This is a genomic window from Micromonospora sp. B9E7, assembly GCF_039871815.1.
In the GTDB taxonomy this organism is placed as follows: Bacteria; Actinomycetota; Actinomycetes; order Mycobacteriales; family Micromonosporaceae; genus Micromonospora.
Map to the genome: position 1 here is coordinate 1 of NZ_JBDPLX010000010.1, position 226,816 is coordinate 226,816.

General features: G+C 72.0%; 201 protein-coding genes, 2 tRNA genes, 3 pseudogenes and 2 riboswitches (1 of these 208 cut by a window edge). Of the genes and pseudogenes, 121 read left to right on the forward strand and 85 right to left on the reverse strand.

Annotation, left to right across the window (positions count from 1 at the left end; all coding sequences use genetic code 11):
• Positions 1-22 precede the first annotated feature (22 nt).
• Positions 23-1,306 (reverse strand): MFS transporter, encoded by a 1,284-nt coding sequence (locus tag ABGB10_RS17815; protein ID WP_347661965.1) that lies wholly within the window; start codon positions 1,304-1,306, stop codon positions 23-25.
• 120 nt (positions 1,307-1,426) lie between these two features.
• Here ABGB10_RS17815 and ABGB10_RS17820 point away from each other — a divergent pair, with 120 nt between their 5' ends.
• On the forward strand, positions 1,427-1,900 hold the full coding sequence (locus ABGB10_RS17820) for a hypothetical protein (RefSeq protein WP_347661966.1): 474 nt from the start codon (positions 1,427-1,429) through the stop codon (positions 1,898-1,900).
• 52 nt (positions 1,901-1,952) lie between these two features.
• Here the strand turns inward: ABGB10_RS17820 and ABGB10_RS17825 are convergent, their stop codons facing one another.
• Both ABGB10_RS17825 and ABGB10_RS17830 read right to left on the reverse strand, forming a co-directional pair.
• On the reverse strand, positions 1,953-3,842 hold the full coding sequence (locus tag ABGB10_RS17825; RefSeq protein ID WP_347661967.1) for a hypothetical protein: 1,890 nt from the start codon (positions 3,840-3,842) through the stop codon (positions 1,953-1,955).
• A gap of 172 nt (positions 3,843-4,014) precedes the next feature.
• A complete protein-coding gene (locus ABGB10_RS17830; protein WP_347661968.1) occupies positions 4,015-4,839 on the reverse strand; it encodes a methyltransferase domain-containing protein in 825 nt (274 codons plus the stop codon).
• A 237-nt stretch (positions 4,840-5,076) separates the two neighbouring features.
• Here ABGB10_RS17830 and ABGB10_RS17835 point away from each other — a divergent pair, with 237 nt between their 5' ends.
• A complete protein-coding gene (locus ABGB10_RS17835) occupies positions 5,077-5,421 on the forward strand; it encodes a hypothetical protein (RefSeq protein WP_347661969.1) in 345 nt (114 codons plus the stop codon).
• A gap of 93 nt (positions 5,422-5,514) precedes the next feature.
• Here ABGB10_RS17835 and ABGB10_RS17840 read toward each other — a convergent pair.
• Together ABGB10_RS17840 and ABGB10_RS17845 are read right to left on the reverse strand one after the other, a co-directional pair.
• A tRNA-Pro gene (locus ABGB10_RS17840) sits at positions 5,515-5,591 on the reverse strand.
• 249 nt (positions 5,592-5,840) lie between these two features.
• Positions 5,841-6,734 (reverse strand): metallophosphoesterase, encoded by an 894-nt coding sequence (locus tag ABGB10_RS17845; RefSeq protein WP_347661970.1) that lies wholly within the window; start codon positions 6,732-6,734, stop codon positions 5,841-5,843.
• 25 nt (positions 6,735-6,759) lie between these two features.
• Between ABGB10_RS17845 and ABGB10_RS17850 the strand changes: the two genes are divergently transcribed.
• On the forward strand, positions 6,760-7,215 hold the full coding sequence (locus tag ABGB10_RS17850) for a GatB/YqeY domain-containing protein (RefSeq protein ID WP_347661971.1): 456 nt from the start codon (positions 6,760-6,762) through the stop codon (positions 7,213-7,215).
• Between the two features lie 114 nt (positions 7,216-7,329).
• Here ABGB10_RS17850 and ABGB10_RS17855 read toward each other — a convergent pair whose 3' ends face one another.
• Positions 7,330-9,759, reverse strand: coding sequence for a transglycosylase domain-containing protein (locus ABGB10_RS17855; RefSeq protein WP_347661972.1), 2,430 nt, complete (start codon positions 9,757-9,759; stop codon positions 7,330-7,332).
• A gap of 407 nt (positions 9,760-10,166) precedes the next feature.
• Here ABGB10_RS17855 and ABGB10_RS17860 point away from each other — a divergent pair, with 407 nt between their 5' ends.
• Positions 10,167-10,487, forward strand: a complete 321-nt coding sequence (locus ABGB10_RS17860) for a WhiB family transcriptional regulator (protein ID WP_210780772.1) — start codon at positions 10,167-10,169, stop codon at positions 10,485-10,487.
• A 6-nt stretch (positions 10,488-10,493) separates the two neighbouring features.
• On the opposite strand, the gene ABGB10_RS17865 is transcribed toward ABGB10_RS17860, so the two are convergent.
• From ABGB10_RS17865 to ABGB10_RS17875, 3 genes and pseudogenes are all read right to left on the reverse strand, one after another.
• A complete protein-coding gene (locus ABGB10_RS17865; RefSeq protein WP_347661973.1) occupies positions 10,494-11,645 on the reverse strand; it encodes an ArsA-related P-loop ATPase in 1,152 nt (383 codons plus the stop codon).
• Positions 11,646-11,699: 54 nt separating this feature from the next.
• Positions 11,700-12,677 (reverse strand): ArsA-related P-loop ATPase, encoded by a 978-nt coding sequence (locus ABGB10_RS17870; protein ID WP_347661974.1) that lies wholly within the window; start codon positions 12,675-12,677, stop codon positions 11,700-11,702.
• A gap of 26 nt (positions 12,678-12,703) precedes the next feature.
• Positions 12,704-13,156: pseudogene (locus tag ABGB10_RS17875) on the reverse strand (hypothetical protein); the annotation flags it as partial.
• A gap of 717 nt (positions 13,157-13,873) precedes the next feature.
• On the opposite strand from ABGB10_RS17875, the gene ABGB10_RS17880 reads away from it, so the two are divergent.
• The 7 genes from ABGB10_RS17880 to ABGB10_RS17910 all read left to right on the forward strand — a co-directional run bounded on the left by ABGB10_RS17880 (position 13,874) and on the right by ABGB10_RS17910 (position 21,926).
• Positions 13,874-14,359: a hypothetical protein gene (locus ABGB10_RS17880; protein ID WP_347661975.1), complete on the forward strand. Its 486-nt coding sequence runs from the start codon at positions 13,874-13,876 to the stop codon at positions 14,357-14,359.
• 44 nt (positions 14,360-14,403) lie between these two features.
• A complete protein-coding gene (locus tag ABGB10_RS17885; RefSeq protein WP_007466198.1) occupies positions 14,404-14,559 on the forward strand; it encodes a DUF4177 domain-containing protein in 156 nt (51 codons plus the stop codon).
• A gap of 40 nt (positions 14,560-14,599) precedes the next feature.
• Positions 14,600-15,061 (forward strand): RidA family protein, encoded by a 462-nt coding sequence (locus tag ABGB10_RS17890; protein WP_347661976.1) that lies wholly within the window; start codon positions 14,600-14,602, stop codon positions 15,059-15,061.
• A gap of 135 nt (positions 15,062-15,196) precedes the next feature.
• Positions 15,197-16,033, forward strand: coding sequence for an MBL fold metallo-hydrolase (locus tag ABGB10_RS17895; protein ID WP_347661977.1), 837 nt, complete (start codon positions 15,197-15,199; stop codon positions 16,031-16,033).
• Positions 16,030-19,665: an adenylate/guanylate cyclase domain-containing protein gene (locus ABGB10_RS17900; protein ID WP_347661978.1), complete on the forward strand. Its 3,636-nt coding sequence runs from the start codon at positions 16,030-16,032 to the stop codon at positions 19,663-19,665. Before ABGB10_RS17895 ends, ABGB10_RS17900 begins: the two co-directional genes overlap by 4 nt.
• Positions 19,666-19,892: 227 nt before the next feature.
• A complete protein-coding gene (locus ABGB10_RS17905) occupies positions 19,893-20,396 on the forward strand; it encodes a hypothetical protein (RefSeq protein WP_347661979.1) in 504 nt (167 codons plus the stop codon).
• Positions 20,397-20,426: 30 nt separating this feature from the next.
• Positions 20,427-21,926: a serine/threonine-protein kinase gene (locus tag ABGB10_RS17910; protein ID WP_347661980.1), complete on the forward strand. Its 1,500-nt coding sequence runs from the start codon at positions 20,427-20,429 to the stop codon at positions 21,924-21,926.
• On the opposite strand, the gene ABGB10_RS17915 is transcribed toward ABGB10_RS17910, so the two are convergent.
• Entirely contained in the window at positions 21,910-22,254 is a 345-nt protein-coding gene (locus ABGB10_RS17915) for a hypothetical protein (RefSeq protein WP_347661981.1), read from the reverse strand. The two genes, ABGB10_RS17910 and ABGB10_RS17915, sit on opposite strands and share 17 nt — an antisense overlap.
• 167 nt (positions 22,255-22,421) lie before the next feature.
• Here ABGB10_RS17915 and ABGB10_RS17920 point away from each other — a divergent pair, with 167 nt between their 5' ends.
• The 4 genes from ABGB10_RS17920 (at position 22,422) to ABGB10_RS17935 (ending at position 25,975) form a co-directional block, all read left to right on the forward strand.
• Complete coding sequence (locus ABGB10_RS17920; RefSeq protein ID WP_347661982.1) at positions 22,422-23,363, forward strand: transporter substrate-binding domain-containing protein; 942 nt, start codon at positions 22,422-22,424, stop codon at positions 23,361-23,363.
• Positions 23,360-24,550 (forward strand): hypothetical protein, encoded by a 1,191-nt coding sequence (locus tag ABGB10_RS17925; RefSeq protein ID WP_347661983.1) that lies wholly within the window; start codon positions 23,360-23,362, stop codon positions 24,548-24,550. The genes ABGB10_RS17920 and ABGB10_RS17925 overlap by 4 nt, the downstream gene beginning before the upstream one ends.
• Positions 24,551-24,617: 67 nt before the next feature.
• On the forward strand, positions 24,618-24,965 hold the full coding sequence (locus ABGB10_RS17930) for a PadR family transcriptional regulator (protein WP_347661984.1): 348 nt from the start codon (positions 24,618-24,620) through the stop codon (positions 24,963-24,965).
• Between the two features lie 71 nt (positions 24,966-25,036).
• Positions 25,037-25,975 (forward strand): hypothetical protein, encoded by a 939-nt coding sequence (locus tag ABGB10_RS17935; RefSeq protein WP_347661985.1) that lies wholly within the window; start codon positions 25,037-25,039, stop codon positions 25,973-25,975.
• 148 nt (positions 25,976-26,123) lie between these two features.
• Here the strand turns inward: ABGB10_RS17935 and ABGB10_RS17940 are convergent, their stop codons facing one another.
• The 9 genes from ABGB10_RS17940 to ABGB10_RS17980 all read right to left on the reverse strand — a co-directional run bounded on the left by ABGB10_RS17940 (position 26,124) and on the right by ABGB10_RS17980 (position 37,154).
• Positions 26,124-27,287 carry an acyl-CoA dehydrogenase gene (locus tag ABGB10_RS17940; RefSeq protein WP_347661986.1) on the reverse strand — a complete coding sequence of 388 codons (1,164 nt, stop codon included), beginning with the start codon at positions 27,285-27,287 and terminating at the stop codon, positions 26,124-26,126.
• Positions 27,288-27,302: 15 nt separating this feature from the next.
• A complete protein-coding gene (locus tag ABGB10_RS17945) occupies positions 27,303-29,324 on the reverse strand; it encodes a biotin carboxylase N-terminal domain-containing protein (protein ID WP_347661987.1) in 2,022 nt (673 codons plus the stop codon).
• Between the two features lie 11 nt (positions 29,325-29,335).
• Positions 29,336-30,937 carry a carboxyl transferase domain-containing protein gene (locus ABGB10_RS17950; RefSeq protein WP_347661988.1) on the reverse strand — a complete coding sequence of 534 codons (1,602 nt, stop codon included), beginning with the start codon at positions 30,935-30,937 and terminating at the stop codon, positions 29,336-29,338.
• Positions 30,934-32,130, reverse strand: coding sequence for an acyl-CoA dehydrogenase family protein (locus ABGB10_RS17955; protein WP_347661989.1), 1,197 nt, complete (start codon positions 32,128-32,130; stop codon positions 30,934-30,936). Before ABGB10_RS17955 ends, ABGB10_RS17950 begins: the two co-directional genes overlap by 4 nt.
• On the reverse strand, positions 32,127-33,821 hold the full coding sequence (locus ABGB10_RS17960) for an acyclic terpene utilization AtuA family protein (RefSeq protein WP_347661990.1): 1,695 nt from the start codon (positions 33,819-33,821) through the stop codon (positions 32,127-32,129). The genes ABGB10_RS17955 and ABGB10_RS17960 overlap by 4 nt, the downstream gene beginning before the upstream one ends.
• Positions 33,818-34,615, reverse strand: a complete 798-nt coding sequence (locus ABGB10_RS17965; protein ID WP_347661991.1) for a TIGR03084 family metal-binding protein — start codon at positions 34,613-34,615, stop codon at positions 33,818-33,820. Before ABGB10_RS17965 ends, ABGB10_RS17960 begins: the two co-directional genes overlap by 4 nt.
• Before the next feature lie 38 nt (positions 34,616-34,653).
• Complete coding sequence (locus tag ABGB10_RS17970) at positions 34,654-35,259, reverse strand: TetR/AcrR family transcriptional regulator (protein ID WP_347661992.1); 606 nt, start codon at positions 35,257-35,259, stop codon at positions 34,654-34,656.
• Between the two features lie 365 nt (positions 35,260-35,624).
• Complete coding sequence (locus ABGB10_RS17975; RefSeq protein WP_347661993.1) at positions 35,625-36,368, reverse strand: metallophosphoesterase family protein; 744 nt, start codon at positions 36,366-36,368, stop codon at positions 35,625-35,627.
• A 108-nt stretch (positions 36,369-36,476) separates the two neighbouring features.
• A complete protein-coding gene (locus tag ABGB10_RS17980; protein WP_007466162.1) occupies positions 36,477-37,154 on the reverse strand; it encodes a Crp/Fnr family transcriptional regulator in 678 nt (225 codons plus the stop codon).
• A gap of 143 nt (positions 37,155-37,297) precedes the next feature.
• On the opposite strand from ABGB10_RS17980, the gene ABGB10_RS17985 reads away from it, so the two are divergent.
• From ABGB10_RS17985 to ABGB10_RS18010, 6 genes are all read left to right on the forward strand, one after another.
• Positions 37,298-37,960: an adenosylcobinamide amidohydrolase gene (locus ABGB10_RS17985; RefSeq protein WP_347661994.1), complete on the forward strand. Its 663-nt coding sequence runs from the start codon at positions 37,298-37,300 to the stop codon at positions 37,958-37,960.
• 56 nt (positions 37,961-38,016) lie between these two features.
• Positions 38,017-39,195, forward strand: a complete 1,179-nt coding sequence (locus ABGB10_RS17990) for a CapA family protein (protein WP_347661995.1) — start codon at positions 38,017-38,019, stop codon at positions 39,193-39,195.
• 40 nt (positions 39,196-39,235) lie between these two features.
• Positions 39,236-40,024, forward strand: coding sequence for an endonuclease III (nth, locus tag ABGB10_RS17995; protein ID WP_347661996.1), 789 nt, complete (start codon positions 39,236-39,238; stop codon positions 40,022-40,024).
• Positions 40,021-40,659, forward strand: a complete 639-nt coding sequence (locus ABGB10_RS18000) for a redoxin domain-containing protein (protein ID WP_347661997.1) — start codon at positions 40,021-40,023, stop codon at positions 40,657-40,659. Before nth ends, ABGB10_RS18000 begins: the two co-directional genes overlap by 4 nt.
• The gene (locus ABGB10_RS18005) at positions 40,656-41,348 is read left to right on the forward strand and encodes a CoA pyrophosphatase (RefSeq protein WP_347661998.1); all 693 of its coding nucleotides are present in this window, start codon (positions 40,656-40,658) and stop codon (positions 41,346-41,348) included. Before ABGB10_RS18000 ends, ABGB10_RS18005 begins: the two co-directional genes overlap by 4 nt.
• A 63-nt stretch (positions 41,349-41,411) precedes the next feature.
• Positions 41,412-42,590 (forward strand): MarP family serine protease, encoded by a 1,179-nt coding sequence (locus tag ABGB10_RS18010; protein ID WP_347661999.1) that lies wholly within the window; start codon positions 41,412-41,414, stop codon positions 42,588-42,590.
• An 87-nt stretch (positions 42,591-42,677) separates the two neighbouring features.
• Here the strand turns inward: ABGB10_RS18010 and ABGB10_RS18015 are convergent, their stop codons facing one another.
• The 3 genes from ABGB10_RS18015 to eccCa form a co-directional block, all read right to left on the reverse strand.
• Positions 42,678-43,469, reverse strand: coding sequence for a phosphatase PAP2 family protein (locus tag ABGB10_RS18015; RefSeq protein WP_347662000.1), 792 nt, complete (start codon positions 43,467-43,469; stop codon positions 42,678-42,680).
• 52 nt (positions 43,470-43,521) lie between these two features.
• The gene (gene mycP, locus ABGB10_RS18020; protein WP_347662001.1) at positions 43,522-44,862 is read right to left on the reverse strand and encodes a type VII secretion-associated serine protease mycosin; all 1,341 of its coding nucleotides are present in this window, start codon (positions 44,860-44,862) and stop codon (positions 43,522-43,524) included.
• A 74-nt stretch (positions 44,863-44,936) separates the two neighbouring features.
• Positions 44,937-48,920, reverse strand: coding sequence for a type VII secretion protein EccCa (eccCa, locus tag ABGB10_RS18025; RefSeq protein WP_347662002.1), 3,984 nt, complete (start codon positions 48,918-48,920; stop codon positions 44,937-44,939).
• A 101-nt stretch (positions 48,921-49,021) separates the two neighbouring features.
• Between eccCa and eccD the strand changes: the two genes are divergently transcribed.
• On the forward strand, positions 49,022-50,425 hold the full coding sequence (gene eccD, locus ABGB10_RS18030; RefSeq protein WP_347662003.1) for a type VII secretion integral membrane protein EccD: 1,404 nt from the start codon (positions 49,022-49,024) through the stop codon (positions 50,423-50,425).
• A gap of 31 nt (positions 50,426-50,456) precedes the next feature.
• Here the strand turns inward: eccD and ABGB10_RS18035 are convergent, their stop codons facing one another.
• On the reverse strand, positions 50,457-50,963 hold the full coding sequence (locus tag ABGB10_RS18035) for an inorganic diphosphatase (protein WP_278142057.1): 507 nt from the start codon (positions 50,961-50,963) through the stop codon (positions 50,457-50,459).
• A 622-nt stretch (positions 50,964-51,585) separates the two neighbouring features.
• Between ABGB10_RS18035 and dacB the strand changes: the two genes are divergently transcribed.
• From dacB to tilS, 3 genes are all read left to right on the forward strand, one after another.
• Positions 51,586-53,061 carry a D-alanyl-D-alanine carboxypeptidase/D-alanyl-D-alanine-endopeptidase gene (dacB, locus tag ABGB10_RS18040; protein ID WP_347662181.1) on the forward strand — a complete coding sequence of 492 codons (1,476 nt, stop codon included), beginning with the start codon at positions 51,586-51,588 and terminating at the stop codon, positions 53,059-53,061.
• Between the two features lie 102 nt (positions 53,062-53,163).
• On the forward strand, positions 53,164-54,234 hold the full coding sequence (locus ABGB10_RS18045) for a zinc-dependent metalloprotease (protein WP_347662004.1): 1,071 nt from the start codon (positions 53,164-53,166) through the stop codon (positions 54,232-54,234).
• A gap of 10 nt (positions 54,235-54,244) precedes the next feature.
• Entirely contained in the window at positions 54,245-55,237 is a 993-nt protein-coding gene (tilS, locus tag ABGB10_RS18050) for a tRNA lysidine(34) synthetase TilS (protein WP_347662005.1), read from the forward strand.
• A 139-nt stretch (positions 55,238-55,376) separates the two neighbouring features.
• On the opposite strand, the gene ABGB10_RS18055 is transcribed toward tilS, so the two are convergent.
• Positions 55,377-56,339: a helix-turn-helix domain-containing protein gene (locus ABGB10_RS18055; RefSeq protein ID WP_347662006.1), complete on the reverse strand. Its 963-nt coding sequence runs from the start codon at positions 56,337-56,339 to the stop codon at positions 55,377-55,379.
• 150 nt (positions 56,340-56,489) lie between these two features.
• On the opposite strand from ABGB10_RS18055, the gene ABGB10_RS18060 reads away from it, so the two are divergent.
• From ABGB10_RS18060 to folE, 4 genes are all read left to right on the forward strand, one after another.
• Positions 56,490-56,627, forward strand: a complete 138-nt coding sequence (locus tag ABGB10_RS18060; RefSeq protein ID WP_179781303.1) for a hypothetical protein — start codon at positions 56,490-56,492, stop codon at positions 56,625-56,627.
• A 100-nt stretch (positions 56,628-56,727) separates the two neighbouring features.
• Positions 56,728-57,303 (forward strand): hypoxanthine phosphoribosyltransferase, encoded by a 576-nt coding sequence (gene hpt / locus ABGB10_RS18065; protein ID WP_179781302.1) that lies wholly within the window; start codon positions 56,728-56,730, stop codon positions 57,301-57,303.
• Between the two features lie 529 nt (positions 57,304-57,832).
• Positions 57,833-59,851 (forward strand): ATP-dependent zinc metalloprotease FtsH, encoded by a 2,019-nt coding sequence (gene ftsH / locus ABGB10_RS18070; protein WP_347662008.1) that lies wholly within the window; start codon positions 57,833-57,835, stop codon positions 59,849-59,851.
• A gap of 34 nt (positions 59,852-59,885) precedes the next feature.
• The gene (gene folE, locus ABGB10_RS18075; protein WP_347662009.1) at positions 59,886-60,503 is read left to right on the forward strand and encodes a GTP cyclohydrolase I FolE; all 618 of its coding nucleotides are present in this window, start codon (positions 59,886-59,888) and stop codon (positions 60,501-60,503) included.
• A gap of 124 nt (positions 60,504-60,627) precedes the next feature.
• On the opposite strand, the gene ABGB10_RS18080 is transcribed toward folE, so the two are convergent.
• A complete protein-coding gene (locus tag ABGB10_RS18080) occupies positions 60,628-61,329 on the reverse strand; it encodes a hypothetical protein (RefSeq protein ID WP_347662182.1) in 702 nt (233 codons plus the stop codon).
• A gap of 46 nt (positions 61,330-61,375) precedes the next feature.
• Positions 61,376-63,937, reverse strand: a complete 2,562-nt coding sequence (locus ABGB10_RS18085) for an FtsK/SpoIIIE domain-containing protein (protein WP_347662011.1) — start codon at positions 63,935-63,937, stop codon at positions 61,376-61,378.
• 194 nt (positions 63,938-64,131) lie between these two features.
• Here ABGB10_RS18085 and ABGB10_RS18090 point away from each other — a divergent pair, with 194 nt between their 5' ends.
• On the forward strand, positions 64,132-64,689 hold the full coding sequence (locus ABGB10_RS18090; protein WP_347662012.1) for a hypothetical protein: 558 nt from the start codon (positions 64,132-64,134) through the stop codon (positions 64,687-64,689).
• 2 nt (positions 64,690-64,691) lie between these two features.
• Here ABGB10_RS18090 and ABGB10_RS18095 read toward each other — a convergent pair whose 3' ends face one another.
• The 7 genes from ABGB10_RS18095 to ABGB10_RS18125 form a co-directional block, all read right to left on the reverse strand.
• The gene (locus ABGB10_RS18095) at positions 64,692-65,291 is read right to left on the reverse strand and encodes a hypothetical protein (RefSeq protein WP_347662013.1); all 600 of its coding nucleotides are present in this window, start codon (positions 65,289-65,291) and stop codon (positions 64,692-64,694) included.
• A 13-nt stretch (positions 65,292-65,304) separates the two neighbouring features.
• Complete coding sequence (locus tag ABGB10_RS18100; protein ID WP_347662014.1) at positions 65,305-66,477, reverse strand: M23 family metallopeptidase; 1,173 nt, start codon at positions 66,475-66,477, stop codon at positions 65,305-65,307.
• A complete protein-coding gene (locus ABGB10_RS18105) occupies positions 66,474-67,031 on the reverse strand; it encodes a hypothetical protein (protein ID WP_347662015.1) in 558 nt (185 codons plus the stop codon). The genes ABGB10_RS18100 and ABGB10_RS18105 overlap by 4 nt, the downstream gene beginning before the upstream one ends.
• Positions 67,028-68,980 carry an MFS transporter gene (locus ABGB10_RS18110; protein WP_347662017.1) on the reverse strand — a complete coding sequence of 651 codons (1,953 nt, stop codon included), beginning with the start codon at positions 68,978-68,980 and terminating at the stop codon, positions 67,028-67,030. Before ABGB10_RS18110 ends, ABGB10_RS18105 begins: the two co-directional genes overlap by 4 nt.
• Position 68,981: 1 nt before the next feature.
• Positions 68,982-72,422, reverse strand: a complete 3,441-nt coding sequence (locus tag ABGB10_RS18115; RefSeq protein WP_347662018.1) for an ATP-binding protein — start codon at positions 72,420-72,422, stop codon at positions 68,982-68,984.
• A 70-nt stretch (positions 72,423-72,492) separates the two neighbouring features.
• Complete coding sequence (locus tag ABGB10_RS18120) at positions 72,493-72,855, reverse strand: hypothetical protein (RefSeq protein ID WP_007466101.1); 363 nt, start codon at positions 72,853-72,855, stop codon at positions 72,493-72,495.
• A 13-nt stretch (positions 72,856-72,868) separates the two neighbouring features.
• Positions 72,869-73,183, reverse strand: coding sequence for a hypothetical protein (locus tag ABGB10_RS18125; protein ID WP_088987287.1), 315 nt, complete (start codon positions 73,181-73,183; stop codon positions 72,869-72,871).
• A gap of 356 nt (positions 73,184-73,539) precedes the next feature.
• Here ABGB10_RS18125 and folP point away from each other — a divergent pair, with 356 nt between their 5' ends.
• From folP to ABGB10_RS18160, 7 genes are all read left to right on the forward strand, one after another.
• The gene (gene folP, locus ABGB10_RS18130) at positions 73,540-74,475 is read left to right on the forward strand and encodes a dihydropteroate synthase (protein WP_347662019.1); all 936 of its coding nucleotides are present in this window, start codon (positions 73,540-73,542) and stop codon (positions 74,473-74,475) included.
• On the forward strand, positions 74,472-74,840 hold the full coding sequence (gene folB / locus ABGB10_RS18135) for a dihydroneopterin aldolase (RefSeq protein WP_347662020.1): 369 nt from the start codon (positions 74,472-74,474) through the stop codon (positions 74,838-74,840). Before folP ends, folB begins: the two co-directional genes overlap by 4 nt.
• A complete protein-coding gene (folK, locus tag ABGB10_RS18140; protein WP_347662021.1) occupies positions 74,837-75,364 on the forward strand; it encodes a 2-amino-4-hydroxy-6-hydroxymethyldihydropteridine diphosphokinase in 528 nt (175 codons plus the stop codon). The genes folB and folK overlap by 4 nt, the downstream gene beginning before the upstream one ends.
• A 19-nt stretch (positions 75,365-75,383) precedes the next feature.
• Positions 75,384-75,923 (forward strand): DUF3180 domain-containing protein, encoded by a 540-nt coding sequence (locus ABGB10_RS18145; protein ID WP_347662022.1) that lies wholly within the window; start codon positions 75,384-75,386, stop codon positions 75,921-75,923.
• Between the two features lie 118 nt (positions 75,924-76,041).
• A complete protein-coding gene (locus ABGB10_RS18150) occupies positions 76,042-77,256 on the forward strand; it encodes an ABC transporter permease (RefSeq protein WP_347662023.1) in 1,215 nt (404 codons plus the stop codon).
• 58 nt (positions 77,257-77,314) lie between these two features.
• Positions 77,315-77,623: a hypothetical protein gene (locus tag ABGB10_RS18155; protein WP_347662024.1), complete on the forward strand. Its 309-nt coding sequence runs from the start codon at positions 77,315-77,317 to the stop codon at positions 77,621-77,623.
• Between the two features lie 125 nt (positions 77,624-77,748).
• Entirely contained in the window at positions 77,749-78,180 is a 432-nt protein-coding gene (locus ABGB10_RS18160) for a hypothetical protein (RefSeq protein WP_347662025.1), read from the forward strand.
• 95 nt (positions 78,181-78,275) lie between these two features.
• On the opposite strand, the gene ABGB10_RS18165 is transcribed toward ABGB10_RS18160, so the two are convergent.
• Complete coding sequence (locus ABGB10_RS18165; RefSeq protein WP_347662026.1) at positions 78,276-79,280, reverse strand: ABC transporter ATP-binding protein; 1,005 nt, start codon at positions 79,278-79,280, stop codon at positions 78,276-78,278.
• Between the two features lie 2 nt (positions 79,281-79,282).
• Here ABGB10_RS18165 and ABGB10_RS18170 point away from each other — a divergent pair, with 2 nt between their 5' ends.
• The 4 genes from ABGB10_RS18170 (at position 79,283) to ABGB10_RS18185 (ending at position 83,642) form a co-directional block, all read left to right on the forward strand.
• Positions 79,283-79,969 (forward strand): ABC transporter permease, encoded by a 687-nt coding sequence (locus ABGB10_RS18170; RefSeq protein WP_347662027.1) that lies wholly within the window; start codon positions 79,283-79,285, stop codon positions 79,967-79,969.
• Positions 79,970-80,007: 38 nt separating this feature from the next.
• The gene (locus tag ABGB10_RS18175) at positions 80,008-80,706 is read left to right on the forward strand and encodes an ABC transporter permease subunit (RefSeq protein ID WP_347662183.1); all 699 of its coding nucleotides are present in this window, start codon (positions 80,008-80,010) and stop codon (positions 80,704-80,706) included.
• Positions 80,707-80,915: 209 nt separating this feature from the next.
• The gene (locus ABGB10_RS18180) at positions 80,916-81,920 is read left to right on the forward strand and encodes a glycine betaine ABC transporter substrate-binding protein (protein ID WP_347662028.1); all 1,005 of its coding nucleotides are present in this window, start codon (positions 80,916-80,918) and stop codon (positions 81,918-81,920) included.
• 108 nt (positions 81,921-82,028) lie between these two features.
• Positions 82,029-83,642: a hypothetical protein gene (locus tag ABGB10_RS18185; protein WP_347662030.1), complete on the forward strand. Its 1,614-nt coding sequence runs from the start codon at positions 82,029-82,031 to the stop codon at positions 83,640-83,642.
• Between the two features lie 18 nt (positions 83,643-83,660).
• Here the strand turns inward: ABGB10_RS18185 and ABGB10_RS18190 are convergent, their stop codons facing one another.
• Together ABGB10_RS18190 and ABGB10_RS18195 are read right to left on the reverse strand one after the other, a co-directional pair.
• The gene (locus tag ABGB10_RS18190) at positions 83,661-84,848 is read right to left on the reverse strand and encodes an NADH-quinone oxidoreductase subunit D (protein ID WP_347662031.1); all 1,188 of its coding nucleotides are present in this window, start codon (positions 84,846-84,848) and stop codon (positions 83,661-83,663) included.
• Positions 84,845-86,053, reverse strand: coding sequence for an SAM-dependent methyltransferase (locus ABGB10_RS18195; protein ID WP_347662184.1), 1,209 nt, complete (start codon positions 86,051-86,053; stop codon positions 84,845-84,847). The genes ABGB10_RS18190 and ABGB10_RS18195 overlap by 4 nt, the downstream gene beginning before the upstream one ends.
• 242 nt (positions 86,054-86,295) lie before the next feature.
• Between ABGB10_RS18195 and ABGB10_RS18200 the strand changes: the two genes are divergently transcribed.
• The 7 genes from ABGB10_RS18200 to ABGB10_RS18230 all read left to right on the forward strand — a co-directional run bounded on the left by ABGB10_RS18200 (position 86,296) and on the right by ABGB10_RS18230 (position 93,171).
• Positions 86,296-87,270: a Rossmann-like and DUF2520 domain-containing protein gene (locus tag ABGB10_RS18200; protein ID WP_347662032.1), complete on the forward strand. Its 975-nt coding sequence runs from the start codon at positions 86,296-86,298 to the stop codon at positions 87,268-87,270.
• A complete protein-coding gene (gene panC / locus ABGB10_RS18205) occupies positions 87,267-88,115 on the forward strand; it encodes a pantoate--beta-alanine ligase (RefSeq protein WP_347662033.1) in 849 nt (282 codons plus the stop codon). Before ABGB10_RS18200 ends, panC begins: the two co-directional genes overlap by 4 nt.
• A gap of 44 nt (positions 88,116-88,159) precedes the next feature.
• Positions 88,160-88,588, forward strand: a complete 429-nt coding sequence (gene panD, locus ABGB10_RS18210; RefSeq protein ID WP_347662034.1) for an aspartate 1-decarboxylase — start codon at positions 88,160-88,162, stop codon at positions 88,586-88,588.
• 95 nt (positions 88,589-88,683) lie between these two features.
• Complete coding sequence (locus ABGB10_RS18215; protein ID WP_347662035.1) at positions 88,684-89,580, forward strand: septum formation family protein; 897 nt, start codon at positions 88,684-88,686, stop codon at positions 89,578-89,580.
• 108 nt (positions 89,581-89,688) lie between these two features.
• The gene (locus tag ABGB10_RS18220; protein WP_347662036.1) at positions 89,689-91,386 is read left to right on the forward strand and encodes an L-aspartate oxidase; all 1,698 of its coding nucleotides are present in this window, start codon (positions 89,689-89,691) and stop codon (positions 91,384-91,386) included.
• A gap of 112 nt (positions 91,387-91,498) precedes the next feature.
• Entirely contained in the window at positions 91,499-92,395 is an 897-nt protein-coding gene (nadC, locus tag ABGB10_RS18225; RefSeq protein WP_347662185.1) for a carboxylating nicotinate-nucleotide diphosphorylase, read from the forward strand.
• A gap of 17 nt (positions 92,396-92,412) precedes the next feature.
• Positions 92,413-93,171, forward strand: a complete 759-nt coding sequence (locus ABGB10_RS18230) for a type III pantothenate kinase (RefSeq protein ID WP_145778613.1) — start codon at positions 92,413-92,415, stop codon at positions 93,169-93,171.
• A 36-nt stretch (positions 93,172-93,207) separates the two neighbouring features.
• Here ABGB10_RS18230 and ABGB10_RS18235 read toward each other — a convergent pair whose 3' ends face one another.
• Positions 93,208-93,948: a class I SAM-dependent methyltransferase gene (locus ABGB10_RS18235; RefSeq protein ID WP_347662037.1), complete on the reverse strand. Its 741-nt coding sequence runs from the start codon at positions 93,946-93,948 to the stop codon at positions 93,208-93,210.
• An 88-nt stretch (positions 93,949-94,036) separates the two neighbouring features.
• On the opposite strand from ABGB10_RS18235, the gene lysS reads away from it, so the two are divergent.
• The 3 genes from lysS (at position 94,037) to ABGB10_RS18250 (ending at position 99,130) form a co-directional block, all read left to right on the forward strand.
• Entirely contained in the window at positions 94,037-95,545 is a 1,509-nt protein-coding gene (gene lysS / locus ABGB10_RS18240) for a lysine--tRNA ligase (RefSeq protein ID WP_347662038.1), read from the forward strand.
• A 111-nt stretch (positions 95,546-95,656) separates the two neighbouring features.
• Positions 95,657-96,001, forward strand: a complete 345-nt coding sequence (locus ABGB10_RS18245) for an Lsr2 family protein (RefSeq protein WP_088991341.1) — start codon at positions 95,657-95,659, stop codon at positions 95,999-96,001.
• A 585-nt stretch (positions 96,002-96,586) separates the two neighbouring features.
• Positions 96,587-99,130, forward strand: a complete 2,544-nt coding sequence (locus ABGB10_RS18250; protein ID WP_145778617.1) for an ATP-dependent Clp protease ATP-binding subunit — start codon at positions 96,587-96,589, stop codon at positions 99,128-99,130.
• Positions 99,131-99,823: 693 nt separating this feature from the next.
• Here the strand turns inward: ABGB10_RS18250 and ABGB10_RS18255 are convergent.
• A complete protein-coding gene (locus ABGB10_RS18255; protein ID WP_347662039.1) occupies positions 99,824-100,735 on the reverse strand; it encodes an A/G-specific adenine glycosylase in 912 nt (303 codons plus the stop codon).
• Between the two features lie 96 nt (positions 100,736-100,831).
• Between ABGB10_RS18255 and ABGB10_RS18260 the strand changes: the two genes are divergently transcribed.
• The 3 genes from ABGB10_RS18260 (at position 100,832) to ABGB10_RS18270 (ending at position 102,751) form a co-directional block, all read left to right on the forward strand.
• Positions 100,832-101,344, forward strand: a complete 513-nt coding sequence (locus ABGB10_RS18260) for an ACT domain-containing protein (RefSeq protein WP_347662040.1) — start codon at positions 100,832-100,834, stop codon at positions 101,342-101,344.
• A complete protein-coding gene (locus ABGB10_RS18265; RefSeq protein WP_347662041.1) occupies positions 101,341-101,913 on the forward strand; it encodes a peptide deformylase in 573 nt (190 codons plus the stop codon). The genes ABGB10_RS18260 and ABGB10_RS18265 overlap by 4 nt, the downstream gene beginning before the upstream one ends.
• 118 nt (positions 101,914-102,031) lie before the next feature.
• Positions 102,032-102,751 (forward strand): hypothetical protein, encoded by a 720-nt coding sequence (locus tag ABGB10_RS18270; protein WP_347662042.1) that lies wholly within the window; start codon positions 102,032-102,034, stop codon positions 102,749-102,751.
• 26 nt (positions 102,752-102,777) lie between these two features.
• On the opposite strand, the gene disA is transcribed toward ABGB10_RS18270, so the two are convergent.
• The 4 genes from disA to ABGB10_RS18290 form a co-directional block, all read right to left on the reverse strand.
• Complete coding sequence (gene disA / locus ABGB10_RS18275; RefSeq protein ID WP_145778622.1) at positions 102,778-103,962, reverse strand: DNA integrity scanning diadenylate cyclase DisA; 1,185 nt, start codon at positions 103,960-103,962, stop codon at positions 102,778-102,780.
• A gap of 132 nt (positions 103,963-104,094) precedes the next feature.
• The gene (radA, locus tag ABGB10_RS18280) at positions 104,095-105,552 is read right to left on the reverse strand and encodes a DNA repair protein RadA (protein ID WP_347662043.1); all 1,458 of its coding nucleotides are present in this window, start codon (positions 105,550-105,552) and stop codon (positions 104,095-104,097) included.
• 85 nt (positions 105,553-105,637) lie between these two features.
• Positions 105,638-106,417 carry a hypothetical protein gene (locus ABGB10_RS18285; RefSeq protein ID WP_347662044.1) on the reverse strand — a complete coding sequence of 260 codons (780 nt, stop codon included), beginning with the start codon at positions 106,415-106,417 and terminating at the stop codon, positions 105,638-105,640.
• 140 nt (positions 106,418-106,557) lie between these two features.
• Positions 106,558-107,397, reverse strand: a complete 840-nt coding sequence (locus ABGB10_RS18290; protein ID WP_347662045.1) for a UbiA family prenyltransferase — start codon at positions 107,395-107,397, stop codon at positions 106,558-106,560.
• Between the two features lie 46 nt (positions 107,398-107,443).
• On the opposite strand from ABGB10_RS18290, the gene ABGB10_RS18295 reads away from it, so the two are divergent.
• The 4 genes from ABGB10_RS18295 to ABGB10_RS18310 all read left to right on the forward strand — a co-directional run bounded on the left by ABGB10_RS18295 (position 107,444) and on the right by ABGB10_RS18310 (position 111,265).
• On the forward strand, positions 107,444-108,217 hold the full coding sequence (locus ABGB10_RS18295; protein WP_347662046.1) for a methyltransferase domain-containing protein: 774 nt from the start codon (positions 107,444-107,446) through the stop codon (positions 108,215-108,217).
• 41 nt (positions 108,218-108,258) lie between these two features.
• Positions 108,259-109,425, forward strand: a complete 1,167-nt coding sequence (locus tag ABGB10_RS18300; protein ID WP_347662047.1) for an acyl-CoA dehydrogenase family protein — start codon at positions 108,259-108,261, stop codon at positions 109,423-109,425.
• 97 nt (positions 109,426-109,522) lie between these two features.
• Positions 109,523-110,572 (forward strand): type III polyketide synthase, encoded by a 1,050-nt coding sequence (locus ABGB10_RS18305; RefSeq protein ID WP_347662048.1) that lies wholly within the window; start codon positions 109,523-109,525, stop codon positions 110,570-110,572.
• Positions 110,573-110,605: 33 nt separating this feature from the next.
• Entirely contained in the window at positions 110,606-111,265 is a 660-nt protein-coding gene (locus ABGB10_RS18310; protein WP_347662049.1) for a hypothetical protein, read from the forward strand.
• A gap of 18 nt (positions 111,266-111,283) precedes the next feature.
• Here ABGB10_RS18310 and ABGB10_RS18315 read toward each other — a convergent pair whose 3' ends face one another.
• Complete coding sequence (locus tag ABGB10_RS18315) at positions 111,284-111,973, reverse strand: hypothetical protein (protein WP_347662050.1); 690 nt, start codon at positions 111,971-111,973, stop codon at positions 111,284-111,286.
• A gap of 328 nt (positions 111,974-112,301) precedes the next feature.
• Between ABGB10_RS18315 and ABGB10_RS18320 the strand changes: the two genes are divergently transcribed.
• Genes ABGB10_RS18320 through ABGB10_RS18335 form a run of 4 tightly spaced genes read left to right on the forward strand, consistent with a single transcriptional unit; the run spans position 112,302 to position 115,076 of the window.
• The gene (locus tag ABGB10_RS18320; RefSeq protein ID WP_007073334.1) at positions 112,302-112,787 is read left to right on the forward strand and encodes a CarD family transcriptional regulator; all 486 of its coding nucleotides are present in this window, start codon (positions 112,302-112,304) and stop codon (positions 112,785-112,787) included.
• A 55-nt stretch (positions 112,788-112,842) separates the two neighbouring features.
• On the forward strand, positions 112,843-113,538 hold the full coding sequence (ispD, locus tag ABGB10_RS18325) for a 2-C-methyl-D-erythritol 4-phosphate cytidylyltransferase (protein WP_347662051.1): 696 nt from the start codon (positions 112,843-112,845) through the stop codon (positions 113,536-113,538).
• Positions 113,539-113,551: 13 nt separating this feature from the next.
• Positions 113,552-114,037: a 2-C-methyl-D-erythritol 2,4-cyclodiphosphate synthase gene (gene ispF, locus ABGB10_RS18330; protein WP_347662186.1), complete on the forward strand. Its 486-nt coding sequence runs from the start codon at positions 113,552-113,554 to the stop codon at positions 114,035-114,037.
• Positions 114,038-114,047: 10 nt separating this feature from the next.
• The gene (locus ABGB10_RS18335) at positions 114,048-115,076 is read left to right on the forward strand and encodes a tetratricopeptide repeat protein (RefSeq protein ID WP_347662052.1); all 1,029 of its coding nucleotides are present in this window, start codon (positions 114,048-114,050) and stop codon (positions 115,074-115,076) included.
• A gap of 149 nt (positions 115,077-115,225) precedes the next feature.
• Here ABGB10_RS18335 and ABGB10_RS18340 read toward each other — a convergent pair whose 3' ends face one another.
• Positions 115,226-116,392: a cupin domain-containing protein gene (locus ABGB10_RS18340; protein ID WP_347662053.1), complete on the reverse strand. Its 1,167-nt coding sequence runs from the start codon at positions 116,390-116,392 to the stop codon at positions 115,226-115,228.
• A 94-nt stretch (positions 116,393-116,486) separates the two neighbouring features.
• On the opposite strand from ABGB10_RS18340, the gene ABGB10_RS18345 reads away from it, so the two are divergent.
• The 9 genes from ABGB10_RS18345 (at position 116,487) to ABGB10_RS18385 (ending at position 123,752) form a co-directional block, all read left to right on the forward strand.
• Complete coding sequence (locus tag ABGB10_RS18345; RefSeq protein ID WP_347662054.1) at positions 116,487-117,356, forward strand: hypothetical protein; 870 nt, start codon at positions 116,487-116,489, stop codon at positions 117,354-117,356.
• The gene (gene fahA, locus ABGB10_RS18350) at positions 117,353-118,549 is read left to right on the forward strand and encodes a fumarylacetoacetase (protein ID WP_347662055.1); all 1,197 of its coding nucleotides are present in this window, start codon (positions 117,353-117,355) and stop codon (positions 118,547-118,549) included. The genes ABGB10_RS18345 and fahA overlap by 4 nt, the downstream gene beginning before the upstream one ends.
• 175 nt (positions 118,550-118,724) lie before the next feature.
• Positions 118,725-118,934: a DUF397 domain-containing protein gene (locus ABGB10_RS18355; RefSeq protein ID WP_088987326.1), complete on the forward strand. Its 210-nt coding sequence runs from the start codon at positions 118,725-118,727 to the stop codon at positions 118,932-118,934.
• Between the two features lie 146 nt (positions 118,935-119,080).
• Positions 119,081-119,563 carry an SRPBCC family protein gene (locus ABGB10_RS18360; protein WP_347662056.1) on the forward strand — a complete coding sequence of 161 codons (483 nt, stop codon included), beginning with the start codon at positions 119,081-119,083 and terminating at the stop codon, positions 119,561-119,563.
• A 180-nt stretch (positions 119,564-119,743) separates the two neighbouring features.
• Positions 119,744-121,000 carry a PQQ-binding-like beta-propeller repeat protein gene (locus ABGB10_RS18365; protein ID WP_347662057.1) on the forward strand — a complete coding sequence of 419 codons (1,257 nt, stop codon included), beginning with the start codon at positions 119,744-119,746 and terminating at the stop codon, positions 120,998-121,000.
• A 99-nt stretch (positions 121,001-121,099) separates the two neighbouring features.
• Positions 121,100-121,462 (forward strand): LPXTG cell wall anchor domain-containing protein, encoded by a 363-nt coding sequence (locus ABGB10_RS18370; protein ID WP_347662058.1) that lies wholly within the window; start codon positions 121,100-121,102, stop codon positions 121,460-121,462.
• A 64-nt stretch (positions 121,463-121,526) separates the two neighbouring features.
• Positions 121,527-122,063 (forward strand): hypothetical protein, encoded by a 537-nt coding sequence (locus ABGB10_RS18375; RefSeq protein WP_347662059.1) that lies wholly within the window; start codon positions 121,527-121,529, stop codon positions 122,061-122,063.
• 59 nt (positions 122,064-122,122) lie between these two features.
• On the forward strand, positions 122,123-122,665 hold the full coding sequence (locus tag ABGB10_RS18380; RefSeq protein WP_347662060.1) for a hypothetical protein: 543 nt from the start codon (positions 122,123-122,125) through the stop codon (positions 122,663-122,665).
• Between the two features lie 58 nt (positions 122,666-122,723).
• Complete coding sequence (locus ABGB10_RS18385) at positions 122,724-123,752, forward strand: hypothetical protein (RefSeq protein ID WP_347662061.1); 1,029 nt, start codon at positions 122,724-122,726, stop codon at positions 123,750-123,752.
• A gap of 64 nt (positions 123,753-123,816) precedes the next feature.
• On the opposite strand, the gene hisC is transcribed toward ABGB10_RS18385, so the two are convergent.
• From hisC to hppD, 4 genes are read right to left on the reverse strand one after another with little or no spacing between them, the layout of a single operon-like run.
• Positions 123,817-124,920: a histidinol-phosphate transaminase gene (gene hisC / locus ABGB10_RS18390; RefSeq protein ID WP_347662062.1), complete on the reverse strand. Its 1,104-nt coding sequence runs from the start codon at positions 124,918-124,920 to the stop codon at positions 123,817-123,819.
• Complete coding sequence (locus tag ABGB10_RS18395; protein WP_347662063.1) at positions 124,917-125,963, reverse strand: RDD family protein; 1,047 nt, start codon at positions 125,961-125,963, stop codon at positions 124,917-124,919. The genes hisC and ABGB10_RS18395 overlap by 4 nt, the downstream gene beginning before the upstream one ends.
• Before the next feature lie 37 nt (positions 125,964-126,000).
• Positions 126,001-126,708 (reverse strand): RDD family protein, encoded by a 708-nt coding sequence (locus ABGB10_RS18400; RefSeq protein WP_347662064.1) that lies wholly within the window; start codon positions 126,706-126,708, stop codon positions 126,001-126,003.
• A gap of 11 nt (positions 126,709-126,719) precedes the next feature.
• Positions 126,720-127,925: a 4-hydroxyphenylpyruvate dioxygenase gene (hppD, locus tag ABGB10_RS18405; RefSeq protein ID WP_347662065.1), complete on the reverse strand. Its 1,206-nt coding sequence runs from the start codon at positions 127,923-127,925 to the stop codon at positions 126,720-126,722.
• Positions 127,926-128,064: 139 nt separating this feature from the next.
• Between hppD and ABGB10_RS18410 the strand changes: the two genes are divergently transcribed.
• The 5 genes from ABGB10_RS18410 (at position 128,065) to ABGB10_RS18430 (ending at position 136,560) form a co-directional block, all read left to right on the forward strand.
• Entirely contained in the window at positions 128,065-128,568 is a 504-nt protein-coding gene (locus ABGB10_RS18410) for an Lrp/AsnC family transcriptional regulator (RefSeq protein WP_210817712.1), read from the forward strand.
• Between the two features lie 79 nt (positions 128,569-128,647).
• Positions 128,648-130,084 carry a PQQ-binding-like beta-propeller repeat protein gene (locus ABGB10_RS18415; RefSeq protein ID WP_347662066.1) on the forward strand — a complete coding sequence of 479 codons (1,437 nt, stop codon included), beginning with the start codon at positions 128,648-128,650 and terminating at the stop codon, positions 130,082-130,084.
• A 125-nt stretch (positions 130,085-130,209) separates the two neighbouring features.
• On the forward strand, positions 130,210-131,877 hold the full coding sequence (locus ABGB10_RS18420) for a fumarate hydratase (RefSeq protein WP_347662067.1): 1,668 nt from the start codon (positions 130,210-130,212) through the stop codon (positions 131,875-131,877).
• Positions 131,878-132,136: 259 nt separating this feature from the next.
• The gene (locus tag ABGB10_RS18425) at positions 132,137-135,115 is read left to right on the forward strand and encodes a BTAD domain-containing putative transcriptional regulator (protein ID WP_347662068.1); all 2,979 of its coding nucleotides are present in this window, start codon (positions 132,137-132,139) and stop codon (positions 135,113-135,115) included.
• Positions 135,116-135,150: 35 nt separating this feature from the next.
• Complete coding sequence (locus ABGB10_RS18430) at positions 135,151-136,560, forward strand: class II fumarate hydratase (protein WP_347662069.1); 1,410 nt, start codon at positions 135,151-135,153, stop codon at positions 136,558-136,560.
• Between the two features lie 17 nt (positions 136,561-136,577).
• On the opposite strand, the gene ABGB10_RS18435 is transcribed toward ABGB10_RS18430, so the two are convergent.
• Positions 136,578-136,868, reverse strand: a complete 291-nt coding sequence (locus tag ABGB10_RS18435) for a hypothetical protein (protein WP_347662070.1) — start codon at positions 136,866-136,868, stop codon at positions 136,578-136,580.
• Between the two features lie 568 nt (positions 136,869-137,436).
• Here ABGB10_RS18435 and ABGB10_RS18440 point away from each other — a divergent pair.
• Entirely contained in the window at positions 137,437-138,249 is an 813-nt protein-coding gene (locus ABGB10_RS18440) for a helix-turn-helix transcriptional regulator (RefSeq protein WP_347662071.1), read from the forward strand.
• Positions 138,240-138,422: a DUF397 domain-containing protein gene (locus tag ABGB10_RS18445; RefSeq protein ID WP_347662072.1), complete on the forward strand. Its 183-nt coding sequence runs from the start codon at positions 138,240-138,242 to the stop codon at positions 138,420-138,422. The genes ABGB10_RS18440 and ABGB10_RS18445 overlap by 10 nt, the downstream gene beginning before the upstream one ends.
• 352 nt (positions 138,423-138,774) lie before the next feature.
• Here the strand turns inward: ABGB10_RS18445 and ABGB10_RS18450 are convergent, their stop codons facing one another.
• Positions 138,775-139,320, reverse strand: a complete 546-nt coding sequence (locus ABGB10_RS18450; RefSeq protein ID WP_347662073.1) for a CGNR zinc finger domain-containing protein — start codon at positions 139,318-139,320, stop codon at positions 138,775-138,777.
• A gap of 85 nt (positions 139,321-139,405) precedes the next feature.
• Here ABGB10_RS18450 and ABGB10_RS18455 point away from each other — a divergent pair, with 85 nt between their 5' ends.
• The 3 genes and pseudogenes from ABGB10_RS18455 (at position 139,406) to ABGB10_RS18465 (ending at position 143,057) form a co-directional block, all read left to right on the forward strand.
• Positions 139,406-140,371 carry a DMT family transporter gene (locus ABGB10_RS18455; RefSeq protein ID WP_347662074.1) on the forward strand — a complete coding sequence of 322 codons (966 nt, stop codon included), beginning with the start codon at positions 139,406-139,408 and terminating at the stop codon, positions 140,369-140,371.
• A 75-nt stretch (positions 140,372-140,446) separates the two neighbouring features.
• Positions 140,447-141,109, forward strand: a pseudogene (locus ABGB10_RS18460) (HAD family hydrolase); the annotation flags it as partial.
• A gap of 256 nt (positions 141,110-141,365) precedes the next feature.
• Complete coding sequence (locus tag ABGB10_RS18465) at positions 141,366-143,057, forward strand: S8 family serine peptidase (protein ID WP_347662075.1); 1,692 nt, start codon at positions 141,366-141,368, stop codon at positions 143,055-143,057.
• Between the two features lie 190 nt (positions 143,058-143,247).
• Here the strand turns inward: ABGB10_RS18465 and ABGB10_RS18470 are convergent, their stop codons facing one another.
• Positions 143,248-143,544 carry a DUF559 domain-containing protein gene (locus ABGB10_RS18470; RefSeq protein WP_347662076.1) on the reverse strand — a complete coding sequence of 99 codons (297 nt, stop codon included), beginning with the start codon at positions 143,542-143,544 and terminating at the stop codon, positions 143,248-143,250.
• 363 nt (positions 143,545-143,907) lie between these two features.
• Here ABGB10_RS18470 and ABGB10_RS18475 point away from each other — a divergent pair, with 363 nt between their 5' ends.
• Positions 143,908-144,147, forward strand: coding sequence for a hypothetical protein (locus ABGB10_RS18475; RefSeq protein WP_347662077.1), 240 nt, complete (start codon positions 143,908-143,910; stop codon positions 144,145-144,147).
• A gap of 343 nt (positions 144,148-144,490) precedes the next feature.
• On the opposite strand, the pseudogene ABGB10_RS18480 reads toward ABGB10_RS18475, so the two are convergent.
• Positions 144,491-145,123, reverse strand: a pseudogene (locus ABGB10_RS18480) (helix-turn-helix domain-containing protein); the annotation flags it as partial.
• A gap of 321 nt (positions 145,124-145,444) precedes the next feature.
• Here ABGB10_RS18480 and cysS point away from each other — a divergent pair.
• The gene (gene cysS, locus ABGB10_RS18485) at positions 145,445-146,860 is read left to right on the forward strand and encodes a cysteine--tRNA ligase (protein WP_347662078.1); all 1,416 of its coding nucleotides are present in this window, start codon (positions 145,445-145,447) and stop codon (positions 146,858-146,860) included.
• Positions 146,860-147,990, forward strand: a complete 1,131-nt coding sequence (rlmB, locus tag ABGB10_RS18490; RefSeq protein ID WP_347662079.1) for a 23S rRNA (guanosine(2251)-2'-O)-methyltransferase RlmB — start codon at positions 146,860-146,862, stop codon at positions 147,988-147,990. Before cysS ends, rlmB begins: the two co-directional genes overlap by 1 nt.
• 137 nt (positions 147,991-148,127) lie before the next feature.
• Here rlmB and ugpC read toward each other — a convergent pair whose 3' ends face one another.
• Complete coding sequence (gene ugpC, locus ABGB10_RS18495) at positions 148,128-149,219, reverse strand: sn-glycerol-3-phosphate ABC transporter ATP-binding protein UgpC (protein ID WP_347662080.1); 1,092 nt, start codon at positions 149,217-149,219, stop codon at positions 148,128-148,130.
• 351 nt (positions 149,220-149,570) lie between these two features.
• On the opposite strand from ugpC, the gene ABGB10_RS18500 reads away from it, so the two are divergent.
• The 4 genes from ABGB10_RS18500 to ABGB10_RS18515 all read left to right on the forward strand — a co-directional run bounded on the left by ABGB10_RS18500 (position 149,571) and on the right by ABGB10_RS18515 (position 151,274).
• Positions 149,571-149,644: transfer RNA gene (locus ABGB10_RS18500), tRNA-Thr, on the forward strand.
• A 63-nt stretch (positions 149,645-149,707) separates the two neighbouring features.
• Positions 149,708-150,109 carry an AraC family transcriptional regulator gene (locus ABGB10_RS18505; protein WP_347662081.1) on the forward strand — a complete coding sequence of 134 codons (402 nt, stop codon included), beginning with the start codon at positions 149,708-149,710 and terminating at the stop codon, positions 150,107-150,109.
• Between the two features lie 35 nt (positions 150,110-150,144).
• Entirely contained in the window at positions 150,145-150,564 is a 420-nt protein-coding gene (locus ABGB10_RS18510) for a VOC family protein (protein WP_347662082.1), read from the forward strand.
• A 65-nt stretch (positions 150,565-150,629) separates the two neighbouring features.
• Positions 150,630-151,274, forward strand: a complete 645-nt coding sequence (locus ABGB10_RS18515) for a histidine phosphatase family protein (RefSeq protein WP_347662083.1) — start codon at positions 150,630-150,632, stop codon at positions 151,272-151,274.
• Here the strand turns inward: ABGB10_RS18515 and ABGB10_RS18520 are convergent.
• Positions 151,262-151,807, reverse strand: a complete 546-nt coding sequence (locus ABGB10_RS18520; protein ID WP_347662084.1) for a hypothetical protein — start codon at positions 151,805-151,807, stop codon at positions 151,262-151,264. The two genes, ABGB10_RS18515 and ABGB10_RS18520, sit on opposite strands and share 13 nt — an antisense overlap.
• 123 nt (positions 151,808-151,930) lie before the next feature.
• Here ABGB10_RS18520 and ABGB10_RS18525 point away from each other — a divergent pair, with 123 nt between their 5' ends.
• Complete coding sequence (locus ABGB10_RS18525) at positions 151,931-152,698, forward strand: enoyl-CoA hydratase/isomerase family protein (RefSeq protein ID WP_347662085.1); 768 nt, start codon at positions 151,931-151,933, stop codon at positions 152,696-152,698.
• Positions 152,699-152,804: 106 nt separating this feature from the next.
• Complete coding sequence (locus ABGB10_RS18530) at positions 152,805-154,424, forward strand: protein kinase (RefSeq protein WP_347662086.1); 1,620 nt, start codon at positions 152,805-152,807, stop codon at positions 154,422-154,424.
• A gap of 70 nt (positions 154,425-154,494) precedes the next feature.
• Here the strand turns inward: ABGB10_RS18530 and ABGB10_RS18535 are convergent, their stop codons facing one another.
• From ABGB10_RS18535 to ABGB10_RS18550, 4 genes are all read right to left on the reverse strand, one after another.
• Complete coding sequence (locus tag ABGB10_RS18535; protein ID WP_347662087.1) at positions 154,495-154,938, reverse strand: HNH endonuclease; 444 nt, start codon at positions 154,936-154,938, stop codon at positions 154,495-154,497.
• 212 nt (positions 154,939-155,150) lie between these two features.
• Positions 155,151-156,359: a hypothetical protein gene (locus ABGB10_RS18540; RefSeq protein ID WP_347662088.1), complete on the reverse strand. Its 1,209-nt coding sequence runs from the start codon at positions 156,357-156,359 to the stop codon at positions 155,151-155,153.
• A gap of 66 nt (positions 156,360-156,425) precedes the next feature.
• Positions 156,426-157,979: an FAD-dependent oxidoreductase gene (locus tag ABGB10_RS18545; RefSeq protein ID WP_347662089.1), complete on the reverse strand. Its 1,554-nt coding sequence runs from the start codon at positions 157,977-157,979 to the stop codon at positions 156,426-156,428.
• A 27-nt stretch (positions 157,980-158,006) separates the two neighbouring features.
• Positions 158,007-158,489 carry an MSMEG_6728 family protein gene (locus ABGB10_RS18550; RefSeq protein WP_347662090.1) on the reverse strand — a complete coding sequence of 161 codons (483 nt, stop codon included), beginning with the start codon at positions 158,487-158,489 and terminating at the stop codon, positions 158,007-158,009.
• 94 nt (positions 158,490-158,583) lie between these two features.
• On the opposite strand from ABGB10_RS18550, the gene ABGB10_RS18555 reads away from it, so the two are divergent.
• The 4 genes from ABGB10_RS18555 (at position 158,584) to ABGB10_RS18570 (ending at position 165,267) form a co-directional block, all read left to right on the forward strand.
• Positions 158,584-160,554, forward strand: a complete 1,971-nt coding sequence (locus ABGB10_RS18555; RefSeq protein WP_347662091.1) for an NAD-binding protein — start codon at positions 158,584-158,586, stop codon at positions 160,552-160,554.
• A gap of 61 nt (positions 160,555-160,615) precedes the next feature.
• Positions 160,616-163,465 (forward strand): BTAD domain-containing putative transcriptional regulator, encoded by a 2,850-nt coding sequence (locus ABGB10_RS18560; protein WP_347662092.1) that lies wholly within the window; start codon positions 160,616-160,618, stop codon positions 163,463-163,465.
• 30 nt (positions 163,466-163,495) lie between these two features.
• A complete protein-coding gene (locus tag ABGB10_RS18565; protein WP_347662093.1) occupies positions 163,496-164,485 on the forward strand; it encodes an ATP-binding cassette domain-containing protein in 990 nt (329 codons plus the stop codon).
• On the forward strand, positions 164,482-165,267 hold the full coding sequence (locus tag ABGB10_RS18570; protein WP_347662094.1) for an ABC transporter permease: 786 nt from the start codon (positions 164,482-164,484) through the stop codon (positions 165,265-165,267). Before ABGB10_RS18565 ends, ABGB10_RS18570 begins: the two co-directional genes overlap by 4 nt.
• A gap of 27 nt (positions 165,268-165,294) precedes the next feature.
• On the opposite strand, the gene ABGB10_RS18575 is transcribed toward ABGB10_RS18570, so the two are convergent.
• Positions 165,295-166,533, reverse strand: a complete 1,239-nt coding sequence (locus tag ABGB10_RS18575) for an APC family permease (RefSeq protein ID WP_347662095.1) — start codon at positions 166,531-166,533, stop codon at positions 165,295-165,297.
• A gap of 11 nt (positions 166,534-166,544) precedes the next feature.
• Positions 166,545-167,291, reverse strand: coding sequence for a phosphatase PAP2 family protein (locus ABGB10_RS18580; protein ID WP_347662096.1), 747 nt, complete (start codon positions 167,289-167,291; stop codon positions 166,545-166,547).
• Between the two features lie 90 nt (positions 167,292-167,381).
• Here ABGB10_RS18580 and ABGB10_RS18585 point away from each other — a divergent pair, with 90 nt between their 5' ends.
• On the forward strand, positions 167,382-168,605 hold the full coding sequence (locus ABGB10_RS18585) for a DUF4032 domain-containing protein (protein ID WP_347662097.1): 1,224 nt from the start codon (positions 167,382-167,384) through the stop codon (positions 168,603-168,605).
• A gap of 260 nt (positions 168,606-168,865) precedes the next feature.
• Here ABGB10_RS18585 and nagA read toward each other — a convergent pair whose 3' ends face one another.
• Genes nagA through ABGB10_RS18600 form a run of 3 tightly spaced genes read right to left on the reverse strand, consistent with a single transcriptional unit; the run spans position 168,866 to position 171,869 of the window.
• Positions 168,866-169,975, reverse strand: coding sequence for an N-acetylglucosamine-6-phosphate deacetylase (gene nagA, locus ABGB10_RS18590; protein ID WP_347662098.1), 1,110 nt, complete (start codon positions 169,973-169,975; stop codon positions 168,866-168,868).
• On the reverse strand, positions 169,972-170,943 hold the full coding sequence (locus ABGB10_RS18595) for an ROK family protein (protein ID WP_347662099.1): 972 nt from the start codon (positions 170,941-170,943) through the stop codon (positions 169,972-169,974). The genes nagA and ABGB10_RS18595 overlap by 4 nt, the downstream gene beginning before the upstream one ends.
• Positions 170,940-171,869, reverse strand: coding sequence for a sugar isomerase (locus ABGB10_RS18600; RefSeq protein ID WP_347662100.1), 930 nt, complete (start codon positions 171,867-171,869; stop codon positions 170,940-170,942). The genes ABGB10_RS18595 and ABGB10_RS18600 overlap by 4 nt, the downstream gene beginning before the upstream one ends.
• 200 nt (positions 171,870-172,069) lie before the next feature.
• Here ABGB10_RS18600 and ABGB10_RS18605 point away from each other — a divergent pair, with 200 nt between their 5' ends.
• From ABGB10_RS18605 to ABGB10_RS18630, 6 genes are all read left to right on the forward strand, one after another.
• The gene (locus tag ABGB10_RS18605) at positions 172,070-172,855 is read left to right on the forward strand and encodes a DeoR/GlpR family DNA-binding transcription regulator (RefSeq protein WP_088987368.1); all 786 of its coding nucleotides are present in this window, start codon (positions 172,070-172,072) and stop codon (positions 172,853-172,855) included.
• A 121-nt stretch (positions 172,856-172,976) separates the two neighbouring features.
• Complete coding sequence (locus tag ABGB10_RS18610; RefSeq protein ID WP_347662101.1) at positions 172,977-173,987, forward strand: ATP-binding cassette domain-containing protein; 1,011 nt, start codon at positions 172,977-172,979, stop codon at positions 173,985-173,987.
• Positions 173,984-175,000 carry an ABC transporter permease subunit gene (locus ABGB10_RS18615; RefSeq protein WP_347662102.1) on the forward strand — a complete coding sequence of 339 codons (1,017 nt, stop codon included), beginning with the start codon at positions 173,984-173,986 and terminating at the stop codon, positions 174,998-175,000. Before ABGB10_RS18610 ends, ABGB10_RS18615 begins: the two co-directional genes overlap by 4 nt.
• 104 nt (positions 175,001-175,104) lie before the next feature.
• Positions 175,105-175,506 carry a DUF3263 domain-containing protein gene (locus tag ABGB10_RS18620; protein ID WP_347662103.1) on the forward strand — a complete coding sequence of 134 codons (402 nt, stop codon included), beginning with the start codon at positions 175,105-175,107 and terminating at the stop codon, positions 175,504-175,506.
• Between the two features lie 163 nt (positions 175,507-175,669).
• Complete coding sequence (locus ABGB10_RS18625; protein ID WP_347662104.1) at positions 175,670-176,518, forward strand: hypothetical protein; 849 nt, start codon at positions 175,670-175,672, stop codon at positions 176,516-176,518.
• A gap of 117 nt (positions 176,519-176,635) precedes the next feature.
• Positions 176,636-177,145: a GNAT family N-acetyltransferase gene (locus ABGB10_RS18630; RefSeq protein ID WP_347662105.1), complete on the forward strand. Its 510-nt coding sequence runs from the start codon at positions 176,636-176,638 to the stop codon at positions 177,143-177,145.
• A 57-nt stretch (positions 177,146-177,202) separates the two neighbouring features.
• Here ABGB10_RS18630 and ABGB10_RS18635 read toward each other — a convergent pair whose 3' ends face one another.
• The 7 genes from ABGB10_RS18635 to ABGB10_RS18665 are packed head-to-tail and all read right to left on the reverse strand — an operon-like array spanning position 177,203 to position 185,412.
• Positions 177,203-179,413 (reverse strand): AAA family ATPase, encoded by a 2,211-nt coding sequence (locus tag ABGB10_RS18635; protein ID WP_347662106.1) that lies wholly within the window; start codon positions 179,411-179,413, stop codon positions 177,203-177,205.
• A 36-nt stretch (positions 179,414-179,449) separates the two neighbouring features.
• Positions 179,450-179,956, reverse strand: a complete 507-nt coding sequence (locus ABGB10_RS18640) for a hypothetical protein (RefSeq protein ID WP_347662107.1) — start codon at positions 179,954-179,956, stop codon at positions 179,450-179,452.
• A gap of 38 nt (positions 179,957-179,994) precedes the next feature.
• A complete protein-coding gene (locus ABGB10_RS18645) occupies positions 179,995-180,753 on the reverse strand; it encodes an ATP/GTP-binding protein (protein ID WP_347662108.1) in 759 nt (252 codons plus the stop codon).
• The gene (locus tag ABGB10_RS18650) at positions 180,731-181,216 is read right to left on the reverse strand and encodes a DUF742 domain-containing protein (RefSeq protein ID WP_347662109.1); all 486 of its coding nucleotides are present in this window, start codon (positions 181,214-181,216) and stop codon (positions 180,731-180,733) included. Before ABGB10_RS18650 ends, ABGB10_RS18645 begins: the two co-directional genes overlap by 23 nt.
• A complete protein-coding gene (locus tag ABGB10_RS18655; protein ID WP_278141957.1) occupies positions 181,213-181,689 on the reverse strand; it encodes a roadblock/LC7 domain-containing protein in 477 nt (158 codons plus the stop codon). Before ABGB10_RS18655 ends, ABGB10_RS18650 begins: the two co-directional genes overlap by 4 nt.
• Complete coding sequence (locus ABGB10_RS18660) at positions 181,686-184,247, reverse strand: nitrate- and nitrite sensing domain-containing protein (protein ID WP_347662110.1); 2,562 nt, start codon at positions 184,245-184,247, stop codon at positions 181,686-181,688. The genes ABGB10_RS18655 and ABGB10_RS18660 overlap by 4 nt, the downstream gene beginning before the upstream one ends.
• Positions 184,234-185,412, reverse strand: coding sequence for a hypothetical protein (locus tag ABGB10_RS18665; protein WP_347662111.1), 1,179 nt, complete (start codon positions 185,410-185,412; stop codon positions 184,234-184,236). Before ABGB10_RS18665 ends, ABGB10_RS18660 begins: the two co-directional genes overlap by 14 nt.
• A gap of 372 nt (positions 185,413-185,784) precedes the next feature.
• Here ABGB10_RS18665 and ABGB10_RS18670 point away from each other — a divergent pair, with 372 nt between their 5' ends.
• Together ABGB10_RS18670 and ABGB10_RS18675 are read left to right on the forward strand one after the other, a co-directional pair.
• A complete protein-coding gene (locus tag ABGB10_RS18670) occupies positions 185,785-188,649 on the forward strand; it encodes an alpha/beta fold hydrolase (RefSeq protein ID WP_347662112.1) in 2,865 nt (954 codons plus the stop codon).
• The gene (locus tag ABGB10_RS18675) at positions 188,649-189,512 is read left to right on the forward strand and encodes an ABC transporter permease subunit (protein ID WP_347662113.1); all 864 of its coding nucleotides are present in this window, start codon (positions 188,649-188,651) and stop codon (positions 189,510-189,512) included. The genes ABGB10_RS18670 and ABGB10_RS18675 overlap by 1 nt, the downstream gene beginning before the upstream one ends.
• A gap of 9 nt (positions 189,513-189,521) precedes the next feature.
• Here the strand turns inward: ABGB10_RS18675 and ABGB10_RS18680 are convergent, their stop codons facing one another.
• Positions 189,522-190,202: a DUF4232 domain-containing protein gene (locus ABGB10_RS18680; protein WP_347662114.1), complete on the reverse strand. Its 681-nt coding sequence runs from the start codon at positions 190,200-190,202 to the stop codon at positions 189,522-189,524.
• A 530-nt stretch (positions 190,203-190,732) separates the two neighbouring features.
• On the opposite strand from ABGB10_RS18680, the gene ABGB10_RS18685 reads away from it, so the two are divergent.
• On the forward strand, positions 190,733-191,182 hold the full coding sequence (locus ABGB10_RS18685; protein ID WP_347662115.1) for a DoxX family protein: 450 nt from the start codon (positions 190,733-190,735) through the stop codon (positions 191,180-191,182).
• A 150-nt stretch (positions 191,183-191,332) separates the two neighbouring features.
• Here the strand turns inward: ABGB10_RS18685 and ABGB10_RS18690 are convergent, their stop codons facing one another.
• Positions 191,333-191,638: a helix-turn-helix transcriptional regulator gene (locus ABGB10_RS18690; RefSeq protein WP_347662116.1), complete on the reverse strand. Its 306-nt coding sequence runs from the start codon at positions 191,636-191,638 to the stop codon at positions 191,333-191,335.
• Positions 191,639-191,729: 91 nt separating this feature from the next.
• Here ABGB10_RS18690 and ABGB10_RS18695 point away from each other — a divergent pair, with 91 nt between their 5' ends.
• From ABGB10_RS18695 to ABGB10_RS18705, 3 genes are all read left to right on the forward strand, one after another.
• Positions 191,730-192,698 (forward strand): DMT family transporter, encoded by a 969-nt coding sequence (locus tag ABGB10_RS18695; protein WP_347662117.1) that lies wholly within the window; start codon positions 191,730-191,732, stop codon positions 192,696-192,698.
• A 68-nt stretch (positions 192,699-192,766) separates the two neighbouring features.
• Positions 192,767-192,902, forward strand: a riboswitch (SAM riboswitch).
• A 10-nt stretch (positions 192,903-192,912) separates the two neighbouring features.
• Positions 192,913-194,199 carry a threonine synthase gene (gene thrC, locus ABGB10_RS18700; RefSeq protein WP_347662118.1) on the forward strand — a complete coding sequence of 429 codons (1,287 nt, stop codon included), beginning with the start codon at positions 192,913-192,915 and terminating at the stop codon, positions 194,197-194,199.
• A 253-nt stretch (positions 194,200-194,452) separates the two neighbouring features.
• Entirely contained in the window at positions 194,453-195,472 is a 1,020-nt protein-coding gene (locus ABGB10_RS18705) for a GNAT family N-acetyltransferase (RefSeq protein ID WP_347662119.1), read from the forward strand.
• 9 nt (positions 195,473-195,481) lie between these two features.
• On the opposite strand, the gene ABGB10_RS18710 is transcribed toward ABGB10_RS18705, so the two are convergent.
• Complete coding sequence (locus ABGB10_RS18710; RefSeq protein ID WP_347662120.1) at positions 195,482-197,674, reverse strand: hypothetical protein; 2,193 nt, start codon at positions 197,672-197,674, stop codon at positions 195,482-195,484.
• 108 nt (positions 197,675-197,782) lie between these two features.
• Here ABGB10_RS18710 and paaN point away from each other — a divergent pair, with 108 nt between their 5' ends.
• Positions 197,783-199,456, forward strand: coding sequence for a phenylacetic acid degradation protein PaaN (gene paaN / locus ABGB10_RS18715; RefSeq protein WP_347662121.1), 1,674 nt, complete (start codon positions 197,783-197,785; stop codon positions 199,454-199,456).
• Between the two features lie 87 nt (positions 199,457-199,543).
• Here paaN and ABGB10_RS18720 read toward each other — a convergent pair whose 3' ends face one another.
• Positions 199,544-200,077: a GNAT family N-acetyltransferase gene (locus ABGB10_RS18720; RefSeq protein WP_347662122.1), complete on the reverse strand. Its 534-nt coding sequence runs from the start codon at positions 200,075-200,077 to the stop codon at positions 199,544-199,546.
• Between the two features lie 308 nt (positions 200,078-200,385).
• Here ABGB10_RS18720 and ABGB10_RS18725 point away from each other — a divergent pair, with 308 nt between their 5' ends.
• The 3 genes from ABGB10_RS18725 to groL all read left to right on the forward strand — a co-directional run bounded on the left by ABGB10_RS18725 (position 200,386) and on the right by groL (position 203,776).
• Complete coding sequence (locus ABGB10_RS18725; RefSeq protein WP_278141939.1) at positions 200,386-200,589, forward strand: cold-shock protein; 204 nt, start codon at positions 200,386-200,388, stop codon at positions 200,587-200,589.
• A gap of 95 nt (positions 200,590-200,684) precedes the next feature.
• Positions 200,685-201,881, forward strand: coding sequence for a hypothetical protein (locus ABGB10_RS18730; protein ID WP_347662123.1), 1,197 nt, complete (start codon positions 200,685-200,687; stop codon positions 201,879-201,881).
• 272 nt (positions 201,882-202,153) lie between these two features.
• Positions 202,154-203,776 (forward strand): chaperonin GroEL, encoded by a 1,623-nt coding sequence (gene groL / locus ABGB10_RS18735; RefSeq protein ID WP_145778699.1) that lies wholly within the window; start codon positions 202,154-202,156, stop codon positions 203,774-203,776.
• A gap of 56 nt (positions 203,777-203,832) precedes the next feature.
• Here groL and ABGB10_RS18740 read toward each other — a convergent pair whose 3' ends face one another.
• From ABGB10_RS18740 to ABGB10_RS18750, 3 genes are all read right to left on the reverse strand, one after another.
• Positions 203,833-204,081: a hypothetical protein gene (locus ABGB10_RS18740; protein ID WP_347662124.1), complete on the reverse strand. Its 249-nt coding sequence runs from the start codon at positions 204,079-204,081 to the stop codon at positions 203,833-203,835.
• Positions 204,082-204,160: 79 nt separating this feature from the next.
• Positions 204,161-205,093: a GNAT family N-acetyltransferase gene (locus ABGB10_RS18745; RefSeq protein WP_347662125.1), complete on the reverse strand. Its 933-nt coding sequence runs from the start codon at positions 205,091-205,093 to the stop codon at positions 204,161-204,163.
• Between the two features lie 16 nt (positions 205,094-205,109).
• On the reverse strand, positions 205,110-207,665 hold the full coding sequence (locus tag ABGB10_RS18750) for a S8 family serine peptidase (RefSeq protein ID WP_347662126.1): 2,556 nt from the start codon (positions 207,663-207,665) through the stop codon (positions 205,110-205,112).
• A 234-nt stretch (positions 207,666-207,899) separates the two neighbouring features.
• On the opposite strand from ABGB10_RS18750, the gene ABGB10_RS18755 reads away from it, so the two are divergent.
• Both ABGB10_RS18755 and ABGB10_RS18760 read left to right on the forward strand, forming a co-directional pair.
• The gene (locus tag ABGB10_RS18755) at positions 207,900-209,729 is read left to right on the forward strand and encodes a glycerol-3-phosphate dehydrogenase/oxidase (RefSeq protein WP_347662127.1); all 1,830 of its coding nucleotides are present in this window, start codon (positions 207,900-207,902) and stop codon (positions 209,727-209,729) included.
• A gap of 88 nt (positions 209,730-209,817) precedes the next feature.
• On the forward strand, positions 209,818-210,354 hold the full coding sequence (locus tag ABGB10_RS18760) for a hypothetical protein (RefSeq protein WP_347662128.1): 537 nt from the start codon (positions 209,818-209,820) through the stop codon (positions 210,352-210,354).
• Between the two features lie 10 nt (positions 210,355-210,364).
• Here ABGB10_RS18760 and ABGB10_RS18765 read toward each other — a convergent pair whose 3' ends face one another.
• Positions 210,365-211,765 (reverse strand): FAD-linked oxidase C-terminal domain-containing protein, encoded by a 1,401-nt coding sequence (locus ABGB10_RS18765; RefSeq protein WP_347662129.1) that lies wholly within the window; start codon positions 211,763-211,765, stop codon positions 210,365-210,367.
• 68 nt (positions 211,766-211,833) lie between these two features.
• Between ABGB10_RS18765 and ABGB10_RS18770 the strand changes: the two genes are divergently transcribed.
• Positions 211,834-212,118, forward strand: coding sequence for a DUF4031 domain-containing protein (locus tag ABGB10_RS18770; protein ID WP_347662187.1), 285 nt, complete (start codon positions 211,834-211,836; stop codon positions 212,116-212,118).
• On the opposite strand, the gene ABGB10_RS18775 is transcribed toward ABGB10_RS18770, so the two are convergent.
• A complete protein-coding gene (locus ABGB10_RS18775; protein ID WP_347662130.1) occupies positions 212,090-212,746 on the reverse strand; it encodes a metal-dependent phosphohydrolase in 657 nt (218 codons plus the stop codon). The two genes, ABGB10_RS18770 and ABGB10_RS18775, sit on opposite strands and share 29 nt — an antisense overlap.
• 107 nt (positions 212,747-212,853) lie before the next feature.
• On the opposite strand from ABGB10_RS18775, the gene ABGB10_RS18780 reads away from it, so the two are divergent.
• Positions 212,854-214,089 (forward strand): FUSC family protein, encoded by a 1,236-nt coding sequence (locus tag ABGB10_RS18780; protein ID WP_347662131.1) that lies wholly within the window; start codon positions 212,854-212,856, stop codon positions 214,087-214,089.
• A gap of 82 nt (positions 214,090-214,171) precedes the next feature.
• Here the strand turns inward: ABGB10_RS18780 and ABGB10_RS18785 are convergent, their stop codons facing one another.
• Positions 214,172-215,422, reverse strand: a complete 1,251-nt coding sequence (locus ABGB10_RS18785) for an aminotransferase class V-fold PLP-dependent enzyme (protein WP_347662188.1) — start codon at positions 215,420-215,422, stop codon at positions 214,172-214,174.
• Between the two features lie 70 nt (positions 215,423-215,492).
• Positions 215,493-215,613, reverse strand: a riboswitch (SAM riboswitch).
• Between the two features lie 23 nt (positions 215,614-215,636).
• Here ABGB10_RS18785 and ABGB10_RS18790 point away from each other — a divergent pair.
• Positions 215,637-217,115, forward strand: coding sequence for a PrsW family intramembrane metalloprotease (locus tag ABGB10_RS18790; RefSeq protein WP_347662132.1), 1,479 nt, complete (start codon positions 215,637-215,639; stop codon positions 217,113-217,115).
• A gap of 41 nt (positions 217,116-217,156) precedes the next feature.
• Here ABGB10_RS18790 and ABGB10_RS18795 read toward each other — a convergent pair whose 3' ends face one another.
• Together ABGB10_RS18795 and ABGB10_RS18800 are read right to left on the reverse strand one after the other, a co-directional pair.
• Positions 217,157-217,324, reverse strand: coding sequence for a hypothetical protein (locus tag ABGB10_RS18795; protein WP_347662133.1), 168 nt, complete (start codon positions 217,322-217,324; stop codon positions 217,157-217,159).
• A gap of 80 nt (positions 217,325-217,404) precedes the next feature.
• Positions 217,405-217,743 (reverse strand): co-chaperone GroES, encoded by a 339-nt coding sequence (locus ABGB10_RS18800; protein WP_145778711.1) that lies wholly within the window; start codon positions 217,741-217,743, stop codon positions 217,405-217,407.
• 105 nt (positions 217,744-217,848) lie between these two features.
• Here ABGB10_RS18800 and ABGB10_RS18805 point away from each other — a divergent pair, with 105 nt between their 5' ends.
• Positions 217,849-219,213, forward strand: a complete 1,365-nt coding sequence (locus ABGB10_RS18805) for an AI-2E family transporter (protein WP_347662134.1) — start codon at positions 217,849-217,851, stop codon at positions 219,211-219,213.
• A gap of 26 nt (positions 219,214-219,239) precedes the next feature.
• On the opposite strand, the gene ABGB10_RS18810 is transcribed toward ABGB10_RS18805, so the two are convergent.
• Entirely contained in the window at positions 219,240-221,444 is a 2,205-nt protein-coding gene (locus tag ABGB10_RS18810; protein WP_347662135.1) for an ATP-dependent DNA helicase, read from the reverse strand.
• A 102-nt stretch (positions 221,445-221,546) separates the two neighbouring features.
• Here ABGB10_RS18810 and ABGB10_RS18815 point away from each other — a divergent pair, with 102 nt between their 5' ends.
• On the forward strand, positions 221,547-222,053 hold the full coding sequence (locus tag ABGB10_RS18815) for a DUF402 domain-containing protein (RefSeq protein ID WP_347662136.1): 507 nt from the start codon (positions 221,547-221,549) through the stop codon (positions 222,051-222,053).
• A gap of 22 nt (positions 222,054-222,075) precedes the next feature.
• Here ABGB10_RS18815 and sigJ read toward each other — a convergent pair whose 3' ends face one another.
• Complete coding sequence (gene sigJ / locus ABGB10_RS18820; RefSeq protein WP_347662137.1) at positions 222,076-223,041, reverse strand: RNA polymerase sigma factor SigJ; 966 nt, start codon at positions 223,039-223,041, stop codon at positions 222,076-222,078.
• A gap of 144 nt (positions 223,042-223,185) precedes the next feature.
• Here sigJ and ABGB10_RS18825 point away from each other — a divergent pair, with 144 nt between their 5' ends.
• The 3 genes from ABGB10_RS18825 (at position 223,186) to ABGB10_RS18835 (ending at position 225,894) form a co-directional block, all read left to right on the forward strand.
• Positions 223,186-224,142 (forward strand): PPK2 family polyphosphate kinase, encoded by a 957-nt coding sequence (locus ABGB10_RS18825; protein ID WP_347662138.1) that lies wholly within the window; start codon positions 223,186-223,188, stop codon positions 224,140-224,142.
• 113 nt (positions 224,143-224,255) lie between these two features.
• Entirely contained in the window at positions 224,256-224,882 is a 627-nt protein-coding gene (locus ABGB10_RS18830) for a DUF47 family protein (protein WP_030327784.1), read from the forward strand.
• Between the two features lie 4 nt (positions 224,883-224,886).
• Entirely contained in the window at positions 224,887-225,894 is a 1,008-nt protein-coding gene (locus tag ABGB10_RS18835; RefSeq protein WP_347662139.1) for an inorganic phosphate transporter, read from the forward strand.
• Positions 225,895-225,948: 54 nt separating this feature from the next.
• Here the strand turns inward: ABGB10_RS18835 and ABGB10_RS18840 are convergent, their stop codons facing one another.
• Positions 225,949-226,816 carry the 3' portion of a Gfo/Idh/MocA family oxidoreductase gene (locus ABGB10_RS18840; RefSeq protein WP_347662140.1) on the reverse strand. Its footprint extends 101 nt past the window's final position, so the window shows 868 of its 969 coding nt (coding positions 102-969); the start codon falls outside the window, past its right edge; its stop codon occupies positions 225,949-225,951.

The window sequence follows — 226,816 nt, forward strand, 5'->3', positions numbered from 1 at the left end:
GGTGCGGGGTGCGGGGTGTGGGTCAGGCGGGGGCGGGGGCCGGGGCGGGTGACGCCGGCGTGGCCGTCGTTCGGCCGTCCTGATCTGCGGTGAGCAGTCGGCGCAGGGAGAGTGCGACCAGGGAGGCGACCAGGCAGCCGCCGACCACCGTCGCCACCCAGACCATGCCGTTGGCGGCGCCGATGAGCGGGCCGGCGGTCACCGGGCCGATCACACCGCTGACCCCGAAGATCATCGAACTCATCGCGTTGTACCGGCCGCGTAGCTCGTCGGTGGCCAGTGCGTTGGTCAGCGCGGGCATCACCGGCGAGAGCATCGTCTCGCCGAAGCCGAAGATCGCCGAGCAGGCCACCACGCACAGGGCGGCGAACAGGGCGCTTTCACCGCTGACCAGGCCGCCCGCGCCGAGGACCAACCAGGCGGCGGCGAACACCGCACCCACCACGGCCAGTGCCCGGGTGCGACTGCGCCCCTCGATCCGCCGGATCACCAGCAGTTGCGCGAGCACGATCATCACGGTGTTCGCCGCGAGTGCCCACGCCACCACTCTAGGGTTCACCTCGACGACCCGCACCGCGTACGCGGCGAAGCCCACCTCGACCTGCGCGTACCCGCAGGTGGTGAGGATCAACCCGAAGATCACCAGCCGTCGGAACGGGCGGTCGCGGAGCACGGTCAGGTAGCCGCCGGGCGACGGCTCGTCGACACCACGACGGTTGCCGAGTCGGTGACCCACCCCGGGCAGGGTGAGCAGGATGATTGCCGGCAGCAGGTACGTCACCGCGTCCAGCAGGTAGATCGTTTGGAAGGTGTCGGGCCGGGCGGTGTCGACGATCGCGCCGGAAGTCATGCCACCGATGCCGATGCCGAGGTTGAGCAGGGCGAAGTTCAGCCCGAAGACGCGTTGCCGCTCACCGTCGTCGGTCAACGAGGCGAGGATCGTGTTCTGCCCGGACCAGATCGCCGAGCTGCCAATGGCGATCACCGTCATCACCAGCAGTGCCGACCCGGAGGAGTTGACCAGCGCGAGCGACCCGGTGCCGACCGCCTCCAACAGTAGGCAGGGCACCACGATCCGACGTGCGCCGAACCGGTCGATCAGCGTCCCACCCAGCGGCGACAGGGCCAGGGTGACCGCCCCGTACCAACCGATCACGAGCCCGGCGCGGGTGTCGGTGAGCCCGCGTACGTCGGTCAGGTAGATGAACAGGAACGGCAGGGTCAGGCCACGTCCGATCGCCGACAGCAGGGTGCCGACGAGGATCCGGCGGGCTTCTGGACGGCGGGGCAGGGCACGACGCAGCATGACCGGCATTCTGTTCGCCGGGTGTGACACCACGCGACCCGTTTTGAGCGCTCCCCGCTGTCGTCGAGGCCGACGGGTGATCAATCGCACGGTGTCCGCCGGGTCTGCGATGCTGGCCCGATGACCGGCACCTGGCGACATCTGCCCGCTACCGCCCGCGCCATCGCGGTGACCGCCACCGCGGCCGTGGCCGCCGCCCAGGCACGTGACGGGCAGGCGTACGACGAGGCAGTCGATGGGCTCGCTGCGGACGAGCGCTCCGGCCTGGTGCTCGGCGCGGTGGTCCGACTGCTGTTGGAGGAGAGCCACCCGGAGGGGTTGACCGGCGACGACGTCCGCCAGGTGTTGACCCGCTGCGTACAGGAGGCGGCGCGGTGGCGGTCGGACGTCGACCCGCACGTGGTGCTCGTCCTGCTGGCCGGAGCGCTGGGCGTGTACGACCCCGAGGGCGACGAGTCGCCACCGGACGCCTCGGCCCTGGCCCGGCACGCCCCGCTGCTGGTGGCGGACCTGCTGGCGGCGACCGGTGCCCCGTTGGACGGCTACCTGGCCGCCGCGTTCGCCGAGATCGAGCGCACCGAACGACAGGACTGACGGACGCGGGGGCGACCACACCGGTGTGTGGCCGCCCCCGCGTCCGGGTGGGTCAGGAGGCGGAGGTCGCCACCTCGAACGAGTACCAGTTGGGGTAGTCGCTGACCGTGCCGTCGGCGCGTACGGCGTAGACGGTCAGGTCCACGTACCCGATGGCGGTCGGCGTCCAGGTGATCGTGGCCCGGCCGTTCGCGTCGGCCGGCACCTCGGTCGGCTCGGCGCCGTTGAAGCTGAACTGGTAGGCCGTGGTGTCCGTCCAACCCGGCGGTGGGGAGAAGGTGAAGGTGCCCTCGATCCCCACTCCGCCGACGGCCGAACCGTCCGGCGAGGAGTAGACGTCGGACTTTACCCCGGGGCCGGGATAGAAGGACGTGGACCAATTGCCCTCCGGCGAGACGAACCCGTTGTCACTGCGGCTGCGGACCTTGAGGTGGTGTCCGTTCGGGTTCGTGGCGAAGAAGCTGAAGAAGGCCGTGCCGTCCTCCTGGGCGTCCCGCGTCTCCGGCGTTCCCCCGTCCAGGGTGATCTCGTAGTCGCGGACGCCTGTGACACCAGGGGCCGGGACGAACTTCAGCAGCACTTCCTGCCCCCACTCGGGGGTACCGCTCTCCACCCGCACCTCCGGCTCGACCCGCGGCACCAGAGTGCGGTACTCGACGGTCTCGGAGACGTTGCCCGCGAGGTCGATCGTGCGGACGCTCAACCGCTGGGGCCCGGAGCCGATCAGATCGATCGTCACCGTCGCCGAACCGCCGGGGGTGTTCGCCCGCACCGATCCCGGCTTGTCCAACGGGTGGGTGCACTCCAACTGGCCGTACTCCCCGCTGGCCGAGCAGCCGTGGCCGCCCAGGCTGCGCCACGAGTATTCGAAACCGGCGACGTCCTTGTCGCCGTTCCCGGAGAAGGTGAAGACCGGCGACACGCCGGTCGGCGCCGCCTCGCCCGTGCTGTCCTGCGGGTAGTTGGCCGAGGTGATGGTGGGCTCGACGGGGGCGGTGCGGTCGTGGGTGAAGAAGCACTTCTTCGACCAGGGCGAGTAGTCCGCGCCGTCGGTCACCCGGGCCTGCCAGACGTAGGTCGTGCCGTCGGCGAGGGTGCCCTCGGGCAGGTTGACCCGGTTGGCTCGGCCGGTGAGGCCGTGTTCACCGGTGAACACCTGGCGAGCGTCCGGGTCGGCCTTCGGCCAGATGGCGACCTCGGTCTTGACCGCGCGCTCGTCGTACTCGTCGGCGTCGCTACCGACCGCCTCCAGGATGCTGGCGAACCCGCCGATGCGCGGGTAGGGCGCGAGTTGGGTGCAGGGCAGACCACCGTTGTACAGGTGGGCGGTGTCGATCTGCGGCACCGAGTTGAACTCGACGTTCAGGTCGACGCTGCGGTACGGGTGCAGCCGTCGGCCGTAGGACGCGTCGCTCTCGTACTGCTCCGGCACCCGGATCTCGAAGGTGATGTGACGCTGCCGGTGTGCCACCGCATCCTGCACCGCCGCGCCCACGTCGAACGTGATGGTGGCCCCCGGGCAGAACTGCACCGGCGTGAGGACCTCGCCGAGCTTGGCGAGCGGTTCGGGTGCTCGGTTCCAGGTCGGCGTCGTGGTGACCGGCTTCGTCCGCCAGATCTCGACGGCACGCTTGCTGCAGTCGGCGACGGTGCGTTCCTCGAGGAACACCTTGCCGCCGTAGATCTTCTTGCCCTCGTAGGCGGAGAGGTCGAAGGTGGCGTACACCCGCGAGGTGTGGCTCTTGCCCTTGTCGTCCTGCCAGGTACCGAGCGGGACGTCGGTGTTGCTGTCCACCGGGTACGCCTTCTTCGGCGTCGCCGAGTCGGTCCACCCCACCTGGACCGACGGTGGACCGTCCAAGTGGGGTGCTGCGGTGGCGGTGTTCGCGGTGGAGATGAGAGTGAGCCCGCTGACGCCCAGCGTCAGCGCGAGTGCGCTCACGATGCCACGGCGCGGCCTGGATCTGATCACAGTGGATGTTCCTCCCCGTTGTCACCCGCCGATTGAACGGATGATCAGGCGCATCAGATCGCGCGCGGCAGCCAGGCGGCAACCACCTTTCGGCCGGCTCGGGGCCCGGTCGAAAGGATCGATGATCAACGGGTGACGCCGGTCAGGCGGGAACGGCGACCCGCCGCGCAACGACCTCCAGGTATTCCGCCGGGATCCGCACCGTGCCGTCGGTGGCCCGGTTGTGCGTACGGGCCAGCTCCACCAGGTCGGCGTGCAGCTCCGGTCGGCGCTCCTCGGGCAGCGCCTCGAACGCCTTCAACGTCGGCCCGTAGTTGGCCCGGAAGAAGAGGGCGAACTCTTCAGGTGTGCCGAAGCGGAAGACGAACTCCCGGCGTACCGCCCGAAGGTCGCCCACGGCCCCGCCGAGCAGCTCGCGGACCCGGTCCTCGTCGCCCCACTGCACCGGCGGGCGCAGCCCGGCCGGTGGCGGCACGTGACGCCCCACCGTGCGGAACAACTCGCCGATGAAACCCTGCGGCGTCCACGACGCCAGCGCGACCGTGCCTCCGGGCCGGCAGACCCGGACCAGTTCGGCCGCCGCCCGCTCCTGGTCCGGGGCGAACATCACGCCGACGACGGAGAGCACCGCGTCGAAGGCACCGTCGACGTACGCCAGGCGCTCGGCGTCCCCGGTCACGAACGTGACCGGGAGCCGTTCCGCCGAGGCCCGCGCGTGACCGCGTTCCAACAGTTCGGGTACGTAGTCGAGGCCGGTCACGGCGCAGCCGCAGCGGGCGGCGGCGATGGCGGCGTTGCCGGTGCCGGTCGCCACGTCCAGCACCCGGGCGCCGGCGGAAAGGTCAGCCTCCGTCACCAGCAACTCGGAGATCGGGTGGATGAGCGTCGCGACCGCTCCATAGTCGCCGCTGGCCCAGGTCACCTGCTGGCGTGCCTTCACGGCGGTGAGATCGAGTGCGGTGGTCATCGGTGGTCCCCCTCGGACGGGTCGTTGTGCCACCGACGCTAGGCGTGGCGACACCTCCAGGGATCGGTAGAAAGACCTATATCGGCTGCATAGAGCCGGTGTCGGATCAGTCCTGCTCTACAGATCATCGGCTTGCCGGTCACCATCAACCCGCTCCTTTGACCCCGTCCGTCGCGAACACGACTCTTACCAACGCCTTCGGTGCCGTCTTGGACTGACGGCTTCTGGAGGTGGAGCATGCTCTTCAAAGCCATCATTGCGGTGCTGGTGGCTGTTGCGGGGTTGGCGGCAATATTCTGGGTCGCCAACTGGCCCTTCAACACCCCGTGGGAGCGCGAGCTCAGTCCCGAAGAGCGTCGGATCAACGCCGAGCACAATCGGCGTCATCACCGCCGTGCGGCGCGCGTGGTGCTGCCCATGCTCGCCATCGTGCTCGGCCTGACATCGGTGAGCCTCTTGTCGGGTCCAAACAGTGATCCGTTTGCGGCGGTGGTCATGGGCATCATTTCGGTGGTGTGCGCCGGCCTGTTCGGTGCCCTCATCAGGACGGGTCGCAGGCGGCGGGCTTCGACACGGCGATGAACCCTGTGGCCCGGCTCCTGCCTCAGGAGGAGCGATAAGCCCTGAAACGAATCAAGGCCCCTCCGTGGAGGGGCCTTGACCTACTGTTACCTCTGGTCGGGGTGGCCGGATTCGAACCGACGACCTCTTCGTCCCGAACGAAGCGCGCTACCAAGCTGCGCCACACCCCGAGGCGTGCCGACAAATAGTAGCCCACCCGCCCCGATGGTCAAACTCGGTACCCCCGCCGCCCGGAGCACCCTGGGGAGAGCCAAGATCCGCGCAACTTCCCCGATGTTGCTGCGTCAGCACGGGGTGAGGCAGCAACATCCCCGATGTTGCTCGGATCTTGAGGCCCGCTCGGATCTTGAGGCCTGTGCGGATCTTGAGGCCCGCGCCGGGCGCAGGGGTGCGGGCGGGGCGCAGGGGTGCGGGGCGGGTCAGCGGGGGATGAGGGTCAGGATGCTGGCCTCCGGAGGGCAGGCGAAACGGACCGGGGCGGTGGGGTGGGTACCCAGACCGGCGGAGACGTGCAGCCACGAGTCCGAGCCCGGCCACCGGTGCAGGCCGCGCGCCATCGAGCGGGGCAGGCCGCAGTTGGTCACCAGTGCCCCGTAGCCCGGTACGCAGACCTGACCCCCGTGGGTGTGCCCGGCCAGCAGCAGCCCGAAGCCGTCCGCGGCCATCTGGTCGAGCACCCGTGGCTCGGGGGAGTGCGTCACCGCGATGGACAGGTCGGCCGAGGACGACACCGCGCCGGCCACGGCCGGGTAGTCGTCCCGGTCGATGTGGGGGTCGTCGACGCCGACCAGGTCGAGCTGCCGACCGCCGGCCTTCAGCATGGTCCGGGCGTTGTTGAGGTCGACCCAACCGGCACCGGTGAAGACCTGACGCAGCTCCTCGTAGGGCAGCTCGACGCCCTCGGTGTACTCCCGGTCCGGCAGGAAGTAGGTGAACGGGTTCTTCAACACCGGACCGGTGTAGTCGTTGGAGCCGAAGACGAACGCCCCGGGGAAGTCCAGCAGCGGCTGCAGCGCCCGCAGCACCCCGGGCACCGCGCCCGGGTGGGCCATGTTGTCGCCGGTCACCACCACCAGGTCGGGGTCCAGGGCGGCCAGCGACGCCACCCAGCGCTGCTTGCGTGCCTGGTCGGGCATCATGTGCAGGTCGGACAGGTGCAGCACACGCAGCGGCTCCGCGTCGGCCGGGAGCACCGGCACGTCGTACCGCCGCAGGGTGAACATGTTGCGCTCGATGAGCGACGCGTACGCGAGCGTGGCCGCGCCGACCGTGGCGGTTCCGGCGGCAAGCCGGAATAGTGTGCGCTTTCGCATGCCGTTCAGGGTAGTTTGACCGTCCATGAGCACGCTGAAGGACCGCCTCACCGCCGACATGCGTTCCGCGCTCAAGGCGCGCGACGAGCTGACCACCTCCACGCTGCGGATGGCCCTGGCCGCCGTCGGCACCGCCGAGGTCGCCGGCAAGGCCAAGCGCGACCTCACCGACGACGAGGTGCTCGCGGTGCTGACCAAGGAGGCCAAGAAGCGCCGGGAGGCCGCCACCGCGTTCGCCGACGCCGGCCGTGCCGAGCAGGCCGCGAAGGAGACCGCCGAGGGTGAGGTGCTGGACCGTTACCTGCCCAGGCAGCTCCCGGACGCCGAGCTGGCCGAGCTGGTGTCGGGGGCGCTCGCCGCGGGCGGCTTCACCGGGAAGGCCCAGATGGGCCCGGCGATGAAGGCGGCCCAGGCCGCGGTGGCGGGCCGGGCCGAGGGTGGCCGGGTGGCCGCAGAGGTACGCCGACAGCTCGGTCTCTGACTCAGCGGGACCAGCGCTGGCGCACGACGACAGCCATCCCGGCTCGGTGGGCCGGACAGACGAACGGGCGGGCACCCGAGGAGGGTGCCCGCCCGTTGTGTTCTGCTCGTCGGCTCAGCCGCCGGGACGACCACCGGGTCGACCACCGGGCTGGTTGCCGGGTGGGTTACCCGGCGTGCCATTGGTGTTGCCCGGCGCGCCGCCGCCGCTGCTGACCTGGATGCTGACCAGGCCGCCCTTGATCGTGCGTCCGTCCGGGCTGGTGCCGGCGGCATCGCCGGCCTTGCACGAGGAGGGGACCTTCGTGCTGGAGACGACCGGTTCGAAGCCGGCGCCCTTGAGCCGGGACTTCGCCTGATCCACCGAGATGCACTTCACGTCGGGGATGCTGCGCTGGTCACCTTCGGAGATCTTCTGGCCCGGCGGCTCAAAGTTGATCTTCGGCTTGCCCTTCATCGCGTCCCGCAGCGTCTCCCACACCGGCGGGTTGATGCCGTCCTTCTCGGCGTGCTTCATCTTGACGTTGGTCTGCGGCCAGTCCGGGTCGGCCATGATGCCGGCCACCGAGTACTGCTTGGTCATCGCGACCAGCGCGGCGGTCTTCTCCGAGTCGGTGGTGCCGGACTTGCCGGCCACCGGGTAACCGACGTCGCCGCGGACGTTGGGGGCGGTGGCACCCGCGCACCGGGAGGACGACGACTTGTCACCGACCGGGCACCTGGCGGCGTCCACGGCGGCGCGAGCCACGTCGGTGCTGAACCGCTTCTCGCAACGCGGGTTGGCGATGTCCAGCTTGTTGCCCTCCGGGTCGCGGATCTCCTGCACCGGGATCGGCTCGCAGTACTTGCCGTCCGCCGCCAGGGTGGCGTAGGCGTTGGCGAGATCGAGCGGGGTGGTCTGCGAGACGCCCAGGGTGAACGCACCCCACTGGTGCGCACCCTTCTCCAGGTCCAGGTCCTCCTCGGACCGGAAGTTGATGCCCAACCGCTTGGCGGCCTTGACCACGTTCTCCGCACCGACCTGCTGCTGGAGTGGCACGAAGTAGGTGTTGACCGAGCGGCCGAACGCGCTCCACATGTTGTGGATGCCGGCCATGCTGTCGGTCGAGTTCGTGGGGCAGTAGAAGCTGGTTCCCGCGCAGGCCGCCGGGCCAGGCCGGATGATGTACTCCGACTTGAACTGCTTCTGCGCGTTGATGCTGTAGCTGAGCGGGATGCCCTTCTCCAGCGCCGCCACGATGGTGAAGATCTTGAAGGTCGAGCCGGCCTGGTAGCCGGTGATGCCATCGCCACCGGTGAGCAGCGGGTTCACCGTGGCCGGGTAGTTGCCCCGGATCTTCTTCTTGCTCTTCGCCGGGTCGCTGGAGATCTTGTTCTTCGGGTTCTTCGGGTCGTCCAGCTTGAACTGCCGGTTCACCGCGAGCGCGCGGACCCGGCCGGTGCCGGGCTCGACCACCGCGACCATGGCGGCTTCCTTGCTGTTCTCGCTCTTGGCCTTGCGGACCGCCTTGTCCGCACCCTTCTGCGCCTGGACGTCGATCGAGGTCACCACGGTGTAGCCGCCGCTCTTGAGCCGCCGCTCCCGGTCGTACGTGGTCGAGCCGAACGTCTCCTGCTGCATCCACCAGCGGTAGAAGTAGTCGCAGAAGAAGCCCCAGCTGTTGACGTTGGCGGAGACGCAGCCGTTCGGGGTGCGCTTGTCCTTCACCTCGAGCTTGACGGCCTTGGCCGCGTCGGCCTCCTGCTGGGTGATGGCCTTGATCTCGACCATGTTGTCGATGACGTAGTCGCGGCGGTCCAGAGCGAGCGGGTACCCGGCCTTGGTGGTCGGGTCGTTCGTCGTCGGTGCCTTGACCATGCCGGCCAGCAGCGCCGCTTCCTCGATCTTGAGCTTGCTCGGCGGCTTACCGAAGTAGACCTGGCTGGCGGCGAAGATGCCGTACGCGCCGTTGCCGAACGAGGCGAGGTTGAGGTAGCGGGTGAGGATCTCGTCCTTGGAGAATTCCTTGTCGACCTGGAGGGCCAGTCGCATCTCGCGGAGCTTGCGGGCGCTGGTGTCCTCGGTCGCCGCGACCACGTCGGCCGGGTGGGTGGCCGAGTAGGCGATGGCCAGCCGGACGTACTGCATGGTCAGCGTCGAGGCGCCCTGCCGGCCGGAGCCCTCGCTCTGGTTGTTGACGAACGCGCGGGCGACACCGTTGATGTCGACGCCGTTGTGCTTGTAGAAGTCGTGGTCCTCGGCCGCGATGATCGCCTTGCGCATGAACGGCGAGATGTCGTCGAACTTCACGTCGCGCCGGTTTTCGTCGTACATCGTCGCGAGCGGTGTCTTGCCGTCCGATGCCAACAGGTAGCTGATCTGTGGCGCACGGGCCACCGTCAGCTCCGTGGGCAGGGCGCCGAATGTCTCGGCGCCGGCCTTGGCGGCCAAGCCGGACATCGCCACTGCGGGGAAGGCCGCCGCAGCGACCACCACGCCGGCCAACAGGCCACACACGAGTAGCGATGCGGCGTTGGTCAGCACATTGTGGTCACGTTTCCGCATCCAGGTCACCTCGACAGGGTACGCGAGTAGGGAACGAGGGGCGCTGGGGCGTTCTTTCCCCATTTCCTGCGCGCGCTGCCCTCGTTGTGCTAAACGCACGACCCCCGCTACTTGGTTGCGTGTGACCTGGCGTGAGTCTCCTCCGATCCCAGGAGGCGGCGCAGCGTTATCGCCGACCTGGGCGGGGTAACCGGCGATCGAAGGCCCGGGAAGCCGGGACTGTCCGAAATGATGGATTTCGTCGACAACGTTGCGTAATCGGTCGACTACAGAGCATGATGGGGGCGGCGACAGAGCCACATGTCGTCCGCGCCGCCTTGGGGAAGGCAGGCCGGGCGATCGGGGGGAATTGCCGGCTGACGTGCATCGACGAGGTCGGTAGGTACTGCAAGGGGGGACGTGTACACATGGGCATGATCACTGACTGGCCGTCGCTGGCGGCATGTCAGAACGGGGACCCGGACGCGTTGTTCGTACAGGGCGCCGAACAGAACGTGGCGAAGCGGATCTGCCGGAGCTGCCCAGTTCGGTACGAGTGCCTGGCCGACGCGTTGGACAACCGGATCGAGTTCGGTGTGTGGGGTGGCATGACCGAACGCGAACGGCGGGCGCTGCTGCGCCGTCACCCGCAGGTGACGAGCTGGCGCAAGATGTTCGAGGCCGCGATGAAGAAGAACAGCAAGGACAAGACCGGCAAGGACAAGATCCTGGTCAGCGCGGCCAACTGATCCCGGTCACGGCTGGCTGATCGCCTCGCCGATCGTCCGCAGCCCGTCGACGTCGTGTACGTCGGCGGGCTGAGCCGTCACCGACACCGTCGGCACCGCCGGGAACGCCTCGGTGAAGCGCGCGGCGACCTGCTGCTCGCGTACCGCCTGGCGGGCCAGCGCCGCGTGCGCCCGCAACACGTCGACGGTGGCCTCGTGCCCACCCAGCTCGGTCAGCCGCTCGGCGGCGACCCGGCTCTGCTCGGCGTCCAGCTCCGGCACCGCCGGTCGGTGCACCCGGTTGAGCACCAGGCCGGCGAGCGGCATCCGCTCGTCGCGCAGACGGCCCGCGAAGTAGGCGGCCTCCCGGACCGCGTCCGGCTCCGGTGCGGCGACCAGCAGGAAGGCCGTCTCCCGCGCCTGGAGGATGCGGTACGTCTGCTCCGCGCGCTGCCGGAAACCGCCGAACATCGAGTCCAGGGCGGCCACGAAGCCGGACAGGTCGGTGAGCAGTTGGGCGCCCAGCACCTTTTGCACCACCTTCGAGAACATCCCGAACGAGGCCGTGACGAGGCTGAACATGCTCCGTCCGCCGCTCCGTGCCGGAGCCAGCAGCAGTCGCAGCATCCGGCCGTCGAGGAAACGGGAGAGTCGGGCGGGCGCGTCCAGGAAATCCAGTGCCGAACGGGACGGGGGCGTGTCCACCACGATCAGGTCCCACTCGCCGCGGGCGTGCAGCTGGCCCAGCTTCTCCATCGCCATGTACTCCTGCGTGCCGGCGAAGGTCGAGCTCATTGCCTGGTAGAACGGGTTCGAGAAGATCTCCGCGGCCTTCGCCGGATCGGTGTGCTGCAGCACCACGTCGTCGAAGGTGCGCTTCATGTCCAGCATCATGGCGTGCAACTCGCCGCCGCTGCTCTCGACGTCGATGCCCTTGACCTGGCGAGGGGTGTTGTCCAGCTCGGTCAGGCCCAGTGACTGCGCCAGCCGGCGAGCCGGATCGATGGTGAGCACCACCGTGCGCCGGCCGTGGTGTTCGGCCGCCCGCAGCGCCAGCGCCGCGGCAGTGGTGGTCTTTCCCACCCCGCCGGCACCGCAGCACACGACGATCCGCACGCCCGGGTCGGCGAGGATCTGGTCGACGTCCAGCTGCGGCGCCGCGTCTTCGGAAGGCACCAATCGAGCGTATCGGGCCGCGTGGGTCCACGCGCCCGTGCTGAGCTCAGGTGTGAGTCAATCGGCGCTGACGAGGGCCTGGGCCAGGGTCGAGAGGCCCGCCCGGTCCACCCCGTCGGACAGCAACGGCAGCTCGATCATCGGCAGCCCCAACTCCACCAGCTCGGCGCGGAGCGAATCTTCCAGTTCGCGCCGGATGAGCTGGTCCCGAGCCTCGTCGTGCAAACCGGCCACGGTGTCCCGATCGGCCGGCAGCCCGGCGGCGACCAGCCCACGTCGCAGCTCCGCGGCGGTGACCGCGGGGCCGGCAGGCAGCCGAGGGCGAGCGCCGTTGACGAGCACCTTCCCGACGCCGAAGCCGAGCGAGGTCAGGTCGGCGATCGCGTCCACCGTCTCCTGTACCGGCATCTCCTCCAGCAACGTGACCACGTGCACCGCGGTCATCGGGGAGCGCAACAGCGCCGAGACACCCTCGCTCTGGGTCTTGATCGGGCCCACCTTCGCCAGCCGGGCGGTCTCCGCCGTCACGTTGAGGAAACGGCCGATCCGTCCGGTCGGCGGGGCGTCCAACACCACCGCGTCGTACGCGCGGCGCTGCCCGGAGGTGCGGGTGGTCGCCTCCTTCACCTTGCCGGTGAGCAGCACGTCCCGTAGGCCCGGTGCGATGGTGGTGGCGAAGTCGATGGCACCGAGCTTGCGCAGCGCCCGACCGGCCGCACCCAACTTGTAGAACATGTCGAGGTACTCCAGCAGCGCCTCCTCGGCGTCCACCGCGAGAGCGCGTACCTCACCGCCGTCCGGGGCGTCGGCGAGGTGCCGCTCCTCGTAGGGCAGCGGGTCGATGCCGAACAGCTGGGCGATGCCCTGCCGTCCTTCGACCTCGACCAGCAGGGTGCGCCGGCCGCCGGCGGCGAGCGCGAGAGCCAGGGCCGCCGCGACGCTGGTCTTGCCGGTGCCGCCCTTGCCGGTCACCACGTGAAGGCGGGCGGACCATCCGGTACCGGCCGGCTCGATCGGCCGCTCAGCTGCACACACCCGTCGAGCCTATCCAGGCCCGGCGGTCACGCGACCTCGCAGACCCACCAACCCGTCTTCTGCACCACCGTGAAGCGCAGGTCCTGGTCAGCCACCTTCTCGTCGGAGGTGGTCATGGTGACCCGGGTGGAGACGGTGGCCCGGTCGCCGGTCTGGTTGTCCACCTTCGGGGTGGTCCACCGGAAGCGTGGGTTCTGGTGCGTGGAGGCGTACTTCTCCACCTCGGCGACCTTCGCGGCGATCTTCTCGTCGTCGCGGGAGGCTGCGCAGACCCGACTGGCCGCCTTGGCGGCGTCGCGGTCCTTGTAGACCGCGGTGAGGAACTCGTCGACGGCGACCGTCGGCTCCTTGGCGCCCTCACCGGTCTCGGCGTTGCGCAGGGTCAGGAACGCCACCACACCGCCACCCACGCAGAGCACCATGATCACGATCAGTGCGATCGCCGCGATGAGCAGCCCGCGCTTCTTCTTCGGCTCGGCCGCGCCCTGGTACGACGGGTAGGCCGGTGGGGGCGGGGGAATCGACGAGGGGTTCGGGGCGCCCGGCTGCGTCGATGCGGCCGAGGTGGGGCCGCCGGGCCCTTCCGGCTGCCCGGCGCTGGGCTGCCCGGCGAAGGCCGGCTGGACAGGGGGGCCGGCCGGCTGCCCGGGGAAGGCCGGTGAGGTGGGGCCGGCGGGGAGCGCCGGCTGGGCGGAGGATGCGGGGAGGGCGAGCTGCCCGGGCGCCGGTGCGGGGATTGGCTGGCTGGGGACGGTCGGCGTGCCGGGCTGACCGGCGGGATCCGGGTGGGCCGGCGGGTGAGCGGGTGAGCCGGCCTGGTCGCCGCTGGGCGGGTGGGTCATGTCGTTCCCCCAGGGGTGCGGCGCCCGCCGCCACCCCTGGCGCCGAGCGTGATCGAGCGGGCGGCCGGGCGCTGCGCGACCGTCCGACCGGAAGGGTAGCGGTCGATGACCGGATCGGTGTCTCCGCGGCCGTGCCGCACGGTCCAGCGATCCGGTCGGCGGTACCCGGGTCCAATTCGGTGTCGGGCCCCCGACCTGCGGTGTGTCGCATATGTGACTGTTGGTGGCTGGTTGTGCGCGTCCTGTTGGTGGGACTGGGGCCATCGACCTACCTTCGTCCCGGTGCGGGGGCCGGAACGGACGAATACGTCCGGCCCGGAAGCATGATCCGAGAGGTACGACCGGAGGCAGTGCATGCGCGACGCGGACAACATCCCTCGTACCCAGTTCCCGACCAACGACCGGCCTCGGCGGCCCGGTTCCGCGGTCGAGACCGGCGGGGGGCCCGTCGGCGGCCATCCGGTCAACGAACGGTCGTACCGCCGAATGCCGGAGCAGGCGGAGGTGGCCCGGACGCCGATCCACCCCGCCGAGCGGGCCCGCGACGACGACGAAGCGGGCTACGTCATCCACCTGCCGATCCGGGTGCCGAGTCTGGCGGCGGCGACCGTGCTGGCCGGCCGGGTCGCGGTGTCCCTGGGCTTCCTGCCCGAGCTGGACGCCGGCGAGACCACGGTGTCCAACGCCGACGACCAGAACAACCGGCACCGGGTCTTCTGCGACCTGCTGCTGCCCGACCGGTCCCGCTGCCCCCAGGGGTACGAGCACGAAGGGCTCTGTGGGGAGTTGCCGACCACTCCGGAGCAGCGTCCCGCGTCCCGCCCGGCCAGCGGACCGTAGGCTGTCCCTCGAACAATTCCGCACCGAGAGGGAGCCCTTCAGCGATGCAGAAGTGGGAATACTCCACGGTCCCGCTGCTGGTCCACGCGACCAAGCAGATCCTCGACAACTGGGGCGAGGACGGGTGGGAACTCGTCGCCGTGGTCCCCGGGCCCAACCCGGACCAGCTGGTCGCCTACCTGAAGCGGCCCAAGGCGTGAGCGCGGGCAGTGCGGCGCAGCGGATTCCCGGGGTGATGCGGTGAGCAACGGTCCGCACGCGAAGCTTGCCGAGCTGGGGTTCGAACTGCCCGAGGTCGTGCCGCCGGTGGCCAGCTACGTGCCGGCCGTCCAGTCCGGCCAGCACGTGTACGTCTCCGGCCAGTTGCCGATCGCCGAGGGCAAACTGCTCGCGACCGGCAAGGTCGGCGCCGGGATCTCCGCCGAGCAGGCCAAGGATCTGGCCCAGCGCTGCGCGCTCAACGCGCTGGCCGCGGTCGACTCACTGGTCGGCCTGGAGAACGTGGTCAAGGTGGTCAAGGTGACCGGTTTCGTGGCCTCCGCGCCCGGGTTCACCGGCCAGCCCGCAGTGATCAACGGTGCCTCCGACCTCTTCGGCACCGTCTTCGGTGAGGCTGGCCGCCACGCCCGCAGCGCCGTCGGAGTGGCCGAACTGCCCCTCGACGCCCCGGTGGAGGTCGAACTGATCGTCGAGGTCGCCTGACGCTTCGGCGTCGCCCCGCGACGCGTCGGAAGGAAGGGCCCCTTCCTATACATCAGGCGTTAATAAGGGGCCCTTCCTTCCGGTTCGCGGGGCAAGATCGTGGGGTGTGGCGAGCGGGGTCGTACGATCGCAGCCATGAGCGGGCACGTGACGGCGCCGGCGACGGCGCCCGCCGACGAGCTGCCGACCTGGGTGACGCTGCTGCGCGCGCCGAACCCCGGGCCGATGACCCTCGACGGCACCAACACCTGGGTGCTGCGCGCCCCGTCGGCCGAGCAGGCCGTCGTGGTCGACCCGGGGCCGGCGGACGAGGGGCACCTGACCCGCATCGCCGAGCACGGGCCCGTCGGGCTGATCCTGATCACGCACGGCCACCCCGACCATACCGAGGGTGCCGCCCAGCTGAGCGAACTGCTCGGCGGTGTGCACGTCCTCGCCGCCGACCCGGCGCACACCATCGGCGGTGAGCCGCTGACCGAGCCGGGTGAGCAGCTCGGCGGCTTCGGCCTGGAGATCCGTCTGCTGGGCACACCAGGGCACACCGCCGACTCGGTCTGTTTCCTGGTCGAGCACGGCGAGGAGCGGGCGGTGCTCACCGGGGACACCATCCTCGGCCGGGGCACCACCGTGGTCGCCCACCCGGACGGGCACCTCGGCGACTACCTGGCCAGTCTGGAGCTGCTGTCCGCGTACCGGGGAATCCCGGCCCTGCCCGGGCACGGCCCGGCGTTGGCCGACTGCGCCGCCGCCGCCGACTTCTACCTCGCGCACCGCCGGGCCCGGCTCGACCAGGTCCGGGCAGCGGTCGCAGCCGGCGCCCGCACGCCCGCCGACGTGGTGGCGGCGGTCTACGCGGACGTGGACCGCTCGCTCTGGTGGGCGGCCGAGTGGTCGGTCCGTGCCCAGCTCGAACATCTGGGTGTCGACCCTGGGGAATCCGCGCCCGGGGTCAGTGGGTTGGAGCACATGTGACCTGCCCCGTGTGTGGAACCGTTGCCGTTCCCGGCGCGCGGTTCTGCCACAACTGCGGTGCCGCGCTGCCGGCCGCCGCCACGTTGCCGGCGGCCGAGCGCCGGGTGGTCACCGTGCTCTTCGGTGACCTCTCCGAGTTCACTTCCTGGTCGGAGGACCTCGACCCGGAACGCGTCGGCGCGGTCACCGACCGGGTGCTCGCCGCGCTCGCCGGCGCGGTGAAGACGTTCGGCGGGCACGTCGACAAGCTGACCGGCGACGGGATCATGGCGGTCTTCGGCGCACCGGTGGCGCACGAGGACGACGCCGAACGCGCGGTCCGGGCCGCCCTGTCCATGCAGCGGGCCGTCCGGCGGGTGCTCGACGACGAGCGCGGCGGCGGCGCGCCGCTCGGGCTGCGGGTCGGGTTGAACACCGGCGACGTCATCGCGGGCATCCAGGCGGCGATCGAATACACGGTCATCGGCGACACGGTGAACACCGCCGCCCGGCTGGCCGACGCCGCCGCGGTCGGCGCGGTGTACGCCGGAGGGCGCACCGCCGCCGCGACCCGGCACGTGTCGTCCTGGCGGGCACTGCGTCCGCTGCGGCTCAAGGGCAAGCGGGAGCCGGTCGAGGCGTACGAGTTGCTGGGTCTCCTGGACGCGCCGGGCACCCGGTCGGGGCTCGGCGACGAGGCGCCGTACGTCGGCCGGGAGACGGAGATCGGCCGGGTCGCCGGCCGGCTCGCCGAGGTGATCGACCAGGGTGACCCGCGGGTGCTGCTGATGACCGCCGAGGCGGGCATCGGCAAGTCCCGGTTCGCCGCGGAGGTCGAGCGCCTCGCCGCCGGGTACGACGTCGGCGCCGGCCGGTACGCGGCGCACACGGGCGCCCGGGTGCTCTCGGTGCGGTGCGCGGCGTTCGGTGAGCGACGCCGGCTCGCGCCCCTGGCCGACCTGGTTCGTGCCGCCGTCGGCCTGCCCGGCGACGCGGCCACCGCACTGACCCGACCGGCGGTGGAGGAGAGGCTGCGGCGGCTCGGGCAGCGGCTCGCCCGCTCCGGCGGTGAGACCGCGCCGATCGCCACCGAACAACTGCTCGCCCTGCTCGGCTACGGCGAACTCCCCGCGCACACCGGCACCGACACCGGCGAGTGGGGTGGGTCGGGCGTCCCGGCCGCGGACGCGGAGGCGGTGCCGAACGCGGTCGCCGACCTGCTCAGCGGCCTCGCCTCGGAAGCGCCGCTGGTGATCGTGGTGGACGACCTGCACGACGCCACCGCCGAGACGATCAGCGCCCTCGGGCTGACCCTGTCCAGGCTCACCGGCCCGGTGCTGGTGCTGCTGCTCGGTCGGCCGGAGTTGGTGCGTACCGCCGGGGCGCTGACCCGGGTCGCGGACGCCGAGGTGCACTCGCTGCCGCCACTGCGCGGCGCGGACGCGGCGCGGTTGCTCACGAGCTATCTCGGTGGCGGCAGGTTGCCGCAGGCCGACACGGACCGGCTGCTCGCCACCGCGCAGGGAAACCCCTTCTACCTGGCCGAGTTGGTCACCCTGCTGATCGAGCGGGGCGCGCTCACCACGGAGTCCGCGCGGGGCGTCCGCGCACCGTCGGAGCGGGCCGGCACCGGCGAGCGCGACCAGAGCCCGTCGGCCGGCTGGCGGCTGGTGCCCGGTTCGCTGGGCAGCCGGCTGCTCTCCCGGGACCTCGCCGCCGTCCTCGCCGCCCGGATCGACGCGCTGCCACCGGACGCCCGGTCGGTGCTGCGGGACGCCGCGGTGATCGGTGACACGGTGCCGAACGGGGCGTTGGAGGCGATGCGCGAGCAGCGCGCCGGCCGCGATGGCCGGCCGTCCGCCGTGGTCGCCGTGGAACTCGACCGGGCCGTCGAGGAGCTGCTGCAACGGCGGATGCTGCACCGCTCCCGGACCGGGTACTCGTTCGCGACCCCGCTGATGCGGGAGGCCGCGTACGCCGGGGTGAGCAAGGCGGAGCTGGCCGAGCGGCACGCCGCGCTGGCCCGCTGGGCGGCGCCGGCGGACGAGGCCGCCCCCGCCGCGCCGGGCGGGTTCACCGACGAGGCCCGCGACGACTTCGTGGCGACGCACGTCGAACGGGCCGCCACGCTCGCCGACGCGGTGAAGCTGCGCCCGGACGCGCCGGCCCGCGCGGTGGTACCACTCGGCGTCGCCGCGCTCGGCCGGGCCGCCCGTCGGTCGCTGTCCGTCGGTGAGCCGCTGCTGGCCGTCGAGTACGCCGAACGCGCCACCGAGCTTGCCCGCGACGGAGTGCCGGCGGCCGACCGGGTGGTGCACGCCCGGGCCCTGCTCCAGGTCGGCCGGGTCGTCGACGCGCTGGCGTACGCCGAGAAGATCGCCGCGAACGCGGGGGACGAGGCCACCCGGGTCGGTGCCCTGCTCCTCGCTGGGCAGGCCCAGGAGACCCTCGGTGATCAGGGCCGGGCGATGACCGCCTGGCAGGAGGCGTTGCAGGTGGCCACGGCGGCCGACCTGCCCGTCCAGCGCGCCACCGCGATGCGCCGACTCGGCATGGCCGACTTCGTGGCGGGGCGGCTGAGTCAGGCGAGCAGCCGGTTGGCTGCCGCGTACCAGGTCAGCCTCGGCGCGCAGGACCGGCGCGGGCAGGCCTGGTCCCTACAGAACCTGGCCTGGGTCACCACCACCCGGGGTGACTTCGCCGGCACCGACGCCGTGCTCGGCCGGGCCGCCCGGCTCTTCGCCGAGCTGAAGGACCCGTACGGGCAGGCCTGGCTGCGGGGCACCACGGCGTTCGCCCGACTGCTCGCCGGCCGGCTGCGCGAGGCGTGTCGGATGGCACAGGTGTTCCTGCCCTTCGGTGAGCGGGTCGGCGAGGCGTGGGCGGTGGGCACGCTGCGCGCGGTGGCCGCGTTCGCCACCGCCGAGCTGGGCGACCTGGCCGAGGCGGACCGGGAGGCCCGGCGGGCGTACCGGGAGTTCGCCGCCGCCTCCGACGACTGGGGGCGCGGGTTCGCGCTGGTGGTCCGCGCGGTGGTGGCGCGAGGGCTGGGCGAGCCGGAGCACGCGGCGGACCTGCTCACCGACGCACTGGCGTACGCCGAGCGCACCTCGCACCCGCTGCTCACCGGGATGGCCGGCACGTTGCGCGGTTTCGTGGCCTTGGACCTGGGCGACTGCGAGACCGCCGAGCGGATGGCCCGGGCGGTGCTGACCACCGTGGAGCCGCACAATCCGCAGGCTCCGGCGCAGGTGGCGCCTCGGGTGTTGCTGGCGACGGCGCGCCTGGCCGCCGGCGACTCGGCGACCGCGGTCGGGCTGCTCGCCCCGGTGGCCACGGCCGCCGCGAACCGGCCCTCGCTGCTCTTCTCCCGCCGCCAGACGATGGCCCAGTACGCGTCGGCGCTGCTCGCCCACGGTCAGCGGGAGCAGGCGTTGGACTGGGCCCGGCGGGCGGTCACCGCGCCGGCCGAGGACGTACGCAGTCAGGTGATCGCGGCCAGTGTGCTGGCCGAGGCGCTGGCTGCCTGTGGCCAGCCGGCGGAGGCGCTGTCCTGCGCGGAAGAGGCGGTCCGCCTGGCGTACGCGACCGAGCAGCGCAGCGAACGCGCCGCCGCCGATGCCCTCCGGGCCCGCCTGACCCCCACGCCCTGACCCCGTCCCCCCTGATCCTCCCCCTGACCCAGGTGATCAAGAGGTTTGCGTCAGGAAGCGGCCCTCCGGTGACCGAAACCTCTTGATCAACTCGACGGGGTCGGGTGCGAGAGGGGGCAGGGTTTCTGCCGGTTTTGGGGATGTGGTGGTCGGGGGGAGCCGCTAGCGTGTCACCACCGTGTGCTGGTCCACAGTGGTGACCATCGCCGTGCCTGGGGAGGCCCTTCATGAAGCTGCCGCGTTCCATCGCGGGCTGGACCATCGCGGTCTTCGGAGTGTTGGCGCTGGTGATGGGCACGGTCGGGCTGCTCTGGCCGGAGGCGCAGCTGCGCATGCTCGGGTTCGAGGTGCCGGAGACCCGTGCCGTCGGTGATCACACCGGCACGTTCCTGCTGGCGTCCTCGATGGCGGCGTTCAACATGGGCGTCTACTACCTGCTGGCCACGGTCACCGAGTGGCGGGCGTTCTACCGGTTCACCGTGGTCTTCCGGCTGGTCACGTTCACCGTCTTCACCATCGCGGTGCTGGCCGACATCGCTCCCGACCGGTTCTTCGGCGTGGCGGCCTGGGAAGGGTTGGGGGCCGTGGCCACCGCCGTCGGCCTGCGCCTGGACGCTCGCCGGGGCGCGCCGGCCGGCGACGTCGACACGTCCGAGGGCGCTGCGGCGGCTGCGGCCGCCGAGGAGGGTACCGGTCCAGCCGGAGCCGCTCCGGCGGACGCGGTGCGCTGAGCCACCGGCCGGGTTGGGTATTTTCGAGCGGTGACGGACACCCCGAGCGGCGGCTTGCCGGTTCCGATCGTGCCCGGTCTGACTGATTTGCGGGTATTTGCCCGGGGTGGCTACGCGACCGTCTACCAGGCCACCCAGATCTCGGTGGGCCGCGAGGTCGCCGTCAAGGTGGAGAACCGGACGCTGGACAGCGAGCGGGATCAGGCCCGCTTCCTGCGCGAGGCGCGGGCGGCCGGCCGGATGTCGTCGCACCCGCACGTGGTGGACCTCTTCGACGTCGGGGTCACCGTCGACCAGCATCCCTACCTGATCATGGAACTCTGCGACGGCTCGTACGCCGAACGGATGCGCACCTCGCCGCTGGGCCCGGTGGAGGCCCGTGACCTCGGCATGAAGATCGCCGACGCGCTGGCGCACTCGCACGCGGCCGGGGTGCTGCACCGCGACGTCAAGCCGGCCAACATCCTCTACTCGCACTTCAACTCGGCCGTGCTCGCGGACTTCGGGCTGGCCGTGCTCGCCGAGCACCGCGACGCCTCGGTCACGCTGGAGGTGCTCACCCCGGCGTACGCGCCACCGGAGATGTTCAGCCACAGCCCGCCGTCACCGGCCGTGGACGTGTACGCGCTCTGCGCCACCCTCTACGCGGTGATGCACGGCCGACCGCCGCGCTGGCAGTCCGAGCGCAACCCCAGCCTGGTGACCGTGCTGGAGATGTTCAACCAGCCGCTCCCCTCCCTACCCGGCGTGCCGGACGAGCTGATCGAGGTCCTGCGCCTCGGCATGGCGAACGACCCCGCCGAGCGTCCCTCCGCCCTGGAGCTGCACGACCTCCTCGCCAACCTGCCCCTCGGGCCACCGTCGACACCCGTCAGCGGCGCCCCGGTCGGCGGGGGCGCGGCCCTCTCCGGCTCCTACCCGGTCAGCCCCCCGGTGCCCCGCCCGGCCATCGAGGACACCCAACAGGCGGTTCCCGGCGGCCGCCGCTGGCGGCGCTGGTTCCTCGGCGGCGCGGGCGTGCTCGCGCTCGCCGCCTCTGCGACCGCCGGAGCCTGGGTCGCCGACCGGACGCCGACGCCCACCCCGAACCCGTCGGTCACCCAGGTCGCCGCACCGGCGACCGGCCCGCTGCCCGGCTGCGCGACCGGCACCGGCGCGCCGACCGCCCTGCCCGAGGGCGCCCGCTGCCTGCCCGAACTGGAGTGCTTCGGCCCGGTGCGGATCCGCGGCAGCCGCGCGGAGGCGGCCCGGCTGCCCTGCGCCGGCCGGCACACCTGGGAGACGTACGCCGAGGGCATCCTGCCGGTGTCGCTGGTCGGCGCGGACTACGACGAGGTGATCGCCGCTGCCCAGGTGCGGCAGGTGTGCAGCGCGACGACGTTCCGGTTGACCACCGGGATCGCCGAGCCGAGCGGCTGGCACCTGGAGGTGCTACCCCCGGTCGACGGCAGCATCGACCGGGCGTACCGGTGTCTGGCCGGGCGGGGGGTGGACGCGCTCGCCGCGCCCACCCTCACCGGCCGCCGCTGAGCCCGTTCGTCCCGCGTCGTCGGTCACGCACCGCACGCAACGCATCCCGGCTGTCGAGGGCGTCGAGGGTGTCCGCGTCGATCCCGTAGGGCATCAGCTCGGGCGGCCCGACGGTCGCCGGACGGTCCGCGGGCTCCGGGGCGTCGCCCTGCCGGGCGGCGGAGACGGCGACCCCGGCCACCATGGTCAGCAGGACGCAGAGTAGTGCCAAGGCTACGCCGAGAAGATCCTGTCGGCGCCAGACGACAAGCATGACCAGCGGCGCGAGGGCTCCCAGCGCCGCGAGCACCGCCACCGTCCGCGCATCGGGTCTGGGCAATCGGCTCACCCGTCCAGCATGTCGTGACGAGGCCGGCTGTCAACCGCAGAGCCGACCGCCGCGCCGATCGACATCGATCGGCGGACCGGCCCGACGTGGCCGCCGACGTCCACACGCAGTGGACAAGAGCCGCTACTCTCGGTGTCCCGCAGGCTCTTCCGGCAGCGAGGTCGCCCATGAACTCAGGCAGGTCGCAGTCCCGGCTCCGCTCGATCGCGTCGACGCTGGCCGTCGCCCTCACCCTCGCCCTGGCCGCCGCCGCAGGTTGCGACAGTCGGCAGGAGCCCGACCTGCGCTCGGTGCAGGAGAAGATGCGCGAGACGCACATCTACGGCCAGTCGAAGCTACGCATCGGTGTCGCCACGAACGAGCCGTTGATGGGCGAGCTGCGCAACGGCGAGCACGCCGGTTTCGACGTCGAGATCGCCAAGTACATCGCCGCCTCCCTCGGCTACGAGGGGGACCAGCGGCTGGAGTTCGTGCCGGTGGCCACCGAGGAGCGGATCCCCGCGCTGCAGGGCGGCACCGTGGACCTCGTGGTGTCCAGCTTCTCCATCACCGAGGAGCGCAAGAAGGTGGTGAGCTTCGCCGGGCCGTACTTCGTCACCACCCAGGAGGTGATGGTGCCGGCCCGACTGAAGGGCAAGATCAGCACCATCGAGGACCTCCGTAACCCGGACTACAAGATCTGCACCAGCGGCGGCTCCACCTCCGAGGCCGAGCTGGGAAGCCACCAGGTCAAGGCGTTGGTCGTGAAGACCGTCGGCGACTGCGTCAACGGCATCCGTGCCGGCCGCTACGACGCGGTCAGCTCCGACGAGACGATCCTCGCCGGCTTCCTGGCCCGCCACCCGAAGGAGTTCGAGATCGTAGACCTGCCCTTCGGCACCAGCGAGTTGTTGGGCATCGGTGTGCCGATCGGCGACCCGGCACTGCGCGACCTGGTCGCGTTCTTCCTGCAGAAGAGCTACCAGCAGGGGCGCGACGAGCAGGCAAGCCCATGGCAGACCGCGTACAACCGCACTCTCGGTCCGTGGCTGGCGGCCGAGAAGCGTCAGCCGCAACCGCTGGAGGTGCCGAAGCTCGTCGACTTCGACGACAAGGCACCCGCGAAGTGAGCGCGGCGACCACCGCCGCCGGCGGCGACGGCCCGGTCCCGCCGCCTCGCAGATCCGTGCCGGGCGACGACGCCACCGCGCCGACCACCGACGGGACGGAGCCTGCGGCTGGTGGGGTGGACGCCGTCGGTTGGCCGGCTGGTGTGCCGGTCGCCGAACCCGTCGAGCCGGTCGTCGCCGACGTCGAGCCTGGACGGGTCCGATGGGACCCGGCCGAGCGCCGCGCCCGCGCCAGCCAGTCGTTCTGGACGGCGGTGGTCGGCGTACCGGCGATCTTCTCGGTGCTCCGGCTCGGTGTGGAGGCCGGCGGAGAACTCCAGACCACGCTGTTGCTGGTCGCGAACGTCGGGCCGGTCAACCTGCTCGCCGGTTTCCTGACCACTGCGGCCCGGCTGCTCTCGACCGGCATGGTCGCCGTGTTCGCGCTCGGCGCGGTGCTGGCCGTCAGTGCCGACCAGCTACCGCCGGGCACCCGTCGCCGTCCGCTCTTCGCCCGTTGGGCCGACATCACCCCGGCCTGGGTGGTGCTGGCCAGCTTCCTGCTCGCCCTGATCACCTGGCCGCTGCTCTACCTTCCGCTGCTGTTGCCGGCGTTCGCGGCCGCGTTCCAACTCCGCCCCGCGCGCCTGCACGAGCGGGTGGTGCCACGGCTGCTGATCATCGTCGCGCTACTGGCCGGGTACGGCTGGCTGATGCTGCCCACGCTGCGTGCGGCGGTGGAGCAGGGCGGTGAGGGGCTGGCGCTGGCGCTCATCGTGGTGCCTCCGCTGCTGGCTCTGTTCATCGCCGGGCCCCTGCCGGGTGTGGTGATCCGGCCCCTGGCGTCGGTGACCGAGGTGGCGGTGCTGGCCACGCTGGTCTGGGCCGCGGTGCCGGTGATCAGCACGCCGGTGTTGCCGCTGACCGTCACCACTGTGGGCCCGGAGAGCGGGCCGACCGAGGACGTACGTGGGCACGTGGTCACCACGGACGACGTCAACATGGTGATCCTGCAGGAGCAGGGCGGGGTCCGGTACGTCCCGGTCGACCTGGTCCGCGCGCAGGTGCTCTGCCCGAGCGAGGAGGAGTTGCCCCGGCACCAGTTACGCATCCACGACTTCCACGTCGAGGACTCCCTGTTGGAGGGCATGGGCCGGCGGGTCCGCCCGGTCCACCGCATCGACGCCACCTGCCGTACCCCAGCTTGATCGCCGCCACCGGATTTCACGGCGGAAGTCTCACCGTATATGCAGTCACGCGGTATATGCTTCGGTAATGGCGAAGGCTTCTATGCATGAGTCCACCTATCTGATCCTTACCGCGCTCGTCGAGGCCCCACGGCACGGGTACGCGCTCCTCGACGAGGTCCGCCGAATCTCCGACGGGCGCGTTGACCTGCGCGCCGGCACCCTCTACGCAGCCCTGGACCGGCTGCGGACCGAGGGTCTCGTCGACATCGAGCGCGAGGAGCAGGTGCAGTCCAGGTTGCGCCGGTACTACCGACTCACCGCCGCGGGGGCGCAACGCCTGGCCGAGGAGTCGGCGCGGCTGCGCAGCAACGCCGAGGCGGCGAGCGTGCGACTGCGCCGGGCCGGTCTCATTTTCGACGGCGGTGCGGCGTGAGTTTGGACCACACCTACCGGCGGCTGATCGCCTGTTATCCCCGCGCCTACCGGCGGCAGTACGAGGACGAGATGATCGGCGTGCTGCTGGACGACGCGGCCCCGGGCCAGCGCAGGCCGGCCGCGCGAGACGTGCTCGCCCTGCTCGGCGGGGCGTTGCACGCGCATGTCCGCCAGGCTGGTGCTCGATTCTCGGGCGATGCGTGGCGGGAGGCGGCACAGGCGCTCGGCCTGATCGCCGCGTTGATGTTGTTCGTGCGGGATGCGCGCGTTCCGATGCTGCACCTCGCCATGTTCGCGGACAGCTATCCCGAGGGGTTAGGAGAGAAGTTCGTCCTCTGGCCGGTCGGTCTCGTGGCGCTGCTGTGGCTCACCGTGGCGGTGTCGGCCGTGTTCGGGTGGGGCCGAGCAGCAGCCGCGATCGCCGTCTGTTGCGCGGCGTTCGAGGTGGTGCGGGTCGCCGAGGATTACGGGCAATATTCCACGGTGCGCAATCTCTGGCCCGCCGTGCTCGCCGCGATGGTTCCGCTGATGCTCGCCGTCCGTGCTCCCCGTTCCGCCACGGCTTCCCTCGCGCGCTGGCGGCTCGGCACGCTGGCGGCGGCGACGCTGGTCAGCGTCGGTGCTCCGAGCATCGCCCAGGTGACTGGTGCTGATGACTCGACGACTCCCGTTTACGGCACGTGGATCTTCACCGTCGGCGTCGGCCGGATCGAGGCGATCCTGCTGACTGCGGGATACCTGCTCTTCGCCCTTGTCATCCTGTCGACGCCGGCGGTGTTGCGGCGACGCCTGCTCGCGCTTGTGGTTCCGGTGGGCGTCACGTTGGTGCTCACCCGGGTGGGGCTCGGCACCACGGGGACGTTCCTGGAGCGTTCCACCCACGACGGTGTCCTCGATGCGCTCACCCTGGCGCAGTGGCTGACCCTGGTGCTGGCGCCCGCGCTGCTCTTCGCGGTGGCCGTGGCGATCCTGCACCAGCGGGAGCGCTCGGGCACACAAGGCGCGTGAGGAGGCCGCGCGTCACGCGGCCGAGCGGCTGATCGACTCGGCTTCCTGGAAATCGGGGTGTCACTGGCCCCTCTCGGACACCCCGGAACCCAGGAAACCGAGTCGATCAACGGCCGGGCGGGCCGGCTCGGCCCGCCCGTCGGCGGGCTCAGTACGACTTGTCCTGGCCCAGGACGTGCTGGGCGACGAAGTTGAGGATCATCTCTCGGCTGACCGGGGCGATCCGGCCCGCCCGCACCGCGCCGAGCAACGTGGCCACCCCGTACTCGGTGGTCATGCCGGCCCCGCCGAGCACCTGGACGGCGGTGTCCACGGCGAGCGCGGCGGCCTCCCCGGCCGCGTACTTGGCCATGTTGCCGGCCACCCCGGCCTCCAGGTCGCGGCCGGCGTCGTACAGGGTGGCCGCCTTCTGGATCATGAGGCGGGCCAGCTCCACCTGCACCGCCGCGTGTGCCAGCGGATGCGAGACGCCCTGGTGGGAGCCGATGCTCCGGCCACCCCACACCGTGCGGGTGGCGGTGTACTCGCTGGCCCGCTCGATGGCGTACCGGCCGGTGCCGGCCCCCATCGCGGCCACGGTGATCCGCTCCGGGTTGAGCCCGGCGAAGAGCGCCGGGAGCCCGGCGTCCAGCGACTCGCCGACCAACGCGTCGGCGGGCACGCGCACGTCGTCCAGGTAGAGCAGGAACTGGTTCTCCGGGGACACGATCTCCATGTCCAGCTTGGACCGGGTCAACCCGGCCGCGTCGGTCGGCACCAGGAACAGCGCCGGCTTCAACTTGCCGGTGGAGGAATCCTCGGTACGGGCCACCACCAGCACGTGCCCGGCCTCGTCGACCCCGGAGATGTAGCACTTGCGGCCGTTCAGCAGCCAGCCGTCGCCGTCGCGGCGCGCCACCGTGCCGAGCCGGTGGAAGTTGGAGCCGGCCTCCGGCTCGGTGATCGCGAAGACGATCTTCTGGGACCCGTCGGCGAGGCCCGGCAGGTGCCGCTTGCGCTGCTCCTCGGTGCCGTGCCGGTTGAGCACGGTGGCCGCGATGGCGGGTGAGACGACCAGCAGCAGCAGCGGGCAGCCGGCCGCCGCCAACTCCTCGCAGACGATGGCCAGGTCGGTGATGCCGCCACCGCCACCGCCGTACTCGGTCGGGATGTTGACCCCCAGGTAGCCGAGCCGGCCGGCCTCGGCCCAGAGTTCGGTGGTGTGCTCGCCGGCCTTCGCTTTCTCGACGAAGTAACCATGGCCGTAGCGACGGCCCAACGCCCGCACGGCGTCCCGTAGCTGGTCCTGCTCGGGGGTGAGATCGAAGGTCATCGGGGGTCCTCCTCTTCAGTTGTCGATGACGGCCAGCACGGCGCCGGTGCGCACCTGACCACCGGCCGGCACCGGCAACTCGGCGACCACGCCGTCGGTCGGGGCGAGCACGGGATGTTCCAGCTTCATCGCTTCCAGCGTGAGCAGCGGATCGCCCGCCGCGACCCGCTGGCCGACCTGGACGTGTACCCGGGTCACCGCGCCGGGGAGCGGCGCAAGCAGCGACCCGGCCGGCACCTCCGCGACGGGCAGCGGGAGCCGTGGCAGCTCGGTCAGGCTCGCCGCGCCGTCCGGGCCGTCCACGAAGACCGCCGACCCCACCCGGTGTACGCGGTACGCGCGCCGAACCCCGTCGACGTCGAGCACCACCCGATCCGGCGTCGCCTCGACCAGCTCGACGGCGGGCCGCTCGGCGCGGTCGTCGGTGGCACCGGGTTGGCTGGCGGCGTCGCGCTCGTCGGTGTCGTACTCGGCGGACCACTCGGCGAGTCGGCCCGTGCGGTCCAGCCGGTAGCGGACCTCGATCTCACCCTCCGGCAGGCCGAACCGGGTGACCTGCGGGACGGCCGGCACGTTGCGCCACCCAGACGGCAGCCCGCCGAGCACAGGTGCGGTCGACCGCCGGTGCGCCGCGGCCGCCAGTGCGGCGGCGAGGGCGGTGACCGGAAGCTGGTCGGCGGCGAGCAGCGGCGCGAAGACCTCGGGGTGCCGGTCCAGAAAGCCGGTGTCGATCTCGGCCGCCGCGAACTCCGGACTGCGGAGCACCCGGACCAGCAGATCGCGGTTGGTCGCCACCCCGTGCACCTCGGCCCGGGCCAGCGCGCCCGCGAGTGCACGGACCGCCTCGGACCGGGTCGGCGCCACGGCGATCACCTTGGCGAGCAGCGAGTCGTAGTGCACGCCCACCTCCGAGCCCGCCACCACCCCGGAGTCCAGCCGCAGACCGGACCGCTGGAGCCAGCCGAACTCGCGGTCCACCCCCGGCACGTCGAAGCGGTGCAGGGTGCCCGTGGCGGGCCGCCAGCCCTGTGCCGGATCCTCGGCGCACAGTCGCACCTCGATCGCGCAGCCACGCGCGGCGGGGTAGTAGCCGTGCTCGGGCAGCGGGTCGCCCTCGGCCACCAGCAGCTGCAGCCGGACGAGGTCCAGCCCGACCGGGGTGACCAGCTCGGTGACGGGGTGCTCCACCTGGAGGCGGGTGTTCATCTCCAGGAAGAAGAACTCCCCGGTCGGTGCCAGCAGGAACTCCACCGTCCCGGCGCTCACGTAGTCCACCGCGCGCCCGGCCGCCACCGCCGCCTCGTGCAGCCGCTCCCGCAGCTCCGCGCCGATGACCCCGGGCGCCTCCTCGATGATCTTCTGGTGCCGGCGTTGGATCGAGCACTCCCGGACACCGAGAGCCGCGACCGTACCGTGGGTGTCGCCGAAGATCTGCACCTCGACGTGCCGGCCGCGTTCGACGTACCGCTCGATGAAGACCGTGCCGTCGCCGAACGCCGCAGCCGCCTCGCGGCGCGCGGACGCCACGGCCTCGGCCAGGTCCCCGGCGTTCCGGACGATCCGCATGCCCCGGCCGCCGCCACCGGCGGACGCCTTCACCAGCACCGGGAACTCGGTGACCGCGTCGGTGTCGGTCCAACTCGGCAGCATCGGCACACCCGCGTCGGCCAGCAACGCCTTCGCCGCCAACTTGTCACCCATCGCGGCGATCACCTTGGCGGGTGGGCCGACCCAGGTCAGCCCGGCGTCGGTCACCGCCGCCGCGAACTCGGCGTTCTCGGCGAGGAAGCCGTAACCGGGATGGACCGCGTCCGCGCCGGTGCGCCGGGCCGCGTCCAGGAGCAGGTCGACCCGCAGGTACGTCTCGGCCGGAGTGTTCCCGGGCAGCCGGACCGCCTGGTCGGCCTCCCGGACGAACGGCGCCGCCGCGTCCGCGTCCGAGTGCACGGCGACCGTCTCCACGCCCAGTGCACGGCAGGTCGCGAAGACCCGACGCGCGATCTCTCCCCGGTTGGCCACGAGCAAACGTTCGATCATCGGTTGACCCCTCACATCCGGAAGATGCCGTAGCCGTCGGCACCCTTGACGGGCCCGCTGTGGATCGCCGAGAGGCAGAGCCCGAGGACGGTCCGGGTGTCCCGAGGGTCGATCACCCCGTCGTCGTAGAGCCGGCCGGACAGGAACAACGCGCCCGACTGCGACTCGATCTGCTGCTCGACCATCATCCGCATCGCCGCGTCGGACTCCTCGTCGTAGTCGCGCCCCCGCGCAGCCGCCGCCTGCCGGGCCACGATGGAGAGCACCCCGGCGAGCTGCGCCGGTCCCATCACCGCCGACTTCGCGTTCGGCCAGGTGAACAGGAACCTCGGCTCGTACGCGCGGCCACACATGCCGTAGTTGCCAGCCCCGTACGAGGCGCCCAGGTTCACCGTCAGGTGGGGCACCGTCGAGTTGGACACCGCATTGATCATCAAAGCGCCGTGCTTGATGATGCCGCGCTGCTCGTACTCGGTGCCGACCATGTAGCCGGTGGTGTTCTGCAGGAAGATCAGCGGGGTGTCGGCGGCATTCGCGAGCTGGATGAACTGGGCCGCCTTCTGCGCCTCCTCGCTGAACAGCACCCCACGGGCGTTGGCCAGCACGCCCACCGGATAGCCGTGCAGCTCGCCCCAGCCGGTGACCAAGGCGTTCCCGTACGCCGGTTTGAACTCGTCGAAGTCGCTGCCGTCGAGGATCCGGGCCAGCACCTCACGCGGGTCGAACGGCACCTTCAGGTCGGCGCTGGTGATGCCGAGCAGCTCCTCCGGGTCGTACTTCGGTGGCTGCGGCACCGCCGAACGCGGCAACGGGCCCTGCTTGCGCCAGTTCAACCGGCGTACGCACTGCCGGGCCAGCCGGATGCCGTCGCGCTCGTCCTCCGCCAGATAGTCGGCCAGTCCGGACGTGCCGGCGTGCATCTCCGCCCCACCCAACGACTCGTCGTCGGTGACCTCGCCGGTCGCCATCTTCACCAGCGGCGGCCCGGCCAGGTAGACCTGCGACCGGTCCCGAATCATGATCACGTGGTCGGACATCCCCGGCACGTACGCGCCACCGGCCGTGGCGTTGCCGAAGACCACGCTGACCGTGGGGATGCCCGCCGCCGAGAGCCGGGTCAGGTCACGGAACACCCGGCCACCCGGGATGAAGATCTCCGCCTGGGTGGGCAGGTCCGCCCCGGCCGACTCGACCAGGTTGACCATCGGCAGCCGGTTGGCCAGCGCGATCTCACCGGCCCGCCGGGTCTTGGCGAGGGACCACGGGTTGACCGCACCGCCGCGTACCGTCGGGTCGTTCGCGACGATCAGGCACTCCACCCCCTCGACCACCCCGATCCCGGTGACCACACTGGCCCCGACCGGGAAGTCCGTGCCGAACGCGGCGACCGGCGACAACTCCAGGAACGGGCTGTCCGCGTCCACCAGCAGCTCGATGCGCTCCCGAGGCAGCAACTTGCCGCGCGCGTGGTGCCGGGACACGTACTTCTCGCCCCCACCGGCCCGAGCCTGGTCCAGGGCGGCATCCAGCTCCGCCAACCGTTCCAGCAGAGCCGCCCGGTTCGCCGCGTACCCGGGTGACGTCGGGTCGATCGCGCTGTCCAGAGTGCTCACAGGCCCATGCCCTTCGCGATGATCTCGTTCATGATCTCGGTGGTGCCGCCGCCGATGCCGAGGATCCGCGCGTCGCGGTAGTGCCGCTCCACCTCCGCGTCGCGCAGGTAGCCGAAGCCGCCGTGCAGTTGCAACGCCTGGTCGACGACGTGGTCGCAGGCGGCCACCGCCACGTTCTTCGCCATCGCCACCTCGGTCACCACCGGCTCGCCGGCGGCGACCCGGTCGGCCACCTCGTGCACGTACGACCGGGCCGCCTCGGCCCGGGTGTGCATCTCCGCCAGCCGGTGCCGGATCAACTGTCGGCTGGCCAGCGGACGACCGAAGGTCTCCCGGTCCCGGCACCACCGCACGGCCAGCTCGACGCAGCGCTGCGCGGTCGCGTACGCCTGGGTGGCCAGCGAGAGCCGTTCCGCGGCGAAGTTCTGCATGATCGCCAGGAAGCCGGTGTCCTCCGCGCCGATCCGGTTGGCCACCGGCACCCGCACGTCGACGAACGACAGCTCGGCCGTGTCCGAGCAGTGCCAGCCCAGCTTCTCCAACCGGCGTCCCACGGTGAACCCGGGCAGCCCCTTGTCGACGACCAGCAGGGTGAGCGCGCCGCTGCCGGGGAAGTCGGTGCAGACCGCAGTGGTCACGAAGTCGGCCCGGTGCCCACTGGTGATGTACGTCTTCGACCCGTTCACCACGTAGTGGTCGCCGTCCCGACGAGCCGTGGTGCGGATGCCGGCCACGTCGGAGCCGCCGTCCGGTTCGGTGATCGCCAGCGCGCCGATCATCGTGCCGGCGAGGGTGGGCCGGACGTACCGCTCGATCAGCCCCTCGTCACTCGGGGACGACGTGCCGCCGAGTGTGCCGCCCAGCGAGCCACCGGTGCGAGCGCCGGCCGCCGCCACCATGTGCGGCAACGCGATGCCGTGCGTGAACAGGGCCGCCACCAGCCCGGACGAGCCACCCGAGCGGATCAGCTCCTCGGTCACGATGATCGAGTCGAGCAGGTCACCGCCGCTGCCGCCGACCGACTCGGGGAAGCCGATGCCGAGCAGGCCGATCTTCGCGGCGGTGGCGTGCAGCGCCCGGGGCACCTCGCCGGCCCGCTCCCAGTCGTCCAGGTGCGGCAAGACCTCACGGGTCACGAAGGCGCGGGTCAGCTCCCGCAGTTGCCGCCGCTCCGGAGTGTCCACGATGCTCATCGGGTCACCCCGGTAGCCCCGGTCGGCCCGGTCGGCACGTCGGCGGGTAGGTCGACGAGCCGGGCGCGCAGCAGCTCACCGAGCGCCTTGGCCTGCGGGTCGAACCGGGTGGACGCGGCCACCCCCGCACCGAGCAGGCCCTCGATGACGAAGTTGACCGCGCGCAGGTTCGGCAACTCGTAGCGCCGCACCGGCAGCGGCGCGGTCTCCGGCAGCAGCTCGGCCAGGCGCGCGACGGTCAACCAGTCCCGCAGCCATGCGTACGCGGCGTCGTTGCGCGCCCAGACGCCGAGGTTGGCATCTCCGCCCTTGTCCCCGGAGCGCGCGCCGACCAGTTCGCCGAGCGCGCCCCGCCGGGTCGGACCGCCGACCGCCACGTTCCCGCCCGGGGTCGTCTCGTCCTCCGGCGTGGGTGCGGTGCTGGTCGGCGGGGCAATCGGCACCCGCTCACCACCGGGCAGCACCGCGACCTGGGCCACGGCGTCCTGCGGCACCTCGTCGGCGGTGAAGACGCCGTACGGTGTCGCGTCGCCGGGCAGGGTCGTCAGCGTGCAGCCCGGGTACGAGGCGAGGGCCAGCTCCACCGCGGCGGCCGAGAAGGCCCGGCCGGCTCGTGTCTTGTCACCGTGCCGTAGGTGTACGTGCAGCAGCGCGCTGGCCGCCTCGGTGTCGGCGGCATCCGGGTGGTCGGTGCGGGCCAGCGTGAACTCCAGCCCGTCCTTGCCCACCGCCTCCTCGACCTGCCCGCGCACCAGCGCCGCCTTCGCCTCGATGTCCAGTCCGCAGAGGACGAACGTCATCGAGTTGCGGAAGCCACCGAGGTTGTTGACGCCCACCTTCAGCGTGGCCGGTGGCGGGGTGCCCCGGACGCCGGAGACCCGGACCCGATCTGGTCCGTCCGGGCTCAGCGTCACCGTGTCCAGTCGGGTGACCACGTCCGGCCCCAGGTACGCCGGCCCACCGACCTCGTAGAGCAGTTGCGCGGTGACCGTCTCCACGGTGACCGCGCCACCGGTGCCGGGATGCTTGGTGAGCACTGCCGAACCGTCGGCGTGCACCTCGGCGATCGGGAAACCGGGCCGGTGCCCGCCGTCGGGCAGTTCGGTGAAGAAGCTGAAGTTTCCTCCGGTGACCTGTGCGCCGCACTCGACGAGGTGCCCCGCGACGGTCGCCCCGGCCAACTGGTCGAGATCGTCGCGGCTCCACCCGTACCGGGCGATGGCCGGGCCGACCACCAGCGACGCGTCGGTGACCCGGCCGGTGACCACCACGTCCGCGCCGCCGTCGAGGCAGGCGGCGATCCCGAACGCGCCCAGGTAGGCGTTGGCGCTCAACGCGTCCGTCCGTTGGATCGTGTCGCCCTCGACGTACCCCACCTTGGCGGGCAGGCCCAGCCGGGCGGCGAGGGAGTCGATGGCGGTGGCCAGACCGGCGGGGTTCAACCCCCCGGCGTTGGTCACGATCCGCACCCCACGCTCCAGGGCCGTGCCGAGACAGGTCTCCAGTTGACGAAGGAACGTCTTCGCGTAGCCCAGGTCGGGGTCGCGCAGTCGGTCCCGGGCGAGGATCAGCATGGTCAACTCGGCCAGGTAGTCACCGGTCAGCACGTCCAGTTCACCGCCGTCGAGCATCTCCCGCCAGGCGGTGAACCGGTCGCCGTAGAAGCCGGAGGCGTTGCCGACGCGGATCACGCTCGTACCCCGTCTCCGCCAGCCGGCTCACGGCCGACACCCGGCGGCCCGGCGAAAGCCTGCGCCACGTCGAGCCACTCGTCGGCCACCGGGCCGGTGGCGACCAGGGCGAGGTCCGCGCGGTGGCGGCGCTGGGTGACCAGCAGGCAGAAGTCCCGAGCCGGGCCGGTCACCCGGTCGGCGGCGTCCGCCGGGCCCCAACTCCACGTGTCGTCGCCGGGCCCGACCAGCTCGACCCGGACCGGCGTCGTCGGCGCCGCCCGGCCGTGGGCGGCGAAGCCGTGCCCGAGGGTACGCACACCGAGGTGCGCGACGTGCCGCAGCCGCTCGCTGTCGGGGCGGCCGACGCCGAGGGTGTTCGCCACGTCCTCACCGTGTGCCCAGGTCTCCATGAGCCGGGCGGTGGCCATCGAGGTGGCCGACATCCGGGTGCCGTACCAGGGCAGCTTCTCGCCGGCCGGGACGGCGTCCAGCGCGTCGGCCAGCGCCGACCGGCCGGCCCGCCAGCGGTGGAGCAGTTCCACCGGCGGGGCGAGGAATTCCTCGGCACCCGCGTCGACGAGCCGGGTCGCGTCCGGTGCGGTGGTCACCGTCGCGTAGAACGCCTCGGGATCGGTGGCGGCCAGCAGCGCCACGTGGTCGGTCCAGGCGAGGTGGGCGATCTGGTGCCCGATGCTCCAGCCGGGCGCCGGAGTGGGCCGGGCCCAGTCGGCCGCCGGCAGTGGAGCCACCAGGGCGTCCAGTTGGGCGGACTCGGCGGCCAGATCCGCGAGCAGGTCGGTGAGGTCGACCATGGTGCCTCCGGTCGGTGGTGGGCCGGTGCGGCCGGCGGTCAGGGCGTGAGCAGGGTGGCGAGTTGGCGTTTCCAGGTGGCCAACAGGGCAGCACGACGGGCGGAGTCGTCGTTGAGCAGGTTGGCCACCCCGAGCCCGCGCAGCAGGTCGAGGGTGGCCTGCACCGCTTCGCGGACGCCGGGTCGACGCTCGTCGACGCCGAGCAGGGCAACGGTGAGTCGGTGCATCTCCCGGCCGACTGTCGCTTCCAGCGGCACCAGGGCGTCCCGAAGCTCCCGGTCGGTGCGGGCGGCGACCCACAGTTCGAGAGCGGCCACGAACAGCGGCCCGGTGAACGCCACGCCGAGCAGGTCGATCACCCGGTCGAGGCGCTGCGGGCCGGCCGGCAACGCCTCGGCCTCGGTGCGCAACTCGGCGGCCCGCCGCTCGGCGAGATGGGCGACGGCGGCCGTCACCAGGGCGGCCTTCGTCGGGTAGTGGTGCAACTGGGCCCCGCGCGAGACACCGGCCCGGGCGGCGACGACTGTCGTCGTGGTGCCGGACCAGCCGTGCTCGATCAGGCAGTCGACGGTCGCCTCGAGCAGTCGGGCCTGGGTGGCGCGGCTGCGTTCCTGCTGAGGGACTCGCGTCGATGTGGGAGGCACGCGAACAGCCTGCGTTCTGATAAACAAACAGTCAAGACTGACTTTTTCTGGCCTCGGTGTCGTGCCGTCGAGCTCGCTGCGGCGCTGCGGCGCTGCGGCGCAGCGGTCGGCGGTGCGGCAGTGGGGCTCAGGATGGGGTGGTCGCGGTGTGCTGGCCGCCTTTGGAGCTGATAACACAGACGAGTCATCCGCCAGTCGGCGTTGCTGGCGGACCTGTGGGTCGGATCTGTTGGTCGCTTCCGGTCACGTCCGCGGGTCACTGGCGTCGATGTCGCAAACGATTCAGCTCCAAAGGCACGCAGCCCCAGGTTCCAACTGTTGCGTCAGTGTCTCGGAGGGCTCGGGGGTCGAAGGCTGCCGGCGCGTCAGCGGCCGTCGCGGGGGCCGAAGACGGCCAGCGCGTCGGCGTCGCTGTGCTGGGAGCGCAGGTACTCGTCGGCCCAGGTCGCGGCGTCGGGGAAGGTCGACTCCGCCGCCACCCGGGCGCACGCCACGTCCACGTCGAAGGCGGTACGGCGTAGTTCGACGCCCGGCCCGAGGAGTGCCCACCACGCGCCCGCGCCCCCGTACGGCATGCCGATGCTGCCCGGGTTGACCACCAGGCGTCGGTCCACCAGTCGGGTGAAGGGCATGTGCGTGTGGCCGCAGACCACCGTCGTGACCTCGGCCGGTAGACCGGCGAACACCTCGGCCCAGCGCGACATCCGGGAGTCGACGAGCACGACCTCCTCGTCGTCCCGAGGGGTGGCGTGACAGAACAACGTTGGCCCGAGACCGTCGATCGCGAACGTCGCCGTCGCCGGCAGGGTCGCGAGACGGGCCACCTGGTCGTCGCGGAGCTGCCCGGCCGCCCAGTTCGACACCTCGATCGACGCGGGTTTCCCGGCTCGCGCCTCGACCAGCTCACGGTCGGCGTTGCCGCCCACCCAGCAGACCCGTTCACCCAGGTCGGCGAGCACGTCCAGCACTTCGACCGGCTGTGGGCCGGCCGCGATGTCGCCGGTCAGCACGATCAGGTCGGCGGCGGCGACGTCCGGCTCGGCCAGCACGGCCTCCAACGCGGGGAGTACGCCATGGATGTCGGAGAGCACAGCAACCCTGTTCACCATGGCCCCACCCTCACCGCTCCGGCCGGCCCCGACCAGTGTTTCTGCGCCGGGCAGACGAAACGTCCCCGCCTACCGTCGGTGACGGGAGACGGGGACGGGCCGTACGGCTCAGACGCGGGCGCGACGGGCCAGGCGCTCCGGGTCCAGGATGATGATGCTCTTGCCGTCCAGCCGAAGCCATCCGCGCGAGGCGAAGTCGGCCAGGGCCTTGTTGACCGTCTCCCGGGAGGCACCGACGAGCTGGGCGATCTCCTCCTGGGTGAGGTCGTGGGTCACCCGCAGGACGCCGCCGTCGCGGGTGCCGAACCGTCCCGCCATCTGCAGCAGGTTCTTGGCGACCCGACCCGGCACGTCCGTGAAGATCAGGTCGGCGAGCGAGTCGTTGGTCCGACGCAGCCGCCGGGCGAGCACCCGGAGCAACTGCTCGGCGATCTCCGGGCGGTTGTTCAGCCACGGGCGCAGCGCCTGCTTGCGCAGTCGCACCAACCGGGTGTCGGTCACCGCGGTGGCGGTCGCCGTACGCGGACCAGGGTCGAAGAGCGACAGCTCACCCACCATGTCCGACGGCCCCATCACCGCGATCAGGTTCTGCCGGCCGTCCGCTGCGCGGCGACCAACCTTGATCTTCCCGGACAGCAGGATATAGAGGCTGTCGCCGGGCTCGCCCTCGTTGAAGACGATCTCGCCCTTGCGGACCTCGATCGTCTCCATCTCCTTGGCGAGCGCCTCGGCAGCTTCCGGGTCGACACCCTGGAAGATCCCGCTGCGGGCCAGTACCTCGTCCATCGCGCACCTCCGGTTGTGCGGGCCGTCCGTCGGCCGGGGTCGCCGTCCGCTGATCCCCTCGCGCGCCGCCAAGTCTAGGCGCACATGAGCATGAATCAGAGGTCGCCCCTGGAATCGTGATCGGTGGGCGTAACCTGCCCGACGTGCTGAGCGACCCGACTCTGACCAGCCGTGCCGAGGACGGGCGGGACATTCCGCTGCTCGTCTGGCGCGCGGACGTGCCCCTGCGGGCCGTCAGCAGCGGCCCGCTGGGCGGTGGCATAGGGGTCCGGCGCTGGGTGCTGAACGCGACCGTACCCATGTCGTACGACCGCGGTGACCCCGCCGCGCACCTGGCGGCCCTCGCCGCCGACCTCGCCCTCGACGGGCCCGGGGTCGGCCTGCTGACCGGGGTGCACGTCGGCGAGGTGGTGGCGCGGACCGACACCGGGGTGCGGGCCTGGGCGACGGTGGGGCTCGGCACGCCGGTGCTCGCGGCCGCGCCGACGCCGGCCGGGCTCGTCCAGCGGGTCGGCACGGTCAACATCGTGGTGTACGTGCCGGGTCGGCTCGCCGACTCGGCACTGGTCAACGCGGTGGCCACGGCGACCGAGGCGAAAACCCAGGCGATCAGCGCGTTGGGTCTGCCCGGAACCGGCACCCCGACCGACGCGGTCACCGTGCTCTGCCCGGTGGACGGGCCGGAGGCCGCGTACGGGGGGCCGCGCTCCCGTTGGGGTGCCCCGCTGGCTCGCGCGGTGCACGCGGCGGTGCTCGCCGGGGGTTCCCGGGCGGTTGTGCCCTGGTCAGAGCAGCTCACCGGCTGAAGATTCGACCGATCGGCTGTCGTCGGCGCGTTTACGGCCCGGTAGGGTCGCGGACGATGTACGCTCCCGCCCCCCTCGCGTCCCGCCCGCGTCGCCGCGTCGCCCTCGGCCTCGCCGCGCTGCTGGCCGCCCTGCTCGTCGCCGGCTGTTCCGACGCGGGCGGCGAGGCTCCCGTCTGGCAGCCCGGTGCCGGCGGCGGTGGCACCGGTGCTCCGGTGGCCACGGCCGAACCGGGTGCGACCGAGCCGGCGGCCTCCGGTGCGGACGCCGCGATCTCGCTCTCCGCCACCGGCGACATCATCATGGGCAACGCGCCGAGCCGCCTGCCCGCCGCCGGTGGGAAGGGCTTCTTCACCTCGGTCACCGAGGCGCTCAAGGCCGACCTGGTGATGGGCAACCTGGAAGAGCCGTTGACGGTGGACACCGGCACCGGCAAGTGCGGGGCCAACTCCACCCGCTGCTTCCAGTTCCGTGCGCCGCCGGAGTACGCGGCACACCTGCGCGACGCCGGCTTCGACCTGCTCAACCAGGCCAACAACCACGGGTACGACTACGGGCCGAAGGGCTACGAGAACACCCAGAAGGCGCTGGAGAAGTACGACCTGAAGCACACCGGCGCTCCGAACCAGATCACCGTGGTCGACGTCAAGGGCGTGAAGGTCGCGGTTGCCGGCTTCTCGTCGTACGTCTGGTCGAACAGCCTGGTCGACATCGCCAAGGCGAAGACGGTGGTCGCCAAGGCCGCCACCATGGCCGACCTGGTCGTGGTGCAGGTGCACATGGGTGGTGAGGGTGCGGAGAAGACCCGGGTGAAGCCGGGCACCGAGATGTTCCTGGGCGAGAACCGGGGCGACCCGGTCAAGTTCTCCCACGCCATGATCGACGCGGGTGCCGACCTGATCGTCGGGCACGGGCCGCACGTGCTGCGCGGGATGGAGTTCTACCAGGGACGCCTGATCGCGTACAGCCTGGGCAACTTCGCCGGCGGCGGCAACTCGCTGAACAACGACGGTCGCCTCGGCTGGGGCGGGGTGTTGAAGGTGTCGCTGAAGCCGGACGGCAGCTGGGCCGGCGGCTCGTTCACCTCGACGTACATGAACGACGCCGGCAAGCCGACGATGGACCCGAACAAGCGGGGCCTCGGTCTGGTCACCGAGTTGAGCCGCGCCGACTTCCCGAAGGCCGGCGCCCGGCTCGACGGGCAGGGCGAGATCTCGCCGCCCGCCGCCGGTTGACCCGTCGGGAACGTCCGGGGTGCGACGTAGGCTGACCGTCGTGACCAGTAGTCCTCCCGCCGCCAGCGAGACCGACCTAGGGCGCACACGCCGTGCCCGCAAGATCGGCCGGGTGCTGACCGAGACGCACCCCGACGCACATTGTGAGCTGGACCACTCCAACGCCCTGGAGTTGGCCGTCGCCACCATCCTCTCCGCGCAGTGCACGGACAAGAAGGTCAACGAGGTCACCCCCAAGCTCTTCGCCCGTTACCCGAGCGCCGCGGCGTACGCCGGGGCCGACCGGGGCGAGATGGAGGAGCTGATCCGGCCCACCGGCTTCTACCGCAACAAGACGGACTCGCTGCTCAAGCTCGGGCAGGCCCTCGTCGACAGGTACGACGGGCAGGTCCCCGGCCGGCTCGTCGACCTGGTGACGCTGCCCGGCATCGGCCGCAAGACCGCCAACGTGATCCTCGGCAACGCCTTCGACGTCCCGGGCATCACCGTCGACACGCACTTCCAGCGGCTGGTCCACAGGTGGCGGCTGACCACCGAGACCGACCCGGTGAAGATCGAGCATGCGGTCGGCGCGCTCTACCCCAAGCGCGAGTGGACCATGCTGTCGCACCGGATCATCTTCCACGGGCGACGGGTCTGCCACGCCCGCAAGCCGGCCTGCGGGGCGTGCACGCTCGCGAAACTCTGCCCCTCGTACGGCACCGGGCCGACCGAGCCGGCTGCCGCCGCCAAGCTGCTCAAGGGTCCCCGGGCCCGCGACCTCGCGGTGGCCGCCGGGGTCGACCCGGATCTGGTGCCCGCCCAGGCGGTCGCCGCGGAGGTGCCGTGAACCGCCGCCTCGCCCTGTTCGTCCTGCCGCTGCTGCTGGTCGTGGCCGGCTGCACCGGAGGCACGGCCGACGACGACCCGGCCCCCCGCCCGGCCGCCGCCGAACGACCCTCGCCGTTCCGCGACTGCGCCACGCTGGCCACGACGCCCACGCCCGCGTCACCCGGCTCCGGTACGCCGACCCCCGGCACGACGGCCCCTGCCGCTGGTGGGCAGGCGCTGCCGGAGCTGACGCTGTCCTGCTTCACCGGTGGGGCTCCGGTCGCACTGCGCTCCGTCGCCGGGCCGGCGGTGATCAACGTGTGGGCATCCTGGTGCCCGCCGTGCCGCAAGGAGTTGCCCGCCTTCCAGCGGCTCAGCGAGCGGGTCGCCGGTCAGCTCCAGGTCGTCGGGGTCAACAGCCGGGACAGCCGCAGCGGCGCCCAGTCCATCGGTGAGGACTTCGGCGTCCGGTTCCCGATCCTGGTGGACCAGGGCGAGGCGCTGCAACGCGAGCTGAGGCGCAACGCCATCCCCCTGACCCTCTTCGTCGACGCCGACGGCCGGATCCGGCACATCGACGCCACCGGCGCGCTCGACGATGCCCAACTCGCCAAGCTGGTCCGCCAGCACCTCGGTCTGACGGTGCCGGCGTGACCCGTCGACCACCCGAGTGGTGCGAGCCGCTGCTGACCCGGCTGGGCACCGCCCGCGCCGAGGACTTCACCCGGTTGACCACCCCGGCCGAGGGCGGCCGGGAGAGCGCCGTGCTGGTGCTGCTCGGCGAGCAGCCCGGCGCCGGCCCCGACGTGTTGGTCCTGCAACGCGCCGCCACCCTGCGTACCCACGCCGGCCAGCCGGCCTTTCCGGGCGGTGCGGCCGACCCGGAGGACGCCGACGTGCGCGCCACCGCGCTGCGCGAGGCGAACGAGGAGGTCGGTCTCGACCCGACGAGCGTGACCGTCCTCGCCGAGCTGCCGAAACTGTGGATCCCGGTCAGTGACTTCGTGGTCACCCCGGTGCTGGCCTGGTGGCACGACCCGCACCCGGTACATCCCCGGGAGCCCGCCGAGGTGGCACACGTCGCCCGGCTGCCGGTCAGCGAGTTGGTCGACCCGGCCAACCGGCTGCGGGTCCGCCACCCGAGCGGATGGATCGGGCCGGCGTTCTCGGCACGCGGGATGCTCGTCTGGGGCTTCACCGCCGGGGTGCTGGCCACGCTGTTGGAGATGGGTGGCTGGGCGCGTCCGTGGCCGCGCGACCGGGTGGTCGAGCTGCCACCGAGCGGGGCGACCCCGGCGCCGTCGGCGGGCACCGACGAGGCTGACGAGACAGCCCTACGCTGACCGCACGGTCACCTTCGGCAAGCGATGGTCATCTGATGGGCGTACTGCCCGTACGCTTGACCCGTGTCCGTCGTGGATCTCGTCCTGCTGCTGCTCATGCTCGTGTTCGCGATCAGCGGATATCGCCAGGGTTTCGTCATCGGCATCACCTCGCTGTCCGGCTTCTTCCTCGGTCTGCTGCTGGGTCTCCAACTCGGGCCGATGTTCGCCCGACAGTTCGTGGACGCCGGCACCCGTGTGGTGATCTCGCTCGTGGCGATCTTCGGGCTGGCCGTGGTCGGGCAGGCGCTCGCCGGCTGGCTCGGCTCGCATCTGCGTAAGACGATCACCAGCGACGTGGGCAAACGGATCGACGACGTGGGTGGGGCGTTGGTCTCGCTGCTCGCGGTGCTGCTGCTCGCCTGGCTGGTCGCGGTGCCGCTCGGCTCGTCCTCGGTGCCCTGGCTCGCCGCGTCGGTACGCAACAGCGCGTTGATCACGGTGGTCAACCGGGTCGTGCCGGAACAGGCCCACCAGTTGTCCACCGCGCTGGAGGACACCGTCGACACCGACGGGTTCCCGGACGTCTTCGGTGACCTCGCGCCCACCCGGGCCCGGCAGGTCGACCCGCCCGACCCGGCGCTGGCCGGCTCGCAGGTGGTGGTCAACGGTCAGCGGTCGGTCGTCAAGGTGCTCGGCTCCGCGCCCGGCTGCTCGCGCCGCATCGAGGGCTCCGGCTTCGTGTACGCCGACGACCGGGTGATGACGAACGCGCACGTCGTGGCCGGCACCCGCTCGGTCGCCGTGGAACTGGGCGGTGAGCGGTACGACGGCAAGGTGGTGGTCTACGACCCCGACCGGGATCTGGCCGTCCTGCTGGTGCCCGGGCTGCCCGGCCCGTCCCTACGGTTCGCCGCCGGCAACGCCGGCAGCGGCTCGGACGCCATCGTGCTGGGCTTTCCGCTGGACGGCCCCTACAACGCGCAGTCGGCGCGGGTCCGCGACGTCGACAAGATCAAGGGACCGGACATCTACTCCTCCGGTGACGTGACGCGGGAGATCTACACGATCCGGGCGCTGGTGCGCAGCGGCAACTCCGGCGGCCCGCTGCTGTCCGCCAATGGCCTGGTGCTCGGCGTGATCTTCGCGGCGGCCGCCGACGACCCGAACACCGGCTTCGCGGTGACGGCGGCCGAGGCTCGCCCGGTGGCGTTGGCCGGCGCCGAACGTAACCGGCAGGTGGGCACCGGCGAGTGCACCTGAGCTGGCCAACTCCCGGTTCACCGCGTCCTGGACGGTGAACGGCCAGCCCCGGGCGAACACCCGGGTGACCAGCATCCCGAGCAGGCCTCAGGCCGCTCCGGGTTGCCGATCGACCTCGGGGGCGACGCCGTCCCGGGTGGGCCGGACCGGCCGGAGACCGATGTGCGCCCGCCAACTGGTGAACGCGGCGGTGGTCGCCGCGACCACCGCCACTCCGAGTAGCCAGCCACCCAGGACGTCGCTGGTGAAGTGCACGCCGAGCGCCACCCTGCTCAGCCCCGTCAGCACGGTGAGCAGCACGGCGGCGACCCAGAGCGCGACCCGCGCCGCCCCCGGTCCGGCGTACGGCAGGAGCACCAGTAGCAGCACCCCGGCCGCCAGGGTGGCGTTCAGCGCGTGCCCCGAGGGGAAGGAGTAGCCGGCGGCCCGTGCCACCGGTTCCAGCAACTCCGGCCGGTCGCGGCCGACGAGCAGTTTGAGCAGCGGACCGACCAGGCCACCGACGACCATGGTGGTGGCCGCCCAGAGGGCCAGCCGGCGGGCTCCCCGGCGCAGCAGCCAGACCACCAGGAGCAGGGCGACCGCGCGCAGCGGCATCGGCGCGAACACTTCGGTCCAGATCCGCATCAGCACGACCCAGCCCCGGTGGTCCTGCGCGTAGGTGTGCAGGGCGTCGGTGACCGTCGTGTCCAGCCGACGCAGCGGCGCCCACGCACCGAGCACCAGCAGGGTGAGCAGCGCGAAGGGCACCAGCACCAGGAACGCCGCCACCGAGGCCAGGGTCAGTCGCAGCCCCAGCGAGTGGTCCGGGTCGAGTCGGCGCTGCCGCCAGGACGACTGGTCGGCGGAGGCGAGGGTGGGCGGTCGCTGCGTACTCATCTCACGGTTCTACCCGACCGGGCCGCCCGTCAGGCATCCTGGCGGCGCGCGGTCAGCGAGCCCGCTGACGGAACCGGCGGATCATCAGGGCGGCACTGCCGAGCAGGGCGACGACGAGCACGACCCCGGTCCACAGTTCCTCCGGCGCGGACGGGTCCTGGCCGCCGGCCGCCCGGGCCGTCCACCGGGTCTGCTGGTGGGGCGCGGTCAGGCCGAGCGGGTCGCTGCCGGCACCGGCCACCGGGCCGTCGTCGGCCGAGCCGGGAGCCGGGCCGAAACCAGTCACTCCGGGCGACGTCTGGTCGTCCAGCGGGTTGACGGTCACCGGAGGGACCTCGGCGGTCAGCGCGGCCACCGGGTCGACCACCCCGTACCCGAAGCGGTCGTCCCGCCCGGTCGGGCCGATGTCCCGAGCGGTGGCCAGCAACCGGTTGACCACCTCACCTGCGGGCATCTGCGGGTAGCGGGACCGGACCAGCGCGGCGGTGGCCGTCACCAGTGGTGCGGCGAAGCTCGTGCCCTGCACCCGCCAGTACCCGTCGGGGGACTTCGCGCCGACCAGCCCGCTGGCGGGAGCGGTGAGCACCGTCGCCCGCCCGGTGATCGACCCGGACCACAGGTTGTCGCTGCCGCGTTCGAGGCCGGCGACAGCGATCACACCGGGCTCACGGGCCGGGTACCAGACCTTGGTGCTGCTGGAGGTCGCCAGGTTGCCGGTGCAGGCGATCACGACCACGTCCCGGACGAACGCGTAGTCCAGCGCCGCAGCCAGGGCCGGGCTGTCACCGCTGCCGCCCAGGGACAGGTTGATCACGCGGGCGCCGTTGTCGACGGCCCAACGGACCCCCTGGGCGACGATCAACGCGTCGTCGTAGCGGTTCTGCTCGTCGAGCACCCGGACCGGCAGGATCCGGGCGTCCGGCGCCAGGCCGACGACGCCCCGTTTGTCGTCGTTGCGTCCGGCGATCAAACCGGCGACAGTCGTGCCGTGCCCCACCGGATCCGGGCCCGCCCCGCCCCCGGGGCCGACCAGATCCTTGCCAGGCAGCACCTGGCCGACCAGGTCAGGATGGTTGCCGTCCACTCCGGAGTCGACCACCGCGACGGTCACGCCCCGACCGGTCGAACTGCGCCAGGCCGTGTCGGCCCGCAACTCGTCGAGCTGCCACTGTTCGTCGCGAACCTGGTCGGTGCGGGCGACGGTGTCGCCAGGGGCGAGTGCCATCGACGCGCCGGCGAGCTGTCCACCGTTGGTGGGCGTGGCGACGGGCACGGCCGCCGCGGTCGGGGCCACGACAGCGAACGCCGCGGCGACACCGAGCAGCGCCCGGCCGGCCGCTCGGCGGGCCACTGACGGACCGCTGTGCCGAACCCCAGTCACATCCCCAGCCATTCATCCCGACAGAACCATGACGATCGGAGATTACCGGTTTCCCCACCTGTCACGGGAAGAACCGGCGAGTCAGGTCATGGTGGCGGAAGTTGTGCCAGCTGGACGAGGCGTACGCCCTCTCGCCGGGTGACCAGTCGACCACGCCCCGGCGGCAACGGGCCGGGTCGTACCGGCCCGACGAGTGCGCCCTCGTCCGGGCTGCCCGCCATCACCAGACCGGCCGTGGACAACTCCCGCAGCCGCTGCACGATCGGCTCGTACTGGGCGCGGCCCGCGCCACCCGACCGGCGGGCCAGCACCAGGTGCAGCCCGACGTCGCGGGCGTGCGGCAGATGCTCCTCCAGCGCCCGCAGCGGGTTCGCCGGCCCGGCCGCCACCAGGTCGTAGTCGTCCACCAGCACGAACAGCTCCGGCCCGGACCACCACGACCGGTCCCGCAGTTGCTGGGGGGTGACCTCCGGTCCGGGGGCCCGCCGCTCCAGATAACCGGCGGCCGACTCGATCAGGTCGGCGGTGTGCGCTGCGGCGGTGCCGTACCCGATCAGGTGCGGCGTCTCGATCGCGCCGAGCAGGCTGCGCCGGTAGTCGACCAGGATCACCCGAGCCTGCTCGGGAGTGAACCGCGTGATGATCGACGTGGCCAGCGCCCGCAGGAACGACGACTTGCCGCACTCCGAGTCGCCGAAGACCACGAAGTGCGGCTCGGTGGCGAAGTCGAGCAGCACCGGGCGCAGGTCCGCCTCCGCTATCCCGATCGGCAACCGCAGGCCGGTCGTCGCGGCGAGGTCCAGATCGGCGTACGGCAGCACGGGCGGGAGCAGCCGCACCCGGGGCGCCGGAGGACCCGCCCACCCGTCGGTGGCCCGCTTCACCAGCTCGGCGGTGTCCCCGGCGGCAGCACCGAGCTGCGGTAACGCGGTGAGGAAGTGCAGGCCCTCCGCGGTCACCCCTCGGCCGGCGCGCTCCGGCACGTTCGCCGCCGCACGCCTCGCCACCAGAGAGTCGGACGGGTCGCCGAGGCGCAACTCCAGCCGTGAGCCGAACAGGTCCCGGATCGCCGGGCGGAAATCCAGCCAGCGCAGCGCGGTGGCGACCACGTGCAGCCCGTACGACAGGCCCCGGGTGGCCAGGTCGGTGACCAGAGGCTCCAGGTCGTCGTACTCGCCGCGGACGGTGCTCCAACCGTCGACCACCAGGAACACGTCACCGAACGGTTCGATCCCCGGTTGGTTGGTCGTCCCCGCCGCGGCACGGCGCTGCCGGTACGCGGCCATCGACTCGACGCCCAACTCCGCGAAGCGGCGTTCCCGATCGGCCAGCAGGGTGGTCATCTCGCCGACGGTGCGGCGTACGGCCGTCGGGTCGGCCCGGCCGGCGACCCCGCCCACGTGCGGGAGATCGCGCAGCGCGGCCAGACCGCCGCCACCGAAGTCCAGGCAGTAGACCTGCACCTCGGCCGGCGTGTGGGTGAGCGCCAGCGCGCAGATCAACGTGCGCAACGCCGTGGACTTGCCGCTCTGCGGCGCGCCCACCACCGCCACGTGCCCGGCCGCACCGTCCAGCGCCAGCCAGAGCAGGTCCCGGCGCTGCTCCAACGGCTTGTCCACCACGGCCAGCGGCACGCCCAGTGCGCCGTGCAGCTCCGGATTGCCCACCGCCAGGCCGCGTACCGGGTCCACCTCCACCGGGCCGAGCAGCTCGTCCAGGGTCGGCGGCGCACCGAGCGGGGGGAGCCAGACCTGGTGCGCCGGCGGGCCCTGCCCGACGAGCCGGTCCACCAGCAGGTCGAGCAGTGTCTCCCGGCCCTCCTCCTCCGCCACGACGGGCGCGACCGGGGTCGCCGGCTCCGGCATCGGTACGGCGTGCGTGGTGAAGGTGAGCAGCCGAGCGCCACCCTCGACGGTGGCGCCGGCGGACGCGGTCCGCCGGCGGACGGCACCGGAGACGTACGCGGCCTTGAACCGGGCCAACGGGTCGGTGCCGGCGCGCAGATAACCGTGGCCCGGCGAGCGGGGCAACTCGTGCGCGTCCGGCACCCCCAGCACGGTGCGGGACTCCAGCGTGGAGAAGGTCCGCAGACCGATGCGGTACGAGAGGTGGGTGTCCAGCCCGCGAAGCCGTCCCTCCTCGAGTCGCTGACTGGCGAGCAGCAGGTGCACACCGAGCGAACGGCCCAACCTGCCGATCTGCACGAACAGGTCGATGAAGTCGGGCTTGGCGGAGAGCAGTTCGGAGAACTCGTCGCAGATCAGCAGCAGCGACGGCAGTGGGGCCAGCGGGGTGCCGGCCGCCCGGGCCCGCTCGTAGTCGCGCACGCTGGCGAAGTTGCCGGCGCGCCGAAGTAGCTCCTGACGGCGGACCAACTCCCCGTTGATCGCGTCGACCATCCGGTCGACCAGGGGCAACGCGTCGGCCAGATTGGTTATCACGGCCGCTGTGTGCGGCAACCTGTCGAACGAGGCGAAGGTGGCGCCGCCCTTGAAGTCGACGAGCACGAAGTTGAGCTGCTCGGAGCTGTGCGTGGCGGCCAACCCCAGCACCAGCGTGCGGAGCAGCTCGGACTTTCCGGAGCCGGTCGCCCCGATGAGGAGGCCGTGCGGGCCCATCCCGTCCTGGGCGGACTCCTTGAGGTCCAGCTCGATGGCACCGCCGTCGGTGCCCACTCCGATCGGCACCCGCAGCCGCTCCCGTGCCGAGCGTGGCAGCCAGCCCTGTTCGGCCGTGAAGCTCTCCGGATCGCCAAGACCGAGCAGCTCGGGAAGGCCCAGGTCGGCCTGGAGCGGGGAGTCGGGCCCGCGGGCCGCACCGGCGAGCCGGAGTGGGGCCAACCGTCGGGCGACCGCCTCGGCGTCGGCGAGGTCGAGTTGGTCGGCGGTGCCGACCTCGGCATGCCCGTCGGACGACAACGAGTGCAGGCGTCGGCCGTGCAACTCCAGCAGCAGCGCGTACCGGTCGAGCAGCCGAGGCGGCGGAGTGTCCAGGTCCAGCACGGTGACCGCGTCGATGCCGCCGTCGCCGGTCAGCTCACTGGCCCCGGACAGTTCGCCGCCGTCGAGGACGACCACCACGTGCGGCCCGTCGGTGGCCGGGCCGGCCGGGCTGAACCGGGAGCGGCTGGCCAGCACGTCGGCCAGCAGCCCTTCCAGCTCGGCGGCGGAGCTGGTCACCAGTCGCAGTGGGCCGAGCGCGTCGGCGCGGCTGGGGTGGTGGGCGTGCGGCAGCCATTTCACCCATTCCCAGCGGGCGCGGCGTTCCGGTCCGGCGCAGACCGCGACGAGCAGCTCGTCGGGGGCGTGGAAGACCGCCAGTTGGGTCAGCACGGCCCGGACCAACGCCTGAGCCGCCGGGTCACCGGTCGGTGGCCCGCCCGTCGTGGGGGTGCCGCCCTTCGCGCGGCCGGCGGGTCGGACGTGCACCCGGGCGAAGCTGCGCAGCGACAGGGCCACCGGCAGGTCCGGCACCACCGAGTACGCGTCCAGGAAGCGGCGCAGCGCGCCGGCGGTCATCGGTTCCAGCTCCTCCAGTGGCCGGGTGACCGGTGCGACGAGCGGGGTGGCCAGGGTCTGCGGCCCGACGGCGACCCGCACCACCGCGAAATCGGGGTCGCCGGGTCGCCGCTCCCAGACCCGGTGGCTGTCCACCGTCGACCAGAGCCGGCCCGGGTCCGGGTGCCGGTAGAAGAGCCCGGCCCGCTGCTGGCCGGCGGTCCGCCGCACCCGCCGCCGCAACGTGGCCAGGTGCCGCAGGTACTCCCTGCGGGCGGCCATCATCTCGGACTTCTTCGGGGTGCCGGAGGCGCTGCCCCAGGAGGTCACCAGCATCGCCAGCGAGGAGAGCCCGAACATCCCGCCCACCACGTACGAGTAGGCGCCGCCGCCCCGGCCGAACATCATCGCCATCGCGACCGTGCCGCCGAGCATCGGCAGCAGCATGAGCATCTGTTGCCATCGCCCGCCGGCCATCACCGGAATCTCCGGCGGTGCCTCGACCGACAGCTCGCCGGAGGGGATCTCCGGCGCTGGTCGGCGCGGCGGACGCTTGATGACGACGGTGGACACTCGGCCTCCTGACAGCGCTGGGTAACCCGAGCCGGACTCATGGTAGGTAAAGTCCTGTCGTCCGCGCAGCCTCCGATCCCCCTCGATATGGAGACCAGTCGATGACTACCGGGCTGGCCCGCGTCACCATCAGCGCGCCGCAACGACGGCTGGACGTCGCCCTGCCGGAGCAGGTGCCCCTGGCCGAACTGCTGCCCGACGTGCTCCGACACGCCGGTGTCGGGTTGGCCGACGACGGTGAGCAGCACGGCGGCTGGGTCCTGCGCCGCACCGACGGCGGGGTGCTGGCGACCGCCCAGGCGCTGTTGCCGCAGGGGGTCCGCGACGGCGAGGTGTTGCACCTCGTGCCGGCCCGTGCGCACTGGCCCGAGTTGGAGTACGACGACGTGGTCGAGGCGATCGCCGACGGTGCCCGTCGCCGAGGCGGTGCCTGGTCGCCCACCGCCACCCGCCTCGCCGGCCTGGCCGGTTCCGCCGTCCCGCTCGCCGTCGGGTTGCTCGCCCTGTTCGCCAGCGGCCCGACGCACCGGGTCGGCTGGCTGACGGCCGCAGCGGTGGCGCTGGTGCTCACCGTGGCCGGCACGGTGGCCTCCCGCGCCAACGGCGACGGGACGACCGGGGCGACGCTGGGCGGCTACGCGTTGCCGTACGCGTTCACGGCCGGCGCCCTCGCGGTCGGCTCCGGCGACCCGGTCGTGCCGTTCGGACCGGCCCGCTGGGTGGGCGCCCCAGAACTGCTGGCCGGCTCGGTGGCGCTGCTGCTGATGGCGCTGATCGGCCTACTCGGGGTCGCCAGCCGGCTACGGGTCTTCGTCGCCGGTGTCACGGTCGGCCTGACCGGTGCCGGGGCCGCGCTCGGAGGGCTGCTGCTGACCCCGGCCGGCACGGCGGCGGTGCTGCTCAGCGCGCTGGTCTTCGCCGTCGGCGTGATCCCGCTGCTGGCCATCCGGCTGGGCAAGCTGCCCCTGCCGCCCATCACCCTGCCGACCTCGGCCCCCACGGACGAGCCGGAGCGGGCGCGCGATCTGCCGGACCGCAGTCGGGTGCACGCCGCGGTGATCCGTACCGAGGAGATGCTCACCGGCATGTTGATCGGGCACGCCGTGCTGGCGGTGGCCGCGGCGGTCGTACTCGGGATCGTCGGTGGAACGGCCGGTCGGGTTCTCGTGGCGGTCACCTCGGCCGTGCTGCTGCTGCGCTCGCGACTGTTCGTGGCGCTGCGGCACCGGGTTCCGCCGGTGCTCGCCGGGCTGGCCGGCTACACGGTGCTCGGCAGCGCACTGGTCGGCCGGGTCGACGAGGCGGGGCGGCTCGCGCTGGTCCTGGGTGGTGCGGTGCTGGCCCTGGTGACCATCGCCGCCGGCACCGGGTACGCCCGCCGGCCAGTCTCCCCGTACGTCGGAAGGGCCGCGGACCTCACCGACACGGCCCTGGTGGTCGCCGTGGTGCCGATGGCCTGCGCGGTGCTCGACCTGTACGACCGGGCCCGAGGGCTGCTCGGCTGAGCGGCCCCCGGGCCCGGTGCGTCAACGGTCGTCAGTGAATGGATTCGCCGCGTGCCTCGGCGTCCCTGGCCCGCTGGTAGGAGGCGTGGATCTCGGCCTCGGCCTCGGTGCGGCCGACCCAGGTCGCGCCCTCCACCGACTTGCCGGGCTCCAGGTCCTTGTAAACCTCGAAGAAGTGCTGGATCTCCAGCCGGTCGAACTCGCCGAGGTGGTGGATGTCGCGCAGGTGCTCCTGGCGAGGATCCTCGTAGGGCACGCAGAGGACCTTGTCGTCCCCGCCCTTCTCGTCGGTCATCCGGAACATGCCGATGGTGCGGCAGCGGATCAGGCAACCCGGGAAGGTCGGCTCGGGGACCAGCACCAGGGCGTCCAGCGGATCGCCGTCCTCGCCCAGAGTGCCCTCGATGAACCCGTAGTCAGCCGGGTATTGAGTGGAGGTGAAGAGGGTGCGGTCCAGCCGGATTCGGCCGGTCTTGTGGTCCACCTCGTACTTGTTCCGGTGACCCTTGGGGATCTCAACCGTCACGTCGAAATCCATCTGCACGCTCCCTCGTCTGCCCACGCTGGCTAACGGAACCACTGGCGCCCTCCGGACAGGTGAATGCCCACCCGCCGACTCCGGCCGCCGCATAGTCTTCGGACCGAAGTAGTGTCACCCAAGCCGATTTTCGCTGGGGGAGGAGGGGGTCGTGGGGAGGGAAGATTCACACTACCGCCCGGACGGGGGTTCCGGGCACGGTACCGGACGATCCGGTTCCGGCGGTGCGACGGGTCGTGTCCCGGTGCCTGAGGCCCACCTTCCACGGACTCCCGAGCCGGCGAACCAGGCGCCGGAGACGTCGCCCGAGCGGCCCGCGCCGCTGCCCTGGCGCCCGCCGGGCGGGTCGCCCCCGCCCGGCCCGAACAACGGCCGCTTCCCGGTGGTCGGCGGTGACCGACCGGCGGGCGGTCCGTCACGCGGCAGTGCCTCGGTTCCGGTCAGTCCGGCGTCGGGTGGTTCGCCCCGCGGCAGTGCCTCGGTCCCGGTCAGTCCGGCGTCGGGTGGTTCGCCGCGCGGCAGTGCCTCGGTCCCGGTCAGCCCCGCGCCGGTCAGCCCGCCGTCCGGCCACGCCCCGAACGCCCCCGGCGGTGTCCCGCAGCTGGGTCCGCCGATCTCCGCGCTGCCCGCGCCCGCCGATGCCGCGCCGGCACCCGTACCCCTCAAGCCGGGCCGCCGTCGGCGGCTACCGGTGGTGCTGGCCGTCGTGCTGCTGCTGGTGCTCGCCGGTGTCGGAGTCGTCGTCACCCGGCCCGGCCCGGTCGCCGGATGGCTCGGCGACGACGCCGGATCCGGCCCGAAGGCTGCCGGGGTGACCCCGGATCCCGAGCCGTCGGACGTGCTGGCCGGCCCGGACCCGAATTCCCCGCTGCCCACCGCGGACGGGGTTCGTGCCGTGCTCGACCCGCTGGTCGGGGTCGCCGCTCTCGGCAGCCGGGTGAACGTCTCGGTGGCCGATGTGATCTCCGGCCAGACGCTGTTCGCCAAGGGGGCGGACGACGGCACGGTGCCCGCCTCGGTGACCAAGCTGGCGACCGGGGTGACCGTGCTGGCCGCCCGTGGACCCGGCTACCGGATACCCACCCGCGCGGTGGCCGGCGCGAAGGCCGGCGAAGTGGTGATCATCGGCGGTGGCGACCCCACCCTGGCGATCGACAAGAAGGGCTACTACCCGGGAGCGGCGCGCCTGGACGACCTGGCCACCCAGGTGCGCACCGCGCTCGGCGGGGCCACCCCGACCAGTGTGATCGTCGACGGCTCGGTCTATTCCGGCCCGGTCTACGGCCCGGGCTGGGACGACGACATCCCCACCGGCGGGTCCGGTGGCGCGGTGACCGCGCTGATGACCGACGGCGCGCGCAGGGACCCCGGGGTCGACCACGGGGCCGCCGCACGGTTCGCCGAGCCGGACCTGGCCGCCGGCAAAGCCTTCGCCCGGCTGCTCGGCGTGCCGGCCGACGCCGTGAAACGTGGCACGGCGCCGGCCCCGACCCAGGCCGCAGCCGGTGGCACCCCCGCGCCGGGTGTCGAGCTGGGGGTGGTGCAGTCCCCGCCGCTGATCCGGATGGTCGACATCATGATCAGCGAGAGTGACAACCTGGTGGCCGAGGCGTTGGCCCGCCAGGTCGCGCTGGCCCGCAATCAGCCGGCCTCGTTCGACGGCGGCGCCGCCGCGATGGACGCGCAGGTGGCCGAGTTGGGTCTGCCGGCCGACGAGATCACCCTTTCCGACGGCAGCGGGTTGTCCCGCCGCAACCGGATCAGCCCGTCGCTGCTGACCGACCTGATCCGCCTGGCGGCCAGCCCGGACCATCCGGAGTTGGCAGGCGTGTTCGGTGGTCTGCCGGTGGGCGGCTGGTCCGGCACCTTGGACGAGCGCTACCGGAACAGCCCCGGCACCGCCGCCGGTGCGGGCAGCGTCCGAGCCAAGACCGGCACGCTGACCGCCGTGCACTCCATCGCGGGCCTGGTCACCACCGCCGACGGTCGGCTGCTCACCTTCGCCGTGCTCACCGACCAGGTGCCGGGCGGGAAGGAGACCGCCCAACCGGCGCTGGACCGGATCACCGCCGCGTTGGCCGGCTGCGGCTGCGGCTGACCGTCGTCGGGCGGGATCGCCCGGCCCTACCGGAGCCGCCATCGGCGTCGATCGAGCACGCGAGGCCGAGCCGGGGTGTCGCGGCGCGGGTACGGTGGGTTCATGGCGCAGTTCGTGGACTGGGATCTGGCCGCCGCCACCGCGGGGGCGTTGAGCAAGTCGGGCCCCCGGGTGTCGTACGCCGAGGCCACCGACGTGGTCGGCGACCTGCGTCGGCTGACCGATGAGGCGGCCGGGCACGTGGCCGACTACACGGGGTTGAGGGCGCAGGTGGCGCACCCGCCGGTGCGGGTCGTCGACCGCCGCGACTGGGCGGCGACCAACATCGCCGGCCTTCGTGAGGTGATCACCCCGCTGGTGAGCCGGCTGGCCGGTGACAAACAGCCGGGCGCGTTGACCGAGGCGATCGGGTCCAGGTTGACCGGGGTGCAGGCCGGGACGGTGCTGGCCTACCTCTCCGGCCGGGTGCTCGGCCAGTACGAGGTCTTCTCGGCCGACCCGGGCCAACTGCTGCTGGTCGCACCGAACATCGTCGAGGTCGAGCGCAAGCTCGGTGCCGACCCACGGGACTTCCGCCTCTGGGTCTGTCTGCACGAGGTGACCCACCGGACCCAGTTCACGGCCGTTCCGTGGATGCGGGCCTACTTCCTGAGTGAGGTGCAGGCGTTCGTCGACGCCTCGTCCAGCGGGAGCGAGCACCTGGTCGAGCGCTTGCGGCGCGGCGTGGCCACCCTCTCCGAGGCGGTCCGGGACCAGGACAGCCGCACCAGCGTGCTGGACATCGTGCAGACCCCGGCCCAGCGGGCCGTGCTGGACCGGCTCACCGCGCTGATGACCCTGCTGGAGGGGCACGCCGAGTTCGTCATGGACGGCGTCGGCCCCCAGGTGATCCCGAGCGTGGAGCGGATCCGGGCGTCGTTCAACCGCCGCCGGGAGGCCGGCAACCCGCTGGAGAAGGCGATCCGCCGGCTGCTCGGCGTGGACGTCAAGATGCGCCAGTACGCCGAGGGGCGCAAGTTCGTGCACGGTGTGGTGGAACGGGTCGGCATGGAGGGGTTCAACTCCATCTTCAACTCCCCGCTCACCCTGCCCCGGCTGTCGGAGCTGGGCGACCCGGACGCCTGGGTGGCCCGTGTGCACGGCCCGGCCGGCACCATCCCGGCCGCTGGCTGACCACCCGCCGGTGGCCGCGCTCGCCCCGCCGGTGGCCGCGATCCGGGTGGCGGTCCGCCGTGCTCTGACCGGTCTGTCGTCGGACGGGCCGGTGCTGGTCGCCTGCTCGGGCGGCGCCGACTCGCTCGCGCTCGCGGCGGCCACCGTGTTCGTGGCACCCCGGCTGGGTCGCGGCACGGTGCTCGTCACCGTCGACCACGGCCTGCAGGACGGCTCCGCGGAGCGCGCCGAGGCGGTGGCTGCCTGGGCCCGTGGGGTCGGTTTCACGGCCACGTCCGTGGCCCGGGTGGAGGTGGCCGGGCGTCCGGGTGGCCCGGAGGCGGCAGCTCGGGACGCTCGGTACGAGGCGCTGGCCGAGGCTGCCCGGCAGCACGACGCGGTCGCGGTGCTCACCGGGCACACCCGTGACGACCAGGCGGAGACGGTGCTGCTCGCGCTCGCCCGGGGCGCCGGCCCACGCGGGCTGGCCGGGATGCCGGCCCGGCGGGAGCTGGACGGCGTGCCGCTGCTGCGTCCGCTGCTGGAGATCGGCCGGGACCAGACGCGCGCCGCGTGCGCCGTGCTCGGGCTGAGCCCGTGGCAGGACCCGCACAACACCGACCCGTCGTACGCCCGGTCCCGGGTGCGGGTCGACCTGCTCCCGGCGTTGGTGCGGGCGCTCGGGCCCGGCGTGGTGGACAACCTCGCGCGTACCGCCCGGTTGGTGGCGGCCGACAATGCCGCGCTCGACGAGTTGGCGGAGACGGCGCTGGCGGCGGCTCGGCACCCCGACGGAGGGCTCTCCGCGCCGGCGCTGCTCACCCTGGCCCCCGCGGTACGCGGCCGGGTGCTGCACGCCTGGGCGCGGGAGCTGGGCGCCCAGCCGGGTGCGTTGTCACACCGGCACGTCAACGCGCTGGACGCCCTGGTCACCGAGTGGCACGGTCAGGGCCCGGCGGACCTGCCCGGGGGGGTCCGCGTGCTCCGCCGCGCCGACCGACTGGCATCCGTAGCCGTCAGCTGAACGCGCTTTGCCCTGCTCAACCGACGCACCATTCTGGCCCGCGGAGCGTTGCTCGGGTTGTAGGGCGAAAGCTCCGGTGGGCCCGCGTCGGTCGCCCTGGCCCGACCGTGCGGTCGGCGGAGCTGGTGTCGGGCCGCTGTCAGCCGCTGTGCGCCCGGTCCCGGAAGGTGGTCCGATAGCTGTGTGGGGTAGCGCCGACCCGGCGGCTGAAGTGGTGGCGGAGCGCCGCCGCGTCGCCGAAGCCGGCCTCGTCGGCGACGGCCTCCACGCTCAACGGGGTTTCCTCCAGCAGCCGCCGGGCCAGTAGCACCCGCTGGTTGGTGAGCCAGTCGTGTGGGGTGGTGCCGGTCTCGGCGCGGAAGCGGCGGGCGAACGTGCGGGGCGCCATACCGGCGCGAGCGGCCAACTCCTCCACGGTGATCGCCCGGTCCAGGTGACCCATCAGCCACTCCAGCACCGGCTCCAGGGTGGGGGCCTCGGGCGCCTTCGGGATGGGCGCCTCGACGTACTGGGACTGGCCGCCGTCGCGGTGCGGCGGGACCACCATCCGCCGGGCCAGCCGGGTCGCGGTGGCCGAGCCGTGCTCCTGGCGGATCAGGTGCAGGCAGGCGTCGATGCCTGCCGCGGTGCCGGCGCTGGTGAGCAGCCGGCCGTCCTGGACGTAGAGCGAGTTGCAGCGCACCCGGGCGCGGGGGTGCCGGCGTTGCAGCTCGTCCACGTACCGCCAGTGGGTCGTGCACTCCCGGTCGTCCAGCAGCCCGGCCGCGCCGAGCAGGAAGGCCCCGGAGCAGACGCTGAACAGGTGGGCCCCGCGGGCGTCGGCCCGGCGCAGCGCGTCGAGTACCGGGCCGGGAACCGTGGTGCCCTGGCTGTGCGCGGGGATGGCCACCAGGTCGGCCTCGTCGACCGGGCCGAGGTCGGCGTGCGGGGTGAGGTGGAAGCCGGACGAGGTACGCACCGGAGCGCCGTCGGGGCTGCACACCTGGAAGCGGTAGGCGGGAAAACCGTCGGCGGTGCGGTCGGTGCCGAACACCTCGGCGAGTACGCCGAGCTCGAAGGGAGCGACCTGGTCGAGGGCGAGGACGGCAACGGACCGCAGCATGTGACGAGGGTAACCCGACAGGTGGCAGTAAATCGATGAGCAATGGCATTCCTGCCACTGTCCGGTCGGCGCGAGTGGTCGCAGACTGGTCTCAGTCCGGTGCGCACCGGCGGCGAAACCGACAGCAATCATGCGAAAGCGAGCGCCGCCATGGAGTTCCTGCTCTTCCTCCTGTTCCTCGTCCTGCTCGTCGCCGCCTCGGCGGCCGGCCTCACCGTCGACAGCCACGACTCGGCCGACTGGAAGCCCACTGACGACGGCCGCCGCTGGCGGTCACGCACCAACTGATGCGATTAGTGCAATTTGCCGAGAAAATCGCTGGCGGGACCGCGCCAAAAGGTGCGGCCCCGCCGACGGAGGCCATCCGACGTACGGCAGGCTAGGAGTCATGGCTGACGGCTCCTGGTACGACGCCGACATCGACCACGTGATCATCTCGGAGGCGCAGATCCGCGAGAAGACGGCGGAGCTGGCCAAGCAGGTCTCCGCCGACTACTCCCACGTGACTGACGGCCTGCTGCTGGTGTGCGTACTCAAGGGTGCGGTGATGTTCATGGCGGACTTCGCCCGGGCGTTGGGCCGCAACGGCCCGCCGGCCGAGCTGGACTTCATGGCCATCTCCTCCTACGGCCAGGGCACCACCTCGTCCGGGGTCGTCCGCATCCTCAAGGACCTGGACCGGGACATCGCCGGTCGGCACGTGGTGGTCGTCGAGGACATCGTCGACTCCGGGCTCACCCTCTCCTGGCTGCTGCGCTACCTGGAGTCGCGCTCGGCGGCGAGCGTCGAGGTGGTCGCGCTGTTCCGCAAGCCGGACGCGGTCAAGGTGCCGGTCCCGGTGAAGTACGTCGGCTTCGACATCCCCACCGAGTTCGTGGTCGGGTACGGCCTGGACTTCGGTGAGCGCTACCGGGAGCTGCCGTACGTCGGCGTGCTCAAGCCCGAGGTCTACGCCCGCTCCTGACGACGGCGGCGAGCCGTCGAGGCGGCTCGGCGGCGGCGTGAGGCCGACTCGCATCGGCATCCATCAAGCCGACGTTCAGCGCGCTCTCAGGTCTTGCGGTTACCGTGGACCACGGTGGCCCGGAGGTTACTCCGCGCCCGACCCCCTCGACCGCGTGACCGGGCGTTCGGGTGGCCGGGCCGGACTCCCCGCCACGCCGGCTCCTACCCGGACCCGCCGTACGTTAGTTGCGGGGCTGGTGGGCCTGCCCACGGTGCCTGCCGTCGATCCCGAAGGCGCGCCGAGTGCGGGGCTCGCAAGCTCGCTCCTCGCGTACGCGCGGCTTTTGATGGTGCACGACTGCGGGGCTCGCAAGCTCACTCCTCGCGTACACGGTGTACCGTCGAATGACCGCGGCGCGGCAGTTTTCGCGCCTCGGGGTCGAGGCCGGCCCGCACGGCGGCTCCGGCCGCCGCACACCGCGGCGACACCATCAGACGGTCAGGACGTCGATCAGGAGGATGCGGGCGCCCCGGCGCTCGACAACAGTATGGAACGTACGCGTTTCTTCCGCCGACCGGTGGTCTGGATCATCCTGGTCATCCTCGGCGCCGTTGTGCTCAGTCAACTGTTCACCGCTGGTCCCAGCTACCACCGCGTGGACACTTCCGTTGCGCTCGACCAGCTGCACACCGCCAAGATCAACAAGGTCGTCTTCCAGGACAAGGAGCAGACGGTCCAGCTGGACCTCGCTCAGAAGACGAAGTTCGGCAAGACCGAGACGAACAAGATCGAGGCTCAGTTCCCGTACCAGGCTGGTGACCAGATCTGGAACGAGGTGCTGGACGCCAAGGCGGCCAACCGGGTGACCGGCCCGGCCGACGTCAAGGTCTCCTCGGACAGCATCTGGGTGAGTCTGCTGGTCAACCTGCTGCCTATCGCGCTGCTCGTTCTTCTGCTGCTGTTCTTCATGTCGCAGATGCAGGGCGGCGGCTCCCGGGTGCTCAACTTCGGCAAGTCCAAGGCGAAGATGATCACCAAGGACACTCCGAAGACGACCTTCGCGGACGTCGCGGGTGCCGAGGAGGCCGTCGAGGAACTGCACGAGATCAAGGACTTCCTGCAGAACCCCGCGAAGTACCAGGCACTGGGCGCCAAGATCCCGAAGGGCGTGCTGCTGTTCGGCCCGCCCGGCACCGGCAAGACCCTGCTGGCCCGCGCGGTCGCCGGCGAGGCCGGAGTGCCCTTCTACTCCATCTCCGGCTCCGACTTCGTGGAGATGTTCGTCGGTGTCGGCGCCAGCCGGGTCCGCGACCTCTTCGAGCAGGCCAAGGCGAACGCCCCGGCGATCGTCTTCGTCGACGAGATCGACGCCGTCGGCCGGCACCGTGGCGCCGGCATGGGCGGCGGTCACGACGAGCGCGAGCAGACGCTCAACCAGCTGCTCGTCGAGATGGACGGCTTCGACACCAAGGGTGGGGTCATCCTGATCGCCGCCACCAACCGGCCGGACATCCTCGACCCGGCGCTGCTGCGCCCGGGCCGGTTCGACCGGCAGATCCCGGTGGACGCCCCCGACATGGAGGGCCGCAAGGCCATCCTGCGGGTGCACGCCAAGGGCAAGCCGTTCACCCCCGACGTCGACCTCGACTCGGTGGCACGGCGTACCCCGGGCTTCAGCGGTGCCGACCTGGCCAACGTGATCAACGAGTCGGCCCTGCTCACCGCCCGCAAGGACCAGCGGGCGATCACCAACGACTCGCTGGAAGAGTCGATCGACCGGGTGATCGCAGGTCCGCAGCGACGGACCCGCGTGATGAGCGACCAGGAAAAGAAGATCACCGCGTACCACGAGGGTGGGCACGCGCTGGTCGCCTGGGCGCTGCCGCACGCCGCGCCGGTGCACAAGGTGACGATCCTGTCGCGTGGCCGCTCGCTGGGCCACACGCTGGTGCTCCCCACCGAGGACAAGTACACCCAGACGCGCGCCGAGATGATCGACACCCTGGCGTACGCGCTGGGCGGTCGGGCCGCCGAGGAACTGGTCTTCCACGAGCCCACCACCGGTGCCGGCAACGACATCGAGAAGGCCACCCAACTGGCCCGCGCGATGATCACCCAGTACGGCATGAGCTCCAAGCTCGGCGCGATCAAGTACGGCACCAGCGGGGACGAGCCGTTCCTCGGCCGCAACATGGGCCACGAGCGGGACTACTCGGACTCGGTGGCCGCCGAGATCGACGGCGAGATGCGGGCACTGGTCGAGCTTGCGCACGACGAGGCCTGGGAGATCCTGGTGGAATACCGGGACGTCCTGGACAACATCGTGCTCGAGCTGATGGAGAAGGAGACCCTCTCCACCGCCGACATGGCGCGGATCTGCTCCCGGGTGGTCAAGCGCCCGCCGCTGGCCCCGTACAACGGCTTCGGCAAGCGCCAGCCCTCCACCGAGCCGCCCGTGCTCACCCCAGCGGAGAAGGACAAGCTCAAGGCGCAGGCCCAGGCTGACGGCGCGCAGGCGTCGGTCGGCGGTGGGGCGCCGTCCAACAACTCGGACGGCACGCACTGAGCAACGACCCGACGGCGACGACGAGCTGGACTACGTGGCCGCGCGGCTGATCAGCGGCAAGCTGACCGGTCGACCGGTCGAGGACGCCGTCGACCTGGGCCGGATCGAGAAGGCCGTCCGCGAGATCCTGATCGCCGTCGGTGAGGACCCGGACCGCGACGGCCTCCAACAGACCCCGGCCCGGGTCGCCCGCGCGTACGCCGAACTCTTCGCCGGGCTGCGGGTCGACCCGGCGCAGGTGCTCAGCACCACCTTCGAGGCCAACCACGAAGAGCTGGTGATCGTCCGGGACATCGACGTGATGAGCCTCTGCGAGCATCACCTGCTGCCGTTCCGGGGCAACGCGCACATCGGTTACATCCCCGGCCCGGACGGACGGATCACCGGGCTGTCCAAGCTGGCTCGACTGGTCGAGGTCTTCGCCCGCCGGCCCCAGGTGCAGGAGCGGCTCACCTCGCAGGTCGCCGACCTGCTGATGAGCCGGCTCGCCCCCCGTGGCGTCGTCGTCGTGCTGGAGTGCGAGCACATGTGCATGGCGATGCGCGGCATCCAGAAGTCCGGTGCCAAGACCATCACGTCAGCGGTGCGCGGCATCCTGCAGACGGACTCGAAGTCGCGGGCCGAGGCGATGGCGCTGATCATCCCCCGCTGACACCCCGACGCACCACGGCCGGCCGACCTCTCCCGGGACGGCCGGCCGTTTCCGTTCCTGCCCCGAGCCCGCCACCGTGCCGGACCGAGCCGCCGGCCCTGGTCCGGCGACACCCCGGGACCGGTCAGCCGGCGAGCAGGGCCAGCAGCAGACCGGCCGTGACCAGCACCGCCGGGACCAGGCACACCAGCGCGCCGAAACGCACCGTACGGTCCAGCCGCTCAGCCCGGCCGACGCGGAACAACCGCCCGATGCCCACCCAACCGGCGACGAACGCGACCGCCGGCATCGGCAGCCCGCAGATCAGCGCCGCCACGGTGGCCGGCCCGATGCCCGTGGCGGCGTACACCGCGACCTGGATCAGCGGCACCAGCAGCGCCAACGGTCCGTACACCAGGAGGTTTCGTGCCCGGGCCGGCCAGGCCCCCGGCCGGAACCGGCGGCGCGTGCCCAGTGCCGCGTCCGCCGCCTCGGCCCGGCCCCGCGCGGCCCGCAGCGCCGCCAGCACCGCGGCCGGGCCACCCGCCATCGACCGGGCCGCCTCGGTCAGCTCCGGCGGCGACGGCACCAGGGAGATCGCCGGTACGCCCAACTCCCGCAGCCGCTCCTGCTGACTCGCCAGCCCGGTCCGGACCACCGTCAGCTCCTCCCGGGCGGCCTCGGCCGACCGGGCCTGCTCACCGGCGGCGGCAGCCGCGCTGCGGCGTACCCCGTCCAGCTGACGCGCCGCGGCCAGGTACTCCGCCCAGACCGTGCCGGGCTCGACCGCCGTCGGCGTGACGTTCCCATTCGCCGAGGTGGACCGCTGTCGTCCCGGCCCGGTCACCGTCGCGTTCGGACCCACCCCGACACCTCCCGCTCGCGCCACCGCATCAGCCGGTCTCGTCAGCGAACGGCACCAGGACCCGGCCCCGCTCGTCGGGACCGTCCCACAGCACCGCCCGATCGGGGCGAACCCGCCACTCCACCGGCCGGCCGAAGACGGCGGTGAGCTGCGGAACCGGAACGTCCAGTACGACCACCGCGGCCAGCTTGTCGACCTCGCCGGCCGGCTCGAACAACGCGGCGAACGGCGGCACCGCACGCCACCAGCCCAGCAGGTGCCTCCCGGTCGGAGGGCCGTCCCGCAGCAACGCCCGTAGCCGATCCACCGGCAACTCGCGGGGGCCCGGCCGGTCCAGACCGAAGACCACCAGGTACGTCGGCAGTTCGTCGGCCTGGTCCGCCAGCAGCGTCGACAGGTCCACCATCTCGGCCGAATGCCGGGTGGCCAACTCGGCGGTCAACGCCTCCGCCAGTGCCCGGGAGCCCGGATCCGGTGCCGCCACCAGGAAACGAGCGGTCCCCGGTGAATGATGGTCGGCGGTGCTCCGAGCCGCCGTCGCCAGCAGCCCGCCCGCCGCGGCACCCGAACCCAACACCGCGAGGTTACGCCCGGCCGCCGGGCCCAACGGTACGGCGACCGTCGAGCGGGCCAGGTCCACCGCACGGCCCAGCAGGGCGGCCGGCCCGTGCGCCTGCCCCGCCAAGGCCGCCCGGTGCCGCGGATCGTTGCCCAGCAGAGGTCGGGCATAACCGGCGAAGACCACCGGCGGCACCGACCCGGCCGGCCGGGCCGCCCACAACTCGTGCCGTAGCTTCTCCACCACCTGCGGGTGGTCCTGCGGGTCGGGATGACGGATCAGCCGTTCGTGACCGCGGATCGCACCCCTGGGGCCGCCGAGCCCTCCGGCGGTGTTGACCACCGCGCTGCCCACCGGCAGACCGGCCGCCGAGTCGTTCGTCGGCTCCAGCACCGGGCTGCCGCCCGGCAACGCCACCCGCACCGGGAACTGCCCGAGCACCGAATCCCGGTGACCGGCGTCCGCGCGGACACTCAGCCCCAGCTCACCCGCGCCGGCCAACACCAGGTGCACGCCGAACGCCCGACCGGCCCGGGCCAGCCCGTCCAACTGGGCCGCCACCTCGGCGGCCAGCCGGTCCCGCTCCGCGAAGAGCAACGGCACATTCTCCAACACACAGACAATTCGGGGCAGCGACTGATGCTGGCGCAGCTCCGCGAACCGTTGCCCGCCAGCCCGCGCCGCCGCCTCCGCCCGCCGCTGCACCTCCGCCGTCAGCTCGTCGAGCAGGTCCCGCACGTACTCCCGGTCGGCGGCCATCGCGGCAGCGCGCACCTGGGGAATCCACGACCGGTCGCGCTCGGTCTGCAGGAACTCCACGAAGGACTCACCCTCGCCGAGATCCGCCAGGTAGAGCGACAGATCGTCCGGGCCGTACCGGGCGGCCAGGCCCAGCAACGCGGTGGTCAGGAAGGCCGCACGACCCCCTGCGGAACGGCCACTCACCAGCCAGTGCGGTGTCAGTTCGGTGAAGCCCAGCGGCACCGACCGGCCCCCGGCATCACCGACCGTGGTCGTCAGACCGTCCACGGAGTCCGACTCCCACAACCGCTCACCCGTCGGCGGCAGCAGAGCCGCCAACGCCAGCCGTGAACCCGCCTCCACCTGCTCGGCCAGCCGCCGACAGACCGCGTCCACCAACTCGGCCGGCGGATCCGACTCCACGAAGACCGGCGAGTTCAACCCACCCGGCGGATCCGCGCCCGGCCCGGCGAAGGACGCCCCCGGCGGGTCACCGAGCAGCGCGTACGCGTTGCGTAACGCCAGGGCGGTGGTGTGCGGCAGCGGCGCCCGGACCGCGTACGGGCCGGCGGGGGGCCACCCGGCCACCACCAGGTGCAGCCCTGCCGTCGGCCCCTGCTCGGCCAGCGCCTCAAGCCGCGCCAGGTCGCTCGGGCCAGTCGACTCCGGCAGCGCCGCGACCACCAACAGCAGCGTACGGTCGTGCCGGCGCCGCCCACTCGCACCCGGCGTGACCCACTGCTCCGCCTCGGTCAACACCGCCCGCAGACCGGTCACGTCCACCGCCGGCGGCGGCAGCAGGCCGGCGTCGGCGAGCGCTCCGAACGACGTCAGCACGTCAGCCGTGGCATCCACCGCGCGAATCAACAAGGCACCCGCCGGTGTCGCACCCAACAACCGCAGGAGTACGGCCCGGAGCAACCCCGCCACCCGCGGCTCCCGGGCATCCGCGTCCACGCTCAGATGACCGGTGCCCACCAACGGCACCAACGCCGGGAAGCGGGCGTCGTCCAACGGCGCCGCCGTGCCGACCCGCACGAACGGGGGCGGACCGTCACCCGCCGGAGTGTCCACGGTGAGCGAGTCCAGTGCCGCACCCGACCAGCCCGGAGCCAGTCGTGCCGCAACCTCCCGCAGGCGGTCGGCCACCTCGTACTGACGGCGCTGATCGGCCGGGGCCGGTCGCGTCTCGTCCAGGATCCCGGCGGCAGCGGTCGCGACTGCCGCCGCCCGACGGTGCAGAGCTGCGGCGCGGTTCGTGCGTGCCTTCGGACCGGCCACCGCATCCACCCCCTCTGCCCGAGGTTGGCAACCCCTCCCGAGCAGAGACGGTATCCCAGCCGGCTCCGCTCCTCCGGGAGGTGCCTCGGCGGTGCGCCAGGGATGTCGTGGAACTCACCGGTGGGGAGGGGTCCGTCACGATCCGCTGGATCTGAGGCATTGGCTCCGGGGCGTCCAGCCGATAACTTCAGGAGGTGGAATCAGTGCAGCCCCCCGCCGGTTCCCAGGTCTCCCGTGTACCGGCCCAACGGGCACCGTCCGAGCAGCTGCCGCCGGCTGCGGCACCACCGGCGCCGCAGCCGCCCCGCCGCCGAATGCGGACCGTGCTCACGGTCGTCGCCGGGGTTCTCGCCCTGCTCTGCCTCGGCGGGGCCATCGCGGGCTACGTGCTGTACAGCCGCGCGGCGGCCCCGGATCGCAGCGCACCCGACGTGGCGGTGGACAACTACCTACGCGCATTCCTCGTGGACCGCAACGACGCAAGAGCGGACCTCTACACCTGCGAGGGTGAATCGCAGTTGGAGGCTATCCGCACCCTGCGGAGTGATCTCGTTGCCCGTGAGCAGCGGTTCGACGTGGCAATATCGCTCAGCTGGGGGAGCCTCAAATTCCAGAAGCAGGGAGATGCCGCCGCTGTCGAGGTCACGTTGATCATCTCGGCTCGTGTGGACGGATTTAATCAGAGCGATCGTCAAACCTGGCACTTTGAAACTCGGAATGCTGATGGTTGGCGAGTATGCAGCGGCACAAGGGCCAGTTGACGTCACTCGATCCACAGCAGATGGACTGGTACCTCCAAGGTGGTGGGTGACTGGCCGCGCCAGGCCCAGCGGTACCACTCCACCTCCGGGGTGATCCGGACGCAGATGTCTCCCTCGGCACCCGAGTAGGTCTCGGTAACTGCGCGCAGGTCGCGATGCTCAAGGCCGCCCTCGACGTGCACCACGCGCCGACCGGTGACCGCGTCGGCCTCGAAGACGGGTGTGGGTGCCCGGTGCGCTGGTCCGTCCAGCGAGACCAACCGGATGCCGGTCTCCCGATCTCCCTCCGCCGCCGGTCGGCTGGCTACCGTCTCCACCCAGACCCGCTCCACCGGCACCAGCGGAGCGAACACCTCCACCTGGTCGGCCTCGGCCCGGTACCACTCGTGCTCGGGAATCACCGGCACGTAGGTCCGGGCGTTCTGCACCACCCGGTCGTCCGCGCGCAGGTCGCCCCGCCAGCCCAACCCCGGCAGCCCTACCAGCACCCGTCGTCCACGTAGCTCCACCCGCTCGGTGGCGGGGACGACGGCCAACGGGCGGGGCGGCCGGGGCGCCCAGTCCGGCTGGTCGGCGAACGGATCCGGCAACGGTCCAGTCATGCCCGTGGTGGCCTCACTCGGCGGCGCGCAGCGGGGCACCCCGCTCGCGCATGAACGGGACCGGGTCGATGGCGCCGGAGCTCTTCCGGTTGTTGCGCTCGTGTACCTCGAAGTGCAGGTGCGGGCCGGAGGAATTGCCGCTGCTACCGACCTGCCCGATCACGTCACCTGCCGAAACGACCTGATGCACCTTGACGCGCGGCTGGACCACCATGTGGCAGTAGCGGGTGATGTAGCCACCAGCGTGCAGGAGGTCGACGTACCAGCCGCAGCCGCCCTTGTCCGGGTACCCGTCCACGTCGCAGTCCCGCCGATTCCTGTTGTCCGGGTCGCATTGGGCGACCAGCACCCGACCGGACGCCGCGGCGCGGATCTCGGTGCCCTTCGCCGCGCCGATGTCCACCCCGTGGTGGCTGGGTCGGCTGGCGGTGCGGAAGCCGGAGCCGACGTCACCGGGGATCGGTGCGGTCCAACCGGAGGCAGCAATCTCGCCGCGCTCGGCCGCGTCGCACACCGTCTTGCCATTGATCTCGACGGTGCGGGCCGCGCCGCCGGCCAGCGCGTTCACGATCTTGCTGGCCAACTCCTCGTGCTTTGCGTACGCGTCCGGATAGGCGCTGACCTGGACCTGCTGTGCCACCACCGTCAGCGGTCGGCGCTGCCAACTGCGGACCTTGACGAGCTTTTCGTAGAACTTCCGAGCTGCGTACGAGGGGGTCATTCGCTCCGCGACCGAGCCCCACCCCGGCCGTTGCTGGAACAGCCCCAGCGAGTCGTGGTCGGCCCCGACGCCCTCGTTCGGCAGGGTCAGGGACTCGGGTTCGACTCTGTTGGCCAGATTGCGCAGGGCTGACTCCTGCATGGCGGTCGCCAGGGCTATCACCCAACCCCGCGACGGCACCCCCAGGTCCTGACCGACCTTGATGATGATCGCGGCGTTGCGAACCTGCGCGTCGCCGTACTCGGCGAACCGTGGCAACTCGCCCACGATGTCCACCGGGCGGACCGGTCCGCAACCCCAGCCGGCCAGGATGTCCCCGTCCTCCGCGTCGCCGCCGAGCCCACTCAGGAAGAACGCCGCGGTCCCGCCGGTACAGCAGAGCAGAAGCAGCACGCCGGTGAGCATCGTGGCGATCACACCGATCCGCACCGGCCGGCGGAAGGGGGCACCCCTGCCGGCGCTCATGGCCGCTCCCAATCCACCACGTCGACCATCCACCCCTTGTCGGACGTGACCAGTTCCAGCCTCAGCCGGCCGTTATCCAAAGGGAGTAGCAACTCGACGAACGTCTCGGTACGCTCTCGCATCGTTGGCGGGCCGGTGACCTTCTCAGCGGGCACGGTCTCGGGTTCGGCACCTGCCAACTTCTCGCTCAGCGCCGGCGTGGAGAGCGGCCGTAGGCCGGTCTGCCACTCATCTGCGGTCATCCCGGGGCGGCCCAGCCATGCCTTGGCGAAACGGTCTGCGGTCTGTTCGGGTGTCCGGGCACCGGGCGACGTCACCGGTGACGGCGGAGCCTCGCTGGAGAGCACGCCGTCGTCACCGGCCGTCGGGTCGACGGTGGTGATCGGTCGGTTCGGACGGCTGCTCAATCCGTCCGCCGGATTGAGGGGACCAGAGGCCAACCGCGCTGCGCCGAGCACACCGAGGACGAGTACCGCGATGACCAGCGCCACGCCCAGCCGGGACCGCAGCGCCCGGGTGAAGAGAAACTCCAGCGCCCGTCGCATCACCGTCACCGCGCCTCTGAGCGCACCCGCGGTCCGGTACGGTCCGGCGTGCGCTCCGTCGAACCCGGTCGGTAGACCACGAACGACGGGTTCTCGGCCGGCACGTCCGGCTCGGTCCACGTTGCCGGCTGCCGGCGACGTGGCTGGGGGGCGACGGGGCGGCCCCGGCCTCTGGTCTCGGCTGCCGGTGCCTCATCACCGCGTTCGCGGCCGTCGGGGCGTCCGGTGTCACGCTGGCCCTCGCCGGCCGCCGAGGGTGTGGGGACCGGGTCCTCCCGGCGGGCCTCCGGGCGGAGTCGGGTCTGCTCCGCGTCGGGTGACCGCCGACGCCCGCCCACCGGTTCGGCCGTGCCGCCCGGCTCTGCCACGTCCAGTCGCGCGGCGGTCCGCATGTCGCGGAAGAACCGGCGGTGCCAGGAGCCGGCCGAGCTGACCGCCTCGCTGCTGTCCTTGCCGCCGAGTTGGGTGATCCGCCGGTACGGCCGCAGCAACAACCAGCCGACCACCCCGCAGAGCCAGACCAGCACCACCTGAAGCCAACCGGGGAGGGTGGGAGTGCTCATGATCAGGTCGACGGCGAACAGATATATGGCGGCTCCGGTGCCGAAGATGGCGATGTTGAAGACCGCAGCGACCACGGCGTTCGCCAGCCGCCGTAGCCCGGCGCTCGCCGGCCGAAGCAGACCAACCGTACCCAGGATCGGTGCCGCGATCACCGCCCACCGGAAGATGAGGAAGCCCAGCAGCACCAGCAGCGACGCCGTCAGGTCGAACATCGCGAAGAGCAGCGCGGCCAGCACCGCGATGAAGCCCGCGCCGACCCGGTCCATGTCCCGCACACCCTGGAGGTACTCGTACGCCTCCGGGTCCTCGGTCTGGATCTGCTGGGCCACCCGTGCCCACTGCTGCTGCTTGGCCTTGATCGTCGCCTCCCGGGTAGCCGGGTTGGCGCGTAGCTTCTCGGCCTCGTCCCAGGAGAGCGCCTTGGCGTCGTACAAGGCTGGGCCGTACTTACGAGCGGTCTCGCTGTCGGCGGAGCCGAGCACTCCACGCAACCAGTTCCGGTAGAGCATCGCCTCGGTGGCGGTGTCACTCGCCCTTACAGCGGGTGGTCGCTTGTCCACACAAGCGTCTGGGTTGGGGACGGCGCAACGATCCGGTGGGGTGTCCCGGGCTGCGGGACCCACGGCGTCGTGTACCACACCCAACGTGGTGACCAGGGTGCCGTCCGCGATGTTCGCCGACTTCACCGGCCAGGCGGCAAGTGCCGTGACCGCGACCATCACCAGCAGTGCCCAGCCTGCGGTCGTCATCGCGTTGCTCATGTCTGACTGACGGGACCGCCAGAGCAGATAGAGCCCCACCACGCAGAGGGTGATGATGCCGAAGACGCTGAACACCTTTTCGTACACGGCCTTGGTGGCCTGCTCGACCAACGGGTCCGCCCAGCCCCACATCGAACCTGGGTCCCAGGCCCGCTCCCGCAGTGCGTTAGAGGCCCCCACGATCGCCGTCGCGATCATGAACTCCCCGTTCGCGACAGTGGTGGTGAACTTGTAGTCCGGATGGAGGACGGACGACGCGCAGCCGCCCGGGATGTCGTAGGTCGGGTAGCTGTAGCCGGCGTAGCCGTAGTCGCTGTAGAGCCCCTTCGGCCCGATCTCTTTGGCGGAGTCCGGCCGGCCGGCGAACCAGCCGGCGAGGCCCGAATCCGGGGTGCCCGGGGTCGGCGCGTTGCGGCACTTGACCTCGTCCTCGCTGACTGTCTGGAGCTTCTGCACGCAGGCTCGGAAGTCGGCCTGCCATTCGGCGGTGGTGCAGAGGTCGGCGCGGGCCTGGGCCACGGGCGGTGCGGCGGCTGCGGCCTCGGCTCCGATCAGCGGCCAGCTGAGGGAGGCCCCGGCCAGTACGCCGAGGGCGAGCAGGAACGACACGATCCTCGCTCGGGCCCTCGCCATGTCACGCCTCCAGATCCGGCAGGGGGATGCTCGGCAGGACTCCGGCCGCCGCGGCGATCGCGGCAGGCGTCGTGTCGAGGTGGTCCAGCAGCCCTTCGACGTACGAGACGTCGACGCGGACCTTCTGCACCCGGCCGTCGACGTCGCGCATCACGAACTCACGGAAGCCGAGGCGGGAGGCCGAGTTGGTGTCGGCGGCGGACAGCGAGGCGAGGGTTGCCTCGTATCCGTCGTTGACCGGCACCCGCAGCAGCCGCAGTGCCTCGGAGGCGATCTCGGCGTCCTCGGCGATGCGGCCGACGAAGACGGTGGAGACGAGGTTCTGCACGTCGAGGCCGAGGATGTCGCGGGGGTTCTGCGAGGCGACGAGTGCGGCGAGGTTCCACTTACGGGAGTCGCGGGCGAGTCGGACCAGGAACGACCGGCCGGACCGCCAGCCCTCCATGAAGTGTGCCTCGTCCAGGCCGACCAGCTTGCGGGACGACATCGAGCCGCCGTAGCAGCGCCGGACGGCGAGCCGGTGCGCGGTGTGCAGCATGGGCAGGGCCAGTGCCTCCTCGGCCGACCAGTACTCCCGTTCGATCTTGAGGTCGGGCAACCGCAGCCCGGCCATGGTGATCACGGTGAGTGCGGCGTCGGCGCCGAGCAGCCCTTCCGGCGGACGGCCGAAGAAGAGCATGGCCAGGGGCATCTCGGCGGTGTCAAGCAGGAGGTTGGCCAGCTCCTTGCCGGCGTCGTCGTCGAGGCGCCCGAGGCAGCTCACGACGTCGTCCAGGGTGGACGTCTCCTCGGCGGGGACCTGGCGGACCGCGTGCCGGAACAGGGTGGCGGTGGACGCCTCCCTGGCCACCTGCGGCGGGACGAGCATCATGCAGATGTCCTGGACCAGCATCCGCCGCTCGGCCCGCGCGTTGGAGACCGCGATCTCGAACTCGCGGTCACCGGCGGCCCCGGTGCCGAACTCGGTGCGCAGTGGCGTCGGGATGAGCGAGTAGGGCGCCAGGGTGCCGTGCTCCGAGCCGGTCAGGTTCAACACCCGGGAGTACGGCCGCAGCTCGGGCATCGCGCAGAGGCGGGCCAGCGGCCCGGACGGGTCGAGCAGGGTCACCTGGACACCCCTGCGGGCGGCCAGGTAGCCCAGTGCACCGAGCAGCGTCGACTTGCCACCACCCGGTTCGGCGACGAAGACCGCGAGCCCGGAGCGTTCCCGGACCTCCATGGGGAAGTGCAGGTCGAGGAAGACCGGACGGCGGCAGGTGCCGGCGGTCCGGCCGATCAGGTCGCCCCGCCGGTCGCCCACGTTCGACGCGGCCTGGGGGAGCGCGGCGGCGAGCAACGGCACCGGCATGCGGCGGACGTACCCGGTGTTGGCGATCGGCTCACCGGGGATGAACTCGCGGGCCAACCAGTCCTGGTTCTTCGGGTGCTGCAGCGAGATGCGCAGCTCTCGGGAGTAGAGCTGGATGAGCCGGCGGGCCCGCTCCAGGCATTCCTCCCTGGTCCGGCCGCCGACCGCGATCCGGTGCCAGCCGTGTGCGCGGGCCGAGTCGACCGGCAGGCCGGTGGTCATCTCGTCGCCGATCACCAGCGCGCGCTTCGCGAGTCGCTCCAGCTCCGGCGGTGCGTCGATGCCGTGCTCGGCGTAGTCGAGCTGTTGCGAGCGGATCATCCGCAGCCGGTGTTCGAGGTTACGGAAGGAGTCGCCCGAGCCGAGGATGTCGACGCGGGTGGAGATCTCCATCGGCCAGGGCAGCCGCTCGTGGAAGTGCAGCCAGGGCTCGTGACGTTCCGGGATCTCCAGCGGCTCCATCCGGCCGACCGCGAGCACGGCCACGTGCCGTTCCTCGCCGGTCATCCGGTTGACCAGCTTGACGGTCGAACCGTACGGGGTGCGGTAGCGCTCCACCTGCTCGGTCAGGGCGAGCAGGTCACCGCGTTCCCAGCGCCCGTCGGTCACCGGCGAGAGCGTGCCGGGGGGTGCCATGCACAGCGCCACCGAGCGGTAGAGCAGCCATTCCAACTCCTGCGCGGTGACCCGTCGGCCCCGCATGCCGAACGCACCGAGCACCTCGTCGAACTGTTCGACGGTGCGGCCCAGCTTGCGGCGTTCGCCCTCGGCGGTGCCCCGACCGAAGGTGCGCAGCATCCGTTCGGTGAGTGAGTCGCCGAGGGACCGGCGGGCGAAGGTGACGCCCAGGTAGGTCTGGCCCTCGGCGTGGTTGACCGCCATCAGGTGTCGTTGGGCGGCCACCAGGTGATCGGCCCAGCCGGTGGTGCCGGGAACGTCGGCGAGCGGTGCGGCGGTGTGGGCGTCGATGGTGCGCGCCCACTCGTCGGCGGGGAACGGCCGGGTGGTGCGGCGCAGGTGCAGCCGGAAGCCCGCCAGACCGGCGTACTGCTCGGAGATCGCCGACAGGAGTGCTTCGCGTTCGGCGTCCGGCCGGAACGCCCAGCGGACCTCGGGCAGCCAATACCAGGCGGTGACCGTGTTGGGGGTGAAGGTGAGGTGACCGGCGATCTCGGTGATGGCCAGCTCGACCGACGGGTCCCGATCGCCGAACTTGATCTTCGGAGCGCGGATCCGGGTCGGCTTCGTCGGTCGGTCCTGGCGGCTGGCGGCACGTCCCCGGGGCGGGGCGACCTCCTTGCCGACCGCCTTGGGTCGATCCGTGCCGGTGGCGCGCCGTTGCGGTCGCTCCAGGGCTGGCCGGTCCGTCGGAGCGGTGCTGGCCGGACGGTCGGCGGTGCCGGCTGACCGTTCCACCGGTGCCCTTGGCGGGGCCGCGGGGGCTGGCGGTCGTTCCACCGCTGATCGACTCGGCGTCGCCGTCGGTCGTGCCGGGAGTGCGGTGTCGGGTGGCCGGGCTGCCGGACCGGCGGCCCTCGACACGGATGCGCCCTCGGCGACCGGGTCGGGCTCGTCGGTCGGCCGGAGCATCGGCAGTCGATCGCCGGCCTGGTGCGGCACCCGCGACTCGTTGCCCGGGTAGCCGCCGACGTGCCGTGGCTCGACACGCCGGCCCTCGCTGTCGGGCCGGTCGTCGGGGGTCCACGGTGGTTCCAGCTCGGGAATCGGTCGAGTTGGCGTCGGGTCGGCGGCGGGTGGCTGCTGCTGCGGGATCGCCGGCTGTTCCCGGGTGCTCGGGCCGGCCGAAACGGCTCGTGCGCCGGGCCGGGCCCCGCCGAAGAGGTCCAGGAAGGGCGAGTCGATGTCGGCGTTCTCGCCGGCTGAGACCGCGCTCGGCTCGGCGGGTGGCGGCCGACGAGGGACCGGGCGGGGTGCCTGGAACACGCCGACCGCGCCGTGGCCGGGTGACGTCACCAGCGCGGGATCGAGCGCGACCTCGTCCTCGCCCTCGGTGTAGTCGAATGAGTGCGCACGGTGACCTGCCGGCACGGTCGGGCGGCCGGCCGGGGAACCCGGCGTGGACGAGCGACTCATGCGACCGCCTCAGCGACTGTCGGCAGTCCCCTGCCCGCGTCCTGCGACGGACCGATCGGCGTACACCCGGTCATGCCAGCTCCTCCCGGATCCTGATCCGGCTGCCGACCAGACGCGGATCGCGCTGCTCGATCGCCGGCTCCCGGGTGCGTCGCCAGTCGGTCAGCGCGGTGCGGATGACCACCCGCGCCGGCCGATCGGGGTCGACGTGCCGGAAGATGAACGACGTGGTCACGATGGCGAGCGCGATCTCCCAGGCTGGGAAGAGCTCGACCGTCAACGTGAACAGCCAGTGGATGAACATGTAGAGGGGGACTAGCAGCATGAAGAGCCCGTACTGGGCGTAGGGCAGGTGGACCGGAAGGGTGTAGCCGGGCGGCCCGAGGTAGACCAGGCGGGCCCGGTAGATGTCGTCGTCGGTGCGCAGCCGCATCTGGTGAACGCGCCTATTCGAAGATCAGGTCGATCAGGTAATCGCCGACGAAGAAGAGCGTTGCCGCGCCAGCGATGAAGGCGAGGCCGACGATGGCGATCGCGGAGCTGGTCAGCACCTTGGAGATCTCGCCCCGGCTGGCACGACCGATGAAGATGACGCCGAGGACGGCGAGCAGGATCGGCGCGATCTTGCTGGCGAAGAAGGTGACGACACTGTTGGTGTCGATCCCCTTCGGTGCCGGCTCGGCGAGCGGAGCCGACGCCAGGGTGGAGAGCGCGTGGGCGACGCCGGACGACGCCGTCTCCATGAGCTCGTAGGCGATCACTGGAACCTCCCCATAGCGCGGCCGGCGGTGCCGCTGCGGTGCAATAGGCGAGCCTGGCGGGAAAAGTGCTCCACAGGGCGCAGCGTTCTTGACCCTGGGTTCGTTATTCACCACAGAGCGTGGCGAGGTTTGGGCGGTTTTCCCCCGCTTCGGCCCTCCCTCCAAGCTTCGCCATCTCGATGCTGGCCAATTCCAAAGCGTACGGGCCGCCCCGGATTGCGACAAGCCGCGAAGCGCCTGCCCGATGCTGCCCGAATGACCGATCGTACACCTGTTCTAACGAGCACGTCAGGGGTGGTGGTGCGAGGCCGACCCGGGTCGGCGGGCACCGCTGCCGCGACCGGTACCGTCTAGTCGTGACCGATCTGGTGCGGGCTCCGGGCCCGGTGGTGATGGGCGTCCTCAACGTCACGCCGGACTCCTTCTCCGACGGCGGACGGTACGCCGACCTCGACGCTGCCGTCGGACATGGCGTCCGTCTGCGCGACGCCGGTGCGCACCTGGTGGACATCGGCGGCGAGTCGACCCGTCCGGGTGCCGAGCGGATCGACGCCGCGACCGAGGTCGAGCGGGTGCTGCCGGTCATCCGCGAGCTGACCGCCGCCGGCGTCCTCGTCAGCATCGACACCAGCCGAGCCCGGGTGGCGGAGGCCGCCCTGGCCGCCGGGGCGACGGTGGTCAACGATGTCTCCGGCGGGCTCGCCGACCCGGACATGGCCCGCGTGGTCCGTGACGCCGACTGTCCCTGGGTGTTGATGCACTGGCGGGGCCACTCCCGTCAGATGCGTGAATTGGCCACCTACACCGACGTGGTGGCCGACGTGCGAGCCGAGTTGGCCCAACGCGTCGACGCGGCGCTGGCCGCCGGGGTGGCCGCCGAACGCCTCGTCGTCGACCCCGGCCTCGGCTTCGCCAAGACGGCCGCGCACAACTGGGAACTCAGCGCCCGACTGCCGGAACTGCTGGACCTCGGCTACCCGCTGCTCTTCGGCGCCAGCCGCAAGTCGTACCTCGGCGGACTGCTCGCCGCCCCGGACGGCACACCACGGCCGACCGCCCAGCGGGAGGCGGCCACCGTGGCCACCAGCGTCCTGGCGGTCGCCGCCGGCGCCTGGGGTGTACGCGTGCACGACGTGCGGGCCACCACCGACGCGCTCGCCGTGTGGGCCGCGACCGGCAGCCCACGCCTGACCCCCGCGCGTCACGGCCGGGACAGAGCGGGCCAGGACAACGCGGGCCAGGAGCGAGCGGTCCGAGCGCAGGAGATCCAGGAGCAGGAGGTGCGGCGATGACCACGGATCGGATCCAGCTGACCGGCCTGCGGGCCCGTGGCCGGCACGGGGTGTACGACTTCGAGCGGGCGCAGGGGCAGGACTTCGTGGTCGACGCCGTCCTCGAGCTGGACCTGGCACCGGCCGCCGCCAGCGACGACGTCACCGACACCGTCCACTACGGTGAGTTGGCCGAACGCCTGGTCGCGGTGGTGACCGGTGAGCCGGTCAACCTGATCGAGACGCTCGCGGGGCGGCTCCTCACCGTCTGCCTGGCCGACGAGCGGGTCGCCGTCGCCACGATCACCGTGCACAAACCGGAGGCCCCGGTGCCGCACACCTTCACCGACGTGGCCGTCACCATGACCCGGACGCGTGCCCGATGACCAGGGCCGTGTTGTCGCTGGGCAGCAACCTGGGCGACCGTCTGGAGCACCTGCGCACGGCTGTCGCCACGCTCGGCGACGCCGTGCTCGTGCTCTCCGGGGTGTACGAGACTCCACCGTGGGGCGACGCCGACCAGCCCGCGTACCTCAATGCGGTCGTGCTGGTCCAGGACGGGACCGCGACCCCACGCGACTGGCTGGAGCGGGCCCGCGACGCGGAGCGCGCGGCCGGGCGCGTGCGTGACCCGCAGCGGCGGTTCGGGCCGCGCACCCTCGACGTGGACGTGGTCGCCGTCTGGGATGACGACGACGAGCCGGTGCTCAGCGACGACCCGGAGCTGACCCTGCCGCATCCGCGAGCGCACCTGCGCGCCTTCGTGTTGCGACCGTGGATCGACATCCAGCCGTACGGTCGGCTGCCCGGCCACGGCTGGCTGACCGACCTGCTAACCAGCGGCCCGGCGGCGGACGAGGCGCTGGAACTGCGTCCCCGGCCGGAGTTGGCGTTAGAGTCGACGGCATGACCGAGCGGAGGCGGCCGGCATGACGCAGGCGAAATCCCCACCACCGGGCGGATCGGGCCCGGATCGGTCCCGGATGGGTCCCACCCGGATCTCGACTCTCGTCGTGGCCGCCCTGGGCGCGGCGGCGGTGGCCTGGCTGCTGATCAGCACCCTCTACTACAGCGGCATCCCGCGGCTGCCCTGGCTGCCGGTGGTGACGCTGGCCGGGCTGGCCGTGCTCGAGGCGTACGCCGCGATCAACACCCGGGGCCGGATCGAGCGCAAGCCCGGCCGGGACCCGGTGAACCCGCTGCTGGTCGCCCGCTTCGTGGTGCTGGCCAAGGCGTCGGCGCTGGCTGCGGCCATCTTCGCCGGTTTCTACGCGGGGCTCACCGGCTGGCTCTTCGTGGAGACCACCCGCGCCGCCCTGGACGATCGTCCGGCTGCGGGCGGCGGCCTGCTCGCCTCGCTGGCCCTGGTCGGTGCCGCGCTGTGGCTGGAGCGTTCCTGCCGGGTGCCGGAGCGCCCGGACGACGACCGCGAGCAGGACCCACGGGACAGCCGCCCCGGCCAGCGCTGAGCAGGGGGTTACGCCCGGCTGCGGGCGCGGGTACGGTGCCTGCGATCAGGGAGCAAGGGCCACCCCCGGTTCGTCCGCGCGCGGGACCGAGACGGCTGGCCACTGGGGAGGCGGCGTCATGGGGCACGAAGAAGTGGGCCGAGAACGGTCGGCGGAACCCTCGTCCGGGGTACCCGCCGCCGTACTGGAGAACGTCTTCGACGACCCCACCCACGGTGAACCCGGCCGGGACCGGATCGGCGTGCATCTGGGGTGGGAGTTCCTGCTGCTGGCCGGGCTGGCGACCCTGGGCTGGCTGCTCTGGCAGGACGATCCGACCGCCCTGCGCGGCGGCAACCTGCGGACGTTGTTGGTGGCTGCGGTCGGGTTGGGGTTGCTCGCCCTGGCCGCCGGGCTGAGCCTGCGCACGGCGGCGCCGAACCTGGCCGTGGGGCCGATCGCGGTCGCCGCCGCCCTGCACTATGCCGAGCAGGGCGATCGGGGTCTGCCGGCGTCGGTCGGCCCGGCCGTGGCGGTCGCCGCGCTGGGCGGGCTCGCGCTGGCGCTGGTCGTGGTGGTGCTGCACGTGCCGGGCTGGGCTGCCAGCCTGGCCGGCGCGGCCGGCGTGGTGGTGTACATCGAACGGCGTTCGGCGCCCGTGCTGGTGCAGGGCGACTACGACCCGGGGCGCAGCGCCGGATACCTCTTCGCCGGCTTCGCCGCGGTGGCCGTCCTCGGCGGGTTGTTCGGTGCCATCCGGGCCGTCCGGCGGCTGGTCGGCAGGTACCGACCGATCGCCGACCCGGCCCGACGGCGGGGCACGCTGGCCGCCGTGGTCACCGCTGTGGCGTTGGTCGGTTCCAGCGTGCTGGCGGCCCTGGCCGGTGTGCTGCTCGCCGCCAACGGCCCCGAACTCGTCGCGCCCACCTCAGGACTGGACTGGACGGTGCTGGCGGTGGGGGTGACCCTCCTCGCGGGCACCAGCGCGTACGGCCGTCGGGGCGGCGTGTTCGGCACGCTGCTGGCGGTCGGTGTGGTGACCCTCTTCCAGACGTACGCGCCGGAGCGCGGTTGGACGCTGAGCAACTGGGCGGTCGGTGGGGCCGTGCTCGGCATCGGACTGCTGGTCACCCGGCTGGTCGAGACGTTCGGGCGACCTCGACCGGGCAGCATCGACAAGCCCGAGCCGGTCGGCGACGGCACGATCAGCACGGGCTGGACCATGCCGCAGTCCCAGCCGGTCGACAACTGGCCCCCGACACTGCCGACTCCCGCCGCGCCCCAACCGGTCGACCCGTGGCGGGATCCGCGTTGGGAGGACGGCCCGCGCCGCTGGGACACCGACGAGCGGTGACCCGAGTCGCGTCGCGTCCGCCGAGCCGGGGCTGATCTCGACCGTTAGGCTCGGCGACATGACCGACACACCTGCCGCCACCCCCGGCGGAACCTCCTTCGAGGAGCTCGACTCGTTGCCCACCGAGGAGTTGCGGGAGCGGGCGTTCGCCCTGGCCCGGGAGCGCCGCGACGTGGGGTTCTACTGGTCGGTGCTGCGACACCTGCCGAACGCGGACGAGGCCACGATCCTGGACGGCGCGCCGAACTCGATCGGCCCGACCATCGACGAGGCCAACGCGCTGTGGCGGGAACTGACCGGTCACGGTTACGAGGAGTCGGCGCCGCTGCTGCGGGCCGCCTTCATCGACTACCTGATGAAGCACTGAGCCGCTCGGGGCAGTCCAGGTCCCTCCGAGCGACCGGTTCGGGGTCTGGGCGTATCGCGTCGCTCCTGCGCCGTTCCGGCCCGGTCGGCCGGTACGGCACGGCGGCCGGCACCGGCGCGCTCGCCGTGCTGCTGCTGGTCGGGATCGCTGGCAGCCCGGCCTTCACCGGTTGGGCCGCCACGCAGACCGACCCGGAGTCCGCCGGCGCGTTCTACGTGCGCCTGCTCGCGTGGCCGGCCTGGCGGCTCGACGCGGACGGGCAGGCCGGCGGGTTGTTCGCCGCCGACCTGCGAGCCGTGCTGGTGGTGGTCCTCGCGGTGGGCCTGCTCTACCTGTTGCCCGCCGCCCAGGTGGCCCGGGTGCCCGGCTCGGTCAGCCAGTTCTTCTCCGGCTGGGCCGCGTACGTGCTGGCCGCCGGGCTCGCCGCCGTGCTCGCGGCGCTGCTCGGCCCGACCCCGTCGCTGCTGGGCGCCCTGCAGGACGCCAGCACGGGCGCCGGCTACGGCTTCCTCACCGGGTGGATCATCGGCACCGCCAGCCTCGGCGGCCGCGCCTGACCCGACGCCGGCCCGCCCGGACCGGGCGGACCTGACCCGAGGGGGCCGGCCAACCACGAGTCGACCAACCCTGGACGGGCCCGGTCGGCGTCGAGTCAGTTCGTCGGGCGGCCGAGGTCGAGCAGGCGCTGTCGGGTGAGCGTGCCCACCGGTCGGCCCGCGTCGGTCACCACGAGCTGGTCCCGCCCCGAGGTGAGCAGCACCGCCAGCGCGTCGTACGCGGAGCCGTCCAGTGCGACGGTGGGCAGGCCCGCGGCGGCGTCGCCGGGCACCGGCTCCAGTGACTCCCGGTCGAGTGGGGTGACCGCCAACCGGCGGATGCCCCGGTCGGCGCCGACGAACTCGCGTACGAACGAGGTGGCGGGCGCGCCGAGCAACGCGGCAGGTGTGTCGTACTGCTCCAGGTGCCCGCCCCCGGAGAGCACCGCGATCCGGTCACCGAGCCGGACGGCCTCGTCGAGGTCGTGGGTGACCAGCACGATCGTCTTGCGGACCTCGGCCTGGAGGCGGAGGAACTCCTCCTGGAGGCGGGCCCGCGCGATCGGGTCGACAGCCGAGAACGGCTCGTCCATCAGCAGCACCACCGGGTCGGCGGCGAGCGCACGCGCCACCCCGACCCGCTGCCGCTGGCCGCCGGACAGCTCGTTCGGGTATCGACCGCCGAACTGGGCCGGGTCCAGCCCCACCAGGTCGAGCAGCTCGTCGACCCGTGCCCGGGTCCGGTCCTTGGACCATCGGAGCAGACCCGGCACGGTGGCCACGTTGGCCCGGACCGTCTGGTGTGGAAAGAGGCCGACGTTCTGGATCACGTACCCGATTCGGCGGCGGAGCCGCACCGGGTCGACGTCGGTGACGTCCTCGTCGCCGAGCCTGATCCGGCCGGCGGTCGGCTCGATCAAACGATTGATCATGCGCAGCACTGTCGACTTGCCGCAGCCGGACGGGCCGATCAACACCACCAGCTCGCCGGCGCGGACGTCCAGGCTGAGATCCCGGACGGCCTCGGTGCCGTTCGGATAGCGCTTCTGGATGCCCTGCAGGGAGATCGACGCCGCACGAGGGGATTCGGCCACGTCGGCAGCCTCCGGGGTAACGTCCACGTATGTCCTTCCGCCTGAGCTACCGGGCCGACCCGGGTAACCCCTGGTTCTCCTGGCAGTACGTGCGGGACAACTCTGACACGATCCTCGCCGCGGTGCGCGAACACGCCTCCCTCACCGGGCGCGCGGTGTTGATCGCGGTGCTGATCGCCCTGCCGTTGTCCGTTCTGGCGTACTGGTTCCGTCCGCTCGCCGGTCCGATCCTCGCCGTCAGCGGGGTGGTGTACACCATCCCGTCGTTGGCGCTCTTCGCGTTCATCGCCCCCTACCTGGGCACCGGTACCACCACGGTGCTGGTCGGGCTGGTCCTCTACGCGTTGCTGCTGATCGTGCGCAACGTGGTGGCCGGGCTGAACCAGGTGCCTCCAGAGGTCGGCGAGGCCGCCGAGGGCATGGGGTACGGCCGGTGGGGGCGGCTGTTCCGGATCGACCTACCGCTGGCCCTGCCGGGCATCGTGACCGGCGTCCGGCTGGCCACCGTCTCGACGGTGGCGTTGGTCACGGTCGGGGTGCTGGTGGGGCATGGCGGTCTCGGGCAGTTGATCTTCGCGGGCTTCCAGAACAACCTCTACAAGGCCGAGATCATGACCGCCGCACTGCTCTGCGTGGCGCTCGCGGTCGTGCTCGACCTGCTGCTCGTCCTGGTCGCCCGGCTGGTGACCCCCTGGTCCACCCGGAGGGCCCGGTGACCGTCGCGGCGAACCCGATCGGCCAGGCGATCGTCTGGATGAACGACCCACTGAACTGGACCAACCCCGGCGGGATGCTGGACCGCCTCGGTGAGCACCTGACCATCTCGGCGCTGGCGGTGACGCTCGGCTGCCTGGTGGCCTGGCCGCTCGGGCTCTGGCTGGGCCACCTCGGCCGCGGTGGTGGCCTGGTGGTGCTGGTGTCCAACGCCACCCTGGCGATCCCCACCCTGGCGCTGCTGACCATCCTGCCGGTGGTCTTCGCCAGCGGTTTCGGGCGTACGCCGGTCGTGGTGGCGCTGGCCGTCTTCGCCGTCCCGCCGCTGCTCGCCAACGCGTACACCGGGGTGCGGCAGGTGGACCCGGAGGCCCGCGACGCGGCCCGGGGGATGGGCCTGTCCGGCGCGCAGCTGCTGCGTCGCGTCGAGCTGCCGCTCGCGGTGCCCTATCTGGCAGCCGGGTTCCGGACCGCCGCGGTCCAGGTGATCGCGACCGCGGCGCTGGCGTCGTTCGTCAACGGTGGTGGTCTCGGCCAGATCATCCGGACCGGGTTCGGCATCGGTATCGCCGCTGGCGGTGGTCAGATCGTCGCCGGCGGTCTCCTGGTGGCCGGGTTGGCGCTGCTGGCCGAGGTGATCCTCGGCGGCGTCGAACGGCTGGTCACCCCCCGCCCGTTGCGGCGTGGGCGGCAGGGCGTGGCCCGGCCCAAGCCCGCCGACGCCACCGGGAGCGCCTGACCCGCCGACTCGTCCGGGTGAGCCCTGCGTCGAGCTGGCGGCCGGCGGTGGGCCGATCGGTGACGATGCGGTGACGAAGTCCACCTCAAGTTGTCGGTCGCTCCCGGACCATGTTGGGTGGATATTCGCGGGCGGCCGACAGTCAGGATCGCCCGTCGGACACGCGGCCGGCCCGGAAGGGGTCGCGCCGGGACACGGAAGGCGGGCACATGCGCGCACGTACACGTCTGGCCATCGGCGCGGTCAGCGCCGTTGCCGGAGCGGCACTCCTCACCGGCTGCGGTGACGCCGGCTCGTCCGGCACCGACGCACCCGCAACCAGCGCCTCCGGCGCCGGATGCGCCCCGGTCGCCGGCCAGCAGCTCATCGCTCTGCAGGACGACAAGAAGCTTCAGAACTCCGACAACGTGATCCCGGCGGTCAACAGCAAGGCCGCCAACCCGCAGCTGATCGCCGCACTGGACAAGGTCTCCGCGGCGCTCGACACCCCGAAGCTGATCCAGCTCAACAAGGCCGTCAACGACGACCGCAAGACCCCCAAGGTGGCGGCCGAGGAGTTCGCCAGCGCCAACAACCTCACCGCGGGCATCGCCAAGGGCCCGGGTGGCCAGATCACGGTGGGCGCCGGCAACTTCGCCGAGAGCCAGACGTTGGGCGAGCTGTACCGGATCGCGCTCACCGCCGCCGGCTACCAGGTCAAGGTGCAGCAGATCGGCAACCGGGAGCTCTACGAGCCGGCGCTGGAGAAGGGTGAGATCCAGGTCGTCCCGGAGTACGCGGCGACCATGGCCGAGTTCCTCAACACCAAGGCCAAGGGCGGCACCCCTCCGCCGATCTCCTCGCCGGACATCAACACGACGGTGACCGCGCTCAAGGCCGAGGGCGACAAGGTGGGCATCACCTTCGGTGCCCCGGCTGCCGCGCAGGACCAGAACGCCTTCGCGGTGACCCAGGCATTCGCTGACAAGTACGGCGTACGCACCCTGTCGGAGTTGGCCGCGAAGTGCTCCGGCAGCGCCACCGTGTTGGGTGGTCCGCCGGAGTGCGAGCAGCGTCCGTTCTGCAAGCCGGGCCTGGAGAAGACGTACGGGCTGTCGGTGGGCAAGTTCTCCTCGCTGGACCAGGGCGGGCCGCTGACCAAGAGCGGGCTGCGCGACGGCTCGATCAGCGTCGGCCTGATCTTCTCCTCGGACGGCGCGTTCGCCACCAGTTGAGCCCTCTCCTGAGGTGTTGAGGACGCCCCCGCCCCGACCGGGCGGGGGCGTCCTCGCGTCCGGGGACCCCGTTCCCTCCGGCGGATCTCCTCGGTAGGCTGCACATCCATGCCAGCCCCGGTCACCTCTGACGCCCGGCGTCAACCACCGCTGCTGACCATGCTCTTCTGGGCGGGCGTGGCCCTGGCGCCGGTGGCGGCACTGATCCTGCTGGTCGCCGACGGCAACGGCCCGCTGCGCTTCGCCGCGGTGCTCGCCATCGTCGCGGTGGTACTGATCGGCCTCTCCATCGCGCTGCGCCCCGACGCGGAGGACGCCTCGGCGCGGGCCGACGAGATGCTGGACGAGATCGAGGAACTCCGCCGGGAGTTGCGCGCCGAGATCGTGGCCGCCGCGCAACGTGGTAACCAGGCGCTCGACCAGGCGCACCGGGCTCAGGAGGGGATCGCCGCGGTCCGCCGCCGTCTCGACGCAAGCGGTGCCGCCCTCGCCGGTGCCGTCCCCGCAGGCGAGCCGGCGGGTGCCGGGCGAGCGCGGGTGTCGGCCGGTGAGCCGCCCATGGACGACGTGCCGGTGGCCCGCAGCCGGGTCCAGGCACCTCACGACGCGCCGGCCGGCCGCGCCCGGGTCGCGGGCCCGGACGAGGCGCCCCGACGGGGTCGTTCCGAGCGGATGGTCGACGACGAGTCGGCGTACCCCCGGGAGGCCGCCGAACCGCCGGCCGCCGCCGGGATGTACGGCGCGGAGCGGTCGGCCGGCACCGCGTACGGCTCGGCCCGTCCCCGGGAACACGACCGTCCCGAACCCGTACACCGCCCAGCCGGCGTCGTGCGGCACACCGAGACCGTGCACGTCACCACCCGGCACACGGTGGTGGACGGCGGGCGCCCCGAGCCAGCCGGGCGCTACGGCGGCGGGTACGCCGGCCAGTGGACCCCGCCGGCACAGGAGTGGAGCCGGGGCGGCGAGCGGCACACGCCGGAGTTCGAGGAGGACGAGTCGGGCTGGACGGGCGGCCCTGACGAGCCGGAGTGGACCGATCCGCGCGACGCGTACGCCCAAGCCGACGAGCCCGGCCCGGCCCGTTCGCACCGAACGCCGGAGAGGCCCGCCTCGCGCTCGTGGGACAACCCGGATGATCGCGGTTGGTCGGAGCAGCCTGACCGGACGAACGCCGCCGCGCCGCAACCCGGGCCACCGCTGCGGGCCGACGACACCGGTGAGTACTGGTCGCAGTTGCGGGCTGGTGACCGGTGGGCCGCCGTCCGTGACGACGAGAACGGCCGTGAGCTGCGGGTCGGCGAACGCCGAGCCGAGGTGCACGCCGACGCCGGCGGCACCGAATACCGGATGGCCGACCGCTGGGCCGCCGTCCGTCATGAGGAGCCGCGCCGCCACGAGGAATCGCGCCGTCATGAGGAGCCGCGCCGCCACGAGGAGCCGCGTCGTCGTGGGGAGCCCGAGGCGTACCACCGGGACGAGCCGGCGCGCCGACACGACCGCGACGGTGGCTGGCGGGGCGAGCCGGCGGGCCGGCCGGCGCTGCCCGAGGGCGGCGTCCCGGTGCCGGACGAGTGGCGGCCACCGCGCCAGCGCGGCCACCAGGCGGAACCCGCCCCGGAGCGGCCCGGTCGCCGCCGGGTCGACGAGCGCTACGGCTACCCGCCGCAGGACGACGTACCGCGTGCCGGCGGCACCCCACCCGCTGACCGCTGGCGCTGACCGGTCAGCCGGTTCGTGTCACTTGTCGATGTCGCCGACGACGAAGAACATCGAGCCGAGAATCGCGATCAGGTCCGGGACCAGGCAACCGGGGAGCAGGGTGGCCAACGCCTGCACGTTCGCGTACGAGGCGGTGCGCAGCTTCAACCGCCACGGCGTCTTCTCACCCCGGGACACCAGGTAGTAGCCGTTGATGCCGAGCGGGTTCTCCGTCCAGGCGTAGGTGTGCCCCTCCGGCGCCTTGAGCACCTTCGGCAGTCGGGTGTTGATCGGCCCGGTCAGCTGGTCCACCCGGTCCAGGCACTGCCCGGCGAGGTCCAGCGACGCGTACACCTGGTCCAGCAGCACCTCGAAGCGGGCGTGGCAGTCCCCGGCGGTCTTGGTGACCACCGGCACGTCCAGCTCGTCGTAGGCCAGGTAGGGGTCGTCGCGGCGCAGGTCCAGGTCGAGCCCGGAGGCGCGGGCCACCGGCCCGGACGCGCCGAACGCGGCCGCGTCCGCGGCGGACAGCACGCCCACGCCGACGGTGCGGGCCAGGAAGATCTCGTTGCGCCGGATCAGGTGGTCCAGGTCGGGCAACCGCCGACGTACCTCACCGATCGCCGCGCGGGCCCGGCCGGTCCACCCGTACGGCACCTCCTCCTTGAGGCCGCCCACCCGGTTGAACATGTAGTGGATCCGGCCGCCGGAGACCTCCTCCATCACCGCCTGGATGGTCTCCCGCTCCCGGAAGGCGTAGAAGATCGGCGTGATCGCCCCGATCTCCAACGGGTACGAGCCGAGGAACATCAGGTGGTTGAGCACCCGGTTCAGCTCCGCGAGGGCCATCCGTAGCCAGGTGGCCCGCTCCGGCACCTCCATGCCCATCAGGCGTTCCACCGCGAGCACCACGCCCAGCTCGTTGGAGAACGCCGAGAGCCAGTCGTGCCGGTTGGCCAACACGATGATCTGCCGGTAGTCGCGCACCTCGAACAGCTTCTCCGCGCCGCGGTGCATGTAGCCGACGATCGGTTCGCAGGCGACCACCCGTTCGCCGTCGAGCACCAGCTTCAACCGCAGCACGCCGTGCGTCGAGGGGTGCTGCGGGCCGATGTTCAGCACCATGTCGGTGCCGAGCTGCTGATCATCGGTGCCGGCGATCAGCCCGGCCCCGGTGCCGACGGTCAGTTCACGAAGGTCCCCGGCGTCGGTGGTCATGCCCGTCATCGTGCCACGGCCGGGCCGAGCGGGATGCCGACCGGTTGGCGCAACCACCAGTGCCCGCCGAGCCCGGCCGGGTCGGTCAGCTCGGCCACCGCCGACGCGGCGGCCAACGCCCGCACGTAGCCGGCCGGGTCGGTGCCGGCCAGGCTGAGCGGCGGTCGCCCGCCGTCGGCCCCGAGCGCCCGCAGCGCCTCCCGCTGCGAGACCAGGGAGTACGCGCACCGGGCGACCGCCGCACCGGCGGAGGCGACCGAGTCCATGGCCACGTGCGCGGTCACGTCACTCGACCCGTCGGGCACCGGAGGCACCTGCCGCCCACCCCGGTACCCGGTCAACGTCCCGTCGACAGGCCGACTTTCCCGCAGGTGCCCGTAGTCCACTGCCACCGCCAGCCCTCGGCTGATCTTCCCCACCGCGTGTGCCCAGGCTTCGTCCCTGGTCCGGCCGATCTCGGCTCGTGTGTGGTTGCTGTGGGGGGTTTCGGGGCAGCCCGGCCGGCTCCGGGCGGTCAGGCTTGATCCCTCCGCCAGCCGGGCTGCCCCGAAACCCGACTCGCTCCCGCTTGTCGCGTCGGCCCAGGTCACCTCCGGACTCGGGGCACCGTTCGTAGTGGGCGAGGCTTCGGGGCTGGGCCACCACTTGGTCAGCCACTCAAGATCAGCGGGGCTGACCAGCTCGCCGATCGTCTCCGTGCCGGTGTCGGGGTCGACCAGCAGGTATCGCCATCCGTCTTCGGTGTGGACGGCCGCGTCGAGTGGGACGTTGTCCAGCCACTCGGTGGCGATCAGCAGTCCGGTGATCTCGGAGGGGATCTCGGACGCCCAGTTGATCTCTTCGGGCAGGTTCTCGGGGCGATGGGCGTACTCGACCGCTGTGAACCGCACACGTTCCGCGAGCGACGGACGGACCGTGCCGGACGACGGCTCGTCCCCCAAGGGACGCGCGGACGCCCCGGAAACCCCCACCGCAAGCCCGACGAGAGCCCGCAGCAGCTCCCCCCTCCCCGCGCCGACGTCGACGACATCGAGACGAGGAGGGTGGCCGAGGGCCGCGTCGACCTGTGTCAGAAGGCGGAGCAGGGCGCTGGCGAAGCTCGGGGAGGCGTGCACGCTGGTTCGGAAATGGTCGGCTGGCCCGGTGCCGGCGACGAAGAAGCCGTCCGGCCCGTAGAGGGCCCGGCTCATCGCGTCCCGCCACTGGATCGACATCAGGTCAGCATGCGTCACCGTGCCGACCCTACGGAAACGGGTCGCCGGACAGTCGAAACACCCCACAGGTACGTAAACGGTGTATGTCACCTGTTAGTAGGGGTCCCTTGTGCATCCCGATGCGTTAGCAGGGGACCCTTACTTCGGTGGTGAAGGTTTTCACACATGCTTGTCCTGGTTCGGCGGGCCGGGCGCATACTTGCGATCGACCGGTACCCCTTCTCGAGGACTGGATCGTCGTCATGAGCGCACCGCTGCGCCCGCGTCCGGCCGCCCCGCACGGGCCCGCCGCACCGCGGGATCGCGCCGTTCTCGGCGCCTCCGTCGCCCCCCGCCTGCTGACCGTCGGTGTCATCGGCGCCGGTCGGGTCGGAGCCGTGCTGGGTGCCGCACTCGCCACCGCCGGGCACCGGGTGGTCGCTGTCGCCGGCGGCTCCGGAGCGAGCCGTGCCCGGCTGGCTCTGCTGCTGCCCGAGGTGCCACGCCGTCCGGTCGCCGCCGTGGCGCACGCCGCCGCCGACCTGCTGTTGATCGCGGTGCCGGACGACGCGTTGGCCGCTGTGGTGGCCGACCTCGCCGATCGGGGTGCGCTGCGCCCCGGCCAGGTGGTCGCGCACACCTCCGGCGCGCACGGCCTCGCCGTGCTGGCACCGGCCACCGAGGTGGGCGCCCGACCGCTCGCCCTGCACCCCGCGATGACCTTCACCGGTACGCCGGACGACCTGGCCCGGCTGGCCGGCATCTCGTACGGGGTGACCGCTCCGGCCCAGCTGCGTCCACTGGCCGCCAGACTGGTCGCCGACCTCGGCGGTGTGCCCGAGTGGGTGGCCGAGGGGGACCGCCCGCTGTACCACGCGGCGCTGGCGCACGGCGCGAACCACCTGGTGACCCTGGTGAACGAGGCGACCGACCGGCTGCGCGACGCGGGGGTGGACCGGCCGGAGAAGGTGCTCGCCCCGCTGCTGCGGGCCGCCCTGGAGAACGCCCTGCGACTCGGCGACGACGCGCTGACCGGCCCGGTGTCCCGGGGCGACGCGGGCACCGTGCAGCGGCATCTGGCCCGGCTGGCGGCCACCGCCCCGGAATCCGTCCCCGCGTATCTTGCGTTGGCCCGGCGTACCGCCGACCGGGCGATCGCTGCCGGCCGGTTGCGGCCGGTGGACGCGCAGTCGCTGCTCGGCGTGCTCGCCGACACGGGTCGGGAGGTGGCCGCATGACGCAGCTCGTGCACACGCGCGCCGAGTTGGCCGAGGCCCGGGCCGGGCTGAAGGGCACGGTCGGGGTGGTGATGACCATGGGCGCGCTGCACTCCGGGCACGAGACGTTGCTGCGCGCGGCCCGGGAACAGGCCGACCACGTGCTGGTGACGATCTTCGTGAACCCGTTGCAGTTCGGGCCGAACGAGGACTTCGACCGTTACCCGCGCACCCTCGACGCGGATCTGGAGGTGTGCCGGCGGGCGGGGGCGGACCTGGTCTTCGCCCCGTCGGTGGCCGACATGTATCCGGACGGCCAGCCCCGCGTACGCCTCGACCCGGGCCCGCTCGGCGCGGAGCTGGAGGGCGCGAGTCGCCCCGGCTTCTTCCACGGCGTACTCACAGTGGTGTTGAAGCTGCTCCAGCTCACCCAGCCGGACCTGGCGTTCTTCGGCGAGAAGGACTACCAGCAGCTGACCCTGGTCCGGCGGATGACCCGGGACCTGGACGTGCCGGTGGAGGTGGTCGGCGTGCCGACCGTCCGGGAGTCGGACGGGCTGGCGTTGTCGAGCCGTAACCGCTACCTGAGCGAGCCGGAGCGGGCCGCCGCGCTGAGCCTGTCCGCCGCGCTGCGGGCCGGTGCGCGGGCCGCCGACGACGGCCGCGACGCGGGGGCGGTGCTGACCGCCGCGCACGCCGCGTTCGGTGCCGGTACGCCCGGCGCCCGCCTCGACTACCTGGTGCTCACCGACCCCGAGTTGGAGCCGGGGCCGGTGTCCGGGCCGGCCCGACTGGTGATCGCCGCCTGGGTGGGTGCCACCCGGTTGATCGACAACGCGGCCGTCCACCTCGCCCCGCGTCCCTGAACCGGCCGCACCGACCTCCACCAACCTTGTGAAAGGCCACCCCGATGTTGCGGACCATGCTCAAGTCGAAGATCCACCGAGCCACGGTGACCCAGGCCGACCTACACTATGTCGGTTCGGTGACAGTGGACGAGGATCTGCTCGACGCCGCCGACCTGCTCCCCGGCGAGCAGGTGGCGATCGTGGACATCACCAACGGCGCCCGGCTGGAGACGTACGTGATCCCGGGCGAGCGGGGCAGCGGCGTGATCGGCATCAACGGTGCCGCCGCGCATCTGGTGCACCCCGGTGACCTGGTCATCCTCATCTCGTACGGGCAGATGGACGACGCCGAGGCCCGGTCGTACCGGCCACGGGTGGTGCACGTGGACGCCGACAACCGGGTGATCGAGTTGGGTGCGGACGCCGCTGCGGTGGTACCCGGTATGGCCGGTGACCCGGTGCCGAGTCCGTTGGCCGTGTCCGCTGTCTGATCCCCTGCGAGGCGATTCCGGTCTGTCACCGGAAGGTCATGTGCGGTTACCCTGGGGTACTGGCGTAAGCCGGTCGGTGGCTGGGGGAGGCCGCGATGCGCCGTGCCATGACGACCCTGATCGCCGCTTTCGGGGCAGCGTTGTTGCTGGTCGGCTGCGCCGGTTCCGGTGGCCTGGACGGTGACCTGACCGACGACTGGGCGGCCCTGCCGCCACCGTCGGCGTTCACCCCGTCCGCCGGCGTGTGCCAGGCCGCCGACTTCGCCGAGGTGGTCACCCTGGCCAGCTACGAGCCGGTGGAGTGCGCCGGCCCGCACCGGGTGGAGACCGTGCACGTGGGGGCGTTCCCGGTCGAACGGGCCAGTGCCCCGGCGGGCGGCTCGACCGAGCTACGGGGTGCGTTCGCCGAGTGTGACACCCGGGCGACCGGTTACGTGGGCGACGACTGGCGGGCCGGTCGGCTACGGCTGTCCGTGGCGCTGCCCTCCGGGCCGGGCTGGGGTGCGGGTTCCCGTTGGTTCCGGTGTGACCTGACCGAGTTGAGCACGACCGAGGCGGGAGCCACCGTGGTCGTCCGCTCCGGGAGCCTGCGGGACGCGTTGAAGGGGCCCTCCGGGCTGCGGCTCGGCTGCCAGCAGACCCAGGTGGCGGCCGGCCGGAGTGTCCAGACGCTGGTGCCGGTGGAGTGCGCTCGACAGCACGATGCCGAGTTCGTCGGGGTGTGGCTCGCGCCGGACACGGCGTATCCGACCCGGGACGCCGACTGGGCTCCCCTCTACACCGGCTGCCGCAACGCCCTCAGCCGGTACGTGGGCGTGCCGGACGACGCCGACCTGCGCTTTCGTAGTGGTGTGGTGGTCCGTCCACCGGGTGCGGGGCGCTGGAAGGTCGGTGACCGGGGTGTGCGCTGCTACCTGTGGCTCAGCGACCGTACGGTGACCGCCTCGCTGAAGGGCGCGGGCCCGGCTGGCCTTCCGGTCCGGACGAAGTGACCGTGAGTCCCCGGCCGGCGCGTCGCGGACGGCGCCGGACGGGGTAGCCGAAAACACTCGTCCCGCCCCCGCCGCCCCGGGCGAGGATGGTTCGGGTTGACTGGGAGGATGGACGTTCCGACCGTCGACCTGCCGGCCCTGCCCGCGTTGCTGGCCGCGCCCGCGCCCGGTTGGGTGGAGACCACCGATGTGATCGTGGTGGGTTCCGGGGTGGCCGGGCTGACAGCGGCGCTGCACCTGCGCGAGGCGGGCCTGCACGTCACGGTGGTCACCAAGGTCAATATCGACGACGGCTCGACCAGGTGGGCGCAGGGCGGCATCGCCGCCGTGCTCGACCCGACGGACACCCCGGCGGCGCACGCCCGGGACACCGAGATCGCCGGGGTCGGGCTCTGCGACCCGGCGGCGGTCCGGGTGCTGGTCGAGGAGGGGCCGACCCGGCTGCGCGAGCTGATCCGCGTCGGCGCCGAGTTCGATCGCCACCCGGACGGCTCCCTGATGCTGACCCGCGAGGGCGGGCACCGGGCGGACCGGATCGTGCACGCGGGTGGGGACGCGACCGGCGCGGAGGTGCAGCGGGCTCTGCACGCCGCGGTGCAGCGCGACCCGTGGATCCGGTTGTTCGAGCACGCTCTGGTTCTGGACCTGCTGCGTGCGCCGGGTGACGGCCCGGACGGCCTCGGCCCGGCCTGCGGGATCACCCTGCACGTGCTCGGCGAGGGCAGCGAGGACGGCGTCGGCGCGTTGCTGGCCCGGGCGGTGGTGCTCGCCACCGGTGGAATGGGGCAGATCTTCTCGGCCACCACCAACCCGGCGGTCTCCACGGGGGACGGGGTGGCGCTGGCGATGCGGGCCGGCGCGGCGGTGACCGACGTGGAGTTCGTCCAGTTCCACCCGACCGCCCTGATCACCCCGTCCGGCGCGGGGGTGCCCGGGGCTGGGCACGCGCAGCAGCCGTTGGTCTCCGAGGCGCTGCGTGGCGAGGGCGCGTACCTGGTGGACTCCGACGGCAAGCGGTTCATGGTCGGCCAGCACGAGTTGGCCGAACTGGCACCCCGGGACGTGGTGGCCAAGGGCATCCACCGGGTGTTGCTGGCGTCCGGCGCGGACCACGTCTTCCTCGACGCGCGGCATCTGGGCGGGGACTTCCTGGCCGGGCGGTTCCCCACCATCGTGGCGTCCTGTCTGGCGATCGGGGTGGACCCGGCGACCGACCTGATCCCGGTCGCGCCTGCCGCCCACTACGCCTCCGGCGGTGTCCGCACCGACCTGCGTGGTCGCACCTCCATCCCCGGCCTGTACGCATGCGGAGAGGTGGCCTGCACGGGAGTGCACGGTGCGAACCGGCTGGCCAGCAACTCCCTGCTGGAGGGCTTGGTCTTCTCCCGGCGGATCGCCGAGGACATCGCCGCCGGCCTGCCCGAGCAGGTGCAGCCGGCGGACACCGGTGCCTGGCGTGGCGGTGTGGGTTGGGTGCTGCCGGCCGAGGTGACGCCGACCCTGCAACGGTCGATGACCCGAGGCGCCGGGGTGCTCCGGTCCGCGGTGACGCTGGCCGAGACGGCCGGAACGCTCACCGAGCTGGGCGTGGCCCGGGGCCGGCCGCGGACCGCCGACTGGGAGGCCACGAATCTGCTCACCGTGGCGTCGACGCTGGTGGCTGCCGCGTACGCACGCGATGAGACCCGGGGCTGCCACTGGCGGGAGGACTTCCCGACGGCCGACGAGCGGTGGCTGGGCCACCTGGTCGGGTCGGTCGGGGCGCAGGGCCGGGTGACGCAACAGTGGGAGGGGAGTTCACAGTGAGCGCGAGGAGTGAGCCGGTGTTGCGAGCCCCGCAGTCGCGAACGGAGACGGCACAGTGAGCGCGAGGAGTGAGCCGGTGTTGCGAGCCCCGCAGTCGCGAACGGAGACGGCACTGACGGAGTCGACGGAGACGGCGTTGCGTGCGGCCGGCCTGGATCCGGCCCAGGTGCGGCGGGTGATCGAGACCGCGCTGGTCGAGGACCTGGGTCCGGATTTCCTCGACGTCACCAGCGTGGCCACCATCGGGGCGGGGCAGACCGACACCGCCGATCTGGTGGCCCGCGCGGACGGGGTGCTGGCCGGGATGGCCGTGGCCGCAGCCGTGTTCGAGCTGGTGGGCGAGGTGACGGGCTTCGGTCGTACCGTCGAGGTGTCGGTGTCGGCCCGCGACGGCGAGCGGGTGGCCCGCGGCGACGTGCTGGCCACGGTGACCGGCCCGACCCGGCTGCTGCTGACCGCCGAGCGGACGGCGCTCAACCTGCTCTGCCGGATGTCCGGGGTGGCGACGCACACCCGCGCCTGGGCGGACGCCCTGGCCGGCACGAAGGCGATGGTGCTGGACACCCGTAAGACGACGCCGGGCCTGCGGGCGCTGGAGAAGTACGCGGTGCGGGCTGGTGGGGGCACCAACAAGCGGATGGGCCTCTACGACGTGGCCATGATCAAGGACAACCACAAGCTGGCGGCCGGGAGCATCACGGCGGCCTACCGACGGGTCCGGGAGGCGTTCCCGGAGGTGCCGGTGCAGGTCGAGGTGACCACTGTCGACGAGGCGGTGGAGGCGGTGGAGGCCGGGGCGGACTTCCTGCTCTGCGACAACATGACGCCCGAGGTGCTGGCCGAGGCGGTGGCCGCGGTGGGCGACCGGGCCGAGTTGGAGGCGACCGGTGGGCTGACCCTGGAGGTGGCGGGCCGGTACGCGGCGACCGGTGTCGACTTCCTCTCGGTGGGCGCGTTGACCCACTCGTCACCGATCCTGGACATCGCGCTGGACCTGCGCGCGGACTAGTTGTCTAGGCTGCGTGCGTGCTGCTCTGCATCGACATCGGAAACACCAACACCGTGCTGGCGACCTTCGACGGCGACAAGCTGGTGCACTCCTGGCGGATCAAGACCGACGCCCGCTCGACGGCGGACGAGCTGGGCCTGATGTTCCGGGGCCTGCTCGCCGGGGACAACGTCGAGATCACCGGTGTGGCCGCCTGCTCCACGGTCCCGGCGGCGCTGCGGTCGCTGCGCACCATGCTGAGCCGCTACTACGCCGACCTGCCGAGTGTGGTGGTCGAGCCCGGGGTACGGACCGGGGTGCAGTTGGCGATCGACAACCCGAAGGAGGTGGGCGCCGACCGGGTGGTGAACACCCTGGCCGCGTACACCCTCTACGGCGGGCCGTCGATCGTGGTGGACTTCGGCACCACCACCAACTTCGACGTGATCAGCGAGCGCGGTGAGTTCCTCGGCGGGGCGTTCGCCCCGGGCATCGAGATCTCGTTCGACGCGTTGGCGGCCCGGGCCGCGCAGCTGCGCAAGGTCGAGGCCACCAAGCCCCGCTCGGTGATCGGCAAGAACACCGTGGAGTGTCTCCAGGCCGGCCTGTACTTCGGCTTCGCCGGCCAGGTGGACCGGATCGTCGAGCGGATGACCGAGGAGCTGGGCGAGGTGCGGGCGGTGATCGCCACCGGTGGCCTCGCCTCCCTGGTGATCAACGAGTGCCGGAGCATCACCCACCACGAGCCGATGATCACGTTGATCGGCCTGCGGATGGTCTACGAACGCAACCGGTGACCCGGCCGTCTCCGGCGGCGGTGGTCGCGCGGGGTGTCAGCGCCGTCGGGCCCGTAGGACGATCGTGCGGTACGGCAGCTCGACGGTCTCCCGGCCGGTCAGGTCGGGGTGGGTGGCCAGGAGATTCCGCAGCTCCCGGTCGATCGTCGCCCGCCGTTCGGCCGTGGCGGTGAGCCAGTACGAGCGGGTGTGCAGCATCGCGACGATCTCGTCCGGCGTGAGCGTGGTGTGGTGGGTGAACTCGCCGAGCTCGATCGGCTCGAACGCCGGGCCGAAGTCGGTGTACTTCTCGGTCACGTTGCCGGCGTTGTCCCCCAGGTGCGCGATCCGACCCAGCTCGGCGACCCAGTCGACCTGCTCGTCCCGGATGTTCCAGATCGGGGCGAACGTCCCACCGGGCCGCAGCACCCGGGCGATCTCGGGGTGCGCCAGCTCCCGGTCGAACCAGTGGTACGCCTGCCCCACCACCACCGCGTCCGCGACTCCGTCGGGCAGGGGCAGAGACTCCGCGTCGCCGGCCAGCGCCGTGCGCCCCGGGGTGGCGGCTGCCAGTTGGGCGCGCATGTCGGGGTCCGGTTCCACGGGGGTCACGTCGTGGCCCAGGGCGAGCACCCCGCGGGTGAGGATGCCGGTGCCCGCGCCCAGGTCGATGACGTCGGCGGACCTCCCCAACCCGTCCAGCGCCCACCGCACGGCTGGCTCCGGATAACGGGGTCGAAACCGGTCGTAGTCCGCTGCCGCCGCGCCGAATGAGAGAGCGTGAGTGTGATCCGCCATGCCGGGCACGTTATCCGTTAACGACCCCCTGAGGGCTTGAGTACGCTCGGGCCTGACCCCTGTATCTCCCGTGACGAGGAAGCGTGCCGTGAGCGAGCAGAACCCCGTGCCAGTGGACCCCGCAGACGACCTTCCCGAGCAGATGAAGGTCCGCCGGGAGAAGCGGGACCGGATGCTCGCCGAGGGCGTCGAGCCCTACCCGGTCGGTTTCCCCCGCACGACCACCCTGGCGCAGGTCCGGGAGCGTTACGCCGACCTGCCGACCGACACCGCGACCGGTGACCAGGTCGCGGTCACCGGTCGGGTGATCTTCGTGCGCAACACCGGCAAGCTCTGCTTCGCGACCCTCCGGGACGGCGACGGCACCGAGTTGCAGGCGATGCTCTCCCTGGACCGGGTCGGGCCGGAGCGTTTGGAGTCGTGGAAGCGCCTGGTCGACCTCGGTGACCACGTCGGCGTCACCGGCGAGGTGATCACGAGCCGCCGCGGTGAGCTGTCGGTGCTGGCGCAGCAGTGGGAGATGACCGCGAAGGCGCTGCGCCCGCTGCCCGTGGCGCACAAGCCGCTCTCCGAGGAGGCGCGCGTCCGGCAGCGTTACGTCGACCTGATCGTCCGGCCACAGGCACGGGAGATGGTCCGTACCCGGGCTGCCGCCGTACGTAGTCTGCGCGATTCACTGCACGGACAGGGCTTCATCGAGGTGGAAACGCCGATGTTGCAACTGCTGCACGGTGGTGCGGCGGCCCGACCGTTCGTGACCCACAGCAATGCGTTGAGCACCGATCTGTATCTGCGAATCGCTCCGGAACTGTTTCTCAAGCGCGCCGTCGTTGGTGGCGTCGACCGCGTCTTCGAGATCAACCGCAACTTCCGTAATGAGGGCGTCGACTCTTCGCACTCACCGGAGTTCGCGATGCTGGAGACGTACCAGGCCTACGGCGACTACGACACCATGGCCGAGTTGACCCGCAATCTCGTGCAACAGGCAGCGGTCGCCGTCAGCGGCTCGATGGTGGTGACCCACGCTGACGGCCGAGAGTTCGACCTGGGCGGCGAGTGGCGATCCGTGACGCTGTTCGGTGTTCTTTCCGAAGCGCTGGGTGAGGAGGTCACGGTCCGCACCGACCGTTCCCGCCTCGTGGAGTACGCGGACAAGGTGGGATTGGCCGTGGACCCGAAGTGGGGTCCGGGCAAGCTGGCCGAGGAACTGTTCGAGGAACTGGTCGTTCCCGGCCTCCAGGCGCCCACCTTCGTGCGGGACTACCCGGAGGAGACCAGCCCGCTCACCCGCGCACACCGCACCGAGCCGGGTCTGGCCGAGAAGTGGGACCTCTACGTGCTCGGCTTCGAGCTGGGCACGGCGTACTCCGAGCTGGTCGACCCGGTCGTGCAGCGCGAGCGGCTGGTGGCCCAGGCGCAGTTGGCGGCCCGTGGCGACGACGAGGCGATGCGTCTCGACGAGGACTTTCTTCGGGCGATGGAGTATGGAATGCCGCCGGCCGGCGGTATGGGAATGGGAATCGACCGGCTGTTGATGGCCCTGACCGGGCTTGGAATTCGGGAAACGATCCTCTTCCCGTTGGTCCGCCCCGAGTAGTCTCGCCCGGCTCGCGCCGAGCCGTAACGGCATCCTATTGACGCGACGAGCAGAGTACGGGTTATTGTGCTCTCGTTAGCAGGAGCACCCTGCTCGAAAGGAATGTGGGACGTGGCCAAGCAGATCATTCACAAGCTGGTCGATGACCTGGACGGCGGGGACGCTGACGAGACCGTCAAGTTCGCCCTCGACGGCGTTCAGTACGAGATCGACCTGTCGAAGGCCAACGCCGCTAAATTGCGCGACGCTTTTGCCTCGTACGTGGGCGCCGGCACCAAGGTCGGTCGTGGTGGCGTCGTGATCGGTGGGCGTGCGGCCCGCGGTCGGGGTGGCGCGACCGCCGATCGGGAGCAGAACAAGGCGATCCGGGAGTGGGCCAAGAAGGCCGGCAAGGACATCTCGGACCGGGGTCGCATCCCCCAGGAGATCGTCGACGAGTACCACGCGAAGCGCTGATCCGTCAGCAACCAGGTGGCCAGCCGCCACCGCAGGCGACACGACGCCGGGCCGGAGTACCTCTCCGGGCCGGCGTCGCCGCATCTGCGGGCCGGGAAGGTCGCCGCATCTGCGGGCCGGGAAGTGAGCGGCCGGGAAGCGGCGGGCGGGTCGGGAAGCAGCGGGCGGCCGAAAGCAGCGGGCGGCCGGGAAGCATTAGCCACCGGGCGGCGTTGTCCACAACCAGTGGAGCAGCTATCCACAACCTGTGGACAACCTTCCCGAGGCTGGGCGCGGCGGTCGTCGCGACCCCCGGTTCCGCCCTCTCCGAGCCCCCCGGAGCCTCTCCGGGGCCCGGAACGGGCACCTGTAGGGCCAGTCGGATTTCGCTCTGCGCGTAGCGACAGGACTACCGGAACACCTCCTGAGCGCGGACGGTTGTCCAAAACGACGTGGAACCGACCCAGAGCAGAGACACACGACCTCAGCTGAGTCGGTCGGCGACGATAGAGTAAGGAGGCACGGACGCCCGTCCCGGACGTTCGTGCACCGGCCCCGCCAAGATCTTGACCATCAAGGCGCACGGCACGTGAGGAGCACGAGGGCATGTTCGAGCGGTTCACCGACCGAGCGCGACGGGTTGTCGTCCTGGCCCAAGAAGAGGCCCGGATGCTCAACCACAACTACATCGGTACGGAACACATCCTGCTGGGCCTGATCCACGAAGGTGAAGGCGTCGCGGCAAAGGCCCTGGAGAGCCTCGGCATCTCCCTGGAGGGCGTCCGTCAGCAGGTCGAGGAGATCATCGGCCAGGGCCAGCAGGCGCCGAGCGGGCACATCCCGTTCACGCCGCGGGCCAAGAAGGTGCTGGAGCTGTCGCTGCGCGAGGCGCTGCAGCTCGGCCACAACTACATCGGCACCGAGCACATCCTGCTGGGGCTGATCCGTGAGGGCGAGGGCGTCGCCGCCCAGGTGCTGGTCAAGCTCGGCGCCGACCTCAACCGGGTCCGCCAGCAGGTGATCCAGCTGCTCTCCGGCTACCAGGGCAAGGAGCCCGCCGCGGCGGGTGCCGCGCCGGGTGAGGCCGCGCCGTCGACCAGCCTGGTGCTGGACCAGTTCGGCCGCAACCTGACCCAGGCTGCCCGCGAGGGCAAGCTCGACCCGGTCATCGGGCGCGAGAAGGAAATCGAGCGGGTCATGCAGGTGCTCTCCCGCCGTACCAAGAACAACCCGGTCCTGATCGGTGAGCCCGGCGTCGGTAAGACCGCCGTGGTGGAGGGGCTGTCCCAGAAGATCATCAAGGGCGAGGTGCCCGAGACTCTGAAGGACAAGCAGCTCTACACGCTCGACCTGGGCGCGCTGGTCGCTGGTTCCCGCTACCGCGGTGACTTCGAGGAGCGCCTCAAGAAGGTGCTCAAGGAGATCCGCACCCGCGGCGACATCATCCTGTTCATCGACGAGATCCACACCCTGGTGGGTGCGGGTGCCGCCGAGGGCGCGATCGACGCCGCCAGCATCCTCAAGCCGATGCTGGCCCGTGGTGAGCTGCAGACCATCGGTGCCACCACCCTCGACGAATACCGCAAGCACCTGGAGAAGGACGCCGCTCTCGAGCGCCGCTTCCAGCCGATCCAGGTGGGTGAGCCGTCGCTGGCGCACACCATCGAGATCCTCAAGGGCCTGCGCGACCGCTACGAGGCGCACCACCGGGTCTCGATCACGGACGCAGCCCTGGTGGCTGCCGCAACTCTGGCCGATAGATACATCTCCGACCGCTTCCTGCCGGACAAGGCGATCGACCTGATCGACGAGGCCGGCGCCCGGATGCGGATCCGTCGGATGACCGCGCCGCCAGACCTGCGTGACTTCGACGAGCGCATCGCCCAGGTGCGTCGCGACAAGGAGTCCGCGATCGACGCTCAGGACTTCGAGCGCGCCGCCCAGCTGCGTGACAAGGAGAAGCAGCTCCTCGGTCAGAAGGCTCAGCGGGAGAAGGAGTGGAAGGCCGGTGACCTGGACGTCGTCAGCGAGGTCGACGACGAGCAGATCGCCGAGGTGCTCGGCAACTGGACCGGCATCCCGGTCTACAAGCTGACCGAGGAGGAGACCTCGCGCCTGCTGCGCATGGAGGACGAGCTGCACAAGCGCGTCATCGGCCAGGAGGACGCGGTCAAGGCGGTCTCGAAGGCGATCCGGCGTACCCGGGCCGGCCTGAAGGACCCGAAGCGCCCGTCGGGCTCGTTCATCTTCGCCGGCCCGTCCGGTGTCGGTAAGACCGAGCTGTCCAAGGCGCTCGCCGAGTTCCTCTTCGGCAGCGAGGATGCCCTCATCCAGCTGGACATGTCCGAGTTCCACGACCGCTACACGGTCTCCCGGCTCGTGGGTGCCCCTCCCGGCTACGTCGGCTACGACGAGGGCGGGCAGCTGACCGAGAAGGTGCGGCGTCGGCCGTTCTCGGTGGTCCTCTTCGACGAGATCGAGAAGGCCCACCCGGACGTGTTCAACACGCTCCTGCAGATCCTCGAAGACGGTCGGCTCACCGACGGTCAGGGTCGGATCGTGGACTTCAAGAACACGGTCATCATCCTGACCACGAACCTGGGCACCCGTGACGTCGCCAAGGCGGTGTCGCTCGGTTTCCAGGCGTCGGAGGACTCCGAGTCCAACTACGACCGGATGAAGCAGAAGGTCAACGACGAGCTCAAGCAGCACTTCCGGCCTGAGTTCCTCAACCGGATCGACGACACCATCGTCTTCCACCAGCTGCGCCAGACCGAGATCCTCTCGATCGTGGACATCATGATCCAGCGGATCGAGGGCCAGCTGCGCAACAAGGACATGGGTCTGGAGTTGACCGACAACGCCAAGAAGTACCTGGCGGCGAAGGGCTTCGACCCGGTGCTCGGTGCCCGTCCGCTTCGTCGCACGATCCAGCGCGACATCGAGGACAACCTCTCCGAGCGGATCCTGTTCAACGAGCTGACCCCGGGTCAGATCGTCGTGGTGGACTGCGAGGGCGACCCGAACGACATCGACAAGTCCAAGCTCGTCTTCCGGGGCGCGGAGAAGCCGGTCGAGGTTCCGGACGCCGTGCCGGCCGACCTCGGTGGCACCGCCGCCGGGACCGCAGCAGCGGGCGCCGACGAGTAGCACGACCAGCAGCAACGGGGCGGGGCCCCGGTGGCATGAGCCACCGGGGCCCCGCCTTTTGCGCTATCCCACAGCTCACAAACGCCTGCTCGGCCTGCTCGGCCTGCTCGGACGGCACCGTCGCACCCCCTGCCGCGCGCCTGCCTGGCCCGTTCGCGCCCTGCCCGGCCTGCCGTGCTCGCAGTGCGCCTGCCGCGCCTCCCGGCCTGCTCGCGCCTGCTTGGCCCCCGTGCTCGCCGCGCGCGCCCGCCCGTGCTCGCCGCGCGGTGCCGCCCTGCCACACCCCGCAAGATCCGCGCAACATCAGGGAAAGTGCTGGCTCACGGCGTCCGGAGGCAGCACTTTCCCTGATGTTGTGGGTGCAGCGACGCCGGAGGGGTTGAGGGGTGGGTCGGGAGCGTCTTTGGTGTTCCGTGGAGGCTCGCGACCGCAAGATCGCGCAACATCCAGGATGTAGTGGCCTCCAGCGCGCGCGAGACCACTACATCCAGGATCGAGCACGATCTTGGGCCGGCCATCCGAGCGGGCCGGCCATCCGAGCGGGCCGGCCATCCGAGCGGGCCGGCCATCCGAGCGGGCCGGCCATCCGAGCGGGCCGGCCGGGCACGGGCGGAGCACGGCGGGAACGGGCGGAGCGCGGGCGGAGCGCGGCGGGCGGGGCGTGGCTATGCGGGGAGGCCCGGGGCGGGCGGGTCAGGTGGCCAGGTCAGCTGTCGGGTGGGACGGGCCGTCGCCGACGAGACGGAAGGTGTCGGTGCCGGCTGCTTCGACAAGTCCGTCCTGGACCAGGCCGGCCAGGGCGCGGGCGCGCTGAACGTCATCGGTCCAGACCTGGTCCAACCGTTGGTGGGGGACCGGCCCGGTGGACTCCCGTAGCACCCCGAGCAGCAGGCCGCGTACCTGTCGGTCGGTGCCCGCGTACCGCTGGGGTCGGCGGGTTGGCCCGGCCGGCGCCTCCTGGCCGGAGGCCCGCCACGCGCAGACCGACTCGACCGGACAGGCCGGGCAGCGCGGTGACCGCGCTGTGCAGATCACCGCGCCCAACTCCATGAACGCGGCGCTGGCGAGTGCCGCCGCGGCCGGCTCCGCCGGGAGTAGTTCTTCGGTGGCGACCAGGTCGGCGGGCCGGGTAGCCGGTCCGGCGTCCGGTTCGCCGGCCACCGCCCGGCAGACCACGCGGCGTACGTTGGTGTCGACCACCGGGTGTCGCTGCCCATAGGCGAAAGCGGCCACCGCCCGCGCCGTGTAGGTGCCGACGCCGGGCAGTGCCAGCAGTTGCTCCAACCGGTCCGGCACCTGGCCGCCGTGCCGGTCCACGATCGCGACGGCGCAGTCCCGCAACCGGACCGCCCGACGGGGGTAGCCGAGGCGTCCCCACATCCGGATCGCCTCGGCCTGGGTGTCGGCCGCCAGCGCCGCCGGGTCCGGCCAGCGGGCCAGCCACGCCTGCCAGGCTGGTACGACTCGGACGACGGGCGTCTGCTGGAGCATGACCTCGCTGACCAGGATGGCCCACGGGGTGACGCCGGGCTCACGCCACGGCAGCTTACGGGCGTGCTGCTGGAACCATCGGCTGACCAGGGTGGCGAAATCGGGTTGAGTCATGGCGTCGTCGATGATGTCACGCTCCGCGATCCCGCTGGATGGGCGGCTCGGGCGGGGTGCCACGGCGGCGCTCGCCCGATCGGAGAGAATGCGCGGATGAACGAGCTCGCGATCACCGTTATCGGTCGGGACCGGCCGGGCATCGTGGCCGACGTCGCCGAGGTGCTGGCCGGACTGGGCGCCAATCTCACCGACAGCACGATGACGCGGCTGCGGGGGCATTTCGCGATGACCCTCATCTGCACCGGGCCGGCCGCCGCCGAGGTGGAGGCCGCCTTGGCGCCGTTGGCCGCCGAGGGTCAACTGCTGGCGACGGTACGCGCGGTCACGCCGGACGGCGACGTGCCTCCGGCGGGTGAGCCGTACGTGATGGCGGTGCACGGTTCGGACCGGATGGGCATCGTCGCGGCGATGACGCGGGTGCTGGTCGACGCCGGAGGGAACGTCACCGACCTGAGTACGCGCTTGGCTGGTTCGCTCTACGTGGTGCTGGCCGAGGTCGAGTTGCCGGCCGGTGTGGCAGACACGCTTTCCGACCGGCTGGCCCGGACGGCTGGCGAGCTGGGCGTGGAGGTCACGCTCCGGCCGGCGGACCCGGATCTGTTGTGACCGGCGAGGAGAGCGGGCCGGATGTCGGTCTGGGCGATTGGACACCGGAGTCGCTGGCCGTGCCGGGTGAGGTGCGGCCGGTGGTGTCGGCCCCACACCCGGTGTTGAGTAGGGCCGCCGAGGTGGTCGACCCGACCGCGAAGGAGACGGTCCAGCTCGCGGCCGACCTGGTGGCGACGATGCGGGTGTCGCCGGGCTGCGTCGGGCTGGCCGCGCCGCAGATCGGAGTGGGCGCTCGCGTGTTCGCCGTCGACGTGACCGGGCATCCGAAGGCGGTCACGGTGCATGGCGCGTTCGTGCTCTGTAACGCCCGCGTGGTCGAGGCGACGCGGTGGAAGCCGGGCCGGGAGGGGTGCATGTCGGTGCCGGACCTGACCGGGGACGTGAAGCGGGCCAGTCGGCTGGTGGTGGAGGGCGACCTACCGGGCACGGGGGAGCCGGTCCGGCTGGTGACCGACGGGTTCGAGGCCCGGGCGTTGCAGCACGAGATCGACCACTGCGCGGGCCTGCTCTTTCTGGATCGGGTGGCCGGTGCGCACGCCGTCTACCAGCGAAAGGTCTACCTCTGATCGGCTGCCGGACGACCCCCCTGTCTGTCCTCAGTGGAGGATGGAACGTGCGCCCGGAGGCGACTCCGGCGCGTCGCACCGTGCTGGCGGGCGGGGCGCGACTACGGTGGGGGGCATCATGCGTCTGACGGTCGGCCCCCTGCCACCCGCTGTGTACTGGCGGCGTCGTGTCGTCGTACTCGGAGCCGGGCTTCTCTTCCTGATTGTCCTGCTTTATTCGTGCACCCAGTCGGGTCGTTCCGGTGGTCAGGATCCGACGGCGGGAGGTTCGCCGTCGGCGACGTCCGCTGCGACGTCTGATGCCGGCGGGCCGGTGCTGACACCGCAGACCGGGACTCCCTCGCCGTCCACGTCTGCCGACCCGGGTGCGACGAACCCGAGCCCGGCGGTCACCAGCAACGACCCTCCGCTGGGCGCGGCGGCCGGCTCGGAAGACGACGGCACCTGCACCAACGAGGAGATCAGCGTCGTCTCGGTGGCGAGCCCGACCTCCGTCCAGCGGGGGGCGCTGGTCGACCTGCACCTCAAGATCAAGAACACGTCGGACCGGACGTGCAGCCGGAACGTCGGTGCCGAGGCTCAGGAGATCTTCGTCAAGTCCGGTGCGGAGAAGATCTGGTCCTCGGACACCTGCGGCAAGGTGCAGGGCGCGGACGTGCAGTCCTTCACGCCCAACTTCGAGCGGTCCTACCAGGTGGCCTGGAACGGACGGGACACCAGTCGATGCGACGGCAGCGGGCTGGCGGCCGGACCGTTCCCGCCCGCCGGGTCGTACCAGGTGTTCGCCCGGGTCGGCACGAAGCTCAGCTCACCTGCGAAGCTCACCATCACCGGCTGAGCCGGTCAGACGTAGCGTTTGCCAGGTCAGACGTAGCGTTCCAGGATGGATGCCTCGGCGAGCCGGGACAGCCCCTCACGGACGCCTCGGGCCCGGGCGTCGCCGACCCCCTCGACGGCCTGCAGGTCCTCCACGGTCGCGCCCAGCAGCCGCTGGAGGCTGCCAAAGTGCACCACCAGACGGTCGACCACCGCCACCGGCAGCCGGGGCACCTTGGCCAGCAGTCGGAAGCCCCGTGGGCTGACTGCGGCGTCCAGAGCGTCGGACGCGGCCGGGTAGCCGATCGCCTTGGCCACCGACACCAGGTCGATCAACTCGGTGGCGCCGAGCAGGTCCAGCTCGACAAGTGCCTCGTCCAGGGTGCGCGACTTGCGGCCGACCGGGAGGTAGTCCCGGATGACCAGCGTCCGGTCGGCGTCCACACCGGCCATCAGCTCGTCGAGTTGAAGGGCGAGCAGACGGCCGTCGGTGCCCAGCTCCACCACGTAACCGGCGATCTCGTCGGCGATCCGGCGAACCATCTCCAGTCGCTGCACCACGGCCACCGCGTCCCGGACGGTGACCAGATCCTCGATCTCCAGTGCGGAGAGCGTGCCGGAGACCTCGTCCAGCCGGAGCTTGTAGCGCTCCAGGGTGGCGAGGGCCTGGTTGGCCCGGGAGAGGATGGCCGCCGAGTCGTCCAGCACGTGCCGCTGGCCGTTGACGTAGAGGCTGATGATCCGCATGGACTGGCTGACCGAGATGACCGGGTAGCCGGTCTGCCGGGCCACCCGCTCAGCGGTGCGGTGCCGGGTGCCGGACTCCTCCGTCGGGATGGACGGGTCGGGCATCAGGTGCACGGCTGCCCGGACGATCCGGGTGCCGTCGCTGGAGAGCACGACGGCGCCGTCCATCTTGCACAGCTCGCGGACCCGGGTCGCGGAGAACTCCACGTCCAGTGGGAAGCCGCCGGTGCACAGACCCTCGACGACCTTGTCGTAGCCGAGCACGATCAGCGCACCGGTGCGACCGCGCAGGATGCGCTCCAGACCGTCGCGCAACGCCGTGCCCGGGGCCATCAGGGCAAGGTTGGCCCGTAACGGGTCCCCGGCACTCCCGGCGGCGCCTGCGGTCACGCTCACGCTGATCGGGCGGGCGGGCGAGCCCACGGCGCCGGTGCGGGCCTGGGGCGGCGCGCCGGCTGGCTTGGTGGTATCGCGGTCGATCGGCACGGGCACAGTCTACGGACTGCCGTGCGGTGGGTGCTGTCGTGGTTACTGTGATGTGTCACGATGCGGCCCTTCCAACCGGTTTCCCTCTTGCGACATGCTGTCCGGTATCGCCACCCTCGTCGGCACGGTGGGTCACTCGGCGGACGCGCGGGCCGCATGATGCAGCGCCGAACGAACGTCCGTGACCTCGGTCACCCGCATCTGCTCGGGCCCCGCGCCGGTGCTGGTCGGGCCGCAACCGGGCGGCACCAGGGCCACCTTGAACCCCAGCCGGGCCGCCTCGGCCAGCCGACGTGGCACCGCCCCGACCCGGCGCACCTCACCGGTCAACCCCACCTCTCCGATCGCCACCAGGTGCGGAGCGATGGCCAGGTTGAGCCCTCCGGAGGCGACCGCCAACGCGACCGCCAGGTCGGCGGCCGGCTCCACCACCCGGATGCCGCCCACGGTGGCGGCGAAGACCTCCCGGTCATGCAGTGTCAGCCGCTCGGTGCGCCGTTGCAGCACCGCGAGCACCATCGCCAGCCGTGCCGAGTCGAGGCCGGAGACGGTGCGTCGGGGTGACCCGGCCACCGTTGCGCCGATCAGGGCCTGCACCTCGGTGACCAGGGCTCGCCGCCCCTCCATCGCCACGGTCACGCAGGTGCCCGGGACCGGCTCCGCGTAGCGGGTCAGGAACAGCCCGGACGGGTCGGCCAGGCTGCTGATGCCGCCCTCGTGCATCTCGAAGCAGCCGACCTCGTCGGCCGCGCCGAACCGGTTCTTCACGCCGCGCACCAGGCGCAGCGACGAGTGCTTGTCGCCCTCGAAGTGCAGCACCACGTCGACCAGGTGCTCCAGCACCCGAGGCCCGGCCACCTGGCCGTCCTTGGTGACGTGCCCGACCAGCACGGTGGCGATGCCCCGCTCCTTGGCGACCGAGACCAGCGCGGCGGTGACCGCGCGGACCTGGGTCACCCCACCGGGCACCCCCTCGGTGCCGGTGGTCGAGATGGTCTGCACCGAGTCGAGCACCAACAGGCCCGGCTTGACCGCGTCGAGGTGACCGAGCACCGAGGCCAGGTCGCTCTCCGCGGCGAGGTAGAGCTGGTCGTGCAGGGTGCCCATCCGCTCGGCGCGCAGGCGCACCTGACTGACCGACTCCTCACCGCTGACCACCAGCGAGGGGCTGCCGGCACCGACCGCCCAATGCTGCGCCACATCGAGAAGGAGGGTCGACTTGCCCACGCCGGGCTCGCCGGCGAGCAGCACCACGGCACCGGGGACCAGGCCGCCACCGAGCACCCGGTCGAGCTCGCTCACCCCGGTGGGCACGGCGCGGGCCGGAGCGGCGCTGATGGTGGCGATCGGTCGGGCCGGCTCGGACGGCATCCGGGAGCTGACCACCCGACCGGAGACGGTCGGGCCGGTCACCGTGTTCTCGACCACCGCCCCCCACTCGCCGCACTCCGGGCAGCGCCCCACCCACTTGGGCGGCTGGTGCCCGCAGGCGTCGCACTGGTAGGCAGGCCGCGGCTCGCGGGCGCTGGACCGGCCACGGGCGGCACCGGCCGTGCCGCCACGCGGAGGGGTCGATCGGGAGGTGGTCACATCAGGACGCTAGCCCTCGCGTACGACGAAAACACCCCGGCGTGGTGGTCACCACGCCGGGGTGTTCGTCGATGTGACGGTCGGGTCACTCGTGGGTCGTGCCGCCCTCGTTGCCCTCGTAACCGCCCTCGCGCTCGATGATCGGCGAAGGGGGCGCGGCCGGGGTGAGCGGCACCGCGATCGGCGCCTGGCCGGTGACCGTGTTGCCGTTACCGAAGTCGAAGGTCACGACGACGTTCTGGCCGGAGCGCAGCGCCTCGGTCAGGCCGATCAGCCGGAGCTGCGTGGTGGCCTCGGAGTTGAACTGGACGTAGCTCAGCGGTGCCAACTCGATCCGAGCCGGCTGACCCGGTGCGGACGGGCTGGCCGAACCCGACGCCCGCGCCGACTCCGGGGCGGACGGGGTGGCCGAGGACGACCCGGTCTCGGAGGGCGTCACCGACGGGCTGGCCGAGCGGGACGTCGGCGTCGACGGGCTGGCCGAACCGGACGGGGACGGGCTCATCGAGGCGGACTCCGAGGCCGACGGCGACGGGCTCGCCGAGCCGCCGCTGATCACCACCTCGCGGGCGCTCTCGGTGGTGACGGTGACCGTCACCGTCTCCTTCGAGTCGTTGTAGATCACGGCACCGAGCGTCGCGTCCTGGCCGGCCCGGTAACCCTCGGCGCCCGGGTAGTCGACCAGCAGGCCGCGGACCGAGAAGGAACCGTTGTTGGTGGTGAGGTTGACGCCCTGGACCGACGGCTCCTTCAACGCGGTCTCGGCGATCTGACCGGTGCCGCATCCGGACGCCAGCAGGCTGGCCGCCGCAATCCCGGACAGCAACAGGGCCGCCCGCCGGGATCCCCTGATCGAGCGCGTCACGTCGGTCCTCCTCGTCACAATCCCCACCCGGGCCGTACGCCGGGCACGGTGGCCATACCCGCGCAGACCGCGCTCCAGGGTAGTTGGAGCTGATCGAGGCCCGCACGCGGACCCGGCATTGCCACCTGCCCGGGTGCCGCTCACACCACCCGACCGCTCGCCACCAGCAGCACCACGTCGATCAGGGCCACCAACAGCACCGCTCGGAAGGCCGACACCGGCCGCCGGCCGGCCCGGACCGCCGCGCGGCCGGCGTACCAGCTCAGCGGTGGCACCACCGCGGCCGTGCCGACCGCTGCCAGACCGATCGCCGACGGCGGCCCGGGTGGTCCGAGGACCAGCGCCGCGGTCGCCGCGAGGAGCAGACCGGCCGCCGCGGCCCGGCTGCCGGCGGCGCCCAGCCGGTGGGGCAGGCCGCGCACCCCGGTCCGAGCGTCGTCGGCCAGGTCGGGGAGCACGTTGGCGAAGTGCGCGCCGGCACCCAGGCACGCCGCCGCGACCACCAGCCAGGCCGGCGGGGCCGGCTGACCGGGCAGCGCCAGCACCACGAAGGCGGGCAGCGCGCCGAAGGAGACGGCGTAGGGCAGCACCGAGAACACGGTGGCCTTCAGCGGCCAGTCATAGAGCAGGGCGGAGACCAGGGCGACGGTGAGCCAGAACGCCGCCGTCGGGTTCGTGGTCGACGCGAGCAACGGGCAGGCCACCGCGGCCACCGCCGCAGCCCAGGCCGTGGTGCGCCGGCCGACCGCGCCGGCGGCCACCGGTTTGTCGGTACGCCCCACAGTGGCGTCCCGCTCGGCGTCCAGTGCGTCGTTGGTCCAGCCGACGGCGAGCTGGCTGGCCAGCACGGCGAGCACGACGGAGACGATTCCGGCCGCCCGGTGGCCCACCCCCCACGCCAGCAGACCGGAGACCGCGGTCACCGCTGCGGCCGGTTCCGGATGGCTCGCTCTGACCAGCCCTAACACCCTCGACGACATAAGGGAAGTCTGGTCGTTACCGAGCAGTCGTGCCACGCTCGGTTCCATGCGAGACGTGGCTGCGTCCGCGGCGTCCACCGGCCCCCGGGTGCTGCCGCGTAACGATCCGCGCCAGTACGACGACCTGGCCGGTGAGTGGTGGCGGCCCGATGGCGCGTTCGCGATGCTGCACTGGCTGGCCGAGGCCCGCGCGGCGCTGGTGCCACCGGCCACCCACCCGGGCGCGGTGCTGGTCGATCTGGGCTGCGGTGCCGGTCTGCTCGCGCCGCACCTGACCGGCAAGGGCTACCACCACGTCGGGGTCGATCTGACCCGTTCGGCGCTGGTCCAGGCGGCCGAGCACGGGGTGCGGGTGGTCCAGGGCGACGCCACCGCGGTTCCGCTGCCGAGCGGTTGCGCCGACGTGGTCTCCGCGGGTGAGTTGCTGGAGCATGTGCCGGCCTGGCCGCGTGTGGTGGCCGAGGCGTGCCGGTTGCTGCGCCCGGGCGGCCTGCTGGTGTTGGACACCCTGAACGACACGGCGCTGGCCCGGCTCGTCGCGGTACGGATCGCCGAGCGGCTGCCGACGGTGCCGCGTGGCATCCACGACCCTCGGTTGTTCGTGGACGCTCGGGCTCTGGTGGCCGAGTGCGCCCGGCACGGTGTCGACCTGCGACTGCGGGGCATCCGGCCGCAGGTCGGGGGCCTGCTCGCCTGGCTGCTGCGCCGCGCCCGCGCGACCCGCGCGTCCGGTGTGGCCCGTGCCGGCCGTACGCCGCGAATCGTGCCGACCCGGTCCACCGCCGTTCTCTACCAGGGCCGGGGGGTCCGCAAAGGATAGTCGGGCCGTGGCGGGGTATGGGACGCCGAGGAGGAGACGATATGACGGTTCAGGCGCTTGAGGCAGCCCGCCGGTTGGCGCCGCGGTTCGCCGCGCGGGCGGCGGAGCACGACCGGGACGGTTCCTTCCCCGCCGAGGACTTCCGTGATCTGCGGGAGGCTGGCCTGTTCGGGTTGATGGTGCCCCGGGCGCTGGGCGGTCTGGGGGCGAGCTTCGCCGAGTACGCCGCAGTGGCCACCGAGCTCGCCCGGGGCAACGGTGCGACCGCCCTGGTGTTCAACATGCACGCCTCGGTGACCGGTGCCCTGGGCGCGGTGACCGAGGAGTTGGCCGAGGCGCTCGGCGTACCCGACGAGGCGCTGGCCGCCCGGGACCGGCTGCTGACCGCCGCGGCGGAGGGCTCCTGGTACGCGGTCGCGATGAGCGAGCGTGGCGCGGGTGCCCGGCTGTCCCAGCTCACCACGGCCTACGAGGCGACCGACGGCGGTTGGCACCTCAAGGGCAGCAAGACCTTCTGTTCCGGTGCCGGGCATGCCGACGGCTACCTGGTGGCGGCACGCAGTGCGGCCGACCAGTCGGTGGTGTCGCAGTTCCTGGTGCCGGCCGGTGCCGGGCTGACCGTGGAGCCGACCTGGGACTCGCTGGGCATGCGCGCGACCTCGTCGCACGACCTGCACCTGGACGTCACGGTGCCGAGCGACCGGCTGCTCGGCGGTGTGGAGGGGCTGGCGTTGGTGGTCGCCCAGCTGATGCCGCACTGGTTGGTGGCCAGTTACGCGGCCGTCTACGTGGGGGTGGCCCGGGCGGCGATCGACGCGGCGGCCGAGCATCTCAACGCCCGTAACCTGGGCGGCCTGCCGGCGGTGCGGGCCCGACTGGGTCGGGCGGACGCCGCGACGGCCGCCGCACAGTTGGTGGTCGCCGAGGCGGCCCGCCGGGTGGACGAGGCGCCGGGCGACGAGGAGACCAACCGCTGGGTGTGGCGCGCGAAGCTGCTCGCCGGCACCACGGCTGCCGAGGTGGCTGCGTCGGTGTTGGAAGCGGCGGGCACCTCGGCGACCCGCCGTGGCCATCCGTTGGAGCGGCTCTACCGAGATGCCCGATGCGGCTCACTGCACCCCGCCACCTCGGACGTCTGCGCCGACTGGTTGGGCATCGCCGCGTTGGGTGGCGACCCGGATCGCGACGGATCGGCACCACGTTGGTGAGCCGGCCGGGTGCGACCTGTGCGGAGGAGGAAAGGCCGGCCGCGGTGGCTGGTGGGACGACCAGGGGGAGGACAGCATCTGACGAGAGGTGGGGATCGTGTCCGTACCAGTGATCGCGGGGCTCGGGACTGCGCAGCCGCCGTCCGCTCTCCAAGACGAGTTGTGGGAGGGCTTCTTCTCCCGGCACTTCTCCGGCACCACCCGGTCGTTGGCCCAGCGCATCTTCGCGAACTCCGGGGTGACCCGGCGGCAGGCCGCGGTCAACCCGCTGCTGGAGGACGTGTCGGACTGGCCGACCGAGCGCCGGATGCGTCGCTACCAGGTCGAGGCGCTTCCGCTCGGCAAGGAGGCGGTGGGCCGCGCGTTGACCGCGGCTGGGCTGGGTGCCGGTGACATCGGCTTGTTCATCGTGTGTTCCTGCACGGGGTACGCCACCCCCGGGCTGGACATCCTGCTCGCCCGGGACCTCGGCATGGCCGCGGACACCCAGCGGATGTTCATCGGCCACATGGGCTGTTACGCGGCGCTGCCGGGGCTCGGCGCGGCGAGTGACTTCGTCACCGCGCGGGGGCGGCCGGCGCTGCTGCTCTGCGCGGAGCTGACCAGCCTGCACATCCAGCCGTCCAGTGCCAGGGTGGACACCCAGCAGATCGTCTCGCACGCGCTCTTCTCGGACGCGGCGGTCGCCGCCGTGGTCGTGCCGGGCGGCCCGGGGTACGCGTTGCGCGAGGTCACGTCCGTCACCGACACCTCGACGGCGGACCACATGACCTGGGATGTCACCGACGCCGGTTTCCGGATGGGGTTGTCGCCGAAGGTGCCGCAGGTGCTGTCGAGGCATGTCCGCAAGCTGGTCGACGACCTGCTGGCGCGGCACGGCGTCACCAGCTCCGAGGTGGACGGTTGGGCGGTGCACCCGGGAGGGCCACGGATCCTCAACGTGGTCGAGCGGGAGTTGGCGTTGCCCCCGGACGGGCTGGCGGCGTCCCGGGCGACGCTGGACGAGCACGGCAACTGCTCGTCGCCGACGGTGTTGCTGATTCTGGACCGGCTGGGCCGTGCGACGCCTGCCGCTCGGCGCATCGTCATGTTGGCGTTCGGCCCCGGCCTCACCCTGTACGCCGCTCTGCTCGATCGACAGGACTGATCGTCTGCGCGGCCCGGCCGGTACGCTCGGCGGATGCAGGCGACGACGGACGACCGGCTGCGCTCGGCGGTGCTGGTGGGCGCAGCGGTGGCCGTGCTGGCCGCCGGTGTCGGGTGGTGGCGTGCCGCCGCGCCCGCCGCGACGGCCGGGTCGGCTGGTCCTTCGACCGTCGCGCCGAGGGTCGGGCCGACGGTCGGGCCGAGCGTGAGCACCGCGCTGGAGCGCGCCCTGGTCACCCGCGTAGTGCCCGGTGAGCGGTTGACGATGCGGGTGGACGATGCGGGTGAGGTCGTCAGCGTGCCGCGTGGCTTCTGGGCGGAGATCGACCCGGAGACGGGCATGATCGCCGACATCGTGGGCGATCCCGGTGACCTCGTCTTCCAGGGCGGTCTGCTCACGTTCCGGGAGACGGTCTGGCGGGAGCGGGCGGCACTCGCCCCGGGGGAGGGCGTCGTCCGGCAGTCGGCGGGGAGCAACGCCCGTCTCCTGTTGCAGTACCGCTGCACCAGGCCGGGCGGCCTGACGGTGACGATCGTTGGTGCCGGCCTGGCCGGGCCCTCCGAGATCGACTGCGACGGCACTGTCGTCAGCGCCAGGGTGCTGTCACGCGGCCGGCCGTTCCGGGTGTCGCTGTCGGCGACCGGGGAGCGGGAGATCGACGTCGAGGCCCAACTCGTCGAGCTACCCCGGTAGACCAGCGCCCAGCGGCGTTCAGGCGCCGAGGGCGCTCAGGTCACCTCGGTATGCGTCGACCGGCCCCAGGTCGGGCAGCACCCGGGTCACCGTGCCGGTGCGGTCGACCAGCAGGGCTGTCACGACGCCGGGACGGGCCGGTTGACCCAGGAACGAGCGCAACCCCCCGGCTGGGTCGGCCAGCTCGCGGAACTGCCGCTGGTCGGTCGGCGCGGCGGTTACCGTCCGGCCGCCGGTGACGGTCACCACGGAGACCCCGGCGGGCGCGGCAGCCAGGGCGTCGCCGACGCGGTCGGGGCAGGGACAGCCGTCCAGCAGGATGATCATGGCGGGGAGCAGGCCGCGCAGCGGTACGGGTGCCTGATCCGCGTCGACCAGGTCAAGTGCGGGCAGTGCCCGCCCGGCGAGGGTCGCGGGCGGCGAGTAGGGCGCCGGGGTCGGACGCTCGGTGCGGCCGGCTCGCGGCCAGGTGACCACGAGTAGGCCGGCAAGCGTGGTGAGGACCGCCACCAGCAGGACCAGCAGCGGCAGACCCAGGACCCGGTGGCTGCCGGGCAGGCCGGTGGCCCTGCGCAGCTCGCGGCGGATCTGGGCGGCCTCGGCGGCGAGCGCGGAGGCGTCGTCGGGGACCACGACCCGGCCCCACTCGGGTGGCAGGCCGGGCAGGCCGTCGGCCGGCCCGTGGCCCTCTGCATCCGGCTTGCCCATCCGACCTCCTGGAAGGGTCTCGCGAGCGGAGTGCGGCTCGGTCTCCAGGGTCGCGCACCAGGGGCTCCTCCCGCTACACCTGGGCGCAGTCCGGCCGGCCGGGCTACCATAGGAGGAGCGCATAGCCCTTGATCTCGACGTTCTGTTCACCCGTGCCGGGCAGTCATCCGCACGTTACGGAGCGTGTTCGAACCATTGGTTTGACCGCCTGTCAAGCTGAAGCAAGACCTCTCACAGGGCCCCTGAGCTGCGCCAACGGTCAGGACATCGGTGAGACATCGGTGCCTGACCGTGTTACCCTAGACACAGCGAAAGGGGTTTCGAACCTATGGTTTTCAGTGTCGGCGAGACCGTTGTCTACCCCCACCACGGGGCCGCACTCATCGAGGCAATCGAGACTCGGGTCATCAAGGGCGAGCCTAAGCAATACCTCGTCCTGAGGGTCGCGCAGGGTGACCTGACGGTCCGGGTGCCGGCCGAGAACGCCGAGATCGTGGGCGTTCGAGAGGTGGTCGGCGAAGAAGGCCTCGGTAAGGTCTTCGACGTTCTGCGGGCTCCGCACACCGAGGAGCCGACCAACTGGTCGCGGCGTTACAAGGCCAACCTGGAAAAGCTGGCCTCCGGCAACCCGCTGAAGGTCGCCGAGGTCGTGCGTGACCTGTGGCGCCGGGAGCGGGAGCGGGGCCTGTCCGCGGGCGAGAAGCGGATGCTCGCCAAGGCCCGCGACATTCTCGTCGGCGAGGTCGCGCTGGCTGAGAAGAGCACCAAGGACGAGGCGGAGACGCTGCTCGACAAGGTCCTCACCGAGGCCTAGTCCGCACAGCATCGTCGTCCCGCTTCGTAGTGAAGAAACCACCGAGGACCGCGACGTGACCGCGCAGCTCAATCCGCGCGGTGACGTCGCGGTCCTCGTGCCTGCGGCGGGTGCTGGAGTACGTCTGGGCCCCGGCCGGCCCAAGGCGCTGCGCCTGCTCGCCGGCGAGCCACTCCTGGTGCACGCCGTGCGCCGGCTGGCCGCCGCACCGTCGGTGCACACGATCGTGGTGGCCGCGCCGGTCGCCGAGGTGGCTGCCGTTCGTGAGTTGCTGACCCCGGTCGCGCCGGTGATCGTTGTTCCGGGCGGCGCGGAACGGCAGGCGTCGGTCGCCGCCGCGCTGGCCGCGGTGCCCGCCGGGCCGTCGATCATCCTGGTGCACGACGCCGCTCGTGCGCTCACCCCGTCCGAGTTGGTCGAATCGGTCGCGGCGGCGGTCCGTGACGGGCGGGACGCGGTGATCCCGGTCCTGCCGGTCGTGGACACGATCAAGGAGGTCGGTGCCGGCGAGGTGGTGCTCGGCACCGTCGACCGTTCCGCCCTGCGCGCCGTGCAGACTCCGCAGGGTTTCCGTCGTGCCGTGCTCAGCGCCGCGCACGCCGCAGCCGGTGACTCCCTGACCGACGACGCCGGGCTGGTCGAGAAGCAGGGCGTCGCGGTGAGCTGCGTGCCGGGCTCGGAGTACGCCCTGAAAATCACCCGACCGCTCGACCTGGCTCTGGCGGAGCATCTGCTCGCCACCGGTGGTTGACGCGTACCCTCTGATCATGATCGTTCCCAGGGTCGCCATCGGCACCGACGTGCACGCGTTCGAGCCCGGTCGACCCTGTTGGGTAGCCGGGTTGTTCTGGCCCGACCAGGACGGCCTCGCCGGGCACTCGGACGCCGACGTCGTCGCACACGCGGCCTGCAACGCGCTGCTCTCCGCCGCCGGCCTCGGTGATCTCGGTGCTGTCTTCGGGGTGGGCGAGCCGGAGTGGGCTGGAGCGCCCGGCGTGGCGCTGCTGACCGAGACGGCCCGCCGGGTGCGGGCCGCCGGCCTGGAGATCGGCAACGTGTCGGTGCAGGTTCTCGGCAACCGCCCCAAGATCGGCCGACGTCGTGCGGAGGCGCAGCAGGTGCTCTCCTCCGCAGTCGGCGCCCCGGTCACGCTGTCCGCCGCGACCACCGACGGGCTCGGCTTTCCCGGGCGCGAAGAGGGGCTGGCCGGCATCGCGGTGGCTCTGGTGTACGACGCGCCGGCCGCCTAGGCTCGCCGCGATGTCCACCGACCCCGCCCCCGACCGGTCCGCCGCCGACGGCTACGTCCAGCGCGCCCAACTCCTCGCCGAACTCGGCCGTCACGACGAGGCGGCCGGCGAGCTGACCTACGGTCTGGCGCTACAGCCGGACGACGTGGAGGCCCTCACCATGCTGGCCAGGGTGCACCTGGCCGCCCACCGCCCGACCGAGGCGCTCACGGCGGCGGACACGGCCGTGGTGGCCGCGCCCGAGGCCCTGCCGCCACTGGTCGTCCGGGCCATGGCGTTGGCCGACCTGGAGCGCTACGCCGAGTCGGCGGCCACCGCCGACCGCATCCTCGCCCTCGGCCCGGCCGACGCGTACGCCCAGCGCAGCGCCGCGGCGATCCTGGCCGACTCCCGCAACGGTCAGCCGGCGCTGAACGCGGCCTGGCGCGGGGTCGAACTGGCCCCGGAGGAGCCGCAGGCACATTTGGTGCTCAGTCTGGTCGCCGCCCGGCTGGACCTGTTCGATCTGGCCGAGCGGGCCTACCGGGAGGCGTTGCGGCTCGATCCGCGCATCGCCGAGGCCGGTCACGACGTCGGTGTCATGCGACTGGAGCAGCGCCGCTGGTCGGAGGCGCTGGAACACGTGGCCGAGGCGGTGACGATCAGCCCGAGCCGGATCGACTCGCCGCGGACCCTCGCGTACGGCCTGCACCGCCTGGTGCTCTACGGCGCGGGTTGGTCGCTGGTGGCGGCGGTGCTGGTCGCGGTCGCGGCTGCGGCGAACGACGGGTTCTCCCGCGTCCTGGCGGTGCTCGCCGCGCTCACCGGTGGGATCGTGGTCTGGCAGCTCGCGGCCCGGCTCCCCGGGCTCACCCGGACCGTCCTGCCCGCCATGTTGCATTCGGACCGGGCGATGGCCCTGGCGGTGTACGCCGTGGCTGCCGCGCCGCTGTTGCTGCTGGTGTACGCGGTGGTCGGCTCACCGTGGCCCCTGGTGCTGGCCATCGCCGCCACGGCGGTAGCCGAGCTAGCCGTCTTCACCAGAACCGCCATCCGCTAACCGAGGCAACCCGAGGCTCGGCGTAACCCCTAAAGATCACCAGCGTCGCCTAGCTCGACCAGGTCAGGGGTTTCGCCGGAGCCCGCCCGCGTCGGGATCAAGCCTGACCGCCCAGAGCGGGTGGGCTCCGGCGAAACCCCAAAGGGCGACTACACCGAACGCGCCCAGGTCCAGGCATACCCCTCGTCCTCGCAGGCGCCGGCGGCGTCGCAGAGGTCCAGGGGGCGGAAGGTGTCGACCATGACGGCCAACTCGTCGAAGTGGTCCGCGCCGATGGAACGCTCGGCCGCGCCCGGCTGGGGGCCGTGGGTGAAACCGGACGGGTGCAGGGAGATCGAGCCCTGTTCGATGCCGGAGCCGCGCCGCGCCTCGTAGTTGCCGCCGGTGTAGAAGAGCATCTCGTCGGAGTCGACGTTGTGGTGGTTGTACGGCACCGGGATCGCGTCCGGGTGGTAGTCGACCTTGCGGGGCACGAATGAGCAGATGACGAAGTTGGGCCCCTGGAAGGTCTGGTGCACCGGCGGGGGCTGGTGGATGCGGCCGGTGATCGGCTCGAAGTCGTGGATGGAGAACGCCCACGGGTAGAGGTGCCCATCCCAGCCCACGACGTCGAACGGGTGCTGGGCGTAGACGTAGCGGGTCCAACCACGCCGGTGGCGGACCAGCACCTCCACCTCCTCGCCGTCGACGAGCAACGGCGTGTCCGGGCCGCGCACGTCGCGCTCGCAGTAGGGCGAGTGCTCCAGGAACTGGCCGCGTACGGAGAGGTAGCGCTTGGGCGGGCCGATGTGCCCGGACGCCTCGACGGTGAGCAGGCGGACGGGCTGGTCACCGGTGGGCACCAGCCGGTGGATGGTCGAGGTGGGGATGATGACGTAGTCGCCGGCGACCGCGTCCAGCACCCCGAAGGGGGACTCGACCCGCAGGGTGCCCGACTCGACGTAGAGGCAGTGGTCGCCGGTGGCGTCACGGAACAGCGGTGAGGGCCGGTCGGCGAGCACGTACCCGATGCGTACGTCGTCGTTGGCGAGCAGGTACTGCCGGCCGAGGACGGGGTCGGAGCCGCCGGTGTCCAGCTTGTGGGTGCGCAGGTGGCGGGGCTTGAGCGGCAGGTTCGGTGCGCGGCTGAACGTGGGTGGGGCGAACTCGTCGGCGGCCAGGATCGCGGTGGGCGCGTGCCGGTGGTAGAGCAGGGACGAGTCGGAGGAGAAGCCCTCCTGGCCCATCAGCTCCTCGGCGTAGAGCGTGCCGTCGGGCTGACGGAACTGGGTGTGGCGCTTGCGTGGCACGTCGCCGACGCTGCGGTAGTACGGCATCTCGCCTCCCGATATGTTCCGTTCACCGATCAGCAGCGTCCGATAATCGGACACTGTTGTCCGTTCCTCGTAGCGTCCCGTACATTCTTGTTCCGTGTCAACGCAGGTGCCCGCACTCCTCGACGGCCTGGTGGACGATGCCGCCGTCTTCCCGCCGGGCAGCGCCACGCTCCCCGACGCGCTCGCCGCTCACCGTCGGCACCGCACCGCCTGGTACGCCGACCTGGTCGGCCCGCTGCTCGTCCCCGCCTCGACCGTCGCGGCGGGGGAGCTGAGCGGTCTCGTCGACCCGGGCGAGGGTCTGGTGATCGGGTTGATCGGTGACACCGGCATCGCCCGCCTGCCGTTCGCGCTGTCGTTCCTGCCGCCCGACGGTGTGACCGCCCGACAGGTCGAGGTGGCGGTCGCCAAGCGCGGCGAGGACCCGCTGCCCGGCATCGCCGAACTGCTGCGGCTCACCGATGCGATGCCGGGCGTCGAGGCCGTCTACGCCGAGCTGCCGCTCACCTTCGGCCTGATGGGCGCGCTGGACGCGCTCGCCGCCGCCCGCGCCGACGGGGTGCCGATCGCCGCCAAGTTCCGCACCGGCGGCCTGGCCGCCGAACTCTTCCCCACCCCGACCGAGCTGGCCGCCGTGATCTGCGCCTGCCGCGACCGGGACCTGCCGTTCAAGCTCACCGCAGGGCTGCACCAGGCGATCCGGCACCTGGACCCGGAGACCGGCTTCACCCACCACGGCTACGCCAACGTGCTGGCCGCCGCCCTGGCCGCCGCCGGCGGCGACCGGATGGAGACGGTCGCCGAACTGCTGACCGTGGTCGACCCGCGTCCCCTGCTGGAGCGCGCGAGCGGGCGGCTGGACGCGGCACGCCCACTGTGGGTCGGCTTCGGCTCGTGCAGCATCCTGGAACCACTTACCGATCTGATCCGGCTTGGGCTGGTGAACGGGGGCTACGACGCATGACCTGGGTGACCGGTGCCGACGGTTCGCCGTACGGGGTGACGAACCTGCCGTACGGGGTGTTCCGGACCGACGGGGGGCAGCCACGGATCGGCGTACGGATCGGCTCGTGGGTGTTCGACCTGGCCGCGGCGGAGGCCGCCGACCTGGTGCTGGCCGCCGGTGCGTTGTGCCGGCCCACCCTCAACGACTTCATGGCGCTCGGCCGTCCGCAGTGGACGGCGGCACGGCAGCGAATCACCGAGCTGCTGACCGACCCGGCGCACCGGGCCGCGGTGGAGCCGCTGCTGGTGCCCCTGGAGGACGTGGAGCTGCTGCTCCCGATCGAGGTGGCCGACTACGTCGACTTCTACTCGTCCGAGCACCACGCCTCGAACGTCGGGCAGATCTTCCGCCCCGGTCAGCCACCGCTGCTGCCGAACTGGAAGCACCTGCCGATCGGCTACCACGGACGGGCCGGCACGGTGGTCGTCTCCGGCACGCCGGTGATCCGACCGAACGGGCAGCGCCCCTCCGCCGACGGTCCGGTCACGGGCCCCTCGGTACGCCTCGACATCGAGGCCGAGGTGGGCTTCGTGGTGGGCGTACCCAGCCCGTTGGGGCAGCGGGTCGCGGTCGACGACTTCGCCGACCACGTCTTCGGTGTGGTGCTGGTCAACGACTGGTCGGCTCGGGACATCCAGGCCTGGGAGTACCAGCCGCTCGGGCCGTTCCTCGGCAAGTCGTTCGCCACCTCGGTGTCGGCCTGGGTGACGCCGCTCGACGCGCTCGGCGACGCCTTTGTGCCCGCCCCCGACCAGGACCCGCCGGTGGTCGACTACCTGCGTGACGTGCCACACCTGGGCCTGGACCTTCGACTCGTGGTCGAGTGGAACGGCGAACAGGTCAGCGAGCCGCCGTTCGCCACCATGTACTGGACTCCGGCGCAGCAGTTGGCGCACCTCACCGTCAACGGCGCTTCGCTGCGCACCGGCGACCTGTACGCGTCCGGCACCGTCTCCGGCCCGGACCGGTCGCAGGTCGGCTCGTTCCTGGAGCTGACCTGGGGCGGCGCAGAGCCGGTCAAGGTGGGCGACGAGACCCGAACCTTCCTGGCCGACGGCGACACGGTGACCATCACCGCCACCGCGCCCGGCCCGGGCGGCACCACCATCGCCCTCGGCGAGGTCACCGGCACGGTTCGTCCGGCCAACTGAGCGGGCGCATTCCATCCGTCTCGTGCGCGGAACCGGTTATCGCACAGCCGGTGCGATAACCGGCCCTGGTTGACCCGTTGATCGTCCGGATCCCGTTGCCTCGCCGCGCAATCCGGGCCGGGCGTTCGCCCGACTGTGAGCGGTGGGGCGTCCATCGCACACGGAGGTAACGACGATGCACGATCTTGCGGGCGCGATCTGGCGTACCAGTAGCCGTTCCAACGACCAGGGGCTCTGCGTGGAAGTGGCGGACAACCTGGTCGATGTCCACGGTCTGGTCGCGGTCCGCGACTCCAAGGACCAGGCCGGCCCCACACTCGCGGTCAGCCCGCCGGGGTGGACAGCCTTCATCGGCGCGATTCGGGCCGGTCGCTTCGAACGCTGATAGCGAAAGCCTCGGCACCGGTCGACGACGCCCGGTGCCGAGCAACCGTCCAATCGGACAGAGTGGCCTCCGGGTGGTGGGAATTCCGTCCCGGGGGCCCCGTCCGGCCCTCACTCCGCGTACCGTCGGGGACACGGGAGGGCGGCATGTCGACGGTGGCGGTTACCGGAATCATCGAGGCGCACGCTGCCGATGTCTGGCGTCTGCTGACCGACCTGCCGGGTCGTGCGGCCCGATTGACCGCAGCCGGCCCGATCAAGGTGCTCACCCCGGGGCCGTTCGGTCCGGGCACCTCCTGGCGTGAGGAGCGCGCCCAGCCGGGCGGTGGCACGCTGAGCGAGGAGTTCCTGGTGGTGGAGTCACTCGCTCCGCAGCGGCTGGTGCTCTGTTCCTCCGGTGCCGGCGTCGACTATCGGATCACCTGGAGCCTGCGCCCGGTTCGGCGTCGCCGCCGGAGTTGCACGGCGATCACCGTCACCCAGGAGGCGGTGCCGATCGACCCGTACGGTCGGGTGGTGGCTCTGTTGCTCGGCGGCCTCGCCGCGCGGGCGGTCGAGGTGGCGCTCCGGCGTGATCTCGCCGATCTGGCCGCGGCGGCCGGCGTCATCGGCTCGCTCGAAGCCGCCTGAGCGCCGACCCGGTCCAGGCCGCCCTGAATGCTGACCGCTCAAGGTCGCACTGAGCGCCGACCGCTCCAAGTCGCACTTAGCGCCGACCGCTCCTGGCCGCCCTGGGCGCGGCCATCGTCGCCGTGACCTGAGCGGGGTGCGGCCGGTTCCGCTGGGTAGGGTGCCGGGCGGAGGTGCGGCATGGGGTTCCCGAGGGGCCGGCGACGGCTCGTGATGGTGGTCGCGGCGCTGCTCGCGACCGCGACCGTCGCGGTCATCGTCCACCGGGTACTCGCGCCGGCAGAGGTGAGCACGCTGGCGAGGGGTGACTATCCGGCCCCGGCTCGACCGCCCGCCGGAGTGATCGGTCGACTGCCGGTCGCCCCGTTGATCGTGGACGCGAGACTGCGGGTGTACGCCGCGCACCGTCAGGTCTACGCCGACCGGCCGGTCGACGGACGGTACCGGACCAGCCCGTACTGGTCGTACCGGCGGTGGCCGGCGGAGCTGACCGGGATCGTGGCCAGCGGCAGCACGGTGGTCAGCCGCTGGTCCGACGGCCAACTCGTCGCGCTCGACGCCCGGACCGGTGGGGTGCTCTGGAGAGCCGACGGTCCGAAGCCGGCCCCGAGCTCCGCGGTGGCACGCCGTACCTGGGCGGCCACCGTCTGGGAGCCGCGCGGGCTCCGACTCGCCGATCTCCCGGACGGCCGGACGGTGCTGGTGGTCAGCGGGGATGTCCAGGCGCGCGCTGTGGAGCTGAGCGACGGTCGGGAGCTGTGGCGGGTCGACCTGCCCGGCAACTGCCGTAGCGATGTCGGGACCACCGCCTCCGGTCAGCTGATCGGCCTGGACAGGTGTGCCGGGCCAGCCACCATCGAGTTCCGGGACGCGGCGACGGGCGCGGTGCGTGAGCGTTGGCGACCGCCCGGTGGCTCCGACGAGTTGGTGGTGACGCCGCTCGGCTGCCGTACCGGTGGGTCGGACTGCCTGGCCCTGCGGACCGCCGGTCCGGGCGATGCGGGCGGCCGGGGTTGGTTGCTGGGCCCCGGCGCACCGGTCGCTGCCCCCGCGCTGGATGCGACCGGCGCCGTGCTGGTCGGTGAGCAGGCTGTCGTCGTACTCGATGGGGTTGCGGTGGGACGCTCGGCGCGGACGGGCGCCGAACTGTGGCGGTCCGCGGACCTGGGCGCGGCCCGGCTGCTGGCCGGGCAGCCGGGCCGGGTGCACCTGTTGACCGAGGCGAACGATCTGGTCACGCTGGATCCGGTGACCGGTAGGCAGTTGTCCCGCTTCGCGCTCAATGTCGGCTCGGATGGGACCGGCTGGGCGCCCGGGGCGGTGACGGCCGAGGACGGGTTCGTCGCGGTCGAACGACTCCGCAAGCCGGTCGACCCGACCGGCGACGACCGGCGCTACTACTACACCGGGGAGGCGGTGATCCTGGCCGCCACCTGATGGTGGCTTCTTCGACCCGGGAACACCGAACCATCATTCCCTTTGTCCTGAAAGGGTATGTTTTTCATGGTTCAGGTTTCCAGTGGAAGGTGTCGGCGCATGGCCAGGACGGCAGCCAGCTACATCGTGGGCGGCACGCTCGCCGCCGCCGCGAGCCTGACGTTGGCGGTGCCGCCGGTGCTGGCCGCCGACCCGGCGCCGGTGCGCGGAATCAGCGCCGCCCGGGCCGAGCCGTCGGCGGGCACCGGCGTCACCTTCGAGATCCTGCCAGCGTCGCCGACGCCGCCCCCGACCCGGCAGCCACCCACGTCAACGCCGACCGCACCACTCCAACCCACACCCAGCCACGGCGGTGAGTTGCCGGTGACCGGGTCGGGCGGATCGGCGCTGCTGCTCGCCGCGCTGGGCGCGGTGCTGATCTTCATCGGGTGGTTCGCGGCCCGTCGCCGTCGGCCGAGCTGACCCGCCAAGTCAACGACCATCCGGCGGCTCGACAAACCGGACATAAGTTATCTATAGTCTCATTGTGCGACTCCTGGCAGCCCTGTTGGGCTCGATCATCATCCTGCTCTTCCCGGTGCCGGCCGAGGCGGCGCCGACTGACACGCGGACTTTCACGATCGCCCGGACCGTCGGGGTGGACATCTTCGTGCCGGCGTCGGTCAACCTCGGCTCGGGCCTCGTGGGGAGTTCCCTGACCGGCCAGCTCGGCCAGGTGGAGGTGCGCGACTCCCGCGGACCGGTCAACCCGAACACGTGGATCGCGACGGTCTCCGCCACGGTGTTCATCACCGGCGCGGGTGGCGCGCAACGGACCATCCCCAACGGTCAGGTCTTCTACTCGTCCGGCCCGGCGGTCCGTAGCACCGGTGGCGGCATCCTGGTGCCGGGTCAGCTCACCGCTGCCCAGGCGGTGTCGCTAAGTGCGCCCCGACAGGCGTTCCGGAAGACGAGCGGCAATGGCAACAACATGGTCGTCTGGGTGCCGACCATTCGCGTCGCCGTTCCGACCGGCGTCATCGCCGGGACTTATCGGGGGACAATCACCCACTCTGTAGCTTGATAGGTGATTTATCCTTTTTGGGAGGGTCTCGGACTGGTCTTCCTCCTAGCGTCAACGGCATGAGGAAGCCACTTCTTGCCCTGACCGCCGGTGCGGCCGCCGTGGTAGCACTGGCCTCGCCCGCTGCGGCGGCACCGTCCGGTGACACCATCGTCACCTTCAGCATCGCCACCGCCGACCTGAACATCACCGTCCCTGCCTCCATCAACCTCGGGTCCGCCTTCGCTGGTAACAGCATCACCGGTGAACTCGGCACCGTGACGGTCACCGACGAACGGGCGGCGCTCGCCGCCACGTGGACGGTCACGGTCACCAGCAGTTCGTTCGTCTCGGGCGGCGGCACCCCCGAGGAGACCATCCCGCCCAACAACGTGGAGTACTGGTCCGGTGCGGCCACTGCCACCAGCGGCACCGGCACGTTCGTCCCCGGACAGCCCACCCAGGCTGACGCGGTGAGCCTGAGCGTCCCCCGAACCGCCTTCTCGAAGACGTCGGGTGCCGGCATCAACTCGGCGAGCTGGGCTCCGGACATCCGGATCACCATCCCGGCGACCGCCGTGGGTGGCAGCTACTCGGGGGTGATCACCCATTCGGTGGCATGATCGTGCCTGCGCCCTTGCCCTGGCCGTGACCGTCCTGGTCGCGGCCGGGGCGCCGGCGATGGCCGCAGGATCCGTGCCGCCCGCCGCGTACCGGCCGCTGGCACTCGCCGAGCCCACCCTGCCCGAGGCCGACATGCCGGCGGCGGGATCGCGGCCGCCGTCGGTCACGCCGAGCCCGGATGCCCTGCCGGCCGGGGTGGGGATTCGGCTGCTCGACGCGCCGGCGAACCGGCGCGACGACACCCGGGCGTACAAGTACATCGTCGACCACGTCAAGCCCGCAACGACGATCAAGCGCCGGGTCGCGGTGCGGAACTCGTCGGAGCTCCACCGGAAGGTGACTCTCTACGCCGCCGGCGCCAGCGTCTCCGACAACGGATTCGAGTTCGCCCCGGAGCGGACCGAGAACGAGCTGAGCAGCTGGATCGCCGTGTCTCCGAACGAGGAGGCGCTCGCGCCCGACGAGGAGGTCGAGGCGCTGGTGACCATCACGGTGCCGTCCGCCGCGGAGGCCGGCGAGCGGTACGCGGTCGTCTGGGCCGAGGTGCCCGGGACGGACGGGTCGAATGTCCGGAGTGTCGGCCGGGTCGGCATCCGGGTCTACCTTTCGGTAGGCCCCGGTGGTGAGCCCCCGTCGAGCTTCGACGTCGGCCCACTCACCGGTGGTCGGGATGCCGAGGGGACGCCGTTCGTCATCACCGAGGTGCGCAACACCGGCCGCCGCGCGCTCGACCTGGCCGGTGAGCTGCGGCTCAGCGACGGCCCGGGTGGCCTCGCCGCCGGCCCGGTCAAAGCCGAGGCGGGGACACTACCGCTGGACGGTCGGACCACGGTCCGCGTGTTGCTCGACCGGCGGCTCCCGGACGGTCCCTGGACAGCAACACTCGCTCTGGCCAGCGGCTGGACCAAACGCACCGCCACCGGTGCCGTGACCTTCGGCCCGGCGCCCGCTGCGGCGAGCAGTGCAGATCATTCTCGCCAGGTGCTCACCGGTGGACTGGTCGCCTCGGGCCTGGTGCTGACGTTTCTGGTGGTGTACGTGTACCGCCGACGGCTGCGGATTCAGGAGTCGGTGCCAGCGGCCTGACGTCGGTCGGTCCGGTCCCCGGGGACAGGAAAGGGGAAACCGGACCGACCGCATGCTCGTCCGGTCAGACCAGGGCGGCCTCGGCCGCAGCCAGGAATGCGTCGTTTTCGGCCGGGGTGCCGATGGTGACCCGGACGCCGTCCCCGGCGAACGGCCGCACGATCACACCGCGCGCCTCGCACGCTTTGCCGAACGCCACCGCCCGCTCGCCCAGCGGCAGCCACACGAAGTTGGCCTGGCTCGTCGGCACCTCGGGCACGAACTTGCGCAGCGCCTCGGTGACCCGGTCCCGCTCGGCGACGACCAGGGCGCAGCGGCGCTCCATCTCGGCAACCTGGGTCAACGCGGCGAGCGCGCCGGCCTGGGCCGCCGTGCTGCTGGAGAACGGGGTCGCCACCTTGCGGATGGCGGCAGCCACCACCGGCTGGGCAACCATCCAGCCCATCCGCAGCCCGGCGAGGCCCCACGCCTTGGACAGGGTGCGCAGCACCGCAACGTTGGGCCGGTCCAGGTAGTCGAGCCCGTCCGGCACCTCCGCGTCGGTGACGAACTCCCGGTACGCCTCGTCGATCACCACCAGCACGTCGTCCGGCACCGCTTCGAGGAACGCGTCCAACTCCGCCCGGCGTAGCGCGGTGCCGGTGGGGTTGTTCGGGTTGCAGACGAAGATCACCCGGGTCCGGTCGGTCACGGCCGCGGCCATCGCCGCCAGGTCGTGCCCGTGCCCGGCGTCGTTGGGCACCCGCACGCTGGTCGCGCCGCTGGTCGCCGCAATGATCGGGTACGCCTCGAACGACCGCCACGAGTAGAGCACCTCGTCGCCGGGCAGGCAGGTGGCCCGCACCAGGTGCTCGGCCAGCGCCACCGACCCGCAGCCGGTGGCGATCCGGTCGGCGTCCACGCCGTACCGCTCGGCCAACGCGTCCCGCAGCGCGACCACACCCATGTCCGGGTAGCGGTGCGAGGTCGTGATCGCCTCGGTGACCGCCTCCACCACGCCGGGCAGCGGCCCGTACGGAACCTCGTTGCTGGCCAGCTTGATGGCCTCCGGCAGGCCCAACTCCCGGGCCAGGTCGGCGGGGCTGCGCCCCGGCACGTAGTTGGGCAACGCGTCCAGGTCGGCGCGGGTCAGCCGCAGGGCCGGCTGGTGACGTCCGGAGTCGGTCATGGGGTGTCTCCCGAGGGCTGGTTGCGGTCGTCCGAGGGGGCGGAACCGGGGCGGTAAGGGACTTCGACGACCACCGTCTGCGCGCGCTTGTCGTGCAGCGCCTGGCGTAGGGGGTGGTCCCAGAGGGGGGACAGGGCATCGACGAATTGCAGCACCAGGCCGAGCCCGGCGCAGTACCAGAGCAGCGTCGGCAGACCCAGCGTGCTCCACCGGCTCAGCGCCCGGCCGAAGCCCAGCGGCTGGTCGGCGGCCATCGGCACCGCTCGGATCCGCATCACCCGCTTGCCGAAGGTCTGCCCACCGGCGGCCATCGAGGGCACCTCGTACGCCAGCCACAGCGCGGTGGCGATCAGCAGGATCACCACGAGCAGCGAACTGGTCTGCTCGTCGGGCACCGGCATACCCTCGGCGGACGTGTCGCGGCGCGCGGCGCGCCGGAAGAACTCCTGCCAGTACGGCGCCCACTCCTGCGCCCAGCGCCAGACGAACCAGCCGTTGACCAGCACGTTCAGCGCGAGAATGATGCTGAAGTCGATCAGCCGGGCGGCGAGCCGGCGACCGTAACCGGCCAGCGCGTGGCCGTGCGGCCTCGGCTCGGGCGGTCGCCCGGGCCAGCCAGGGTGACCAGCGGGCGGCACCCAGCCGGGTTGGCTGCCCGGAGGAGCCCAGCCGGGCGGACCGCCCTGCGGACCCCAACCGGGTGGGCCGGACTGTGGCCCCCAGCCCGGACCCTGTGCCGGTGGCGGGCCGTAGCCGGAACCCTGTGCCGGTGGCGGGCCGTAGCCCGACTGTGGGCCGTAGCCCGATGGTGGGCCCTGGTGTGGCGGCCAGCCGGGCGCGACGGTTTCGGAGCCAGGGGTGGTCGGGCCGGAGGTCGGGGGCGCGGCGGGGGTGACCGGCGCGGGCGGCGGCTCGGCCGGCGGAGGACCATCCGGCGGGGTGGCGTCGACGGGAATGGGCGCGCCGAGCCAACCCTCGCCGTCCCAGTAACGCCGGGTCTCGGTGTCGGCGGGGTCGACGTACCAGCCAGGTTGCACACTCACGCCGTCGCTCCGCTTCGCTGCCTGCTGGTTCGCTCGCTCACGTGGACACCTTAACGACGATGGTTGCGGCGAACTTGTCGTGGAGGCACTGCTGCCACGGCTTGTCCCAGAGCTGCCAGAACCCGTCGGCGTAGCTGCACCCCGGGACCAGCGAGCCGGCCAGGTACTGCACCAGCCACCGCCGGCCGGCCATCCGCCGGTCCAGCGTGCGGGTCGGGTCGAGCGGCACCACGCGCAGCTTCATGACCTTCTTGCCGAGCGTCTGACCGCCGCGCTTGAGGTACTCCACGTGGTAGAGCCAGTAGAGCCCGAGCATCAGCACGAGCACCGCGAGCTGGAGCAGCAGGATCGGCAGGAAGAACTCGAAGAAGAAGGTGCCCGGATCGGGCTCCACCAGGGTGCCGTCCGGGTTGATCTGGTTCAGCTCGGCGAACATCCGCCACCAGAGGACGAAGAAGACCGGCATGAACAGCACCAACAGGACGGCACTCGACAACGCCGTGTCGATCAGCCAGGCCAGCAACCGGTCGGCGAAGCTGGCCAGCGGCTGACCGCTCGGACTCAGCGGCGGAGGTGGCGGGCCGGGTGGCCCGGCGTACCACTGCGGTGGGGCGTACCCGGGCGGGGCGTACTGCGGCGGCGCGGCGTACCCCTGGGGGTGTGGTCCGGGCGGCGGCACGAAGCCGCCGGCGGCGGGCTGAGGCCCACCGGCCGGCGGCGTCGGGTACGACGGAGGCTGCGTCACGCTCGCAAGTGTTACAGGTTGCCGCGGGCTTCCTGCTCGCGCTCGATCGCCTGGAAGAGCGCCTTGAAGTTGCCCTTGCCGAAGCCCAGCGAACCGTGCCGCTCGATCAGCTCGAAGAAGACCGTGGGGCGGTCCTGCACCGGCTTGGTGAAGATCTGGAGCAGGTAGCCGTCCTCGTCCCGGTCGACCAGGATCTTGCGGGCCTTCAGCTCCTCGATCGGCACGCGGACCTTGCCGATGCGCTCGCGCAGCTCCGGGTCGTCGTAGTACGAGTCCGGGGTGTCCAGGAACTCCAGACCGGCGGCGCGCATCGCGTCGACGCTGGCCAGGATGTCGTTGGTGGCGACGGCGATGTGCTGGGCGCCGGGGCCCTGGTAGAACTCCAGGTACTCGTCGATCTGCGACTTCTTGCGGGCGATCGCCGGCTCGTTGAGCGGGAACTTCACCTTGCGGGTGCCGTTCGCCACGACCTTGCTCATCAGCGCCGAGTAGTCGGTGGCGATGTCGTCGCCGACGAACTCCGCCATGTTGGAGAAGCCCATCACCCGCTTGTAGAACTCGACCCACTCGTCCATCCGGCCCAGCTCCACGTTGCCGACGACGTGGTCGACGGCCTGGAAGAAGCGCTTCGGTTGGATGCCGGCGGCGATCATCGGCTGGCGGTCCACGATCGGGCCACGGGCCACGAAGCCGGGCAGGAACGGGCCGGTGTAGCGGGACCTGTCGACCAGGGTGTGCCGGGTGTCGCCGTACGCGGCGATGGCGGCCATCCGGACCGTGCCGTGCTCGTCGGTCACCTCGTGCGGCTCGACGACGCTGGTGGCGCCCTGCGCGATGGCGTGCGCGTACGCGGCGTCCACGTCCGGGACCTCCAGCGCGATGTCGCTGATCCCGTCGCTGTGCCGGGCCACGTGGTCGGCGCCCTCGGCGTCCGGGCGCACCGCGCCGGTCAGCACGAAGCGAGCCGAACCGCTGGTCAGCACGTACTGGGCATGGTCCCGGTAGCCCTGCTCGGGGCCGCGGTACGCCACGCACGTCATGCCGAACGCGGTGGAGTAGTAGTGGGCGGCCTGCTTGGCGTTGCCGACCAGGAAGTGCACGTGGTCGAGACCCCGGACTGGGAACGGGTCGCGGCTGATGTCGTGGTCGACAGCGCCGACGAGCCGGTCGACGTCGACGTCCTCGGTCGACTGGGGTCGGTCGATCGCCTGGGTCATGGTGGGCTCCCTCGCGTACCGGCCGGCCTCGTGGGCCGCCGTTGTCGGTTCTTGTGGCGAGGATCGCTGGCCCGGCACCGGGTGGGCAACTGTCGACAGAAGTGCTGGTCAGGTTGCGCATTCGGTATGGTCTTCACCCATGAATGGTGAGCAGAATGTACAGCTCGACGCGCTCGACGTGCGCTTGATCGAACTGCTCGCCGAGGAGCCGCGGATCGGGGTGTTGGAGTGTTCCCGGCGGCTCGGGGTGGCCCGGGGCACCGTGCAGGCCCGGCTGGACAAGCTGGTGGAGCGGCGGGTCATCGAGGGCTTCGGCCCCGAGATCGCACCGGCCGCGATCGGGTTCGGGGTGACCAGCTTCGTCACCCTCGAAATCAGCCAGCGGCACGGCCACGACCCGGTCACCGCCCACCTCGCCGCCATCCCCGAGGTGCTGGAGGCGCACACCATCACCGGCTCCAGCGACCTGCTCTGCCGGATCGTGGCCCGCTCCAACACCGACCTGCAACGGGTCATCGACCAGATCGTGTCGTCCGCTGGCATCACCCGCGCGTCGACGATCATCGCGTTGGCCGAGCAGATCCCCTATCGCACGCTGCCGCTGGTTCGCAGCGCCGTTCGGGCCGAGGGAAGGGCGCTCTAACACCTGCGAGCCCAGAAAGCGCGGCGACACGGCGGCGCGGGCGTACGGAAGATCCGCGATCGTGGCTACGGTGTGCGGTGTGGCGAAGGGGAGCGTGCGCGGTGGGCTGCTGCTCGGCCTCGCCGTGGTCGTCGCCCTCGCCGCGACCGGCGTGTGGAACCCCTTCCCGGGCCTGTGGGAGTGGGTGGACCGCAGCGAACCCATCTCCGAGCCCGACGTGGTGTGGCAGCAACGGGTCGGCGGCACTCCGCGCAGCGTGACCATCGCCGGCGACGCCGTCGTGGTCGAGCAGCGCACCCGGGTCGAGGCCCGCAGCCTGGCCACCGGCGCGCAGCTCTGGGAACGCAAGGCGGACTGGTCGGCGGTCGCCGGCGGTGACCGGGACTCGGTCGTCGCCGTGGGAAAACTGCTGGTCAAGGGGTACGAGCTGCTCGACCCGACCACCGGGGCGACCCGGCGACGCGACGACGACGCGGTGGCCGTGTGGACGTACCGCAACCTGCTCCTCGACGCCAGGTGCACCGATGCCACCGACTGCACCCTGAGCGCGTGGGACCCGCGCGGCACCGCACCCCTCTGGACGGCCTTCCTGCCCGGGGTGCACAGCGGCCTGCTCGCCGACAACCCGGGCCTGCGCGGCACCCGCCGGCTCACCGCCACCCGGATCGACGACGGGGTGACCGGGGCGGAGGCCGCGCCGCCGCTGCTCGGCTTCCCGGTGGACGGACGGGTGCACGTGGTCGACACCGCCACCGGCCGCGTGTTGCAGAACGTCGAGCCCGGCCGGGACGAGCGGCTGTCCGTGGTGGGCGGCCGGATGCTGCGGATCGCGGCCCGATCCCAGGACGGCGCCTGCTACTTCGCCATCTCCGCCCGCGACCCGGCGACCGGGCAGGAGGCCTGGCAGCGGGCCGGGGTCAACCTGCGTACCGCCGACTCCGCCGGCTGCGTACAGCGGGAGGACCCGCAGGGCGCGCGGAACGTGCTGATCGGCGTGGGCCCGGACGGCCGCGAGGCGGTCATCGACGGGTACGACGGACGGCTGCTCTGGGTCGGCGAGGCGGGCACCAAGTTGATCGCCGTGGACGACCGTCAGGCGGTGTTCCGGGCTGCCGACAAGCGTTCGGTGGTCGCCCGTGAGCTGGGCACCGACAAGGTGCTCTGGACCCGCCCCGCCAGTGGCAAGGCCGGTGCCGCGCTCACCCCGTACGCGGCGGTGGTCGCCGACGAGAAGCCGTCCCGGCTGGTCGCGGTGGACCCACGCAGCGGCCGGGAGTTGGCCGCCCTGCGCACCTCGGCCAACGCCCTCGCGGTCGGGTCGCAGGGCATGATCGTCGGTGAGGGCCGGGAGATCGGGTACGTCCGGTTCGGCGCGGCCGGGGGCTCGCCCGCCCGCCCACCCGGCGACGGTGGGAATCCCAGACCGGGTGGTACCGCCCCCGGCGGGCAGAACAACGGCGACTGCGGGCCGAAGGGCGAACTCTGCCCCGGCCCGGGCGGCGGTAAGGACGGCTGAGCAGGCACCTCGCCGGCTGATCGGGCCGGCGGCGGAGCGTGTCGGGCCCGGCGGATGAGAGCGGCGTCCCAGGACGCGCCCGGCGGGTGGGAGTGATCGACCGGTCTGCCCTAGGCTTGCCGCTCATGAGCAGTGCCGCCGCATTCTCGTACGCCCCTCTGCTGCCGACCGGCCCGGATCAGACGGACTATCGCCTGGTCACCGACGAGGGTGTGGACGTCGTACACGGCCCGGGAGGCCGCCGGTTCCTGACCGTGGAGCCGGCCGCGCTCACCGCGCTGACCGCCGAGGCGATGCACGACATCGCGCACTTCCTGCGCCCCGCGCACCTGGCCCAGCTCCGGGCGATCATCGACGACCCGGCCGCCTCGCCGAACGACCGGTTCGTCGCGTTGGACCTGCTGCGCAACGCCAACATCGCCGCCGGCGGGGTGTTGCCGATGTGCCAGGACACCGGCACCGCGATCGTGATGGGCAAGCGTGGCCGGCACGTGCTGACCGACGGGGCCGACGCCGAGGCCATCTCCCGGGGCGTGTACCAGGCGTACACCAAGCTCAACCTGCGCTACTCGCAGCTCGCCCCGCTGACCATGTGGGACGAGCGGAACACCGGCAGCAACCTGCCGGCCCAGGTGGAGCTGTACGCCGAGGACCCGGACGGGCATCCGGACGCGTACAAGTTCCTGTTCATGGCCAAGGGCGGTGGATCGGCCAACAAGTCGTACCTCTACCAGGAGACCAAGGCGCTGCTCAACCCGACGCGGATGATGCAGTTCCTGGAGGAGAAGCTGCGGCTGATCGGCACGGCCGCCTGCCCGCCGTACCACCTGGCCATCGTCATCGGCGGCACCTCCGCCGAGTACGCGCTGAAGACCGCGAAGTACGCCAGCGCCAAGTATCTTGACGCGCTGCCCACCTCCGGCTCGATGAGCGCGCACGGCTTCCGTGACCTGGAGCTGGAGGCGGAGGTGCTGGAGCTGACCCGCAACTTCGGCATCGGCGCGCAGTTCGGCGGCCGGTACTTCTGCCACGACGTGCGGGTGGTCCGGTTGCCCCGGCACGGGGCGTCCTGCCCGGTGGCGATCGCCGTCTCCTGTTCGGCGGACCGGCAGGCGGTCGCCAAGATCACCCCGTCGGGCGTGTGGCTGGAGCGGCTCGAAACCGACCCGGCGCGTTTCCTGCCCGACGTCACCGACGACTCGCTCGACGCCGAGACGGTCGTGCGGGTCGATCTCAACCGACCGATGGACGAGATCCGCGCCGAACTGTCCAAGCACCCGGTGAAGACCCGGCTGTCGCTGTCCGGCCCGCTCGTGGTGGCCCGGGACATCGCACACGCCAAGATCGCAGAGCGGTTGGACGCCGGCGAGCCGATGCCGCAGTACCTGCGCGACCACGCGGTCTACTACGCCGGCCCGGCGAAGACCCCCGAGGGGTACGCTTCCGGCTCCTTCGGCCCGACCACCGCCGGCCGGATGGACGCCTACGTGGAGAAGTTCCAGGCCGCCGGTGGCTCCCAGGTGATGCTGGCCAAGGGCAACCGCTCCGGTCAGGTGACCCGCTCCTGCCAGCAGCACGGCGGTTTCTACCTCGGCTCGATCGGCGGCCCCGCCGCCCGCCTCGCCCAGGACTGCATCAAGCACGTCCAGGTCCTCGAATACGCGGAGCTGGGCATGGAGGCGGTCTGGAAGATCGAGGTGGAGGACTTCCCCGCCTTCATCGTGGTCGACGACAAGGGCAACGACTTCTTCGCCGAGGTCACCAAGCCGGTGCTCACCGTCGGCCGCCGCTGACCGACGCGTACGCGAAGGGGTGCCGGGCGAACTCGCTCGGCACCCCTTCTGTCGTCCGTGCTCTGCCGACATCGGTACGCCCGCCCCACCGGGGTGGGACGGGCGCACCGCCCCCGTCGGATGTCGTCACCGACAACCGCAGCGAGTCTTGTGCGCACCGCTGTCGATCCGCTCTCAGATCACTATCGCCTGGCTGCGTCGATCTGTGACCGTCGGACTACTCTGCTGGGAAGTCGCGGCAGGGATGCGGGGGGAGCAGATGCGGTTCGGGATCCTGGGGCCCCTGCGGGTCGGCGGTGGCGAGTCCACTGTCACCGCGGGACGCGACCGGATCGTGCTCGCCATGCTGCTGTTGCGGGCCGGCCGGCTCGTACCGGTCGACGAACTTGTCGACGCGGTGTGGGAGGAGCGGCCCCCGGCCACCGCCCGAGCCCAGTTGCAGACCTGCGTGTCGCGGTTGCGTCGCCGGTTCGCCGAGCTCGGGCTGGTGCCGGAGACCATCGTCACCGACCCGGCCGGGTACGGCATCCGGATCGCACCCACCGACCTGGACGCCCAGGTCTTCACCCGGGGTGTGGAGGCGGCCCGTACCGCCGCCGCGGCCGGTCGCCTGCTCGACGCGCGTACGGAATACCGGGCCGCTCTGGCCCTGTGGCGAGGGCCGGCGCTCGGCGGCATCCCGAGCAGCAGCGTCCGCCGCCGCGCCCAGACACTCGACGAGCAGCGCCTCACCGCGCTGGAGGAGTGCGTCGACGTCGAGTTGCGCCTCGGGCAGGCCACGGAGCTGATCGACGAACTCGCCGAGAGCGTCGATCAGCACCCGCTACGGGAGCGACTGCGCGGTCAATTGATGCTCGCGCTCTCCTCGGTCGGTCGGCAGGCTGACGCGCTCGCGGCCTACCGGCAGGGCCGGCGGTTCTACGCCGACGAGCTGGGCATCGAACCGGGCGCCGACCTGCAGGAGTTGCACCAGCGGGTGCTCGCCGGTGACCTGGCACTGACCGGCCGGGAAACCCGGGCGGTCACGCCGGTCCGCTCACTGCCCAGGGCGATCGGCGACTTCACCGGCCGGCAACAAACCCTCGCCCGCCTGATCAAGGAGGTGGAGGCCGGCGCGCGGATCCAGCTGATCGACGGCATGGCCGGCAGTGGGAAGACGACCCTGGCGGTGCACATCGCCACGGCCCTCGCCAGCGACTACCCCGACGCCCAGCTCTACATCGACCTGCACGGGCACAGCGAGCGCACCCCGTTGACGCCGGCCGCGGCGGTGGCCACGCTGCTACGGCAGCTCGGTGTGCCCGCCGAGAGGGTGCCGACAACCCAGGACGACCGGTTGGCGCTCTGGCGTAGCGAGCTGGCGGGCCGGCGGGCCCTGCTGCTGTTGGACAACGCGGCGACCGCCGACCAGGTGATCCCGCTGCTGCCCAACGGCTCGCAGTGCCTGGTCCTGATCACCAGCCGTCGTCGACTGGTCGGGGTGGACGAGGGACGGCCGTCGTCGCTGCCCGTGCTCGACACCGACGAGGCGGTCGAGCTGTTGGGGCGGGTGGTCGGTGTGGACCGGGTGGCGGTGGAGCCGGAGGCCGCCGCCGAGGTGGTCCGACGCTGTGGCCACCTGCCTCTCGCCATTCGGCTGGCCGGTGCCCGGCTGGCGCACCGACCCCGTTGGCGCATCGCCGACCTGGCCGAGCGCCTGGTCTCCCGCCGCGATCCGTTGGCCGAGTTCGAAGCGGGCGACCGGTCCGTCGGTCGGGCCTTCGCCCTGTCGTACGCCCAGGTGTCGCCGGTGTCGCAGCGCGCGTTCCGGCTGCTGGGCCTGCACCCGGGGGTACGGTTCGACAACTCGGTCGCCGCCGTACTTGCCGAGCTGCCCCTACCCGAGGCCCAGGACCTGCTGGACGAGTTGGTCGACGCGCACCTGGTGGAGGAGGCGGAGCCGGGCCGGTACCGGTTGCACGACCTGGTCCGGGAGTACGCGCGGACGCTGGTGGCCGAGCCGGAGCGGGCGGTCGAGCGGCGGGGTGGCATCGAGCGTCTGCTCGATCACCACCTGCACGTCGCCACGGCGATCGCCCGCAAGAGGGAGCTGTCCTCGGCCCATTCGCTGATCGTGGTGACGGCGCCGATCCGTGCCGACCTGGTCACGATCGTCGCCGAGCAGGGGCGTGCCTGGCTGGACGAGAACCTCGCCATCTGGACCGCCCTGGTCCGATTGGCGGAGACCGAGGGGTTCCTCCGCTACTGCTGGCAGTTGGCGAGGGCCTGCTGGTACGCACAGTTCGAGGACGGTCGCCTGGACGAGTTGATCGAGACGCACTCCGCCGGGCTGCGCGCCGCCGAGAAGCTGGGTGACGACAGAGCGGTGGCGACGATGCTCAACTATCTCGCCTCGGCCTACTACCGGCTGGGGGAATTTCCGGAGTCGATCCAGTTGATGGAGAGGGCGCTCGACATCTTCCGCCGGCTCGGTCTGCGCCACGAGTTCCGCAACACTCTGGGCAATCTGGGCACCTCGTACGCCGTCAACTACCAGTTCCGCCGGGCCAGGGAGTGCTACGAAGCCGCCCGTGCGCTGGCGACGCGGATGCGCGACAAGTCCGCGCTCGCCAACGAACTCAACAACCTGACGATGACCCTGCTGCTGTGGGGCCGACCCGACGAGGCGCTGCGCACCGCCCGGCGGCACCTGGGCATCGCCCGCGAGGTCGGCGACCTGCGGCGGATCGGCAACGCGCTCGGGCACCTCGGGATGATCCGACACCGGATGGGCGACGTGGGGCCGGCCCGCCGGCTGCTGAGGGTGGCCCTGCGCGTCAAGCGACAGGTGGGTGCCCGGTTCGGTGAGGGCGAGGTGTTGAACGAGATCGGGATGATGGAACGGGAGGCCGGCCGCCCGGAACGCGCTGCCGACCTGCACCGGGCGGCGCTCGTCGCGATGACCGAGGTGGGGGACCGCCCTGCCCAATGCGGCTCGCGCAGCCTGCTGGCCCGAGCAATCCTGGACCACGGGGACGCGACCAGCGCGCTCGACCTGTACCGCCGGGTCCTGGCCGACACCAACCGGCTGAGTATGCGCTACGAGAGGGCCCGGGCGTTGGAGGGCATCGCGCGCTGCCTGGCTCCCACCGATCCGGCCGCGGCGCGTGAGCACGCGACCCGGGCGCTGTCCCTGTACCGGCAGATCGAGTCGCCGGACCAGCGCGAGGCGGAACGGCTGCTGGCCGAGTTGGGCTGACGGATCATCTGCGAGTCGGCCACCGGCGCGGCAGGATGGTACGCGTGACGACTCCAGAAGCGACCGGTTACCGCATCGAACGCGACTCGATGGGCGAGGTGGAGGTGCCCGCCGAGGCGCTGTGGCGGGCGCAGACCCAGCGTGCGGTGCAGAACTTCCCGATCTCCGGCCGCGGCATCGAGCCGGCCCAGATCAAGGCGCTCGCGCAGATCAAGGGCGCGGCGGCCGAGGTCAACGGCGAGCTGGGCGTGATCGACGCGAACGTGGCCGCCGCGATCGCCGCCGCCGCCGCGCACGTCGCCGACGGTGGCTACGACGACCAGTTCCCGGTCGACGTGTTCCAGACCGGCTCGGGGACGTCGTCGAACATGAACACCAACGAGGTGATCGCCACCCTGGCCAGCCGTGAGCTGGGCTCGCCGGTGCACCCGAACGACCACGTCAACGCCTCCCAGTCCAGCAACGACGTCTTCCCGTCCTCGATCCACCTGGCCGCCACCCAGTTCATCGTGGAGGACCTGCTGCCGTCGCTGAGCCACCTCGCCGCCGCGTTGGAGGCCAAGGCGGCGGAGTTCGAGACGGTGGTCAAGGCCGGCCGTACCCACCTGATGGACGCCACGCCGGTCACCCTGGGCCAGGAGTTCGGTGGGTACGCCGCCCAGGTCCGCTACGGCGTCGAACGGCTGGAGGGCTCGCTGCCCCGACTGGCCGAGCTGCCGCTCGGCGGCACCGCCGTGGGCACCGGGATCAACACCCCGCTCGGCTTCGCCGCCGCGGTGATCGACAAGCTGCGCGAGTCGACCGGGTTGCCGCTGTCCGAGGCGCGCAACCACTTCGAGGCGCAGGGCGCGCGGGACGCGCTGGTGGAGACCTCGGGGCAGCTACGCACCCTGGCCATCGGCCTCTACAAGATCGCCAACGACATCCGCTGGATGGGCTCCGGCCCCCGCGCCGGCCTCCGTGAGCTGCGCATCCCCGACCTCCAGCCCGGCTCGTCGATCATGCCGGGCAAGGTCAACCCGGTCGTCGCGGAGGCGATGCGGCAGGTCTGCGCCCAGGTGATCGGCAACGACGCGACCGTCGGGTTCGCCGGCTCGCAGGGCGACTTCGAGCTGAACGTCATGCTCCCGGTGATGGGCCGCAACCTGCTGGAGTCGATCCGGCTGCTGTCCGCGGTGAGCCGACTGTTCGCCGACCGGCTGGTGGTCAACCTGGTCGCGGACGCCGAGGTCTGCCTGGCGTACGCCGAGGGCTCACCGTCGATCGTCACCCCACTCAACCGCTACCTGGGATACGACGAGGCGGCGTCGATCGCCAAGGAGGCGCTGGCCAAGCAGACCTCGATCCGCGAGGTGGTGATCTCCCGGGGGCACGTCGACTCGGGCAAGCTCACCGAGACCCAGTTGGACGAGACACTGGACCTGCTCCGGATGACCCACCCCTGACCTCCGGTCTGCCCGGCTCACCGGGTGTCGCGTGGTCTGGCCCAGCCGAGGAAGCGGGTGAAGAGCGCCGCGGGGTCCGGGCCGTCGTGTGGGTTGAGCCGGTACAGGTCGCCGGCCGCCTCGTGTAGGACCGAGCACAGGTAGACGCTCAACGCGACCCGGTCGTGCGCGTACTCCTGGAAGAGGGTCAACCGGGCCACCGGGCACGGCCAGGGTGAGGCGCAGACCCGGCAGAGCCAGAGCGGACGCAGCGGTAGGTGCTGTCGGCGTGGCGCCGTCGCGCGGTCGTCCGGGGCGGTCCGGGACATGGGGCGGCCTTCCTATCGAGCTGAATCGTTTGTGGCATCACCCCCGCTCGGGCTGCGCCGGTCCGGGTTGCCTCGCTCGGGTTGCCTTGCTCGGGTTGCCCCGCGCCGTGCTGCGCCGGGCCCGTGCTGCGCTGCGCCGGGCCGGGCCGGGCCAAGATCGTGCTCGATCCTGGATGTAGTGGTCTCCGCCCGTCGGGATCCCACTACTTCCACGATCGAGCACGATCTTGTGTGGTCGGTCAGGGTGGCCGGGGATGCCGGGGATGCCGGGGATGCCGTGGGCGCACGCTTTGGAGCTGAATCGTTTGTGGCATCAGTCCCGTGTCCGGCGGGTGGGCTATGGGCGGGCTGTCTGGGGGTGGGACCGCCCGGCACGGGGGAGCGGGCGGTCCCGTGCGACGCCGCCGGGCCCGGGGGACGGGGAGCGGCGTCGCGCTTCACAGTCTGGTGATCAGGCGACTACGGTCGGAAGGGTTCGGCCGAGCTGTCGTGGCTGCTCTGTTCTCGGGGTGCGCAGCCTCTGTTGGTCGGCTGGAGTTCATCGTCGGCACGGTGGAGGGCGGCTGGCATGGCCGATGGACAGATGACGGCGGCGACGTTCCTGGTGACGGAGCTGCGCCGGGCCCGGGTCCGGCGGGGCTGGAGTCAGGACGAGCTGGCCAAGGCGGTCAATTACTCGGCGTCGATGGTCAGTGCCGTCGAGCTGGGCCAACAGCCACCCACGGTGAAGTACCTGGAACTGGTCGACCGGGCCCTGGACACCGGCGGCCTGTTCGGCCGGATGTCCACTGAACTGGTGAGCCTGGACAAAGCCCAGGTCTGGCTGCGTGGCTGGCGCGCGATCCTGGCGGAGGCGCGGGCGCTGCGATGGTTCGATCCGCTGCACGTCCCCGGGCTGCTGCAAACCGAAGGCTATGCCCGCGCCGTCTTCGAGTCGGACCGACTGCTCGATGCCGACGAGGTGGAGCGTCGGCTGACCGACCGGATGGACAGCCAGCGGGTTCTCTACGGCGATCGACCGCCGCACCTGGTCGCCGTCTTGGACGAGTCGGTGCTGAGGCGTCGTGTCGGCGGTCGGAAGGTGATGTGTGAGCAGGCCCTGCACCTGGCGCGCTTGGCTACCGAGCATCCACGGGTCCAGCTGCACGTCGTGCCGCGATCTGCGGAGGAGTACCCCGGCCTGAACGGGCCCTTCATCCTCGCCACGGTGGCTGATCACAGTGACCTCGCCTACCTCGGTGGCCAGATCGGCGGCCAGGAGCTTGATCAGCCTGCGGACCTGTTGCGCCTACAGTGGACATGGGAAGCGACTCTCGGACAGGCGTTGCCTCCGCAGGAGTCGATCGAGTTGCTGAGGGAGGTGGCGGAGACGTGGGGTTGACCGAAGCTCGCTGGCGCAAGAGCAGCAGGAGTGGTTCCAACGACCAGTGTGTCGAGGTGGCTACGAACCTCGGGGACGTGGTCGGGGTGCGAGACAGCAAGGACCCGGACGGGCCCGTGCTCGTGGTCGACGCGTACTCCTGGCGGCTCTTCGTGGTCGCGCCCCCGCGCTGACGCGACCGCCTCGCGCGCGGCGGCGGTCGGGTTTGCCGCGCAACGTCACCGAAACTGCTGCCTCGAAGTGGCCGTAGGCGGCAGTTTCGCCGATGCTGCGCGGATCATGCGGCCGGTGGCAGGCCCCGGTAAAGGGCTCACCGGTGGGGTGGCCACCGAGGGGTCGCGGGCGCTGGTCCGGTACGCCCTCGACACCGTCGGGTCCGTCGGATCTGGGCCGAGACGATGGCGGTCAACGAACGTTCCCGGCGGGTGATGGTGAAGGGGGGCTGCGCCATGTGCGCACCTTCCACCTGCAATGGGACGACCCGATTCCGGGCACCGAGCACGGCGAGGTGGAGTACGAGGTGGTTCAGGAGCGGCCGGCGGCTCGGCGGGCGCGGTAGGCGGTCACGGCGGCGCGGTTGCCGCAACCGGCCTCGCAGAACCGCCGCGACCGGTTGCGGGACAGGTCGACGACGACGTTGTCGCAGTCCGGGTACTCACAGATGCGCAACCGGCTCAGCTCGCGCGCACGGACCAGGTCGGCCATCGCCATCGCCGCCTCCACCGCGATCCGCGTCGGCAGCGGGGCGTCGCGGGGAACGGCGTGCAGGTGGTACGGCTCGTCGTCGTGCTCGATGAGCTGGGGCAACGCCTTGTGTTCCAGCAGCAGACCGTTGACCAGCGCGACGATCTCGGGCGGCTCGGCGTGCCAGATGCGGCGTAGTTGGGGTCGCAGGTCCCGCACGGCGCGCAGTTCGGCGTCGGTGTGCTCGTGCCGCCCGCTGTAGGAGTGGCGGACGAAGAACGCATCCAGCGCGGCGACGTCGGGCAACAGCTCGCCGTCCCGACCTGCGGTGTTGACCAGCGCGGCGGTGGCGATCAGCGAACATTCGGTGTCATGAGCAAATAGCATCTTGACTCCTGTCATGGCGGACGCCTAGCGTCATCAGCACAAGAATAGTTTGCTCATGACACGGTGCCGTACCGAGGAGCGCGACATGCACTCACGACCTGCTGCCGGCGCCGCGTTGGCGCTGCTCTCCGCAGTCACCTTCGCGACCTCCGGCACCTTCGCACGGTCACTCATCGAGGCCGGCTGGTCGGCCGAGTCGGCGGTGATCGCCCGGGTCGGCGTGGCCGCCCTGGTGCTGGCGATCCCCGCCCTGTTGTCACTGCGGGGCAGGTGGCCCGTGCTGCGGAGCAACGCCACGGCGATCGCGATGTTCGGTCTCCTCGGGGTGGCCCTGGCCCAGGTCTGCTTCTTCAACGCCGTGCGCTACCTGCCGGTCGGTGTCGCGCTGCTGCTCGAATACCTGGGCATCATCCTCGTCGTGGGCTGGATGTGGCTTCGGCACGGGCAGCGCCCCCGACGGCTCACCGTGGCCGGCTCGGTGGCTGCCCTGGTCGGGCTGGCGTTCGTCCTCGACCTCGCCGGCACCGCAGACTTCCACCCGGTGGGCGTGCTCTGGGGTCTGGGCGCGGCATTCGGCCTTGCCGGCTACTTCGTGCTCGCCGGTCGGGTCGACCCCCGACTGCCCTCCGTCGCCATGGCCAGTGGCGGAATGGCCGTCGGCGCCGCCGTGCTGCTCCTCGTCGGGCTGACCGGTCTGCTGCCGCTGCACGCCACCTTCGGCGACGTCACCTTCGCCGGACAGACCACCAGCTGGTTGCTGCCCATCGCCGGGCTGTCGCTGGTGGCCGCCGTCATCGCGTACCTGGCCGGGATCGCCGGCACGCGCATCCTCGGCCCCCGGCTGTCGTCGTTCGTCGGGCTGACCGAGGTGCTCTTCGCGGTGCTGATCGCCTGGCTCTTCCTGAACGAACTGCCCACCGGCTGGCAGCTGTTCGGCGGCGCGATGATCGTCGCCGGGGTCGCGCTGGTACGCCTCGACGAGCTGCGCGGGTCGCCGGCGGACTCCAGGCCGGTCGCTCCCGAACCGGAGCTGGTGCTCGGCGGTCGGTGAGTGTGCTCGGTGCCCTTGATCGCTCGTGCTGGTGCTGGTGGTCGGTGGTCGGTGGTCGGTGAGACAGTGGGCAGCGTGCTGACCACCGTGGTGTTCGACGCCGATGAAACCCTGCTGGATCTGCGGCCGGCGGTGACCGGCGGGCTGGTGGCCGTCCTCGACGAGATGCGGCGCCTCACCCCGGCGGCGGGCGAGGTGACGCTCGCTGCACTGGAGTCGGACTGGGGTGCGGTCTTCGCTGAGTTGAAGGCCGCGCCGGTGACGGAGATCCGCCGGGCCGCGCTGGCCCGGTCGCTGGCCCGCGCCGGACTGGGCGACCACCTGGACGAGGCGGCGGCCCTCTTCTTCACCCGCCGGTTCGCGCTCACCCGACCGTTCCCGGACGTGCCACCGGCGCTGGCCACGCTGCGCGAGCGGTACACCCTGGGCTTCGCCACCAACGGCAACAGCCGCACCGAACGCTGCGGGCTCGCCGGTGAGTTCGCCTTCGAGGTGTACGCGCACGAGGACGGCCTGCCCAAGAAGCCGGCCCCGGAGTTCTTCGCAGCGGTGGTCGCGGCGGCCGGGGTGCCAGCCGAGCAGATCGTGTACGTCGGAGACTCGTGGGAACACGACGTGGTGGCACCCCAGCGGGCCGGCCTGCGGTCGGTGTGGTTGAACCGGCAAGGGCTGCCTCGCCCCGTCGGGTGCACGCCCGACGCCGAAGTGTCCAGCATGGCCGAACTGCCGATCGCGCTCGCTCATCTGCATCTCGGTGCGGGTGGTGTCGGTGCTGACGAGGGCGGTGTCGGCGGTGTCGGCGTCGTTGTGGGCGCTGGTGTGGGTGGCGCTGGTCTGGGCGGTGTCGGTGTGGATGGCGTTGGTGTGGACGGCGCCGGCGTCGAACTGCGTGGATGAAGGAGAGATTCACCGCCATAACGGGCGTTCATCTGGCGTAAACCCGAACGGTGCTGTCTGATGGCTGCCACGTCCCTCAACGAGAGGATCTGATGTGGTGAGCAAGCGCTTCACCGTCGGCACGGTCGCAACCGCGGCAGTGCTGGCACTTACGGCTTCGGGGCTGGGCGCACCGGCCAGCGCCGCGCCGAGTAACGCCCGCACCTTCACCGTCGTCGCCGAGGACGGCGTCGCCGCCGACACTGCGGTCGCCGCGATCCGGGCAGCCGGCGGCACGGTGGTGTCGCGGTCCGACGAGGTCGGCATGTTCCAGGTCACCAGTGACCGCGCCGACTTCGCGGTCAGGGCGAACGCCGCCCCGACGCTGCTCGGTGCCGCCGAGCAGAAGGCCATCGGCCGCAAGCCGAAGCTGGACCGCGTCGAGCAGGAGCACCTGACGGCAGCCTCCGGCGCTGCTGCCGCTGGTGCCGCGGCTCGGAAGGGCACCAAGCTCGACCCGCTCGACGACAAGCTCTGGGGTCTGGAGATGCTCCGGGCCGACCAGGCTCGCAAGATCGAGCCGGGCGACCGTCGGGTGACCGTCGGCGTGCTCGACACCGGCGTCGACGCCAGCAACCCGGACATCGCGCCGAACTTCAACTGGGCGCTGTCGCGCAACTTCGCGCCCGACCTGACCGACGTGGACGGCCCCTGCGAGGTGCCGAGCTGCCTCGACCCGGTGGGCACCGACGACGGTGGGCACGGAACCCACGTGGCCGGCACCATCGGGGCCGCCGCCAACGGGTTCGGCCTCTCCGGTGTCGCCCCGAACGTCTCGCTCGTCGAACTCAAGGGTGGCCAGGACTCCGGCTACTTCTTCCTCGAGCCGGTGGTCAACGCCCTCCTGCACGCCGGCCGGTCCGGTATCGACGTGGTCAACATGTCGTTCTACGTCGACCCGTGGCTCTACAACTGCACCGCCAACCCCGCCGACTCGCCCGAGGACCAGGCCGAGCAGCGGGCCATCATCAAGGCGATGAAGCGGGCGCTGGTCTTCGCGCACAACAAGGGCGTCACCCTCGTCGGTGCGCTCGGCAACAACAACGAGGACCTGGGCGCACCCCGGACCGACGTCACGAGCCCGGACTACGGTGCCGACCCGTACCCCCGGCCGATCGACAACGAGAGCTGCTGGGACCTCCCCACCGAGGGCCCGCACGTGATCGGCGTGTCGTCGGTGGGGCCGTCCGGCAAGAAGTCGGACTTCTCCAACTACGGCACCGAGCAGATCTCGGTCGCCGCTCCCGGTGGTTGGTTCCGGGACGGCTTCGGCACCGACACGTTCCGTACCGACGCCAACATGATCCTCTCCTCGTACCCGAAGCGCGTGCTTCAGGAGGAGGGCTCGGTCGACGCCGACGGCAACATCGTCGCCGGCTTCGAGGAGTCGGTCTTCAAGCAGTGCAAGGCCAATGGTGAGTGCGGCTACTACACCTACCTCCAGGGCACCTCGATGGCGTCCCCGCACGCCGCCGGCGTCGCCGCGCTGATCGTCAGCCGGTACGGCAAGGCGCAGGGTCGGTCCGGCTTCGGCATGTCCCCGGACCTGGTCGAGCAGCACCTCTATCGCACGGCCGCCGAGCACGCCTGCCCGGAGCCGCGGTTGCAGCAGTACCGCAACGAGGGCCGCGACGAGACCTACGACGCCTACTGCGCCGGTGGAGTCAACTTCAACGGCTTCTACGGCTACGGGATCGTCGACGCCTACGCGGCGGTGAAGACCCCGCTCAAGCCGAACGCCCGCCCGTAAGGCAACACCCAGCGGGCCCGGTCGACCACAGTCGACCGGGCCCTTTGCTGGCGTTCCGGGGCGTTGTCGGCGCGCTCTGGACTCTCGCTCCTACCCGGCCTTGATCCACTCCAGGTCGCCGATATGGCTGTGTCAGGGGTACGGGTTACGCCCACATCGGCGAGCTGGAGTGGATCAAGGCACGAGACGGTCAGCGGCGCCAGCCGCGGGATATCAGGGCCGAGCGAACCTCGTTGAGCACGGCTGGGAACTCCTTCTGGAGCCGTCGACTGGTCACGTGCAGCACCAACCAGCCCGCACCGACGAGGAGGTTGAGCCGTCGACGATCGCGGTGCAGTTGATCGGGGTCGGCGTGCCATCGGCCGTCGTACTCCACAGCCACCCGAAACTCGGGCCAGGCGAGGTCGGGATGGAGCACCAGACCGCCAGGCAGTCGGATCGGGTGCTGGGTGACCGGCCGAGGGAGCCCGCCCAGCAGCAGACGCACCCGTAGCTGCGACTCGGGTGGTGACTGCGCCCCGGGATCGGCGAGGCCGAAAATCCAGCATGCGCGTCGTCCGCCCGGCCGGTGGGCATTGGCGGTGGCGACAGCGTTCAGCGCAGCCCGGGTGGTCGAGCCGGACGCGAGCAATGAGTCGACAATTCCGACCGCCCGCAATGGGTCCAACCAGACCGCCGTCTCCCATGCCGCAGATGCCGGACTGGTTCGGCGAAGAGCGGCACCGCCCGGTGCGTCTGGGTTGGTCGGCGTGGGCGGCTGCGTGTCGGGCAGAGCCTGCATCGCCGTGGGTGACCGCTGACCGGCGGTTTTGGCGGGCGCCGGGATCCCGGCGGCCTCACCGTCGACCACGTGTACGTGAAGGCCACGTTGAGAATCAGCACGGGCGATCTTCGGGACCAGTACGTGCACGTCGTCGTCGAACCCGGCGGCGTGCTCGACGCCGTGCAGGTAGGCCGACGAAGGTCCGGCCATCATCGCCTGCGGCGGCAGCCGAAGAGCCGCGGCACGACAGGCCAGTTCATGGTTGCGTTCGAGGCGGGCGTCCGCATACACGTCATGGCGAAGTCGAACCCACGACGAGCCGCGTAGCTGATGTCTGGTGATCAGGCCCTGTTGGATCACCGCAGAGCCCCGAAAGACTTGCCAGGCGAGGGCGGAAGGCCGGTGGGGGTGCGGAGGCATGCGGCCAGCCTCTGACGCACGAGGTGATGGCGGATAGCCCTGTGGACAGCGCCGCATCGTCGCCCTGCAGGTGCCTGTGGACAATCGTCAAGAACCCGCTGGATGTGTTATACCGCGAGATCATCTCGATCTAGGCGAAGTGGCGCTATCGAACGGCAACGATGCCACCAGGTCGGCGATCTGGAGTTGGTCAAGCGTTTGCTAGGGGCGGCGAGAGATCAAGCGAGGGCGGGGGCGGCCGACAATAGGTTCAGCGGAGGGCGGCGGCGATGGCCGTGGCTGCGGCCAGTACCTCGGGGCCGATCGTGTCGATGTCCAGCGGGGCGAGGGCGACCACCCCGACGCTGGCCTCCAAGCCAGGTACGCCGAGCACCGGTGCGGCCACCCCGTACGCCCCGGCCTGCAACTCTCCGCTGCTGCTCACCGGCTCCGCCACCCCGGTTCGACCAGCCAGGATGGCCCGGCCGGCCGCCCCCCGGTCCAGCGGATGCCGTGCTCCGGCCCGGTACGCGACGTGGAACGACGTCCAGCTCGGCTCGACCACGGCCAGGGCAACGCCGTCGCCGGCCTCGACCACGGTCAGGTGCGCGGTCGCGCCGGCCTGCTCGGCGAGGCGTCGTAGCGCGGGCAGCGCGCCCTCGGCGAGCAGCGGCTGAGCGCGTCGGGCCAGGTGCAACAGCCCGGCGCCGAGGCGTAGTCGGCCGTCGCCGTCCCGGCGCAGCATGCCGTGCCCGATCAGTGGACTGACCAGCCGGTAGACGGCCGCCCGGCCGATGTTGAGTTGATGCGCGGCCTCGGTGACGGTCAGACCACCCGAGGCGTCGGCGACCAGATGCAGCAGCCGTAACCCTCGGTCGAGGGTCTGCGACGCCTCCCCGGGCCGCCCTGTGACTCCGCCGGGCCGCCCTGTGACTCCGTCGGGCCGCGCTGCGACAGCGCCGGTCCGTCCCGCGACTCCGTCGGGCCGCGCTGCGACAGCGCCGGTCCGTCCCGCGACTCCGTCGGGCCGCGCTGCGACAGCGCCGGTCCGTCCCGCGAGGCCGTCGGCCTGCTCTGCGACGGCGTCGGTCTGGTTCAGGAGGCCGGCGGCCGGGGCGCTGGGGTCGGCCGGAGTCTCACCGGAGCGTGCGGTCGCATCCACGCCTGGCAGCGTACGACCCGGCACCGGCGGACCCGGACAGGCACGGACAGCTACCCTTGTACGGTGACGCTACGCCTGTATGACACCGCCACCCGATCGGTGCGGGACTTCGTCCCGCGGGAAGCCGGCAAGGTGGGGGTCTACCTGTGTGGTCTCACTCTGCAGGCCCCGCCTCACATCGGCCACCTTCGCTCCGGCGTCAACTATGACGTGCTGCGTCGCTGGCTGCTGGCCGCCGGCTACGAGGTCACCTTCATCCGCAATCTGACCGACATCGACGACAAGATCCTGGTCAAGGCCGGCGAGCAGGGTCGTCCGTTCTGGTCGATCGCGTACGCGAACGAGCTGCTGCTCGCCGAGTCGTACCGGTCGTTGAACGTGTTGCCGCCCACCTACGAGCCGCGCGCCACCGGGCACATCCCGGAGATGCACGAGCTGATCACGAAGCTGATCGCCGACGGGCACGCGTACCCGGCCACCGACGGTTCCGGCGATGTCTACTTCGACGTGGCGTCCTGGCCGGCGTACGGGTCGCTGTCGGGCCAGTCGCCGGACGCGATGCAGTCGGCCGGGGACGCGCCGGACCGGGGCAAGCGGGATCCGCGTGACTTCGCGCTCTGGAAGGGTGCCAAACCGGACGAGCCGGCGGACGCGTACTGGCCGTCGCCGTGGGGGTTGGGCCGTCCGGGTTGGCACATCGAGTGCTCGGCGATGTGCTGGCGGTATCTCGGCCCGGAGTTCGACATCCACGGCGGTGGGCTGGACCTGACGTTCCCGCACCACGAGAACGAGATCGCCCAGTCCCAGGCCGCCGGGCTGCCGTTCGCCCGCTACTGGGTGCACCACGGGCTGCTCAGCATCGGTGGGGCCAAGATGGGCAAGTCCGCCGGCAACGCGCTCGACCTGGCGTACGTGGACTCGCTCGGGGTGCGGCCGGTGGAGCTGCGTTACTACTACGCCGCCGCGCACTACCGCTCGGTGATCGACTACTCGGAGGATTCGCTGCGCGACGCGGCCACCGCGTACCGCCGGATCGAGGGGTTCGTGCAGCGGGCGGCCGAGCGGGTCGGTGCCGGGCAGCCCGGTGAGCTGCCGGCCGGGTTCGTCGCGGCGATGAACGACGACCTCAACACCTCCGCCGCGCTGGCCGTGCTGCAACAGCACCTCCGGGACGGCAACACCGCGCTGAGCGCCGGTGACGATGTGACCGTCCGCACCACCCTGGCCGTGGTACGGGCAATGCTGGATATCCTCGGGATCGACCCCCTCGACCCGGCCTGGACCGGTGGCGGCCGATCGGATGATCTTCGTGCCGTGGTGGACTCCCTGATCGCGCTGGCCCTGGAGCAGCGCGCGCAGGCCCGGGGCCGCAAGGACTGGACCGCCGCGGACGCGGTACGTGACCAGCTCAAGTTGGCCGGCGTGGTGGTCGAGGACACCCCCCAGGGCCCCCGTTGGACTATTGGAGAGCAGGACTGATGGCCGGCAACTCGCAGCGCCGTGGCCGGCGACTGACGTCGAAGGCAAGCGCCCCCAAGGGCTCCGGCGGCAAGAACAAGGACTCGTTGGCCGGGCGGGGCCGCACCCTTCCCGCCGACGAGCGGCCGTGGCACAAGGGTTACTCGGGCACCGAGAAGCTGCCGCAGCGCACCGCCTGGAAGCAGGACAAGGAGCGCCGCGCGGCGGCCGAGGAGGGGCGGGCCCCGAAGATCGGTCAGCCGGGCAGCAAGGACACCACCTGGGGCCGGGGCGGCGGTCGGGGCGTACCGGCCGGCCGGGGCGCGACCGGCGGTCGGGGCGGCAAGCCCACCGCGCGGTCCGGCCCCCGGGTCACGCCGGGGCGCAAGTCCAACCCCTCCAAGGACACCCCGGAGCTGCTGGTCGGGCGTAACCCGGTGCTGGAGGCGCTGCGCGCCCAGGTGCCGGCTACGGCGCTCTACACCGCCCAGGGCATCGACATGGACGACCGGATCAACGAGATCATCCGGACCGCCGCCGACCGGGGCATCGCCAACCTGGAGATCAGCCGGGCCGAGCTGGACCGGATGACCGGTGGGGTGCTGCACCAGGGTGTCGGGCTCCAGGTGCCGCCGTTCGCGTACCAGCCCTTCGAGGACATGGTCGCCGCTTCCCTGGAGCAGCAGGCCCCGCTGCTGGTCGCGCTGGACGGCGTCACCGACCCCCGCAACCTTGGTGCGGTGATCCGGTCGGCTGCCGCGTTCGGCGCGCAGGGTGTCTTCGTACCCGAGCGTCGTGCCGCCGGGATCACCGCGACCGCCTGGCGGACCAGTGCCGGCGCGGCCGCGCGGGTGCCCGTGGCGCAGGTGACCAACCTGACCCGGTCGCTGAAGGCGTGCCGCGACGCCGGCTTCATGGTCGTCGGCCTGGACGCCGACGGCGACACCGACCTCTACAACCTGGAGGCCGCGGTCGGACCGCTGGTGGTGGTGGTCGGCTCCGAGGGGCGCGGTCTTTCCCGCCTGGTCGGGGAGACCTGCGACCTGACCGTCAGCATCCCGATGATCTCCGAGGTCGAGTCGCTCAACGCCAGCGTGGCGGCGGCGGTCGCCCTGGCCGAGGTCGCCCGCCGGCGTTCCGTCGAGCTGTAGCGCACGACCATGAAGGCCCCCTCCCGCCGAGCGCGGGAGGGGGCTTTATCGCGCCAGACCAGGGTGAAGAGCCCATTCCGGTACGACGACAGGGGCGGCCCGCCGAAGCGGACCGCCCATGTCGGTAGTGCGTTACGTCAGATCCGGCTGCCGGTGGAGGCGTGGAAGACGTGGCTGCGACCGGCGGTCGGCTTGACGAACACGGTGTCACCCATGTTCGGCATGTTGCGCCGGTCGGTGCGGACGACGAAGCGCTCCGAGTTGCCACCCAGCGCGGCGTGACCGTAGACGTTGGCGTCCGAGCCGAGGTCCTCGACCAGCTCGACCACGACCGGCATGCCGCCCTCGGTCGGGCTGACCAGCTCGCAGTCCTCCGGGCGGAAGCCCACGGTGACCTTGCCGTCGCCACCCTCGGCGCGGGCCGCCTCGACCTGCTCCCGGGTCAGCGGGATGTACATCTCGGCGAACTCGGCGCCCTTCTCGTTCAGCGGAACGGTCTTGATGTTCATGGCGGGCGAGCCCATGAAGCCGGCGACGAACACGTTGGCCGGGGTGTCGTAGAGCGCCCGCGGGGTGTCCACCTGCTGCAGGACACCGTCGAGCAGCACCGCGACCCGGTGACCCATGGTCATGGCCTCGACCTGGTCGTGCGTGACGTAGACCGTGGTGACACCCAGCTTGGCCTGCAGGGACGCGATCTGGGTACGGGTCTGCACCCGCAGCTTGGCGTCGAGGTTCGACAGCGGCTCGTCCATGAGGAAGACCTGCGGCTCGCGGACGATCGCCCGGCCCATCGCGACACGCTGACGCTGACCACCGGAGAGCGCCTTCGGCTTACGGCCGAGGTACTCCTCCAACTGGAGCAGCGCGGCTGCCTCCTTGACCCGCCGGTCGATCTCCGACTTGGAGGTCTTGCGCAGCTTGAGGGCGAACGCCATGTTCTCGTAGACCGTCATGTGCGGGTAGAGCGCGTAGTTCTGGAAGACCATCGCGATGTCGCGGGCCTTCGGGGGAAGGTGGGTGACGTCACGCTGGTCGATGTAGATCGAGCCGGCGTCCACGTCCTCCAGGCCGGCGAGCATCCGCAGGCTGGTGGACTTGCCGCAACCGGAGGGGCCGACCAGGACGAGGAACTCGCCGTCGCCGATCTCCAGGTCCAGCTCGTTGACGGCGGGACGCTCTTGTCCCGGGTAGACCCGGGATGCCTTGGAATAGGTGACCGTAGCCATGGTGAAGCGCTTCCTTTCACCGGCAGGAACGTGCCGGACGATCCGAGTGAAGGAGCGACCGGCACGTGTCCGCGCCGGCCAACGGGACGGCGGCTCGGTCGCGAGGGCGCCGGGTCGTCGTCCGTGTGATGAACCGTAAACGTGTTTCCCCTTGCTGCCAAGGTGAGGGAACATCGAACCCGGCACGCCGCCTACGCATTCCGGTCACTCCGGCACGGTCGGACATCAATCGACACATCGCCGAACTGCGTGGAGGCGTACCGGCGTCGGGTTGCTGACGTTTCCCGTGCTCGGGAGGCCTCGCGAGCGGGATATCCGGATGTCACTCGCTATGCTGACCTCGACGCACGCGCCCCTGTAGCTCAGCTGGCCAGAGCACTCGCCTTGTAAGCGAGATGTCGCCGGTTCGATCCCGGCCGGGGGCTCTAATTGAATCCCCCGATCCCGTATCGGTGGGCGTAACGGTCGACCGGGCGAGACGGAGGCCGATGAGCCGCGCGGTGGAGCAGTCGAACCGGGCGATGCTGCGTGCCCGGGACGCGATGGACCGGGCGTACGCCGAGCCTCTGGACATCCCCGCGTTGGCCCGGGTCGCGCACGTGTCCGAGGCGCACTTCATCCGTACCTTCCGGGCCACGTTCGGTGAGACCCCGCACCGCTACCTGCAACGTCGCCGGATCGAGCGGGCCATGACGTTCCTGGTGGAGACCGACCGCGACGTGACCGACATCTGCTACGCCGTCGGCTTTGGCAGCCTGGGCACGTTCAGCCGGACGTTCCGTCAGATCGTCGGCGAGTCGCCCTCGGACTTCCGGCGTCGTCGCGTCGCTACGGTCAACGTCCCGTCGTGCTTCACCAAAGCCTGGACCCGACCGAGTAGTTTTGGATAAGCGCAGGTCAGACAGGGACGACTAGCGTCATGGGCATGACGATGAACGCGATCAGCCGCTCCCAGATCTACGTCCTCGACCAGGACGAGGCGCTCGATTTCTACGTGAACAAGCTCGGCATGGAGGTCAACACCGATCAGGATCTCGGCTTCATGCGGTGGCTGACGGTCAACCTGCCGGGCGACCCGGAGCGGGAGATCCTGCTGGAGAAGCCGGGCCCGCCGGCGCTGGACCCGGTCACCGCCGAGCAGGTCCGCGAGCTGCTCACCAAGGGCGCCCTGGGCGGGTACCTCTTCATGACCACCGACGACGCCCGCAAGACGCACGAGGATCTCGTGGCGAAGGGCGTCGAGATCACCGACGAGCCGACCGAGCGCCCGTACGGGATCGACTTCGGCATCCGGGACCCGTTCGGTAACAAGATCCGCGTCGGCCAGATGTTCCCGCGGGCATAGAGGAGTAGGAGGACCGGGAGGCGCGGGGTCGCAACCGTGCCTCCCGGTGTGTTGAGGTGGGCGGCATGGTGACCCGAGTGCTGTACCTGGCCCGTCACGCCGAGCAGGACCTGAGCGAGCTGAGCGGTGCCGCCACGGAGGAGCCCGACTCCGGCCTGTCCGAGCGCGGCCGGCGGCAGGCCACCCTGCTCGGAGAACGGCTGCGGGGCCGGCGGTTCACCGCCGTCCATCACGGGCCGCTGCGCCGGGCCGCGCAGACCGCCGAGCTGATCGCCAAGTCGCTGCCCGAGGTTCCGGTGTACGAGACGGAGTTGGCGGGCGACCACCTCCCACACGACACGGACCCGACCGGCCTGCCGCCCGCGTACGCGAAATTTCTGGCGCAGTTCTCGGCGGCCCAGCGGGTCGACGGGCCGCAGGTGACGGCGGCGGCGGTGCGGCGGTTCGCCGGCCCGGCCACCGAGACGACAGCCGGTGACGAGCCGGTCCGCGAGCTGGTCGTGACGCACACTTTCCTGATCGGCTGGCTGGTGCGGCATGCCCTCGACGCGCCGGAGCGACGATGGCTGGGTGCGAACTCGCACAACGCGGGTCTGACCGTGATCCGGTACAGCCCTGCCGGCCCGCCGAACCTGCTCGCCGTCAACGACGTGGCCCATCTTCCGCCGGAGTTACGGGGCACCGGCCTGCCCCCGGACTATCTCGTGTAGGTGCCGGTGGCCCGCAGCAGCAGCTTGACCACCGCCTGGGTGGCCGGCGGCGGGCTAGCGTCGGCCGGGCAGTCGGCGTACCCGCTCTCGTTGCTGCCCACGACGAGCCGGTAGTGGAACACGTCTGAGCAACTGGTCGAGGTGGGTGGTGGCCCCGACTCGGCGGCCAGTCGGGGGTCGGTGGCCAGTCCGGTCAGGCTGCCCAGATCGGCAGGGGTGAGCCTGCCACTGCGCCGACTGCCGGCCCGGTCCACCATGGTCCACCGGCCGTCCGGTTCGACGGTGATGGCGTCACCACGTCCGGCGAAGCCGCCGGAGATTCGCAGCACCACCTGCTGTGCCGCGCCGGTGGCTCCGGGGCTGGAGGTGGGGGCGGTGGTCGGCAGCGGCGTGCCGGTGGCCGTGTCGGCCGGACGAGGAGCGGTGGTGACCGGGGGTTCGGTCGGGGCGGCCGCTCGGTCGACACTGGTGCAGGCGCTCAGGAGGGCGGCCAGGAGCACGAGCGTGACGGCCGTCGTCGGGGCGGGTCTCATGTCCGTCGGACGCAGGGCCCCAAGCGCCGGTTCCCTCGCGCGCGGTTATGGTCGCCGGGCTGGCGCGGGTCGTCGGGGACCAGGTTGGTGGCGTCGCACAGGGTGGCGCGGAAGGGGGCGGACGTGTCTGATGCGGAGTTGACCGTCGAGGTGGCCGGACCGGTCGCGACCGTGGTGATCCACAACCCGGCTCGGCGTAACGCGATGACCGCCGCCATGTGGCGTCAGCTCCCCGAACTGCTCGACAGGTTGGAGCCCGACCCCGACGTACGGGCGTTGGTGCTCACCGGCTCAGGCGACGCCTTCTGCGCGGGTGCCGACCTCGGCGACCTGGCCGAGCTGCTGGACGCCGGTGACGCCAGCATCGCGGTGGATGCCGAGGAACGGCTGGCACGTTTCGCCAAGCCGACCGTGGCGGCCATCCGGGGTGCCTGCGTCGGCGGTGGTGCCCAGCTCGCGGTCGCCTGCGACCTGCGGATCGCTGCGGACGACGCCCGTTTCGGCGTACCACCGGCCCGGCTCGGTCTGGTCTATCCGGCACCGACCACGCGCCGGCTGGCGAGGTTGGTCGGTCCGTCCGCCGCCAAGCATCTGCTGTTCACCGCCGAGCTGATCGACGCCGAACGCGCCCTGCGGATCGGCCTGGTAGACGAGGTGCTGCCACTCGACCGGCTCGCCGGACGGGTGGACGAGCTGACCGCGACGATCGCCCAACGGTCACCGGTGAGCGTCGCCGCCGCGAAGGAGATCGTCGACGATCGGGCCGGGCCGGCGCGGGTGGCCTGGTGGCATCGGAAGGTGGTGACCACGGGCGAGGCCAGGGAGGGTGTCGCGGCCATCACCGAGCGCCGTACGCCCCGCTTCGCCTGGCAACCACCGACCGGCGACTGACCGCAACCCGGATCTCGGCGGACGGTAGCCGCAGCTCGCTCGCAATCATCGCAGGATCTCGATCCCGGGTAGCCCGGCCCCGGGTCGGTACGGCAGGCTGTCGGTCGTGCAGCGTGATCAGTTGCTTGCGGGCCGCTACCGGCTCCTGGAGCGCCTCGGCAGTGGTGGCATGTCGGCGGTGCACCGGGCGTACGACGAAGTGCTCGAACGGGATGTCGCGGTGAAGGTGCTGGTCGCCTCGGACACCAACGCGCGGCAGCGGATCCAGGGTGAGGCCAAGGCGGCGGCCCGGCTGTCGCATCCGCACGTCACGAGCGTCTACGACTACGGCGAGTCGTCGGTCGACGGCGTCCAGGTTCCGTTCGTGGTGATGGAGCTGCTCGGCGGTCACACTCTCGAACAACGGTTGGTGGTCGGGCCGTTGCCGCCTCGCGCAGGTTTGCGGGTCTGCGCCGAGGTGGCCTCCGCGCTCGCCGACGCGCACGCGCGAGGGTTGGTGCACCGCGACATCAAGCCGGGCAACGTGATGCTCACGCCCACCGGCGCCAAGGTGCTCGACTTCGGCATCGCCGCAGCCGTCGGCGACTCGGAGATCGACTTCGAGGGGCGGTTGCTGGGCACCCCGGCGTACCTGGCCCCGGAGCGGCTGGAGGCCGGCGAGGTGCTGCCGGCCTGCGACGTGTACGCCCTCGGCCTGCTGCTGCACCGAGTGCTCACCGGCCGGCTGCCGTGGCCGGCCGAAGCGCAGACCGGGATGCTCCGCGCTCACACACACGTCGAACCGGACCCGCTGCCTCCGATCGATGGCGTGCCGCCCGAGGTCCACCGGCTCTATCGCTGGTGCCTGGCTCACGATCCCGCCGACCGGCCGCCGGCCGTCGAGGCCGCCCGCATCCTGCTCGCCGCCGCCTCCCTCTCCGCCATCCCGGGCGCCGACGCGGGCGGGCTGGCGGCCAACGGATCGGCTGACATGGGCGGGACGGCCGCGAGCCCAGCCGCCGACACGGGCGGGACGGCCGCCAACACCGTGTCGACCGTCACCGCGTCGACCGTCACCGCGGCGGTTGACGGCACCGGGCACGCGGGTGGCGCGCCGCCCGCCGAGCCGGCCGAGCCGACCGGCGACGCGACCGCACCAGGGACCGCCGAGCCGGCCGCCCGGCGGGGAGTGTGGCGTCGTAGGCGGGCCATGGTGGCGGTCAGCGGCGCGGTGCTCGCCGCACTGGCGATGGCCGGGTCGCTCGGCGACTCGAACAACCGCCGACAGGGGCCGCAAGGCCCGTCGACGGGTACCGGCCCGGGCACCACCACGGTGGGCATGCCGAGCAGCGAGGATCCGTTCGTCGCGGTCGACAGCGGACCGGCCGTCGTCCCACCGGCCAGGGGCACCGCCCCTGCGCCCCGGTCGAGCCCTTCGACCGGCCCGAGCCCGACCGCCGCCACCGCGACAGCGACCCCAACCCCGACCGGGCCGGCACCGACGTCCACCCCTGGCGGGGACACGTCCGTTGGCGCGCGCGGCGGGACGGTCGCCGTTCGTTGCGTCGGGAAATCGGTCGAGGTGCTCGCGGTGACGCCCGCCCCCGGCTTCCGGGCCGAGGCGTACGACCCGGGCCCGGCGAAGCAGATCCAGGTCGAGCTGGGTTCCTCGGAGCACCGCAGTGAGATCCGGCTGAACTGCCCCAACGGCAACCCCAGATCGAAGGTCAAGGAACGCGCCGCCTGATCGGGGGGCCGGCGGGTGCCGCGCCCGGGACGTACCCGGACACGGCCCCCCGTTCCCGCCGGCCTGCCCGTCACCGCCCGGCCAGCGCCCCCCAGCCCGGGTTCACCGGTTCCCGGCGCAGTGGCATGCCCGCCTCCGCCGGCGTCCGGTCGCCCTTGCGCTGGTTGCAGGCGTAGCAGGCGGCGGTGGTGTTCCGCCAGGTGTTCCGACCGCCGCGCGAGCGGGGCAGGATGTGGTCGATGGTGGAGGCCGCTCCGCCGCAGTACGCGCAGCACCTGTCGTCGCGGCGCAGCACACCGGAGCGGGACCAGGCCGGCCCGGAGTTGAACCTCCACCTGGTGACCACGAAGCGGACCAGCCGCACCACCCGGGGCATCGGGAAGACCCCGATCACCCGGTCCGGCTCGGCCTCGTGAATCTCGGCCACCCGACGGCAGAGCATCCGGACGGCGTGTTGAACGGTGACCCGGTGCAGCGGGCCGAGGTCGGCGTTGACGACGAGGACGGCGTCCACCGGGACTCCTTTCCAAACGGTGACCGGACGGCGAAGAGCCGCCCGGTCCGGCTGTCGGACGGGCGGCTCGGCGCGTACGGGTACGCGTCAGTCGGGCCGGCCCGCCCGGGGACCTTCCGCTCGGCAACCGTCGCTGGGCAGCAACAACGGCACGGTGGTGACGTGCGACATCGTCATGAGCTGCTCCTGCGGTGCTGGTTGACCTTGCGCGATCACGGTAGGCCGGGGCGGGACAGGCGGGCAACGGATTTCGATCGGTTGGCCTCGTCGGAGCGGCGTTGCCGGCGGGTGGCCGTGGTGCCGTTGGCCGCGATGTGGGCGGTGGTCAGTGGTCGGTTCAACCGCAGGGCCATCCGTGCGGTGAGTTCGCTGTCCAGCAGAGGGCGGTTGACCTCGCCCGCGACCGCCAGCGCCGGCCCGGAAACCGACCGCCAGATCGCGGCCAGTCCGGCGCCGAGGCCCACCAGGGCGACGGTCGTCCGGGTGGTCGGTGAGCCGGCGGCTGCGGCGGCACTCACCCCGACCACGACGAAGAGCACCAACAGCACGGGTGCGAGCACCGGCCAGAAGATGCCCCGTGCCGCCTGCGCCACCAGTCGCCGGTCCCGGATCATCAGGTTCCTGGCGATCACCGCGTAGTCCTCCTCGTCGAGCAGGTCGCGTGGGTGCAGGCCGCCGGTGAGCACGTCGCGCCAGAGGTCACCCTGGCCGCGTAGCGCCCGGCTCAGCTCGGCGGGTGCCGGCACGGCCGGGTCGCCGTGGCCCGCCCGGTCGACGGCGCTCGACCAGGCGGCGAGAGACCGACGCACCACCGCTGCCGAGTACGGCGGCAGGACGGTGGCCAGCTCGTCCAACCACCGGCTGATCTGGATCTGCCGACCGCCGAACTGCCTCAGCAACTGGGCGGCGTCGCCGGCCCGGACGGTGTCGGCCACCGACCGGCCCAGCCGGTAGGCCAGGCCGACCCGGTGGTTGGTGGCCATCGCCCAGCGCAGCACGTCCACGTTGAGGTCGTCGAGGGCGAGCAGCAGCGGCACCGGGTCGGCGGGATCGGGCCGTCCCACGTCCGGTAGGAGGGCCCGGGCGGCGGCGGTGTCGGGCACCGGCCCGTTGTGTCTGGTGAGTTCGGCGATCTGGGCCAGGGCGACGTCCACGCCGTCGAGGTACATCCGCATCCGTCGGTGGGGGGACATCTCGGTGAGGTTGGAGAGTTTGGCCGGCGGTACAGCCGGACGCGCCTCGGGGGGAGCGCCCAGCTCCGCGTGTTGCCCGTGGTGGTAGGCGTCGGCCATCCACCAACCCAGTCGCAGGGCGGTGACGATGCAGGAGCGTTCGTCGCGGATCAGCGGGTACGCGTCGTCGCGGCCGATCTCGTCGACCGGTGGGCCGGTGTCCCCGCCGGCGCGGTGCAGTGGTGACATCTGCCGCTGCCCTCCCGCCCGGCCGATCGACGGTTGATCAATCGAGCGTACGACAGCTTATGCGGCTTATGTCGGGTTTTGTCGATTCGGTCTGCTGCGCCCGGCCAGCAGCCCTCGCGGTCGGATCGAGCGCACCGGCTCGGCCGAGGCGCCCTCTGCCCGCAGGATGTGGTTCGCCGCGATGATCCCGGTCGCCGCGGACCGTTCCATCAACGCGGTCGGGAAGTCCGTGGCGATGCCGTCGCCAGCGAGGTAGACGTCGGGTGCGTCGGTGCGTACCCCGGGACGCCAGGCGTGGCTGCCCGGCGTGAACGCCGGCGCCTGCGCCTCGACCCTGGCCCTCAGCTCGCGGACCCGCAGGTCACCGGCCTCCGGCCAGAGCGCGACCAGCTCGCGGCGCATCCGCTCGGCCAACTCGTCGGCAGACACGTCGGGCTCGCAGGCGTACGCGTGCAACTCGATGACCGACCCGCCGGTCTGCCGCGCCCAGCGCCGAGGCTCGTTCTCCAGCCGGTGGTAGAGCGTCACCGAGTCCAGAGTGGGCTGCCGGGACACTCCGCTGAACACCGCCCGCTCGGCGGCCACGTCCCCGTCACACCAGTACCGCGCCACCGCGTACGGCGGGCCGGGCCGGCCGAACGCAGGCATGCGCGCCGCCAGCTCCGGTGCCCGCTCGACCAGATCGGGAGAGGCCGCGACGAGTGCGGCGAGCGCCGGTGGGTCGACGGCGAGCACGACGTGCCCGGCCGGGTGGCTGCCGCCGTCGGTGGTCGTCACCCGCCAGCCGTCGGCGCCGCGGTGCACTCCGGTCGCGGCGGAACTGGTCAACACCCGGCCACCGTGCTTCTCGACGTGCCGGGTCAGCGGCTCCCAGATCGCCGTGGCGTAGTCCTCGTCGGGGCAGTCGAAGGCCAGCCCCTCCGGGTTGCCGAGCAGGTAGAAGTGGAACTGGGCGACCATCTCGGCGGCCGACATCTCGGCCTCGTGGTTGAAGAACGAGTGTGAGAAGACCTCGAACAGCATCGCCCGCGCCCGGTCCGGCAGTCGCAGCGAGGCCAGCAGCGCGTCGGCCGTGGTGCCGTCCAACTCGGCGTAGGTGCGTACCGGATCGTAGGTGAGCAGCGGCAACGCGGCGTCGCGATCCATCAGTCGCAGGTCGGCCAGGCGCAGGCTGGGGCTGCGCAGCAGCAACGCGAGCAGGTTCGTCGGCGGCGCCGGTGGCAGCTTGCCGAACTCCTCCGTCGGCCACTGCTCACTGAGGATCGGGTAGCCCGGAATGGACTTGAGGAAGCCCAGGTCAGGGTCGACCCGGCGGAGAATCGACCGCCAGTTGTAGTACTGCCGGAAGAACGCGTGGAAGCCGTGCTCGTTCTGCTGGTTGCCGTCGGGTAGCGCCTCCGGCCAGGCTCCCAGTCGACCGCCGAGCGTCGGTGCGGCCTCCAACACCGTGACCGCCACACCCCGTTCGGCCAGCACCACCGCCGTCGACATGCCGGCGATGCCGCCGCCGACCACCACCGCCGTGGTGGGTCGCGGCACGCGGTCCGCGCCACCGCCGCCCGGGTCCACCACGTGCTGGCGTACGCCGATGAGCCGACCCACCACTTGCGACAACGCCATGGCGCACCTCCGTCGGCCCAGTCTCCCCTACGGGAGGCAGCGGCGCTCGCGGTCAGAGGCAGGCCAGACGTACTCCAGGTCCTCCGGGACGTCGTCGCCGAAGAGCGGGCGGTAGTGCGACGGGTCCTTGCGTAGCAACGACGAGCGGTGGCTCAGGTGCAGGTCGTCGCGGCCCAACCACGGTGGCAGCTCACCGGCCCGTTCCAGCTCCTCCTGGGTCCGTACGACCCCGCCCCCGCAGGCGGCGGCGAGGTCGACGGTCATCGTGGTGGCGCAGGTGTCCGCCCGCCCCGGTTCGGTCCACACCGCGCACATGTCCAGCCCGTAGCGGGTGAGCGCCTCCTCGTACCCGGCCCACATCTTCACGGCCGGGTGGTTGCGCCAGCCGTAATCGGGTCGGGTGAGTCCGCGTAGCACCTGGATGGCCTCCACCCGCTGCTTGCCCAGCCGCTTCTGGTCCAGCGTGCGGGCGCTGGCCAGGAAGTCCGGGTACGGGAGGAACGTCTGCATGTCGCTGCTCTACCCGTCGCCGGGGCGGGCATGCCTGGTCGGGGATGATCCGGACAGGGTCGCCCAGCATGGCCGCGCTGATTACGATCCGGGCATGGCAGAGCCGTGGCGGGACCGGGCGCGACGGGCGGTCGAGTGGAACTGGCGACTGCGTTCCGCCGGCGATCCGCGACCGCACTACGTGGTCTGCGGAAAGGACGCGCTCGCCTACTACGTGGCCCGGGCGATGCTCGAATCCGAACTGCCGACGGGTGGGGCCCGGGTGACGGTCGTGGTGCCGGAGCGTTACCGGAGCAACGGCCCGGACGTGGCGGCACTACGAGGAGTCCGGGTGGTCCGGTCGGATCGGCTGGACGTGGACACCTTCGAGGCCGCCGGTCTGGCCGGGGCGGCCGGGTTGGCCCTGCTGAACCAGGACGACGTCGGCAACCTGCACGCCGCGCTCTGCGCGCAGGCCGTCGACCAGCGGGTCCGCCAGGTGGTGCGGATGTTCAACGGCACCCTCGCCGACGGCGTGCGCAAACTGCTGAAGGCGCCGGTCGAGGTGCTCTCCGACGCCGAGATGGCCGCGCCGGCCTTCGTGGCCGCCGCGCTCAACGAGGTCGACCCCAGCTCCTTCCAACATCGGGACAAGACGCTGCGGGTGGCGCGGCGGGCCGACGTCCGACCGCAGGACGTGGTCTGCGCGTTGGCCCACCTCACCGAGGCACAGGGAGTGGAGTTGCTGCCGGCCGAGCAGGCCGGCGCGGACCTGGTGCTCGCCGAGGCGACCGGGCAGCCGCCAGGCACCGAGGTCGCCGCCCGCCGGTTGGTCCGGGCCCGCCGGCGACGCCGTCCGGTCGCGGTGCTGCTGGGCGCGGTACGCGGGTTCGCGACCCGCAAGATCGGCATCGCGGTGATGCTGGTACTCGCGCTGATCGTGGTGCTGGGGGCGCTGATCTCCCGCGCCGAGAACGTCTCTCCGTTGGAAGCGCTGTACCTGACGCTGGTCACCACGCTCAGCGGCGCCGACCCGGACACCGGCAAACCGGCGGACGCGCAGATCATGCAGGTGGTGCTCAACCTGGCCGGGTTGGCGCTGATCCCGCTGATCACCGCGGTGGTGGTGGACGGCATCGTCAACGCCCGGCTGGCGCTGCACACCGGCCGGTTGCAGCCGGCGCGGGCCGGGCACGTCGTGGTGATCGGCCTGGGCAACGTCGGCACCCGGGTGATGGCGCAGCTCCGCGAGTACGACGTCGAGGTGGTGGCGATCGACAAGGATCCGGAGCCGCGCGGCGCGGCCCTGGCCCGTCAACTGGAGGTGCCGCTGATCGTCGGCGACGCCGCACTGCCGGAAACGCTCGTCGCCGCGTCGGTGGCGGACTGCCAGGCGCTGGTGGTGGCATCCACCGACGATGTTGCCAACCTGGAGGCGGCGCTCACCGCTCGCGATCTGCGTAACGACCTGCGGGTGGTGCTGCGGTTCTTCGACGGCGACTTCGCCGAGCGGGTGGAGGAGACCTTCGCCCTCGGGGTGTCCCGATCGGTCTCCTACCTGGCCGCCCCGGCCTTCATCGGGGCGCTCACCGAACGCGCGGTGATCACCACCATTCCGGTCGACCGGCACGCGCTGCCGGTGGCCGAGGTGCCGGTCGCCGCCGGATCCGAGCTGGACGGACGACCGCTGGACGTGGTCAACCGGGACGGGCAGGTCCGGCTGATCGCCCGGACTCCGGCCGGCGGTGGCAAGACGATCTGGTGGAAGGACCTCGATCCCCGGCAGGTGATCTTCGCGGGCGACCGGTTGACCGTGGTCGCCCGCCGGCGCGGGTTGGACTGGCTGACGCGGCAGTGCGCTCCGCCGGCCCACCCGGGCCCGGTCGTCCGGCCGGCCGGGTCGGTCCACGGCGGAGTGCACACCCCAGCGGCGGCGCTCCCGTCGGTGCCGAGCCAGGCGGGCTCGGGGGTCGGCGCGGCACATCCCGTCCCTGCCGCCGGGGAGGTGCCCTCGACAACCAACGGCGGTCAACCTGACGAACTCGAGCTGACCCGCCGGCATGACGGGACCGGCGAGGTGAGCTGACGGTCGACGGCTGGCGGATCGGTCCGCAGGAACCGACCGGCACTGAGCGACAATCCAAGGCATGCGTTTCCGCATCCTGGGGTCGACCCAGGTGCTGCTGGCCGACGGGCGCGAGATTCCCGTGGGCGGCCCCCGGCTGCGCGCGCTGCTGGCGCTCCTTGTGCTCGACGCGGGACGCGTCGTCTCCGCCGAGCGACTGATCGACGGCCTGTACGGGGAGCACCCGCCGCGAGGTGCGGCCAACGCGCTCCAGTCCCAGGTGTCGCGCCTGCGTCAGGCTCTGCCCGCCGAGTGGAACCCGGTCGAGTTCCATCCGGTCGGCTACCGCCTCGCCGTGGATCCCGAGGATGTCGACGCGTACCGGTTCGAGCGACTTGCCGAGGCCGGGCGGCGCGCACTCGCCGGCGGTGACTGGCCCCGAGCGGCGGCCGTTCTGCGGGAGGCGCTGGAGCTGTGGCGTGGCCCTGCCCTGGCGGATGTGACGGGCGCACCCGCCCGGGCGGCCCGGCTGGACGAACTACGGCTGGCCGCGATCGAAGATCGGGTCGATGCGGAGCTGGCGCTGGGTGCGCCCGCCGCGCTGGTCGCGGAGTTACGGGAGTTCGTCGCCGCGCATCCGTTGCGGGAGCGGTCGCGGGGCCAGCTCATGCGTGCCCTGTCCGCACTGGGCAGGCCGGCGGAGGCGCTGGCCGAGTTCGAGGACGCTCGGCGCACGTTGGCGGACCAACTCGGGGTCGATGCGTCGGCGGAGCTGGCCGCGATTCACCTGGCCGTGCTCCGCGGCGAGGACCGCCCGGCGGCCGAACCTGGCCTGCCGAGTCAGCTCACCACGTTCGTCGGGCGGGACGAGGAGCTCAGGCGTGTCGGTGACCTGCTCGGCGAACGGCGGCTGGTCACCCTCACCGGTCCCGGGGGAGCGGGCAAGACCCGGTTGGCGATCGAGGCTGCGGGCCGAGTCGACGGGGAGGTCCGCTTCGTCGAGCTGGCCGGGTTGGCCGACGGTTCGGACGTACCGCAGGCGGTGCTGAGCGCGCTCGGCCTGCGCGACGCGGGCCTGCGCGCCCCGGTCGAGCCGGGCCGGCAACCCACCGACCGGCTGGTCGAGGCGCTCGCCGAGCGCCGGCTGCTGTTGGTGCTCGACAACTGCGAGCACGTCATCGCCGACGCCGCACGGCTGGCCGCCCGGTTGCTGGGCGCGTGCCCGGCGCTGCGTGTCCTGGCCACGAGTCGCGAGCCGCTCGGGCTGGCCGGTGAGGCGCTGTGCCCGCTGTCCGGGCTCACCCTGCCACCGCTGGGAGCGTCCGCGCCGGACGTCGACGACTACGCCGCCGTCCGTCTCTTCGCCCAGCGGGCCGCCGACGTCGTACCCGACTTCAGCATCACGCCGGCCAACGTCGACACGGTGCTGCGGATCTGCCGCACCCTCGACGGCCTGCCGTTGGCGATCGAGTTGGCCGCCGCCCGGCTGCGCGCGCTGCCCGTCGCCGAGGTGGCCGCCCGCCTCGACGATCGGTTCCGGCTGCTGTCGATGGGCAGTCGGGCCGCGTCGCCGCGACACCGGACGCTCCGGGCCGTGGTCGAGTGGAGTTGGGACCTGCTCGGCGATGCCGAACGGAGAATGGCTCGACGCCTGACCGTCTTCGCCGGCGGCGCGGCGCTGGAAGCGGCCGAACAGGTCTGTGGCCTGCCCAGGGAGGAATTCGTCGACGCGCTGACCGGCCTGGTCGACAAGTCGTTCGTGGAGATGTCCGGCGGCCGGTACCGGATGCTGGAGACGGTCCGCGCCTTCTGCGCCGAGCGTATCGCCGACGCGGGCGAGGCCGACGACAGGCGTCGTGCGCACACCGCGTACTTCCTGGAGTTCGCCTGGACCGCCAGCGACCACCTCCGGCGCGCGGAGCAGTTGCACTGGTTGCGACGGCTCGACGCCGAGCGGGACAACCTCCATGCCGCTCTGCGCCGTGCCACCGCTGCCGGAGACGCGGCCGACGCGGCCGGGTTGGTCGCGGCCCTGTCGTTCTACTGGTGGCTGCGCGGCATGCGCGGGGAAGGGTCCCGGCTGGCCGCCGACGTCCTCGATGTGCTCGGTGCCGAAGCGCCTCCCGGGCTGCGCGAGGAGTTCGTGCTGTGCGTCTACAACGCCTCGCTCGGTGGATCCGGGCCGCTGGACTCGGTGAGAACGCAGCGTTCCGTCATCCGCAGTCTCGACCGACCGCCCCGGCAGCCCTTCCTGCTGTATCTGTCGGGAATCTCGGCCGGACCGCCGTCCGGCGGATCCGAGCACGTCGACGAGCTGATGCGGGAGCTGCGCCGGCTGGTCGGTTCGGACGTGTGGATCAACGCGCTGGGCGCGATGGGAAGCGGCTCGGCGCAGATGTGGAGCGGTCGGTGGGACGAGGCCGGGACGGCACTGGACGCCGCGCTTGACGGCTTCCGGCAGGCCGGGGACCGCTGGGGTTCCATGATCACGTTGGGCGTACTCGGCGAACTCGCGGCCTGGCGCGATGATCCGGAAGCGGCGGGCGCCCACATGGACCAGGCGATGAGGTTGGCCGAGGAACTCGAATCGGCTGTCGACCAGGCCGACATGCTGCGTACCCGAGGCGAGATCAGATTGCGGGCCGGTGACCTCGGCGCGGCGCACGACGACTTCGCCGCCGCCCTGCTCCTCGCGCAGCGCAGCGGCGCCCCGGAGTTCGTCTCCGGCGCCCGGCTCGGCCTCGCGCAGGTGGCACGGCTGCGCGGTGATCTGGTCGAGGCGAGGCGGTTCTGCGAAGCGGCGCTGACCGGCGGACTGACCGGCTGGTACGTCGGCGACGCCACCCGGGCGGAGATCATGTTCGTTCTCGAACAGATTGCCGAGGCGGAGAAGGCCGGACCCGGTGCGCCGCCGTCAGCGGACCGTGCGTGACTCGTCAGCGGACCACCGCACCGTGGAGGCATGACGACATTCGAAGTGGTCGCCGAAGGGCTGGGCAAGCGGTACGGCCCGACCCGCGCGCTGGACACGTTCAACCTGGCCGTGCCGTCCGGCACGGTGTACGGGCTGCTCGGCCCCAACGGCGCGGGTAAGACGACGGCGGTACGGATCCTCGCCACGCTGCTGCGTTTCGACGCCGGCAGGGCGAGCGTGGCCGGGTACGACGTGCTGCGCCAGCCGGACGAGGTGCGCGCCCGGATCGGGCTGACCGGGCAGTACGCCGCGGTCGACGAGATCCTCAGTGGCCGGCAGAACCTGGAACTGTTCGGCCGACTGTTCCGGCTCGGCCGGCGGGAAGCCCGCCAACGCGCCGACGAGCTGTTGGAACGGTTCGGGCTGAGCGAGGCGGCGAGTCGGTCCGCCGGTGAGTACTCGGGTGGGATGCGCCGACGGCTGGACCTCGCCGCCAGCCTGATCCGTACCCCCCGTGTGCTCTTCCTCGACGAGCCGACGACCGGCCTGGACCCGCGCAGCCGCAACCAGGTGTGGGACCTGGTCCGCGGCCTGGTCACGGACGGGACCACGGTGCTGCTCACCACGCAGTACCTGGAGGAGGCCGACCAGCTCGCCAACCGCATCTCGGTGATCGACGCCGGGCGGGTGGTGGCCGAGGGATCACCGGACGAGCTGAAGTCGATGACCGGCGGTGACCGGATCGAGGTGGTGGTCCGTGACGCCGTCGCCCTGACCCGGGCCGCCCGCGTCGTCGCGCCGATCTGCGGTGTCGAGCCGGAGGTCGACCTGGAGATCCGGCGTCTCAGCGTCCCGGTGGCCGACCGGGTCGCCGGGCTTGTCGACGTGGTGCGGGCCTTGGACGACGCCGGGATCGCGGTCGAGGACATCGGGCTGCGGCGCGCGACGCTGGACGAGGCGTTCCTGTACCTGACCGGGCACCGGCCCGACGAGGCCCGCGAGCCCGTCGGCGCCGGACGAAAGGTGGATCCGGCATGACGGCAGCGGTAGCCGACGGTTGGACGATGACCAGGCGGAACATGATCCACGTGGTACGCGCGCCGGAAGAGTTGATCCTCTACTTCTCACTGCCGATCATGTTCGTGCTGGTCTTCGGGTACGTGTTCGGCAGCGGCATGCAGGTGGCCGGCGGTGGCAACTACCGCGAGTTCCTGCTGCCCGGCGTCTTCGTGATGACGATGCTGTACGGCCTGGGCGCCACCGCGACCGGCGTGGCGCTGGACCTCAGCCGAGGTGTCGTCGACCGGTTCCGGTCGATGCCGATGGCCCGGTCCGCCCTGATGACGGGTCGCAGTGCGGCCGACCTGCTCCGCGCGCTGCTGGAGATGTCCACCCTGCTGGTCTGTGGCCTGCTCGTGGGGTGGCAGTGGCGACACGGTGTGGGCAAGGCCATCCTCGCCGTCGGGCTGCTCCTGCTGCTCCGAGTCGCGATCACCTGGATGGGGATCTACCTGGCGCTGCTGGTCCGCAATCCGGACACGGTCGGCGTGATCGTCTTCCCGGCCGCGTTTCCGCTCACCGCGATCTCCAACGTCTTCGTGTCACCCGAGCTGATGCCACCGGTCATCGGTGCGATCTCGGAGTGGAACCCGCTGTCGGCCACCGTCGCGGCGATGCGTGAGCTGTTCGGCAACCCGGGCCTGGGCGGCGACTCGTGGCCGGCGGAGCACGCCATGCTGCTGGCGGTGCTGTGGCCGGTGCTCCTGATCGCGATCTTCGCCCCGCTTGCCGTGCGCCGCTACCAGCGGTTGAGCCGCTGAACCCCACGCGCCGGTGGCCTCTGCCGGTCACCGGCGCGCGAGGCGCAGCGCGTACCAGGCGGCACCGGCCGCGAGCACACCGAACCCCGCGAGCACGCTGGTGACGGGCAGGTTGACCGCGAGCAGCAGACACCCGGCCAGCCCCAGGCCGGCGAGTACCTGCACCGGCAGTCGACGACCAGACTCCCTACCCAGCGTGAGCGCCGCCGCGTTGGTGATCGAGTAGTAGACCAGCACCGTGCAGCTGGAGAAGCCGATCGCCTGTCGTACGTCGCCGAGCATCACCACCGCGATCACCACTGCGGCCACGGCCAGCTCGGCCCGGTGCGGCACCTGGTGCACCTGGTGCACGGCGGCCAGCGCGCCGGGCAGGTCGCGGCGGCGGGCCATGGCGAGGGTGGTCCGGCCCACTCCGGCGACCAGGGACAGCAGCACGCCGACGACCGCGATCGTCGCCCCGGCCCGGACCACCCAGGCCAGGCCGGGCAGCCCGGCGGCGGTCACCACGTCGACCAGGGGCGCGGCGGACCCGGCCAGCCGGTCGGCGCCGAGCACGCCGAGCGTGACCACCGCCAACGCCAGGTAGATCACGAGTACCAGCCCGAGCGCCAGCGGCATGGCCCGGGGGATGGTCTGCTGCGGGTCGCGGACCTCCTCGCCGAGTGTGGCGATCCGCGCGTACCCGGCGAAGGCGAAGAACAACAACCCGGCGGCGGTCAGCACGCCCCGGGCGGAGCCGCCGGGCTCGGTCAGCCCGTCCAGATGCACCGGCCCGCCCACCACGCCGACGACCGCGACCAGGGCCAGCACCGTGAGCACGAGCGCGACCAGCAGCTTGGTGGCAGTGGCCGTCTTGCCGATGCCGCGCAGGTTCACGGCGGTCACCGCGAGCACCGCGCCGACGGCGACCAGCCGGGCCTGCCCCGGCCACAGGTACGCCCCGATGGTCAACGCCATCGCCGCGCAGCTCGCCGTCTTGCCGACCACGAAGCCCCAGCCGGCCACGAAACCGGCGAACGGTCCGAGACGCTCCCGCCCGTAGACGTAGGTGCCACCCGACTCCGGGTAACGGGCCGCCAGCCGCGCCGAACTGGTCGCGTTGCAGAAGGCGACGAAACCGGCCAGCACCAGCGCGGGCAGCAGGCCGGCACCGCCGGCCGCCGCCGCGGCCGGGCCGAAGACCACGAAGACGCCCGCGCCGAGCATGGAGCCCAAACCGATGACAACCGCATCGGGTACGCCGAGCCGCCGCGACAGTTGGTCCACGAACCGAAACCCTAGGGGTACGAGGTGAACGGCCGGTCCCACGCGCGTAACCGGCCGGGGAGCGGCACCTCGTCCCAGGGCACCCGGTGCAGCAGCCGGTCCAGGAAGAGCCCCAGCAGCAGGGCCGCCACGCCGTCGGTGAGCCAGTGGAAGTTCAGGTAGGTCGTGGTGACCAGGAGAATCGCCGGCGGGGCAAATCGGATCAGCCGGTGCACGGTCGGGTGCAGTCGCCCGGACGTCAGCGCGGTCAGCAGGACGGCCATCACCCCGTACCAGACGATCGCGTTGGCGACGTGCCCGGACGGGTAGGAGAGGTCGTACTCGGTGGGCGGCAGGTCGTTGAAGATCCGGACCGACTGGGTCGGCGGCAGATCCGAGCTGGGTGCGGCCCGGTCGGTCAGGACCTTGAGCGGCCCGACCGTCAGATACAGGAGCACGAACGCCCCCGCCAGCAGCAGCAGCGGCCGGACCGTGCGGGCCCGCCAGGCCACGGCGATGCCGAGCGCCCCCGAGATCGGCATCAGCAGCCAGCCGCCCTGCCCGAGGAAGTTGAACACCCGCGCCGTCCAGTAGATCGGCGCTGGGTGATGGGCGTAGGCCCACTCTCGGACCGCCAGGTCCAGACCGAGCAGGGCGCCTCCGGCGAGCGCCAGGGTCAACGCGCCGAACCCGACCAGCAGGAGCGCGTCGAACCACCAGCCGGCCGGGCGGACGGGCCGTAGCCGCAGGTCACGTCGTACCGCCGTGGGTTTGAGCACGCGACCACGCTACCGGCCCGGTGCGAGGCCGGGGTGTTCGGAGCTGTGGGCCCAACCACGATGTGAGGCGGATGCGGGGGGCGACCAGTCATGCTTGTGCCCGTGCGGATCACGTCTGCCCTCGTGGACCCGGCGCTGCTCGACCTGCCCTGGTCGACTCCGCTGGAGGAGTGGCCTGCCCAACACCTGGTGGCCCTGCCACAGGGCATCTCCCGACACATCGTCCGGTTCGTCCGGCTCGGTGACTATGTCTACGCGTTCAAGGAGACCCGCGAGCGGATCGCCGAGCGGGAGTACGACCTGCTCCGGGCCCTGGAGCGGATCGACTTCCCCTCGGTCGAGGCGGTGGCGGTCGTCGCCGACCGGCAGACCGAGGACGGGGAGCCCCTCGAATCGGTGCTGATCACCCGGCACCTCCAGTTCTCGCTGCCGTACCGTGCGCTCTTCTCGCACACGCTGCGACCGGAGACGATGAGCCGGCTGCTCGACGCGCTCGCCGCCCTGATCGTGCGGATGCACCTGACCGGCTTCTTCTGGGGCGACTGCTCGCTGTCGAACACGCTGTTCCGCCGGGACGCGGGTGCGTTCGCCGCCTACCTGGTGGACGCGGAGACCGGCGCGTTGCACAACTCGCTCTCCAACGGTCAGCGCGGTGAGGACCTGGAGATCGCCCGGGTGAACATCTTCGGCGAGGCGTTGGACCTGCAGGCCGCCGGCCTGCTGCACGAGTCCATCGACCCGGAGGTGGTCTGCGAGGAGGTCGTGCAGCGCTACGAGCGGCTGTGGCACGAGATCACCTACGAGCAGGCCGTCGAACGGGAGGCCCGGCACGACATCGAGGGCCGGATCCGTCGCCTCAACGAGCTGGGCTTCGACGTGGCCGAGGTGGCCATGTCGTCCATCGACGACGGGCGTTTCCTGGTCCGGCCGAAGGTGGTGGACGCCGGCTACCACACCCGGCGGCTGCTGCGGCTGACCGGTCTGGACGCCGAGGAGAACCAGGCGCGCAAGCTGCTCAACGACCTGGACGCCTACCGGGCGGAGAGTGACCTGATCGACGAGCAGCAGGCCGCGCACCGCTGGCTCACCGAGGTCTTCGAGCCGGTCGTCCGGGCAGTTCCCGCGCACCTGCGTCGCAAGTTGGAGCCGCAGGAGCTGTTCGCGCAGATCATCGAGCACAAGTGGCTGCTCTCCGAGCAGGCTGGCCGGGACGTCGGAATGCGCCACGCGGTCCAGTCGTACCTGACCGACGTGCTGGTGCACCGCCCCGACGAGCAGGCCATCCTGGGCGTGGCAGTCCCAGATCTGAGCTAAGACCTGGCCTGGTCGTGCGGGGGTCCGGTCGTGCAGGGCCTCGTCGGCTCGGCGACCGGACTATCTGGCCGAACGCCTTTGGAGCTGATGTCGTAGACGATTCAGCCACGGGTGGCCGAGCATGCCGGTGACGAGACTGATGCCGTAAACGATTCAGCTCCAAAGGCTCTCCAGGTGCCCTGTCGAGCTGCCCCACATGTGGGGCGGGCTGCGGCGATGTCGCCGACATGCGCGCCAGCGCCCCGTCGTGGCCGATGGTCTCACTCCACCCAGGAGCCTCCGCGCAGCACCCGCACCACGTTCAGGTCGTCGTCCAGCACCACCAGGTCGGCGCGTAGGCCCACCTGGAGGGCCCCGACCCGGTCGCCCAGGCCGATGGCCCGGGCCGGGGTGGTGGCCACCATCCGTGCCGCGTCGGCGATCGGGATTCCGGCAGCCACGGCGTGCCGTAGCGCGGCGTCCATGGTCAGGGTGCTCCCGGCGATCGCACCGTCGCGAGCGAGTCGGGCCACCCCGTCGGCCACGGTGACGGCCTGACCGCCCAACTCGTACTCGCCGTCGGGCATCCCGGCGGCGGCCATCGCGTCGGTGATCAGCGCGGCCCGGTCCGGGCCGGCGGTCGCGGCGACGTGGGTCAGCATCCCGTCGTGCAGGTGTACCCCGTCAGCGATCAGCTCACAGATCACGGTGGGCGCGTCGAGCAGGGCAACCACCGGGCCCGGCTCACGGTGGTGCACCTGTCGCATGCCGTTGAACAGGTGGGTGCCGACGCTGGCGCCGGCGGCGACGGCGGCCCGGGTCTGCTCGTACGTGGCGTCGGTGTGGCCGACCGCCGCCACCACCCGCTGCGAAGTGAGCAGCTTGATCGCCTCCAACGCACCGTCACGTTCCGGGGCGAGGGTGACCATCCGGACCGCGCCCCGGCCCAGCTTGACGAGTTCGGCCAGCTCGTCGGTCGACGGGTCGCGGAGGTACTCCGGGTTCTGCGCGCCACAACGCGTCTCGGAGAGGTAGGGCCCTTCGAAGTGGACACCCGCCAGCACGCCCTCCTCCACCAGCGGGGCGAACGCCTCGGTGGCCGATCGCATCAACTCGAAGGGTGCGCTGACCAGGCTCGCCAGCACGGTGGTCGTGCCGTGCGCGAGGTGGAAGTCGGCCGCCGCCCGGGCCTCGTCGGAGTCCCCGGTCGTAAAGGTGTGCCCGCCACCGCCATGCGTGTGCATGTCGACGAAGCCCGGCAGGATCCAGTGCCCGTCACGGACCGTCGGATACTCGGCGACCGCGGTGATCCGATCCCCGTCCCACTCGACGCAGCCCTGTCGGATGACACCGGTCGGGGTCACCACGCGGCCGTTCACCCGTACGGTCATCGTCTCTCCTGATGGTCGTGGGCGCGCACGGCGTCCATTGCGAGCAGGGCGGCACCGAGGCAGCCGGCCTCGTCGCCGAGGGCTGCCGCGACAAGTTGCGGCTCCCGGTGGAAGGTCATCCGCTCGTGCAGCGCCGCCCGCAGCGGGGTCAGCAGCCGATCCCCGGCCTGGGCGAGGCCACCGCCGAGCACGATCGTCGCCACGTCGAACAGCGCCTGCCCGCTGGCCAGGCCGTCGGCGAGCGCCTCGACCGTCTCCTGCCAGACCTGGCCGGCGAGTGGTTCGCCGGCTGCGGCCCGCTCGGCCACCTCGGCGGCTGACACCGGAGCGTCGGCAACCGCGCCGGCCAGCTCGGCGTAGCGGCGTCCGACCGCCGCGGCCGAGGCGACCGCCTCCAGACAGCCGGGTCGGCCGCAGCCGCAGCGCGGACCGCCCGGCCGGACCAGGATGTGGCCGATCTCCCCGGCAGCGCCGTGCGCGCCGACAGCGGCGTGACCGTCCACGACGTGCGCGGCGGCGATGCCGGTGCCGATCGCCACGAACAGCACGTGCCCGGCACCGCGCCCGGCACCGAGCCGAGCCTCGGCGAGACCGCCGACACGCACGTCGTGGCCGAGCGCCGTCGGCAGGCCGAGCCTCCGCACCGCCAGGTCCCGCAGGGGTACGTCCCGGAAGCCGACGTTCGCCGACCAGACCGCGACCCCGCGTGCCTCGTCCACCACCCCGGGGACGGCGATGCCGACCGCGATCGGGGTGAGGCCGTCGGCGCGGGCCTTGTCGGCGAGCCCTTCGGCCACGTCCAGGATGGTGGCGACCACGGCGGCCGGGCCGCGTCCGGCGTCGGTGGGGTGCCGCTCGGTGCGTACCGCGACGCCGTCCGGCCGGACCAGGGCGCATTTCATGCCGGTGCCACCGACGTCCAGCGCGACGACCACGGGGTCGGTAGGCACGGCGTCGCCACTGTTCACGCCAGCACCACGGCCCGGGACAGGTGCCGGGGCGCGTCCGGGTCGAGACCCCGGCTGGTCGCCAGCGCGACCGCGAAGCGTTGCGCCAGGATCAGGTCGGCCATCGGGTCGACCGGGGTACGCCCGGCGGACCAGCTACCCAACACCGTGCGCCAACCGTGGGTGCGGCTGTGCACGAAAGCCGCGCCGGTGGCGGCCACGTCCTCGGGCAGCCCGTCGGGCAGTTCGCCGAACGCCCACACCAGCCGGCCGGGCGCGGCGACCGAGATGGGCCCGTGGCGGTAGTCCATCGCCGGGTACGCCTCGGCCCAGAAGATCGCCGTTTCCCGGCACTTCAGAGCCGCCTCCTGTGCCAGCCCGATCGTCCACCCCCGACCGAGGAAGGTGACCTGCCCGATGAGGGCCGGGTCGATCGGCAGCGGTGAGCGCACCGCCACCTCGGCGTCGGCGGCGAGCGCGGTCACCGGGTCGCCGAGATGGGCCCGGAGCAGGGCCAGCGCGGTGGTCGCGAAGCGGGTCTGCACCACCGACCGCTCGTCGGCGAAGGGCATGGTCACCGCGGCGGTGGCGAGGTCGACCGCCGGGGACGCCGGGTCGCCGACGATGACCGTGGTGGGTGTCCGCCCGCGCAGTGCGGCGAGCAGTTCCAGCACCTCGGTCGTGCAGCCGGAGCGGGTGATCGCGATCAACCGGTCGTAGTGGCGGCCGGCGGGGAACTCGGACGCCTGGAACGCGTCGGTCTCACCCTGGCCGGCCTGCTCGCGGCGGGCCGCGTACGCCATCGCCATGAACCACGACGTGCCGCAACCGACGACGGCGACCCGTTCACCGGGGCGCGGCAGATCGCCATGTACGACACCGGCCAGCTCGGCCGCCTCCCGCCAGCAGTCGGGTTGGCTCGCGATCTCCGCGTCCACGTACGTCATGGAAAACTCCTCGCAGGGGCGACCGGTGCGCAATACGGCTCGTTAGACCCGTATTTCGCGCGTTATTCTGCGCGAATGCGGGTGGCCGTGGCAACCGGCCAGCCGATCGCGCAGGTCAGTCTTTTGCGCCCACCTAGTTTCGCGCACTAGTGTGCACGCAATCAATCACCGTCCGTGCAGTTGCTGGGAGGGCCTCCGCGGTGGACCGGTACGCCAGATGGAACGCCCTTCTCGAGATGCTGACCGACAACGGCCGGGTCAGCGTCGAGGCGGCAGCCGAGCGGCTGGACGTCTCCCAGGCCACCATCCGGCGTGACTTCGACCAGCTCGCCCAGCAGCAGATGATCACGAGGACCCGGGGTGGCGCGGTCGCCAACGGCGTCTCGTACGACCTGCCGCTGCGCTACAAGACCGCCAAGCACTCGGCGGAGAAGCAGCGGATCGGCGCAGCCGCCGCCGCGCTGGTCACGCCGGGCACTGTGGTCGGCCTGAACGGCGGCACCACGAGCACCGAGGTGGCGAGGGCTCTCGCCGTCCGCCCGGACCTGAACACCAGTGCCGAGGGCGCCCAGCTCACCGTGGTCACCAACGCGTTGAACATCGCCAACGAGCTGCTGGTGCGGTCCCGGATGAAGGTCGTGGTGGCCGGCGGTGTGGTGCGCCCGAAGTCGTTCGAACTCGTCGGCCCGCTGGGCGGGGCGTTGCTGCGTGAGGTCACCCTGGACGTCGCGTTGCTCGGTGTGGACGCGATCGACCCGCAGCTCGGCGCGGCCGCCCACCACGAGGGCGAGGCGGCGATGAACAACCTGATGGTGGCCCGAGCCAAGCGCGTGGTGATCATCGCCGATTCGTCCAAGTTGGGGGGCCACGCGTTCGCCCGGATCTGCCCCGTCGAGCGGGTGGAGACGCTGGTGACCGACTCCGGTGCCGCCCCGGAGGTGGTGGAGGCGTTCCGCGCTGCCGGCGTGCAGGTGGTCTGCGCCTGAGCGGTCACGTTCCGTCGATGAATTAGCCCGTTCGGCGCGTCGATGCATACCGCGTATTGCGAGCGCCTGCATACCGCGTATGGTGTCGGCTGTCACGCCCACCCATCGGGGGAGGTGCAGCTTGCCAGCTGTCCTGGAGATCGAAGGTCTACGTAAGACGTACAAGAGTCGTCGACGCGGCGCCCGCAACGCGCTCGACGGCTTCGACATGCGGGTCGACGCAGGGCAGGTGCACGGCTTCCTGGGTCCCAACGGGTCCGGCAAGACCACCACGCTGCGTACCCTGCTCGGCCTCATCCGACCCGACGGCGGCCGGATGGCGGTGCTCGGGCACGAGGTCCCCGACGCGCTGCCCGCGGTCGCCGGCCAGGTCGGCGCGATCGTGGAGAGCCCGCAGTTCTTCCCGCACTTCACGGCACGGGACACGCTGTCCCTGCTGGCCGGGGCGGGCGAGGTGCCGGCAACCCGGGTCGACGAGGTGTTGGAACTCGTCGGGCTGCGCGACCGGGCCGGCGAGCGGGTCAAGACGTACTCGCTGGGCATGAAGCAGCGGCTCGCCGTGGCCTCGGCCCTCCTGAAGAACCCGAAGCTGCTCATCCTCGACGAGCCCGCCAACGGCCTCGACCCGGGCGGCATCCGGGAGATGCGCACGCTGATGCGCAACCTCGCCGAATCGGGGATGACTGTGGTGCTGTCCAGCCACATCCTCGGCGAGATCCAGCTGATCTGTGACTCGGTCACCATCATCTCGCTGGGTCGGCGGGTCGCGTTCGGCCCGGTCGACGAGGTGCTCGCGCAGCACTCGTCCGGTGCGGTCCGGCTCCGGTTGGAGGCGGTCAGCGACCTGCCGGCGGCCACCGAGACCCTCACCAAGGCCGGGATCCGGGTGACCGGCCACCCCGACCACCTGATGCTGGCCGGCGTCGACAAGCCGGCCTCGGTGACGCGGCTGCTCGCCGAGCAGAACCTCTACGTCAGCGAGTTGGCGCCGATCGCCGTCGATCTGGAGAGCGTCTTCCTCGAGCTGACCGCCACCGCGCCGGTACCCGGTCAGCACCGGCAGGTCGACGAGTCCATGAAGGTCGGCGGGACGGGTCAGCCCGGCGCCGCTGGGGGAGGGTGGGGCGCGTGAGCCTCTATCGTACGGAGCTGCGCCGGCTCGCCAAGCGGCGCTTCACCCGGTACATGACGCTGCTCGGCCTGCTGGTGCTGGCCGCGGTGATGGTCGGCGTGTTCTTCACCAACCAGAAGATCGACGCCGGGCAGCTCGCCAGGGCCGAGCGCCAGGCCGACCAGCAGTACCAGGAGCAGGTGCGCTGGAGCGAGCAGGAGCGTGTTGCCTGCGAGCAGGCCAAGACGGCCGGTACGGCGACCGACGGCCGCTACCCCCCCGACTGTTCGGTGATCACGCCGCCGCCCCGGGAGGAGATCAAGGCGGAGTGGTTCCTGCCGTCGACGTTCGACTTCCGGGAGACGTTCGACGAGACACTGATCCCGTTCGCGGCGATCCTCGCGCTGGTCGGGTTCGTGATCGGGGCGTCCTTCGTGGGCGCCGAGTGGAGCACCGGCGGCATGATGAACCTGCTGCTCTGGCGACCGAAGCGGCTCACCGTACTCCTGACCAAGCTGGCCGCGCTGCTCACCGGCATCCTGGCGGTGACGCTGCCCGCCGCGGTGCTGTGGTTCGCCGGGTTCTGGGCGGTCGCCACCTTCCGGGGCAGCACCGAGAAGGTGACCTCCGGGGTCATGCAGTCGGCCATCCTGACCGGGGTACGCGGTGTGGTGCTGGTGCTGGTGCTGACCACCATCGGCTTCGCCCTCGCCTCGCTGGGCCGGCACACCGCGATGGCCCTCGGCGGTGTGGTGGCGCTGATGGTGGTCGGCCAGTTCGGCCTCGGCATCCTGCTGTCGATGGCGAACGTGAAGTTCGCCGAGGCCTGGCTGCTGCCCACGTACGCGCTGGCCTGGATGACGAAGACGGTGACGTTGCAGGACTGGAACTCCTGCAACGCGACCTACTACGGGGAGTGCAAGCCCGCCACGCTGGACATCACCTGGCAGCAGTCGTCCGCACTGTTCTCGATCGGGTTGGTGGTGATCCTCGGGGCGGCGCTCTGGGCGATGCGTCGCCGCGACATCTCCTGAGATTCCGCTGCGAAGGCCCCCGGCGAGAGTCGGGGGCCTTCGTGCGTTCGGTCCACGCCGCGCCGGCTGCTGCGACCCTGGTCCTCGCTGGCTAGGCTGAGCGAATGTCCGCCGACGCCACCACCCCGGAGCCGTCCACCGACGCTCGTCCGGGTGGCGTGGGGCCGACCGTTCCGACTCCCCGGCCCGCTCCGCCCATCGAGACCGCCGACGAACCGCCGCGCCCGGACGAGCCGAGCGACGAACCGGCGCACGTCCAGCCCGTCGACCCGGCGGCGGGGTTGACCGAGCGGGAGCGGGCGATCCTCGCCTTCGAGCAGCAGTGGTGGCGACATGCCGGTGCCAAGGAGCAGGCCGTCCGGGACACCTTCGGGGTTTCCTCCACCCGCTACTACCAACTGCTCAACGGGCTGCTGGACAATCCGGCCGCACTCGCCGCCGATCCCGTGCTGATCGGTCGGCTCCGGCGGCTACGTTCGTCGCGCGCCCGCAACCGTCGCCGCTGACCGGCATCCGCTGGTCGTTCAGCACCGTGGCAAGCCATCCGGCCAGGCATGTCACCCGACCCAGGGGGTACGCGGGGAGCGCTCCGGCAGCGCGGGTAGGTGGACCGGAGGCGACGGAGGGAGAGGCTGTGACGGGTGCCAACCCTCGGCAGGTGTGCCGGTGATGCGCGTGCGATCCGCGTCCGCGCCGGCCCCCGGCCGGCCGGTCAACGAGGACCTGGTCTTCCGGATCGGCCCGCTGGTCGGTGTCCTCGACGGCGCGACCGTACCGGAGGGTTTCGACACCGGCTGCGTGCACGGGCCGGAGTGGTACGTCCGGCACCTGGCCGCCCGGCTCGGCGTGGCGGAGGCGGTCCGCCCGGCGGCCCGGCTGACCAGCAACCTGGCCGCCGCCATCCTCGCGGTGCGCGCCGACCACGGCGAGCAGTGCGACCTCGACCATCCAGGCACCCCGTCCAGCACGGTCTGCCTCCTGCGTGACTGCGGTGACGAGGTCGACTACCTGGTGCTCTGCGACAGCCCACTGGTCCTGGACTGCGGCGGTCAGGTCAGCGTGGTGACCGACAACCGGTTGGACGCGGCGATGGTGGAGCTGCGGGAGACGGTCGCGATGGTGCCGGGCGGGGCCGCGGACCCGGTCACCCGGTTCCGGCACGCCGTGAGCGTCCAGCGGGAGCGGATGAACCGCACCCACGGCTACTGGGTCGCTGCGGCCGATCCCGACGCGGCCTTCCACGCGGTGACCGGGACCCTGCCCCGGCGCGGCCCGACGGCGCTGCGCCGGGCGGCTCTGCTCAGCGATGGCGCGTCCAGCGCGGTGGAGCAGTTCGGTTTGACCGACTGGCCGGGTCTGCTGGACCTGCTGAGCACGGACGGGCCGGGCGGGTTGATCGACCGGGTCCGGGCCGCCGAGCGCGACCACCCCGATCGGCTGCGCCGGCACAAGCCCACCGACGACGCCTCGGTGGTGTTCTGCGAGTTCGAGCCGACCATCTCAGCCACCAACGGGTGACGACAGAGCGTGATGAGTAACACCCAGGCCGCCCGACCGGCCGGGACGGGTAGCCGGACCGCCAGTGCATCGCCATTGGGGTGGACTTCGGCCGATGGGGGCGGCAGACTGCGGCACGTGGCGGGTGCGGTCCGGCTGGAGCCGGTGGACGAGCGGAACCTGGAGCCATTGCTCTCCGTAGCGGCTGCCGAGGCGGAGCCCGGCGATGTCATGCCGCCGGTCGAGGCGCCCGCCGGCTGGTCGCTCGCCCGCCGTGAGGCGTTTCGGGAGTTCCATCGGGCGAGCTTCGGAGGACTGGACGGCCCGACCCGCTCGCAGATGTACGCGATCCTCGTCGGCGGCGAGGTGCTGGGCATGGTGCGGATGACACGCTGTGACGAGCCCGACACGGTGGAGACCGGCATGTGGCTCGGTCGCTCGGCACGCGGGCAGGGGATCGGCGCGGCCGCCCTGCGGGAGTTGCTGAACGCCGCCGCCCGGGCGGGAATGCGAGTCGTCGTGGCGGAGACGGATTCGGACAACGCGGGTGCCGTCGCCCTTCTCAAGAGATGCGGCGCGAAATTGGACGAGCAGGCCGGAAAGGTGCGCGCCGAGATCTGCCTGGATTCGACGCCACCCGCGCTCTGACGCCGGCCGGTCGGCGGCGACCGCAGAGGTAACCGCCGACCGCCTGGGCTGGTCTGCTCACTCCCGGTCAGCGGCGTACGCGGCCAGCCAGGCCACCTGGGCCGGGTCCAGCGACGGGCGTACCCGTGCCCGCGCGGTCGCCACATGCTCGGCGGTGACCGTGGCGGCGGCGAGCGACTCACGCATGGCGGCCAGCGCCGCCTCCCGGACCAGCGCCGCGCAGTCGGCGGCGGAGAAGCCGGTCAGCTCGTCGCCCAGGGTCGACAGGTCCACGTCCGGGGCCAGCGGCACCTGCCGGGACGCGGCCCGCAGGATCTCCGAGCGGGCGGGTCCGTCCGGCGGCGGTACGTAGACCAGCCGCTCCAACCGGCCCGGCCGCAGCAGTGCGGGGTCGACCAGGTCCGGCCGGTTCGTCGCGCCGACCACCACCACGTTGCGCAGCGTCTCCACCCCGTCCAGTTCGGTCAGCAGCGCGGCGACGACCCGGTCCGTGGTGCCCCCGTCGGTCGCCTGGCCGCGTACCGGGGCCAGCGCGTCCACCTCGTCCAGGAAGATCAGCGTGGGGGCCGCCTCCCGGGCCCGACGGAACAGTTCCCGGACCGCGCGCTCGCTCTCGCCGACCCACTTGGAGAGCAGTTCGGCGCCCTTCACCGACAGCACGTTGGCCCGCCCCGACCCGGCCAGCGCGGTGACCAGGTACGTCTTGCCGCAGCCCGGTGGCCCGTAGAGCAGCACGCCGCGCGGCGGCTGGACCCCGAGCCGGGCGAACGTGTCCGGGTAGGTCAACGGCCACAACACCGACTCGGTGAGGGTCTGCTTGACCTCGTCCAGACCGCCCACGTCGTCGAGGGTCACCGAGGCCAGGTCCAGCGTGGACGACGCCATCGTGGTCGGCCGGACCACCTCCAGGGCAGCGGTGAAATCGGCCATCGACACCGTGGGCGTCTCGGCGGACTTCTGCCGCAGTGCCGCGCGTACCCCGGCCTCCCGGACCAGCGCGGCCAGGTCGGCCGCGACGAACCCGGGGGTACGCGCGGCCACCTCGTCCAGCCGGACGTCGTCGGCCAGCGGCACCTGCCGGGTCAGCACGGTGAGCTGTTCGCGGCGTAGCGCCTGATCGGGGAGCGGGATGCTGATCCGCAGCGACAACAGGTCCGGCGCGCGCAGCGCGGGATCGACCGCCTCCGGTCGGCTGGTGGCGCAGACCACGGCGACGCCGGCTCGGATGCTCTCCACGAGCACCTGGCGGAACACCGTCGCCACCGGGCCGGGCTCGTCCGCCGGTGCGAGCGCCTCGACGTCGCTGACCAGCAGCACCGCCGGCCCACCGGTGCGGGCCGCTGTCGCCGCGGCGCGCAGGCGGTCAGCAGCGGCCTGGTTGGCCAGCGCGGCCACCTCCGGTGCCCAGATCGGATGGACACGGGCACCGACCCGGGCGGCGACGGCCCGGACCAGCGCCGACTTCCCGGAGCCCGCCGGGCCAACGAGCAGCACCCCCAACGAGATCGTGGTGCCCAGCCGGCCCAGCACCTCCCGGTGGTGGAAACCGAGGTCGAGCAGTTCGTTCAGCTCCTCGGCCTGGGCCCGCAGCCCGGGCAGCTCGTCCACGTCCGGGGCGTCGTCGACCGGGGCCGTGTCGGCCGCCCCGCGCGGCTCGGGCGGTGCGGTGTCGACCGGGCTGGGCCCGTGCGTGGTCGCGCCGTGCTCCCAGGTGACCACCGTGTTCATGGTGACCAGTGCGCCGACGGCCGGCTCGACCGCGACCACGGTCAGCAGAGTGCTGGTCCAGGCGAAACCGACCGTGTTGGCGAGGCTGCGACGAGCCGCCTCGACCAGGCCGCGTACCGACGCGTCCGGAAGCACGTCCTGCGGCAACAGCGACACGTCGTCACCGGCGGTGAGCACCTTGCCCAGCAGGGCGAGCCGGAGCATCTCCGGGCTGACCGCTGCCATCACCCCCACCGGCCCGGCCAGGACGACCCGACCCGCCGGGGTCAGCGGCGCCGGGCTGACCCGCACCTGACCACCGTCGCGCAGGCCCAGGTTGCCCAGGACCAGGTCGTCGGCGTACAACAGGGCGCTGCTCGCGCCGGGTGCCGCCGCCGCCACGATCCCGGCCGTCTCCCGGCGACCGGCGAGCCGGACCGGGTCGCCGGGGCGCAGGCCCAGTGCGGTCATCGCCTCCGGGTGCAGCCGAACGATGCCCCGTCGGGCGTCCAGCGCGGCCGGCCGTAGGCTCGCCGTCAAGGTCAGGTCGGGTTGCGCCACCGCCCGACCGTAGCGGTCGTCCGCCAGCTTCGCCGGTCAGCGCCGCGGATCCAATTCGTCCAACAACGACGGGTCACGGCGGATCAGCTCGGCCAACCGGGCCGCCGGGTCCGGGGTCAGCCCGACCGGGCCGGGAGCCCAGGCGGGCACCGTCCGGCCGGACAGCGGCCAGGTCGGTGGAGGTTCCACCGGGACCGCCGGGGGCACCGGACCGACCGTGACGTCCGGCCCGTCCCAGGACACCCGCAACGGGTACGTGCGCCCGTCGTGCTCCACGTGCACGGTCACCGACAGCCCCGGGTGGGCGCCGACGACCTGGCGTACCGCCTCGGCCACCTCCTCGACCGGCCCCCACCCGGCCGTGTCGCCCGAGGGGTCCGCCCCCGCGTGGCGCGGGCCGTGTCGGCCCGGCCGGGCGTTGCCGCGCCCGAGAACCGGCTGACCCGACGGCGGTGTGGTGTCGTCCTGGTCGTTGACCCGTCGGCGCTGCGCCTCCTCGCGCCGGGCCAGTCGGGCCAGCGTCTCGTCGAGGTCACCCCTCACCACATCACTCCTTCCCGCCGCGGCCGGAGCCGGTCGGCTCAGGCCCTCCGGTCCCGCGTAGCCCGGTCCAACGCACGGTCCAGGACGACCAGCAGGGCGTCCCGCACCGAGAGTCGGTCCCGGGCGTCGAACTGCACCAGGGGAACGTGGTCGCCGATGGCCAGCGCCCAGCGGATCTCGCCGAGTTCCAGGGCCAGCCGCCCGTCGAACGCGTTGACCCCGACCACGAACGGCAGCCCGGCCCGTTCGAAGAAGTCGATCGCCGGGAAGCAGTCGTCCAGCCGGGAGCTGTCCACCACCACCAACGCGCCCAACGCACCCCGTGCGAGGTCGTCCCACATGAAGCCGAACCGGGACTGCCCCGGTGTGCCGAACAGGTAGAGCTTGAGACTGCGGTCGATGGTCACACAACCGAAATCCATCGCCACCGTGGTGGTCGTCTTGGTCGACCGGGTACCCGGGTCGTCCACGCCGATCCCGGCGCTGGTCATCTCGGCCTCGGTGGTCAGCGGTGCGATCTCGGAGATCGCACCCACGGTGGTGGTCTTGCCCACCCCGAAGCCGCCGGCGACCAGGATCTTGACCGGGATCGGAGGTGCGGCCGGCTTACCGGCCGGCGGCGTCGGCCTCGCGCCGGACGAGGGCTGGTACGGAGGCGGTGGCGCGGCTGGCGGCGGGCCCGCCCGCCCGATTATCGGCCCGGTGCCCGGTGACATGCCGTAACGGGCGGCGGCGCTGTTCGCGGCGGCCCCGCCCAGCGGGGCGACCGGCCATTCAGGAGATCGCACGGAGTCCATCAATCACTCGCAGGATGAGATTGGGGTCGAGGGCGTCGTCGGTGTCGGTGACGTGCACGTCCAGATGCCCGGCCGCCCGTAGATCACCGACCAGGACCCGGGTCACGCCGAAGTGCAGCCGGGTCCGGGCCGAGATCTCGGCCACCGAGATCGGCTCGGCGCAGAGCGCGATGATCGCCTGGATCTCCGGTGCCATCACGGCGTCCGGTGGGCCGGCCCACCATCCGCTGTCCATCCGCACGGTCACCTGGGTCTCGAGCCCGATCGCCGGGTCGGCACCCGCCACCCGCCCGGAGGTGAGCACGAACGGACGGGGACCTGTCGGCCCGCCACCGCCCACCTCCGGCTCGGGCAGCGCCGGTGCCGCCGCGCCGTCCCCCGCCGGGGGTGGCGTGCGCAGGTACGGGCGGATCCGGACCCGCGGGTCCGGGTCCGCGTCCTCGCCGGCGACCTCGGGGATCACTGCTGGACGGCGTTCTTCAACTCGACGATCAACCGCGGGGTCAGGGCACCGCCGGCCCGCCCGGCGAAGAGCGTCATCTCGTACGCGACGGTGCCCAGGTTCGCCGACCGGTCGGCAACCACCCCGAGCACGGAGCCGCTGCTGATCGCGCTGATCAGCAGGTAGCCGTCGGCCATGTCGACGATCACCCGGTTCAGGCCGCCGAGTGCGTACCAGCTGGCTGCCCCACCGGCCAGGCTGGTCATCCCGGACACGACGGCCGCCAACCGTTCCGCGTTGGACCGGTCCTTGATCGCCGACATGGCCATCAGCAGGCCGTCCGAGGAGACCGCGATCGCCTCCAGGACCCCGGCGGTGCTGGAGGTGAAGGAATCAAGCAGCCAGTTGAACGTACGGGCCTCCGGGCTGAGGTCCCCACCGGCTGCGGGCTGGCTCTGGTGGTCGACGTTGTCGTGCAGGAAGGGGCTGGTCACCGTGATGATCCTTCTTCGTTCCGGTGGTCTGGGCTGACTTCGCGCAGAGCGCGGGCGACGCCCGCCTCGAACTCGCTGATGAGGTTCCGCACCTCGGCCGGGTCACCGAGGTGCGAACTGGGCGGTTGGCAGGCAGGGACGACCGTGAGGTTCGCCCCCGGCACCCGTCGGCTTAGCCGGGGCCGAGCCGGAGGGCTCTCCGACGGGAAGGCGTCACCCGCCCCCGTGGGGCCGGCGCCTCCCGGTGTGCTCGGCAGGTCGACGGTCGCGCCCGGTTCGGCTCCGGTCGACCCGACGCCGGCCGCCTCGGCCCGGCGTACACCGGCCTGGAACGCCTCGACCAGGGCGCGCGCCGCGGCGGGGTCCGCACCGGTGGCGTCCACCGGCCGGGTCGGTGCGGTCGAGGCGCCCAGGCTGGCCCCGGGCACCCGCTGCCGGATCCGCGGCCCGGTCGGCGCGCCCGACGGTTCCTTCGCCGGGGGTGCGGGGGTGGCCTGCTCCGGCTGGCTGTGGCCGAAGGCGTTCCAGGACGGGCTGGCCTCCAGGCTGCGGGTGGCTCGGCTCAGGAGGTCCGAGTCGAAGCGGGCCGGCGCAGCGGTGGCCGCGAGGGACCGGGCGTCCTGGTCGGTCTCGGCTGCGGCCGGCGTACGCCGGTCCCGTTCCGGCACGGTGGCCCGGGCCACGGCAGCTCCGGCCCGGTCGGCGCGGCGCAGCACCAGTGACGTCGACGGGATCTCCAGGTGTGCGGTCACTCCACCGCCGACGGTGGCGGCCAGACCCACCTCCCAGCCGTGCCGGCGAGCCAGCCGACCCACCACGAAGAGACCGAGCACCTCGGTGGGGGCCAGGTCGAGCCGTTCCCGGCGGGTGAACCGGGCGTTCTCCTCGGCCAGCCGTTGGTCGTTCATGCCGATGCCGTGGTCCACCACGGAGATCCGCGCGCCGAGGCCGGCCGCCTCGGCGGACACCAGCACCCGGGTGTGCGGCGGCGAGAACACGGTGGCGTTCTCCATCAGCTCGGCCAACGCCAGGATGAGGTCGCCGACCACCGCCGGCGCGGCCGAGATGCCCGCCGGCACCCGGACCTCCACCCGGGTGTAGTCCTCGATCTCGCCGAGCGCCAACCGGACCAGGTCGGCCAGTGGCACCGGGGCGGTGTGCGGGTCGGCACCGGCCGCGCCGGAGAGCACCACCAGGCTGCCGGCGTTGCGGCGCAGCCGGCTGGAGATGTGGTCGAGGCGGTACAGGTGCTCCAGCCGACCCGGGTCGGCCTCCTGCTGCTCCAGCCGGTCGATCAGCGCGAGCTGCCGGCCCACCAGGTTCTGGGTGCGCCGGCCGACGTGACCGAACATCTGCGCCACGTTGCGTCGGCCGGCGACCTGCCGCTCGACCAGCCGCGCCGCGGTGTTCTGCACCCGGTCGAAGGCCCGCGCCAGGTCGCCGATCTCGTCGTTGGCCCGGATGTCCACAGGTTCCAACCGGACCGGTTGTGGGCTCTCCGCCTCGTCGTCGGTGACCCGGACCAGCTCGGCTTCGGCGACCCGGGCGACCCGGTCGGCAGAGCTGGTGAGGCGGGTCAACGGTCGAGCCACCGTCCGCGCGACCGCCACACTGAGCAGCACCACCAGCGTCAGGATCAACGCCGCCGCGGCACCGACCAGGTACGCGGCGGTCAGCGCGCGCCGCTGCTCGGCCGTCGCCTCGGCGAGCACGTCGGCGACCAGCTTCTTCTCGACGAACTGACCGAGCCGGATCATCGTGCGGACGGCCGGGAAGAGCGCCTCCATCGGCACCGGGCGGACTGCGGCGGCCGGGTCCCGGGCACTGGTGACCAGGAAGTCCGGGCTGGTACGCGCGGCCACGGCCGCGTCGTTGAGCTGGGCCACGGTGAGCTGCTCGGGCGTGATCAGGCTGCGGAAACGTGCGTTGTCGACCTCGAGCGCGGCGATGCACGCCACGTAACCGGCGACGGTGTCCGGGCTGCCGACCGCCTTGACCAGCAGGCTCAGTGTGGCGCAGGCCGCCAGTCCCTCGTCGGCCCGGAGCAGCCCGTCGAGAGCGAGCACCTGCCGGCCCGGCAACGTGTCGGTGTCCACCCCGAACATCAGCCGCAGGGACTCGATGATCCCCGTGTTGACCGGGCCGAACGTCTCCATCACCTGACCGGGGTTCGCGACCCGGGCCAGCACTGCGGCCCGCAGATCGACGAGGCTGGACACCCGGTCCAGGGCGCTGTCCACCCGGTCGGTCAGCGCGTCGCTACGAGCGGCGCGCAGGTCGGCCACCCGGTCGTCCACGTCGGCGGACTTGCGGACCAGCTCGCTCCGTTCCACCCGGCCGAGCAGGTATCCGACGGAGAGGATGCGTTCCTGCTGAAGGTCCTGGACCAGGCTGCCGACCCGGCTGGCGAGCCGTACCCGCTCGGCGGTGTCGCCGGCCCGCTGGGCTGCGGCCACCCGGTCGAGCATGACCGGCACGGCAAGTCCGATCATGCTGAGCAGCGGGATCACCACGAGCAGGGCGAGCTTGCCGCGGATGCGGAGCCTACCGAGCAGCATCGAATGCCCCCCACTGCGCGGTCTCCGGTTCCCGGACGACACCTGCGGGTTGCAGCCCTCGTGGCTCGCTGGTCGCCGGTTGCCACGGATCGCTCCGCACCGGGGTGTCCGGGCTGTCGGTGTGGCTTGCGGCCAACGCGGCCCGGCGTCGGGCCCGGCCAGCGGCGTTGATCAGCAGCGCGGCGAGCCAGCCCAGCAGCAGCACGGCCACCACCCCCGCGGCAATGATCGACCAGCGTTCCCGGTCCAGCTCGTCGATGCGCTCGACCAGCAGGGCGTCGAGTTCGGCGAGGATGACCGGTTGAAGTTGGCGCGCCGCGCGGTGCGTGTTGAGCCCGGCGGCGGCCAACTGGGCCTGGTCCACGACACCCGTGCCCTTCGCCGGGGTGGAGTAGGCGGCCAGGGCCTCCACCGAGCGCTGGTAGGTGTCGAGCGGGGTCAGCACGTTGGCGCCGAGGTCGGTGCTCTCCGAGCCGTCCACGGCGGAGCGCAGGTTGTCGACAAGGTCGCCGGCGGGTGCCAGCGCGGCCACCCGCAGGCCGCTCAGCTCCATCAGGCCACGGGGCTGCTCGGCGGCGGGCCGGCGGGAGATCAGCGCACCCAGGTCGGCGAGCCGACCGGCGGCCACCACCGCCTCGGGCAGCTCCTGGCCGGCGCTGTCCTGGAGGAAGAAGGAGTCGGCAGCGGGGTCACGGACCAGGCCGGAACTTTCCCGGACCTTGCGGTGCAGGGCCAGCAGAAGATCGGAAGCCTCCCCGTACGCCGTGTAGGCGGACTCCGGGTCGGCGGTGGTGCGTCCGCGCAGCGCCTCCAGCTTGGCTCGTACGCCGGCCCAGCGTTCCTGGCTGAGCAGGTCCTCGCCGATGCGAGCGTCCACCGCGGCTGCCTCCTCGACCGCCCGGTCCAACGCCTCCCGGGCGACCGGCCGGCCGTTGACCGTGGCGGACTGGGCCTCCACGAGGGAGTCGGTCACTCCGGCCAGAGCGGTGAGGTACTGCACGCCGAGGCGTTCGCGGGCCGCCAGGGTCCGGTCGTCGCTGGTCTGCCGCCAGGCGGACGTGACGAGCAGGCCCACCGGCGCGAGTAGTGCCCCGATGAGCAGCAGCGGCAGCAGACGGCCCAAGGTGGACGGCCGTCGGCGGGCCCGCGGCGCGGGGACTGTCATGTGTGTCTCCTCCGGCGTGGGCGCGGTTCGGCGCGGTCTCGGGTAGCCGAACAGTCCCGTGCACCGGACCGGAAAACTAACCGAACCCCCCGCTGGTCAGGCCTCGGTCGGCGAGTCAGGTTCGCGTCAGTTCAAGCGATGTCACCATTTGTCCGCGCCTCGGGCACGCTCTGTTGCGTCGATGGGTGTGACATGGAGGGATCGAGATGGATATCCGGGAAAAGATCGGAATTCACGGAATCCGAAGTCAACTCACTGGGCCGCGCCGGACGTTGCGCGCTCGCACCCCCACCCGCCACCGATCGGGGCAACCGGACGGACGTACGGCGGATCTCAGCCAACGCTCAGGCTGTGGGCCGTACCGTGTGCCGCATGACACCGCCGTCGCCGGCCGCGTGGTTCCGGCGTGCCCTGCCCACCCGCCGTCGCGCGATCGCCGCCGCAGCGGTCGTCGTGCTCCTGGCCGCCGCCGTGACCTGGGCGGTGTGGCCGCGGGGATCGGGCGTCCGCACCGAGAGCGCGATGCTCACCGTCCGCTCCGGACCGGCCGGCGACCAGCCGGTGAACCTGGACACGACCTTCTACCTGCCGGACGACGCGTCGTCGGGTCGGAAGGTGCCGGCGGTGCTGTTGGCGCACGGGTTCGGCGGCACGAAGGAGTCGGTGCGCTCCGACGCGGAGGAGTTCGCCGGGCGCGGCTACGCCGTGCTCACCTGGACCGCGCGCGGCTTCGGCCGCAGCGGCGGCGAGATCCACCTGGACAACCCGGACTACGAGGTGCGCGACGCCCAGCGGCTGCTGGACTGGTTGGCAGCTCGGCCGGAGGTGCGTACCAACGCCGCCGGTGACCCGCAGGTCGGTGTGGTCGGCGGCTCGTACGGCGGTGGGCTGGCGCTGCTGCTGGCCGCCCAGGACAGCCGGGTCGACGCGATCGTTCCGATGATCACTTGGAACGACCTGTCCCGGGCCTTCCTGCCGGAGAGCACCGGAGGGGCACCGACCGAGGGCGTGTTCAAGAAGGGTTGGGCCGGCCTCTTCTTCGGTGGTGGGGGCAACGTGGGCTCCGGGCCGGCCGGGCTCTCCGGCGCGACCGCCGCCGCGCCGCAGGGCGCACCGGCGTCGGCCGGCCCGCCCAGCCCCGGGCCGGGCGCGGGCCCGGGTAACGGTCCCGGTGGTGTCCCGACCGGTGCCGCCGACCCGTCCTGTGGTCGCTTCGCCGCCGACGTGTGCGCCGCGTACCTGCGCATCGCCACCACCGGCCGAGCCGACCAGGCCGCCGTCGACCTGCTGCGCCGGTCCAGCCCGGCCGGTGTGCTGGACCGGATCAAGGCGCCCACCCTGCTGGTGCAGGGCGAGGCGGACACGCTCTTCCCCCTCGGTGAGGCGGACGCGAACGCGAAGGGCATCGCCGCCGCCGGAACGCCGGTACGGGTCGCCTGGTTCACCGGTGGACACGACGGCGGCAGTGGACCCCGCTCGGACGAGGACCGGGTGAAGTTCCTGACCGTCCAGTGGCTCGACCACTACGTCAAGGGCGAGGGCGACGCGCCCGGCGACGACTTCACCTGGTCCCGGATCGCTGGGTTCGACGCACTCGACCGGGGCCTCGTGGCCACCGCCTTCCGCCGGGCCGACTACCCGGGCCTGGCCGGCAACGCCCGCCGGGAGATCCCGGTCGCCGGTCCGGCCCAGCCGGTCGCGAACCCGCCCAACGGCAACCCGGCCGCCATCTCCTCGATTCCGTTCGCGGGAGGTCTCGCCTCGCTGCTGGACGGTGTGGCCGGCGACGTGCCCGGCCAGCACGCCCGGTTCGAGTCGGCACCGCTGAGCGAGGCGGTGGACATCGCCGGGGCCCCCACCGTCACCGTGCGGGCCGCGTCGCCGACCGGCGAGGCTGTGCTCTTCGTCAAGCTCTACGACGTCGACCCGGACGGCGCGGCCACCCTGCCGAACGGGCTGGTCGCCCCGATCCGGCTCACCGGCCTGCCGCAGCAGGTGCAGGAGGCCCGGCCGGTCACCGTGACGCTCCCGGGGATCGTCCACCGGGTCGAGGCCGGGCACCGGCTGCGCGTGGTGGTGGCCACCTCCGACCAGGCGTACACCACTCCCGCGCAACCGACCGTCTACACGGTGGCGGCGGACGGCGCGGTCACCCTGCCCACGGTCGACGGCGAGCCGATCCCCACCGCCGCGACGCTCTGGCGCTGGGTGCTCGCCGGCCTGCTCGCGGCCATCGCGATCGGGCTCGTCGTGGTCGTCGCCGTGGTCCGCCGCCGACACCGCCGCCAGGACCGCTCCGTGCATCCGGAGTACGCGGACACCCCGCTGGCCGTGCGCGCACTGCGCAAGGAGTACGCGGACGGGTTCGTCGCGGTGTCGAACGTGGACTTCGAGGTGCACCCGGGTCAGGTGGTGGGTCTGCTCGGGCCGAACGGTGCCGGTAAGACCACCACGCTGCGGGTGTTGATGGGGCTGACCCAGCCGACCGCCGGGGAGATCTACGTCTTCGGTCGCCGGCTGGTGCCCGGCTCGCCGGTGCTGTCGAGGATCGGCGCGCTGGTGGAGGGGCCCGGTTTCCTGCCGCACCTGTCGGGTCTGGAGAACCTGAAGGCGTACTGGCGAGCCACCGGACGGCCGTGGGACGACGCGCAGTTCGACGCGGCGCTGGAGATCGCCGGGCTGGGCGACTCGGTGCACCGGAAGATCAAGAACTACAGCCACGGGATGCGCCAGCGCCTGGCCATCGCCCAGGCCATGCTCGGCCTCCCCGAGTTGCTGGTGCTGGACGAGCCGACCGACGGGCTCGACCCGCCGCAGATCGCCGAGATGCGCCGGGTGCTCCAGCGCTATGCCACGGACGGGCGCGCGGTGCTGGTCTCCAGCCACCTGTTGGCCGAGGTCGAGCAGACCTGCACCCACGCGGTGGTGGTGAACAAGGGACGGATCGTGGCGTCCGGGCCGGTGGAGGAGATCGTGGGCGAGTCGCCGAGCGTGCTGTTCGACGTCAGCGACCGGGTGGCGGCGCGGGCGGTGCTGGACCGGCTGCACGGTGTCCGGGTCCTGCCGGAGAGCGACGGCCAGTTGGTGGTCGACACCAACGGCACGGCCCGCAGCGAGGTGGTGGCCGAGCTGGTGCGTGCCGGCATCGGGGTGGACCGGGTGGTGCCCCGGCGCCGCCTGGAGGACGCGTTCCTCGCCCTGGTGGGCGAGAACTCTCGGGGAAGCGGTGACCGGTGATGGTTGTTTCCGACGCGGGTGAGGCCCGCGGTTACCGGCCGTCGGCCACCATGCCCTTCGCGGCGGAGTTCCGGCGGCAGGCGTCCCGGCGGCGAACCCAGTTGGCGCTCGGCTTCATGGTGCTGCTGCCGCTGATCATCCTGATCGCCTTCCAGTTCGACTCGGGAGACGACGACAACGGTCGCAACGAGTTCTCCAGCCTGGTCGAGTTGGCCACCTCGGGTGGCCTCAACTTCACCCTGTTCTCGATCTTCGTGTCGGCGTCGTTCCTGCTGGTGGTCGTCGTCGCGCTGTTCTGCGGGGACACGGTGGCCAGCGAGGCGAGCTGGGGGAGCCTGCGTTACCTGCTGGCGATCCCGGTACCCCGGGCCCGGTTGCTGACGGTGAAGCTGGTGGTCGCGCTCGCGTACTCGGGACTGGCCCTGCTGTTGTTGGCCGGCACCGCGCTGCTGGCCGGGACCCTGCGTTACGGCTGGTCGCCGCTGCGCAGCACGGTCGCCGCCGAGCTGGAACCCACCGAGGGGCTGCTCCGGTTGCTGGCGGTGCTCGGCTACCTGGCGGTCGTACTGCTGGTGGTGGCCGGGCTGGCGTTCCTGCTGTCGGTGACCACGGACGCCGCGTTGGGCGCGGTGGGTGGTGCGGTGTTGCTGTGGATCCTGTCCAGCATCCTGGACCAGATCACCGCCCTGGGCGCGGTACGCGACTTCCTGCCCACGCACTTCAGCACCGCCTGGCTGGGACTGCTGTCGACCCCGGTGCAGACCGACGACGTGGTACGCGGCTGCGTCTCGGCGATCAGCTACGCGACGCTGTTCTGGGGGTTGGCGTTCTGGCGCTTCACCCGCAAGGACATCACGTCGTAGCCGCTGGTCTCACAGCCGACTGTCCGGCGGGCTCACCGACGACGGCACCGCGCTCGGCACCGGCGGCGGGGCCGGGCGCGTCGGCACCGGCGTGGACGGGTCGGCCTTCTTCCAGGCGCTGACGCCGATCCGGCCGGTGTTGCCGAGGTCGACCGGCCCGTCCGGGTCGACCTCGGCGGCCGGCTGCCCGGCAGCCGGCGCGACCGTCAGGTACTTCCCGTTCGTCGCGACCACCGTCGAGTCGGTGACGAGGTTGCGCCAGAGCACCACGGCGGTGGCCCGCTCGGCGGGGGCGAGGGTGACCGGCCGGGGTGGCTGGTCGAAGCCCGAGGTGATCTCCTTGGCGCCGTTGACCACGCGCAGCATGATCGGCTCGCGCTGCTCGTCGAACACGTGCAGGATCGGGTACCCGTCGAGCTGGTAGGGACGGTCGCCGCAGTTGACCAGCTCCAGGCCGAGGGCGCGTAGGCCCATCGCGGCGTCCCCGCCGGTGGACCGGATCCGAACCCCGGAAGCCGGGCAGGACGGCAGCGCGTCGACACTCACCGACGGGCTCGGTGCGATCGGCTGCCGACGTGGACCGTCCCCGCCCTGGCCCCGATGGTCGCCGGGAGTGCAGGCGCTGAGCGCGAGAGGCACCGCGACCGCTGCGCTGATCCGTCGCCATGCCGGGCTGTTGCGGGAGATCATCAAGCGATCCTCACCCACGCGGGCGTTCCGCCACCGCCCGGCCCCCGGATCTCCTCGGCCCAGCCCCTCGGCCGACCTGGCGTCCGCCGGTCGAGGCCTGTAGAGCTGCCCCATATTCGGGGCGGCCCGCCCGCCCGCCCGTCGCGCCGCGCCGTGCCGTGCCGCGCCGCGCCGCGCGATCGTGCTCGATCCCGGATCCAGTGGCGTCGGGCGGGCTGGGACACCACTACTTCCACGTTCGAGCGTGACCTTGGCGGGAGAGGGCTGTCGAAGCTGGCGCCCGTGAGGCTGCGCGGCAGACCATACCCACAGTATGGGAGCGTGCCCATGGCGCGTGATTCTGCCGTTTTTTGGATGCCTTCCCAGGTCACGGACCCGGAGATGCGGCTCGGGCATCGAGAGTGCTCGACGCGGCCTGGTCGACACCGGTACATTCCGACCGGGGACTTTCCCATTAACAAGGAATTTATAAACTTCGATAGTTTCATGCCTCACATTGAAGAGATCCGTTTCCTTCGATGGAGGTTTCCATGAACGTCTCTCGGCTCGGCGGGCCGACCCTGTCCCTGTTCCGCATCGTGATCGGCCTGCTGTTCACGTTGCATGGTCTGACCTCGGTCTTCGGGTTGTTCGGCGGCAACCCGATGACCGGCCAGGCGATACCGGTCGGCACCTGGCCAGGCTGGTGGGCCGCGCTGATCCAGCTGGTCTGCGGCGCCCTGGTGTTGGTCGGGCTGTTCACCCGACCCGCCGCGATCCTCGCGTCCGGCTCGATGGCGTACGCCTACTTCGTCGTGCACCAGCCGGATGATCTGCTGCCGCTGCACAACGGGGGCGAGCTGTCGGCCCTCTTCTGCTGGTCGTTCCTGCTGGTCGCCGCGCTCGGGTCCGGCCCATGGGCGCTCGACGCGCTGCTCTTCCGACGTCGCGCCGTCGCTCCGGCGTCCCCGGTGGCCGAGTCCAGCCCGGTGTCCGTCTGACCGCACCCGTGGCGCGCGTCGCCGGAGCTCGACGAGGTGGTTCCGGCGACGCGCGCGTGGGGGAACGGTCCGTCCGGTGATGCCGTGAACGATTCAGCTCGAAAGGATGTGCGGGAGACGTCGGCCCCCGCCGGGCGGGCGCGTCGGCGGTCAGGCCGGTGGGCGGGAGGTGAGGACCGCGTCCAGGAGGCCGGGGTAGAGCCGGTTCAGCTCGTCGCGGCGGAGCCGCACCAGGCGGCTGGTGCCGGCGGCGCGGGTGCGGGTCAGGCCGGCTTCGCGCAGCACCTTCAGGTGGTGGCTGCGAGTCGCCTTGGAGACGCCGAAGTCGAAGCTTCCGCAGGCGGCCTCGCCGCCCTCGGCGAGCGCCCGGACGATCTGTAGCCGCACGTCGTCGGCGAGTGCGGCCAGCACGGCGGTGACCGGTACGGCGGTCAGGTCGGGTTCGTGCGGCTCCATGTGACCAGTGTAACCGTTGTTCGACAAAGGTCGAACAAGCTCCTAGGGTCGGTGTCGTTGGTTCGACGATACTCGAACATTGGAGCTGACGATGCGATCCCGCGCCGCCGCCTACCCGCTGCTCGCCGTGCTCGGTTGGGGCGTGATGTTCCCGGTCCTGGCCAGCGCGCTGACCCGGGTCGACCCACTCAACCTGACCACCGCCCGCTACCTGCTCGCCGCCGTCGTCCTGGTCGCCATCCTCCTGCTCCGCGAGGGTGCCGACGCGCTGCGGCCCGGTGCCCGAGCGGTCGAGGTGATGGTGCTCGGTGTGGTCGGCTTCGCCGGCTTCAACGTGCTCACCAACCTGGCGCTCGAACACGCCGCTCCGCAGCAGGTGGCGCTCTTCGTGGCCACCACCCCGGTGATCACCCAGCTGGTCCGTTGGGTCCGTGACGGCGTACGCCCGAAGCCGCTCCTGCTGGGCCTCTCCCTCGTGGCGCTCCTCGGCGTCGGCCTGGTGATCACGCGCGGAAGCCTGGCCGGACTCGGTCAGTTCGGTCTCGGCGGTCTGATGATGATCGGCGCGGTGCTCGGTTGGGGCATCTACACGCACGGCGCCAGCCGATTCGGTGCGTGGTCGCCACTGCGCTTCACCACGCTGACCGCGCTCGCCGGCACGGCCGCCATGCTGGCCGCGAGCATCGGCGCGGACGCCGTCGGCTGGCAGCACGCGCCGGCCGCCGCCGACCTCGTGGCGGTCACCCCACAGTTGACGTACGCCGTGATCGTGGGAGCTGTCATCGCGGTCCTGGCCTGGAACACCGGAGTGCAGCGACTCGGGGCCGCCAACGCCGCGCTGTTCATGAACCTGGTCCCGGTGACCACGTTCGCGGTGCAGATCGCCCGCGGCTACCGCCCGGAGCCCGTCGAACTGGTCGGCGCCGCCGTCACCATCGCCGCGCTGGTCGCCGCGAACCTGGCCAACCGCCCCCGGACCAGGGCCTCGTCGCTGCCCCGCGCGACCGCGGTCACCGACCCGATCGCGGTGACCGACCACGCGGCGGTGAGCGCCCGCTGACCCACTGGCTGGGATCGGCGGTAGCTAGGGCGGACAGCGTTGTCCTAGACTCGGCGGCACAACTGCATACCTCATCCAGAGGGGCTGAGGGATACGGCCCGACGACGCCCCGGCAACCACCCCGCGCGCTCACCGCTGAGCGACCCGCGGGGCAGGTGCCAATTCCGTCCCCGCCGCACCGTGCGATGCGGGGAAAGATGAGAGGACTCTCGACATGACGTCGACGCTCGCCGCCTCCGGCATCGACACCTCCGCCAGCCCCGCCCGCGCCCTGGTCTGCCGTGCCTGTTCGGCGCGCTACCCGCTCGCCGCGCAGCACGCCTGTTACGAGTGTTTCGGCCCGCTGGAGGTCGACTACGACACGGCCGCCCTGGCGACGGTCACCCGGGAGCAGATCGAGGCCGGGCCGAAGAACATCTGGCGGTACGCGGCACTGCTCCCCGCCGGTCAGGACCCGGCCACCCGGGTCACCCTCGACCCGGGGCTGACCCCGCTGGTGGCGGCCCCGCACCTCGCCGCCGAGCTGGGCATCACCGCGCCGCTCTGGGTCAAGGACGACAGCGCCAACCCCACCCACTCGTTCAAGGACCGGGTCGTCTCGGTGGCGCTCACCGCAGCCAGGGCGCTCGGCTTCACCCGGTTCGCCTGCGCGTCGACCGGTAACCTGGCCAACTCGGTGGCCGCCCACGCCGCCCGCGCCGGGGTGCCCTCGGTGGTCTTCATCCCCAGCGACCTGGAGCAGGGCAAGGTCATCACCACCGCCGTCTACGGCGGTGAGCTGGTCGCCATCGACGGCTCGTACGACGATGTCAACCGGCTCTGCGGCGAGCTGGTGGAGACCGACGAATTCGAGGACACCGCTTTCGTCAACGTGAACGTCCGGCCGTACTACGCGGAGGGCTCCAAGACCCTCGGCTACGAGGTGGCCGAGCAACTCGGCTGGCGGATCCCGGCCCAGGTGGTCATCCCGATGGCCAGTGGCGAGCTGCTCACCAAGATTGACAAGGCGTTCTCCGAGCTGGTGGAGATCGGCCTGGTCGAGGCGCCGGCCGGCGGCTGGAAGGTCTTCGGTGCGCAGTCCGCCGGCTGCAACCCGATCGCCACCGCGCTGCACGCCGAGACCGACACGATCATCCCGGTCAAGCCGACCGGGATCGCCAAGTCGCTCAACATCGGCGACCCGGCGGCCGGCCTGTACGCCCTGGAGGCGGTCCGCCGCACCGGCGGCTGGATGGAGTACGTCGACGACGACGAGATCCGTGCGGGCATCCGCGACCTGGCCCGCACCACAGGGGTCTTCGCCGAGACCGCGGGTGGGGTGACAGTGGCGGTGCTGCGCAAGCTTGTCGAGTCCGGCCGGCTCGACCCGACCGCCGAGACCGTCGTGTTCAACACCGGCGAGGGCCTGAAGACCATCGATGCGGTGGCCGGTCAGGTGGGTCCGACCCACCACATCAAGCCCTCGCTGCGCGCCGCCCGCGACGCCGGCCTCCTCGGCTGACCCCGGGGGTCGAGTCGATCAGCGGGTAACTGGGTTTTCGCTGTGAGTGTGGAAAACCCGCCGCTACGGACTTGACGGCAGGAACCGGACGGCGCAAGATGCTCCGTGCGGGAGGGCATTTCGCCGAAGACTTTTGAAGTTCTTGCGACCCAACGCCGGAGGCGTTGTGCGAGTGTCCCTCCCGACCACGTTCGATCAGGCCAGCGAGTAATTCGCTGGCCTGATCGCTTTTCCGGGGTGCACCCTCAGCGGCATGAGCATCACGATCGCGCCGTTCGACGGCGCCGACCGGACGTCGGTCGACGAGGCGTACCGGATCGGGGCGGCGACCAACGACGCCGATCTGTCGGACTTCCCGCCCTTCTGCCGGCGCCGCTTCGACGCGCTGTTCCACACCCCGATGCCCGGCACCCGGTCGCTCTGGGCGCTGGCCCGACTGGACGGCGTACCGGCCGGTTACCTCCAACTGGACCTGCCGCAGCTCGACAACACCGACAACGCCACCGCCGAGCTGCTGGTGCATCCCGAACTGCGGCGCCGAGGGGTGGGTCGGGCCCTGCACGAGTACGGGCTGCGCCTGCTCCGCGAACACGGCCGAAAGCGGGTCGTGGCGATGGCCGTCTCCGCGCTGCCCGGCGGGCCGGCCCGAAGCGTGGCGGGCGACGCGTTCGCCGCCGCGACCGGAGCCCAGCCCGCCCTCGCCGAGGTGCGTCGCCGACTCCACGTCGGCGAGATCGACCGGATCGCCCTGCGGGTGGCGCTCGCCGAGGCCCGACCGCGAGCCGAGGGCTACCACTCGGTCTGCTGGCAGGGGACGACCCCACCGGAGTACGTCGCCGACATCGCCTACCTCGACGGCCGGCTGTTGATGGACGCCCCCATGGGCGACGTGCAGTGGGAGCCGGAGCAGGTGGACGCCGAGCGCATCCGCGGCAACGAACGGGCACTCGACGCGCGGGGCCGGCGGCGCTACCACCTCGGGATGCGGCACGAGGCGTCCGGCCGGCTGGTCGCCTGGACGCTGCTGGACGTGGGCGCATCCGCCGACTGGCACGCGTTCCAGCAGATCACCATCGTCGACCCGGCCCACCGTGGGCACCGGCTCGGCCTCATCGCCAAGGCGGAGAACCTGCACCACCTGCTCACCCACGAACCAGCGGTACAGGTGATCGACACCTTCAACGCCTCCAGCAACAGCTACATGGTGGCGATCAACGAGCAGCTCGGCTTCCGCCCGGTGGACTCCTGGACCGACTGGCAGCTCACCCTCTGAACCGACCGTTCACTCGGCCGTCCGTTCCAGGCGCTCGACCAGCTCGCCGATCGCGGCGTGGAATTCGTCGTCGGGAGTGAACCGGTGGCCCTGCACCGGTGGGGGCACGGTGTCGGTCGGTGGGATGAGCAATCCCTTCGGATCCCGTACCCGACGGTCGACCCGGGCGGCCGGGTCGTCGGGTCCGTCGACGGACGGGACGAACACCGGTCCGCCCACCGCGTCGGTGTACCGCCACAGGTTGATCCACCGCCAGGCCAACCGGCTGCCGACCTCGCGCACCATCTCGTCGCTGACGTACGCCGGGAAGATCCGCCGGTAGCGGTTTCCGAGCGGGGAGCCGTAGGTGAGCAGGGCCACCCGCCGGCGGCAGTGGTCGGGCAGTTGGAGGACCGTCGCCGCCGCGAGCACGCTGCCGTGACTCTGCCCGGAGAGCACCACCGCGTTCCCGTCGGCGGTGAGCTGCCCGATCCGGCGGGTCAGCTCGGGGACGGCCCGTTCGACGTAGCACGGCGGGGCGAGTGGATGCGCGGCACGCGGCCAGAAGGTGGCCAGCTCCCAGAGCACCCCGACCAGCCGGATCGCGCCGGACCGGTAGGCGACCAGCCCCAGCACGGCGAGGATCGCGGCGAACAGCCCGACCAGCAGAGCGCCCAGGTCGGTCACGAAGATCACCGGACGGGCCAGCGGCTCACCGCCCAGCCGCAGAGCGAGCGCACCAGGGCCGGGACCGACCACCGAGAGCCCGGCCGCCGCGAGGGTGAGCAGTGCCAACACCACGTACGCCGTGGCCAGCTGCCCTCCGAGCCGATCCGTCAGCCGGGCGCGGACGATCGCGTCGCGGACGGCCCGAGCCCGCTCGGGGGCCGCCCGGGAGGCTTCCGGATAGTCCCGTCGCACCAGTTCCTCGGCCTCTCGGCGGCGACGATCCCGGCCGATCCGGGGTACGAGCAGTGCCGTCACGAGCACCAGGAGCACGGCGAGGGAGAAGCCGAGGGTGGCCCAGCGGAAGGCGATCGGCGGCGACAACGGTGGCGCCCCGGGCGGTAGCGGCCGGGCGGGCGTCGGGCTGGAACCACGGTCCAGATACTCGGCGAGCCCGTAGGTCAGGCCCGAGTCGTAGGCGACGCCCAGCCCGATCGCGACGGTTGTCAGCACCGGCGCACCCAGCCCGGCCAGCAGGAAGAGGGGCCGAGGAAGGGAACGGCGCTGCACCACGACCACCAGGCCGAGCATCGCGATCAGCACCACCTGCCCGGCGAACAGTCCGGCGGCCACCGTCCCGTACCCGGGCAAGGTTCCCTGGGCCGTCCACGGCGGCCGTGGCGCCAACGCGTAGCCCAGGGTCAGTACGGTGAGCGCGATGGCCGCCCAGCGGATGGTCCGCGAGCTCCACTGGTCCCGCTCTCCGCGCCGCTCTATCGCCGGCCGGCAGAGCAGCACCAGCGCGGCGGCGAGCAGCGCCACGTCCGCGGCCAGCAGCAGCCAGCCGGGCACTGTGGCGTCGTGCGGTGCCAGAGCCAGCAGCAGAGTGATGTTGAGCGTGCCCAGCGCCACCGCGACGTGAACCGAGCGCAGGCGGCGCAGCAGCGAGCGGGTGTCCCAGAAGGCGGGCGCGTCGAGCCGGTCCGCACCGACACCGGGCGCGTGGGCGCTGTCCTCGGGAAGTTGCCAGGTCCGGGCACCGAGGCGCCAGATCAGGACGATCGCGATGATCGGTGGTACGGCCAGCAGCGCGAGCCGCTGCCCGGGTGGCACGCCGCCCAGCCAGGAGATCTCCCGCCGCCCCTCCAGACACCTCGCGTAGGCAGCGCACTGCCAGGCGATCAGGTCGACTGACACCCCGACGGCGGAGAGGACGTACATCGAGGTCATCGTCGCGGCGAGCAGTCGGCACAGCGCCCGCGCGGCCTGGCCGCCGCGACCGGTGACCGGCAGCATCCAGACGGCGATGTTGCTGAGCATGAACGGTAGGAGCAGGACCAGGGAGAACGTCCGGGTGGCGGTGCCGCCGGTCAGCCGGCTCCAGCGGTACGCCTCAAGCGTCACCCCGTCGCGGTCCGTAGGGGCACCGTAGCCGGGCCGCGGCCGGTAGAAGCCGGCGTTGTCGTCTCCGGCGACCCGCGCGACGATCGGTCGGTCGAGGATCGCCTCGGGTCCCTTGTCGGCGACCCCGTGCACCCGGATCTCGGTGATCCTCACCCGCCGCCCTCCCTGGCCGAAGGCCCGCGGTTACCCGCTGCCGCCGTGCGCAACCCCGCGGCCATCGGCGCTTCTGCTCCGGAACCCGACTGCGGCATGATTGCGGGCATGACGGAGACCCCGCATCCCCTGTACGACAGGCACGCCGACACCCTCAACCGTGCGCTGACCGCGATCACGGAGCGGGGCTACTGGTCCGCCTACCCCGAATCCCCCAGCCCTCGGGTGTACGGCGAGACCGCCGCCGCCGACGGTAAGTCCGCCTTCGAGGCGTACCTCGGTGGTGACTTTCCGCTCGACCAGCCCGGCAGCGGCGACCGGGTCGCCACCGAGACGAGCCCGTTCGGGGTGGAGTTGGCGGTGCGGTACCCGCACGCCGGCCCCGGCGAGCTGATCAGCGCCGCCTCCGCCGCGCTGCCGGCGTGGCGCGACGCCGGCCCGCAGGCCCGGGTCGGCGTCTGCCTGGAGATCCTCGACCGGCTGCACAGGCACATCTTCGAGCTGGCGAACGCGGTGCAGTTCACCAGCGGGCAGGCGTTCGTGATGGCCTTCCAGGCCGGTGGCGCGCACGCGCTGGACCGGGCGCTGGAAGCGCTGGCGTACGCGTACGCCGAGATGACCCGGCACCCGGGCACGGCGGGCTGGGAGAAGGCCGCCGGCAAGGGTGACCCGCTGCGGATGACCAAGACGTTCCACGTGGTGCCGCGTGGGGTGGCGCTGGTGATCGGCTGCAACACCTTCCCGACCTGGAACTCGTACCCCGGCCTGTTCGCCTCGCTGGTCACCGGCAACCCGGTGATCGTCAAGCCGCACCCGCGCGCGGTGCTGCCGCTGGCCATCACCGTGAAGTACGCCCGGGAGGTGCTCGCCGAGGCCGGGTTCGACCCGAACCTGATCATGCTGGCGGCCGAAGCCCCCGGTGAGAAGCTCGCCAGCGACCTGGCCCTGCACCAGGCCGTCAAGATCGTCGACTTCACCGGTTCCACCGAGTACGGCGACTGGTTGGAGACGCACGCCCGGCAGGCGTCGGTCTACACCGAGAAGGCCGGTCTGAACACCGTCGTCATCGACTCCACCGACGACTTCGCCGGCTTGTGCCGCAATCTCGGCTTCACGCTGACCCTCTACAGCGGGCAGATGTGCACCACCTCGCAGAACATCCTCATCCCGGCCGGCGGCATCGAGACCGACCAGGGGCACAAGAGCTTCGACGAGGTGGCCGGCGGGATCGCTGCGGCGGTCGGCAAGCTCACCGCGGACCCGGCCCGAGGTGTGGAGCTGACCGGCGCCATCGTCAACGACGGGGTGCTGGAGCGGCTGGCCGAGGTCACCAAGGTCGGCGAGCCGGTGCTGGAGTCGCGGGCTGTGGACCACCCGGCGTACGCCGACGCGGTGGTGCGTACCCCGACGATCGTGAAGCTGACCGCGGACGACGCGGAGACGTACGGCCGGGAGTGGTTCGGGCCGATCTCGTTCGCCATCGCCACCGACTCCACCGCGCACAGCCTGGAGCTGCTGCGTCGCACGGTCGGCGAGAAGGGCGCGCTCACCGCCGGGGTCTACTCCACCGACGAGTCGGTGCTGGACGCCACCGAGGCGGTGGCGGTCGAGGTCGGGGTGCACCTGTCCTGCAACCTCACCGGCGGGGTCTTCGTGAACCAGTCGGCCGCGTTCTCCGACTTCCACGGCAGTGGCGCCAACGCGGCAGCCAACTCGGCGCTGACCGACGGGGCCTACGTAGCCAACCGCTTCCGGATCGTCCAGTCCCGACGCCCGGCCTGACGCCGAGGTGATCAAGAGGTTTGCGTCAGGGCGAACGCGATTCCTGACGCAAACCTCTTGATCACGGGTCGCCGACCGGAGGGCGGCTCAGGCCGGGCGGCGCATCTGCAGCTCCGTCAGGGCGGGAATGTTCGGGTGGGGGACTCGTACGCCGGTGTCCTCGAAGCCGAGCCGTTGGTAGGCGCGGTAGGCCCGGTCGTTGCCCACCACGACCTCCAGCAGCAGTTCCGGTCGGCCGCAGGCCCGCGACCAGGCGGCCACGCCGTCGATCAGTTCGCCGAGCAGGCCGCTGCCCCGCCAGGCGGGCGTGACGTACACGGCGTAGATCACGGTAAGCCCTGCCTCGGTCGGGGCGGTGGTCCCTCCGGCGTGCCCGACCAGCCGCCCGCCGCCCGGGTCCGCGACGAACTGCGCGTTGTTCGGGCCGGCTGAGGTGTAGGCGACCCGCGCCGCGTACTCGTTGTGCGGTCGGGCTGCCGCCTCCGCGATCGTCTCCAGGAAGGCCAACGGTGCGTCGGCGAGCATCTCCAGCCGCAGCGCCCGCATCCGGGCGGCGTCCATCGGTCTGACTCGGCGGATCTCCGCCTGTCGCAGGCCGGGCGAGCCCGTGTCGGTGGTCATGTCCGCATGCCTATCACAGGGACGAACCCGGTTCTGGCCGCGCCTCTCCGACAGCCGGTAGCCCAGCGGCCCTCACCGTGATCCACCACCATGGATCGACGGGTCGGAAAACGGGTCCACGGAGGTGATCGGGCCGCATTGAAGTATGCCCGATTTGTGGTCGTGCACGGCTGTCACTCCTCGTGTAGCGTGCGATTTCGGTCACCGCTTTCAATGGCCGTCATCGATTGCTGAGGCGGTGCTCCGATGGCGTCCGGCTGTGCCGTGCGCCGGGTTGGCAACGCCGCGCACAGTGAGGAAGTGGCACCGTGGCACAGGGTTCCGTGAAGTGGTTCAACGCCGAAAAGGGTTACGGCTTCATCGCCGTCGACGGCGGTCAGGACGTGTTCGTCCACTTCTCCGCGATCGAGATGGACGGCTACAAGGCGTTGGAGGACGGTCAGCGGGTGGAGTTCGAGATCGCGCAGGGCCAGAAGGGCCCGCAGGCGGAGCGCGTACGCGTGATCGGCTGAATCTCCCGCACCGAACGGCCCGCGCGTCGGGGCTGCGGCACGGGCGTGCAACCGGGAAGATCGTGAACCGTTCCAGCCAATGCTGAGGAGCGTTCATGACCGACCAGCCACCCTCGTCCACCCCACCCTCCGGGCCGGGTGAGCCGGGCCCATCCGACCCGCCCCAGAGCCAACCCGGCCCCGCCGGTCCGCCGCCGGGTGCGGAGCCAGGCGTACCGCCGGTCGGTCCGCCGCCAGGGTGGGGCTCCACGCAGGGTGCCTGGGGTACGGGTGGTCCGCCGCCGGGTGGCGACCCCGCCCAGGGTGCCTGGGGTGCGGGTGGTCCGCCGCCACAGGGCTGGGTGTTTCCGCCCACCGGGGGCTACCCGCCCGGGGCGGGTCCCTATGGTGGGCAGCCCTGGTATCCAGGGCCGCCGGGTGGGTGGTACCCGCCCGGTTACGGGTTCGACCCGAACGATCCCCTGGTCACGCCGCCCGGTGCCGGCATCGGCGGCTGGTTCAACAGGTGCGGGGGAGCGCTGCGCCGGGGCTGGCGGCAGTTGGTGCCCATCATGCTGCTCACCCAGGTGTTGCCCGCGGCGGTGCTGTCGGTGATCTCTCTCGGGCTGGACCCGTCGGCGAATTGGGCTGTCGATGCCGAGACGAATCCGACCGCCGCGCTGCCGGACAACTTCGTCGCCGACCTGGTGGGCCTCCTGGCCGTGCTGGTCGGCGGGAGCCTGGTGATCGGCCTGGTGCAGGCCGTCGGGTGGGCCGCCGGCAGTTGGGTGATCACCCGGCAGGCCGTCGGTCAACCGGCCAGCCTCGACTCCGCGCTGCGCTACGGCCTCCGTCGGGCGCTCGGGCTGTGGGGCTGGACCCTGCTGGTCAGTCTGCTCATCGGCATCGGTTTCTGCTTCTGCGTACTGCCGGGCATCTACCTGGCGTTCGCGCTGAGCATGGCCGGCCCGGTGTACCTCTTCGAGCGCCACAACCCGATCGGCCGGTCGTTCCGGATGTTCCACGACCGGCTCGGCCTGCTGCTCGGTCGGGTGGCCCTGGTGGCCCTCGCGGTGATCGTGGTCAGTTTTGTCGCCAGCGCTCTGGAAGGGGTCGGCACCTCCGCATTCGGTACGGATCCCTTCGCTTCGGCGGGCACCGCGATCGGCGCGGTGGTGGTGATCGGGGTCACCGCGGTGCTGGCCCTGCCGGCTCACCTCGCCCAGATGATCGGTCTGTTGCTGACGTACACCGAGCAGCGCGCCCATGAGGCGCCGGTGAACGCTGCCGGACTGGCTGCGGAACTCGGCTGAGCGGCCTCATCGTGCTTGCACTCGGCAGGGGAGAGTGCTAAACAAGTCATTGGCACTCGCATACCGTGAGTGCCAATGGTCGGGACGGTGGGGCCAGGTTGCACCGGCGTGGAGACGCCGGGGCGGCACATGGCCGGTCGTCGCGGGCTATCCGGCCCGGCCGAAGGACGTCGTCGTCGCCAGGTGGCGACGTCCCAAGGTGCGTACACCAGGCGGCCCATCCGAGGCACACATCTCGGGTGGCCCGTGAGTGTCCAGGAGGACAACGCCGTATGGCCAAGATGATCGCGTTCGACGAAGAGGCGCGCCGCGGCCTCGAGCGGGGCATGAACCAGCTCGCCGACGCCGTGAAGGTGACGCTCGGCCCCAAGGGCCGCAACGTCGTGCTCGAGAAGAAGTGGGGTGCCCCCACCATCACCAACGATGGTGTGAGCATCGCCAAGGAGATCGAGCTCGAGGACCCGTACGAGAAGATCGGCGCTGAGCTGGTCAAGGAGGTCGCCAAGAAGACCGACGACGTTGCCGGTGACGGCACGACGACGGCGACCGTCCTGGCCCAGGCCCTGGTTCGCGAGGGCCTGCGCAACGTGGCCGCCGGCGCCAACCCGATGGCCCTGAAGCGGGGCATCGAGGCCGCGGTCGCGAGCGTCTCGGAGGAGCTGTCCAAGCTCGCCAAGGACGTCGAGACCAAGGAGCAGATCGCCTCCACCGCCTCCATCTCCGCTGGCGACAGCACCGTCGGCGAGATCATCGCCGAGGCGATGGACAAGGTCGGCAAGGAAGGCGTCATCACCGTCGAGGAGAGCAACACCTTCGGGCTGGAGCTGGAGCTCACCGAGGGTATGCGCTTCGACAAGGGCTACATCTCGGCCTACTTCATGACCGACCCGGAGCGTATGGAGGCCGTCTTCGACGACCCGTACATCCTGATCGCCAACAGCAAGATCTCGTCGGTGAAGGACCTGCTCCCGATCCTGGAGAAGGTCATGCAGTCGGGCAAGCCGCTGCTGATCATCGCCGAGGACCTGGAGGGCGAGGCTCTCGCCACCCTGGTGGTCAACAAGGTCCGTGGCACCTTCAAGTCGGTCGCCGTCAAGGCGCCGGGCTTCGGTGACCGCCGCAAGGCCATGCTGACCGACATCGCCATCCTCGCCGGTGGCCAGGTCATCAGCGAGGAGGTCGGCCTCAAGCTCGACGCCGCCAGCCTCGACATGCTGGGCCGCGCCCGCAAGGTCGTGGTGACCAAGGACGAGACCACCATCGTCGACGGTGCCGGTGACGCCGAGCAGATCCAGGGCCGGGTCAACCAGATTCGGGCCGAGATCGACAAGAGCGACTCCGACTACGACCGGGAGAAGCTGCAGGAGCGGCTGGCCAAGCTGGCCGGCGGCGTTGCGGTCATCAAGGTCGGCGCGGCCACCGAGGTCGAGCTCAAGGAGCGCAAGCACCGCATCGAGGACGCCGTTCGCAACGCGAAGGCCGCCGTCGAGGAGGGCATCGTCCCGGGTGGTGGCGTCGCGCTGGTCCAGGCCGGCAAGACCGCCTTCGACAAGCTCGACCTGGTCGGCGACGAGGCGACCGGCGCGAACATCGTCAAGGTCGCGCTGGACGCCCCGCTGCGGCAGATCGCCGTCAACGCCGGCCTCGAGGGCGGCGTCGTGGTGGAGAAGGTCCGTAACCTCGAGTCGGGTCACGGCCTCAACGCCGCCAACGGTGAGTACGTCGACCTGCTGGCCGCGGGCATCATCGACCCGGCCAAGGTGACGCGCTCCGCGCTGCAGAACGCCGCTTCCATCGCGGCGCTGTTCCTCACCACCGAGGCCGTTGTCGCGGACAAGCCGGAGAAGACCCCGGCTGCCCCGGCTGGCCCGGGTGGCGGGGACATGGACTTCTGAGTCCAGTTCCGACACCGAACGGGGCGGGCCGCTGACGCGGTCCGCCCCGTTCGTCGTCAGGTCGGTAGTGGGCGCTGGTTGCGCCGTTTCTGCGCCCGGTCGTACGGCGGAAGCAGTTGGATCGGGGCGTCCACCATCTCGCGCGACTCCTCGACCGTCGACGGCTCCCCGTCGGTGGTCATCTCGGCGAGTTGCTCGGCATCGCCGTAGTCGAGCCGGTCGAACGGCAGTTGGCCGGGGAGTTCACCGACCGGCTTCCAGGTGATCGGCGGGCCGTCCTCGGTCTGGTCGTCATCCGTGGTCATGGCTGCCTCCTCTACCGAAACGGTAAAGGGCGTCGATGGCCGGTGCGGGCGAATGAATCTATATCCCGTTTTGACGTGTTTATTCCGTCAAGGTCCGTCGGTACAGGAAGAAGACCCGCTCGATCCAGGCGCCCGCGCTGCCCGAGTAGAACGGGACCGGCCCCACCCAGCCGATCTGCGCACGGTCCAGGCCCGCTGCCTGCTGATCCCGCAGGCAGCGCCGCAGCAGCACCCCACCGATGCCCGACCCCTCGGCTACCGGCGCGGTGCCCATCGGCCCGAACCAGCTCGGCCGGGACGACCCGTACGCGGCGAAGCCCAGCACCTCGCCGCCCCGCTCCGCCAGGTGGCAGCCAGCCCCGTCCCGACCCACCGACCCGGCCAGCTCGCCGTCCCACGTGCCACCGAAGGTGGACCGGGCGAACGCGGTAAGCGCCGGCAGGTCCCTCGGCTCCGCCCGGCGTACGGTCACGCCCTGGTCGGCCAGCCGACGCTCCGCCGCCTCGGTGGACCGCAGCGCCGGCGACCCGTCGTACGACAGGTCGGCGGTCATGTTCCAGGCGGTCCGGTCCTGCTGGTAGCCGAGCGCGAGGGCGGCACACACCGCCGGCGTGTAGCGGACGTCGATGCCCGGCCAGGCGTAGTACGGCGGGTTCCCGGCCAGCAGCACCTCGGTCGCGCCGCGCTCGGCGAGCACCCGCTCGGCCCGTCGCAGCAGCGAACGGCCGACGCCTCGGCGGCGCTGATCCGGGAGGACGGCGACCAGGTCCACGTGCCCGATGCCCGGCTCGGTCGACGACACGGAGCAGAGCAGCACCCCGACCAGGTCCGCTCCCCGGTACGCTCCCAGGCCGACCACCTGCCGGCCGGCGGTGGCCCGGGGCCAGAGCACGTCCACGATGGGGGCCGCCTCGGCGGCGTCCTCGGGCAGGTCGAGAGCCTGTTCGCAGAGCCGCACCACGGCGGGGACCAGGTCGGCGCTCAGCTCGGTGACGGTGATCTCGGCGTCCATGGTCGCCGACCCTAGATCACCGGGTACCGGGTCGCACCCCCGCGGCAGCGCCAACGGCGGCGTAGGCGTCGACCTGACCGGCCCCGGTGATGTTCGACGGAGCACCACAGGCGTCGGACGGGTTGCTGGAGCGGTAGGTCGGCGTGGCCGCCGTGGCGGTGTCCCGCAGGATCTGCCGGGTCCGGGTCACATCGCCGACCAGCGCCGGGTTCGCCGACCACATCAGTGCGACCACCCCCGCCACCTGCGGGGTCGCCATCGAGGTGCCGTCCAACGCGGCGTACGTGCCACCCGGCATGGCCGACACCACCCCCACACCCGGTGCGAGCACGTCCGGCTTACCCGGGCTGCCCGGAACCGGCCCGCGCGAGGAGAACTCGGCGACCCGTCGCTGCGAGTCCACCGCCCCCACGGTCAGCACGTCCGGGAACGGGGCTGGTGGGTCGTCGATCGACGCGCACCACGGCCCGGTGTTGCCGGCTGCGGCGACCACGAAGATCCCGGCGGCGTCCAGCGCCGCGGTGGCCGGCCGCAGCACGCCCCGGTCGCAACCCTCGATGGGCGGGCAGCCCCACGAGTTGGTCAGCACCTGCGGGGCGCGCTCCGGGCGGCCGTCCGTGAACGGGTCGCCGCCGGTCGGGAAGGGTGCCAGCATGAACTGGAGACAGTCCAGGTAGTGCCCGGGGCTGCCGAGGTTGCGGTCCAGGTTGACGCAGCCCACCCACTGCGCGTCCGGTGCCACCCCGATGCCGTCCCGCCCGACCGCGCTGCCCACCGTGTGGGTGCCGTGCCCGCCCTGGTCGGTCGGGCTGCGGGTGCCGTCCCACGGGTCGTACCAGGAGTCGTCGCCGCCACGGAACCCGGGTCGCAGCGCCGGATGGGTGCCGTCCACCCCCGAATCCGAGCTGCCGACCACGATGCCCGCGCCGGTCACCCCGAGCTGGGACCACACCCGGTCGGCGCCGATCTGGCGGATGTTCCATTCCGGACCGGTGGGCTTGGGCGCGGTGCCCCGGCTCTGCCCGGCCGGTGCCGGCAGTGGTCGGAGGCGCTGGCTGATCAGCACCCGGGCCACCTCCGGCCGGCGGGCGAGCCACGCGCGCACCACCGGGCCGCCGTCCACCTCGACCGCGTTCACGAGGTAGTACGACACCGGGTCGAGTCGGAGCCGGGTCAGCTCCCGGACCAGGTCGGCCTGGCTCTGCTCGGCGGTCGTCACCAGCCGCCGGTAGACCTCCGTCGCGCGGGCATCCCGCCCGGCCCGACCCGCCGCGCCGGTCGGCAGACCGGTCAGGTCCGCCTGCGCGCGCAGCACCACGAGCAGCCGCTCGCCGTACAGACCCGGTTGGCCGGGGCCGAGGTCGACCACACCGAACGCCACCAACAGCACCACGGCGGTCGCTGCGGCGAACCGACGGCTCGGGGTACGCGCCGACGGTCGGGCGAGCAGCACCGCGTACCCGATGGCGACCAGGACGGCGACGGCGAGCCCGGCGCCGGCGGCGGCCGCCACCCAGAACGGAACGTCCCGGGTGCCGACCAGCAGCAGGGTGATCTCTTCCGGGTCGGTGAAGGCGAGCGGGCCGAGTGCGGCCAGGCCCACGAGCCAACCGGTCGCCGTCCGGCCGGCGCGCACGGAGGCGGCCGGGTCGACGGTGGGCCGCCAGGCAGCGGCCCACAGTGCGGCCAGTGCGAAACCCGCCGGCGGCAGGGTCCACAGCGCGGGCAACTGTGCACCGGACTGGCCCGTGCCGGCGGCGAGCAGGAGTAGCGCCACCCCGGCGACCAGGCCCCCGACCAGCACCAGCCGAGCCGGCCGGGGCGGCCGGCCGACCGCGAACCGGGACCAGAACGTGGCGTCCAACAGGGTCGCGGCCAGCACTCCGAGCGCGGCGGACGCCAGCAGCGCGAGCACGGTCTCCAGGAGCCCGCCGAGCGCGCCCAGCCAGGCCCACGGCAGCAGCATCGCCAACCCGGCGGCGACCGCGAGCAGCGGCACCGCACCGGGCCGACGTGCGTGCCCGGCCGGCTCGGCCCCGGTCTGCGCGACGTCGCCGGCCTCGACCCGTGGGGCCCCGCCGGCCCCGGTCCGCGCGGCGTCGCTGTCTTCGGTGGATGCCGCGCCGACGACCGCGTCAGCTGCTCCGGGGTACGTCCCACGGCGCGCCGACCAGCGCACGACAAGTGCGGTGAGTCCGGCCAGGCCGGCCAGCGCGGCGAGGTACGCCTCGTGGTGCACCGGCGGCACGACCCGCAGCGCGGTGAACACCGCGAGCGCGACGGCCCCGACGAGCCAGACCCGCCCGGTGGCCCGGACCGTGGTCGAGCGGGGCAGCACGGCCAGCAGCAGGGCGGGCGTGCCCACCAGCACGACGGCGACCAGCCCGAGCACGGGCCAGAGCCAACCGACCCGGTCCCGTCCGAACCCGAGCAGTACCTGATCGGTGACCCAACCGCCGGACTGGATGGCCACGGTGACCGCGACCGTCCAGCAGCCGACCAGCACGGCCACGACCACCGGCCAGGGGGAACCGCGATCGTTGAGTTCGTGGTGCGCAGGCTCACCGTGCATCCGAGAACCTTACGACCAATGTCGAACGGTTAGACCCGGACATCGCGTCGCGGACGGATGGAGGCCCGCAGTGATCAGGTGATGAAAAGTAGGTCCTGATCGTCGCAGGCACCTGTTTTCCATCACCTGACCAAGGCAGGAGGGGCGGCTACGCCGGTCCGAGCGGGGTGGATGCGAGCACGGCACGGTCGGGCGACGAATGTCGACAGGCTGGCACGGGGTTACGGTGGACGGGTGCGTGACCCCAATGTCTCCCGATCCGCCGCCGGCCAACTGTCGCCGGTCCGCCGTGCCTCCGACCTGCGTCGACTGCGCGCCGAGCGCTTCGACGTGCTGGTCATCGGGGGCGGGGTGACCGGTGCCGGTGCGGCCCTGGACGCGGCGTCCCGGGGCCTCAAGGTGGCCCTCGTCGAGGCGCGCGACCTCGCCTCCGGCACCTCCAGCCGGTCCAGCAAACTCATCCACGGTGGCCTGCGCTACCTGGAGCAGTTGGAGTTCAACCTGGTGCACGAGGCGCTCACCGAGCGCGGCCTGCTCGCCACCCGGCTCGCGCCGCACCTGGTGCGTCCGGTGCCGTTCCTGGTGCCGCTGCCGGCCGGGCGGGGCCTGCGCGACCTGCCGGGCCGAATCTTCCGCCGCTCGTACTACGGTGCCGGCGTGGCCACCTACGACGCCTTCGCTGGGCTGTTCGGCGGCGGCCGGGGGATGCCCCTGCACCGGCACCTGACCCGGGAGGGCGCCCGGCGGATCTTCCCGAGTCTGCGAGCCGACGCGCTGGCCGGGGCGATCCGCTACTACGACGGGCAGGTCGACGACGCACGTCTGGTGGTCACCCTGGCCCGCACCGCCGCCAGCCTCGGCGCGACAGTGGTGAGCAGCGCCCGTGCCGTCGGGCTGATCCGGCAGGCGCGTGAGGTGACCGGCGTCCGCGTACGCGACCTGGAGGCACCGGCGGGCTCACCGGACGCGGAGTTCGAGGTGCACGCCCGCACCGTCATCGCCGCCACGGGTGTGTGGAGCGACGACATGTCCCGGATGCTCAACGACGTGGGCCTGCGGCCCGGCATCCGGGTGCGCGCCTCCAAGGGGGTGCACCTGGTGGTGCCCCGCTCGGCGATCACCGGTGAGACGGGGCTCATCCTGCGTACGGCGAAGTCGGTGCTCTTCGTCATCCCGTGGGGCGGGCACTGGATCATCGGCACCACCGACACCGACTGGCGGCTGGACCGGTCCCACCCGGCCGCCTCCGCGAGTGACATCGACTACCTCCTCGAACAGGTCAACACCGTGCTGGACCGGCCGTTGACCACCGCCGACATCGAGGGCGTCTACGCGGGGCTGCGGCCGCTGCTGGCCGGTGAGGCCGACTCGACCTCGAAGCTCTCCCGCGAGCACGCGGTCTTCGAGCCCATGCTCGGGTTGCTGTTGGTGGCCGGCGGCAAGTACACGACGTACCGGGTGATGGCCTCCGACGTGGTCGACCGTGCGGCCCGCCGCCTCGGCGGCACCCGCCCGTCGCGCACCGCCGACCTGCCGCTGCTGGGTGCCGACGGTTACCCGGCGATGTGGCGTGACCGGGCCGACCTGGCTCGCCGGCACGGCGTGCCGGTGGGCGTGGTGGAGCACCTGCTGGAGCGGTACGGCAGCCTCACCCTGGACCTGCTGGCGCTGGTCGACGCCGATCCACTGCTCGCGTCCCCGCTGGCGGGTGCTCCGGAGTATCTGGCGGCCGAGGTCGCGTACGCGGCGCGAGCCGAGGGTGCGCTGCACCTGGAGGACGTGCTGACCCGGAGGACGCGGATCTCGTTCGAGACCAGCCATCGGGGGTTGGAGTCGGCGGAGCACGCCGCCGAACTGATGGGCGCGGTGCTCGGTTGGGACGCGGCCACCCGGGCCCGCGAGGTGGAGCACTACCGCGCCCGGGTGGAGGCGGAGCGGCAGTCCCAGTTGATGCCGGACGACGCGGCTGCGGACGCGGCCCGGCTCGGCGCCCCGGACGTCCGGGGTTACGCGGCCGACCGGGGTGGCGACGACGAGGCGGAGCTGCGGTCGTCCGCTCGATGACGAATTGCGACGTTACCAATGGGTAACCATCGATACCGACCCGGATGGTGGTTTCGAACGCTACCTACGGTGGGGTAGGTTTCCGCGCGTGCTACCCCGCGCGCGCCCCCGTCTGCTCCCACCCCTCCTCGCCGTCGCGCTCGCCGGTGCCCTGGCCGGGTGCTCGCTGTTCGGCGGTGACGAGCCGGGTAAAACAGTCGCGCAACCGACCTCAGCCGTGGCGGGGGGTGGGTCGCAACTGGAGATCCCCACCACCGTTGCCGCCGGTCAGGTCAGCCTGCTCCAACGGCTCGGCGAGGACGGCCCACTGCGCACCCTGAGCGTCGAGCGGGACGGCGCGTGGCAGTGCCTCGACTGCGCCGGCGACGGCGTGACCTCCCGGGGCACCCTCGCCCCGGAGCTGACCGAACGGCTCCAGGTGCTGCTCGCCAACCCGGCGCTGGCCGACGAGACCGACCAGGCCCGGCGCTACCGGACCACCTGCATCGACGCGCTGACGTCCAGCCTCATCACCTCGGCCGGGCTGGTCACCTCGCAGGACTGCCCGGGCGAGGAGCGCACACCGGTCGCCGGCGAGATCCTGCTGCTACTCACCCAGGCGACCCCGGCCGAGGTCAAGGGCTGACCGCAGCCGGTCAGAGCACCTTGCCCGGGTTGAGCAGACCGGCCGGGTCGAGCGCCGACTTGATCGCCTGGTGCACCCGGACGCCGACCGGCCCGATCTCCCGGGCCAGCCAGTCCCGCTTGAGCAGCCCCACCCCGTGCTCGCCGGTGCACGTGCCACCCAGGTCGAGGCCGAGCCGCATGATCTCGTCGAACGCGCGCCGGCCCCGCTCCACGCTCGCCGGGTCGGCCCGGTCGACCACGATGTTCGGGTGCATGTTGCCGTCCCCGGCGTGCCCCACCACACCGATCGGCACCTCGCACTCCGCCGCGATCCGGGCTACCCCGTCCAGCAGCGCCGCGAGCGAACCACGCGGCACCGCCACGTCGTCGATCACCAGACCGCCGTTGCCACCCGGGTACGCGTCGGCGGCGAACTTCTCCATCGCCGGGTGCGCCAGCCGACGGGCCTGGAGCAGCGCCGCCGCCTCCACCGCGTCGGTGGCCGCGTAGACCTCGTCGGCGCCGGCCGCCTCGCACACCCCGGCCAAGCCGGCCAGGTCGTCGGCGGCCCGCGGGCCGGTGTCCGCCGCAGCCAGCAGCAGCGCCTGCGCATCGGTGCGCAGCCCCATCGGCTGGTACGCCTCGATCGCCCGCAGATGGGTCTGGTCGAGTAGCTCCAACAGGCTGGGGGTGAGCCCACGAGCCGCGATCTCGGCCACCGCGGCGCCGGCCGCGGCGGTGGACGGGAAGACCGCCACCAGGGTCAGCGAGTCGGCCGGCGCGGGTCGCAGCGCCACGGTCACTTCGGTGATCACGCCGAGAGTGCCCTCCGAGCCGACGAAGAGCCGGGTCAGGTCGTAACCGGCCACCCCCTTGGCGGTACGCCGGCCGGTGCGCAGCACCTCACCGGAGGCGAGCACCACCTCCAGGCCGAGGACGTACTCGGTGGTCACGCCGTACTTCACGCAGCACATGCCGCCGGCGTTGGTGGCCACGTTGCCGCCGATCGTCGACGACTCCCAGGAACCGGGGTCCGGCGGGTACCAGAGCCCCTGCTTGGCCACCGCCCCGGCCAGCGCCGCGTTGACCACGCCGGGTTGGACCACCGCGATCCGGCTCACCGGGTCGATCTCCCGGATCTCGTCCATCGCGACGGTGCTGATCACCACCGCGCCGTCCACCGCGTTCGCCGCGCCGGCCAGCCCGGTCCGCGCGCCCTGCGGCACCACCGGTACGCCGTGCCGCGCCGCCGCCCGCACCACGGCGACCACCTGTTCGGTGCTGCGCGGGCGGGTCACCACGAGCGGGGTGCCGGCGGCGCACAGGTCGGCCTCGTCCCGCTGGTGCATCCGCAGCAGGTCCGGGTCGGTGAGCACGGCGTCGTCGCCGAGCGCGTCGCGCAGGTCGTCGAGGAGATCGGTGGGGGCCATGCAGCCGAGGCTAGGTCGCCGGCCGGCGATCATCAACATGATCGACTGTGCGGGATAGCTTGGGCACCATGCTCTACCTGGACCGGCCTGCCTGGCCGTGGCGCGGTCGGCTCTGGTCGCACCTGATCAGCGACGTCTCGTACGCCGAGTTGCACGCCTTCGCCGAGACGCTCGGCGCGCCCCGACGCGGCTTCGACCGGGACCACTACGACATCCCGGCCGACCGGTTCGCGGCGGCGGTATGGCTCGGTGCCCAGGTGGTGCCGAGCCGGGAACTGGTCCGGTTGCTCCGCACGGCCGGGCTGCGTCGCCCGAAGCACCTGGTCAGCCCACGTTCTCCGGCTCCCCGGTGAGCGCGGCCAGCTCGCGGCGCACGTTGTCCCGGGCGGGCTCCTCCCACCGGCTCGCCAGCGGTGGGCACCGGAACAGCGTGGGCAGCGCCAACAGGTTGGTCAACACCGCGGCCCGCCCGGCCCGGAAGGCCGGCTCCGGCACGTGGGCGTACTCCCGGCGGATCGCCGCCGCGTACCGCTCGTAGTTGGCTGGCGGCGCGGCCAGCACGGCGAGGTCCGCGTCACACAGCAGGGCACCGTCCCGGTCGTCCGGTGCCACGGTGTGCCCGGCGGTGAGCAGCACCAGCCGGCGCACCTCGGCCACCGTCGGCGCCGGCACCCCGAGCCCGGTGAGCACCTCGTCGGCCAGCGCGGCGCTGTCGCGTTCGTTGGCGTGACCGGCGGCTCGGGGGTCGTAGACGGCGTCGTGGAACCAGGCCGCCAGCCGGACCAGGTCGGCCCGAGCGGCCAGGTCGGCGTACTCGTCCACCACGTCGAGCACCGCCGTCAGGTGGGCCAGCGTGTGATAGTGCCGGTGCGGCTCCCGCCACCGGGCGATCACCTGCTCCCCGGCCCGGGTCGTGTCCGGGTCGGGTTTCGCGCCAGCGCCCCGGGTCACCGCCCGCCACCGGTCCAGCAGATCAACCACCCGTCCGAGTCTGCCGCATCCGCCCGCGACGCGCGGGAGGGGAGGATTCAGTCGGCCCACCACGGGTAGTCGCGCCCATGGCCGTGGCCCGGGACAAGCGACAGCCGATGGTGCGACGTACCGCGCTGCGCGAGGGGTTGGTGGACATCGACGGCGCGCGGATCGCCGAGGCCACCGAACAACTGCGCCATCGCGGCCGGGCAACCCTGCACGACCGGCTGCACCGGGTACGGATGGCCGGCGGACTCGCCGTACAGGCCGGGCTGGCCGCCGGGCTCGCGTACCTGATCTCGCACAAGGTGCTCGGCAACCCGCAACCGGTCTTCGCGCCGATCTCCGCGGTCGGCACCCTGGCCGCGTCGGTCGGCCAGCGGTTCCGCCGGACCATGGAGCTGATCGTCGGGGTGGGGGTCGGGGTGGCCGTCGGTGACCTCCTGATCTACCTGCTCGGCACCGGGGCGTGGCAGCTCGGTCTGGTGGTCACCGTGGCGATCCTGCTCACCATCTTCGCCGGAGCGAGCGTGGCCATCGTGATCCAGGCGGCGGCCACGGCGGTGCTGATCGTGACGTTGAGCCCGTCGACCCAGAACCTGGAGATCCCCCGCTTCGTCGACGCGTTCCTCGGCGGTGGGATCGCGCTGCTGGTCACGGCGGTGTTGCTTCCGCTGAACCCGCTGCGGGTGATCAACCGGGCCGCCCGGCCGGCGCTGGACCTGCTCGCCACCCAACTCGACGTCACCGCCGACGGGTTACGCAGTCGGGACCGCGCCGGCATCCAGCGGGCGCTGGACCGGCTGCGCGACAACAAGGAGGAACTGGCCACGTTGACCGAGGCGATCGAGGGTGCGAAGGAGACGGCCACCCTCTCCCCGGCCCGCTGGCACCGCCGCAGTGAACTGATCCACTACGCGGAGGCGGCCGACCCGATCGACCGGGCGATGCGTAACAGCGGCACGCTGATCCGCCGGTCGGTGACCCTCATCGAGGACGACGAGCCGGTGCCCGATCCGATGCCGGACGCGATCGGTCACCTCGCCGAGTCGGTCCGGCTGCTCAAGCACGAGTTCGCCGCTGGGGAGGAGCCGGAGAAGGCCCGGGAGCGCTCCCTGCGGGCGGTCAGCGAAGCCGGCCGGGCGTACGGGGCCGGCGTCGGCTTCTCCGGCAGCGTGGTGGTCGCCCAGATCCGGACCACCGCGAGCGACCTGCTGGTGGCCTCCGGGATCGAGCAGGAGGAGGCGAACCGGTGGATCCGCTCCGCCTTCGGGGAGCAGGAGCGGCCGGTCGGTGAGCCGGCCACACCCGACGAGACGCCGAAACCGCCCACCGCCCCACCCGTCGGCTGAGCAAGGAAGGGCCCTTCCTTAACGCCTCATGTATAGGAGGGGGCCCTTCCTAACATCGCGACGCGTCGGGCCGCGCGAGCCCTCAGCCCAGTTCGGCGAGCGCCGCGAGCAGCCGGTCCACCTGGGCCGCCGTGCTGCCCAGCCCGATGCTGGCACGCAGCGCGGTGGGCGGCAGGTCCCGCCGACCGGTACGCCCCGCCGCCTCGCCGAGCAGACGCCGGGCCAGCGGGTGGGCGCAGAACAGCCCGTCGCGTACGCCGATGTGGTGCTCGGCGGCCAGCCGCGCGGCCACGTCGCCGGATTCCCGGCCGGCGACCACGAACGAGACGATCCCGACGCGGGGCGCGTCCGGGCCGAAGGTGCGCAGCTCCACGACGTGCGGCAGAGCGGCGATGCCGGTCCGCAGTCGAGTCAGCAGCGCCTGCTCGTGGGCGGCCAGCGCGGCCCGGTCGGCGTCGCCGAGCGCCGCGCACACGGCCGCCAGCGCCACCGCGCCGAGCAGGTTCGGGGTGCCGCCCTCGTGCCGCGCAGGGCCGGTCGCCCAGTTCACGTCGTGGGTGGCCGGTCCGACGTGGCTGGTGGCGCCGCCCCCGGCCAGGTACGGCGGTGCGGCGTCCAGCCAGTCCGCCGTGCCGACCAGCACACCCGCACCGAACGGCGCGTACAGCTTGTGGCCGGACACGGCCAGGTAGTCGACGTCGAGCGCGAGCAGATCGACCGGGGCGTGCGGGGCGAGTTGCGCGGCGTCCAGCACGATCCGGGCGCCATGCCGGTGCGCCACCCGGGCCAGCTCGGCGACCGGCCACCGCTCCCCGGTCACGTTGCTGGCACCGGTCACCGCGACCAGCACCGGCAGCGCCGGGTTGCTGCCCCGGCGCAGTTCGGTGAGGGCCGCGGCGAGGTCGCGTACCGCCGCGTCCGGGTCGGTGGGCACCGGCAACCGCACCGAGCCGCGTGGCCAGGGCAGCAGGTTGGCGTGGTGCTCACTGGCGAAGGTGACCACAGTCGTACCGGCCGGCAGGGCCCGCGCCAGCAGGTTCAGCGCGTCGGTCGTGTTGCGGGTGAAGATCACGTGATCGTCGGCGCGGGCACCGAAGAAGTCACCGACCGTCTGCCGGGCCTGCTCGTAGGCCAGGGTGCAGCGTCGGGACAGGGCTCCCGCCCCACGGTGCACGCTCGCGTACCACGGCAGCAGCTCGGCCACCGCGTCGGCGGCGGCCCGCGCGCACGGCGCGCTGGCCGCGTAGTCCAGGTTGATCTCGCCCGGTACGCCGAGGACGTCGAGCGGCCCCGACGAGGCCGGCTCGGGCGCGGCGTCGAAGCGGGTGGGCAGCGAGGGGAGCAGGGTGACGGGCACGCCGGAACCTCCGGGGTCAGGGACCCCGGGTGCACTGTCGGGACGGGGTCCGCGCTTGCCCAGCACACCGATCGGGCTGGGCCCGGTCATCACCCGGGGCACCCCACCGCGAACTCGACGAGGGTTGCCGGCCAGCAAGCCGGGGCTTCGCGCTGGCACTCGTGACCTGCCGGCAGCATAACTGCTACCGATGCGACCGGACCAGCCGGCGGCGGATGGCTACGCTGACCGCATGGCCGACACCCCGCCCGGTTCACCCCTGCCGTCGCCGCCCGCACCCCCAGCCCCGTCCGTCGGCGAGGCGCCCCGGATGCCGCGGCGCCGACTGGGCTGGCGGCGGTTCCTGGCGCTGGCCGGGGTGGTGCTGCTCATCGCCGCCTGCGCGGTGTTCATGGTCTTCACGCTCGGCCAGTCGCTCGGTGTGCAGGCCCTGCTGATCGGGGTGGCCGCCGCCGTCCTGCCGGTGCCGGTACTGGTCGCCTGCTTCCTCTGGCTGGACCGGTACGAACCCGAGCCGCTGAAATACTTGATCTTCTGCTTCGCCTGGGGCGCGTTCGTCTCCACCGCCGCCTCGCTCACCGTGAACGACTTCGCCGCCGGCCGCTTCGCCGACTGGGGTCTGCCGTCCGCGCTGACCGGAGTGCTGGTGGCACCGTTCATCGAGGAGTCGACCAAGGCGCTCGGCCCGATCCTGCTGCTGGTGTTCCGCCGTCGCGAGTGGTCCGGGATCACCGACGGCCTGGTCTACTGCGGGCTGTCCGCGGTCGGCTTCGCCATGGTGGAGAACATCCTCTACCTGGGCGGGTTGGGCTACGCGTCCGGAGTCGACCGGTACGGCCCAGCGACCGGCATCCAGCAGGTCATCGCGATCTTCATCCTGCGGATCCTGCTGTTCGGGTTCGCCCATCCGCTTTTCACCTCGATGACCGGTGTGGGGTTGGGCATCGCGGCGCGGACGGCCGACCGGCGGGTCCGGGTGCTCGCCCCGATCGCCGGCCTGCTGCTGGCGATGATGTTGCACGGCACGTGGAACCTGCTGCCCACGCTGACCCAGGCCACCGGCGAGGCGGTGATCATGCTGTACGGCTTCCTGGGCCTGATGGTGCCGGTCTTCTTCGGCACGGTGGGGTTGGCGGTGTGGCTGCGCGCCTGGGAGGGGCGGCTCACCGAGCGCGTCCTGCCGGACTACGTGCGCGCCGGCTGGCTGAGCCCGCCCGAGGTGGCCGCGCTGAGCAGCCTCGGCCGCCGGCACGCGGCCCGCAGTTGGGCACGCCGGGTGGCCGGTGACGCCGGGGTGCGGGCGATGCGCGGTTACCAGGCCGCCGCCACCCGGTTGGCCCTGCTTCGCGACGGCACTCTGCGTGGCCTGGACCGAAAGGCCGCCGACCAGGAACGGACCGCCCGGGAGGAGCGGGAGTTGCTGGACGCGATCAGCGCGTACCGGTCGGTCTTCGTCGGTCGGGATCCGCAGGCTCCGACCGGGATCTGGGACGGCAGCCGTTACCACCTGCGCTTCCCGGACGGCGCCCAGCGTCCGGTGGACGCGCCGGAGGAGCCGGTGGTGCCGATTCCGGTGGTGCTGGCTCCCGCCCCGCCGCCGGTGGGATACCCCCCGCCCGGCTGGCCCGGCCTGCGACCGCCCGCGCCCTGGCCCCCGGGTCACAGCTGACGGCTGGTGGCCGCCGGTTGGCGGCTCAGGTCAAGGGCGGCTCAGGTCATCAGCGAGGTGAGGAAGTCACCGAACCCCTGGAACATCGCGATCAACGCGGCCCCGATCGCTCGGAACATCTGTGCGGCACCGTCCGGCCGGAAGGCCATGAAGTAGATCAAGAACGCGACGCTGCCCCAGGTCAACAGCTTCTTCACGAATATCGGCATCGTCCCTCCCCAGGGCCACGGTCGCCGGATGGCTTCCCGTCGTGCGGCCGGGCAAACGGTGCGCGGCAGGGGAGGGAGCGTCAGAGGTAGAGGCCGGTCGGGTCGTTCTCGATCCGCTCGGCGGCCACGGCGTGCACGTCGCGTTCGCGGAGCAGCACGTACCCGCGACCGTGCAGCTCGACCTCGGAACGGTCGTCCGGGTCGAAGAGCACCCGGTCGCCGGAGACGATGGCGCGGACGTTCGGCCCCACCCCGACCGCGGTGGCCCAGGCGAGGCGCTTGCCGACCGCGGCGGTCGCCGGAATGACGATGCCGGCGGTGGAGCGGCGTTCGCCTTCGCTGCCCTCCATCCGCACCAGCACGCGGTCGTGCAGCAGGCGGATCGGCAGGCCGGCGTCGAGATCGTTGTCGGCGGTCACGCCGCAGACGCTACCGTGTGGCCGACGGTGGCCCGCCGGTGGTTACGCCGGTGGTGACGGGGGCATTGTGTGGCGGAACTGCCCTACGGTGTCGGGAACGGACGTATGCTGTCCGACCTGTCGTCGTGGGCGGGCCGGGTTTTCTGCCAGGAGGTGCGCTTGAGCCGCTTCGAGCGGGTACGCGGGCGGCTTCGCCGCGCCTACCAGTCACGACAGGAGTCGGCGCGCGTCGACGAGGGCACCTCGAGCGACGAGTTGAGCAACGTCTCGGAGGCCGCCCGGGTGGCGTCGCCGGCCGTGCCGGGGCCGGCCGCTCTGCCGAGCGCCACGGTCTACGGCGCGGAACCCCCGGTGGACCTGCACAGCTCGACGTCCAGTCGGGACGACGCCGACGTTCCGCACGGCCTCCGGATCGCCGCCGCGTGGTGTTGGCGACTGATCGTGATCGGCGTGGTGGCCTGGGCGCTGGTGGTGATCGTCAGCACGATCAAGATCGTGATCATTCCGTTGGCCATCGCGCTGCTGCTCTCCGCGCTGCTCGCGCCGGCGGTGGGCTGGCTGTTGCGGGCCCGGTTCCCCCGGTCGCTGGCGACGGCGGTGGTGCTGGTCGGCGGCCTGGCCGCGGTGATCGGCACGCTGACGCTTGTGGTCAACGAGTTCATCCGTGGCGTACCGGAACTGAGCGAGAAGTCCTCGGAGGGCGTCCGGCAGATCCAGAACTGGCTGAAGACGGGCCCGTTGCACCTCTCCGACACCCAGCTCGACCGCTACATCGAAGAGGCGCAGGACTGGATCAACAACAACACCTCGCGGTTCACCAGCGGCGCCCTGAGCACCGCGGCGACGCTTGCCGAGGTGCTGACCGGCACGCTGCTGGTCCTGTTCGCGACGTTCTTCTTCCTGCGTGACGGCAACCGGATCTGGCGCTTCCTGGTCCGGCTGCTGCCGGTGGCCGCCCGGTGGAAGGTCGACGACGCGGGCCGCGCCTCCTGGCAGACGCTCGTCGCCTACGTCCGCGCGACCGTCCTGGTCGCCTTCATCGACGCCGTCGGCATCGGCATCTTCCTGGTCATCTTCGACATCCCGTTCGCCTTCCCGCTGGCGGCGTTGGTCTTCCTCGGCGCGTTCATCCCGATCGTCGGTGCGGCGCTCTCCGGCGGCGTCGCGGTGCTGGTGGCACTTGTCGACAGCGGTCCGGGCATCGCGTTGATCATCCTGGGGGCGGTGATCGGCGTGCAGCAGATCGAGGGGCACGTACTCCAACCGCTGATCATGGGACGGGCGGTCGCCCTCCACCCGCTCGCGGTGATCATCGGGATCGCCGCCGGTGTCGTACTCGCCGGCATCACCGGCGCGCTGGTCTCCGTGCCGCTCATCGCGGTGCTGAACACCGCGGTCCGCCGGCTCGCCGCCCGACGGGTCCCGGACACCCCACCCGACGCCGTGGTCGTCGCCGCGCACGCCCCCTAGCCCTGCCCGCCCGACGCGGGCGCGGGTCAGGACTTGGCCAGGCGTTCCAGGGCGCCGCGAGCCACCTCGGGGCGCGTCGTGTACCAGAACGGGGGCAGCGAGCGGCGCAGGAACGGCCCGTAGCCACGGGCCGTCTCCAGCCGTGAGTCGAGCACCGCGACCACGCCCTTGTCGCCGTTCGCCCGGATGAGTCGCCCCACGCCCTGAGCCAGCCGCACCGCCGCGATCGGCACGCTGACCGCGGCGAAGCCGGAGCCGCCGCCGGCATCCACAGCAGCGGCGCGGGCAGCCGCCAGCGGCTCGTCCGGGCGCGGGAAAGGCAGCCGGTCGATGACGACGAGCTGGCACGCGTCACCCGGCACATCCACCCCCTGCCACAGCGACATCACCCCGAACAGGCAGCTGGCGCGCTCCTCGCGGAACCGGCGGACCAGCAACGGCAGGGCCTCCTCGCCCTGGAGCAGCACAGGCAGGTCGGTCCGCGCGCGCAGCAGCTCCGCGGCCTGCTGCGCGGCCCGCCGGGAGGAGAAGAGCCCGAGAGTACGACCACCGAGTGCTCCGACCAGCCCGAGCAACTCCTCTCCGGCGGCCTCGGGGAGCCCGGAGACGCTGGGGCGGGGCAGGTGCGCGGCGACGTACAGGATGCCCTGCCGGGCGTAGTCGAACGGTGAGCCGACGTCGAGGGACCGCCACCCGGGGCCCTCGGTCGCCGGTACGACGGCACTGGGGGGCGCGTCCCCGGCCAGCCGACGGCCCGGCGTCTCGGCGGCCGGACGACCCGGGCCGGTGCGGGCGGCCAGCGCGGCCGACGCGGGGGACGGCGGTGCGGGTGGGGGAGCGTCCAGCCCGAGGGCGCGGGCCACCGTGTCGAACCGGCCGCCCAGCGCCAGGGTCGCCGAGGTGGCGACGACTGTGCGTTCGTCGTACAGGTGGGTGGCGAGGGTGCCGGCCACCGACAGCGGCGCGACCACCAGTGCCCGGCGGCTGCCGCTGTCGTTCTTCTCCACCCAGGCCACGTCGTGGTCGCCCTCCTCCAGCAGCCGCTGGGCGGTGGTGGAGAGCTCGTCCAGGGCAGCCTTGGCCTGCTGCTTGCGGACCGGGTCGGGGTCGTCGGACTTGATGTCGCCGATGGCGTCCAGGGCGGATCGGGTCGCCGCGTCGAGCAGCGTGCACGCCTCCCGCAGGGGCGTCGGTAGCCCGGCGGTGATGCGCCCGGCCGGTGCCTCGGCCAGCCCCACCGCGAGGGCGTCACCGGCCGCGGTGAGCGCTTCGGCGGTCTCCGGCCGCAGCAGCGTGCGGGCCCGGCGGGCGGTCCGGTCGATCAGCTCCGGCACCAGCTCCGCCTGGGCCGCGGAGGAGACCCGGTCGGCCAGCTCGTGCGCCTCGTCGACGATGAGCAGCTTGTGCGGCGGCACGATGTGCCGGTCGGCGAGCATGTCGACCGCGAGCAGGCTGTGGTTGGTCACCACGATGTCGGCCTCCCGGGCGCGGGCCCGCGACGCCTCGGCGAAGCACTCCTGCCCGAACGGGCAACGGGTCGCGCCGACGCACTCGCGGGCCGGCATCGACACCAGCCGCCAGGCCTGGTCGTCGACGCCCGGGTCCAGCTCGTCCCGGTCGCCGGTGGCGGTCTTCTCGGCCCAGTCGCGCAGCCGCTCGACCTGCTTGCCCAACCGGCCCGCCTCACCGAGCCACTTCGTCCCGCCGCCGGGGCGGGCCGCGGGGGCGTCGAAGAGGGTGTCCTCCGGCTCCTCCTCGGTGGAGTTGTCCAGTCGGGCGAGGCAGAGGTAGTGGTGGCGGCCCTTGAGCACGGCGAAGGTGGGTCGACGGCCGAGCACCGGCTCGACCGCGTCGGCGAGCCGGGGCAGGTCGTGGTCGACCAGCTGGGACTGCAACGCCAGGGTGGCGGTGGAGACCACCACCGGGCCGTCCACAGTGAGCGCCGGCGCGAGGTAGGCCAGCGACTTGCCGGTGCCGGTGCCGGCCTGCACGAGCAGATGCTCGCCGCCGGCCACGCACTCCTCGATCGCCGTGGTCATCTGCAACTGGCCGGGGCGTTCCGCGCCGCCGGGCACGGCGCCGACCGCCGCCGCCAGCAGCTCCGTGCCACTGGGCCGGGCACCCCGCCGCCGCCCCTTGGCACGGGCCGACGGGGTGGCGGAACCGGTGGCGGTGCGGGGCGGAGTCACCGTGCGACGGTACCCGGCGCCGCCGACACCGACCGTGCCCATCCGCCGCGTGGCGCGATGCCGACCCGGCCGGCGTCGCGACCGACCCCGTCCGGTTACGGCCGCGCTACGACGCGTTGGGCCGTATCGGTTAGGGTGCGAATCATGCCGAGCGACATGGTCCGAGTGATCTACCGCAAGTACGACGGCAGCGCCCACCGCGACTACCCGGCCCGCCGGCTCACCGAGGACGACCTCGGCATCTGGCTCGGCGTGCCCGAGGGCACCGAGTCGGTCTACCACGGCCGGCCGTCGGTGGAGAAGATCCCGTTCGTCCTGCTGGTGCCTCACCGCGCCTGGTGGACGGCCATGTTCAACCCGCCGCCCCGCACCAGCGAGGTCTACTGCGACATCACCACTCCGGCCCGCTGGGAATCCGACGACACCGTGAACCTCATCGACCTGGACCTCGACGTGGTACGGCGTCGGGCCACCGGCCTGGTGGAGCTGCTCGACGAGGACGAGTTCGCCGAGCACCGGGCTCGGTTCGGTTACCCGGACGACGTGGTGGCCGAGGCCGAAGCAGCGGCCCAGCGGCTGTTCGGAGCCCTCGGCGACGGCACGGAGCCGTTCGCCAGCGCGTACCGCAAGTGGTTGGCTCTCGTGGTCTGACGCCGCCCACGGCGGGGTCGGCTCACCAGCGCGGCGGCCAGGTGTCGTCGTCGCCCAACGGCGTCAGGGCGGCGAGCTTCTCCGGATTGAGCTGGTTGTAGATGGCGGTGATCCGCCCCTCGTGCACCGCGAACGCGGTGACCAGGCGGATCGGCCGGCCGTCGCTGTGCGTCGTCTCCATCTGCAGGCCGAGCACGCCGTCGACCAGTACCGGCCGGGACAGCACGCGTTGTGCGTACCGGCCGGTCCGGCCGAACAGACCGAGTGTGAGGCGGGCCACGGCGTCCGCGCCGAGCACCGGCCGCCGCGCCGCCGGGAAGTGCCCGCCCGAGTCGCCGACGAGCACCACGTCCGGCGCGAGCACCCGGAGCAGCTGATCCAGGTCGCCGGACTCGGTCGCGACGACGAACGCTTCGAGCACCCGACGTTGCTCGGCCCGGTCGGCGGTGTGCCGCGGAACGTCCGGCGCGGTGACCGCCCGGCGTGCCCGGGAGGCGAGCTGTCGGGCCGACACCTCGGTGGTGCCGAGCACCTCGGCGACCCGGGCGAACGGCACCGCGAACACGTCGTGCAGCACGAGAGCGACCCGCTGCTCCGGTGCCAGCCGTTCCAGCACCACCAGCAACGCCGCGCCGACCTCGTCGGTGCGGACCGCCCGGTCCGCCGGGTCGGGTGCGTAGCCGTCCGAGGACGGTTCGCCGCCCAACGGGCTCACCACCGGCTCCGGAAGCCACTGACCGGGGTACGCCTCCCGGCGGACCCGGGCCGAGCGGAGCACGTCCAGGCAGATGCGGGCGCAGGTGGTGGTCAGCCACGCGGACAACTCACGGATCTCGGCGCGGGCGTCCGGGTCGGCGAGCGCCCCGGCACAGCGCAACCAGGTCTCCTGCACCGCGTCCTCCGCCTCAGCGCGGCTGCCCAGCATCCGGTGGGCCACCGCGAGCAGCCGACCCCGCTCGGCCTCGAACTCCGTCGCCAGGTCCCGCACGACCCCACCACCCTCCCGGTCGGCACCGTCCTGGCGTACATCCTTGCCGCAACCGCACGCAGCGGCAGCCCCGCCGGGACGGACGGCCGTCCCGGCGAGGGCCCTTGGCGGGCGGATGGTCTGCGGGTGGGCGATGATCCGTGGATGAGCGCACCCCAGCAAGGGCAGATCGTGGCACCCGCTGGCGGCTCCGTGCGGGAGTTGCTGCGGGTCACCGCGCCGGTGGACCTCGGCGCCATCGACCCCCGATCCACGCCCGGCCTGCCGGAGACGGCGGGGCGCGGCGAACGCCGTAAGGCCTGGGCACGAGAGCAGGTGGAGCTGGTCGGTGGCGAGTTGGGCCAGCAGCAGGAGATGCTCTTCGCGATGGCCAAGACCGGGTCGGAGCGGCCCGCACACCGGGTGCTGCTGGTGCTTCAGGCCATGGACTGCGGTGGCAAGGACGGCACGATCAAGCGGGTGGCCGGCGCGATGAACCCGCTGGGCCTGCACATCCGCTCGTTCGGGCCGCCGACCCGCCAGGAGTTGCGGCACGACTTCCTCTGGCGGATTCGTCGGGAGTTGCCGCCGCCGGGGTACGTGGGGATGTTCAACCGTTCGCACTACGAGGACGTGTTGATCGCCCGGGTCGGTTCGCTGGTGCCGGCGACGACCTGGCGGGCCCGCTACGACGCGATCAACTCGTTCGAACGGGAGCTGAGCGAGGGTGGAATGACCCTGGTCAAGGTCATGTTGCACATCTCGTACGACGAGCAGGGCAAGCGCCTGCTGGAACGCCTCACCGACCCGCGCAAGCACTGGAAGTACAACCCGTCCGACATCGACTCCCGAGGGCACTGGGACGAGTACCAGGCCGCGTACGCCGAGGCCCTCAGCCGGTGTGGCACGGACGCCGCGCCCTGGTTCGTGGTGCCGGCGGACCGCAAGTGGTACCGGGACTGGGCGGTGGCTCACCTGCTGCGTGAGACGTTCGACACCCTCGACCTCGGGTATCCGGCTGCCGATTTCGACGTGAACGAGGAGCGGAAACGGCTGGGTGCTGGGGGACCGGGTACGCGTGGGGCAGCCGAGATGAACAGCAGGTTAACGAGCGGTGAATGACGCCTGGCCAGGGGTGGGCCGGCGAATTCGCGGTTCAGTCGTTTCCTAGCATTCACCGAGCGGCCGCTCTTCGGGCACCGCCACCCTTCCACCGACGCGACGAGGTCTGTGCTGTGAAGTTTTCCTTCCGCCCCACCGAGGGCGCCTTCTACGAGCTCTTCACCAGGGCCGCGCAGAACCTGGTCCGGGGCACCGCGCTGCTCAACGAGCTGGCCCTGCCCGGCGTGGACGTGCAGTCCGTCAGCGAGCGGCTGACCGAGGTCGAGCACGACAGCGACCAGATCACCCACGAGCTGTACAAGAAGATCAACTCGACCTTCATCACGCCGTTCGACCGGGAGGACATCTACCGGCTCGGCTCGCTGCTGGACGACGTGATGGACCACCTGGAAGCGGTGGGCGACCTGCTCTACCTGTACGGGCTGACCGAGCTGCCGGCGCTGCCCCGCGAGCTGCACGAGATGGTCAACGTGCTCGACCAGCAGGCCAAGCTGACCGCCGACGCGATGCCCCGGCTGAAGTCGATGAAGGACCTCGAGGACTACTGGATCGAGTGCAACCGGCTGGAGAACGAGGGCGACCGGATCAACCGGCAGTTGCTCGTCCGGCTCTTCTCCGGCGAGTACGACGCGTTGACGGTGCTGAAGATGAAGGAGGTCGCCGACGAGTTGGAGGCCGCCTGCGACGCCTTCGAGCACGTGGCCAACACAGTCGAGACCATCGCCGTCAAGGAGTCCTGAGCCGGTGACTCCCGAACTCATCGCCGTGCTGGCGGTGATCGCGGTGGCTTTGGCGTTCGACTACACCAACGGCTTCCACGACGCCGCCAACGCGATCGCGACAAGCGTCTCCACCCGGGCGCTGACACCCCGGATCGCCCTGCTCCTCGCCGCGGTCGGCAACTTCATCGGCGCGCACTTCGGCGCCGGAGTCGCCAAGACCGTCGGCGACGGCCTGGTCACCCTGCCCACCGGTGTGAGCAGCCTGGGGGTGGTCTTCGCCGGTGTGCTCGGCGCGATCGCCTGGAACCTGATCACCTGGTATTTCGGTCTGCCGTCGTCGTCCTCGCACGCGCTCTTCGGTGGTCTGGTCGGCGCGACCCTGCTGTCCACCGGTGGCATCGTGCAGTGGGTCAACATCGGCGAGAAGGTGCTCCTGCCGATGGTGCTCTCGCCGATCGTCGGCCTCACCCTCGGCTACCTGCTGATGCTGGCCATCCTCTGGCTGTTCCGGAAGGGGCAGCCGGGCAAGCTCAACCGGGGCTTCCGCTGGGCGCAGACTCTTTCGGCGGCCGCCATGTCGGTCGGCCACGGCATGCAGGACGCCGCCAAGACCATGGGCATCGTCGTGCTGGCGCTCTACACCGGCGGCTTCCAGGAGAGCAAGACGCACATCCCCGGCTGGGTGTTCTGGACCTCGGCGACCATGCTGGCGCTCGGCACGTACGCCGGTGGTTGGCGGATCATCCGCACTCTCGGCCGCAAGATCATCGACCTGGGCCCGCCCGAGGGCTTCGCCGCCGAGACGGTGGCCAGCGCGGTGCTCTACTTCAATGCCCTGGTGCTGAAGGCGCCGATCTCCACCACCCACACGATCACCTCGGCGATCATGGGTGTGGGCGCGACCAAGCGGCTGTCCGCGGTCCGCTGGAACGTCGCCGGCAACATCGTGCTCGCCTGGATCATCACGTTCCCGGCCGCCGCGCTGATCGCCTGCGTCACCTATCTGCTGGTCCGGCCGCTCTTCGGCTGACCCGGTCCCGGGCCCCTTGTCGACGCCTCGCGCGTCGACAAGGGGCCCGTCCCGTCAGACGTAGCGCACGCCGATCTGCTCGCGGACCGTGTCCAGCAGCGCCATCACCTCAAGGGTCGTGGAGTGCGGCACCGCCGGGCTCTCGGTCAGGCCGGCGGCCAGGCAGCGCTGCACCTCGATCGCCTCGTACTGGTAGCCGTTGCCGGCCATGTCCGCAGTGATCGTCTCCGGCTCGGCACCGGCCCGGTGCAGGGTGATCGAGCCCGGCCGGAAGAACGGCTCCGGCAGGTCGATCCGACCCGTGCTGCCGGTGATCGAGGCGGTCTGCCCGCTCAACCCGACCATGCCGCAGCTCAACGTCGCCAGCGCGCCGTTGTCGTAGCCGAACAGGATGCCGGTGTTCTCGTCCGTGCCCTCCGGGCCGATCTGCGCCCAGGACCGGATGTGCTGCGGCACCCCGAGCAGCAGGTGGGCCAGGCTGATCGGGTAGATGCCCAGGTCGAGCAGGGCACCCCCGCCCAGCGCCGCGTTACGCATCCGGTGCTCCGGCGCGAACGGCCCGGCCACCCCGAAGTCGGCGCGGACGCCGCTCACCGTGCCGATCGCCCCGTCCGCGACCAGCTCGACCACCCGCAGGATCAGCGGGTTCAATCGCATCCACATGGCCTCCATCAGGAAGACCCCGGCGGCGCGAGCGGTGTCCACCAACTCGGTGCTGGTGGCCAGATCGAGGGTGAACGGCTTCTCCAACAGCACGGCCCGCCCGGCGGTCAGGCAGGTCATCGCCGCCTCGTAGTGCGCGGAGTGCGGGGTTGCCACGTAGATCGCGTCGACCTCCGAGTCGGCGGCCAGCTCCACCCAGGAGCCGTACGCGCGCTTCGCGCCGTACGTGTCGGCGAAACGCTGCGCGCTCTCCGCGGAA

Excerpts from the sequence above, each read along its gene's own strand:
- ABGB10_RS17815 (WP_347661965.1), bottom strand. The coding sequence starts at position 1,306 with ATGCTGCGTCGTGCCCTGCCCCGCCGTCCAGAAGCCCGCCGGATCCTC.
- ABGB10_RS17820 (WP_347661966.1), top strand. The coding sequence starts at position 1,427 with ATGACCGGCACCTGGCGACATCTGCCCGCTACCGCCCGCGCCATCGCG.
- ABGB10_RS17830 (WP_347661968.1), bottom strand. The coding sequence starts at position 4,839 with ATGACCACCGCACTCGATCTCACCGCCGTGAAGGCACGCCAGCAGGTG.
- ABGB10_RS17835 (WP_347661969.1), top strand. The coding sequence starts at position 5,077 with ATGCTCTTCAAAGCCATCATTGCGGTGCTGGTGGCTGTTGCGGGGTTG.
- ABGB10_RS17845 (WP_347661970.1), bottom strand. The coding sequence starts at position 6,734 with ATGCGAAAGCGCACACTATTCCGGCTTGCCGCCGGAACCGCCACGGTC.
- ABGB10_RS17850 (WP_347661971.1), top strand. The coding sequence starts at position 6,760 with ATGAGCACGCTGAAGGACCGCCTCACCGCCGACATGCGTTCCGCGCTC.
- ABGB10_RS17855 (WP_347661972.1), bottom strand. The coding sequence starts at position 9,759 with ATGCGGAAACGTGACCACAATGTGCTGACCAACGCCGCATCGCTACTC.
- ABGB10_RS17860 (WP_210780772.1), top strand. The coding sequence starts at position 10,167 with ATGGGCATGATCACTGACTGGCCGTCGCTGGCGGCATGTCAGAACGGG.
- ABGB10_RS17880 (WP_347661975.1), top strand. The coding sequence starts at position 13,874 with ATGCGCGACGCGGACAACATCCCTCGTACCCAGTTCCCGACCAACGAC.
- ABGB10_RS17885 (WP_007466198.1), top strand. The coding sequence starts at position 14,404 with ATGCAGAAGTGGGAATACTCCACGGTCCCGCTGCTGGTCCACGCGACC.
- ABGB10_RS17895 (WP_347661977.1), top strand. The coding sequence starts at position 15,197 with ATGAGCGGGCACGTGACGGCGCCGGCGACGGCGCCCGCCGACGAGCTG.
- ABGB10_RS17905 (WP_347661979.1), top strand. The coding sequence starts at position 19,893 with ATGAAGCTGCCGCGTTCCATCGCGGGCTGGACCATCGCGGTCTTCGGA.
- ABGB10_RS17920 (WP_347661982.1), top strand. The coding sequence starts at position 22,422 with ATGAACTCAGGCAGGTCGCAGTCCCGGCTCCGCTCGATCGCGTCGACG.
- ABGB10_RS17930 (WP_347661984.1), top strand. The coding sequence starts at position 24,618 with ATGGCGAAGGCTTCTATGCATGAGTCCACCTATCTGATCCTTACCGCG.
- ABGB10_RS17935 (WP_347661985.1), top strand. The coding sequence starts at position 25,037 with ATGATCGGCGTGCTGCTGGACGACGCGGCCCCGGGCCAGCGCAGGCCG.
- ABGB10_RS17940 (WP_347661986.1), bottom strand. The coding sequence starts at position 27,287 with ATGACCTTCGATCTCACCCCCGAGCAGGACCAGCTACGGGACGCCGTG.
- ABGB10_RS17945 (WP_347661987.1), bottom strand. The coding sequence starts at position 29,324 with ATGATCGAACGTTTGCTCGTGGCCAACCGGGGAGAGATCGCGCGTCGG.
- ABGB10_RS17955 (WP_347661989.1), bottom strand. The coding sequence starts at position 32,130 with ATGAGCATCGTGGACACTCCGGAGCGGCGGCAACTGCGGGAGCTGACC.
- ABGB10_RS17965 (WP_347661991.1), bottom strand. The coding sequence starts at position 34,615 with ATGGTCGACCTCACCGACCTGCTCGCGGATCTGGCCGCCGAGTCCGCC.
- ABGB10_RS17975 (WP_347661993.1), bottom strand. The coding sequence starts at position 36,368 with ATGGTGAACAGGGTTGCTGTGCTCTCCGACATCCATGGCGTACTCCCC.
- ABGB10_RS17980 (WP_007466162.1), bottom strand. The coding sequence starts at position 37,154 with ATGGACGAGGTACTGGCCCGCAGCGGGATCTTCCAGGGTGTCGACCCG.
- ABGB10_RS17990 (WP_347661995.1), top strand. The coding sequence starts at position 38,017 with ATGTACGCTCCCGCCCCCCTCGCGTCCCGCCCGCGTCGCCGCGTCGCC.
- ABGB10_RS18015 (WP_347662000.1), bottom strand. The coding sequence starts at position 43,469 with ATGAGTACGCAGCGACCGCCCACCCTCGCCTCCGCCGACCAGTCGTCC.
- mycP (WP_347662001.1), bottom strand. The coding sequence starts at position 44,862 with ATGGCTGGGGATGTGACTGGGGTTCGGCACAGCGGTCCGTCAGTGGCC.
- eccD (WP_347662003.1), top strand. The coding sequence starts at position 49,022 with ATGACTACCGGGCTGGCCCGCGTCACCATCAGCGCGCCGCAACGACGG.
- ABGB10_RS18035 (WP_278142057.1), bottom strand. The coding sequence starts at position 50,963 with ATGGATTTCGACGTGACGGTTGAGATCCCCAAGGGTCACCGGAACAAG.
- ABGB10_RS18045 (WP_347662004.1), top strand. The coding sequence starts at position 53,164 with ATGGCGCAGTTCGTGGACTGGGATCTGGCCGCCGCCACCGCGGGGGCG.
- ABGB10_RS18055 (WP_347662006.1), bottom strand. The coding sequence starts at position 56,339 with ATGCTGCGGTCCGTTGCCGTCCTCGCCCTCGACCAGGTCGCTCCCTTC.
- ABGB10_RS18060 (WP_179781303.1), top strand. The coding sequence starts at position 56,490 with ATGGAGTTCCTGCTCTTCCTCCTGTTCCTCGTCCTGCTCGTCGCCGCC.
- hpt (WP_179781302.1), top strand. The coding sequence starts at position 56,728 with ATGGCTGACGGCTCCTGGTACGACGCCGACATCGACCACGTGATCATC.
- ftsH (WP_347662008.1), top strand. The coding sequence starts at position 57,833 with ATGGAACGTACGCGTTTCTTCCGCCGACCGGTGGTCTGGATCATCCTG.
- ABGB10_RS18095 (WP_347662013.1), bottom strand. The coding sequence starts at position 65,291 with ATGACTGGACCGTTGCCGGATCCGTTCGCCGACCAGCCGGACTGGGCG.
- ABGB10_RS18100 (WP_347662014.1), bottom strand. The coding sequence starts at position 66,477 with ATGAGCGCCGGCAGGGGTGCCCCCTTCCGCCGGCCGGTGCGGATCGGT.
- ABGB10_RS18110 (WP_347662017.1), bottom strand. The coding sequence starts at position 68,980 with ATGGCGAGGGCCCGAGCGAGGATCGTGTCGTTCCTGCTCGCCCTCGGC.
- ABGB10_RS18115 (WP_347662018.1), bottom strand. The coding sequence starts at position 72,422 with ATGAGTCGCTCGTCCACGCCGGGTTCCCCGGCCGGCCGCCCGACCGTG.
- ABGB10_RS18120 (WP_007466101.1), bottom strand. The coding sequence starts at position 72,855 with ATGCGGCTGCGCACCGACGACGACATCTACCGGGCCCGCCTGGTCTAC.
- folB (WP_347662020.1), top strand. The coding sequence starts at position 74,472 with ATGACCACGGATCGGATCCAGCTGACCGGCCTGCGGGCCCGTGGCCGG.
- folK (WP_347662021.1), top strand. The coding sequence starts at position 74,837 with ATGACCAGGGCCGTGTTGTCGCTGGGCAGCAACCTGGGCGACCGTCTG.
- ABGB10_RS18145 (WP_347662022.1), top strand. The coding sequence starts at position 75,384 with ATGACGCAGGCGAAATCCCCACCACCGGGCGGATCGGGCCCGGATCGG.
- ABGB10_RS18150 (WP_347662023.1), top strand. The coding sequence starts at position 76,042 with ATGGGGCACGAAGAAGTGGGCCGAGAACGGTCGGCGGAACCCTCGTCC.
- ABGB10_RS18155 (WP_347662024.1), top strand. The coding sequence starts at position 77,315 with ATGACCGACACACCTGCCGCCACCCCCGGCGGAACCTCCTTCGAGGAG.
- ABGB10_RS18170 (WP_347662027.1), top strand. The coding sequence starts at position 79,283 with ATGTCCTTCCGCCTGAGCTACCGGGCCGACCCGGGTAACCCCTGGTTC.
- ABGB10_RS18175 (WP_347662183.1), top strand. The coding sequence starts at position 80,008 with ATGAACGACCCACTGAACTGGACCAACCCCGGCGGGATGCTGGACCGC.
- ABGB10_RS18180 (WP_347662028.1), top strand. The coding sequence starts at position 80,916 with ATGCGCGCACGTACACGTCTGGCCATCGGCGCGGTCAGCGCCGTTGCC.
- ABGB10_RS18185 (WP_347662030.1), top strand. The coding sequence starts at position 82,029 with ATGCCAGCCCCGGTCACCTCTGACGCCCGGCGTCAACCACCGCTGCTG.
- ABGB10_RS18190 (WP_347662031.1), bottom strand. The coding sequence starts at position 84,848 with ATGACGGGCATGACCACCGACGCCGGGGACCTTCGTGAACTGACCGTC.
- ABGB10_RS18195 (WP_347662184.1), bottom strand. The coding sequence starts at position 86,053 with ATGTCGATCCAGTGGCGGGACGCGATGAGCCGGGCCCTCTACGGGCCG.
- ABGB10_RS18200 (WP_347662032.1), top strand. The coding sequence starts at position 86,296 with ATGAGCGCACCGCTGCGCCCGCGTCCGGCCGCCCCGCACGGGCCCGCC.
- panC (WP_347662033.1), top strand. The coding sequence starts at position 87,267 with ATGACGCAGCTCGTGCACACGCGCGCCGAGTTGGCCGAGGCCCGGGCC.
- panD (WP_347662034.1), top strand. The coding sequence starts at position 88,160 with ATGTTGCGGACCATGCTCAAGTCGAAGATCCACCGAGCCACGGTGACC.
- ABGB10_RS18215 (WP_347662035.1), top strand. The coding sequence starts at position 88,684 with ATGCGCCGTGCCATGACGACCCTGATCGCCGCTTTCGGGGCAGCGTTG.
- ABGB10_RS18220 (WP_347662036.1), top strand. The coding sequence starts at position 89,689 with ATGGACGTTCCGACCGTCGACCTGCCGGCCCTGCCCGCGTTGCTGGCC.
- ABGB10_RS18235 (WP_347662037.1), bottom strand. The coding sequence starts at position 93,948 with ATGGCGGATCACACTCACGCTCTCTCATTCGGCGCGGCGGCAGCGGAC.
- ABGB10_RS18250 (WP_145778617.1), top strand. The coding sequence starts at position 96,587 with ATGTTCGAGCGGTTCACCGACCGAGCGCGACGGGTTGTCGTCCTGGCC.
- ABGB10_RS18255 (WP_347662039.1), bottom strand. The coding sequence starts at position 100,735 with ATGACTCAACCCGATTTCGCCACCCTGGTCAGCCGATGGTTCCAGCAG.
- ABGB10_RS18260 (WP_347662040.1), top strand. The coding sequence starts at position 100,832 with ATGAACGAGCTCGCGATCACCGTTATCGGTCGGGACCGGCCGGGCATC.
- ABGB10_RS18270 (WP_347662042.1), top strand. The coding sequence starts at position 102,032 with ATGCGTCTGACGGTCGGCCCCCTGCCACCCGCTGTGTACTGGCGGCGT.
- ABGB10_RS18290 (WP_347662045.1), bottom strand. The coding sequence starts at position 107,397 with ATGTCGTCGAGGGTGTTAGGGCTGGTCAGAGCGAGCCATCCGGAACCG.
- ABGB10_RS18295 (WP_347662046.1), top strand. The coding sequence starts at position 107,444 with ATGCGAGACGTGGCTGCGTCCGCGGCGTCCACCGGCCCCCGGGTGCTG.
- ABGB10_RS18300 (WP_347662047.1), top strand. The coding sequence starts at position 108,259 with ATGACGGTTCAGGCGCTTGAGGCAGCCCGCCGGTTGGCGCCGCGGTTC.
- ABGB10_RS18310 (WP_347662049.1), top strand. The coding sequence starts at position 110,606 with ATGCAGGCGACGACGGACGACCGGCTGCGCTCGGCGGTGCTGGTGGGC.
- ABGB10_RS18315 (WP_347662050.1), bottom strand. The coding sequence starts at position 111,973 with ATGGGCAAGCCGGATGCAGAGGGCCACGGGCCGGCCGACGGCCTGCCC.
- ABGB10_RS18320 (WP_007073334.1), top strand. The coding sequence starts at position 112,302 with ATGGTTTTCAGTGTCGGCGAGACCGTTGTCTACCCCCACCACGGGGCC.
- ABGB10_RS18335 (WP_347662052.1), top strand. The coding sequence starts at position 114,048 with ATGTCCACCGACCCCGCCCCCGACCGGTCCGCCGCCGACGGCTACGTC.
- ABGB10_RS18340 (WP_347662053.1), bottom strand. The coding sequence starts at position 116,392 with ATGCCGTACTACCGCAGCGTCGGCGACGTGCCACGCAAGCGCCACACC.
- fahA (WP_347662055.1), top strand. The coding sequence starts at position 117,353 with ATGACCTGGGTGACCGGTGCCGACGGTTCGCCGTACGGGGTGACGAAC.
- ABGB10_RS18355 (WP_088987326.1), top strand. The coding sequence starts at position 118,725 with ATGCACGATCTTGCGGGCGCGATCTGGCGTACCAGTAGCCGTTCCAAC.
- ABGB10_RS18360 (WP_347662056.1), top strand. The coding sequence starts at position 119,081 with ATGTCGACGGTGGCGGTTACCGGAATCATCGAGGCGCACGCTGCCGAT.
- ABGB10_RS18365 (WP_347662057.1), top strand. The coding sequence starts at position 119,744 with ATGGGGTTCCCGAGGGGCCGGCGACGGCTCGTGATGGTGGTCGCGGCG.
- ABGB10_RS18370 (WP_347662058.1), top strand. The coding sequence starts at position 121,100 with ATGGCCAGGACGGCAGCCAGCTACATCGTGGGCGGCACGCTCGCCGCC.
- ABGB10_RS18380 (WP_347662060.1), top strand. The coding sequence starts at position 122,123 with ATGAGGAAGCCACTTCTTGCCCTGACCGCCGGTGCGGCCGCCGTGGTA.
- ABGB10_RS18385 (WP_347662061.1), top strand. The coding sequence starts at position 122,724 with ATGGCCGCAGGATCCGTGCCGCCCGCCGCGTACCGGCCGCTGGCACTC.
- hisC (WP_347662062.1), bottom strand. The coding sequence starts at position 124,920 with ATGACCGACTCCGGACGTCACCAGCCGGCCCTGCGGCTGACCCGCGCC.
- hppD (WP_347662065.1), bottom strand. The coding sequence starts at position 127,925 with ATGACCCAGGCGATCGACCGACCCCAGTCGACCGAGGACGTCGACGTC.
- ABGB10_RS18410 (WP_210817712.1), top strand. The coding sequence starts at position 128,065 with ATGAATGGTGAGCAGAATGTACAGCTCGACGCGCTCGACGTGCGCTTG.
- ABGB10_RS18420 (WP_347662067.1), top strand. The coding sequence starts at position 130,210 with ATGAGCAGTGCCGCCGCATTCTCGTACGCCCCTCTGCTGCCGACCGGC.
- ABGB10_RS18425 (WP_347662068.1), top strand. The coding sequence starts at position 132,137 with ATGCGGTTCGGGATCCTGGGGCCCCTGCGGGTCGGCGGTGGCGAGTCC.
- ABGB10_RS18430 (WP_347662069.1), top strand. The coding sequence starts at position 135,151 with ATGGTACGCGTGACGACTCCAGAAGCGACCGGTTACCGCATCGAACGC.
- ABGB10_RS18435 (WP_347662070.1), bottom strand. The coding sequence starts at position 136,868 with ATGTCCCGGACCGCCCCGGACGACCGCGCGACGGCGCCACGCCGACAG.
- ABGB10_RS18440 (WP_347662071.1), top strand. The coding sequence starts at position 137,437 with ATGGCCGATGGACAGATGACGGCGGCGACGTTCCTGGTGACGGAGCTG.
- ABGB10_RS18450 (WP_347662073.1), bottom strand. The coding sequence starts at position 139,320 with ATGCTATTTGCTCATGACACCGAATGTTCGCTGATCGCCACCGCCGCG.
- ABGB10_RS18455 (WP_347662074.1), top strand. The coding sequence starts at position 139,406 with ATGCACTCACGACCTGCTGCCGGCGCCGCGTTGGCGCTGCTCTCCGCA.
- rlmB (WP_347662079.1), top strand. The coding sequence starts at position 146,860 with ATGGCCGGCAACTCGCAGCGCCGTGGCCGGCGACTGACGTCGAAGGCA.
- ugpC (WP_347662080.1), bottom strand. The coding sequence starts at position 149,219 with ATGGCTACGGTCACCTATTCCAAGGCATCCCGGGTCTACCCGGGACAA.
- ABGB10_RS18505 (WP_347662081.1), top strand. The coding sequence starts at position 149,708 with ATGAGCCGCGCGGTGGAGCAGTCGAACCGGGCGATGCTGCGTGCCCGG.
- ABGB10_RS18510 (WP_347662082.1), top strand. The coding sequence starts at position 150,145 with ATGACGATGAACGCGATCAGCCGCTCCCAGATCTACGTCCTCGACCAG.
- ABGB10_RS18515 (WP_347662083.1), top strand. The coding sequence starts at position 150,630 with ATGGTGACCCGAGTGCTGTACCTGGCCCGTCACGCCGAGCAGGACCTG.
- ABGB10_RS18520 (WP_347662084.1), bottom strand. The coding sequence starts at position 151,807 with ATGAGACCCGCCCCGACGACGGCCGTCACGCTCGTGCTCCTGGCCGCC.
- ABGB10_RS18540 (WP_347662088.1), bottom strand. The coding sequence starts at position 156,359 with ATGTCACCACTGCACCGCGCCGGCGGGGACACCGGCCCACCGGTCGAC.
- ABGB10_RS18545 (WP_347662089.1), bottom strand. The coding sequence starts at position 157,979 with ATGGCGTTGTCGCAAGTGGTGGGTCGGCTCATCGGCGTACGCCAGCAC.
- ABGB10_RS18550 (WP_347662090.1), bottom strand. The coding sequence starts at position 158,489 with ATGCAGACGTTCCTCCCGTACCCGGACTTCCTGGCCAGCGCCCGCACG.
- ABGB10_RS18555 (WP_347662091.1), top strand. The coding sequence starts at position 158,584 with ATGGCAGAGCCGTGGCGGGACCGGGCGCGACGGGCGGTCGAGTGGAAC.
- ABGB10_RS18560 (WP_347662092.1), top strand. The coding sequence starts at position 160,616 with ATGCGTTTCCGCATCCTGGGGTCGACCCAGGTGCTGCTGGCCGACGGG.
- ABGB10_RS18565 (WP_347662093.1), top strand. The coding sequence starts at position 163,496 with ATGACGACATTCGAAGTGGTCGCCGAAGGGCTGGGCAAGCGGTACGGC.
- ABGB10_RS18570 (WP_347662094.1), top strand. The coding sequence starts at position 164,482 with ATGACGGCAGCGGTAGCCGACGGTTGGACGATGACCAGGCGGAACATG.
- ABGB10_RS18585 (WP_347662097.1), top strand. The coding sequence starts at position 167,382 with ATGCTTGTGCCCGTGCGGATCACGTCTGCCCTCGTGGACCCGGCGCTG.
- nagA (WP_347662098.1), bottom strand. The coding sequence starts at position 169,975 with ATGACCGTACGGGTGAACGGCCGCGTGGTGACCCCGACCGGTGTCATC.
- ABGB10_RS18600 (WP_347662100.1), bottom strand. The coding sequence starts at position 171,869 with ATGACGTACGTGGACGCGGAGATCGCGAGCCAACCCGACTGCTGGCGG.
- ABGB10_RS18620 (WP_347662103.1), top strand. The coding sequence starts at position 175,105 with ATGTCCGCCGACGCCACCACCCCGGAGCCGTCCACCGACGCTCGTCCG.
- ABGB10_RS18625 (WP_347662104.1), top strand. The coding sequence starts at position 175,670 with ATGCGCGTGCGATCCGCGTCCGCGCCGGCCCCCGGCCGGCCGGTCAAC.
- ABGB10_RS18645 (WP_347662108.1), bottom strand. The coding sequence starts at position 180,753 with ATGGACTCCGTGCGATCTCCTGAATGGCCGGTCGCCCCGCTGGGCGGG.
- ABGB10_RS18660 (WP_347662110.1), bottom strand. The coding sequence starts at position 184,247 with ATGCTGCTCGGTAGGCTCCGCATCCGCGGCAAGCTCGCCCTGCTCGTG.
- ABGB10_RS18665 (WP_347662111.1), bottom strand. The coding sequence starts at position 185,412 with ATGACAGTCCCCGCGCCGCGGGCCCGCCGACGGCCGTCCACCTTGGGC.
- ABGB10_RS18670 (WP_347662112.1), top strand. The coding sequence starts at position 185,785 with ATGACACCGCCGTCGCCGGCCGCGTGGTTCCGGCGTGCCCTGCCCACC.
- ABGB10_RS18675 (WP_347662113.1), top strand. The coding sequence starts at position 188,649 with ATGGTTGTTTCCGACGCGGGTGAGGCCCGCGGTTACCGGCCGTCGGCC.
- ABGB10_RS18680 (WP_347662114.1), bottom strand. The coding sequence starts at position 190,202 with ATGATCTCCCGCAACAGCCCGGCATGGCGACGGATCAGCGCAGCGGTC.
- ABGB10_RS18685 (WP_347662115.1), top strand. The coding sequence starts at position 190,733 with ATGAACGTCTCTCGGCTCGGCGGGCCGACCCTGTCCCTGTTCCGCATC.
- ABGB10_RS18690 (WP_347662116.1), bottom strand. The coding sequence starts at position 191,638 with ATGGAGCCGCACGAACCCGACCTGACCGCCGTACCGGTCACCGCCGTG.
- ABGB10_RS18695 (WP_347662117.1), top strand. The coding sequence starts at position 191,730 with ATGCGATCCCGCGCCGCCGCCTACCCGCTGCTCGCCGTGCTCGGTTGG.
- thrC (WP_347662118.1), top strand. The coding sequence starts at position 192,913 with ATGACGTCGACGCTCGCCGCCTCCGGCATCGACACCTCCGCCAGCCCC.
- ABGB10_RS18705 (WP_347662119.1), top strand. The coding sequence starts at position 194,453 with ATGAGCATCACGATCGCGCCGTTCGACGGCGCCGACCGGACGTCGGTC.
- paaN (WP_347662121.1), top strand. The coding sequence starts at position 197,783 with ATGACGGAGACCCCGCATCCCCTGTACGACAGGCACGCCGACACCCTC.
- ABGB10_RS18720 (WP_347662122.1), bottom strand. The coding sequence starts at position 200,077 with ATGACCACCGACACGGGCTCGCCCGGCCTGCGACAGGCGGAGATCCGC.
- ABGB10_RS18730 (WP_347662123.1), top strand. The coding sequence starts at position 200,685 with ATGACCGACCAGCCACCCTCGTCCACCCCACCCTCCGGGCCGGGTGAG.
- groL (WP_145778699.1), top strand. The coding sequence starts at position 202,154 with ATGGCCAAGATGATCGCGTTCGACGAAGAGGCGCGCCGCGGCCTCGAG.
- ABGB10_RS18740 (WP_347662124.1), bottom strand. The coding sequence starts at position 204,081 with ATGACCACGGATGACGACCAGACCGAGGACGGCCCGCCGATCACCTGG.
- ABGB10_RS18745 (WP_347662125.1), bottom strand. The coding sequence starts at position 205,093 with ATGGACGCCGAGATCACCGTCACCGAGCTGAGCGCCGACCTGGTCCCC.
- ABGB10_RS18750 (WP_347662126.1), bottom strand. The coding sequence starts at position 207,665 with ATGCACGGTGAGCCTGCGCACCACGAACTCAACGATCGCGGTTCCCCC.
- ABGB10_RS18765 (WP_347662129.1), bottom strand. The coding sequence starts at position 211,765 with ATGGCCCCCACCGATCTCCTCGACGACCTGCGCGACGCGCTCGGCGAC.
- ABGB10_RS18770 (WP_347662187.1), top strand. The coding sequence starts at position 211,834 with ATGCTCTACCTGGACCGGCCTGCCTGGCCGTGGCGCGGTCGGCTCTGG.
- ABGB10_RS18780 (WP_347662131.1), top strand. The coding sequence starts at position 212,854 with ATGGTGCGACGTACCGCGCTGCGCGAGGGGTTGGTGGACATCGACGGC.
- ABGB10_RS18790 (WP_347662132.1), top strand. The coding sequence starts at position 215,637 with ATGCGACCGGACCAGCCGGCGGCGGATGGCTACGCTGACCGCATGGCC.
- ABGB10_RS18795 (WP_347662133.1), bottom strand. The coding sequence starts at position 217,324 with ATGCCGATATTCGTGAAGAAGCTGTTGACCTGGGGCAGCGTCGCGTTC.
- ABGB10_RS18805 (WP_347662134.1), top strand. The coding sequence starts at position 217,849 with ATGCTGTCCGACCTGTCGTCGTGGGCGGGCCGGGTTTTCTGCCAGGAG.
- ABGB10_RS18810 (WP_347662135.1), bottom strand. The coding sequence starts at position 221,444 with ATGGGCACGGTCGGTGTCGGCGGCGCCGGGTACCGTCGCACGGTGACT.
- ABGB10_RS18815 (WP_347662136.1), top strand. The coding sequence starts at position 221,547 with ATGCCGAGCGACATGGTCCGAGTGATCTACCGCAAGTACGACGGCAGC.
- ABGB10_RS18825 (WP_347662138.1), top strand. The coding sequence starts at position 223,186 with ATGAGCGCACCCCAGCAAGGGCAGATCGTGGCACCCGCTGGCGGCTCC.